Here is a 168,353-nt window from a genome sequence, read left to right as displayed (position 1 = left end):
ACACTCATCAAGAAGAGATACAAGGTCGTGCCTTTAGGCCGACAAAAAACTCCCAACACAAAATCAAAACCTTTTTCACGAGAAATGACATTTTGTCGCGCTAAAGCATGCCCCAAAAAGCTCATAACGATATATAAGGTTTTGTCGGGCTGAAGCCGCGACCTACAAAAATCTTAGCAGATTCACTTTCTTTGTCATTCAGGAAAAATCCAAAGCACTGTGGCTTTGTTGATGTAGCTTGTTGTTTGTAGTTCCTGAAGGATTCTTGCTGTTAGTTTTTGCAGGTCAGTGCCTTCAGGGATTTTTGCGGAATTAGCGATAATCTCTAAATCAAGAAGGTTGTTTAAATAGTGCAAGCGAGAGTTCGGAATATCCACATAGGCTGTATGTTGGCGCAGTAAAAAGCCTAGGTCCGCTAATATTTGATGACGAGCCGGCAGTTTTAAATGTGGTGGCTTGCCGGATTCATGAATGAAACTTTCGGTTTGGATTTTATCATCAGTGTCGATATGCACCATCACATCTTGTACTTGTGAATGGGCTTTTTTGATGGTGTAAGCCACCAAATCACCAAGGTAATGACCTTCGCTGACACTGGCGTGGCTTGGCACATGAATGTGCATATCTAGGTAAATTTTGCCTGCCATGGATCTTGCTCTGACATCATGAGGCGCCATGACATGTTTTAGGCTGTTAGCTGTTTCTTTGATTTGTGCAATAAGTTTTGGATCAGGTGCCGTGTCCACCAGTTCAGCTAAGTTTTCCCACACCATGCTGATGGCCATTTTGCCAATCAATAGAGCAACGACAATCGAAGCCACCATGTCTGCCCAGCCATAACCAAAGTAAACACCGATCAAGCCAATCAGTACGGCTACAGAGGAAAGTGCATCACTACGGCTGTGCCACGCATTGGCAACCAACATTTTACTGCCAATTTCATCGCCCGCTTTTTTGGTGTAATGGAAAATCGCTTCTTTAATTACAATGGTTGCAACCAATGCCGCGAGACCATACCAAGTAAATTGTGCTTGTGATGCGGGTGCTGTAATCGACTCATAAGCAATACCAAGCGCGACAACAATAAGTACGATGCCAAGAAATACTGTAGTCAAGGTTTCAAAGCGAAGATGACCATAAGGGTGATTTTCGTCTGGTCCTTGGCGAGAGTTGGCGGAAGCAAAATACACAAATACGTCAGTGACTAAGTCGGATAAAGAGTGAATACCATCCGCGATCAACGCTTGGGATTGAGAAAAATATCCTGCGACTATTTTGGCTAAACCGAGTAGGGCATCCCAAACGGCTCCGACAAGGGTAACTCTTATGGCTATGTCTTGTTCTTGCTTCTGCTTTGTCATGAGGCTTTTTGACCTGTTGAGAGTTTTAAATACGAGGGTTGCTTAACATAATCCATCTTACTTAACTTATCTTAAGTTTCTATTAAGGAGGATGGGTTTAAGTAGAAATTAATATCGGATTTAAGTGGTATTTTGTTGAATTTAGCTTTGACAATAAGGATGGATTATACCTGTTCAAATTGGTGCATTTTGGATCTTTGTGGCAAGAGCGCCTTGTTGTCTAGCTTACCCAATGTTCTCCCCAAGCTTATCCACGAAATCTGTGGAAAAGGTTGGGGAGCTAAGAAAATACGGTTTTTTAATTGATCTCAAACCATAAGCAGTAAGATGCAAAAAATTCTCTCATAGTCAATGACATTAGGGAGAAGTTAGCGTCCATATCTGATAAGCCACCACCTTGAGAATCATTAAACGCAGCTTCTTTTAATGCATCATCAAATTTGATTTTGCGTAATGTCAGATCTTCATGCAGAACGAAGCTTAATTTGTCAGTCCAGCGCAGGCCTAGGTTTTTAACCGCCATGCCTTGTTGTAAATGACGAGTTACGTCTTCAGATAAAGGCTCTAGAGACTTAAAACGAATGGTAGCTTTGTCTTCAGAAGAGTCTTGGATCTCACATTCATCACCGGTTTCTAGGCTGGCAGGCACTTCATTTTTAACCAACCAATCTGTCATCAATGAAGATGGCGAAACTTGCGCTTGCAATGGGGTCATTGGGAAGCTGCCAAGAGTGGTTTGTAGGTGCTTAAATAATTGCTCTGTCATGCTTGCATTGGTGCTGTTGAGAACCAAAATTTTAGCTTGTAGATCAATGTATGCCCAGATGTCTGTACGCTTTGAAAAAGCCTTCGGACGAAGTGTGAAAACCAGTTCGTCTTTCATGTCTGATTTTTCTTTACGACCGACTTTGCGTCCTTCTATTAGCTCGATTTCAGCTACTTTAGCTTCTAGTTCTTCACGTACTACGGCAGAAGGTAAGACTTTTTCTTCTTTGCCTGCGCGGAATAGTAAACAGCGATCACTGGCTAGGCTCCATTGTTCGCTGTTACGGATGAGCGGTAACCAGCCGAAAGAGAACTCTTCCTGAGAGCCGCATTCTTTTAATGGGAACTCAGGAATCTTGTCGATCAATTCATTTGTATCTAGTGATTCGGTGTCTTTCAATTGGAAAATTTGGGCGTTCTTGAACCACATAATTAGTCTCTCACGGCTTCTTTAAAGTGTTTTCGGCAAACGGACAAGTAACGGTCATTGCCGCCTATTTCTACTTGTGCGCCTTCTTTAACGGGGATTCCTTGTGCATTGAGTCGAATGACCATGGTGGCTTTGCTGCCACAATGACACACGGTTTTTAATTCTATTAGTTTATCTGACCAGGCGAGTAATGCCTTGCTGCCTTCGAATAGTTCGCCTTGGAAGTCAGTACGAATACCAAAAGCCAGAACGGGAATACGCAGTTTATCAACGACTTCTGAAAGATCGTAGACTTGTTCTTTGGTTAAAAATTGTGCTTCATCTATCAATATGCAGCTTAATGCTTTTGGCTGATTTTCATCTTTGACTAAAGTGATGAGGTCAGTATTGCTATCAAATAGGCTGGCTTCTGCCGATATACCAATTCGTGAGGCAATTTGCCCTGTTTCAAATCGGTCGTCTATCGATGCTGTAAGGAGTAAAACCCGCATACCTCGCTCTTGATAGTTATGAGCGGATTGCAATAGAACGGTGGATTTTCCAGCGTTCATTGCCGAGTAGTAGAAGTACAGTTTGGCCATATTAAGTCTGTTTATTAGCTTGCTGTTTAATTTGGCTGGTGAGTATAGCAAATCAATATAGTGAATGGCCTTATTTTTTGGATCTTGCGCTTTTGGGTTTATCTAGACTTTTGTTTATTTGCAAAGTTAGCCATTCTGCGCGTTTTAAACCATTCATCTCACAGAGTTTATCCAGCTTATCGATAATGTCTTGCTCAATGATTAGTTCTAAACGCTTTAGTCCCTGAGCTTTTTCTTTCTCTCGTTGTGCTCGTTTATTGATCTTGAGCTGGTCTTTTCGAGTGAGAGGTTGGGTGCGAGGGCGGCCAGGGGATTTACCAAATAGGTCGATTGTATTCCGGTCGGATGACGCTTTTGCCATGGTGTAATGTTCGTATCAATGGATTAATGATTTAGATTGCGCATAAAAAATAAGAACGAAAAACAGTCAAATACTGTTTTTCGTTCTTTATGTTTTATCTTTTAGTTTTGCGCTGTTTTCTTTTCTGCTTGTTTTTCTGCCATTTGGTTGGTAGCAATAAAGTCTAATAGGATTTCAGACGCTTCTTTTGCATAAGTGTCTTCTTCTATCGGTTTAATGTCTTCAACCGAAGTGAGTAGTTCTAGTCCTAGCGCTTTGCGGCGAGTGTTTTCACGTTCTAGCTCGCTTTTTTTATTGTCTTCTCTTTGTTGTATGCGAGTGCTTTCTTTCAAAGAAATAGTTTTATAGGTCTCAACTTGTTTTTTGAACTCACCTATTTGTTCATTAATGGCAACGAAGTTAGGATCTTTAGCCATTCTAGCTTCATGGCGTGGTTCTAAAATAGGCAGGTAAGCTGGCATATTCCAATAAACTGGATAGCGAGTTTCGTGGATTTTATCCCAAGGTAAAGGGTTGTCTAGCGCACTTTCCCCAATGGTTTCTTTATCAATCAAAGAAGGGAAAGCTATGTCTGGCATAACACCTTTATGTTGGGTACTTTCTCCAGATACTCTGTAGAATTTAGCCTGAGTAACTTTAAGCTGCCCTTTATCCATATCTTGCAATACTTGAACCGTGCCTTTACCAAAGGTTTGGTCACCGAGAATTAAGGCTCGTCCGTAATCTTGTAGTGCGCCAGCCACGATTTCAGAAGCGGATGCACTCATACGGTTTACTAAAACAGCCATTGGGCCACTGTAAACTATGGCTGGATCAGAATCGCCTAAGGGCGTGACTCGTCCACTTTGGTCGCGGATTTGTACTGTCGGGCCAGATGGAATAAACAATCCTGCTAGGGCATTGGCTTCTTGCAGGGAACCGCCACCGTTATTTCTTAGGTCAAGAATTAATGCCGAAATACCTTCTTTACGCAGCTCTTCTATGAGTTCTTTTGTGTCTCGAGTAGAGCTTTTGTAGTTTTTGTCGCCAGCTTGGATTGCGGCAAAATCAGAATAAAAAGTCGGCAAGGTAATTACGCCTACTTTGTATTTTTCGCCATCACGCTCCACTTCAACGATTTCTTTTTTGGCGGACTGATCTTCAAGCTTCACTTTTTTACGCACAATGCTAATGCGCTTACTCGTTTGAGTGTCGCCTTTACTTGGAGTAACTTCCAGTATTACTGTCGTGTCTCTTTCGCCACGAATCATATCAACAACATCGTCAAGACGCATACCAACCACATCGACCATAGGTTTGCCTTCTTGGCCTACCGCAATAATTCGATCGTTAGGGGCAAGGTCGCTTTGGGTTGCCGCTGGACCACCAGGAACCAAACGCACGACTTTGGTGTAGTCATCTTCCATTTGTAGGACCGCACCAATGCCTTCAAGAGATAGACTCATGTTGATATTGAAAGCTTCTGATGCGCGTGGCGCAAAGTAGTTGGTGTGAGGGTCTAGTGCCGCAGTGATTGAGTTGGCAAAAATTTGATATACATCGACAGCATTAGTTTGGTCGACTCGTTTTATTTGGTTTTTATAGCGGCGCTCAAGTGTTGAGATGATTTTCTCTTCGCTTTCGCCGTTGAGCTTCATGGTTAACGCACGGTTTTTAAGACGTTTACGCCAGTAGTCATCAAGCTCTGCTTCGGTTGTTGCCCATTTTTGGGCGTCTGGGTCTGCATTAAGTGTTTCATCAATTTCATAATTGAAACCTTTGATCATCTCTGGTAGATGGTCTTGAAGGTTTAGAAGTCGTTTTTCTAAACGCTCAAGGTAAAGGTTGTAAATGGTGTAAGCAACCGTAGTGTCACCGTCTCTTAAAGCATCGTCAAAGCTGTTTCTATATTGAGATAGCTTATCTATGTCGCTTTTAAGGAAAAAGCTTTTGCTCGGGTCTAGAGCATCAATATAGTAATCAAAGGCTTTTGCTGAAATGGCATCATCAATGTGAGGTCTGTTATAATGGATGCCTTCTAACATCTCAACGAGTTCTTTTGATACTTTGTCGTATTCATGAGGAGGCTGTAGCTCCTGATAAGCGGACGCAGGTGTTGAGGCAAAGGTATAGCCGGTTAAAAGGCAAAGCAAAAGGCGTTTATAGTTCATCCGGTATGGGCTCTCTCTGTCTATTTTATACGTCATTGGTAAAATCATATTAGACACTGGGCTGTAAGGCTAGCCAAAGTGTTAAAAAGTCACTTTTTTAAAGCATTCTGCTTATAGGACACTATGGAATTTTCAAATTTTAACGACTCTTTACTGTCATTTCTTCAATCTTCTCCGACACCTTTTCATGCAACCACTAGTATGCGCTATGCTTTGCTAGCAGAAGGTTTTACTGAATTGTTAGAAGAAGACGATTGGGTAATAGAAGAGGGCGGGAAGTATTTTGTCACACGCAATGAATCCTCTTTAATTGCCTTTACTACGCCACAACTCAATTTTAGCCAAAGTGGTTGGCGAATGATTGGAGCTCATACTGACAGTCCTTGTCTGAAATTGAAACCTAATGCGCAAGTTGATCGCTTTGGTTATCACCAGTTAGGTGTTGAAGTGTACGGTGGGGTTTTGCTTCACACTTGGTTAGATAGGGATTTATCCATTGCGGGTCGCATTACGCTGAAAACCGAAAGTGGCGATATTATTAGTCGCTTGGTGGATTTTAAAGATCCAATTGCAGTGGTGCCTAACTTAGCTATCCATTTGAATCGGCAAGCAAATGAAGGTTTTTCTGTTAACCCTCAAGAAGAAATGTTGCCAATTTTGTGTGGTGCTGAAAACGAGTTTGATCTGCATGAGTTGTTAAAATCTCAACTTAAGAAACAATATGCAGATTTGGCTATAGATACGGTTCTTGATTTTGAATTGAGCTTATACGACACACAGCCTCCTGCACTGGTTGGTTTGCACAAAGAATATATCTGTTCAGCACGTTTAGATAATTTGCTGAGCTGTTTTGTCGGTTTATGTGCTTTGTTGGATTCGGACCAACAGCGTCCTAGCTTGCTTATTTGTACTGATCATGAAGAGATTGGTAGTTTGTCTGCTTGTGGTGCAAATGGACCATTTTTAGAGGATGTATTGCGTCGTCTAACACCGAATCCTGAGCAATATGTTCAGGCGATTCAGCGTTCTATGCTGGTTTCTGCTGATAATGCTCATGCTTTGCATCCAAACTATGCTCATAAGCACGATAAAAATCATGCGCCCTCTATTAACAAAGGTGCGGTTATTAAAGTAAATGCCAACCAGCGTTATGCAACAAATAGTGAAACAGCGAGCGTGTATCGAGACATTGCTGCTGAAGAGAATTATGAGGTTCAATGCTTTGTTGTTCGTAGTGATATGGCTTGCGGTAGCACGATAGGGCCAATCACATCAGGCGAAATAGGTGTGCCGACTATTGACATCGGTTTGCCAACTTTTGGTATGCATTCTATTCGCGAATTGGCGGGTAGTCGTGATGCTTATGGTTTGTATAAAGTACTGACTCGTTTTACAAAACGAGAAAAACTGATTGCTCGCTAAGTTAATTAGACTAGTAGAGTAGAAAAAAAAGCCGTAAAACATCGTTTTACGGCTTTTTTTCATGATCAGAAAAGCTAAGTTAGTTTTTAGCGACTAACCATTTGTCCAACTCTTTGATCTTGTCTTCAGTAAGATCGCCAGTTGCTTCTAATAGGTTTAGTTTTTTTACTACAAAGTTGTATCTATATTGTTCGTAGGTATTTTGCGCATCATATAGATTTGATTGAGCGTCAAGCAATTCTACAAGGTTGCGCGTACCAACATCGTATCCTGCTTTTGTGGCTTCAAGCGCGCTAGTACGAGAACGAATTAGTTGCTGTTGAGCATCAATTTGAGCGACCGCGGTTTGCAGGTCAAGGTATAGACTACGGATATTAAGCTCGATAGTTTGTAATGAGCTTGCTCTTTGCTCTGTAGTCGACATTGCTTGTGCTGTTGCTTGTCTAACAGAAGCATTTATTGCACCACCACTGTATAGCGGGATACTAACACCTAGCCCGATAGATGACGTATTTGTCGCACCATCATTCATTGAGGATGGTGCACTGCTGCTATAATCGTTATCCGTTCGAGATAAAGAGCCCGTTATTGATACGGTAGGAGTACGTCCATTGGCTTTCTGGATGTTAATGTTATTTTCTGCACTTTTTACAGAAAGGTTTAAAATTTGTAGTTCTTTATTATCAATACGGGCTTTTGCAATTAAAGAGTCAACCGTCATATTTGGATCAAGGCTGATCGGGTAGTCTTTTGATAATTGAGGAATGGTTTTTATTTCTTGTCCTGTTCTTTGGTACAAGGCTTTTTGTGCATAAGACACACTTGAACGAGCGCTTAGCTCTGTAACACGAACAGAGTCATATTCAGCTTGAGCGTCTTGTAAGTCTGTAATAGATGCCAAACCTACTTCATATTGTTTCTTTGCACGATCTAGCTGGCTTGCTGTACTTTTGACTAAGGCTTCGGTTGTCTGCAATGTAGACTGTGCAATTAGAAGATCAAAGTATTCGGTCAAGGTAGTAAGTGCTAAGTCTTCTTCTGAATTATTAAAGCTAATGCCTGCACTTTCTGAACTTATCTCTACTGCATCGACAGCGTAGTTAAGAGCTGGAGAGTATATTGGGTAGCTTAAATCTAAAGATAAACTGTTTGATGTGTTGTTGTAGTTGCTAGATGAGTTATCAGTATTGCTATAACCCAAATTGCCATTAAAGCTAATACTAGGGTATAGATTGCCTTTAGTGACTGTTACACCTTCTTTTTCTGCTTGATAGGTTGCTGCTGCAGCTCTTAAACCTGGATCATGTTGTTTGGCAAGTTTGTATACTTCGTAAATGCTTTCTGCATGGGCAGTCGTACTACTTAGAACGGCTGCAGCGATGAGTGATGGTATAATATGCTTTTTCATAGATCTCTGTGGGCTCGTAGTATGAAATATAGTTATAATAGTACCTCAAGTTTTTCGCTTTCGGCAGTGTCATTCTTGCTATATCTATTATGACTACTGACCATATCATAACGAAATATTTTAAATAGACTTTGAATGTGAAAAATTAATGCAAGCGGGGCCGCTTTTTAGCCTATATTTTTCACATTCCTTCATCCTAATTTTTCACATCTATTTTATACGTAATAGTTTGTTTCGAGTTTGCTTGTATTTCCCCTGAAACGAGTAAACTATTTGCATTTATTGGTACTGCGTCATTGCCTTCTAATATATCTACAACACCATTAGTACTTTGTTCTATTGAATACTTTTGTGCTGTATTTGAGTGGTTTTCAATAGTGGCTTCCCAAACTTGAGTGCTAGGAAGTTTTTGAGATGAGGCACTAACCAAGGTTAAATAGCCAGTTATGTCTTGGCTTTTATTGGTCATGACGTCAACTGAGCTGCCTTCACGAACTGTCTCTAAACGGACTGTATTACCGGGAATAAGCAGATCTCCTCTTTTCCAAAATGTCTTGTATTCGCCTGGAAGGCCATTTTTTTCAAAAGAGAAGCTTAGGTTGTTATAGAAATTTAAGTCGATTTTTCCAGAACTATTACCATAAGTATAAAGCTTTGCTTTATGTGTTTGGCTATCTATATTGCTATCGCTGCTAGGTAAAGGAATTAAGGTGTTTGAATAAGGTGCGATTGAAAGTGTGCCACCACCCAGAGAATAGCTCACTTCATTATCTTGGTAATTTATGTCGGGTCTATCTGCGCTCATTGCAAGTGAATTGCGCTCTGCTTTGAAAAGCTGAGGAGCAGTACTTCGGGAGTAGTGAAGTAGGCTGTCTTGTACCTGGATGGTAGAGCTTGAATTGTTGTGAATAAGCGCTTGTTGAGAAACAGAAACCTTATCATTTTCGAAAATCAGACTGAGCTGTGGTGACCACGAAAGCTCGTTTGTTTGATAGCTAACCTTGTAGGGCGCTGTTTTATCGGCATCAGCTTTACTTTCAGGTTTTGTCTCCGCAGTACTTGGGTTTTCAAGCGGGATTAAGTAAAAGTCATCTATGGGTAATGTCATAGAAAACTCTTTATTGCTAAGCACAAAGGATCGAGTGTTGTTCTCGATTTTAGCCAGTGTGCCAGTGTAATTTAGATCTCTTTGTTTGTGTTCCACTCTTACTTTCTTGTTTATCAGATCAAACCAGTTAGCATTTAAGTTATTTTCTAAATGAGTAATTGGTGCGAAATTTTCTTGAAGCGGTAGTAGTGAGCCTGTGTTCGGAGTAAGGCTAAGTTGCTGGCTAGTTTCCACGATTTGACTATTATCTAAACCGATAACGGCATTGATCGGAGCTGCAAAAGCACTGTGAGCAGAGGCTCCTAAAAGAATGCTAAGGCAAAAATAGGCTGGTTGGTTGTTCATAACAGAGTCCTTTTGTTGGTTTTAACAGCACGCAAGTTGTCGTGATGAATCTTCTCTCATGGTACCCTATTAAATTCAAGTAAACGTCAAACAATGTAGCAAAAATAAGGGTTTGCAGTGGATAAAAAATTACTAATTATTGACGGATTGAATCTAATTCGAAGACTCTATGCTGCATTAGAATCAGAGCATGATGCAACTCGTCGTATTGAGCGCACCCAAAGTATTGCGATTGAAGCCTTGGCGAAATTAACCCATCAATTTTTCCCTTCTTATGCTGTTGTTGTGTTTGATTCAAATGGTAAAACTTGGCGCCATCGAGTCTACCCAGAATACAAACTAGGCCGTGTACCTATGGATGATACCTTACTCGAATCCTTGCCAGACTTTGCTAAGGTATTTCGTTTCAATCATTTGCCTTGTTTGAGAATAGATGGTTGGGAGGCAGATGACCTTATCGCTACGTTAGCGGTGAAAGCGGCGAACAGCAATGTTAAATCCTATATTGTTTCAACAGATAAAGGTTTCACGCAGTTATTAGGGGATGATCGTATTCTTCAATATGATTACTTTGCCAAATTGGGTTACGACAAAATTTGGGTACCCGGTAAATATGGAGTGGAGCCTGAACAACTAACAGACTATTGGGCTTTAGTCGGTGATACCACCAACCGAATTCCAGGTGTAAAAGGTATTGGGCCGAAAACAGCATTAAGTATTATTAGTTTGTTTCCTACAATTGAAGAAATTTATGCCAATTTGCCGTCTTTTTCAGAGCGCATTCAGTCTATGTTAGCTGGTGGTTATGAGCAGTGTTTGCTGTCCCGTTCATTAGTTGCCTTGAAAACAGATGTGGAAATTGGGGTTCGGCTTTCTCAGCTTAGGTATATCGAAAGTAAAGTTGAGTGAATATCAAACTTCTAAGTAGAAAAGTTAGGTTCAACCCCTTACTCATATCTTATGAGACGCTTATAATAGCGGCATTTCAGACAACAAATAAATGAGATTTTTATGTCAGAGGTAAGAACACGTATTGCGCCGTCTCCAACTGGCGATCCGCATGTAGGTACAGCCTATATTGCGCTATTTAATATGGCTTTCGCACGTAAAATGGGCGGCAAGTTTATTTTACGTATTGAGGATACCGACCAAACTCGTAGTACACCTGAATCTGAAAAAATGATTTTAGATGCATTACGTTGGTTAGGTCTAGATTGGGCTGAAGGTCCAGATGTGGGCGGACCATACGGGCCATATCGTCAAAGCGAAAGAGGCGATATTTATGGTCAATATGCTCAAGAGTTGATCGATAAGGGGCATGCTTTTTATGCGTTTGAAACCACTGAAGAATTGGATCAAATGCGTAATGAACAAAAAGAGCAAGGTTTGCCACAAAAGTACGATGGTCGTGCTCTTAACCTGACTGCAGAAGAAGTGCAGGCAAAATTAGATGCAGGCGTTCCTTATGTTATTCGTATGAAAATTCCTGAAGAGGGCACATGTGTTGTTCAGGATATGCTTCGAGGCACAATCGAAATCGATTGGGCTCAAGTGGACATGCAAGTGTTACTAAAAGCAGATGGTATGCCGACTTACCATTTAGCAAACGTTGTTGATGATCATCTAATGAAAATTACCCATGTTATTCGTGGTGAAGAATGGATCAACTCAGCGCCGAAGCATATCTTGTTGTACCAATACTTTGGTTGGGATATGCCGACTTTGTGTCATATGCCTTTGTTGCGTAACCCAGATAAATCTAAGTTATCAAAACGTAAAAACCCAACGAGTATTTTGTACTATCAACGCATGGGGTATATGTCTGAAGCGGTAATCAATTACCTTGGTCGTATGGGTTGGTCTATGCCTGACGAGCGTGAAAAATTCTCGTTAGACGAAATGATAGAACATTTTGATATTCAGCGTGTTTCTTTGGGTGGTCCAGTTTTTGATGTTGAAAAATTGAGCTGGCTAAATGGTATGTGGATTCGTGAGAATCTAACCCCAGAAACCTTTGCGCAAAAATATGTTGAATGGGCGCTTAACCCTGAATATTTGATGAAGATTTTGCCGCTGGTTATTCCGCGTGTTGAAACTTTCTCAGATGTCGCTGATGTGGCTGGCTTTTTCTTAAAAGGTATGTTGCCAATTACCAAAGAGGATTTTTCTTCTATCAAGATGGAAGAAGAAACACTTCGTAAGGCCATGCAGTTCGCTTTATGGCGTTTGGAAGCATTGAACAAATGGGAAAAAGACGAAATTTTTAATGAGATGAAATCATTAGCTCAAGTGATGGAAATTAAGCCGAAAGACTTTTTTGCGCCGTTATTCGTCGCTATATCCGGAACGACTGCGTCGGTTTCGGTTTTTGACTCAATGGCGATTCTAGGCTCTGATATTTCTCGCGCTCGTATGCGCACAGCAGTAAATGTACTTGGTGGTCCTTCTAAGAAAGAAGCGAAGCGCTGGGAAAAAGAATACGCTGATCTATAAGATCAGCTGTTTTTAGTGACAATAATGCTAAAGAAATTTTGAACAAAAAAAACCGACTTTGATAGTCGGTTTTTTTTACGCAATTTATTAGATCAACCGTTTGCTTATTTACACTAACGAGTGGTGAAGACACTCGTCTTTTTGTCTAAGCTACTAACTTGATTGTGAATGTCACGGGTATTGCCTTCAATGCTATTAATATAGCTATTATCACGTTGAAGTTGCTGTGCAATTTTGTCCATTTCTTCACTCATGTGTACAGCTGTTTTTGCAACCTCTTGGATAGAGCGAGCCATATCAATGGAGGAAGCTGAACTTGTCTGAGCATTCTGTTCTATTTCACGAATGGCCAATTCTGCTTTTTCACTAAACTCTTCAATTGCATGTAGGCTTTCTTGACCACTTTGCATGGTTTCGATTGCTGTTTGTGTTGAAGATTGAATAGTGCTTACGATATCTGTGATTTTGGCTGTTGCATCAACTGTCTTCTCAGCCAGAGAGCGTACTTCATCGGCAACGACAGAGAACCCACGGCCTGCTTCACCGGCACGTGCTGCTTCAATAGCCGCGTTTAGTGCAAGGAGGTTGGTCTGATTTGCTAAGTCATTGATCATGCCTATAACGTTGTCGATATCTTTAGATAATTGGCCAAGCTCGTTAAGTTGCTCACTTGTTTTGTTGACAACACTAATAGTGCTAGAAAGATTCGATAACGCGCCCTTAATCGTTTCAGCACCAACTTTTGCAGATTCGTAAGTGTGTTGAGACTGGCTGCTTAAGTCTTCTGTTGTGCTAGAAATACTAGAAATAGTGGTGGATATTTCTTCTGTCGCTGCTGCTAGAGAGTTTGTTTGCTCACTAACGGAACGGTTGCTTTGTGCAATGTTAGTAACGGAAGTATTTAGTTCATTAACCATGTTGTTGACACCTTGAGTGGTATCCACAACTTCGCCAATTACTGAGCTTAGCCCCGTCGTCATTTCATTTACAGAGCTACATAAGGAATCAAATTCATCATTACGCTTTTTGTTAACGTGTAAACGAGCCGTTAGGTCACCACCTTTTACTTTACCGAGGTCCTTGATGATTTGATTGAGTGTACTATTTACACTACTGCCAATCCCCATCATCATAAGTGCGGCAATGACAGCAACAACAATGCTTACAATGATTAAGCTTATGCTAGCTTGTTGAGAACTTTCAGAAGCTTGCTGGCGAGCTTCTAATACTGCTTTTTGCATGTATTCAACTGCAGCTAAGCGAGTTTCAGCAAAACTGGCTTTACTATTCAAAAACTGTGATTGTAAGTTTTTTAACTGCTGGTTTTCTTTATCGAAGTTCTCAACAGCTGAAAAATACTTGTTAATAACTTCGCCGAAGCGTTCTTCAAGGCCGAAGTTAGTAACACGCTTGTAGAATTTGTCATAGCGTTCCATGAAGGCTGCTTTGTTTGCAGGAACTGGCTCAAATATAAAGTTCTTTTCTGCTTCGCGAACTGGCAGGAATTCTTGTTTCACTAAGCTTAGGAAAGAAATTTCTTCTGTAACTTTTTCACCTAATTGAGAAATTTCGCCTTTTAAACCTGAAGAACCATTAAAGCCAACTTTTTGTCTTTGATTGACAAGTAGCTTTAACGTATCGCTGTAGTTGGCTAAAGAAGCCGTAATGCTTTTTATGTAGTTTTCAGCTTCTGGATCTTTTAGAAGATTCATATCTCCTTCTAGTGTAGCCATGAACTTTTCATGGCTAGTATTTAGCTGTTCAAGAAAACTTTCGTAGGTACTGTTGTCAATGCCAGACAGTGTCTCGTATTCTTCCATTAAGGTAATGGCTAAAGAAGCAAGGTCTTTATCTACTGTGGTAAGACGATCGAATTTTGAGGATGAGGTTTCTTGAACATTCAATCCTTGTAAAGCAACAGCAGTTACAACAACGAATCCAAGAATAGCCGCAATCAGTAATGAGAGTAACTTGGTACGAAAACTAAGGTTTGCCAACATATTATATCCTGCACTTTTTTATTATAAATTGAACAAATAGACATTTTGCTGAGAGTCATCAAAACACTTAGCCTTCATTATTTGTCTATTAAAGCATTACAAATGTTTACTTAAGCATTCTATTTCTACTATGGCCTTATTTGCAATTAATTGACATAAAAATATAGATTTATCTTGTTGTGATAATGGCTGCGAATGTTATTTTTAGTATGTTTTTTGTTGTAAGGTAAATTTCGTTTGTCTAAAAGTCATGAGGGCTTAGCCATACATCTATTTTTTGGTTGCCAAGGTAGCTGATTTTTCCTTGATATCGTGCAATTCCACTGGAACTAAATTCAAACCTGTAGGTTCTTTTAATTTTTATTTCCCCATGATTCCATGTTGGTCTCCATTCTGCGCCAGCGACACTTTCCTCTAGTAGTTGTAGGTTGAGTGATTCACAGTGTTTTTTTGCGTTTATTAGAGCTTGCTCTCGAATGGAGGAATTTTGCCACCAAGCGTAGGCTACAGCGGAAATTAATAGAAGAATGATGATGTCGGAAAGCTGTAAGTTCATGTGCGCCAACTATTTGTTAAAGAGGTTTACGATCTTCTTTAACATCATAGCGAATAGTGACTAGAAAAAAATAGTCATAATAGAAAGAAATACGTGGCTACCTCCAAGCAGGAGAGAAAGGAGAGGTAGCCACGGTCTTCACGCTATATTAGAGCAAGTCGTAAAATTATCTCATTGATCAAAAGCTAAATTTGGGCATTCGGGGCAGCGAATGTGTGGGTAAACCAAATTTGAGTCGTTAGCTTTAATCAAATGGCCAGTCAGGCGATAATTTAGGCGGCTTCTACTGCTCTCTCTGCGTAAAGTTGGATGACCCACTGCTCGATGCGTTGATCAGTGAGTTCAAACTGTTGATCTTCATCAATTGCTAGGCCGATGAAGAATTCTTTGTTATCAACACAAGCTCTAGATGCTTCAAATTCATAGCCTTCTGTTGGCCATTGACCAATAAAGGTTGCATTAGTCGGTAATAATTTTTCATATAGCCAACCTACAGCATCGACAAAATAATCGCCGTAGCCAAATTGATCGCCTAGTCCATATAGGGCTATGACGGTATCTTCAAGAGCCAATTCAGCTAAATTGTCTCCAATGTCTTCCCAGTCGGATTGAATGCCGCCAAAATCCCAAGTAGGAATTCCCAAAATGAGCATGGAATATTGTTCAAGCTGGCTAAGTTCAATATCCTTGATATTGAACATATCTACTTGCTCGCCAAGTTCTTCCCATTGTTTGGCAATCTTGCGGCCAACTTCTTCTGTGTTGTTTGTATCTGTGCCGTAAATAAGGGCAATTGTTGATTGAGCCATGTGATGCCTTTGCTTTCTGTAATTTAGTGAATTTGTTTATATTGGTGGCTACTGACACCAAAGTGTTGGATAAAAGCTGCTTCGAACTGGTCTTCTGAAAAGCCACTTTGAGCAACAATATGAGATTTTGCCGTCGGGTTTTGTCTTAGTTGGGCGGCTGCGAATTTGATCCGGCTACGAGTGCAATAACTTTCGATAGGTTGCCCAACAATAAGGTTAAAGCCAATGGCAAGAGCTTCTGTATTAAGGCCAACTTGTTGCGCTAGATGTTTAATGTTGAGAGTATCGTATTCCGGTGTTTCTATTAAATTTTGCGCATGGAAAAGTTTGCTTTGGCAGTCTTCACATTGTGATAAGTGACTGAGCATTTGTAGCTGCTCGATCAGTGTAAATATAAGTGAATAGAGGTATCCAGCAAGGCTTATTGAGTGTCCCTTGTGTGCCAATATTGGCTCAATGGCACTGATAGTTCTTTCTGTGATAGGCAGCTGAATCACGGCGTTTTCATTGCCTAGTTTGTCTCGCATAGCCATAAAATGCTGGATGATTTGATCTTCTGTTTCACCTAGGACAGCTGCTAAATGGGCTGGACTAATTCGAGTTTGCAGTAGGCTATATTCATCACCCTTTGCCATCAAGAAATGACCGTTAATGTTTTTCGGCTGATATGAAATCTGTACAGAATTAATATCTTTTGCCGTATTAATTGGCCCTGCTCCTAAAAAAGAAAAATAGAGTCCTGATCGTGCTTCTTCATGAAGTGAAACGTCTGCATTACTAATTAAGTGTTGGTTAAGTAATTGCAAATTTGGAAGTAGGGCAAGTAATTGTTTATGGCCAGATAGCCATGGCGCTACTTCTTCTTTGACTTTTCCTGCATTGTCATACACATCGCGCATGTTTAGTTGCATCGTATGTTGCCTCAATCTGATAATGGTTATCATTAGAGATTCTTTTTGCTTTCAATGCAAGTGATTCTCATTAAATATTTTATATGAGAATCACTTTATTCATATTTTTATCTGATATGTATTGTTTGGTGGGAGTCAGTCTAAGTAGTCTGTTCGATTCAGGCCGTATTTTTGCATTTTCTGATTGAGTGTTCTGCGAGGAAGCTGGAGTTGTTCTAACACAAGTTGAATATTGCCTTTTTGTTGTCGAATACTGGCTTCAATTAAGCTGCGTTCAAATTCTTGTACCTTCACGCTAAGTGGGAGAGGGGTTATGGTGTCTATATCGTCCTGAGCTTGGTAGCCAGCCAATATTTTTGCCACACTTGTATTAGGTTCAAGAGCATAACGCAGGGCAACGTTTCTAAGCTCACGAACATTTCCAGGCCATCCATACAAAGTCAATGTTTCATGATCGATTGGGCTGAGTTGTCTAAGATCTCCTCCGCGCTCTTTTACTGCTATTCGACAAAAATGTTCAAAGAGCAGTGGGATATCAGATCCCCGGTTGCGTAAATCTGGAAGATGTATTTGCGATACATTCAGACGAAAGAATAAGTCTTGCCTAAAGTTTTCTAGCGTCTGTAGGTCACTTTTTGCAGCCGCGACGACTCTTAGGTCTATCTTGATTGTATTATTACTACCAACTCGCTCGAGTTGATTTTCCTGCAATACGCGTAGCAATTTAATTTGCATCGCGAGTGGCATACTTTCTATTTCATCGAGAAACAATGTGCCGCCACTGGCATGCTCAAGCTTGCCAATCCTTTGCTTGTTCGCACTGGTAAAGGCGCCAGCCTCATGGCCGAATAGTTCGCTTTCAAACAGATCTGCTGGAATAGCGGCGCAATTAATGGCAACAAATGCATTGCTGCTTCTTGGACTGCAGTCGTGTAAAGCTTTTGCAACTAACTCTTTGCCACAGCCTGTTTTTCCGTAAACAATGACATGGGTGTCCATGCTGGCAAAGGTGCGAATTTGCTGTCTGACACGGATGATTTGCTCATTTTTACCAATAATGGTTTCTTCTAAGCCGTGTAAGTCGCCAAGGTACTGAGATTGGTTAGCATGTTGAAGTTGCACTTTTCTTAGTTGAATAGCTTTTTCAACAGTTTGTAACAACCTGTTTGGGTCAAAGGGTTTCTCAAGAAAATCAAAAGCACCGTCACGCAAAGCATTGACGGCGGTGTCAACGTCGCCATGTCCGGTAATAAGTATAAATGGAAGCTCATGTTCTTTGGTCAGACAGTCGCTCATTAACGTTAAGCCGTCGATTGGCGTCATACGGATATCGCTGACGATAATGCAAGGTAGCCCAATGTTGAACTGATCGATTAGTTCTTGGGCCTCTTGAAATTCTCGTACGTTATAGTTTGATAAACGCAGCCACTGGGCGGTGGTTGAACGAACAATATCGTCGTCATCAAGTAGCCATATTTCAATGTGATTGTTGGTGTTACGGTTTTCCATATTAGGCCTTTAACAGTGTTAAGCTGAATACAAGTTTCGAGTCATTGTCATGGCTTGCTTTTAGTAAGCCATTCATGTCTTTTGCTAGGTTTGCACTAATGGCCAGCCCTAATCCTAAGCCTTTACCGATCGGCTTTGTCGTAAAAAAAGGCTCGAAAATATGCGTAAGTTGAGATGATTCTATACCTGGACCATTGTCTTGGTAGTTTATGGTTATCTGCTCATCGTGTGTTTCTAGGGATATTTTAATACTTGGTGTGATTTTTTGTTCGGAGCAGGCTTGAATTGAGTTGCTAATTAAATTAGAAAATATTCTTTCTAGTCGAGTAGGTTCTGCGATAACAGCATCTAAGTCGTTGAATGCAATTTCCCACTGAACACTGTTTACGTCATCACCAAGGCTTTCAATAGCTCGTTCTACAGAGCTTTTTATAGAGGTTGATGCAAGCTGTTCTGGTCTTCTATAAGCAAGTACTTTTAGTTCGCTGGTTAGTTTTTGCATTCTAACAACAAGCGATTCTAGGTCTATGAGCGTTTTTAAAGCTTGTTCTGAATCTTGGCGTTTAAGTAGCAGTTCTGCGGTATAGGCTAATGTTCTTATGCCTGTGAGCGGTTGATTTAGCTCATGAGCGATGGCTGTAGACATTTGCCCTATGGCAGCGAGTTTTTCTGTTCTTAATAGCTCTTTTTGTGCGGCTTCTAATGCCTTCGTTCGTTCTAATACCCGCTCTTCAAGGCGAGTGTTTGCGTCGAGCAAGTTTAATTCTGCTCTTTTGCGCTTGCTGATGTCGAGTAGGGTTACTAAGTATCCTTGTGAGTCACTCCATTCTAAAGAAGAGACAGAGAGTAACGCTGGAAAAATTTGACCGTTTTCTTTTTGCAGGACTACTTCTTGTTCTAGCAAGTTTGCCGCGAATGCATTTCCAGCGACCTCTTGTGTTTGCAGGGATCTGATAAAAGCTAATGCGATTTGGTTCTCGGGGCAATCTGGTAGGAATTCATATAAATAATGGCTGTTAAGCTCAGCTCTTTGCCCGAAATAACGCAACCCCATCGGGTTTACAAAAGATATTTCACCGCGTTTTGTTAGCTGCAAAAGTCCGACATGAGTGTTTTCGATCAGGACTCTTTGGCGCAGAGCACTATTGGCAATGAGTATTTCGTTCTCTAATTTTGACGCGATTTTTAAAGAGCGCTCACGCCGATAAAGCCAAAAAAGAAATATCAGAGCAAAAATACCTAGGCTGATAAAAGCGATATTTTGTGCTTTTTTCTGAATGCCTTTTAAATTTGATAAATAATGGATTTGCCATTTTAAGTCATCTAAGGTGACGTTCTGTAAAAGGTAGTTTTCATCGTTTAGATGGTAAATTTTAGAGCGAGTATTATTCAAAAACTGAACATCTGTAGGGTTATCTAGCCAATTACTAACTAAAAGCCGATTCAATTTACTGGCTAAGAAAATGAGGCTGTTTTGATCTGTCATCACAACGAGATCATCGAAAAGATTCCATCGCTCAATCAAATCACTGACGTTAATTCTTACTGCGACAGCGCCTGCTAATCCTGCCTTTGTATAAACAGGAGCCAATACTAGATGTGCTGATTGATACTGCTGGGGGTTGTAACCAGAGACGAGGATGTATTCTCCTTGCTGCTCTCTTAGTACATCGCTTAAGTCTTGCTTACTAAAGTAGTCGTCTAAATTGAAGTGCGGGGATTGTTCACTGGATACTAAAAGATCACCCTGGGCAGATAAAATAAACCAATCTTGTGTTTTAGATACATGTGTCAGGTCTTCCAGTTGTCGCTGCAGTCGCTGTGTTAACACTTGGTCTTTAGGGTTATTCATAAAGGCTAGTAGAGTAGGGTTATCAGCAAGAGCATAGGGAAGAATATGGTAGTTTTTTAATTCGTTGCGTAACTCAATAACGTAATCGAGTAGTTTATCTTGGCCTTCTGAATGCTTGTCTATAATGAGTGCTTGATAGGCAATGGTGTTTACACCAAAGAATAGTAGGGTTAGTAGAGTGCAACCGAAGGTGAGAAAGAAAAGACGATGTTTACGGAATTGTGAAATCAAAGAGAGTCTCGCTAGCCTTTAATGTGTTTAGCCAGTTTTAAATGTTTAATTAATCGGATTAGATTAGATTAAAGCTGCGTAACAAAGTAACGCCAATACTGGTACTAATCAAGGATGCGATGGTTGTTATAACGATGATGTTTGCCGCAAGCGTAGAGTTTCCATTCATGGCGCGTACCATGATATAGCTCGCGGACGCTGTTGGGGCGGATGACATGAGAAATAGTACGCCGAGCTCCATGCCGCGATAGCCTAGTAAATATCCACCAAAAGTCAGTATGAAAGGGATAAAAATAAGCTTACCTACAGATGCCAATATAGCGCCTAGCATCCCGCTTTTTAAAGACTTAAAGTTGAGTGATGCTCCAGCGCACAAGAGAGCTAAAGGTAGCGTCATTTGTGCAAAATAATCGCCTGCTTTATAAAGCGTTGAAGGAAGTGATAAACCTGTTAGTGAAGTAATAAAGGCTGCCAAAATGGCGATGATTAATGGGTTTTTCGCTATGCCTTTTAGAATGCCTATCAAACTGGCATTTTTTCCTAGGGCTCGGCTTAGGCCAATGACGGATAGTATATTAAATAATATAGTAACTCCGCCTAGATAGACTGACGCCACTGAAAAAACATTATTACCGTAGGCATTAACGCAATAGGCTAATCCAATAATGCCCATATTTGATCGAAAAGCACCTTGAACTAAAACCGCTCTTTCTGCTTTATCTGGCTCCCAAATAGACAAGAGTAGTTCTAATGCAATATAGGTAACAGTTACCGCTATCATTGCATATATCACCAATGATAAGTCAGTGTTTGAAGATATGTCACTCTTGGAAATACTAATGAAAAGTAACGCAGGGAGTGTAACGTTAAACACCAGTTTAGATGCGACATCAATGAAGTTGTCATTGATGATTCGCATTCGGTATAAGATAACTCCCAATGCCAATATCATGAATATTGGCATTGTTATAGAGAAAGAAAATACCAGTACATCTAAAAAGTTGTTCAACGCCATTCCTTAGAGAAGGGTTTTACTGATCGTTGTTTTCGAAGCGGTAGCCTGCACCGTAAACAGAATGAATAACATTTAATTCAGGTGCCACAGCAGAAATTTTCTTACGAAGCTTTTTGATATGGCTATCAATAGTGCGATCACTCACTACGCGGCTGTCGGCATAAATGCTTTTCATTATAAGATCACGGCCGAAAACGCGACCAGGTTCTTTGATTAGCAATTGAAGTAATTGAAATTCAACTGTTGTTAAGTCGATTAAATCACCTTTATACGTTGCACGAAGACGATCTACATCTAAATCGAAGCCATCAGTTCTTGGTGATTCTGCTTGGTCTAATTCTACGCGACGTAAGTTTGCTTTTACACGAGCGACAATTTCACGTGGGCTAAATGGTTTACATACGTAGTCATCTGCACCCATTTCTAACCCGATTAGACGATCGATTTCTTCTGCTTTCGCTGTCACCATGATAATAGGCACGCCACTGAATTGACGAACTTGTTTACAGATTTCAACACCATCTAAGCCTGGTAGCATTAGATCTAGTAGAACAATATCAACTTGGTTGTTTTTGATGTAATTAACAGCGATGTCACCGCGGTCAAGGTGATGATGCTCATAACCCGCCTGCTCTAAATAAGCTGACATTAGTTCTGCTAGTTTTGGTTCGTCTTCAATAATCAGTACTTTGCTCATAATATTATTCGTTCCTATTCGTTTAACGAAACTAGTTTAAAGGGAATTCTACTTTTATTCCTAAGCCACCATCAGGGGAATGATAAGCACTGATTGTGCCTTGATGTCCATCTACAATACTTGCGCAAATAGCGAGACCTAAGCCTCTTCCGCCAGTTGCTCGGTTTCTTGAATTTTCAACACGGAAAAACTGTTCAAAAATTCTGTTTTTATCTTCGTCGCTAACACCTGGTGCAGTATCCTCAAAAAGAACAATGGCTTTCTTGTTCTTTTTTAAAAGTTTTACTGTTAGCTTTCCAGGTGCATTTGTGTATTTTAATGAATTATTCATTAGATTCGAAAAGAGCTGATGTAATCGATCAGAGTCACCATTCATAACAATAGGGTTTTTTTGAGAATATTCAAACCCTAATTCTAATCCAGCTTCATTAAATGGAAGAGTCATGGATTGAACGGTTTGTTCAATAATGTCATTTATCGTAATATCTTCCATTTCATAGCTTAAGTTACCCATATCATGCATTGATAATTGGTTTAAGTCATCAATTAGGCGTGCAATATGCAGCGTCTCTTGATGTAACGAAGAGAGGCTTTCAGGAGAAACTTTAATAATCCCATCCTGCATTGCTTCAATTTCTCCTCTAAGAATTGCCACAGGAGTTCTTAGCTCGTGAGCGGTGTCAGCAACCCAGCGTTTACGTGCCTCCCTCGTGTGTTCTAAGGTGCAAGCTAAGTTATTAAAATCACAACTAAGACTGGCTAACTCATCTGCGCCTTTTACTGATATGCGAGTATCAAACTTTCCAGCTGCCAGTTTTTTTGTGGCTTTCTGCATCGAAATGATAGGGCGACTTAACCACTGAGCCAAAGGCCAGGTTAAAAGCGCTGCGATCGCGAGCATGAAGGCAGAGATAAGTAGGAACGCTTCACCTTGCTGGCGAACAAAGCGTAATGTTTGATCCTGAACAAGCTCTCTGATTGAACGAAGGCCAACATACCCTACTATTTTTTTATTCACGCTAACCGCATGGGTTTCTGCATCGGCAAAGCGAGTTTTGCCGATGATCGGTTTTTGTTGACTATCAAATAATAGAAAGCGTTGGCGATAATACTGGGAAGGATAGATCAAATCTAAGTTAGGTGTGCTAGGAGGCGGAACCAAATCTCGTAAGTTTTCTAGTTTTGCTTTATGCCATTCGCTTTCCATTCGGCTTTCTTGGACCAAGAAATACCAATCGTCGTAATAAATGTACAGGTTGGCTGTTCTGTTTGCCATTTGTTCTAAAAAGTCGCGATCACGTTCCGTTGCGTAGGATACAAATCCTCTGTCAAAACTCCATTGAAATACTTGCCACATAGAAACAATGAGTAAAATATTACTTAAAACAAAAACTGCAAAAAGTTTATGTCGAATTTTTAACCCTTTGGTCATTGCCATAGTGGAGTTTGAGGTCCTATTGTGTCCTGTTTATGTGTTATTTACAGGGGGGTTGATAATCATCGATACGTTATCACAATGTCTTCGGTATCGAGCTGGTTCTCTAGTCATTCTAATCGTCTGTTTACTATACAGTTTTATGTGGAAAGCTGGCTACTTGGTTGGAGTGTAAATAATGAGGATTTCCAATCAAGGGTTTCCTTTAGTATTATGCGTCAATTTTTGTATTTTTAGGTTGGCTTATGCCTGTTTTGTTTGTGCTAAAAGGTCTGGTTTCATTTTTTTTGATCATAATGAATACCTTGATTTGTTTCGTTCCCGTCATGGTTTTGGCTTTGTTTAAGTGTATTTTACCCTTTGCGTCGATACGGGCGGTTTTAAATGTTGTATTGGATAACATAGCAACGTTCTGGATCGGGATAAATAATATCAATCAGCGCTACTTAGGTCGTTCTGTTATTGATGTATCGGGTGCGCGTGATTTTGAGTTGAATGACTGGTATATGATAACGGCTAATCATCAATCTTGGGTGGATATACTTATTCTGCAGCGCCTGTTTAATAGGCGTATTCCATTCATTAAGTTCTTTTTAAAACGTGAGCTTATTTGGGTGCCTTTTATCGGTCTTGCTTGGTGGGCATTAGAGTTTCCTTTCATGAAACGTTACAGTTCTGCTCTGCTCAAAAAGAAACCAGAACTTAAAGGAAAAGACATTGAGGTGACGAAAAAAGCTTGTGATAAATTTCAGTATTTCCCTGTGTCGATTATGAACTTCCTAGAAGGAACTCGTTTCACAACTGAAAAACATGATCAACAATCTAGTCAGTATAAGCACCTTCTTATGCCAAAAGCGGGTGGCTTGTCTTTTGCTTTAAATGCCATGGACGGAAAGTTACACCAATTAATTGACGTAACCATTGTTTATCCTGAAGGTATTCCGAGCTTTTTTGATTATCTTTCTGGAGAAGTGTCCAATATTAAAGTGCATATTAGATTAATGCCTATTGATGATTCTTTACTTGGGAATTATCAAGATGATGCAGAATATAGAGCGTATTTTCAGCAGTGGGTGAATGATCTTTGGCTAGAGAAAGATCAGCAGTTCGAATGCTTGCTGCACGCTGAGACGAATAGTATTGAGCAATAAATAATACATTCTGAGACTTTTGCACGACTACTGCGCTTGCCAATACTTTGTTAAAAATAGACTCAAAATGCTCATTTATAACCCATAAACTCCGCTTTTTCGTCTATTTTTGCCTCGTCTTGGCTTTGCTCGTGACTTCGTGCAAAGGTCTCATTCTCTTTCTGTATCCTTCAATAAATCGAGAATTGTATCTTTTCTATTTTTTAAAAATGTCTGACTCTGTTTCTCTACTCTTAATATATCGAGGCGTTTGGTATGGATATTTCTCATTTATTGACTTCACATTCACGAAACATGGAAGCATCTTTGGTTCGTGAACTGCTGCATTATAGTCAACAGCCAGACATTCTATCTTTAGCCGGTGGTTTGCCAGATGAAAACCTGATGCCAGCATACCCAGAATTGAAGCAACTAACCGACAGTCGGCAATATGGCCCAAGTGAAGGTGAGAAAGACCTGCGAGAATGTATTGTGTCGATTGTGGCTGAGCGAGGTATTCAGACATCTAATGATAATGTGCTGGTAACCAATGGCTCGCAACAGGGCTTGGACATTGTCAGTCGTTTAATTTTAGACGAAAGTTCGACTATTTTAACCGAGCAGCCGACCTATCTCGCTGCTTGTCAGGTATTTAAATTGCAAGGTGCAAAGGTTCAAGATGTCATATCAGATGCTGAGGGTATGTCTGTTTCAGCTTTACGAGATGCTATTGAAAAACATCATCCAAAAGCGGTTTATTTGATTCCTAATTTTCAGAATCCAGCAGGGCATTGTTATAGTTTGCAGCGTCGACACGAGATTGCTGCTCTGCTTGATGAGAAAAATATATTGCTCATTGAAGACGATCCGTATCGCGATCTTTGTTATGACAATGTCGACCTTACGCCAATTTCAACTTTGATAAAGCAAGCGCCTTGGCTGTACATGGGGAGTTTCTCTAAGGTTTTGTGGCCAGGTTTGCGTACTGGCTATATCGTTTCCTGTGATGTTTTTTCTCCGTACTTGGTTAAAGTAAAACAAGCTGTTGATCTTCATACCAATCGTCTTGGTCAGAGTATGATTACTCAATTCTTTAAGTCTGGACAATATCCGGATCACGTTATTAAGCTTCAAAAAGCCTATAAGGAAAAGCGAGATGTGATGGCTGAGGCTTTAAATGCAGAGCTTGGCGATCTCATTGAATTTTCGTTTCCAGCTGGTGGTATGTTCTTTTGGGTGAAGTTGCCCGCAGGCGTTTCATCACAATTAGTACTGACTGAAGCGTTGAAGGATAAGGTGTTGGTTCTTCCCGGAACGCCATTTTTCCCCTGTAAGAGTTCACTTGATGATTCGTTTCTAAGGTTGAGTTTTGCGCGTGTTTCACCGGCGCAAATCCATCAAGCAATCACGGTGCTTGCGAAAGTCATTCGACAGCTTGCTTAGTTATTTGTCACTTGGGTGCTACTGGTTGTATGTCTATATTGGCTAAGTTTCTTGTTTCAAAACCTTTTTGTTGTGGTAAGGCTGGCTTTTTATTGTATTTATGCTCGGCTAGCAGTTCCTTCTTTTTAGGCGACACGTTAGAATCTTATTTTTAAGACTGTATAGAATAGGAATATGTAATGGGCAGAGCCTTTCAAAACCGCAAAGAGTCCATGGCAAAAACGTCTGACCAAAAAGCCAAGGTTTACAGTAAATACGGCCGTGAGATTTATGTTTGCGCAAAATCCGGTGGTATTGACCCTAATGGTAATTTGTCGCTACGTTCTCTGATCGACCGAGCTAAAAAAGATCAGGTGCCAACTCACGTTATCGACAAAGCGATTGATAAGGCGAAAGGTGGCGGTGGAGAAGACTTTGATACTGCTCGCTACGAAGGTTTTGGTCCTGGCAATACTATGGTTATCGTGGATTGTTTGTCTGATAACCCAAACCGTACTTTTGGTGACGTGCGTACTTGCTTCAACAAAGTAAAATGTAAAATCGGTAGCCAAGGTAGCGTGAGTCATATGTTTGACCACAGTGCTATTTTTGTTTTTGCTGGTACTGACGAAGAAGCTGTATTGGAAGCCTTGATGATGGCTGATGTTGATGTAACAGATATTGAGCTAGAGGACGGTAAAGTAACTGTTTTTGCGCCTCATACCGATTACAGTAAGGCTAAAACTGCACTAACAGATGCATTTGGAGAGATTGAATTTGAGGTTGATGAAATTCAATTCGTTGCTCAAAACACGACAGAAATTCAAGGCGAAGAGGTGGATCAGTTTGATCGTTTCTTAGATCTATTGAATGACTTGGATGATGTTCAGCGCGTTTATCATAACGCTGAATATTAGAATTAAAGGCCTTGGTGATGTTTTTCGCTAAGGCTTTTTGCTTTATGGGACCTTTGCATCGCTCGCGACATGGTGAAAAGGTCTCTTTATAATATATGTTGATTAAAAATGACCAAACCAAAACCTCAGTTAAAATCTCCTTGCGTTAATGTATGTCTTCTTAATGATGAAGATATCTGTGTCGGTTGTTATCGAACGGGTAAGGAAATCAGTCAGTGGGGAAGCATGAATAAGGCTTCGCAGCAGGCGATTATGAAGAAGGTTCGTGAGAGGGAAGCTAAGAGTCAGTTTGTTAATTAGATATCTTTTGGTACCTTTACTGACTCTACCATCTATTCTGTTTTTCTTGTTTAGTTCTTTCCACCTGTATTCTTTAGCTCTATCCATTGCGACATGTATTGTGTGCTTTTAAGGCTGTGGTGTCGCAGCATCAATCCCAAGAAATGTTTCTTTCTCAAGCTTTCCCTTAGCTGTATTTGCAGTTTAAGTCGATTGATTAATTTCGGTTCCCATTCTTCTGCTTGATATCGAGCCTGTAGGATTCTATTGCCATTTTGTTGCATTAGTAGCCAGCTTTCTTTGTCTTCATAGAGAGAAACTGCTGCATCAACAAAGGTTTCATTGTCGTCTTTGATGATGCCATTCCATGGAAGCTCTCCATACATGGATTCTGCGCCAATCGTTGTGGCTATGCTCGGCGTTCCCATTTGCATGGCTTCCACCAATTTGCCTTTAATACCTGCACCAAAACGTAATGGTGCTAAGCAAAGTCGAGCTTGCTGCATGACTTCTTGAGCATCTTCGGCCCAGCCTTTTATTAAAAAACCTTCTTTTGCGTTGTGTAATTGCGTGGCTTTTGGTGGTGGGTAAGCGCCATAAATATGCATTTCTGCTTTTGGTAGGCGTTTGCGTATCTTTGGCCATATTTCTGTTTTTAATTGCAGGACGGCATCCCAATTTGGCGCGTGACGAAAATTGCCGATGCTAATGAAGTGTTGGCGCTCTTCAAAGCTGGTTAGAGCATCAGTGTCTTTAGGTTTGGGCAGCATAAATGGAAGGTGAAATAAATGGGTTTCAGGTACGTGAAATTCATCAATTAACAGTTTGGTTTCTACTTCAGAAATCATCAAGGTTAAGTCACAGCGATGAATTGCGGCGATTTCACGAATGCCCAGATCGCTATAAAGGTCTTCAATCACAAAGGTTCTATTTTGTTTAAGAGCATTGTGTCTGGCTTGTCTTAATGAGTGAAGGTCTTCTGTGTTGAGAACGCGTAATGAGTCTGGGCTGAATTTTTCAACGCGCCAACCAAATTGTTCTTCCATCATAAAGCGATCAAATATCACAATGTCCGGTTTTTTGTCTGCGATATAGGTATCGAAAGATGCATCGTTAAGTTCGATGTGTTCAGCCTGTATGCCTAGTTGGGATAGATCCGTCATATGCTCAGTTTGTTGAGCTGGACTGGCAAAGGATAGTTGCCATTGTTGTTTATAAAAACAATTAAGTAATTGCATCATTCGGCTGCCAGCGGCAGATGAGTTGGGTTCTGGCCAGACGTAGCCGATGACAAGTAGGTGCACGGTGTTCTCTCAATGTTTCGATGTTTTTTGGTTCTGAATTTTTAGCAGAATCAGGACATATTCGTCTGGCTATTGTATCATGGCAAACAGATTTGTCTTGCCTGCCTCATTTGAAGGGATTGTCTGGCAAGATGTAAGCAAAACATGACGTTGAGAAGATATTATGATCATAAAACCAAAGATTCGCGGATTTATTTGTACAACAACACACCCAGTAGGTTGTGAGCAAAATGTAAGAGAGCAAATTGCTTTTACTAAAAGCAAAGGGGCTATCGAAAATGGTCCTAAAAAAGTACTTGTAATCGGTGCGTCAAGTGGTTATGGCTTGTCTTCTCGTATTGCTGCAGCGTTCGGTTCTGGCGCAGCAACAATAGGTGTTTTCTTTGAAAAGCCAGGTACAGATAAGAAAACTGGTACAGCGGGTTGGTACAACTCTGCGGCATTCGATAAAGTTGCCAAAGAAGAAGGTTTATATGCTAAAAGCATTAATGGTGATGCCTTCTCAAATGAAGCGCGTGCAACCGTTATTGATTTGATTAAGCAAGACCTTGGTCAAGTTGACATGGTGGTTTACTCGCTGGCTTCCCCAGTTCGTAAAATGCCAGAAACAGGCGAAGTCATTCGCTCTGTTCTTAAGCCTATTGGTAAGCCATACCGTTCTACTGCGATTGATACGAATAAAGATGTGATTATCGAAGCGGAAATCGAGCCAGCAACAGAAGAAGAAATTGCGGCAACGACAACAGTAATGGGTGGTCAAGATTGGGAGCTTTGGATGTCTGCTTTGCAAGAAGCAGGTGTTTTGGCTGAGGGTGTTCGCACAGTGGCTTACTCTTATATTGGTTCTGACATTACTTGGCCAATTTATTGGCATGGTGCATTAGGCAGGGCTAAAGAGGATTTGGATCGTGCCTCTTCAGCAATTGATGCTCAGTTGGCTAAGCTCGGTGGCGGTGCTAATGTTGCAGTATTGAAGTCGGTTGTGACTCAAGCCTCTTCAGCAATCCCAGTTATGCCTTTGTACTTGGCAATGGTCTTCAAGGTTATGCGTGAAAAAGGCCTTCATGAAGGTTGTATGGATCAGATTTATCGTATGTTCTCTGAGCGTTTGTATAATAATCATAACCCAGCAGAATTGACGGATGATAAAAATCGTCTTCGTTTGGATGATTGGGAATTGCGTGAAGATGTTCAGCAAGCTTGTCGTGAACTTTGGCCGCAAGTGAATGATGCTAATTTGTTTGCCCAGACTGATTACCAGCTTTATAAAGACGAGTTTTTGAAGTTATTTGGTTTTGGAGTGGAAGGTGTTGATTACGATGCTGAAGCTGATCCGGAAGCAGACTTTGAAGTAATTACACTTTAGTCTTTACTTAAAGAGACAAAAAAGGAGTTCAAGTATCGCTTGGGCTCCTTTTTTTATGCCTTTTTATCTCTTATAGTGAATGAGTTCTAACTTTGGGGTGATTATGAAATATTCATTGGGGTTGCTTTGTGTTGTGTCATGGTTTGTTGATGCCCAGACCATTGAGCGTCAGCCAGTCGATATTATTTACGGCAATCAGGTGATTCATACGCAGCATCAAATTGTTGTGAGCTCTCGAGAAGAGGTGGCAATTATTCCTGCAGAAAAGTCGAAAACGACTTTGGGGCCAAATATTGTGATAACGGCTGATGGTAAAGGTATGTCGTATTTGGAAGAAAATGCCATTGCCGAGCGGGAACAAGCAATTTACGATGAGGTTAATAAGCGAACTGAGGATGCGCCATTTACTGTTCTGTTTACTGGAAATATACCTGAGGATATTCAGGCTAAGCGCCTTCGGATGATGCCGGAGATTGGTATCTTTGGTGACCAAGCAAAAACAGATGATGCGTCAGTTGATAAGGTGCAGCCAGATGTGGGTGATTTTTCACCAATTGGCAAAGGGGTTGCTCCTGCAGCGAGCGGGGCTAAGGGTGCACCTGCAACTGACCAAGAAAAATTAGAGAAGCTGATCGGTGGTTGAGGCTTTTTGGGTTCTCTAGGTGGCTTTATTTTAAAGATTGGGGGAGTTTGGTGATGTTTCTCTCCAGTCTTGTTGCTCGATGAGTTCTTGTGGGAATGCTTTGTTGTGAATGATTATTTTTGTCGTATCTGTTGATTGCAGTTTGCTATTTATAAAAGCAATAAAATCCTCTCGCTGAATTTTTTCTACGTTGTTTATCCATTCTTCTCTGGTTAGAAAATCTGGGTCTGGTTTGGCAATTTGATGCCATTCATTTAGTGCATTGTCACTTAGGTTTTTTGCGGTCATTTTCAGTTCGCTTAGTAGTGCGTTCTTAGCTTGTAAAAAATCTTTTTCCGATATATTGGGTAATCTATTGCTCTGTTCCTTTAGAAAGTCTTCTATTGAGTGAATGATTGTTAGGCTGTCGTTATTGGGGGATTGTACTAATAACCCTAATATTGGTGTGTTCCGAATACTGAGGTCTTGTGCTCCAACAATATAGCCAAGCTGTTGATTGGTTCTTAGTTCCTGATAAAAAGGGCTGCTGATTAGTTTTCTTAATATTGAAAAATAAGCTTTTTCTGTAATGGCTTTTTTTGTTGCCTGTGTGCTGGTGTCTATTAGTGCATATAAAATCACCTTGTCGTCGCTTGTTGATTCGAACTGGTAGTGGTATTTCTTTTGAGTGGTGAGATTTTTGGTTTCAATTTCTAGTGGCTCTCTAGGGGTTAGTCGATCACTAAAGCGTTGATAAATCGAGTCTGCAAGCTTTTCTGCCTGTTCTTTAGTTAAGTTGCCTGTGCTGTAGCCAACTATATCAAAATGTTCGCGTGCTTTTTTTGTGTATTCCCGAAGGTCTTCTAAAGTGAGCTGTGCCAGCGCATCTTCTAGTTGTTTTGTAGTAAAACTATTTTTAGTAATCAATATGCTTAGTGCGCTACTAGCGTTGCTGTAAGCTTGTCGGCTTTTTTGGTTGCTTAAGTCTTTTTCTAGTTGTGTTTTAGCTTGTTCGAATCGCTCTGGTGTTGGGCGAAATAAGAAAAGTTGATCTACTAGCCAAGTGATATAGGTGTTTTGTTTATCTGAATAGCCGCTGGTTCGTAAGGTTACGCCGTTGGCATGAGGGTAAAATGCATAACCCAGCCCTGCAACATACGGTGCATAGGTTGATTCGCTCACACTATCATTAAAAAGACGACTCCATAGTCTGTTGAGTAGGGTGTGTTCTGGTGTATCTGCAGCATCGGCAAAACGTATTGCTAGAAAGTTCATTGCGGTGGGTTTGCCAAAACTTGAGTCGGATTTATTCCAGTAGGTGAAGCCCTTTTTTTGGAAAATGATTGAGGGGGTTGTGTCTTTTTTATCAATTAAATCTAAAGATTCAGGGATGAAGGTGTTCTTTTCGGGCAAGCTAACTTGCGTACTTTTTACTGATAAATTGATGATGTCTAAAAATAGTTGGCTGAAATTGTTGTTGCTGTATTTGCTCTGGTACCAGGGTTCTGTTTGCCATGTTGGCTTTTTTTCGGTCCAGCTTTCTGGGAATTCGTGATTTGATGTGATTTGTACTAAAAGGTTTTCTTGAGAGAGCTGTTTTAGGAGGTTGCGAACTTGCTTTTTGTCTGCAGCTGATTCTAGGCGATAGCAGCTCAAAATGTCTTCAGGTGGTGTTTTTAGTATTCTTGTTGATAAGGATCTGGCTAAGCTTTGAGGGTCTACATAGCTTTGATTGTTAAACATGAGCTGACTAAGTTTTAGTCCCTCTTGTAGGTACATTGAGTTGATAGGGGAGGATTTTAAGGTGCTAACGGTGGCAAAAAAATGTTTGGCTACTGTGTCTATTTTTCTTATTCCCTCATCGGTCAGGGCGATTCTGACAGTGAATAAAGCGTTGTCACCATAATCTGCGCTAGTGCTTGCGGATATGCCGTTTATTAACCCCTCAGATTTAAGGGATGAATATAGTGATCCTTTGTTTTCATTGCCTAAAATATAAGATAAATAGCGTGTTGGTTGGGTCTTGTAGTTTTTATTTTGGGCGTCTATTTGGTAGTAAAAACTTAATGTGCTGTTGTCGATTAGTGAGCGCACAAACTGTAATTGTGGTTTGTCTTTTTGGATGAGTGCTGGGTAGTGTTTTTCTGCCTCAGGTTTTTTACTCGGAATGTTCGAAAAGTACTGGCGGGCAAGTGTGGCCATTTGGTTATAGGGTAGGTTGGCTACCATAACTAGCGCCATATTCTCACTAAAATAATTTTCTTCATAAAGTTTGAGCAATTGCTTTCTTAGTGGATTGTTTGGCCTGTCTTTGAGTGTATCTAAGCTACCAACTGTGAAGTGACTGTATGGGTGTTTAGGGTTGAGTAATGTTTTTAATGCCTGATTGTTTCGTCTGCTTTCATCTTTTAGTTTGGCTTTGTATTCAGAATCGACTGCGTTTTTTTCTCTTTGTGTGAGGGATTCGCTGAATAGTGGTGCGGTAAAAAATTGCGAGAATCTGTCTAGTGCACCTTCGTATGCGGTGGGTTTGATGTCGAAGTAAAAGTTTGTCGTGTCGGTGCTTGTGTAAGCGTTGTGGGAGCCGCCATGAGTATTTATATAGGATTGGTAGTTGCCCGCCTCTGGGTATTTTTTAGTACCAAGAAAAAGCATGTGCTCTAAAAAATGCGCCAATCCTTGTTGGTTGTCTGGGTCTTGAAAATTACCGACATTGACTGATAGTGATGCGGCAAAGCGTTCGGCTTGCGGGTCGCTTACTAATAATACTTTTAGGTTGTTAGTTAGAGTTATGAGGTGGTAGTCATTTTTGTCGGTGAGGCTTTTGTTAGGTATGTTAATAATTTGATCATTTGTCACTTGTACTACGCTACTGTTGGTTTGTTGTGGGCTGGCTTGATTGCTTTCTTGTGCTGCTTTAAATGACGTATTGTCTTGGTTCATGTGATTGCTTATTTCGGGTGTTGTGTTGTTTTCGATAAGGTACGAGGTGTCTGCTTGTATCGAAAAAGATGCAAGTGCAGCAAGTGGCAAGTAATAGGTGGCGACTTTTTTTCTGATATTAATCATGGCTTCAGATTAACTGAAGCATGCGGTGGGATGCAATGGGCGTGCACTATGCCCATTGCTTATAAAGTTAGGTCGTTCTATTGGGCATCCAATGATTTGCCGTTTACTGTTAGACTGTCTTTACCCATTAGATAAAGATAAATCGGCATAATGTCTTCTGCTGTAGGTAGTGTTTTTGGATCTTCGTCTGGGTAAGCGTTTGCTCGCATGCTGGTTCTTGTTGCGCCAGGGTTTATGGCGTTACATCGAACGTTAGGTGATAGGCTTTCTAGTTCGCTGGATAGTAGTTGCATCATAGCTTCAGTAGCAAACTTTGATACCGCATAGGCTCCCCAGTTGGCTTTGGCTTTTCTTCCAACGCCTGAAGAGGTAAATATTATGGAGGCGTGCTCTGCTTTTTGCATAAGAGGCAGCAGGGCTTGATTTAGCATTAGTTGGCTGGTGACGTTGACACGCATAACCTGTTCAAACAGCGTTGGGTCGTAGGTTGCTAGGGTTGTTCGCTCGCCTAGTAGGCTGGCATTGTGAAGAATGCCATCAAGATGGCCGAATTCGCTTTCTATGGTGTTAGCAAGTTCGATATAGTCGTGTTCGGCAGCACCATCAAGATTTAATGGCACAATGGCTGCTTGTGGATATTGTTGTTTTTCGATGTAATCGTAAACCGCTTCGAGTTTTTTAGTTGTGCGGCCCAAAAGTATGACGGTTGCGCCATGTTTTGCGTAGGTGATGGCAGCTTCTTTGCCTATACCATCACCGGCTCCAGTAACAAGGATTACCTTGTCTTTAAGTAATTGGCTTGGGGCTTGATAATCAAACATATCTCCTCCTTGTGCCTTGGTTAGGCTTCTATTTTTTGGGTGTGCATCATGTAATTGACAGACACGTCTTTGTCATTCAGCTTGTACACTTTGGTGAGAGGGTTGTATGTCATTCCTGTCATGTGAGTGACTTCTAATCCGGCTTTTCTTGCGTAATTATTGAGTTCGGCTGGCTGAATGAACTTTGCGTAATCGTGCGTTCCTTTTGGCAGCATCTTTAAAATGTATTCCGCGCCAACGATGGCAAAAAGATACGCTTTGGGGTTTCTGTTGATAGTAGAAAAGAATACGTGACCACCTGGTTTCACTAGCGTCATGCAGGCTTTAATTACAGACGATGGGTCTGGCACGTGTTCTAACATTTCAAGGCAAGTAACAACGTCGTACTGGCCTGCTTCTCGTTGTGCTATTTCTTCAGCAGTGATTTTCTCATAATCAATGTCGAGTTTAGATTCTTCTTTGTGTAGTTTTGCTACGGCAAGAGGCGCTTCGCCCATATCAATGCCTTTCACATCTGCGCCTAGTTTTGCCATCGCTTCAGATAGAATGCCGCCGCCGCAACCGATGTCGATGACTTTCTTTCCTTGTAACCCGTTGGCGCGATCGCTGATGTAGTTGGTACGTAGCGGGTTGATATCATGTAATGGTTTGAATTCGTTTTCTGTGTCCCACCAACGGCTCGCAAGCGCTTCAAACTTCGCAACTTCATTTAGGTCTACGTTATTCTGTTGTGTGTTTGTCATGTTTTGTTTTCCATTTTTCAATGTCGCTAAGAGTGATGAAGCTATGTTCGTTGTACTGAACCGATCGCCTGTGTTCTGAAATGCTTCTTTAGGTAATAGAAGCGAAGCTTATTTTTATTACGTCATCTTAGTATAGCGCCAACCTCAGAGGTGACCAATAGCAAACTTGCTTTGTTAAAGAGAGTGTTCCGTAGGTGGTTTCTATAAATACAATATAGAGCAACAAAACATGCTCCTTGAAGGGGTGTTATTTATTTCCTTATGTTACAATGCGGCGCTTATAAAAAGATATTAGGGAGTCTTTTTGACTCCGAGGCATAAGGATCGATTGTATCTATGGGTGAATTAGCCAAAGAAATTATTCCCGTCAGTATCGAAAATGAACTTAAGGGATCTTACCTAGATTACGCAATGAGTGTAATTGTAGGTCGAGCATTACCTGATGTGCGAGACGGGTTAAAGCCTGTTCACCGTCGCGTTCTATTTGCGATGAATGAACTTAAAAATGATTGGAATAAACCGTACAAAAAATCGGCGCGTATCGTTGGTGATGTAATCGGTAAATATCACCCACATGGTGATTCTGCTGTATACGATACGATTGTTCGTATGGCGCAACCTTTCTCAATGCGTTACACCTTGGTTGATGGTCAGGGTAACTTCGGTTCTGTCGATGGTGACAGTGCTGCGGCAATGCGTTATACCGAAATCCGTATGGCGAAAATTTCTCATCATCTTTTGATGGATTTAGAGAAAGAAACCGTCGACTTCGTGCCTAACTACGATGGCACGGAATTTATGCCGGAAGTATTGCCTGCGCGTGTACCTGGACTGTTAGTAAACGGTTCGGCGGGTATTGCGGTAGGCATGGCGACTAATATCCCACCTCATAATCTTGGTGAGATTATCGATGGTTGTTTAGCTGTTATTGATAACGCAGACATTACTATTGATGAGCTTATCGATCATATACCAGGGCCTGACTTCCCAACTGGGGCGTTTATTAATGGTCGCGCTGGTATTATTGAAGCTTACAAAACCGGTCGCGGTCGTATTTACATGCGTGCCCGTCATCATTTTGAAGACATGGAAAAAGGTAACCGCCAATCCATCGTTTTCACTGAGATCCCTTATCAGTTAAATAAAGCGAAAGTGATTGAAAAAATCGCTGAGCTAGTTAAAGAGAAAAAACTGGAAGGTATCAGTGAGCTTCGTGATGAATCTGACAAAGACGGTATGCGTATCGTTATAGAGTTGCGTCGCGGTGAAAATCCTGATGTTGTTGTGAATAACATCTTCACGCAAACTCAATTGCAGTCAGTGTTTGGTATTAACATGGTGGCCTTGGTTGATGGTCGTCCTCAGTTACTTAATATCAAACAAATTCTTGAATGCTTCGTTAAACACCGTCGAGAAGTAGTTACACGTCGTACTATTTACGAACTTCGTAAAGCGCGCGAGCGTGGTCACATTCTTGAGGGTTTGGCTGTTTCTCTAGCGAACATTGATCGCGTAATTGAGCTAATCCGTACATCGCCAACATCTGCAGAAGCAAAAGAGAAAATTGTTAGCGAGTCTTGGGAGCCGGGTAATGTGGTTGCCATGCTTGAGCGTGCTGGTGCTGACGCTTGTCGTCCTGATGATCTTGAGGCTGGCTACGGTTTTGTTGATGGTGCATATCATTTGTCACCAGATCAAGCTCAAGCGATTTTGGACTTGCGTCTACATCGTTTGACAGGTTTGGAACACGATAAGTTACTGGGCGAATATAAGTCTCTGATTGAGCTTATTGGTGAATTGCTAAATATTCTATCTAACCCAGATCGTTTGATGGAAGTTATTCGTGAAGAGCTAGGAGAGGTTCGAGATACTTTCGGCGACGCTCGTCGTACTGAAATCTTAACTTCTCGTCAAGATTTGACCATTGCGGATTTGATTGATGAAGCGCCAATGGTAGTGACGATTTCGAATACAGGTTATGCGAAATCTCAGCCATTAGTTGAGTATCAAGCTCAGCGTCGTGGTGGTCGCGGTAAATCTTCTGCGAGCATGAAAGACGAGGATCACATCGAGCATCTGTTGGTTACTAGTAGTCATGACACCATAATGCTGTTTAGTAATTTTGGTAAAGTTTACTGGTTGCGTGTGTTTGAGATTCCGGTAGCTAGTCGTAGTGCGAAAGGTCGTCCTATTGTTAACTTGTTGCCGTTAAGAGAAGGCGAGTCTATCTCTGCTTTATTGCCTTTGCCGGTTGTTGAAGCAGTTGAGGCAGACTCGGAAGCGGATGACGAAGTTGCAGATGACGCAATTGTTGAAGCTAGTAGCTATATCTTTATGGCGACGGCAAACGGAACAGTTAAGAAGACAGCGATGCAGCATTTTGCTCGCCCTCGCTCGACTGGTTTGATTGCGCTTAGCTTAGATGAGACTGATGAGCTGGTTGGTGTATCTGTTACCAATGGTGAAAATGATATTATGTTGGTTTCATCTTCAGGCAAAACAATCCGCTTTAAAGAGTCTGATGTTCGTGCAATGGGTCGTACTGCAGCAGGTGTTCGTGGTATTCGTTTAGGCGAAGATGCTAAGGTTGTTTCGCTTATCGTTCCTCAGGATGGTTCTGCTGTATTGATGGCTTGTGAAAATGGTTATGGCAAGCGTACTTTGGTAGAAGATTTCCCAGTGTATGGTCGTGGCGGTCAAGGTGTTATCGGTATTCAGGTTTCTGAGCGTAACGGCCCTGTTGTTGGTGCTGCTCAGGTTGATGAAACAGATGAGATTATTTTGATTACCGATCAAGGTACTTTGGTTCGTACTCGGGTGACAGAAGTGTCATGTCAAGGCCGAAACACTCAAGGTGTTACTTTGATTCGTTTGACCAATGATGAGCATTTGGTTGGCATTGAACGTGTTGTTGAACATGATGAAGAAGATGTTGAGATCGATGAAGCAGGTGATGCTGTTGTCGTTGATCAGGCGCCAAGTGATGGTGACGAATCTCCTGATATCCTTGATAGCGATATGGAATAGAAAATAAAGCGGCGCACCTAGGTGCGTCGCTTTTGTTGTAGATAGGTCCTGAAAATACTAGAGGTAATACGCAGGATGAGCCGAGTATATAATTTTTGTTCTGGTCCAGCAGCGCTTCCAGAAGCGGTTTTAAAAAAAGCACAGGCTGAAATGCTAGATTGGCATGGTGCTGGTGTTTCTGTTATGGAAATGAGCCACCGTAGTTCTGAGTTTATGTCCATTCTCGCATCTGCTAAAGCGCGTTTGTCGCGCTTGATGAATATTAGCGATGAATATGAAATTCTGTTTGTTCAAGGTGGCGCCTCTACCTTGTTTGCTCAAATTCCTGCGAACTTAGTGAATGGCTTTGATTCTGCCTGCTTTTTGGATACTGGTGCTTGGTCTTCAAAGGCAATTAAAGAGGCAGAAAGATACACTAAAGTAAACGTAGTGGGATCTTCAAAAGAGCAGAACTATAGTACGGTTCCTGACTTTTCTACTCTAGAGTTGGATGAAAATGCTGCATATTTGCATCTTTGTCCAAACGAAACTATCGGCGGTCTAGAGTTTTCCGACCTGCCTGAAACGAATTTGCCTATCGTTGCAGATTTGTCTTCAACGATTTTGTCTCGCAAAATTGATGTGAGCAAATATGGCTTGATTTACGCTGGCGCACAAAAAAATGTCGGTCCTGCTGGTGTGGTTATATGTATTATTCGTAAAGATTTGCTGGCGCGTAGTAGTGATGAGTTGCCATCAATTTGGAATTTTGCCAACTTGGCTGCGAATGACTCTATGATTAATACGCCGCCAACGTTTGCAATTTACTTGGCTGATTTAGTGTTCGAGTGGTTGGAAGAGCAAGGTGGTGTTGAAGCGATCGAAGCGATCAATATTCGTAAGGCGCAGGCTTTATACGACTTCATTGATGCTAGCAAATTTTATTCAAACCCTGTTGATCCTGCTTATAGATCTCGCATGAATGTGCCGTTTATTTTGGCTGATGAGTCTCTTGAATCTCTTTTCTTGCAAGAATCTGAAGCGGCTGGCCTACGTACTTTAGCTGGACATCGTTCTGTTGGTGGTATGCGAGCAAGTATATATAACGCAATGCCTATGGAAGGTATTGAAGCTTTGATTGATTTTATGCGTGGCTTCGAAAAGCGTCACGGATAATACTTTTTAGAGACAATAACCTCTATGGATAATAAATAGCATGTCAAATTCTAAACAAGCAGTACCAGATACTCTGCCTTTATTGCGCGATCGTATTGATTCCATTGATTCGCAAATACAAATACTGATTAATGAGCGTGCATCTTGCGCTCAAAAAGTGGCTGAAGTTAAGTTGGCTGAGCAGGGTGGTGAGTCTGTTGTCTTTTATCGCCCGGAGCGCGAGGCTCAAGTTTTGCGCAGAGTTATGGAGCGTAACGAAGGACCTTTGGGGAATGAAGAGATGGCGAAGATCTTTCGTCAGGTGATGTCTTCATGTCTAGCGCTTGAAAAACCAATGCGTATCGCGTTCTTAGGACCAGAAGGCACCTTCACGCAGCAAGCGGCATTAAAGCACTTTGGGAAATCTATTGTTAGTGCGCCGATGGCGGCTATTGATGAGGTGTTCCGTGAAGTGGAATCTGGTGCTGCTAATTATGGTGTCGTGCCAGTTGAGAATTCGACAGAAGGTGTTGTTAACCATACGTTAGATAGTTTTCGTGACTCGCGTTTAAAAATATGTGGCGAAGTGGAAGAGCGTATTCACCATCATTTGTTGGTGAGTCCGAATATTAACTCCGAAGACGTCACTCATATTTATTCACACCAACAGTCTTTGGCGCAATGCCGTGCTTGGTTGGATCGTTATTGGCCGCATGCTGAGCGTATTGCTGTAAGTTCCAACGCAGAGGCGGCTCGTCTTGCGGCTGAAGCGGGTCGCAGTGGTCGGGCTATTGCTGCCATTGCGGGTGAAGTTGCTTGTGAGTTATACGGCTTATTAAAAGTTTCTTCTAATATTGAAGATCGTCCAGATAATACCACGCGCTTTTTGATCGTTGGTAATCAGGATGTTCCACCAAGCGGTAAAGATAAAACATCACTGCTAATTAGTGCGAAAAATGAGCCAGGTGCTTTATATCGATTGCTTGAGGCTTTCGAGCGTCATGGGGTTGATATGACGCGTTTGGAAACTCGTCCTTCTTTAATGAGTCGTTGGGGTTATATATTTTATATTGATTTCGTCGGTCATTATTTAGATGAAGATTGCCGTGCCGTAATCGATGAGTTACGTGAGCGTGCATCGGAAGTGAAGGTGTTGGGTTCCTATCCTGTGGCTGTGCTTTAGCAATTTTATAAGAGTGTTGTGCTTTGACTGGTGAAAGTGATTTTCAGGCGTCTGTTAATATGACGTCTCAAGAAAAAAAGAAATTTGGCAATGTAATGATCATTGGTCTTGGCATGATAGGTGGCTCATTTGCGAAAGCGTTAAAAGAGCGCGGCTTGGCAACCTTGTATGCTGTTGATCGTCGGGAGGGGGAGTTAGCGCTAGGGGTTTCAACGGGAGTTATTGATTATCCTGCTGAAATTTCAGCTGAATTTGTCTCTAAGATGGATGTTATTGTTCTTGCTACTCCAGTAAGGGCGATGGAATCTGTTTTGACTGATCTTAAGCCTTTCATATCTGAGCGTACCCTAGTTACTGATGTGGGGTCGACAAAGGGGAGTGTGATTGAGGCAGTTCGTCGTGTCTTTGGGCATGTGCCGGCTAATTTTATCCCTGGTCATCCTATTGCTGGAGCAGAAAAAAGTGGTGTATTGGCATCTAATCCTCTTCTTTTTGAAAAGCACATGGCGATAGTGACGCCGTTGGCAGACAGTAATCCTGTTTTGTTGGATCGTCTTCACCGTCTTTGGCGTGCTGTTGGCGCTGATGTTGTGAGTATGGATGTTGATCATCATGATCACGTGTTGGCCTCTTCAAGTCATTTGCCGCACCTGCTTGCTTATACTTTGGTTGATGCACTGGCCAATGGTGAGCGTAGTCAGGATATATTTAAATTTGCTGCTGGTGGCTTTCGTGACTTTACTCGGATTGCGTCAAGTGACCCTGTGATGTGGCGAGATGTCTTTATGGCCAATAAAGAAGCTACTTTGGCTACGTTAGATCATTTTACTGATCGTCTTGCTGATATGCGCGCTGCGATAGAGCAAGGTGATGGCGCAAGCATGTTTGGTGTTTTTACTCGCGCTAAGTCTGCGCGAGATCATTTTCTTCGATTGTTAGAGCAGCGTACAATTGGTTCTACGAAAGAGGTTCGTCCAGTTTCTGTTTCTGTTTTGCCTGCTTCTGCAATTAAAGGTGATATTTCTTTATTGGGTGACAAATCTCTGTCACATAAAGCGATTACTATAGCGGCGCTTTCTGAAGGTGTAAGTGAAATAAAGAACGTCGATTTGACTGGTGATGTGCGTATTACTATGCAAGCTTTTCGGGATATGGGGGTTGTTATAGAGGAAGCATCCGCTGATCACTTACGCGTTCATGGGGTTGGTCTTCGTGGCTTAAAAGCACCAATTGCGCCAATCAATGTGCACCAATCTAGGGAAAGTTTGTATTTGTTGCTGCCTGTTTTAGCTGGTCAATCATTTTCTGTGTCTGTCGTTGCAGAAGAAAAATTACTTAATCAATCGATGGGTGATTTGTTTTCTTTGGTGCGCAAAATGGGTGGCGGTGTCGTGTCTGAAATGGCTGATTGTCTGCCAGTTGATCTTTTGCCTGGTGAACCTTCGAATGTATCTGTTGATTTGAAAATTGGGTCTGAACGCTTGCGTATGTCGGCGTTTTTGGCAGCACTATATTCGCCCGTTGAAGGTTCTGTTATGACTCTGTCGACGGGGTTATCTCATTGTGAGGTGTTGTTACGTCATTTTGGTGTGACAATATTGGGTCATGCTGACGGCTTTAGTGTTGTTCCTGCGCCTTTGGTTGGTACGGATATTGTTTTATCTGGTGATGAATATGAGGCGGCTTGGTTGGTGTTATTGGCGAGCTTGTTGCCAGGTTCTGAATTGCTAATCGAGAATGCGGGTTTGGATTCTGTATCTTTTGCATTTCTATCGTTTCTAAAATCGATCGGTGCGGATATATCTATACCTGAGCAGGGTGAGTTTGGCTTGTACGAAGGTAGACTTCAGGCAGGTTTTGCTGAGTTGAATTCGTTCAGTTTGTTGCCAGAGCAGAGTTACCAATTTAGAAATGAGTTGCCTTTGTTGTGTGTCGCTGCGGCTTACGCGAATGGTGAAAGTTGTATTCAAGGTGTTGGCTCTCTACCTTATTATTGTGAAGATAGGGTCCTGGCTTTAGTGGATGCACTTGAGCATATGAAGATTGTTTGTGCATACGAAAATGGGGATTTGCTTATTAAAGGTGGTCTTCCATTGGGTGGTGAGTTGGATTGTGCTGGTGATGATAAATTAGCACTTGCCATGTTGGCACTAGGGGCGCGAAGCCAATTGCTAACAAAAGTGAATGATTGCCAAAAATTATTAGAAGAATTTAACGAGTTGGAGAGTGTCACTATGCAGTTAGGTTTTCACTGTTCGGTGGCGCAATAGTTTTTTAAGAGGAATAGTTATGATCAACCAAGGCCCAGTTATTACGATTGATGGTCCAAGTGGTGCTGGTAAAGGCACTGTAAGTCAGTTAATCGCAGAAAAGCTGGGATGGCACATACTTGATAGTGGTGCTTTATATCGACTACTTGCTCTTGCTGTATCGCATCACGGTATGTCTTCTGATGATGTTGAGACCTTGAAGGTCTTGGCCGAACATTTGGATATACAGTTTGAGCAGTCAGAAGAAGGTAAAGTTGAAATTATTCTAGAAGGCGAGATTGTTACTCAAGCGATTCGAACTGAAGAAGTTGGTAATTGCGCGTCTAAATTGGCGGCTATTCCAGAAGTTCGAGAGGGTTTGTTGCTACGTCAGCGCGCTTTTTCGCAATTGCCTGGTTTGGTGGCGGATGGGCGTGATATGGGGACGGTGGTTTTTCCTTCCGCGCAGATTAAAATATTTCTAACAGCATCGGCAGAAGAGCGTGCTCAGCGTCGCTTACAGCAATTGCAGCAAAAAGGCGAAGCTGTTAATCTAGATGAACTTGTTAAAACGATTAAAGAGCGAGATGAGCGAGATGCGAATAGAGCGATTGCTCCTCTTGTGCCTGCAGCAGGCGCTTTAGTTATAGATAGTACGGATTTGACGATAGAACAGGTTGTCGAGATGATTTTTGCTGAAACAGCAAAAGCAGGTCTCGTATAATCTGTTCTTTTTTGCGTCTACTTTTTTGCATCTAGAATGTGCTAGAATAGATCAAATGTTATTCAAGTCGATAAAGGTGCCAGCAAGCTTTTATCGCATCATCCAAAAAAATTGACCCACATTTGCTGGCAATGTGGATATGGCCTAGTTCTTTATATAGGCCGACTATATAGGAAATACAATGACTCAAAGCTTCGCAGAACTGTTTGAAGAAAGCCTATTAACCGTCGAAATGGCGCCAGGCTCAATTGTTACTGGTATCGTTGTTGATATTGACAGCGAGTGGGTAACTGTTCATGCAGGTCTTAAATCTGAAGGCGTAATTCCTCGTTCTCAGTTCCTAACGGATAGTGGTGAGTTCAACTTAAACATCGGTGACGAAGTTAAAGTTGCTCTTGATGCTGTTGAAGATGGTTTCGGTGAGACTAAATTGTCTCGCGAAAAAGCTAAACGTGCAGAAACTTGGTCTGTTCTTGAAAAAGCTTACGAAGAAAATGCCATTGTTCACGGTGTTATCAACGGTAAAGTCAAAGGTGGCTTCACAGTTGATATCGCTAACATCCGTGCTTTCTTGCCAGGCTCTTTGGTAGATGTTCGCCCAATCCGCGATACATCTCATTTGGAAGGTGTGGATCTAGAGTTCAAACTTATCAAGCTTGATCAAAAACGTAACAACGTTGTTGTTTCTCGTCGTGCCGTTATGGAAGCGACTAACAGCGCTGAACGTGAAACATTGCTTGCTTCTCTTGAAGAGGGTCAAGAAGTTAAAGGTATCGTTAAGAACCTTACTGACTACGGTGCTTTCGTTGATCTTGGTGGTGTTGATGGTCTTCTACACATCACTGACATGGCTTGGAAACGCATTAAGCACCCAAGTGAAATCATTGCTGTTGGCGATGAAATCGACGTTAAAGTTCTTAAGTTTGACCGCGAGCGTAACCGCGTGTCTCTAGGTCTTAAGCAATTGGGTGAAGATCCATGGGTTGCTATCAAAGCTCGTTACCCAGAAAACACTAAAGTAACTGCTAAAGTTACCAACTTGACTGATTACGGTTGCTTCGCTGAACTTGAAGAAGGCGTAGAAGGTCTAGTGCACGTTTCTGAAATGGATTGGACAAACAAAAACATTCACCCATCTAAAGTTGTTCAGATTGGTGATGAAGTTGAAGTTATGGTTCTTGACATTGACGAAGAGCGTCGTCGTATTTCTTTGGGTATCAAGCAGTGCACAATGAACCCATGGGAAGAATTCGCAACTTCTTTCAATAAAGGCGACAAAATCTCTGGCGCAATCAAATCTATCACTGACTTTGGTGTGTTCATTGGTCTTGACGGCGGTATCGACGGTCTTGTTCACTTATCTGACCTATCTTGGGACGAAACTGGTGAAGATGCAGTACGTCAATACAAGAAAGGCGATATGCTAGAAACAGTTGTATTGTCTATCGATGCTGAGCGTGAGCGTATTTCTCTAGGTGTTAAACAACTAGAGGAAGATCCGTTCCTAGCTTTCGTTGCTGAAAATGACAAGGGCACTATCGTTAACGGTACTGTCTCTGAAGTTGATGCGAAAGGTGCTGTAGTTGTTCTTGCTGAAGGCGTTGAAGCTACTTTGAAAGTATCTGAAATTAGCCGTGAGCGTATCGAAGATGCTACAACAGCATTGAAAGTTGGTGATAAAGTAGAAGCAGCGATCATTAACGTTGATCGTAAAGCGCGTACTATCACTCTTTCTATCAAGCAGAAAGATGCTACTGAAGAGAAAGCCGCGTTGAAATCTCATTCTGAGAAACAACAAGCTGAAACTAATGGTCCAACCACTATCGGTGATTTGATCAAAGCGCAACTAGAAAACCAAAACTAAGTTTTGATTTCTGGTTGTTGTAAAAAGCGGACTTAGGTCCGCTTTTTTTTGCTTATTTTTTTGAATTTATTGACAGGGAAACTATACACAGAACATGTGGATAACCATGGGTATAGACTTGGTGTATGTTTTTTTAGCGTAATGAGTTAAGTAGTTTTTCAGTGTCTTCTTCGTTCCAATTGTCTTTCTCCAGTAGCTCTTTGAGGGCTTTGCTTTGCTGTGCGTTATGGAGGTTTTTTTGGAATTTGGCGTAATGAAAGTCTTTTATTAAGCGTTCGTCGTGTTCTGAGCGATAAAGTGCCCGATTTTGAGTGTTTTCTATTCTCTCTTGATTGAGCGAGCTGATTTTTTTATAAGTATTTAAGAACTGCTTTTTATTCATCTCCTGCTCTCTTATTTGTCTTCTATACGAAGTATTTCAAAATGGTCGTTTCTTGCGCACCACTTTATATTGATATCCCAAAGCTTGATTCCGTGCTCTCTATTGACCTGTTCTGATAAGTAAGAGGGTCTAGGATCCTGTTCCACAATTTGTTTAATTAAAGTCGTTATTTCTCTTTTGTGCAAATTTTGATAGGTCTCGCATTGTGCTTTTGCGAGTTCAGAAAATAGTACGGGCTTTATTTGCATTTGCGCTGGTGTTGGGGCAAAGCCTCCTTTCGCATCGACAATGCTGTCTGCATAAGGCAGATAAGGTTTTATATCGAGAACTGGTGTGCCATCTAGTAAATCTGCGCCATGCAAATCAATAAAGATTTTTTTGTCTTCTTGGTAGATGCGCCCAATTTTCACAACGGATAAGCCTATCGGGTTAGGTCTGTGCGTGGCTCGTGTAGCGAATACGCCCATTTTTATTTTCCCCCCTAGGCGTGGTGGTCGTATTTTTGCTTTCCAGTTTTCTGTCATGCAGGCGTGAAAGACGAACTGGATCCAGATATGAGAGAATCCATCTAGCCCTTCTAATATGTCCAACCTGCTATAAGGAGGGATTAGCTCTAGGCGCGCTGTTGCTTCTGTTACCAGTCCTGGTTGTCGTGGTATACCAAATTTTTCCTTGTAACAAGAATGTACTATGCCAATGGTGTTGAGAGTAAAAGAATTGATGGGTGGCAATGGGGGATCCTTTCGTGAAAATCTGCGCTAAATGAATAAAAATATTGTGATAGTATACTGTCTTGATGAAATAGATCGCGACTTATTTGGTGATCTATTGTTTGTTCTTTTTACTTTTATTAGAGATTAAAAATGTCTTTAGAATCTTATATGAATCGAATTGGTCAGCAAGCTAGGGCAGCTTCTCGTCTTCTTGCTAAGGCATCCACAAAGCAAAAAAATATGGCGCTGTTTGCTATGGCTGACGCTTTGGAAAATGCTCGACCTCGATTGATAGAGGAAAATGCGAAAGACATGGAGAATGGTCGTGCTAAAGGTCTTGATTCGGCTTTGCTAGATCGACTATTGCTAAATGATGCTCGTATTGATGGCATGATTGAAGGCTTAAAGCAGGTGGCGTCACTGCCTGATCCTATTGGTGAGATATCAAATATGGTGTATTTGCCATCTGGAATTCAGCGTGGGCAAATGCGCGTACCGCTTGGTGTGGTTGGTATTATCTATGAGTCTCGCCCAAATGTGACCATCGACGCAGCAAGTCTGTGTTTGAAATCAGGTAATGCGACTATTTTGCGCGGCGGTTCAGAAGCGTTTCATTCTAATCAAGTTATTGCTGAGGCTATATCTGTAGGCCTCAAGTCTGTAAATTTACCTGAAGAAGCGGTTCAGGTGTTAAATACGACAGACCGTGAAGCGGTTGGTAAATTGATAACCATGCCTGAGTACGTAGATGTGATCGTTCCGCGTGGTGGTAGGGGCTTGATTCAGCGCATTAGTGAAGATGCTCGAGTTCCTGTGATTAAGCACCTTGACGGTAACTGCCATGTTTACATTGATGATGAAGCGGATTTAGTTAAAGCCTTCAATATTGCTCTGAATGCAAAAACACGTCGTTATGGTGTGTGCAATGCTATGGAGTCCTTGTTGGTCCATAAAGCAATTGCTCGCGATGTCCTTCCTAAGTTGATTTCTGCATTTTTAGATAAGGGTGTTGAGTTGGTGGGCTGCGAGGCAACTCAGGCTATGTCGGCTTCAATTGGTTCTGCTAGTGAAGAGGATTGGTATACCGAATATCATGCTCCTAAGTTATCTATCAAAATTGTCTCAGATATGGATGAGGCGATTGCGCACATTAATAAATATGGTTCTCATCATACGGACGCAATTGTTTCGCAGAACTATTCAAAAACACGAGCGTTTATGACGGAAGTGGATTCATCATCGGTTATGGTGAATGCTTCGACATCCTTTGCGGATGGTTTTGAGTATGGCTTTGGGGCTGAAATTGGTATATCTACAGATAAAATTCACGCTCGTGGACCGGTTGGGTTGTTAGGTTTGACTAGTCAGAAATATATTGTGCTTGGCGATGGTCATACTCGTGACAACTAGAGTCAACGATAGCGTGAAGGTTTCTGGGCTGGCCATTATGGGTGGGACATTTGATCCTGTTCATAATGGTCACTTAAGAACAGCGGTTGAGATTTTGGATCGCTATCATTACTCAAATTTGAAGTTAATACCCTGTTTTCAGCCTGTGCATAAAGATCGACCAAGTGTTTTACCTCAACATCGGCTTGACATGGCTAGGCTTGCTATCTCAGGTGATGCTCGATTGAGTGTTGATTCTCGTGAAATTGATAGGGAAGGGCCAAGCTATAGTATTGATACGTTGCGAGATCTTCGTGAGGAAATTGGTCCTGATGAATCGTTAATTATGGTGTTGGGAATGGATAGCTTTCTATCTCTTCCAACTTGGCATAAATGGCAACAGATAATCAAGTATGCTCACTTGTTGGTGGTGTCTCGTCCCGGTTGGGAACCTGACTTGATCTCTGAATTAAGCGGTTTTTGCGAAAACTATCGTGCCGCATCGTCGCATGAGTTACAATGCGCGCCCTCAGGGCGGGTCTGGTTCGAGACTCTTACTCCTTTGGGGATATCCTCTAGCATGATTAGAGCGCTAGCTCGTAAAAACGAGTCGATTGCTTATTTGTTGCCAGAGCCAGTCCAAAAATATATAGAACAACATCAATTATATCGATAGGGTAACGTAATTATATGAGTCAGCTTAACCTCACAGCAGATCAAATTTTGGCTTTTGCTGTTGAAGCATTGGAAGATGTGAAAGGTGATAAGATCACAGTATTGAATGTAGGAAATCATACAGACATGATGGATTACATGGTGATTTGTACCGGTACTTCAAAGCGCCATGTAAATGCTTTGGGTCAAAATGTATTTGAACATTTAAAAGGTAAAGGTCTTCAGCCATTGGGTTGTGAAGGTCGTGGTATGGGCAGTGATTGGGTGTTGGTGGATTTACATGACGTTGTTGTGCATGTGATGACAGAAGAGGCTCGAGCATTTTATGATCTTGAGAAACTTTGGGACATTAAGCCAGAACAAATGTAAGGCTCTTTTAAATGCGTGTTCGTTTGATTGCTGTTGGTAATAAGATGCCAAAGTGGGTGACTGAAGGTTATGATGAGTATGCTAAGCGCTTACCGAAAGATTTTGCGTTAGAGCTTGTTGAAATACCTATGTCGCCTCGTGGAAAAAACACTGATATACCAAAGGCAATCCGTAAGGAAGGGGATAGTATGCTTGAGGCTATACCTTCTGGAGACAAAGTGATTGCAATGGAAGTTCTTGGTAAAGAGTGGTCTACCGATCAACTGGCAGACCAGACTGAGCAGTGGCGTATGGATGGCTATAATGTGAGCTTGTTAGTGGGTGGGCCGGATGGTCTTGACCCTAGATGTACAGCTCGTGCTGATCAGACTTGGTCTCTATCTCGTCTGACATTGCCCCATCCTATGGTGAGAGTGATTTTGGCTGAGCAAATATATCGCGCCTGGACACTCATGAATAATCATCCGTATCATAGGTAAGGTGATGTTGTGAGTCGTCGACATCAAAACTTCCGTAATTATCGTCAAGAGCAACGACTGACGCAGCAGAGAGTATTTGCCGCCGCTGTTTTTGTTTTATTAATGGCTGTCGTGCTAATGGCTCGTTTGTTCTATCTTCAAGTGATAGAGCATGAATTATACCAAACCAAGGCTAACGACAACCGCGTTATGTTGGTTACAGAGCCACCTCCAAGAGGTTTGATATATGACCGCAACGGATTGGTGTTGGCTGACAATCGTCCTATACACAGTTTAACTGTAATACCTGAGCGGGTAGAAAGCTTTCCCAAGTTAAAGCAAATGCTTTCTGGCATTATCGATATTAGTGATAGTGAATGGGAGGATTTCGATGACAGGAGAAAAGAATATCGCCGCCCTTATCAATCCCTTACTTTAAAATCTCAATTGACTGATGAAGAGTGGGCAAAGGTTTCTGTTGATTTATATAAACTCGATGGTGTTCAGGTCGAAGCCCAATTAACCCGTTATTACCCATACGGCGAAGCGTTTGCACATGCTATTGGATATGTCGGTCGAATTACCTCAAAAGATTTAGAAACAGTTGATAAGTTAGCTTATCAGGGCGCCTTGTTTATAGGTAAAACAGGTGTGGAGGGTTTTTACGAAAAAACACTCTTTGGTGAGGCAGGTCTTAGTAAGGTAGAGGTGAATGCTCGTGGTCGGATCATGTCCGAACTGGAACGACAGAATCCAACTCCCGGTAAAGATCTTCATCTATATTTAGACGCAAGGCTTCAGCAATATGCTTATGATCTTTTAGGCGAATATACGGGCTCAGTTGTAGCTATAGACCCAACGACAGGCGGAATCCTAGCCCTAGTTTCTAAGCCTGGGTACGATCCTAATCTCTTTGTGCGTGGTATTTCAGTTGATGATTATGCAACACTGCGCCAATCTAAAAAACTCCCTCTTTTTAATCGAGCCTTACGAGGAGGTTATCCTCCCGCATCAACTATCAAACCTTTCATGGGTCTTGCTGGGCTTGAATACGGTTTTTCGTCATGGACCGAACGCTATTTTGCCAAAGGCTATTATCAAATAAATCCTGATGGTCGTCGCTATCGAGATTGGAAGCGAACAGGTCATGGTTGGATTAATTTAGAACGCTCTATTATTGAGTCAGTTGATACTTATTACTATCAATTGGCTAACAAGATGGGCATTACTCCTATCCATAACTTTTTGACACGTTTCGGATTTGGTCAAACAACCTTGCTCGATTTAAGTGGTGAGAGCCATGGTTTGTTGCCTTCTAACGAATGGAAAAAAGCTAAATACAAAGAGCCTTGGTATCCAGGTGACTCTGTAAACGTTGGTATTGGGCAAGGGTTTATGGTGGCGACACCATTGCAAATTGCTGCTGCGACTTCTGCGTTAGCAAGTAAAGGACATTACTTCTATCCCCGCATGACTCGGCTGGTGGGAGATCATCCTGCTGAGTTTGAGGATGGTCTTGGTGATGAGCATGATATTGTTTTAAAGGATCAGCGCAATTGGGATCGCATGATTGATGCGATGCGCAAAGTCATAACAGATGCGCATGGTACAGCAAGGCGTTTGCAGGGGACTGATTACGAGATAGCAGGAAAAACAGGAACGGGCCAAGTATTTAGTTTGCAAGAAGATGAAGAGTACGATTCAGATAAGCTTGAGAAGCGTTTGCATGATCATGCGTTATTTATCGGTTTTGCTCCCGCTAGAAACCCTAAAATTTCAGTATTCGCTATTTTTGAAAATGGTGGCAGTAGTTCTAAGCCAGCTGATTTAACTAAAGCATTATTTGATGCTTATCTGCATGATGATTATCCAGCGCGTTACGATTATTTGAAGGGTGATAAAAATGACTGATAGCTTTTATCGCAGAGCGCTATCTTTTACCAATGCTCGCTTATGGCAGCTGGTTCACGTTGACGTTTTGCTGATGGGATCTTTGTTGCTGCTTATTAGTGGAGGGCTTTTTATTCTGTACTCAGCCTCCGGGCAAGATGTGGCCATGGTTGAGCGGCAGGTGTTTCGATTAGTAATAGGTTTACTTATTTGTGTGGCTCTAGCTCAGTTGCCCCCTAAATATATGCGACGGGCTTCACCGACGCTATTTATTTTTATCACAGTGCTTTTGATTGGGGTGTTGTTGTTTGGTGTTGGGGCAAAAGGTGCACAGCGTTGGTTAGCTTTGCCGGGAGGGTTGCGGTTTCAGCCTTCAGAAATTATGAAGATTGTCATGCCAATGATGATTGCTTGGTACTTTTCTGACAGGCAGCTTCCTCCAAGTTTTAAACAAATATTGGCGGTTCTTGGTCTTATTGTCTTGCCAGTGTTGATGATAGCTAAGCAACCAGATTTGGGGACGGCTTTATTAGTTGCTGTGTCTGGTATTTTTGTGCTGTTTCTTGCAGGGCTTGGGTGGCGCTATATATTAGGTGCGGCGGCATTAGCACCTATCGCTGGCTATGCATTGTGGCAATTTATGCATGATTATCAGCGTCAACGAGTATTAACTTTTTTGAATCCGGAAAGTGATCCGCTGGGATCTGGTTGGAATATTATTCAATCTAAAACTGCGATTGGTTCTGGTGGACTATATGGTAAAGGCTTTTTAGAAGGGACGCAGGCTCAGTTAGATTTTCTGCCAGAAAGTCACACAGACTTTATTATCGCTGTGCTTGCCGAAGAGTTTGGTATGTTGGGTTGCGGTGTGCTGATCTTGGCTTATTTGCTTGTTATAGCTCGAGGTTTGTATATTGCTGCAAATGCAGAAGACAACTATGCGCGGTTATTAGCGGGTAGCTTAACGCTTACCTTTTTTGTGTACATGTTTGTAAATATTGGGATGGTGTCAGGCATTCTGCCTGTGGTTGGGGTACCCTTACCACTTGTCAGTTATGGTGGTACTTCTATCATTACCATCATGGCGACATTTGGGATTTTAATGTCAATACAAACACATAAAAGAGCAAGATAATGATTAAGCAAGCTACGTTGTTGTTTCTAGCGCTTGGTCTAACTGCGTGTAGTAGTATGGATCATTCTACATTACCCTCGGATACAGGAGTTAGCGACTCACTTCTTGAAGAAATGCCCAAAGAATGGGCAGATTCTTATGCTGGAAATCCAGAGGTTCAAGTTTTTATTAATCAGCTGGTTAAAGAGCATGCTTATGATAAAAAGCGCCTCGAATTAGCTTTTTCTCATATTAAAGTGCGCCCGAATGTTATTTCGAAATCAGATAATCAGCCTGAAGTTGTGACGCCTTACTATGAGTACAAAACTCGCTTTGTGAACGAAGAGCGGGCGAAACTCGGACGAGAATTTGCCAAGCGTAATGCTCAGTGGTTACGCAAAGCAGAACAGGAGTTTGGTGTTGAGCCAAACGTCATCGTAGCTCTTATAGGAGTTGAAACCTATTACGGGCGCATTACAGGGTCAAAAGATGTTTTTACCTCGCTTACTACTCTCGCCTTTGATTACCCTCGAAGAAAAGAATACTTCCAAAGTGAACTAAAAGCCTATTTGTTGCTTGCCCGTCAAGAAGGATGGAACATTGGCGAAACAAAAGGGTCATACAGTGGAGCGATGGGAATGGTGCAGTTTATGCCCAGTAACTATCAAAAACTGGCAATAGATTATGATAAAAATGGGCATATCGACTTGTGGGGGTCCGAAGCCGATGCCATTGGTAGTGTAGCAAATTATCTTAAACATCATGGTTGGCAATCTCGCCAGCCTTGGTTTGTAATGGCTTATGTTGCGGATCCTGATTCTGTGGCGGATTTAATTAATCGTGGCAGAGCGCCTAGTGCTGACATGACTGAGTGGTCGGCGTTAAATGTGCTTCCAACTCAGCCTTTTATTCCTCAGAAGACGGGGTTAATTGGTTTGCGAACTGGGCCTGAAGAAGTCTCTTATTGGCTTGCGTATGAGAACTTTTTCACGATTATGGATTACAACCCTAGTAGGCGATATGCCATGTCTGTATTGGAGCTCGCTGAGAGTATAGGGACCTATGAAAGTAATTAACATGCTATTTGTTGCTGGCATTAGTTTGCTGGTATTGAATGGATGTATGAGCACGCGTCATGTTTTAGGTAAGGATGACGCAGATTATGAAAAAGCATCAGGTGGAGGGCGTTATTCCATTTTACAAGATCATGCTCCGACTGGTGATATCAAAGTGGATCATCTTCCTGATCTAGTTCCAAGGTGGGAAGCGAAAAGCCGTGGTGGTAATAAGAGCCCATATGAAGTATGGGGCAAGAAATATTGGGTAATGGATTCTGCTCAAGGGTATGTGGCAGAGGGAACAGCGTCTTGGTATGGCAAGAAGTTTCATGGACATAAGACCTCAAATGGGGAAACATATGACATGTATAGTTTTTCTGCTGCCCACAAGTCTTTGCCGTTACCCACTTACCTGAAGGTTACGAACCTTGATAATCAGCGCTCTGTTATTGTTAGAGTTAATGATAGAGGGCCGTTTCATGGAGATCGTTTGATTGATCTTTCATATGCGGCTGCAGCTCGCCTTGATTATCATAAGAAAGGTTTGGCTCGGGTGCGAGTTGAGGCCATTACGCCATCACAAGGGCAGTCTTATAATCCACCTAAAGTCGTTGCTAAAGAGTCAGTAACTCCGCCAGAAGCCTTGCCAGCTAAGGTATCACCAGTTTCTTCGACAGATACGGTAAATGCCCCATCTGAGTTGGTTTTTTCTCATCTCCAAATGGGAGCTTTTAGTTCGGAGGAGTCTGCGGATAAGCTCAAGCAGCGTCTTTTTGAGGCGTTTGATACGAGTGTTAAAGTTGTTATTAACAAACAAGATGATGGTTTGTTTAAGGTTTTAGTTGGGCCTTTTGTCGATCCTAATGACTTGGTTGAATGGCAAAAAAAATTACAACTAGAAGGCTTTGGTAACCCTGTAAGAGTTGCTTTAGTGCCTTAGGTACGATTTGTTTGGGCTAGAGATTCCTAGATGGCTCTAGTATCATTTGTTAACATTTTTTAAGAAGACGATATTTTTGAGTATGAAAAAACTCCTAGTTACTTTATCCCTTGTATTTTGCTTCGTGAGCGGCTCTGTTTTTGCTGCTCCTTCATTAATCCCAACGCCACCACAATTGTCAGCAAGTAGTTACATTCTTATGGATGCATATACCGGCGACATTTTGGTTGAACATAATGCTGATCAGGCCTTGCCTCCAGCAAGTCTAACAAAATTGATGACGGCTTATATTATTGAATATGAGCTAGCGCGTGGAAACTTATCATTGGATGATAAAGTAAACATAAGTGAAAAAGCATGGCGGATGGAAGGTTCGCGTATGTTTATTCGTGAAGGTACACAAGTTAAATTAGAAGACTTGATGCGTGGCATTATTATTCAGTCAGGTAATGATGCTAGTGTCGCTGCTGCGGAGCATATTGCTGGTAGTGAGTCTGCTTTTGCCGATTTGATGAATCAGCATGCTCAACTTCTTGGTATGGCAAATTCACACTTTGTAAATGCAACTGGTTTTCCAGCAGAAGATCATTACTCGAGTGCACATGATATAGCTAAGTTGGCGCGTGCAACTATTTTGCAGTTCCCAGAAAATTACAGCATGTATGCTGAGAAAGAGTTCACATACAATAATATTCGTCAGCCTAACCGTAACAAGTTGTTGTGGCGTGATAAAACCGTTGATGGTATGAAAACTGGTCATACTGAAGCCGCTGGCTTTTGTTTGGCGGCCTCTGCAGTTCGAAACGGCACACGTCTGATTACTGTGGTTATGGGTACTAAATCTGATACAGCTCGAGCTATTGAGTCGCAAAAATTGTTAGATTATGGTTTTAGATATTATGAAACTCGCAAGCTATATAGCCGTGGTCAAGTGGTTAATAATGCCCGTGTTTGGGGTGGTACACAGGCTAATGTGAAAGTGGGTTTTGCAGAAGATGTACTTGTTACTATGCCGCGTCAGCAAGGTGAGTCTATTCCAGCAACACTTGATATGCATAAAGAAATTATGGCACCCATTGCTGTGGGTGATGTATTGGGTAAGATTGTTGTTGGTTCTGAAGGCAATATTTTACTAGAGCGCTCAGTTGTTGCATTAGAAGCAGTAGAAGAAGGTGGTTTCTTCAAGCGAATGTTTGATAAAATTAAACTCTTTTTTATGAACTTGTTTTAAGCCCTAATGGCGAGTGGTAGATTAAATTAATGGCACTAATTACGAAAAATGGTGATCAGGCTGAGAAAACAGTTGATGCACCCAAAATAGAGTTCCCTTGTGAAAATTACGTTATAAAAGTGGTTTCACTTGATGTGGATGGTATTCATGCTGAGATAACTGAGCGATTGCTTATTCATGCTCCGGAGATGAATACCGCTGCTGAGAATACTAATCGTTCCAGTAAGGGGCGTTTTATTAGCTTTAGTTTTCGTATAGTGGCTCAAAGTGAAGATCAACTATCGGCTTTGCATCGTGACTTGATGTCAATTGAAGCCGTTAAGATGGTCATGTAAATGGAACTTGATTTAATTTGCCGTGATTTGGGTGTTGTTGATTATGCTGAAACATGGGAAAGGATGAAGCAATTTACTCAAATTCGTTCAAAAGACGATGCTGATGAGATTTGGTTGTTAGAACATCCTTCCTTGTTTACGCAAGGTCAAGCCGGTAAAGAAGAGCATCTTTTGGCTCCGGGCGATATTCCTGTTATTCAGGTCGACCGTGGTGGTCAGGTCACGTATCATGGGCCGGGCCAACTGGTTGCCTATGTTATGGTTGATTTAAAACGTCTTGGGATAGGCGTTCGTGATTTGGTTAGTGTGTTAGAGAACTCTGTGGTGCGCGCTTTAGCGCTGAACGCTATAGAGGCCTACCCAAAGCCAGATGCACCAGGCGTTTATGTGGATGAACAAAAAATTGCGTCACTAGGATTACGTGTACGCAGAGGTTGTTCATTTCATGGACTTGCCTTAAATGTTGATATGGATCTCACCCCATTTAATCGTATTAACCCATGTGGCTATCAAGGCTTACAAATGGTTGATATGAAACGCCTCAATAAAGGCGTTATTTTATCGAATGTAAAGGCTCAGCTAGCGAATCAGCTGGCTGAGCAACTCGGATACAATTATCCGGCTATCCAACAAGGGTGGAAATAGAATGACAACAGAACGCAAACGCGTTGTCCAAGGGGAAAAATTACGCGGAGCCGATAAAATGGCGCGTATTCCCATTAAGATTGTTCCTACTGAAGAAATTCCACGTAAGCCTGATTGGCTTCGTGTCCGTATGCCAGCTTCGCCAGAGATAGCTCGTATCAAAGCGACTTTGCGTGAGCATAAATTAGCTTCAGTTTGTGAAGAGGCGAATTGTCCAAATTTAGGTGAGTGTTTCAGCAATGGCACCGCTACCTTTATGATTATGGGTGAAATTTGTACTCGCCGCTGTCCTTTCTGTGATGTTGCGCATGGTCGTCCTAATCCGCTTAGTGTTGATGAGCCAAAAGAGTTGGCGGCTGCTATTCGTGATATGAAACTAAAATATGTGGTTATTACCTCTGTAGATCGTGACGATCTTCGTGATGGTGGTGCACAACATTTTGTTGATTGTATTAGAGAAACACGTGCCGAAAGCCCGAATATTGAGATTGAAACATTGGTGCCAGATTTCCGCGGTCGCATGGAAGTAGCCATTAATACACTTTCAATTGCACCACCTGATGTTTTCAACCATAACTTAGAATCTATTCCACGTTTGTACCGTCAGGTAAGACCAGGATCAGATTATCAGTGGTCATTAGATCTTTTGAAAAACTTTAAAGATCGTTGTCCTGATGTACCAACTAAATCTGGTTTGATGGTTGGTATGGGCGAGACATTCGAAGAGATTGTTGAAGTACTAAAAGACTTACGAGCTCATAACGTTGACATGTTGACGATTGGTCAATATTTACAGCCTTCTAAGCATCATTTTCCAATGGCGCGTTTTGTACCGCCTGAAGAATTTGCACGTTATGAACAAGTTGCAAAAGAGCTAGGCTTTAAGCATGCTGCGTGTGGGCCTTTGGTTCGCTCGTCTTACCACGCGGATAAGCAAGCTCATGGCGAACACGTTTCTTAATTTGTTCGTTCGTTAGAATAAAGCGGAGTTAAGATATTTCTTAGCCCCGCTTTTTTTATTTGAACTAAACCTAAAAAATATGTCTGTGTTTCACTATGACGTACCTTTATTAGAAACGGTGCTAATTTACAGCTATTTAGACTTTTGGAGATGATATGAAGCCTTGGTCAATCAAAGATTCGATGGAACTTTATAATGTAAGTCATTGGAGTAGTGGCTTTTTTTCAATCAATGATAAAGGGCGCGCTATTGCGCTACCTGATAGGGAAAATAGCATTGATTTGACTGAGCTTTCTGTGGCGCTTAAACAACAAGGCATTCCTTATCCATGTCTTGTGCGTTTTCCTAATATTTTGCACTCGCGAATTGAGAAAATTACTAATTCGTTTCAACAGGCAATAGAGCATTACGACTACCAAGCAAAGTATGCCATTGTTTATCCAATTAAAGTAAACCAGCAGCGTCGTGTGGTAGAGGAAATTGCGGCATGTCAGCCAGATAATGCTGCTACTGTTGGCTTAGAGGCAGGTAGTAAGCCAGAGCTTATGGCTGTTTTGGCCATGCATAAAAACGCCGATGGAATCATAGTTTGTAATGGCTATAAAGATCGTGAATTTATCCATCTTGCTTTGATGGCCGAAAAAATGGGTCATCAGGTGTTTATTGTTGTTGAGAAGATGCATGAACTTGATTGGATTCTAGAAGAAGCCGACAAAATCGGGGTTCAGCCTCGAATTGGTATTCGTATTCGATTGGCCTCTACTTGTACGACGCATTGGGGTAACAGTGGTGGCGAAAAATCTAAGTTCGGTTTGACCACATCGCAATTGCTAAGAGCTATTGATCGCTTGCGTGAATTGGATCTGTTGCATTGTCTTGAGCTAATTCACTTCCACTTAGGCTCACAAATCACTCGTATCCGTGATATTCAAAATAGCCTTAAAGAGTGTGCTCGTTATTACGCAGAACTTCACCAGATGGGTGTAAAAGTTAAATGGGTCGATGTTGGTGGTGGTTTGGGGGTCGATTACGAAGGTACGCGTTGTCAAAATGATTTTTCAGCGAACTACAGTATCGGCGAATATGCCAATAATGTGGTGTTTGCTTTTCATAATGTGTGCGAGCAATACGAACTTCCGCACCCTCATTTGATTTCTGAATCAGGCCGAGCTGTGACAGCTCATCATGCCATGATGATTGCGGATGTTTTCTCACATGGAGCTGAGCACTTGCCAATTGAAGAGCCAGCTGAAGACAGCGAGCTAGAGCTGCAAAGACTTTGGGCTTCTTATCAAAGTTTAAAAGGCGAGAATGAAGAAGAAAGTCGATCTTTGGTCGAGATTTATCATGACTTGCTAGATGATTTCAATGACAGCTTGACCTTATATAATCACGGCCAGCTTAACCTATCGCAAAGAGCGCAAGCAGAGAACCTTTTCTTATCTGCGTGTCGCAACTTGTTGCCTCGTTTAGACAATCGAAATAGAGGGCACCGTGCGGTAATTGATGAGCTAAACGAACGTTTAGCTGAGAAATTATTTGTTAACTTGTCAGTGTTTCAGTCTATGCCTGATGCGTGGGGAATCGATCAATTGTTCCCAGTATTGCCTTTACAAGGCTTGGATCAAGCGCCTTCTTTCAGAGGCAAAATCCAAGATGTTACTTGTGATTCGGACGGTTGCTTGTACAGCTATGTGGATGGTCAAGGTATCGAGTCTTCTTTGCCATTGCCACCACCGCCACCAAAAGGTGAAGACTATTTAATGGGCTTTTTCTTGGTTGGGGCTTATCAAGAAACCCTAGGGGATTTGCATAATTTATTTGGCGACACTTGTTCCGTAGACGTTTACTTAACAGACGACGGTTTCAGAATTGATCACATATTGAAAGGTGATAGCGTTCAGGATGTACTTAAGTCCGTTAGCTATAATGAGCAAGAGTTGATGAAGCGTTATCAAGACAAAGTGGCAGCAAGTCCATTAAGCCAAGAAGAGCAAGTATCACTAATGGCGACCTATAAAAAAGTGCTAGAAGGCACAACATATTTGACTCAAGTATAAAATGAGCTTTTGTGCTTGTAGCGCAACATATTTTGGAGGTAGTAAGTATGAGTAATGTAAAAGTGGCCTGCGTTCAAATGGCGGTCAGTACAGACTTTCAAGCGAATTTAGATAATGCGGTTTCACAAGTAAGAGAAGCTGCTGCAAATCAGGCAAATATTATTCTTTTGCAAGAATTGTTTATGGGCCCATATTTTTGCATTGATCAAAAGCCAGCGTATTTTGATTGGGCGCAGCCGGTAAATGATTGTTTGGCTATTCAGACAATGAGTAAGCTTGCTAAAGAGTTAGGTGTAGTTTTGCCAATTAGCTTTTTTGAGCGCGATGGTAACGTCTTTTATAACTCTTTGGTGATGATTGATGCCAATGGTGAAGTAATGGATTTGTACCGCAAGACGCATATTCCAGATGGTCCTGGTTACCAAGAAAAATACTACTTCACACCAGGTAATACTGGCGTAAAAGTTTGGGATACGCAGTTTGGTCGAATTGGCTGTGGTATTTGTTGGGATCAGTGGTTTCCAGAGTTAGCGCGTGAGCTAGCTCTGAAAGGTGCAGAATTAATCTTCTACCCTACAGCAATTGGTTCAGAGCCTCCTTATCCTGAATGGGATTCCAAAGACCATTGGCAAAGAACCATGCAAGGGCATTCTGCAGCGAATATGGTGCCAGTCATTGCTGCAAACCGGATTGGTCGTGAAGAAGGTGAAAACAGTTTTATTCAGTTTTACGGCTCTTCATTCATGACAGACGAAATGGGGGCAATGAAGTGTGTCGCAAGTCGCGATGAAAGTACCATTTTGTACTCTGAGTATGATTTAGAAGCTATTCGTAAGGCCCGACGTTCTTTTGGTTTGTTTCGTGACCGTCGTCCAGACCAATATCAAGCCATTACTTCTGGAGCGGGTGTTACTTGGGATAAGTAGCAGTAAAGTAAAAAAGTGCCCGCATAAAGCGGGCACAAAGCTTTCCTTATCCTTATTGGTACAAAGGGGGAATATCAATAAGGTAGATCTACTTGCAATTGGCTTTTAGAAGCCTAAAGTCGTTGTATAAAATAGTGCAAGGCCTGTGTCTTTAGAAACACTCTGACGGCAATATAAAGCGAATTAAATGCTTTGAATTACAAGGCTTAAAAAGAAGCGCATCCTCGTCAGTATAGATCTGTCCAAAACCTAGATATTAACTATAGCTTGAGATTTTAACTATGGCCTACGATTTTACATAGGTGCGGATATAATTTTGCATCTACGCCTAGCTAAAAGATCCATCCATTTATTTTAGAGAATCGATGAACGTATTTAGTTCCCCAAGTGAATTGCCTTATTTTGCGATCATGTTGTCTAGTAAGTTGATGTTGAATGACTTGACTTACCGAATCATGGCAGAAAAAATGCTCGAACTAGCTCAAGGTCAGCCCGGCTATCTTGGTGCTGAATATGGTTCGGGGGAAATGGATCTGCTGATGACTTATTGGCAAACAAAGGAGGCTGCAGAGGGGTGGTTGACCCATGATATGCAGCGTAGAACCTTATCCATTGGTGAAAATTTTTGGTATGAAGAATATTCGTTAAAATTGTTTGAAGTGATGAGGGACATGTCATTTAAGTACTCTAACCAAGGTTTACATGCTTCACGTTTTCCTCGGATTGTTACCGAGAGAGGCGTATTGAAAATATTAGACGAAGCTCAAGCTCCGCTCTTGCACGATTATATTAATCAAGAAAAGGCGTTTCTTGCCCCATGGGAGCCATATAGAACCGATGGCTACTATTCACTTGAAACCTGCCAGTTACGAGTTCGAGAAATGCGTCGTGATTTTTTAGAAGATAAAGGCATTGTCTTTTGTTTTCTGTCACCTAATGAAGACAGAATGCTCGCTTACACCAATTATTCGAATATTATACGTGGTGTTTTTCAGGCCTGTAATCTTGGTTACAGTTTGCGAGAAAGTGAGCAAGGCAAAGGCATCATGCAAGAAGCCTTGAACGCAGGAATAGAATACATTCATAAAGAGCAGCATATTGATCGAATTCAAGCGAGCTATATGCCAAGAAATTCTCGCAGCGCAGCCGTGTTGAAGGCGCTGGGTTTTGATAAAGAAGGTATTGCAAGGGATTACTTGAAAATCAATGGACAATGGGAGGATCATATTCTCACGGCATTAGTACTGCGCTGAATATAGGCTAAAGTGTTCTGCTTTCAGGTTTTGTGAGAAGTAAAATCCGTCCCTTGGTGTTTTTTGTTGTCATCACTGACAGCACAGTAACACTTTCGTTGCTTGGATTTAAAATGGCTCTGGGCTCCTTATGAGCAATTATTTTGCCATAACGAGGACAAGCTTTAGGTACTTTCTTATCGTTTGAAATGAACGCGATACCGGTCAGCGGAAGAAGGTATTGAGTGGCTGTTTTTTGATAATAAAGTGTCTCTTTAAATTGAGGTGGGTAAAGTTCTAACGCAATTTGACCGGCTTCTCCATGCCATAGTGGCCATGTCTTAATGTGACTTCTTCCTGAGATTGATTCCACTGTGCCAGAAGATACTTTTTTAAACGAGTTGTTTAATTCAGCTTGGCCAGTGTTCTTTAGTCGTATTAAGCACAGTTCTACCGCTGGTGTTAGCAAGGTGATGCTGTTAATCGTCTGTGCTGTTAACCAAATTCCCTGATGCTGCTTTAAGGCTGTTTCTTGTTCACTGTTTTGTTGGGTGCATTGTTGTAAGTATAATTCCCCTCTAATGATAAAGAGAAAGGTATCTGCTTGATGGTGATAGAAGCGGCTAGGAATGTCTGTCTGAAACAGGTATTCATGTGCAATAAAAAGGTCATCTTGTTGATGGATGATAAAGTGTTTGCTTGACTCCCCAAGGCTGTAGTTCATCGGGTCAAGTGTGTTTTGTTCAGTTATGTTCACCATCAAGTACCTTTTTAATTATCGAATGTATTGAAACACGAGAATAGCGACCTTTCCATGATAATCTTACGGTGAGTGTTGCAGTGAGTTGGGATGTTTCTTTATAGTTGAGCCCATATTAGTTTATGAAATCCGCATGCGCCGATAATTTGCCCATGCAAACGATTATAGAAGGAAAGTTTCCTTGAGTGAGTTGTCAAATTTCGAGTCGAATGAAACCCTTTCATTAAAAGACTACACAGAAAAAGCGTACTTGAATTACTCCATGTACGTTATTTTAGATCGAGCCTTGCCGCATATTGGTGACGGTTTAAAACCGGTTCAACGCCGTATAATTTACGCGATGAGCGAATTAGGGCTGAAAGCCAGCGCGAAATACAAAAAATCCGCCCGTACCGTAGGGGATGTGCTAGGTAAATTCCATCCTCATGGTGATAGTGCTTGTTATGAAGCAATGGTGTTGATGGCTCAGCCTTTCTCATACCGTTATCCGCTTGTCGATGGTCAAGGTAACTGGGGTGCGCCAGATGATCCAAAATCATTTGCTGCCATGCGTTATACCGAGTCTCGTTTGTCAAAATACGCGGATGTACTGCTGAGAGAAGTAAGTCAAGGTACTGTGGATTGGACACCTAATTTTGACGGTACCTTACAAGAGCCATCGGTTTTGCCATCGCGATTGCCTAACTTATTGCTTAATGGCACGACAGGTATTGCTGTTGGTATGGCGACGGATATTCCGCCGCATAACTTGCGTGAAATTGGCAGTGCTTGTATTCACCTGCTTAATAATCCAAACGCTGAATTAGATGACTTACTCAATTTTATCCAAGGTCCTGATTTTCCAACTGGTGGCGAAATCATTACGCCAAAAAGTGACATAGTTAGACTTTATGAAACTGGCAAAGGGCAGATTAAAGCTCGAGCTCGTTTTACGATTGAAGAAGGCGAGATTGTTGTTAATGAGTTACCTCATCAAGTATCTGGTAGCAAAATTTTAGAGCAAATTGCGGCGCAAATGCAGGCGAAAAAACTACCAATGGTTGTGGATTTGCGTGATGAATCAGATCATGAAAACCCAACTCGACTGGTAATTGTGCCTAAATCAAATCGTGTTGATATTGATTCGGTTATGACGCATCTTTTTGCGACCACCGATCTTGAAAAGTCTTATCGCGTCAATATGAACGTGATTGGCCTAGACGGTTTGCCTCAAGTTAAGCCATTAAAGAACTTCTTATCTGAGTGGTTACGCTTTCGTATTGATGTAGTTCGTCGTCGTTTGCAATTCCGTCTTGATAAAGTTAATAACCGTTTACATATTTTAGAAGGTTTGTTAATTGCCTACTTAAATATCGATGAAGTTATCGACATCATACGTACGGAAGAAAAACCAAAAGTTGAGTTGATGGCTCGCTTTGGTTTGAGCGATATGCAAGCTGAATCTATTCTAGAGTTGAAATTGCGTCACCTTGCTAAACTTGAAGAAATGCGTATCAAAGGTGAGCAAGACGAGCTAGAGAAAGAGCGTAAGCAGTTAGAAGGTCTGCTGTCTTCGGATCGTAAGCTGAAAAAACTAATTACTGAAGAAATTCAAGAAGCTATTGACGACTTTGGTGATGATCGCCGAACGCCTATTGTTGCTCGTAAAGAAGCGCAGGCTTTTAGTGAAGAAGACTTATTGTCGAATGATCCAATTACGGTAGTTATCTCTAAACAAGGTTGGATTCGTGCCGCAAAAGGCCATGACATTGATGTGAATGGGTTGAGCTACAAGTCTGGCGATGAGTTCTTAGTGAGTACTAAAGGTCGTTCTAACCAAACACTTGTATTGCTTGCTTCTAATGGACGAACCTATTCTATCAAGGCACACACTTTACCTTCTGCTCGTGGCCAAGGCGAGCCTATTACAGGTCGTATTTCACTAGAAAAAGACGCAACTATTGTATCTGCGGTACTGGATAATGAAGAGGCGCATTACTTGATTGCAAGTGATGCAGGCTATGGCTTTGTTGCCCAGCTAAAAGAGCTGTATGCAAAAAATAAAGCAGGCAAAGCGACCTTGTCGTTACCGAAAGGTGCTCAAGTAATGGCGCCGGTTCCTGTGCAAGATCCAGCGTCTGGACGTGTTGTTGCTATCTCTAATGAAGGCCGTATGTTGGCGTTTGATGTCGCTTCGTTACCGCAAATGGCGAAAGGTAAGGGCAACAAGATGCTAAGTATTCCAAGTGCTCGTGCTGCAGACAGGGAAGAGTTAGTCATAGCACTAGCTTGTGTTCAACCAAATGATCTGTTGACGGCCTATGCTGGCAAGCGTTTTATCTCCTTTACTGAAAAGGATCTAGAAGAATATCTTGGCGAGCGTGGCCGAAGAGGCTTGAAACTGCCTAGGGGACTTCAGCGTATCGACAGTCTTGAAGTGAAAGTAGGTGAGGGTAAGGTAATCAAAGGCGACGAGTCGTCAAGCAAAGAGTTGTTTTAAAAAATTAGCAAATTAACACTAAAGTCTAGAATTATGTTCTAGACTTTAGTGTTTTATTAATCAAGTTTTCCGTACTACATTCGTCATGTGAAATGGACTTACTTGAAATAAGAGGAGAAGAATATGAAAGGCAGTAAAAAAGTAATTGATAGTCTGAACTCGCTGTTAGCGAATGAATTAGCGGCAATTGATCAGTATTTCATTCACTCGCGTATGTATGAAGATTGGGGTTTGAGCAAGTTGTATGATCGCCTTAATCATGAAATGGAAGAAGAAACTCAGCACTCTGATTGGCTTATCAAGCGCATTTTGTTTTTGGAAGGTGTGCCGTGCATGACTAAGCGTCGCGATTTGCTAATTGGCTCTGATGTTCATTCTATGATGAGTAATGATTTGACACTTGAACTAGAAGTCGTGAGTTGTGTTCGTGAAGCGATTGCTGTGTGCGAAGCCGAAGGCGATTATCAAACACGTGAGACACTTGAAAAGTTACTGTTTGATACTGAAGAAGACCATGTTTATTGGTTGGAAAAACAACTTGGCCTAATGGATAAAATTGGCATGCAGAACTATTACCAGTCACAGATGGGTAACTAAGGAGAGATTTTATGAAAGGGGATCGTGACGTAGTTGCCAACCTAAATAAGGTATTAGCGAATGAATTGGTGGGTATTAACCAATATTTTCTTCATGCTCGTATGTTTAAAGACTTCGGTTTTAGTACGCTTGATAAAGCAGACTATAAAACTTCCATTCAAAAAATGAAAAATGCTGATCGTTTGATTGAGCGAGTTTTGTTTTTAGAAGGTTTGCCTAATCTGCAAGATCTTGGACGTCTGCGTATTGGGGAAAATAGTGAAGAGATGATTTCGGCTAACTTAGAGTTCGAATTAGATACTTTGCCAGCTCTTAAAGCAGCTATCAATTTATGTGAACAGAAAAAAGACTTTATGAGTCGTGATACGCTGGAAAAAATATTAGAAGAGCAAGAAGAGCAAATTGACTGGCTTGAAACTCAGCAGCATTTAATTGCCAGTTCTGGAATCGAAAATTATCTTCAGTCACAAATGTAATAAATCAGTTATTACCACGGTGTAATAACTGATCTTAAGCGACCTGAACTTGAGTTTCTGCTATTTTGAGAAGCTCATTGTTCAGTAATTTTTTCGCGCACTGACAGCACTTTCCACACTGGCTACCAATGCTGTGCTCTTTGTATAGCTCACGCATGGTTGTCGCCCCTTCTTGAATGGACGCTTTGATTTCTCTGTCTGATACGCGGTTACAAATACAAACGTACATAAATGAAAATCACTCTCACTAATATTCTAATCATGCGATTGTATTTTTAATGTTAATGATTATCAATAGATAAGAATTTATCTGTTTGCATGGTTTGATAGTTTTTTTTTAGAGTTTTGTCGAAGAGTTAACGATAAGACCAAATGACAGCTTTAGCCTTATCGTCAGTAGGATGTAGTTATATGGATTACAACTCTTTTTCTGCAATATCGGTAAGCACTTTTAAGAAGGATTCTGGAGTGTGAGCGCCTTGAACCATATATTTGTCGTTGATGACATATGTCGGCACTGAATTAATTTCTATACCACGTAAATGCTGTAGTTTTTTTTCAGTCAGTGCTTTAGCTTCTGTGCTCAATGCGTATTCAATATCGGATTTTTGCATACCGATACTTACTGCTACTTCTTCTAAGATACTCTTCGATCCTATGTCTTTTCCGTCCGTGAAATAGGCATGAAATGCTGCCAAAACAAACGGTGTTGCTAATCCTGACTTAGTGGCAGCAAGCACAAATTGGTGAGCAAGTTTAGTATTGGGGATGCGATCTTTTTCTGAGAAATTGAATTGAATACTTGCTTCAATCCCCACTTGTTGAATAGCGTGAGTGGCTTCATTGAGTTTTTCTTGACTGCCAAACCGCTCGCCGAGGTAAGTTTCTCGGTCGGCGCCTTCTAATGGCATATCAGGATGTAGCTCAAAGGGCTGCCAACGAATGTCGATTTTATAGTCATCGCCTAATTGTTCAATAGCTTGTTTAAGGCGGGAATAACCTAAATAGCACCAAGGGCAAACTACATCTGAAATAATGTCGATACGAAGATCTGCCATGTTTTCTCCTAAAAAATAAGTTACTGAGAGTGTAAAGTGTTTAATTGACGCTTAAAGCTATGCATTGACTAATTTCTGTATAAGAGCGACCGCTTTCTTTGTGCCAATGATTAAACGCGCCTTGTGCTGCTTTCCACGCGGATTGAGTGTCTCTTCCTGTGGTAATTATCTCGTGTTGACGTAAATAGCCTTCGACATCTCTGGTGAGCATAAACGTGTCTTTGCCCATTGCTCTTAATGTATAGGGGCCGGTGTTGCCACCAAGGCGAGCGCCATGCTTTTTCAAATAGGCCCACAGGCCAATAATGTCGTCATTCGGCCAGTTAGCAACAAAGTTAGAGAATGATCCATAGCTAGCCTGACATTCGCTAATCATCAGGGCGTTTTCTCGGATCGTCATCACCTTGCCAAAGTTACGAATGATGCGTACGTCTTTGGCTTTTTCTTCCCACATTTCGTCATGAATTAACAACATTTTTTCGATATCAAAACCGAAAAAAACCGTTTCAAAACCGGGCCATTTGTTGCGAACTACTTGCCAGTTAATGCCAGATTGAAAGACTTTCTGAGAGAACGCCGCCAGCCATCTATCGTCACTGTGTTGACTGAGTTTTGATGGGCTTAGTGGTACAGATAGCATGGCTTCAAGGTGTTTTGCTCCATCATGTCGAAGAGCTGCACGATCGTAAATGGATTGAAAGAGTTCGTATTTCATCCTGGACTCCTATTTTGTGGCGCTCAGTTTATCATAAGCCTTGCTCTAGGGAAGGTGCGAATAAGTCTACTAAGCCTCAGTCTTTCAGAGAAATCGTCAAATAAGGCGCGACTCTGAAGGAATGTAGGTACCTTTCAAAGAGTCGCAACGACATGTGGCGTTTTCTCTGAAAGACCCGCAGGGCATGTCCTAAAAGCCTGTATTCTTTGTTGAGTACCTCGAAAATAGAACCATTATTCACATTCGCTACTCGCCTCGAATAACAGGCTTTTATCCACATGCTGAGACAAGAGGACTTGTTCGCACCTTCCCTAGATAATGGCTGAACTGATAACTTGTTTGGTATTTTAGTGATGGACGCTATGTGTTTGTCCTATAATGCCAATAAATGACCCTGTCGAGAGAAGTTGAATGACACACTTAAGCGTTAATCTGAATAAAATTGGCTTGCTTCGAAATTCTCGTGGAAGAGATTATCCAAATTTGATTGATATGGCGGAGCGTACGCTGGAACTGGGCGCGTTTGGTATTACCATTCACCCAAGACCAGATCAGCGTCATGCGACCTATCAAGATGCCTACGATTTGAAGACGCTATTAAAACGTTTTCCAGGTGCTGAATTAAACGTTGAAGGTTTTCCTGATGCGCAGTTTTTGGACGTTGTTTTAGAAGTAGAACCTGATCAATGTACGCTGGTACCTGATGATCCAAATCAGCTAACATCTGATCACGGTTGGAATATCGCTCGTGACCAAGATGCATTGCGTCCAGTCATTGCTAAACTCAAAGCCAAAGGTATACGCGTTGTATTATTCATGGACCCAGAAGCTGAAAATATGGCGTTAGCTAAAGAGGTTGGTGCTGACCGTGTAGAACTTTACACTGAAGCCTATGCTAATGCGTTTGGAAAAGACGGATTTACTGAGGTTCTTGAGACTTATCAGCACGCTGCACAAGCCGCATTAGACGCGGGTTTAGAAGTGAACGCTGGACATGATTTGGATCTGAATAATGTTCAAGCTTTGTGTGAACAAGGTCGAATTATGGAAGTATCGATTGGTCATGCTTTGACGGTTGAAGCTTTGGATCTAGGCTGGAATAACGTTGTAAAAGCCTATCTTGAAAAATTGGCTTGAGAAATAGGTGACTAAACTAGAGACTCGAGCATGCAAAGCGCAAAAAGAGCACGCTGTGATAATTGCCACTTTTTAACAGAACAGTGTGTTTGTCATTGGATACCTGTGCTTTCTACGCGATTAAAGATCTTGATTTTGCAAGATCCTAAAGAAGCGCAACATGCCAAAAACACTGTGTCATTATTGTCTTTAGGTTTGTCGTCAGTGGAATGTATTTCGATAGCAAATCACGATGTGCTGGCGAGTGCTTTGAGGCAAAAAGATCCAGCTAAATGGCGTTTGGTATTTCCATCGGATTCTGCTGTCGCTATCGAATCGATAGATGCAGACTCGACTGCTGAGGTTGAAGGCTTAATTTTAATTGATGCAACTTGGCGGAAGGCGAAGAAATTCTATTTCATAGAACCCTTACTATATGATTTTAAAGCGGTTTGTTTTTCACAGGCGCCAGTTGGGCAGTACAGTATTCGCAAGTCACCAGGTATTGAGTCATTATCAACCTTAGAAGCGTGTGCCTATGCAATAGAACAAGTTACTGGTGAAAATATGCAGCCATTAAGAGAGTTTATGGTTGTGGCGCAAGAATGGCAGTGGCGTAAGCAGCCTTTAAGTCATCGATACCTTGAGTAATCGTTAACGAATTATAAGAAGACAAAGAGATTTGAAATTATTATGAATAAACAAACTGAAATTGAAGCCGCCGTGTTGCGTCGCCTTTTGAAACACCTTGACGATAATAAGTCCGTGCAAAATATTGATCTGATGAACTTAGCTGGTTTTTGTCGTAACTGTTTGAGTAAGTGGTATATGGCCGAGGCAGAGCAGCAAGGCGTGAAAGTAGACTACGATGAAGCACGCGAATTTGTCTATGGCGAACCTTATGACACTTGGAAAGCCAAGTATCAACCAGAAGCCACAGCCGAGCAGTTGGCCGCTTTTAATGCAAAGCCTAAGTCTGACAAGTAACTTTGCAGTGAAAAAACGATTTAATTCGTTTTTTTCCTATCTAAGAAGCACCAAACGTATTGTTTGTGTGCTTCTTATCATGTGCTTTGTGCCGCATTGGTGGTTGTATGCTGATGTGTCAGATAAATATCGAAAGTTAGCGAAACAAGCTGGCGTAGTCTATGGCGCGGGTGCAGAAAAGCGTATTTTAGCTTGGCGAAAGCTGATTGATGATTCTCGATCTTTACCTATTGTTGATCAGCTCGCTCAAGTGAATAACTTTTTTAACCAGATGGATTTTGTCGACGACATGACCTTGTGGGGGAAAGAAGACTATTGGGCAACACCCATTGAGTTTTTAGGCATGCAAGCTGGAGACTGTGAAGACTTTACCATAGCCAAATACTTCACTCTCAGAGAGCTTGGTGTGCCAGATGAAAAGCTACGACTTGTCTATGTAAAGGCGTTAAAGCTTAATCAGCATCATATGGTATTGGCGTATTATCACAAACCAACGTCCGTCCCTGTCTTGCTTGATAATCTTGATAAAGAATTAAAACCCGCGTCAAAGCGCAATGATCTCTTGCCTATTTATTCGTTCAACGCAGAGAATTTGTGGCTTTCAAAAGAAAAAGGGCGCGGTGTATTGGTAGGTGGCTCATCTAGATTGAGCTTGTGGACAGATTTAAATAATCGTTTTAATACGATGACAAACTAGGAGAACTTGGATGACGCTGTTCCGCCAATTAATGATGACGATTATTGCCATATTCTCATTGATGCTAGCTGTTGTGATGGGCATTAATTTTAACACTACGAAAGGCTATTTGATCGGGCAATTGGAATCCACCACCCAAGACTCAGCAACATCCTTGAGTATGTCGGTATCCGATTTCATGGCGTTAGAAGACTATGCATCAGTGGAAAGTAGCATTAACGCTGTATTCGATAGCGGCTATTTTTCAGAAGTGCGCATTCATGTTTACGATACAGATAAAAATATTACCCGTTCCAATGAAACAAAAATAGACGGTGTACCAACCTGGTTTATTCAGCTAATTGATTTCAAGGTGCCAGTGGCCAAAGCGGTTATTTCAAATGGCTGGAGTGAGTTAGGGCAAGTTTATATTACGGGTAGTGCCGGGTATGGCTACAATCAGCTTTGGCTCGCTTCACGGGATTTATTAGTGTCCTTTTTTGTGATTGGTGCAATCACTCTGGTTATTGGCAGTTTTGCGTTACGTTATTTATTTCGACCTTTGGCTGAGCTTGAAAAACAAGCGGAAGCGATTCAGCAACGTCGTTTTATTAAAACCATTGCAGTGCCTAAAACACGAGAGCTAAAGTCTGTTGTTTTATCTATGAATCGAATGGCAGAGAAACTAGAAAAAGAGTTCGCTTCTGAAGTCGAAACGGCTCAATGGCTGCAAGCCAAAGCGTTTAAAGATCCCGTTAGTGGATTAGGGAATCGACATTTTTTTGAAAGCCAGATGAAGTCACATTTTGCTGAAAGAGAGCGTGGTATTGATGGTCTGGTTCTGATTAGTTTGGCGGATTTAGGTAAGTTAAATAATGAGCGTGGTTATGAATCAGCGGATATGTTTATTCAGTCTGCGGCCGATATTTTAACCAAAAAAGTGTCAACACTTTCTTCTTTCTCAACCTTAGCGCGTTTATCTGGCGCGGACTTTGTTTTGCTTATCCCTAATTTTGATCAAAGTCAGCTTATCAAAGTAGTTGATGAAATTTTGGCAGAGCTAATGGAGTTGAATACGGCTAGCATTAGTTATTCTGCTGCGGTGGCCAATATTGGTGCAGTGACCATTGATGGATCGGTAGAGCGTTCAAGTGCCATGTCTCAAGCAGATGCGGCTCTGCGTGAGGCAAAACGAGAAGGTAGCAATACGAGTAAAGTGTTTGACCTTAATATGGGCCAAGATATGGCCATTAGTAAAACTGCTTGGAAAGAAATATTAGAATCAGCAATACGGCATAAATCTTTCAAACTTAAAAAACAAAAAATTACAACTTTGGATGAAACGCCAATTATTCTTCATGAAGAAGTCTTTATGGGCTTGGAGCATGCTGGGAAAGAGTATCATGCGGGGTATTTTATTGGTTTGGCTGAACTGTTTGATTTAGGTAGTCAAATAGACCAAGTCATTATTGGGCGAGTGATCGAACACATTAAATCGAGGCAGCTTACTGTTCCATTAACCGTAAATTTGTCAGCCTCTTCTTACGCTAAACCTGCTTTTATTACGTGGTTAGATAAAACATTGAGTAACCTTAATGCAGACGTAAAAAGTAAATTGATGTTTGAGATTTCGGAGCAGAGTGTTCTGGTTGAAGAGGCACAGGCGAATGAGTTGGCTCAGATGCTAAAAACACAGCGAGTGCAATTTGGGATTGATAATGTGGGCAAGCAGTTTTCTGCCTTTCAATATTTACAAACTTTGATGCCGGATTATGTCAAAGTAGATTCTTCTTATACCCGAATGGCTGCAGGCAAAGAGTCTGAGTCTTTCTTCATGCACACTTTGTGTAAGATGTTTAATAGCTTAAACATTGAAGTGATTGCGACGGGGGTTGAAAGCGAAAAACAATGGATAGCATTGAAACGTTTTGATGTATCGGGCGGTCAAGGATTTCTAATCGGTCGTGCACAAGATATGTAGATCGATGTCGCTATCTTGTTTCCTTAAAAATGAAGATACTTTAGATTAAAGCGTCTTCATCGTCTCCTTCGGCAATACCACTATCTGTCATTAAGCTTTCGTCGCTACTACTGTGTACGCCACGAACCCATTTTCTACCGAGTAATTTTTTCTGTGCCGCTAGGGGCAATTCAGTAAATTGTATTAAGCGTTTTTCAGTTAGAAGGTCTACCAAATCTTCAAGTATTCGCATCATTTCACCGTCAGAACTAGCGAGTATTTCTTGGGTGCTAGTGCTTGCTGTAGTGAATTTTTTTTCCAATATGCTAGCAACTGTCGGATCATTTGGTGCTACGAGTAGTTTGTACTCATCTGATTGAGATGTGGCGACATCAATAATTACACCATTCTCATTGACTTTTGCGTATAGCATGTTGATTTCCTTCTGTGTTTCAATTTGTAGTAAGGCATAAGTTCGCTTCACATATTACTTAATAAACACTATTCTAGACCATAATTAATAAGCTATTTGTTTATAAAAAAACAGATTTTCGGTAGTTTTAGGAGAATATAGAGTATGTCTGACTCTGGTCGTTCAGAACAGAACTCTTCGTCACCTTTAGAAAATGATTCGTATGAAGAAAATGAAGTTACAAATGAATCAGACGAAGGGAAGACGGATGCAGAAGTTGAAGATGGTTCTAAAGAAGATATTGATCAGTGGGATACACAAGGTGCTTCGTTAGAATACCCTAATCCTCTGTTAGATTGCTTAGTACTGTTAAGCAAATACTTTCATAATCCTTATACTTCGGATGGTATTGCTTCAGGTTTACCTATTACCGACAATGCAATGACACCAGAACTTTTTCAGCGTGCGGCTAAGCGTATTGGCATTAGTACTCGTTTTGTTAAACGACCTATCGCAAAAATCCCCAACATGGTCATGCCCGCGGTGTTGCTATTAAGGGATCAGCAAGCCTGTATTCTACTTGAATTGGATAAAAAGCAAGGCACCGCAAAAATACTTCGTCCAGAATCTGGTGAGGGGGAAATTACTCTTCCTATCGATAAGCTTGCCGAGTCTTGTACTGGTTATTGCTTCTTTGTTCGTCCTTTGTATCAATTTGATAAACGCTCTGAAAAAAGCGATGAAAAAGAAAGTAAAAAAGGGCATTGGTTCTGGGGAACTATTTCTGGTTCTTGGCGAATTTATCGAGACGTGTTTATTGCGTCTTTATTAATCAATATCTTCGCTGTTGCTAGTCCTCTTTTTGTGATGAACGTCTATGACCGAGTTGTGCCGAACAATGCATTTGATACACTCTGGGTGTTGGCCATCGGCGCTGCTGTCGTGTACTTATTTGATTTTTTATTGCGAACCTTGCGGGCTTATTTCATTGACATAGCTGGCAAAAAATCAGATATCTTGATATCGGCAGCTATCTTTTCCAGAGTAAATAATATCACCATGGCATCAAGGCCTAAGTCTGTTGGGGCTTTCGCCAAAAACCTACAAGAATTTGAAAGTATTCGAGACTTCATTACATCGGCGTCTATCACCACTTTGGTTGATATTCCTTTTATGTTTCTGATTATTGGTGTGATTTGGTTGATTGGTGGTCCTGTTGGCTATATTCCCATTGTAACCATTGCTCTGATCGTCCTTTATAGCATCATCATTCAAATCCCATTACGTCGCTCTATCGAAGAGGGTCAAAAAACGGCATCACAAAAAAATGCGGTTTTGATTGAGAGTTTGTATAACGCGGAAAGTGTGAAGCTCAATAATGCTGAAGGCGTGATGCAGAAACAGTGGGAAAATGCTGTTGGTAACATTGCTGATTGGGGAGTCAAAACTCGTCAGTTGTCACAATCTTCTTCCTCTTTTGCGATGGTAGCTCAGCAGCTAACTACCGTTATTATTGTCATTGTTGGGGTGTATCAAATATCTGAAGGTAATATGAGTATGGGCGCTTTGGTTGCGTCTGTTATGTTGACTGGAAGGGCGCTTGGCCCTATGGCGCAAGTAGCTGGTTTAGCGACACGCTATAACCAAGCAAAATCTGCTTTTACATCTCTAAATGAAATTATGTCTTCGCCAGTTGAAAACCCGGATGATGTCAAGTTTGTTCATCGCCCAGTGTTTAAGGGAGAATTTCAATTTGAAGCAGTTAACTTCGCTTATCCTGATCAAGAACAAGCCGCAGTTAGTGCTATTAATATTAATATTAAGCAAGGCGAAAAAGTCGCTATTATTGGCCGGATCGGCTCTGGTAAGTCGACCCTTGGTAAATTAATGACAGGGCTTTATACACCTGATAGCGGCGCTATAAGAATTGATGGCGTGGATCTGCGCCAAGTAAACCCAACCGATCTACGTCGGAATATTGGTGCAGTTTCGCAAGATGTGAATTTATTCTATGGCTCGATAAAAGATAACATTGTGATGGGCGTTCCTTATATGGAAGACGATGCCATTATTCGTGCGGCAGATCTGTCCGGAGTATCTGAGTTTGCCAATCGTAAACCAAGCGGTTTAGACAGTATTGTTGGTGAACGTGGCGCCTTGTTATCTGGGGGGCAGCGTCAAAGTATTGCTATCGCAAGGGCACTACTTTTTGATCCACCAATTTTGATTTTGGATGAGCCGACAGCTTCGATGGATAACACCACAGAGTCTCGAATGAAGCGTCGCTTAATAGAAGGGGTGAAAGACAAAACCCTTATTTTGATTACACATAAGGCCTCTATGCTAGATATGGTCGATCGAATTATCGTTATGGATAATGGTCGCTTGATTGCTGATGGTCCAAAAGCGCAAGTGCATGAAGCGCTTCGTCAAGGCAAGTTGAAGGTCAGTTAATAATGAGTAATAAAAATTCGATTTCACAAGATGATTTAGAGTATCTGACAGACCGAAATGCGGCCTTGATGTTGAAAACACCACGTGGCGGTAGAATTATCCTTTGGGTGATTTTTATTTTCGTGGCAGCGGCATTGGTGTGGGCTAATTATACGGCTTTAGATGAAGTTACTGTGGGCGAAGGGAAAGTTATTCCTTCTAGCCAAGTCCAGCAGATTCAAAACCTTGAAGGTGGTATTTTAAAAGAAATTAATGCCAAAGTAGGTCAAGTGGTCGATAGTGGACAAGTGTTGATGACGATAGAAAATACTGAAGCCTTGTCATCATTGCGTGAGCAGCAAGCCGAATCGATTAATTTAAAAGTTCGAGCGACTCGTTTACAGGCTGAATCTTATGGTCTGGAGCCTAAATTTGATCCGGAAATCATGAAAGATTATCCGCTGGTTGTAAAGCGTGAACTTGATTTATATAACAACAGATTAGAGTCTTTACGGACTAACCAGGTTGGCTTTCAGCAGCAGATTGAGCAAAAGAAACAAGAAATAGTTGAGTTACAGGCAAAACTAGAAAATTTAAAACAGAGTTATGCTTTTTCGAAAGAAGAGCTGGCATTAACTCGACCTGCGTTTGAGCAAGGAGCCGTGTCTAGGGTTGAGTTATTGCAGCTCGAACGCCAAGTCAATCAGTTGCAAGGGGATTTGGAAGCAACTCAGTTAGCGATTCCTCGGGCGCGTTCAGCGCTGAAAGAAGCGCAAAGTAAACTATCCGAAGGTGAAGCGAAATTTAGGGCGGATGCCCAAGAAGACCTAACTGGAGTAAAAAGTAAATTAGATCAGTTACGTGAAAGTAATGTATCCCTTGAAGATAAAGTATCAAGAACACAGGTTCGTTCACCAGTAAAAGGTATCGTGAAACAGATTCAAATTAATACGGTTGGCGGTGTCATCAAGCCCGGTATGAATTTGCTTGAAATTGTACCGTTTGAAGATTCATTGTTGATTGAGGCAAAAGTACGTCCTGAAAATATTGGTTTTATTAAACCTGATTTGAGTGCCGTGGTTAAACTCTCCGCCTATGATTTTGCAATATTTGGTGGTTTGCATGGCATAGTTGAAAACATCAGTGCCGATACTATTCTTGATGAAGAGGGCAATAGCTTTTATTTGGTCAGGGTGAGGACTGATAAAAACTATTTAGGAACAGAGCAAGCCCCATTGCCCGTTATTCCAGGCATGCAAGCGACAGTAGATATAATTACTGGTAAGAAAACCTTATTGGATTATTTGCTTAAGCCAATTTTAAAAGCAAAACAAAATGCGCTTCGTGAACGGTAATTACAAAAAAGTTTTCAAGCTCAATGAACAGTTACAAATGTTAACAATACGTTATTATTTGCTGGTTAGAATGGTTCATCGCACTTAATAGGACGAGACTTATTTTGAAAACTTTGTGTTGGAATACAGATGACGCCGTATGGAAACATTGGAATCAAATAGTCAGTGTGGATTCCTTATTGGTACGAGCAGAGACATTTGAAGAGGTATATCAAACATTAGAAGCGGCATCGTCTAGCTTCACTTACTGCTTTATCTATTTAGAAGATAAATTTTTTTCTAAACAGGTTGAAGAAGTGGTTGCACTTTGTTCAGCCTTTCCAAAGCAAAAAGTTATCGTGTTTCCTAATCAATCAAGTCAAGCTGCCGCTTTAAGACTTTTTTCTGTTGGCGTTAGCGGGCAATGTGCTCCTTATATTGGTAAAGAGCAACTTTCTCTGGTGCTTTCGGTTGTTGACTCCGGTGAAATCTGGGGCGGAAAAGCATTTATTCAACAGCTTATTATGCAATCTACCGCGCCCGCAGAGATTCACAACGATGAACTGGATGACTTGTCTGAACGTGAATTAGATGTTGCTCACAGTGTTTCGAAAGGCTTGTCTAATAAGCAAATCGCACTTGAAATGGGTATTACAGAGCGTACTGTAAAAGCGCATTTGACGTCTATTTTTAAGAAAACCAACACTAAAGACCGCTTGGCTTTAGCTCTGCTTGCACAGACTCGATATGCTGTGCATTAATTTGGTTCTTTATTAGCGCTAGCTTGCACTGCTTCAGTTCTTACCTATTATTCGTGTGTTACTTTTTGGTTAATTACTCTTAAAAGGCTCTATTTAGAGCCTTTTTTGCCTCTAATCTCCGGAAAATTAATGTGTCGAAATGGCGCATATCTTGCATTTTATCTGAATGTGATTTTACGATTTTTAAGAGAATGCACCATGCCTGCGCCCCCTGAAAAAGAATTAACCGTGATGCTTGTTGATAATGAGCCTGCGCGAGCCGCTATTGTAGAACAGGCCATGATTGACAGTGGTTATCGTGTTATTAGACGACTGGAAAATGCCAAAAACCTAACGGAAGCGGTAACGGAATTTCAACCAGATATGGTAATTATTGATATCGAATCTCCTGATCGAGATATGTTGGAAAACATGTCGCGACTCACCAAAGATAATCCTCGTCCCATTGTTATGTTTGCTGAAGAAGATGATTCCAGACATGTAGAAGCAGCTATTCGAGCGGGTGTCAGTGCCTATGTGGTTGATGGTGTTAACAGCGGTAGCGTGAAAGCGTTATTGCAAGTTGCGATTGCCCGGTTTAGAGAATTTCAGGCGCTAAGATCTGAATTGGAATCTGTAAAAAGTCAGCTTGAAGACCGTAAGCTGATAGACAAAGCAAAAGGTTTGATAATGAAACATCAAAAATGTGATGAGCCCGCAGCCTATCAAGCGCTTCGGAAACTAGCGATGGATCGTAGTCAGCGAATGACTGACGTCGCTCGAAATATCATATCTGTGATGGAATTGATGGGAGGTTCAAAATGAACCTGATACAGCCAAATAATATTATTCAAACTAGCGAGTCTGTGCGGATTGGTTTTATTCCATTAATCGATTGTGCGCCTTTTGTGATTGCCCAAGAAAAAGGCTTTTTTATTCAAGAAGGCGTGGATGTGGTGTTATCTAAAGAAGCATCTTGGGCAAGTATCCGCGATAAAGTGGCCTTCAATTTGCTTGATGGTGCGCATATGTTGGCGTCTATGCCGATTGCTGCTAGTTTAGGAATTGGCACCATTAAGACACCCATGCAAACCAGCTTTACTGTTAGTCATAATGGTAATGGCATCACTATTGGTAACGCTTTGTACGAAGAGCTACAGCACCATGCTGAATCTTCGGTTGATATTCGAACTGGCGTGGCATTGAAGAGGTTGCTAGATGGCCGAGCAGCTAATGCAGCTCCATTGCGTTTTGCGATGGTCTATCCTTACTCATCCCATAACTATCAGTTAAGAGATTGGTTGAGTCGAGCTGGAATTGATTCCGATAAAGATGTGCAAATAGTTGTAGTTCCACCGGTAAAAATGCTTGATAGTTTAAGACAAGGTGATATTGATGGTTATTGCGTAGGTGAGCCTTGGAACAGTCTTGCAGTGGAGCAAGGTATAGGCCACATGTTGGTTACTGGATATGAAATTTGGGGTAGTACGCCGGAAAAAGTCTTTGGCGTAAATTCCGTATGGGCTGAACATAACCTAGAAGTATATTTGTCAATTATTCGCGCTTTGGAAAAAGCTTGTTTGTGGGTAGATGAACCAAATAACCAGACTGAATTACTGAGTATCTTAAGTCATCCTGATTATTTGAATTGCACGTTAGAGCAGCTGGTTTATGGTTTTAGTGCGATTAAACCAAAGGGGCAATTCGATTGGCCAATGAAGGCGTATCAGCGTTTTTCTGGTAGCGATATTAATAAACCTTTGCCGAGCTATGCATTATGGATCATGGCGCAAATGCACCGCTGGCAGCAACTGGGTGACATTAAGTCACTGAACGACGTGGCGGAGCAGGTTTATCGTCAGGATCTTTATTACAAAGCATTAGGTTTGACGGAAGAAAAAAACAACACGGATTGGCATTTGTCTGTCGAAGATGAGTCTACTTGGTTGGATTCTGTTGCTTCGGGAAAGATCCGCTTACATCCAAATGGCATTTTAAATGGTTTTGATAAGTAGTTTGTACGTGTCTTTTTTTAGTGCGCTATGCATGATAACTGGGCAAATAGATTTATTTGGCCTGCTGAATTATTTTATCTAGACAGCGGATTTAAGGTAAAAAACCTATAAATCATAAGGTTAGTTTTATTGGCACGCTGCGTGCTTTGTAAAACACATAGACATAAAGTTTTGAAAAAAATTGGTGGAATTAGCAACGACCGTTAATTATCACCCACATTATTGATAGTCCAATGTAGGATTTTCTTTGAATGGCAAAGGCGCCTGCGAACACATTTTTTTGTGATTCGCATGCGCCTTTTTTTGTTTTTGTACTTTTTAACCCCTTAAGCGGAGTGTGACTATGAACCTAAGATTTTTGAAAACGATAATTCCCTTGCCGAGATTCGTTAATGCCACTCAAAAAATTAGTTTTTCTATATTGTTGGGCTCTGCGCTTTTATCTGGAGCAGCTCATGCGGAGCTGGGTTATGCAGAAAAAGAAGAGCTTAAATTTGGTTTTATCAAGCTAACGGATATGGCGCCATTGGCGATTGCTTATGAGAAAGGCTATTTCGAAGACGAAGGTTTGTACGTCACCTTAGAAGCGCAAGCAAACTGGAAAGTTCTACTAGATCGAGTGATTGATGGTCAGCTAGACGGCGCTCATATGTTAGCGGGCCAGCCACTTGGTGCCACCATCGGATACGGTACTAAAGCCCACATTGTGACGGCTTTTAGTATGGATTTGAATGGTAACGGCATTACGGTTTCAAACGATGTTTGGGATGAAATGAAGAAAAACATTCCCAATGGCCCAGATGGCAAGCCGGTTCATCCAATCAGCGCCAGCGCTTTAAAACCTGTGGTTGATGGTTATAAAGCGCAAGGTAAGCCATTCAAAATGGGCATGGTATTTCCTGTTTCAACACATAACTACGAACTGCGTTATTGGCTTGCTGCTGGTGGCATTCATCCAGGTTACTACGCGCCAGCCCGAGGCGACACCAGTGGTCAAATTAACGCCGATGCTTTGTTGTCGGTGACGCCACCACCACAAATGCCTGCAACGATGGAAGCTGGAACGATTTCAGGTTACTGCGTTGGTGAGCCTTGGAACCAACAAGCCGTATTTAAAGGCATTGGTGTGCCAGTCATTACCGATTATGAAATTTGGAAGAACAACCCTGAGAAAGTATTCGGTGTCAGCAGTGACTGGGCGGAAAAGTATCCAAATACCCATATTCGTGTAGTTAAAGCGATGATTCGTGCGGCGAAATGGTTGGATGAAAACAACAATGCAAATCGTCCTGAAGCGGTAAAAATACTTTCTCGTAGCCAATATGTTGGGGCAGATTACGATGTCATTGCCAACAGCATGACAGGGACATTTGAGTATGAAAAAGGTGATAAGCGTGAAATCCCCGACTTTAATGTCTTTTTCCGTCATAACGCGACTTACCCATATTACAGCGATGCCATTTGGTATCTCACACAAATGCGCCGTTGGGGGCAAATTGCTGAACCAAAATCAGATGAATGGTTTATGAAAACCGCGAAAGAAGTTTATCGCCCAGATATTTATGCGCAAGCCGCAAACGCTTTGATTGAAGATGGTGTTATGACAGCGTCTGAGTTCCCTGATTTCGCTAAAGAAGATGGCTTTAAACCGCCACAAAGTGACTTTATTGATGGTGTGACTTATGACGGCAAACACCCAAATGATTACTTGAAAAGCTTCAAAATCGGTTTAAAAGGCGACGACCAAATCTAAACCAAACAGGATAAAGCGGCCACAGTCGTAGTCGCTTTATGAGTCAAATTGAGCGAGAAACAGATGATGATACCAAACGTAACCATGGCTTCTTTAAAAGACAAAATCAGCACCTTTTCTTTTAAAGGGATCTTGCTGCCGGTCTTTGGCATTTTAGTGTTTATCTTGCTGTGGCAGGTGGGAGCGAGTCGTGTTCATACCTCTTTGGGTGAGTTTCCAGGGCCGGTGGTAGTTTATGAGCAATGGAATAGTCTCGTAGCAGAGCATCAGAGAGAGCGTGTAAAAGAAGACAAATTTTATGTTCGTCAAGAAGAGCGTATTGCTGAGCGACAAGCTAAAGATCCTAGCTATGTCGGTACGTTAAGAGATTACACAGGTAAGCCTACTTTTTTTGATCAGATATTTACCAGTTTATATACCGTATTGGCTGGCTTTGGTTTGGCCAGCCTAATTGCCATTCCTTTAGGGATTTTAATTGGCTTAAATAGATCGGTTTACAGTGCTTTAAATCCTGTTATTCAAATTTTCAAACCGGTTTCGCCGCTGGCATGGTTGCCCTTAGTTACCATGGTTGTGAGTGCTAGTTACGTGTCTGATGATCCGCTGTTTTCTAAATCCTTCTTAACCTCCATGTTCACTGTGACCTTGTGTTGCATGTGGCCAACGCTAATTAATACAGCAGTTGGTGTGGCGGCAGTAGAAAAAGATCTACTTAATGTTTCAAAAGTATTACGCCTTGGTTGGATGACGCATGTGATGAAAATCGTCATTCCGTCGGCGATTCCTCTGATGTTTACCGGTCTACGCTTGTCGCTCGGTATTGCTTGGATGGTATTGATCGCGGCGGAAATGTTGGCGCAAAACCCAGGGTTAGGGAAGTTTGTTTGGGATGAATTCCAGAATGGTAGCTCGAATTCATTAGGTCGAATCATGGTGGCGGTGTTGATGATTGGTTTCATCGGCTACTTGCTAGACAGAGTCATGCTGACAATTCAGCGTTTTGTTTCTTGGGATAAAACTCAGGTACTACGCTAAATAGACTTTCACTAGAAACAGATTGGATTGGAGAGAAACATGGCAACACATTTAGACATCAGTCACATTTCGATTGAGTTCCCAACGCCAAAAGGGCCGTTTAAAGCGCTGGATAATGTCAGTTTAAAAATCGAGAAAGGCGAGTTTGTCTCTCTGATCGGGCATTCAGGTTGTGGTAAATCGACGGTTCTCAACATAGTAGCCGGTTTATACGATGCTACTGAAGGCGGGATTTTATTGGATGGTCGAGAAGTAAAAGGGCCAGGGCCTGAGCGTGCGGTGGTTTTTCAAAATCACTCTTTGCTGCCTTGGCTAACGTCTTACCAAAATGTTGAATTGGCGGTAAAGCAGGTTTTTCGTAAAACTAAATCCAAGAAGGAAATGCATGATTGGATCATGCACAACTTAGAGTTGGTGCATATGACCCATGCTGCGGACAAACGCCCAGATGAAATTTCAGGTGGTATGAAGCAGCGTGTCGGTATTGCTAGAGCCTTGGCGATGGAACCAAGCGTGTTGTTGATGGATGAGCCTTTTGGTGCCTTGGATGCCTTGACTCGTGCACATCTTCAAGACTCTTTGATGGAAATTCAAAAAGACCTTAACAACACAGTGATTATGATCACCCATGATGTGGACGAAGCCGTGCTGCTTTCTGATCGTATTGTGATGATGACTAATGGTCCAGAAGCGACAGTAGGCGAAATTCTGCATGTTGACCTTGAACGTCCTCGTGATCGTTTGGCCTTGGCGAAGGATCCAAGATATGTGGATTACAGAACTCAAGTTCTGACTTTTTTGTATGAGAAACAGCGCAAAGTAGAGCCTATTCAAGCAGCAGCTAAGAGCAAAAAAACGGCCGCTAGTGCCAAGGTTGCCAATGCCTAGTCTTATCTCTCAGTCGGGGAAACGCCTAGTGAATCAGACGGATAAACGCCGTCTCGTCATTGTTGGTGCTGGCATGGCTGGCAGCAAATTGGCGCATGATTTACAACAAGCGTATGGGCATCTTTATCAGATCACCTTGATCGGAGAAGAGCCTAAAGTTGGCTACAACCGAATTATGCTGTCTTCTTTATTAGCGAGCGATATTTCTCATTCCGATATGGCACTAGTTGATACACAGAAAATGCAAGATGACGGCGTTCAGATTCTTTCAAATGATCCTGTGACGAGTCTGAATTTAGAAATGAAAATCCTGCATTTATCCAGTGGGCAGGAAATAGCGTATGACCAATTGGTGCTAGCGACTGGGTCTCGGGCAAGTGTATTGCCTATTAAAGGAATATCTGCATCCAATGTAATGGGCTTTCGTACTTGGCATGATGTTGAACTCATGACGCAGCTGAAAGGCTGTCAGCCTATTTGTGTGATAGGTGGTGGGCTGTTGGGGTTGGAGGCGGCGGTGGGTTTGGTGAAACGCGGTCATAAGGTTGTGGTCTTTCATCGTTCAAATTGGTTGTTAAATCGACAGCTAGACGAAGAATCAGCCGTACTTTTGCTTAATAGACTGAAGGAAATGGGCGTCGAATTTCGCCTTGGCGAGTCACCTGAGTCTTTTTTGCAAACGGACGGTGATCGCGTGTCTCATGTCGTTTGTCAGAATGGTGATCAGCTAGCGGTGAGTTTAGTCGTTATGGCGGCTGGGATTTCGCCTGAAATTACTTTGGCCAAGGCTTCTGGGTTGAAAACGAATCGAGCGATTTTAGTCGATGAACAAATGCAAACCTCTCGTGCTGATGTTTATGCTCTGGGTGAATGTTGTGAATTTGATCAACAGACCTTCGGTTTAGTTGCGCCTATTTGGACACAAATTAACGTCTTGATGAAGGTATTGGCCGGTGAAGAGTCTGCGTTTGTGATAGAGCCAACGCCTACCAAGTTGAAAGTGTCAGGCGTAAATCTTTTTTCAGTCGGTAAGATTCAACCCACAGGAGAAGATAGCTGCATCTTTTTTAAAGATGTTAGCGCAAATCATTACCGAAAACTGGTGGTCAACGATGGCTTGCTGGTTGGAGCAATTCTTTATGGCAACGTCGCCGATGGAAGCTGGTATTTCCAGCTAATTCAAAATAAGACCAATGTCTCTGACATGCTTGATTTACTGGTATTTGGCGAAGCGTATTGCTGCCCAAAAGTGGCCTGAATTAAGTAGTTTTAGACGTTGCTAGCCGTAAGGCATGCTACATCAACAAGGGTTACAGCAAGGGGAATATAATGACGTCAACCGTGTCTTTTCTTACCACAAAACCTCATCTCATTGTCATTGGCAATGGCATGGTCGGTCACCATTTTGTTGAGCAAATGATCGCTCAAGGTGGTCATGAAGAATTTAATATTACTGTTTTTGGTGAAGAGCCGTATTTAGCCTATGACCGCGTACATCTAAGTGAGTATTTTACTGGCAAAGGCGCGGCGGATTTGGCAATGACCGATGGCTCTTTATATAACGAACACGGTGTGCGCTATTTTACTAACAGCTTGGTGACCGAGATCGATCGTGCTGCTAAGCAATTGTTATTACAAAATGGCGACTCTCTATCTTATGAGAAACTTGTCCTTGCAACAGGTTCTTATCCTTTTGTTCCGCCCATTCTGGGGCATAACCGTGAGAACACTTTTGTTTATCGTACTCTCGACGATTTAGACGCTATCAGAGCCTGTGCGAAACAAGTGACACGAGGCACGGTTGTCGGTGGTGGTTTGCTAGGATTAGAAGCTGCCAATGCGCTAAAAAATCTTGGTTTAGAAACCAGCGTAGTGGAGTTTGCGCCACGTTTAATGCCAGTCCAGCTGGATGAAAAGGGCGGTTCGGTTCTTAAGGAAATGATCGAAGGCTTAGATGTGAAGGTGTATACCGACACAGCGACCAAAGAGATTGTCGATGGCGAGAGCGCTTTCCACCGGATGAGCTTTGCTGATGGTTCTCACCTTGAAACAGATCTGATTTTATTCTCTGCTGGTATTCGACCACAGGATGCTTTGGCGCATCAGTCTGGTTTGACGGTAGGTGAACGTGGCGGCATTTGTGTGAACAATCACTGCCAAACCAGTGATGAAGACATTTATGCCATTGGCGAGTGTGCGCTTTGGAATAATCGTATCTTTGGCTTGGTAGCACCGGGTTACGCGATGGCCAAATCTGCCGCTGGGCATTTGTTAGCTCATTTATTAGGAAATGCAGGCGTGACTTTCACTGGCGCCGACATGAGTACGAAATTGAAGCTTTTAGGCTGTGACGTCGGTTCGGTTGGCGATGCTCATGCTCAATCTCAAGGCTGCAAAGTATTCGTTTATCAAGATGAAATTAGTCAGAGCTATAGAAAAATGGTGGTATCTGAAGACGGCAAGAAGCTCTTAGGCGCTGTTTTGGTGGGCGATAACAGTTATTACGACACCTTGCTGCAATATTATCTCAATGCCATTGATTTACCGGAACAAGCACAAGCGCTTATTTTGCCCGCTATGGGTGATGCACCAGTTGGCTTAGGTGTTGATGCTTTGCCAGCGACAGCTTCTATTTGTAGTTGTCATAACGTGTCTAAGCAAGACATTAGCGATGCTGTTTGTAGTGGTGCCTTGTCAGTCGGTGATGTGAAAGGCGTAACCAAGGCGGCTACAGGTTGTGGTGGTTGTGCGGCGTTATTGAAAAAAGTTGTCGACAATGAGTTGTTGGCTTTAGGTGTCGAAGTCAGTACAGATATTTGTGAGCACTTTGCTTACACACGCCAAGATTTATATAACTTAGTCAAAATTGGCGAAATCAAAACCTTTAATGAGTTATTAAAAACGCATGGCAAAGGTCACGGTTGTGAAATTTGTAAACCCGCTGTTGGTTCTATTCTAGCGAGTGTGTGGAACGATTATGTGTTGAAAAAAGAACACATCAGTTTGCAAGACACTAACGATCGCTTCCTTGCCAATATGCAAAAAGACGGAACTTACTCCATCGTACCGCGAATTCCTGGTGGGGAAATAACACCAGATAGATTGATCGTCTTGGGTGAAGTGGCAAAAGAATATAGTTTATACACCAAGATAACGGGTGGTCAGCGTATCGATTTGTTTGGTGCCACCTTGCCACAATTGCCTGAAATTTGGGAAAAATTAATTGCAGCGGGATTTGAAACGGGCCAAGCCTATGGTAAATCCTTGCGTACGGTGAAGTCCTGTGTCGGTAGCACTTGGTGTCGCTATGGCGTGAATGACAGCATGAAGATGGCGATTGATCTGGAAAATCGCTACAAAGGTTTGCGCTCGCCACATAAGATCAAATTCGCAGTATCTGGTTGCACACGAGAATGCGCGGAAGCTCAGAGTAAAGACATCGGTGTGATCGCAACGGAAGGTGGTTGGAATTTATACGTGTGTGGTAATGGCGGTATGAAGCCACGCCACGGTGATTTATTTGCCAAAGATTTAGATGATGAAACCTTGGTGAAATACATCGACCGCGTATTGATGTTTTACACCAAAACTGCGGATCGATTGCAGCGTACCTCCGTTTGGATGGACGGACTGGAAGGCGGTTTGGACTATCTTAAAGATGTGGTGATTCATGACAAGCTAGGATTGTGTGGCGAACTTGAAGCTCGTATGCAGCACATTGTCGATACTTTCCAATGCGAATGGAAAACCACGTTAGAAGATCCTGAAGCATTAAAGACTTTCCGTCAATTTGTGAACTATGAGGGAAGTGATAACAATGTGGTATTCGTTGAAGAGCGCGATCAAATGCGTCCAGCAACAGAATTAGAAAAACAGCAATTAATTGCGAAGGTGGGCTAATACGATGACGATGCCATGGAAATTAATCTGTAAGAAAGAGGATTTGGTAGAAGGCGCTGGTGTTGCCGCCATAGTGAATGGCGAACAAGTGGCCATCTTCTATGTTCCTGAATCCGACAATCAAGTATTCGCCATTGGAAATTGGGATCCTGTTGGCAAGGCCAATGTCTTGTCCAGAGGTTTGGTTGCTCACCTGCAAGAGCAATGGGTTGTGGCTAGCCCTTTGTACAAACAGCATTTTGTATTGGCGTCGGGTCAATGCCTTGAGGAAGATATTAGTGTACCTCATTGGCTGGCAAAACTTGAAGGCGGTGAAGTGTTTATTGCCGTCAATTAAAACGGTGCATAGTATTGCACGACTGCACTGTTTAGGCGCTTTGTTGGGTGATTGGTAGGTAGCACTTTCTGGATAACTTAACGGCCAACCCAGAGGGAGCAAGGCATGATCTATTTTATAAGTGTTTTCAGAGTTGGCTTGCTTATTGCTTTATCTAGGATAACTGATGCACCGTAAACCGATGATGGCTTACACATAAAGCATACAGATATTACAAAAGGCAACGGGGCCCAATCACTTTTTTAGAAAAGTGATTGGGCCTTTTTTTGTTTTTAAAAAATGTAAAAAGTGCGAGGAAGCTGCATGACGGCAACAATGAAGACAGCAACAAGCGGGAAAACGACCTGTCCATATTGTGGCGTTGGATGTGGCGTCACCTTAACGCTTCCATGCTCCACAAACGAAGCGGTTCCACCTGTTTCTGGCGATGAAGATCATCCTGCGAATTTTGGTCGTTTGTGTGTGAAAGGCAGCAGTCTTGCGCAAACCATTCAATCAGATGATCGCTTATTAACGCCCATGGTTGATGGTCATCCTGTTGCTTGGGAATCGGCTATTGAAACAGTGAGTGCGAAAATTGCTCAAGTCGTAAAAGATCATGGTCCTGATGCTTTTGCTTTTTATCTTTCTGGTCAGATTCTTACTGAAGATTATTACGTGGCGAATAAACTCGCTAAAGGGTTTATCGGTACAGCCAACGTTGATACCAATTCTCGTTTGTGTATGGCATCTGCGGTGGTCGGCTACAAACGCGCTTTTGGCTCGGACACTGTGCCTTGTAATTATGAAGATCTCGAGCGCTGTGATTTACTTATTATGGTTGGATCAAATGCGGCTTGGACACATCCGATTTTATATCAGCGAATTGCAGCAGCTAAACAGCAACGACCGAATATGAAAGTGGTGGTGATAGATCCACGAGAAACCGCGACTTGCGATATTGCGGATTTGCATTTGGCGATTAAGCCAGGAAGCGACGCGGCGATTTTTTCCTTTTTATTAAGTGATTCTGTTCAATCTGGCATTTTGGATCATGACTTTATTACTAATCACACCAACGGATTCGATCTCGCCTTGGCACAAGCGAATGAATCAACACCGAGTCTCTCTTTTACAGCTGATTTTTGTGCTGTTAGTGAGCAAGATTTAACAAGTTTAGCCTGCTGGTGGCGCGACACAGCAAAGACAATCACATTTTATTCTCAAGGGGTGAATCAGTCTTCGTCAGGTGTTGATAAATGCAATGCGATTATTAATTGTCATTTGGCCACGGGGCGTATTGGCAAAGAAGGCGCTGGGCCTTTTTCTATTACTGGTCAGCCAAATGCTATGGGCGGGCGGGAAGTGGGAGGCTTGGCGAACCAGCTAGCTGCTCATATGGATTTCGCTACGCCAGGAGCGCTGGATCTGGTGCAGCGTTTTTGGCAAGCACCCAATATGGCAACAGAAAATGGCTTGAAAGCTGTCGACTTATTTCAAGCCATGGAAGAGGGGAAAGTCAAGGTTGTGTGGATTATGTCGACCAATCCTATGGTGAGCTTACCAGATACTGATCAGGTTCGACGCGCGCTGGAAAAATGCGAGCTGGTGATTGTCAGTGATTGCAAAGCGCATACTGACACAACGGCTATGGCTGATGTTCTATTTCCTGCGACGGGCTGGAGTGAAAAAGACGGTACGGTAACGAATTCGGAGCGACGTATTTCTCGTCAACGAGGTTTATTACCTGCAGCGGGTGATGCTAAACACGATTGGTGGGCGATTTGTGAAGTGGCAAAAAGTCTTGGTTTTTCTGCTGCTTTTTCATATCAAAATGTTCATGAGATCTTTGCTGAGCACGCGGCTTTATCGATGTTTGAAAACAATGGCAAGCGCGATTTCGATATTGGTCACTTTGCTCAGATAACCAAAGCTGAATACGACTCTTTGATACCAGTGCAATGGCCTGTGCCAAAAGGTCGGCCAGAAGGCACCAAGCGTATGTTTGAGGATGGGCGTTTTTTTACACCCGACGGTCGAGCACGATTTATTGCGATTACACCAAGTTTGCCAAAGAACCAAGCTTCACAAGAATGGCCTTTTACATTAAATACCGGACGAGTGCGAGACCAGTGGCATACCATGACAAGGACGGGAGATGCGGCGTCTTTGGCTAAGCATACCGCGCAACCTTATGTGGAAATTCATCCCAAAGATGCGAAACGTCTTGGTATCGAAGATAAAGCCTTGGTACGTCTTACTTCGCCTTACGGAGAGGTTTTGTTAAAAGCTAAACTGAGTCGAGCGGTTGCCTTTGCCAATGTATTTGCGCCTATTCATTGGACTCAACAATTTGCCAATGCGTCTGTGGTATCGAATCTTATCCCGCAAGTAGTTGATCCGTTATCAGGTCAGCCGGAATCAAAACATGCCCAGGTACAGCTCGAAGCAGTCACAGACATTTGTTATGGGGTGATTGTTTCGGCTGCACCACTTGTATTATCTGACTGTCTATATTGGTGCCAAGTGCCTTCCGAGCAAGGCTATCACTACGAAGTGGTTTGGCCTAATGGACAAACGCAAGCTTCGCTTAAATCGATAGATGTAGAACAGAGTCAAGATTCAGCTGAAAAAGCAGAATGGCTGGAGTATTCGAATCCGCTTACACAGCAAATTCGATTGGCAAAACTGATTGACCAAACACTGACCTTGCTTGTGTATATGCATCCGCAACCTGAATCCATCATGGCTGATTGGTTAATTTCTAAGTTGGCGATAAATACGTCGTTATCAATACAAGATCGTTTGGCTATTTTGGTGGGTACTCCAGCAAACATTGAAGATAAAGGTGAGATTATTTGTTCTTGTTATCAAGTTGGCAGCAAGCAAATAGAAAAAGCGATTGCGTCAGGTGTTTGTTCTGTTGATGCGTTGGGAGCCAAGCTTAAATGTGGCACCAACTGCGGCTCTTGTCTTCCTGAATTAAAACGATTTATTCCCATTGTGACGGAGTTATCAGCATGACTGACAGAGCGACTACTAGTAAAGCAACTACTAGCACAACCATCAGAATGAGTAACGACTTCACTCAATATGTAAAAATCTTAGGTCGTGGAAAGAAAGGCGCGCGCAGTCTAACATTGGAAGAAGCCGAGCACGCCATGAGTTTGATGTTATCCGGCAATGTAGCGCCAGAACAGTCGGGGGCTTTCTGGATGCTAATTCGGATACGAGAAGAGACTGTTGAAGAAACGGTTGGTTTTACCAAAGCGACCAGACAGTACTTATTAAAAAAACAACCTCTGGGCATAAACATCGATTTAGATTGGCCTGCTTATGCTGGCAAACGTAATGAATTGCCTTGGTTTTTACTAGCAGCTCTCGCGCTCGCTAATACGGGCGTGAATATTGTGATGCATGGCCATATGTTTGATGGGGAAAACCGAATGTATGTGGAGCATGCCATCAGTAAATTGGGCTTGGTCGTATGTAATTCCAAGGGTCAGCTAAAACACGAGCTTGAGACAAGCCACTTTGCATATATGCCACTGGCTGAGATAGATGAATCGTTAGGCGCTATGATGGACCTTAAATATGTTTTGGGTTTACGTTCACCAGTAAATACTGTGGTGCGTATGATGAATCCGTTTTTTGCCAATAACAGTGTTCATGGTGTGTTTCACCGTGGTTATGATCAGTTGCATCTAGCTGCTTGCGAACAGTTAGGTGATGCGTCTGTGTTAGTATTTCGTGGTGGTAATGGTGAAGCAGAAGTAAATCCAGAACGAGATGTCACTTTAGGGAAATGGCAAGATGGTATGGCGACTTGGTCAGATTGGCCAAAGGCTGAGAAAGAGCATAAGCGATTAAAAGATAATTTAGATCTGTCTCGATTGACAGATCATTGGCGCGGTGATCAGCTTGATCAGTTTGGTGGGCAAGCTGTGCGACAAACCGTTGCGTCAGTGGCAGGGCTTCTTTATGGCGTTTCGTCTCATGAAGAGTGTCTTGTTTTGGCTGATGATATATGGGCTAGAAGAGATAAAGGGTATTTTGATTCGATTTTGTAGAAAGAGAAAGTGATATGGCGTTTATATCCTTATCGGCGGCGGTGTTAGCTGGTGGAAAAGCAGAGCGAATGTCGCGTCAGGACAAAGGTTTGCTGTTGTTTCAGAATGAGCCTATGGCCTTGTCAGTAGGGCGAGCTTTACAGCAGGTTGCTGAAAGAGTGTTTATTAATGCCAACCGAAATTTTGAAGCTTATGCAAAGCTTGGTTATGAAGTAGTTGTCGATGAGCTATGTCATCAAGGAAAAGGGCCTTTGTCTGGCTTATTAACTTGTTTGGCCTTTGCTAAAACATCGCATTTATTGATCTCACCTTGCGATACGCCTCGCATTAGCTGTGAAGCTTTTGCAAAACTAAAAGAAGCCAGCTTATTGTCACCAGAGAGAATCTATTATTTAAGAGGAACTTCGGGGGCTCATCCTTTGCATGCTATCTTACCTGTTGAAACTGCGTTTGCTGCCCTTAAGTGCTTTTTAGGAGAGGGGCAACGTTACAGCGTATTAGGCTTTTATGATATGTTTGGTTGTCAGTCTGTTGCTTGGGACAATGCTGCAGAGTTACTCAATGTTAATACACCTGACGAGTTGGCCTAAGCTCTGCTTATGTTGGTATGTATCTCTTAGGATTGGCTCATGGATTCGATATCTAGGCGATAAGACTCACCGTCTTCTTTATGCTCCATTTTGACCAGTAAATAGTCAAATTTTGGCACAAACCAAAAAGAGGTTCTTTTACCTTTTTCTAGATTATCGGTTCTGATGATTTTAATTGCAGAGACTCGGCCAAGCTTAGTGTCGATGGTTTCCATTTTTTCACGTTCAAAGCGCCAGTTTTTAATGTAACCGCCATCGGCAATCTGATAGTCGAATTCGTTTTTACCCATTTTGAGATCTTGTCTAACTTGCAACTGAATAGATAGTTTGTCTAATGTTTTGGGTGGTATCGTAAGGTTCCAAGGTTTGTCTTTTACATCATTATGGACAAGCTTGTTTTCCCAATCAAAAGTGAGTACCGCGCTTCTTTTTTTTCCTAGAGCCGAGCTATGATATTCGTATTTGGCAGGAATTATTTGATGGTCTTCAACGTAGAAAATTGATGATTCATTAAGCGAGGCGATCATGCTGTCTGCTGTAAATACAAACTGCCACGAATTGTCTGCTTTTTTAGATAAGGTCTGTTTGCCTTCCACTTTTAGGCTAATGCCTTTTTTCCAGATCGTGCTGTAAACAGCAGAGTAAGGTTTCAGGAAGGTTTCTTGTGGTTTTGTTTCAGTAGCATTTGCTTTTATTGAAGAAAAAGAAAGTATGGGAATACTCATAAAAATGGCCATTAAAAACATTGGAATTTTACGAGTTCTCATACTTTCTCCTACATCATGTTAGTGCTTCGTTATATAAAATGCCGCTTTCAGGCAGTGCATTCTTATCAAAAAAAGCCTTTCCGTCATGGAATGTTAATCTTTCTTCACTGAACCATTTAACCGCCAGTGGGTAGATAATATGTTCTAAACAGTGAACTTTACTAGCTAAAGTTTCTGCTGTTTCTTCTTGCGCTATTTCTGTACTCGCTTGAAGAATAACAGCGCCAGCATCTAGTTCTGGACTAACAAAGTGTACCGATACTCCATGCTCTTTTTCGTTTGCATCAATAGCACGCTGATGCGTATTTAAGCCTTTGTACTTTGGAAGCAAAGAAGGGTGAATGTTTAGCATTCTACCTTCAAAATGTTTCGCAAAGGTTTCAGTTAGAATACGCATAAAACCAGCGAGAACAACCAATTTTGGTTGGTATTGATCGATAAGCGCTTGCAGCTCAGTATCAAATTCTTCTCGACTATCAAACGACTTATGATTAAGTGTGTGCGTTGGAATGCCTGCTAGCTTGGCACGCTCTAAACCATAAGCTTCTGCTTTGTTGCTAATAACAGCGCAGATCTTGATATTGAGTAGTCCTTGCAAGCTTTGATCTATCAAAGCTTGCAAGTTGCTGCCGCTGCCAGAAATTAAGACAACGATCGGATAACTCATGCCTGCGTTTCTAGATCAGAGATTAAAACCTCTTTTCCGCCGTTGCGAGGGCAAATGTCACCGATGATCCAAGCATTTTCACCTTCAGCTTTCAGAATGGCCAATGCCTCGTCTGCTTTTGCTGCATCAATAGAAAGTACCATGCCGACACCGCAGTTTAAAACACGGTACATTTCTTCTTGCTTAACATTTCCTTGTTCTTGCAACCAATCAAACACAGCAGGACGTTTCCAGCTAGTTGCGTCGATACGAGCTGCTGCATCTTCAGGAAGAACGCGAGGTATATTTTCAAGTAAGCCGCCACCAGTAATGTGAGCTAGTGCATTCACAGAAATGGATTCCATTAATTTAAGAATGGATTTGACGTAAATACGAGTTGGCTCCATTAGCGCATCTTTCAAAGCAACACCGTCGATATCTTGATTAAGATCCGCTTTGCTTACTTCAAGGATTTTACGAATAAGTGAGTAGCCGTTTGAATGTGGGCCAGATGAGCCTAAAGCAATCAATTTGTCGCCAGCTTTTACTTTGCTGCCGTCAATGATGTTTTCTTCTTCAACCACGCCAACACAAAAGCCAGCTAGATCGTAATCGCCGTCATGGTACATGCCAGGCATTTCGGCGGTTTCACCACCAACAAGTGCACAGCCTGCTTGTAGGCAGCCTTCACCAATGCCTGTCACAACGTTTGCAGCCACATCAACATCTAGCTTGCCAGTTGCGTAGTAATCTAGGAATAATAGTGGCTCAGCACCAGCTACTACTAGATCGTTAACGCACATAGCGACGAGGTCGATACCAATAGTGTCATGTTGGTTAAGGTCCATTGCTAGACGAAGCTTAGTACCAACACCATCGGTGCCAGAAACAAGAATGGGGTTTTTGTATTTTGTTGGAAGACGTGTCAAAGCACCAAATCCACCCAGACCACCCATTACTTCAGGGCGACGAGTTTTTTTGCTTACGCCTTTAATACGTTCAACAAGTTGATTGCCTGCGTTGATATCAACGCCTGCGTCTTTATAACTAATGGATGGTTTATCCGACTTGGTCATTGCCTATGCCTTATCATGGTACGAGGAAAAAAAGGCATTTTAGCATAGTGGCGCATTAGGGCTATGGTTCTTTGCAATTAAGACAGTAGAATAGGCAAATAAACGAAGGAAGGGTTATGAATTCTCGTATATTTTTACTACTAATCAGTGTTTTTTGTATTTCGCCAGCCAATGCTGTCCCTGTTCAGGGGCTTTATAGTGCTGAAATTAACTTGCCAGTGACGCAATCTGAGGCACAAATGCTAAATGAAGCATTTGGTTTGGCTGCTGAAGATGTGCTGATAAAAGTATCGGGCGATAAAAATGCCATTACTGGTGATCTGTTGGAGCAAGCTAAAAAGAAAGCGCCAACTTGGGTGGCGCAGCATTCTGTTGCATCGCTTAGCGAGTTGTTGCCTTCAGATGATGGGCTGGTTCCTGGTAAGCAAGTTAAAGTGACTTTCTATCAAGAATCTATTGATGGCTTTTTGTCGCAGAGTAACTTGCCAGTTTGGGGGGATAATCGACCTTCTGTCTTAGTTTGGTTGGTAAATGAAAATAATGGCGTTAGGGCTCTGTCTGGTTCAAAAGAGCCATCTGATGCATTAAATAAATTAGCACAATCTACAAGTAAAATAGGTGTGCCTATCTATGCACCTTTGCTTGATGATGTTGATAAAAGAAGTCTTTCTGCATCAGATGTTTGGGGTTTCTTTGAAGACAGCATAATGAATGCAAGTAAGCGTTATCAGACAGATTCTGTGGCTGCTTTGAGAATAAGTAATTACGCAGGTCAAGTTGGTGGTAATTTGCTGGTGTTGTTAAAAAATGGTGAGACAGAGCGATTTGTTTTACGTGGTGAGAATCTTAATGATTTAATTGATCAAGCGAGCGCATATTTGGCTAAAGCTTTTTCTTCTCGTTATGCTTCAGTACGTAATAGTGGCTCAGCTAGCAAGATTAATATTCAAGTGGTAGGTGTTACTAACTACAGCATTATGAATAAAGTGCAGTCCTATTTAGAAAGTATAGGTGTAGTTCGCGATGTAACTTTGGTCCAAGTGGATGGTGAAAAAATAGAGTTTTCGATTGAAATTGATGGTGACAAGCAAAAATTGTTTAACAGTATATCGCTGAGTCGGTTGTTAATTAATGCGCCGTTAAATGCTTTAGATCCTGATGCAAATCGAGTTGTGTCTTATCAGTATAGTGGAGTGAATTAAATGACAGATCTATTGGATGAAAAAGTTATAGAGCGAGATTTTTTTGCTCGTCCAGTGGAGGAGCAAGGCGATTTCTTAGCACAAACTTGGTGTAATCACTGTATGGAAGTGGACTTAGGTATGACTAACCCTAAGGAGTTTGAAAGTGAAGATAGAGTTTGGATAGAAGGTGATTGTGTTAAGTGTGGTAATTCGACTGTGACTGAAATAGTTGAAGACGATGAAGAATAACGCTTAGTTCTAAAGCAAATTTTAGACATAAAAAACCGCGCTTATTGGCGCGGTTTTTTTTAATGCATTAGTCTAATGAATTATTTTTTAACAGGGTAATCGCGTTTAGGCTTACCAATATATAATTGACGAGGGCGGCCAATTTTATATGGTCCACTGATCATTTCGTTCCAATGAGAAATCCAGCCAATGGTACGAGACATAGCAAAAATCACAGTAAACATACTGGACGGAATGCCAATTGCTTTCATAATGATGCCTGAATAGAAATCCACGTTAGGGTAAAGCTTACGCTCTACAAAGTATGGATCTTCTAGTGCAATTTGCTCAAGGCGTTTTGCAATTTTTAGCAATGGATCATCAGACTGACCTAGTTCTGCCAATACTTGGTCACAGGTTTCGCGCATAACTTTTGCACGTGGGTCAAAGTTTTTGTAAACACGATGACCGAAGCCCATCAATCTGAATGGATCATTTTTATCTTTTGCTTTAGCAATATATTCATCGATATTTTCAACATCACCGATTTCTTCTAGCATTGTCAGTACAGCTTCATTGGCGCCGCCATGAGCAGGCCCCCAAAGTGTTGCAATGCCCGCTGCAATACAAGCAAACGGGTTAGCGCCAGATGAACCAGCTAAACGTACAGTAGATGTAGATGCGTTCTGTTCATGATCCGCATGAAGAATGAAAATTCTGTCCATTGCTTTAGCAAAAACAGGATTAACTTTATAGTCTTCACAAGGCGTTGCAAACATCATATACAAGAAGTTCTCGGCATAAGATAGGTCGTTACGTGGGTACATAACAGGCTGATCTTTCGAGTACTTGTAACAGATCGATGCCAAAGTCGGCATTTTAGAAATTAGGCGAAAAGCCGCAATTTCACGATGCTTCGGATTGGTGATATCCATGTGGTCTTGGTAAAAGGCTGATAATGCACCCACTAGGCCGCACATAATAGCCATAGGGTGAGCATCATTTCTAAAGCCTTCGATGAATTTGTGCATCGATTGGTTCACCATAGTGTGCTTGCCAACCGTTTTTTCGAATTCGGCTTTTTGATCTTTATCAGGAAGCTCCCCATAAAGTAACAAATAGCATGTCTCTAGGTAATCTGAGTGTTCTGCAAGTTGGGCGATTGGGTAGCCACGATGCAAAAGGATTCCAGCGTCTCCATCTATGAACGTAATAGAGGATTCACAAGAGCCGGTAGACATAAAGCCTGGATCGTAGGTGAATACACCGTTAGCGCCTAGGCCTCGAACGTCGATAACGTCTGTGCCTAAAGTGCCTGAAAGAACAGGAAGTTCGATAGTTTTATCGATCCCGTCCACTTTGAGTGTCGCTTTTTTATCAGCCATTTATGGTCTCCTTCGTATTCTGATTCGGGGCTATTAAGTTATTGTTTGACTCTATCTAGCCCAGAAGGTGCGGAAAAAATACTGTCTCTAGACTATAAAAGTCAATCTTGTTCATTTGCACTCTATTTACATTGTGGTGCGTAATTTTGTAATTATCTGACAAAATCGTAATATGGGCTAAAGTCAAGGTGTAGTTGGTTTTTATCTATCTTTTTGATATATATGGATTTTATGTGTTTTTTGTGGGTAATAAATTATGTAATTTTATACCATTATTGTTTCGGCTTATGGTTACATTCATTTGCTGAATGGTGACCATTGAAAACCTCTTGTTCAGTCTATTTGTCTTAGTATTTTTGGCTGGTCTATAATTGCGCCTCAGACGATTTCATTGATTTGCTGATGCTAATGGATAAAAGAGAGTCGCTTTTAAACATTTGTTTGCAAATCGATGAGATTTTCAAAGTAGGCCTATGACGTGGTTACGTTACTCTTTTTTAAGGTTTATGTAAGCACGTATAGACATTGGGTCGTGATTGACCATTCAATCGATAAGATGGTGTAAAAAGTCGTGAATAAAAAAAGACCAGTCAACCTTGATATTTTAACCATATCTCAGCCAGTCACAGCAATCGTGTCTATTCTTCACCGTGTAACAGGAATCATCCTTTTTGTAGGATTGGCTTTCTTGTTTTATGCATTCGATCTTTCTTTGGAATCTCAAGAAGGTTTTGATCAGGTGGTTAATGCACTGCAAACTAGCTTTCTAGTAAAGTTTGTTATTTGGGGTGTTGTTTCTGCGCTGATGTACCACTTCGTAGCGGGTGTAAAACACTTGTTCATGGATATGGGGTATTTTGAAGAGTTAGAAAGCGGACGTCATGCTGCTATCGCAAATATTGTGATTGCTGCGGTTCTTATTGTGTTAGCGGGAGTGTGGATATGGTAACTCAAATCACAAGTTTTGGACGTTCAGGCCTTTATGACTGGATGATGCAGCGAGTTTCTGCTGTAGTTTTGTCTTTATACACAGTTTTTATTATCGGTTATTTGTTGCTAAATCCTGATCTTACATACGACCAGTGGAGTGCTTTGTTTGAAGCTACATGGATGCGTATATTTAGCTTGATGGTGCTTTTGTCTATTGGTATGCATTCTTGGATTGGCTTGTGGTCTATTTCTACTGACTATATTAAAGCAACCGGTGCTCGTTTCTTTTTTCAATCTCTATGCGGTCTTGTAATGTTTGTTTACATCGTATGGGGTGTTCAGGTTCTTTGGGGGCTATAAGTAATGGCAAATATTCGTACTATTTCTTTTGATGCCATTGTTATCGGTGGCGGCGGCGCAGGTATGCGTGCAGCGCTTCAGTTAACTGAATCTGGTTTGAATACCGCATGTGTTACTAAAGTATTTCCGACTCGTTCACACACTGTATCGGCACAAGGTGGTATTACCTGTGCGATTGCAAGTGATGATCCAAATGATGATTGGCGCTGGCACATGTATGACACCGTAAAAGGGTCAGATTACATTGGTGACCAAGACGCAATCGAATACATGTGTTCTGTTGGTCCTCAAGCAGTTTTTGAACTTGAGCATATGGGTCTACCATTCTCTCGTACAGAGCAGGGTCGTATTTACCAGCGTCCATTTGGTGGACAGTCTAAAGACTTCGGTAAGGGTGGTCAGGCTGCCCGTACTTGTGCTGCTGCTGACCGTACAGGTCATGCTCTTCTTCATACGCTTTATCAGGGTAACCTTAAAGGCGGCACGACATTCTTGAACGAATGGTATGCAACTGATCTTGTGAAAAATAGCGAAGGTGCGGTTGTTGGTGTTATTGCAATCTGTATCGAAGATGGTGAAACCGTTTACCTTAAAGCCAAGGCAACTGTTATTGCGACTGGTGGTGCTGGCCGTATTTACCAATCTACTACCAATGCCCACATCAATACAGGTGATGGTGTGGGTATGGCATTGCGTGCTGGTTTCCCAATGCAAGATATGGAAATGTGGCAATTTCACCCAACAGGAATTTACGGTGCAGGTACACTTGTAACTGAAGGTTGTCGTGGTGAAGGTGGTTACTTAATCAATAAAGACGGTGAACGCTTCATGGAGCGTTATGCTCCAAACGCAAAAGACCTTGCTGGTCGTGATGTTGTTGCTCGCTCAATGGTTCTTGAGATTTTGGAAGGTCGTGGATGTGGTCCTGATGGCGATCACGTATTGCTTAAATTGGATCATTTGGGTGAAGAAACGTTGAATAAACGTCTTCCTGGTATTCTTGAGCTTTCTCGTACTTTTGCTCACGTTGATCCAGTTAAAGAGCCAATTCCAGTTATTCCTACTTGTCACTACATGATGGGTGGTATTCCAACCAATATCGGCGGCCAAGCAATTAAAATTAATGAAGCAGGTGAAGAGACGATTGTTGATGGTCTTTACGCTTGTGGTGAGGCTGCATGTGTATCTGTACATGGTGCAAACCGCCTTGGTGGTAACTCGTTACTTGATTTGGTTGTATTTGGGCGTGCTGTTGGTATTCAAGTTAAAAAATCTTTGGATGAAGGTTTTGAGTCATTGGATGCTGCAGATACTGATATTGAAAAGGCGTTGGTTCGTCTAAATCGCTTGAATAACACAACAGGTGGCGAAAGTGTTTCTGCGGTTCGTGCAGACCTTCAGCGTGTAATGCAGCTCTACTTCGGTGTATTCCGTGATGGCGAAGCAATGCAGAAAGGTTTGGCTCAACTTAAAGACATTCGTACTCGTGTTGAGAACTTGCACCTTGAAGATAAGAGTCAAGCCTTTAATACTGCTCGTATTGAAGCGCTTGAACTTGAGAACCTACTGGAAGTTGCTGAAGCTACAGCGATTCCTGCTGAATTCCGTAAGGAAAGCCGTGGCGCTCATGCGCGTAATGACTTTACTGAACGTGACGATGAAAACTGGTTGAAACATTCTTTGTTCCACCCAGCTGATAAGAAAGTGACTAAGCGCGATGTAAACTTCGCGCCAAAAACTATGGAAGCTTTCCCACCTAAAATTCGTTCATACTAAGGAGTTGTGTCAATGTTAGTTAGTATTTATCGCTACAATCCTGAGAAGGACGACGCTCCTTATATGCAGGATTATGAAATTGAGTTGCCAGAAGGTAAAGACCTAATGGTGCTTGATGTTTTAAACTTGTTGAAGGCTCAAGATTCTAGTATTTCGTACCGTCGTTCATGCCGTGAAGGTGTGTGTGGTTCAGATGGTATGAATATGTCAGGTAAAAATGGTCTAGCTTGTATCACACCAGTTTCAGAAGCAGTTAAAAAAGGTAAGTTGGTATTACGTCCACTTCCTGGTTTGCCTGTGGTTCGTGATCTTGTTGTAGATATGGGGCAATTTTATAAGCAATATGAGAAGATTCGCCCATTCTTGATCAATGATGCGCCTGCACCAGCAATTGAGCGCTTGCAAAGCCCTGAAGAGCGTGAAAAGCTTGATGGACTTTACGAATGTATTCTATGTGCTTGTTGTTCAACTGCTTGTCCATCTTTCTGGTGGAACCCAGATAAGTTTGTTGGGCCATCAGGTTTGTTGCAAGCATATCGTTTCTTGGCTGATAGTCGTGATACGGCAACCCAAGAGCGTCTTAGTGATTTAGATGACCCTTTCAGTGTCTTCCGTTGCCACGGTATCATGAACTGTGTGAACGTTTGTCCTAAAGGGTTAAATCCTACTAAGGCAATTGGTAATATCCGTACTATGCTTTTGCAGAGAGCGACCTAATAATGCTCCGTGTGGTTCATAATGGTAATTTGATGTGACCACCGAAAGTAGGCGGCTTGAATATTGATTCAATGCCGCCGTTTTTGCATATTCTAATGTAGAGAATGTAACAAAAAGAATTTAAAATTCGATCTTTACGAGCAAGGATGCACTAAGAAAAGCCACTAACTCAGTGATTATGGATTCAAAGGGTTTTGTTTAATTAAATGAAACGCTTTTAGTGGCTTAGTATTGAACGTAAAAGGGCGAAAGTAGCTGGAAATAAACAAAAAATCGAGGCTTTAATAGCCTTACGGGCCTGATAAAATGATCGATCTTAATCATAGGTTGATACCGGGACCCCGGTAGCTGGCTCGAACATAAGGGTGATCGAGAATGCACGAAAGTTTAATGGAGTTGCTGTGGAGCACCTCTCATTTTTCAGGTGGAAACTTGGAATATGTTGAAGGGTTGTTTGAAAGCTACCTCGTCGATCCGAACTCTGTGTCGGAAGAATGGCGTAAATGTTTTGATCAATTGCCTCGCGTAAGTGAAGCGCAATCAACTGATCTTCCTCATTCAGTGATTCAAGAACAGTTTTTACAGATTGGTAAGAACAAGTTCCGCTCAATGCCTGTTTCTACAGGCGTAGTGGCTAGTTCTGCACATGAGCAAAAACAAATTAATGTCTTGCAGTTGATTAATGCTTATCGCGTACGCGGGCATCAACATGCAACACTTGATCCGCTTGGATTGCAAAAACGTGAGAAAGTTGCCGACCTAGATATTGGTTACCACCAATTAACGGGCGCTGACTTAGATACAACATTCAATGTAGGTTCTTTGTTCTTTAACAAAGATTCTCTTAAATTAAGTGAAATTGTATCCGAGCTTGAAAAAACTTATTGCGGAAGCATAGGTTATGAATTCATGCACATTGTTGATACGCAGGAAAAAGCGTGGCTTCAGCAGCGTGTAGAATCTGTTCGTTCTCATCCAGAATACTCACAAGAAACTCGCGAAAACCTACTTGAGCGTTTGACTGCGGCTGAAGGCTTAGAGAAATATCTTGCTAGCCGTTACCCAGGTGCAAAACGTTTTGGTCTTGAGGGTGGCGAGAGTTTGATCCCTATGGTGAATGAATTGATTCAGCGTTCTGGTGCACTCGGTGCTAAAGAAGTTGTGATCGGTATGGCTCACCGTGGCCGTCTAAACGTATTAGTTAATACTCTAGGCAAAAACCCTAAAGACTTATTTGATGAGTTTGAAGGTAAAAAATTAGTTAACACTTCAGGTGACGTTAAATACCACCAAGGCTTCTCTTCTAATGTGATGACGGCTGGTGGGGAAGTTCATATAGCCCTTTCTTTCAACCCATCGCATTTGGAAATCGTTTCTCCTGTTGTTGAAGGTTCGGTTCGTGCTCGTCAAGATCGTCGTAAAGACACGACAGGTAAGACTGTTGTTCCTATCTCGATTCACGGTGATGCTGCTTTTGCTGGTCAAGGTGTGGTTATGGAGACATTCCAGATGTCTCAAACTCGTGCTTATCGTACCGGCGGTACAGTACATATCGTAATCAACAACCAAGTTGGCTTTACTACCAACCGTCAAGAAGACTCGCGTTCTACTGAATATGCGACAGATGTTGCTAAAATCATTCAAGCGCCTATCTTCCACGTTAATGGTGATGATCCTGAAGCGGTATTGTTTGTTACACAGCTAGCATTAGACTACCGTTACGAGTTTGGTCGTGATGTTGTGATTGACATGGTTTGTTACCGTCGTCGTGGTCACAACGAAACAGACGAACCTTCTGGTACTCAGCCACTAATGTACAGTGTAATCAATAATCTGAAAACAACGCGTACTCTTTACTCAGAGCGTCTAGTTGCAGAGTCTGTTGTTACGCAAGAAAAATCTGATCAAATGGTTATTGAGAATCGTGAAGATTTAGACAATGCTCGCCATGTTGCGAAAAGTCTTGTTCTTGAGTCTCAGACTGGTTCATTTGTTGATTGGAAGCCTTATCTTGGTGTTGAATGGACTGATGCAGGTGATACAACATACCCATTGGCTAAATTGCAGGAAGTCGCTAAGAAATTAACGAATATTCCAGATGGTGTGGTTGTTCAGCGTCAAGTTCAAAAGATTTACCAAGACCGAGATAAAATGACAGCGGGTGCTTTACCTCTAAACTGGGGTTACGCAGAGACGTTAGCGTTTGCAACTTTGCTTGAGCAAGACTATCCGATTCGTATTACAGGTCAGGATTCTGGTCGTGGTACTTTCTCGCATCGTCATGCGGTAATTCATAGCCAAAAAGATGGCAGTACCTATATTCCTCTGAAACATTTGTCAGATGATCAGCCTACGATGGATCTCTATGACTCTTACCTTTCAGAAGAAGCGGTATTGGCCTTTGAGTATGGTTATGCAAGTACTTCACCTAAAGGCTTGGTTATTTGGGAAGCACAGTTTGGTGACTTTGCCAACGGTGCGCAGGTTGTAATTGATCAATTTATTACTAGTGGTGAACACAAATGGGGTCGCCTATGTGGTTTGACTATGCTGTTGCCACATGGTTACGAAGGCCAAGGTCCTGAGCATTCTTCAGCACGACTAGAGCGCTTCTTGCAGCTTTGTGCTGAATACAATATTCAGGTTTGTGTTCCGACGACACCTTCACAAATTTTCCATATTATTCGTCGTCAAGCGATTCGTCCTATGCGTCGTCCGCTGATCATAATGTCTCCTAAGAGTTTGTTGCGTCACAAACAAGCAATTTCGACATTAGAAGACTTGGCGGAAGGAAGCTTTAAAACAGTCTTACCAGAATCATCTGAAGCTGTTACTGCGGATAAAGTAAAACGCATTGTCCTATGTAGCGGTAAGGTTTATTTCGACTTGATTAACCGTCGTGAAGAGCTACAAAAAGATGATGTTGCTGTGATTCGTTTGGAGCAATTGTATCCGTTCCCATATGCAGACCTTGAGTCTGAGTTAGAACAGTACAAAAATGTTGATAGCTTGGTTTGGTGTCAAGAAGAGCCGAAAAACCAAGGTGCTTGGCATGCCAATCGTCACCGTATGAATCGAGTATTGGAAAAATTGTATCCAGAATTGAAAATCCGCTTTGCAGGTCGAATTTCGTCTGCTGCGCCAGCGGCTGGTTACATGTCTATCCATGTTGAAGAACAAGAAGCGCTGGTCAACGACGCATTAGTTGGTTAGTACCATAGCCTGTCAGAGAGATAAGGGTATAAAATGAGCATTGAAATTAAAGCACCTACTTTTCCAGAATCTGTAGCAGACGGCACCGTTGCTACTTGGTACAAAAAGCCAGGCGAAGCCTGTGCTCGTGATGAACACATTGTAGACATCGAGACAGATAAAGTTGTCTTAGAAGTCGTTGCACCTGCTGATGGTGTGCTAAAAGAAATTTTAAAAGCGGAAGGCGACATCGTATTGAGCGATGAAGTGTTGGCTATTTTCGAATCTGGTGCAGCAGCTTCTGCCGCTCCAGCTGAAAAAGCAGCAGCTCCTGCAGCTGCAGCTGCCACTTCTTCTTCAAATGAGACTGTTCAAATTAAAGCACCGACTTTCCCTGAATCTGTTGCTGATGGTACGGTTGCTACTTGGTACAAACAGCCAGGTGAAGCTTGTTCACGTGATGATCATATTGTTGATATCGAAACCGATAAAGTTGTTCTAGAAGTCGTAGCGCCTGCTGATGGTGTGATTGGCGAAATCTTGAAAAACGAAGGCGATACTGTTCTTAGTGACGAAGTTCTTGCTAACTTCTTGGTTGGTGCATCTGGCGCTGAAGCGGCATCTGTTCCAGCAGCTTCTACTTCTGCTGCAGAAGCAGACGAAGACGGTGTTGCAGGTCCTGCTGCTCGTAAAGCACTTTCTGAGGCAGGTCTAACTGTTGCTCAAGTTAAGGGCACAGGCAAAGGCGGTCGTATTACTAAAGAAGATGTTGACGCTGCTGTTAAAGCAAAATCAGCAGCTCCTGTTGCCACTCCTGCAAAAGCTGCTCCTGCACCAGCTCCTAAAGCTGCAGCTACACCAATGGCAGCACTAGGCGCTGAAGGCCGGATCGAAAAACGAGTTCCTATGACTCGTCTTCGCGCAACTATTGCTAAGCGTTTGGTTGAAGCTCAGCAAACTGCTGCTTTATTGACGACTTACAATGAAGTGAACATGGGTCCAATCATGGAACTTCGTAAGAAGTACAAAGATGAGTTTATCAAAGCTCATAACGGTACTAAGCTTGGTTTTATGTCGTTCTTCGTGAAAGCGGCGACTGAAGCACTTAAACGTTTCCCTGCAGTAAACGCATCTATCGATGGCAATGACATGGTCTACCATGGTTACCAAGATATCGGTGTTGCTGTTTCTACTGATCGTGGTTTGATGGTTCCTGTTCTTCGTAATACTGAAGCAATGGGTCTTGCGGATATCGAGTCAGCAATCATGGATTTCGCGCTTCGTGGTCGTGATGGCAAACTGGGTATGGATGACATGCAAGGCGGTACTTTCACTATTACTAATGGTGGTACTTTCGGTTCTTTGCTTTCTACGCCAATCATCAACCCACCGCAAACGGCTATCTTGGGTATGCACAAAATCCAAGAGCGCCCAATGGCAGTGAATGGTCAAGTTGTGATTCAGCCAATGATGTATTTGGCCTTGTCTTATGATCACCGTATGATTGACGGCAAAGAAGCCGTACAATTCTTGGTAACGATCAAAGACTTGCTTGAAGACCCAGCACGTCTTTTACTTGAAATCTAAGTATTCGTACCAACTATTTTGTATGAATTGAATGCTGAGTGGCATTGTGTGTGCTGCTCAGCTTGACTGAAAAATGGGACCTCTTATGTCTGATAAATTTGATGTTGTTGTAATTGGTGGCGGCCCTGGCGGCTATGTAGCCGCTATCCGAGCTGCTCAGTTAGGTTTGAAAACAGCCTGTATCGAAAAATGGTTAGACAAAGATAGCAAGCCTCGCCTTGGCGGAACTTGTTTGAACGTTGGCTGTATTCCTTCTAAAGCGTTGTTAGATTCTTCACAAAAATACCATGATGCAAAAGACGCTTTTGGCGTTCATGGTATTAGTATGAAAGATGTCGCTATGAATGTTGATACTATGGTTGATCGTAAAGACAAAATCGTAGATCAATTGACAAGCGGTATCACAGGCCTTTTCAAAGCGAATGGCGTAACTAGCTTTGAAGGTTTCGGTAAAGTTCTAGCGAACAAAAAAGTAGAATTTACTGCGCATGACGGTACTGTGACTGTTATTGAAACTGAAAACGTTATTCTAGCAACGGGTTCTGTGCCAGTTAACATTCCACCGGCTCCTCGTACTGGCGATATTATCGTTGATAACGAAGGTGCTCTTGATTTCCGCGCTGTACCAAAACGTCTTGGCGTTATCGGTGCAGGTGTAATCGGTCTAGAACTTGGTTCTGTATGGGCTCGTCTAGGTTCTGAAGTTGTTGTGCTTGAAGCGCAAGACTCTTTCCTAAGCCTTTGTGACCAAGACCTTGCTAAAGAAGCGGCTAAAATCTTCAAGAAACAACATCTTGATATTCGTCTTGGCGCTCGCGTTACTGGTAGCCAAATCAATGGTGAAGAAGTTGAAGTAACTTACCTTGATGCTAAAGGCGAAGAGCAGAAGCAGACATTTGACAAGTTAATTGTTGCTGTTGGTCGTAAACCATTCACTCAAGGTTGTTTCTCTGAAGACTCTGGTGTGAAATTGGACGAGCGTGGTTTTGTCTTTGTTGATGAGCAATGCCGTACTTCTGTTCCAGGCGTATACGCGATTGGTGACATCGTTCGTGGTCCAATGTTGGCTCACAAAGCATCAGAAGAAGGTGTGATGGTTGCGGATATTATCGCTGGCCATAAAGCACAAATGAATTATGACTGTATTCCATCTGTTATTTATACTCATCCAGAACTAGCGTGGGTTGGTAAAAATGAGCAAGAGCTAAAAGCAGAAGGTGTCAAGTTTAAAGTGGGTAAATTCCCATTTGCAGCGTCTGGTCGTGCTATGGCGGCTAATGACACTGATGGTTTCGTTAAAATGATTGCTTGTGAAGAAACTGACCGTATCTTAGGTTGCCATATTATTGGTGGTCATGCGGCTGATTTGATCGCACAAGCTGTTATTGCAATGGAATTCGGTTCTACAGCAGAAGATATTGCTTTGACTGTATTTGCTCACCCAACAGTAAGTGAAGCAGTTCATGAAGCAGCGCTAGCGGTAGATAACCACGCGATTCATATCGCAAACCGTAAAAAGCGTTAATAAATTAGATTTGCCGGCTTCGAGCCGGCAATTTCTGTCTTAGCGGGCAGAGCTTATGTCAATCATTCAGATGAGCGGAAGAATCAAATGAACTTACATGAATATCAGGCTAAACAGCTTTTTGCTGAATACGGCCTGCCAGTATCTACAGGATACGCAGTAGACACGCCTGAAGCGGCAGTTGAAGCAGCGAAAAAAATTGGTGGTGACAAGTGGGTTGTTAAAGCTCAGGTTCACGCTGGTGGTCGCGGTAAAGCGGGCGGTGTAAAGCTTGTTGATTCTTATGAAGAAGTTGCAGCGTTTACACAAAACTGGATAGGCAAAAACCTCGTTACTTATCAAACAGATGCAAAGGGTCAGCCTGTTACTAAGATTCTTGTTGAATCATGCACTGACATTGCAAACGAATTGTACCTAGGTGCAGTAGTTGACCGTTCTACTCGTCGCGTTGTTTTCATGGCGTCTACAGAAGGCGGTGTTGAAATTGAGAAAGTTGCTGAAGAAACTCCAGAACTTATTCACAAAGCGATCATTGATCCTTTAGTTGGCGCTCAGCCTTACCAAGCTCGTGAATTGGCATTTAAATTGGGTCTTAACCCAACTCAAATCAAGCAGTTCACTAAAGTTTTCCTTGGTTTGTCTCAAATGTTCCACGACTACGATTTCGCACTTCTTGAAATCAACCCTCTTGTTATCACAGAAGAAGGTAACCTTCATTGTCTAGATGGCAAGATTGGCATCGACAGCAACGCTGTATACCGTCAGAAGAAAATGCAAGAGTTCCACGATCCATCTCAAGAAGATGAGCGTGAAGCACATGCAGCTAAATGGGAACTTAACTACGTAGCTCTAGACGGTAACGTTGGCTGCATGGTAAACGGTGCCGGCCTAGCAATGGGTACTATGGATATCGTTAACCTACACGGTGGCAAACCTGCTAACTTCCTAGACGTAGGCGGCGGTGCGACTAAAGAGCGTGTTGCTGAAGCATTCAAAATCATCCTTTCTGACAGCAATGTTAAAGCGGTATTGGTTAACATCTTCGGTGGTATCGTTCGTTGCGATATGATCGCTGAAGGTATTATCGGTGCTGTTGAACAAGTAGGTGTTAACGTGCCTGTTGTTGTTCGTCTTGAAGGTACTAACGCAGAGAAAGGCCGTGAAGTTCTAGCAAATTCTGGTCTAGACATCATCGCTGCAACAAGTCTAAAAGACGCTGCTGAACAAGTTGTTAAAGCTGCGGAGGGCAAATAATAATGTCTGTTTTAATAAACAAAGATACTAAAGTAATCTGTCAAGGTTTCACTGGCGGACAAGGTACGTTCCACTCTGAGCAAGCAATTGCTTACGGAACGAAAATGGTCGGCGGTGTTACTCCTGGTAAAGGTGGTCAAACTCACCTAGGTCTACCCGTTTTTAACACAGTTAAAGAAGCTGTTGAACAAACAGGTGCAGAAGCTTCTGTTATCTACGTTCCAGCTCCTTTCTGCAAAGATTCTATCCTTGAAGCAGCTAATTCTGGTATTAAACTAATCGTTTGTATCACTGAGGGTGTTCCGACTCTTGACATGCTTGACTGTAAAGTTAAATGTGACGAGCTAGGCGTACGTCTAATTGGCCCTAACTGCCCAGGTGTTATCACACCAGGTGAATGTAAGATCGGTATCATGCCTGGTCACATTCATATGCCGGGTAAAGTAGGTATCGTATCTCGTTCTGGTACGTTGACTTATGAAGCTGTTAAGCAAACTACTGATGCTGGCTTCGGTCAATCTACTTGCGTAGGTATCGGTGGCGACCCAATCCCTGGTACTAACTTCATCGACGTATTGGAAATGTTCCAAAACGATCCACAAACTGAAGCGATTGTTATGATCGGTGAAATTGGTGGTACTGCTGAAGAAGAAGCTGCTGCTTACATCAAAGCAAACGTGACTAAGCCTGTTGTTTCTTACATTGCTGGTGTTACTGCACCTGCTGGTAAGCGTATGGGTCACGCTGGCGCGATCATTTCTGGCGGTAAAGGAACAGCTGACGAGAAATTCGCAGCTCTTCAAGACGCTGGTGTTAAAACTGTTCGCTCTCTAGCGGACATCGGTACTGCACTTAAAGAAATCACTGGCTGGTAAGCTAGTATTTTAAAGTGTTACTGATTATAAAATCCCTGCTTCGGCGGGGATTTTTTTGCTTTGTAGGTACGTAAGTAGGTGTCAAAAATGAAGTGTCCTTTTTGTTTGACTGATAATGGTTGTGCACTCGATGATAGCCAGACTTGTTGGTGTTTTAATGTCATAGTGCCTGACGATATGGTGGCGCTTATTCCATCACAACAAAAAGGTAGCGTTTGTGTTTGTCTGCAATGTATTGAGTTTTATAGCACCGATAAACTAGGCTTTTTAAAAGCATTTAGCTTTGATTAAAATGCTCTCTATTTTTTGAGATGATTTGTCGCGAGCACATTAGTATCTTGTTATGTGTTTTAACAACAATAAAAAAGGAATGAGGTGATGAGTGAAGCGTTAAAAAACTCTATTTATGACATTACTGTGATTGGTGCGGGTATTGTTGGGCTTTCGACGGCGTGGCAGTTGCTTCAGCGCTATCCTAAATATCGTATTTTACTGGTCGAAAAAGAATCCGAAGTAGGGTTGCATCAAACAGGACACAATTCTGGAGTGATACATGCGGGTGTGTATTATGCGCCAGGTAGTCTTAAGGCTGACTTTTGTCAGCGTGGCGCTAAAGCGACTAAGGCTTTTTGTCTCCAGCATGATATTGAGTTCGACGAATGTGGTAAGTTATTGGTTGCGACGAATGCGCTTGAAGAAGAGCGTATGGAGGCCTTGTACTTACGTTGTCAGGATAATGGCTTGGAAGTGCATAAGTTAGATCAAGCTCAGCTAAAAGAGCGTGAGCCGAATGTGAAGGGTGTTGCTGCCTTGTTTGTTCCTTCCACCGGGATTGTTAGTTATCGGAAAATTTGTCAAAAGCTAGCTGAGCTATTTGTGCAAAAAGGCGGAGAGTTACGTTTAAGTACTGAGGTGATGAATTTAGATGAAAGCCATGAGCGTGTTGCGATTACACTGAATAACGATGTTGTCCATACATCTTATCTTGTGAGCTGTGGTGGCCTTATGGCTGATCGTTTAACTAAAATGCTGAATATTCCAACCGATTTTCAGATCATTCCTTTTCGTGGTGAGTATTATCAATTATCGGCGAAACATAATCAGATTGTTAATCATCTAATTTATCCGATTCCTGATCCAGATTTACCATTTTTAGGTGTGCATCTTACTCGAATGATTGATGGCTCAGTGACGGTTGGCCCTAATGCTGTGCAGGGATGGAAGCGAGAAGGGTACGGTCGAATCAATATTGATTTGCGTGATATTTTCGATATGGTGCGTTTTCCAGGTTTTTGGAAGTTATTAAAGAGTCATTGGCGAACTGGGTTGGTAGAGACCAAAAATTCTTGGTATAAGCCCGGCTATTTAGCTCAAGTCCGAAAGTATTGTGATCTTGTTTCCTTAGATGACCTGCAAGCTTATCCTGCTGGAATTCGAGCGCAAGCTGTTATGAATGACGGTAGTTTGGTGCATGACTTTCTATTTGCTCAAAGTGCTCGGACATTGCATGTCTGTAATGCGCCTTCACCAGCAGCTACCAGTGCGTTTCCTATAGGCACTTATATTATCGATAAACTCGATGAGCAAATCTCGCCTGTTTAGTACGAAAGCATTGTGAAATAAAGGTGGCTTAGTTTGTGCTTTGTAAGTGTTTCGATATAGAGTGGTAGGTAATCGTAACAATCACTGATAAGGAATAAGTATGACTGGTTTAAAGAAAAATCTAGGCTTTACTCATTTGGCGCGAGGCATTGCAGCTGCGCTGCTTATTACTCAAGTTACAGCGTGTGGTACTTTGCTTTATCCAGAGCGTCGCGGTCAAACAAATGGTCAAATCGATGTGGGTGTTGCTGCATTAGATGCTATTGGCCTGTTGTTTTTCTTTGTCCCTGGTGTTGTGGCGTTTGGTGTCGATTTCATTACAGGCGCTATTTATCTGCCAGGCGGTGGCATGGCGAGCTTGACAGAGGATGAGTTGAATTCGATCAAGAATGGTCCAGATTCAATAGATGTTGAGAAGTTTAAAACTGTGATGGCACAGCGTAATGATATTAAATTGCCGGAAGGTACTTATACAGATCAATTGAATGTGGTGGCTATGTCGTCTACTCAGTCTCTTAAAACAGCAATGAGTATGTCTAACGAACGAGTAGCTTTTGCTCAATAGTATGAATTCAGGTTTAGATCTTAAAACTAAAAGATGGATTCTTTAGCTTTAAGATCTAGCACTATTTGATTGCATAGGCTTTATAAACAGCTTTTTTCATGGTCACGATATCTTGGTGGTGTTGTAGTGTTATCAGTTTGGCTTTTGTTTTAAAAATACCTTCCCAAATATTATCAGCGATGCTGATGGATTCCCCCTGTATTTGTATTATCAGCGTAACATCATGCTTCCGAACGAGAGCGGATATTTCACTTGGTGAAAATACGGTTATGCCGTGAACTTGAGTACGATTATTCCAAGGCTCATCGTCAATAAACGCGATAATCTCAATAGGTTGTTCGGCGTATTTGTTGTTGTCGAGTAGGGACTTCGACAAGGAAAAGCACAGATAATCTATTCCAATAAAAATAACCTTTTTGGGCATGGCTTTACGTCGGAAAAATTGCCTAAAAAAATGAGTTAGTTGAATCATCTCTAATTAAACCGTCTTGGTATAGCGCTGCTTTGGTCTACCACCGGTTTTGTAATCTAGTGTCATACTTACTTGGCCTTGGGCTTCTAAGTACTCAAGATAGCGTCTGGCGGTAATGCGGCTAAGATTGATTGCTTCACCTATGTCTTCTGCAGTGAATGGACTGTCATCGTTTATGGTTTCTAGATATTGGGTGAGTTTATCTAAGGTGTTTTCATCAATACCTTTTGGTGTTTTTCGGCTACCGGCGAGCGTCGCGCTTTTTCTAAATAAGGCATCTATGTCTTGCTGATCAATTTTATCGTTTTTGGTAAGGCGTTTTTTAAAGTCTAAATAATCGTCAAGGGCCTGTAACACACGAGACATTCGAATGGGTTTTACAAGGTAATCCATCACACCAAGCTGAATAGCTTTTTCGATAGTAGTAGTTTCTCTTTCCGCCGTGGTCATTATGAAAGCGGCTTTGATGCCTTTGCTTTTTAATGATTGTACTAGATCAATGCCGCTACCATCAGGTAGGGAAATATCGACCATAATGAGTTCGGGGTCAAAAGCCTCTGCTTTTAACTCTGCTTCTAGCTGGCTTTCGCAAGCGGCGACGACATAAAAATCTGTATGTTGATTGATGGTGTTTTCTAATACGTAGCTAGCACGTAGATCATCTTCCACTATCATGACCGGAATGCGATTCATCTTGTTAGCGCTCGTTTGTCTAAGTAAATACTAAACACAGTGGTATTAATCTCACTGCGTTCCCAATCAAGGCTGCCGTGATATTGATCGACAACTTTTTTGACCAAATAAAGCCCAATACCATGCTGTTCAGTGTTGTGTTTGCTGCTCACACCAAAGTCTAATATTCGACTTTCTAGTTTCTCATCTACGCCAGCACCGCTGTCTTCGATTTGAATCATAATGTGGGCATTTCGGTCACTAATATACAGTTTAACAAAAGGTGGTGTAAGTAATCTGTTGGACCAAGCGGCTAGCAAGGCATTGTCTATTAAGTTTCCTACTAGTGTAACCAATGCTTCATTGGTTCTTGAGGGGTATCGACCAAGCTGGCAATCACTTTCGATCAGCATATCGACTTTTAAGTCCTTGGCCTTATTGTGCTTGGCGAAAATTAGTCCTGCCACAGCACTGTTTTCAATAGTTTTAATAATACGTCTTAGTACGATTTGATCGCCGTCACTTTCTTGCTGAAGAAACTCGATGGCATCATCATAGCGTTCTGCTTGTAACATGCCGGAAAGTACATTTAAGTGATTGGAATATTCGTGAGTTTTAGCGCGTAATAAGTCGGCATAGTTTTTTGTTGCTGTTAGTTCTTGTTCTAGTGATTTTTCCCCATGATCTGGGAAAAATACAATGACGTAACCTACTTCGCCCTTTTTTCCTTTAATAGGGTACAGGGTTGCAATGAATTCTAGCTTACCTAAATTAAATCGGTTTTGTGTTATTTGTCCTTTGGCTTCTAATGCAAAGTGAGAAAGGCTTTGTGATTGTTCGCTCAATGGTTTGCTTACAACTTGTGTTGCACTAAGCACATTCATTGTTAGCCATTCAATTGCCATGCTGTTGATAGCGGTGATGTTTTGCTCATGGTCGATAGCAACAATACCATCACGAATGCTATCTAAAATTAACTCATGTTCCTTAAATTTCTGAACTATTTCTTCTGGTTCTAAGCTCAAAAAAGTTCGTTTGAGTTTAAGAATCAAAAAGCCGGCAATAACAACACCAAGAAGATAAACAAAGCCGACTAATAGTCCCGCTTCTTGTAAATGTTTAAAAATTAGTTCACTGGTGGGTTGGGATAGATAGCCTATGCTAATAGCACCAATGATTTGGCCATTTTTTCGTATGGCGACTGAATTCCGAATGGCTTTCCCTAGCGTACCCACTGCGACTTTTGTGTAATCTTTACCTTGGTTAAGCGCTTGGTAAATATCATCACCAACAAAGTGTTTACCGACTCTTTCTGGTTCTGGGTGGCTTAAGCGAATGGAGTCTTTATTAACAACAACAATATAAGAGGCATCGGTTTGGGCGCGAAGCATTTCTATATAGACTTCGATATCACTTGCCTTACCTTGATTGCTTAATTCGACGGCCTGAATCACTCTTTCATTGTGTGCAATCACGTGACCCAGCTCTAGACCTCGTTGGCTAATGCCATCTAGATAGGTTTTTTGCAGAGAATAGCCTAGCACCACACCAACCGCTAACACAATAATGGTAATAGTCGAAATTGTGATTAAGGCGAGGTAAGACTTGAGTGTCATATGCGCTTCATTACTAATGAAAAAATAAGAGTCGCGATTATACAACATACAGAGGAAGTGCTAAACAAAAGGGAAAAGCCATAATGGACTTTTCCCTTTTGTTTGATAATTGACCGTAATATAACCCGTCTTTTGGATTAAGCGATCGCTTGAACCACTAGGGTCGCAAGAATTAGCATGAAAGCGCCGCCAATTCGAGAAGAGATTTGCGCAAAAGGCATTAGCTCCATGCGTTTGCTTGCCGCAAGAACCGCTACGTCGCCCGTACCACCCATGTTTGCCATGCAAAGGCCACCAGTAATAGCCGCTTCGATAGGGTAGAATCCCATCAACCAGCCAATCAAACCAGCGCCAAACACGGCACCAAGCACTGTGATTAACACAAGCAAGAAGTACATAGGAGACAAGGCGTCAAGAATTTGGTTTAGATCTGTATAAGCAACACCAATACCGACTAACAATGCAGGTGTTAAGTTACCAACAACAAATTTATACCAAGAGAACGCGGCTTGCTCTAATGCTTTTGGCATGATGCCAGACACTTTGATGATCGCGATAGATAGGATCATTAGAGCGTAGGTGTGCATGCTGATGTAATTGGATAGCAAAGTACCAAGGAAATACATGCTTACCGCAAGTAAGGCGCCAACACCTAGTGTCGTTATATTCAATGGTGATGTTTTTTGATCTTCTTCCTCGATCGATTTTTGACCGCGAATTAGCTGTCCGTTGCCAGTAAGACTTGGTGCTACTTGACCAAGTTTGTGTAGCAAACCGGCCATAACAATGGCAATAGCATTACCAATAGCTAGCGCTGGAACCATTTGAGACATCAAAGCTTCAGAGCTCATGCCTGTTTTACCTGACATGATTTCAACAAGAGGCACAGCACCTGCGCCCATACCGCCACCCATAATAGGCAGAGCAATCAGCATTACTGAATCGTAGAAGTCTTTACTAACCAGCATACCAACTAGACCAGTAAATATGCAGGCAAAAAAAGCAGAGCCAAGGATAACTGGGATGTATTTTAACGCTGCTTTTTTAAGTGTTTGAGTATCCATACCGAATATAGAACCGGTAACCAAACTAGCAACATAAAAAGATAAAAAGCCACCGCTCTTCATGAAGGTAGTTATATTATTTTCTGCGCTGGATGGGAAAAGGCCGCTATGAAATAGGTAGGCAGAACCAAAAATAACCACGATGGCACCACCACCGAAAAATTGGTTAATAATCGGTGTTCTGTCCCCAACGTAATTAAGGATAAAACCAACAATAACCATAATACCTAAAGCACCTATCATTCCGCCTGGCATCATGCCTGCAAAGGTGGCTAATAAAATAGTGATGGCGGCAATAGCTAATATAATTTTACTGGTACGTTGGTCTTGCGGCGTCATGACATCATTAGTGATCATTATAAACTCTCTTTTTTTTTGCTTGTTTTGATTATTCGCCGCAGTCTACCAACCTTCGTTATAAGCGGAAGTTACTTTTCCTTTAATGAAACTAAAAACTAGTTTTGAAACTTTTGTAATGATGATGTTGGTGTCATTTTGCACAATTAGCTGTTTGTTTTGTCATGATCGGGTTGATGATAAATAATTAAAACGCCGTTATTCGCGGAGGAAAAACGGCGTAAAATATCTAAGAAATGTATGTTTAGGTAGGGACTTTATGTCTAATTTAATGGACGCTATGTTTTTGGCTATAGTATTGAATCCAAATGGTCATGTTACCAGCGGCCATTGGTTTAGCAATAAAGTATCCTTGCCCGCACAGGCAGCCTATATCAATAAGTGCTTGTTCGTGTTCCAGTGATTCAACGCCTTCAGCAATGAGCTTGTAGTTGAAGGCTTTACTTAGCGCGACAATGCACGCGACGATAGCGCGATCTTCAGGATCGGATAAAATATTTTGAATAAAACTTCTGTCAATTTTTAAGGTGTTTAGTGGTAGCTGTTTCAAATAATTAAGAGATGAATACCCTGTACCAAAGTCGTCTAGCGCAACATGAATTCCTAATTTACAACACGCTTTTACGACCTCAACAGCATTGAGAATATCAGAGATTGAAACGGTCTCTAGTATTTCAATTTCCAGTAAGTTAGGGTTGAAGTTAGGTATGCTTTTGAGTAGTTGGTCTAGTCGCTGCACAAAATCCTTGCTCAGCAGATGAGCTGGTGCAATGTTGACGCTAATGACTAAATCATTTTTTTGCCAAATATTGTGTTGACGTAGTGCTTCTTGTAGCACCCATTCGCCAATTAAAACCCCTGTGCTTGGGTGTTCCAGTACTTCAGTGAAATCTACAGGGTAAAGAAATCCCATCGTAGGATGGTTCCAACGAATCAACGCTTCAACCCCAATTATTTTATGGTTCACCATGTCTATCTGAGGTTGGTAATGGAGCTCAAACTCATGGCGTACAATGCCTCGCTCGGCAGCTTGTAACATAGCTCGTCGAGCATATTGACGGCTTTCTTCCTCTGGATCAAAAAAAATAATGTTATTGCGTCCCATGTTTTTTGCTTGGTACATGGTTTGATCTGCCCTGCGCAAAATAGTATCGGCATCCAATCCGTCATTACTTACTAAGGCAACGCCAATACTGGCGGATACTTGAACCTGACAGTCGAATTTGGCTAGTTCAATTGGAGTGTTGATTAATTCAATGAGTCTATTGAGGAAACCTGAACATTCTTTTTCGCTTGATACATCACGTAATAGAAGGACAAACTCATCACCACCTATTCGAGCAAGTATGTCATTCTTTCGGGCTACTTGCTTAAGTCTATTAGCAATTGTAACTAATACATAGTCACCTATATCATGACCATAGTTGTCATTCACTGGTTTGAAGTTATCTAAATCAAGAAATGCGACCGCGGCAGCGTCTTCATTGATTACAATTTGCTGCAAGTTTTCAAGCAGTAAAGGGCGACTTGCTAACCCTGTTAAATTATCGTAATGAGCCATGTCATGGAGCTTTTTTTCTAACTCAGCTCGGTGGATGGAGCTTGTTATAGCTCGTATCAGTTGAGTGCTTTGTAGCTGGTTTTTGAGTAAATAATCACTGGCGCCGAGTCGCATAGCCTCAGCAGCAACTTCTTCGTCACCTAGCCCCGTTACCATAATTACAGCACAGTGGCTTTCCATTATTGTGCGTATGTTATTGAGTAGGGTGAGTCCAGAATTTAGTCCCAAGCGATAGTCAACGATGACACAGTCGTAATCGTTATTACTTAGAAAATCCATAGAGTCTTCTACCGAAGAGGCTTCTGAAATGCTGGTTTCTATATCGGATTTAGATAGCATCCTGCGTATGCGTTCACGGTCTACATCATCGTCATCAACGATAAGTAATTTTAGGGTGTGATCGTCATTAGTTTTTAACACTTCCATGATTATTTCTCCGTTCAGCTATTCAGTTCGACAGCATTTCTGTAGGCAACCAGTAAGTTCGATAGTTTCGCAAATTGTGGCCCAACGGCTGATTTCACCATGTATCCTGCCACGTTATTTTCATAGGCTCGAGAACGGTCGTTGTCATCATTTGATGTGGTGAGAATGAAAATAACCGTATCCTTTAGATTTGGGTCGTCACGAACGTACTCTAAAAATTCGAAACCGTTCATTACGGGCATATTTAAGTCTAGTAGAACTAAAAAAGGAGACTTTAAAACTCTTGTTGGATGTCTGTTTTCAAGTATTTCAATTGCTATATTGCCATGTTCAGCAAAAACTAAATTTATATCCGGTGCTACTTTTTTTAGACCGCGAGTGATGGATTCAGCTGCCACATCGTCATCTTCAACGATGAGTACGCTTAGCTCTTTAATCATGAGTGTCTTTCCTTAAAAATCGAGGCCACCAAACATGAAAAGTAACGCCTCGTTGATGTTTATTTGCTTCAACGCTGATGCGTCCTCCATAGGTTTCTACCAAGCGGCGGCTTACTGAAAGGCCAATGCCAGTACCACTGCGTTCACTGGATGTTACTGTTTGGAATAAACGGAAAATACGTGTGAAAGCTGCTTCTGGAATACCAGGCCCATCATCGCAAATAGTAAAATGACAAAAGTTATTCTCAGCTTTACAAGTAATATCAATTGTTCCTATTTCTTTGTCATGATGCTTAATGGCGTTGCTGATGAGATTGCGCATAACAGTTTCAAGAGGAGTCCATACGGAGGTAAAGTTTTCTAGTTGAATATCCCTCGATATAGTGATTCCTTCAGGTATTACTATTAGTTCAGATATATTGTCTAGAAGAGTGCTTACGTGAATTTCTTGTGTGCTAGCGTCTACTTTTCCTGCTCTGGCGTAGGTTAATAAATTGTCAATCAATTGCTCCATGCGTTGGATGCGAACCTCAATTCTGCTGAGGTTTCTAGTCACATCAGGTAGTGCTTCAGGCCCAAGATCTTCTTTAACCCATTCAAGTAAATCCGCGATGCCACGAAGAGGAGAGCGTAAGTCATGAGAGGCAACGTAAGTAAATTCTTCCAAATTTGTGTTGGTTTCACGAAGTTCCAATTCCATGCGTTTTCTTGGCGTAATATCTAATAAGGAAACAAGTACCATGTCATTTCCTTCCTCATCTTCAAAGGGACTGAGTCCAATTTCTACTGGGAACTCACGGCCATCTTTATGTAGTGCGGTAAGGTCTCGACCCACTCCCATCATTCTGGGTGTTGGGCTTTGATGAAAAGAATGACGCAAATGATCATGATGTTTGCGATAGCGCTGGGGGAGGAGTATGTCCATCGACTGGCCTATCAATTCTTCTGAGGTATAGCCAAAAGACTCACAAAGAGCACTATTTGTTAGGTGAATAATCCCATTGGAATCAACTACTAAAACACCGTGAGGTGCATCCTGTATTGATCTCTTGAGCATATTGCTTGCGCGTTGTCTTGTTGTTAGGTCAATTAATGTCGCCAAGACAAAGGTTTTTCCCTCTTGCTGTATCGGATTTAAGCCAATTTCTATTGGAATATGTTCACCATTTTTTTTCCGTGCATAAAGGGCTTGTCCGACTCCCATTTGACGTTTACGGGGTTGACTAAAGAATTGCATCATGAGCTTTTTGTGGTTAGCCTGAAATTCGATAGGGAGTAAAAAATCAATATCTTCCCCTAATAGGTCTTCTGATGAATAACCTAGTATTTCGGAGAGTGTGTCATTGACGAACAAAATTCTAGCATCAGTACTGACCACCATCGCGCCCATGGGTAAGCAAGTAACTAACTGTTGCAAAAAAACATTACCTTGCAACGTATTGTCACTTACAGGATTTATGTTTTCTGTTGTGCTGTTACTCATTCTTTAATCCAGATATAAATATATTTAATATGTTAGTCTAGGAATGGTAAAGCAGCAATTGACCAAATAATTAGATTTGTTAACAAAAGTATCTATTACAATGTGATGATGCGAATTGTTTGGTAAGAAAAGGTGGGGTTCCCTTATTAAACCTTAATTTCAGATAATAAGGGATAATTGAAATAACAATATTGAATATTAGCTGCAGGGTAGCTGTACAGGATTGGTGCTAAATAGGTACCCATCAAAATTTGGATCTTGATGTTCAGATAATAACATTAGTGTATCTTTAACGTTTTCTAAATGCCTCCACATTGCCATGCGTGCAATATCAGGCTTCTTTTGTTGTATCGCAAGAAGTATATTTTCATGGTCAACTAACCATTTTTTTCTATAAGCTTGATCTGTAATGTGTGAATGCAGTTGTTTCCACATAGGACTATTTTCACGCCGTTCCCATAAGTTTTCAACGAGATCGACCAATACGCTGTTTTGCGTTGCTTCGGCAATAGCCAAATGAAACAGTTTGTCGGCAGCATGATTTTGATCAGCCGTATCAATGTTTTGTTTTTCGAGCTCCAAAGCATCACGCATTTTGATGATGTCTTTTTTTGTTGCTTGGGTGGCTGCAAATTCCGCTACGTGACTTTCCAGCAACTGCCTTGCTTGCATCATTTCAAAAGGGCCAACATCATCGTTGTCTAGAGATTCTTCAAACTTGTCAGATGATTTAATGTTAGTAGGCTGCTTTAGAAGATAAATGCCACTGCCTTTGCGGACTTCGACAATCTCCATTAGCTCAAGCATGATTAATGCTTCACGAAGCAAGGTTCTGCTCACGCCTAATTGCTCGGCAATATCGCGTTCGGGAGGTAAACGGTCTCCTACCTTATATTGGCCTTGCCTAAGTTCCTCGTATAACTTAAGTCCCACCTCTTGGTATAGGCGCTTTGGTTTTACAAGAGTATTTATCATAGCTTTCTACTTTATTTAGCCAATTCAATGAAAAGATTAGATATAGATGTGTTAAAAAAAGAAACATTCAAATAATGAGCGACTCTTATTTACCGCTACAGCAGTAGCACTAAGATAAGAGTCGCTTGATTTAACTTATTTGTCGAGTGCTTTTATTGCCTTAACATAAGGAGCAATAACAGGGTTTTGCTCTGCTTCCTGAAACATTGGAGCAACTGCTTTGATGAAAGGGTCTTTATCAACATCAATGATCTCTACGCCCATTTTAGTTGCTTTTTTCAACTCTTCTTCTGTGTATTCACCCCAAATCTTTTTCATATAAGCGGTAGCATCTTTACCAGCAGCTAATACGGCAGCTTTGTTTTTATCTGATAGTTTTTCCCAGGTTTTAGTGCTGATTACTAGCACATCAGGAATCATCGCATGGCCATCACGAGTATAATATTTAGCCACTTCACCATGACGATAAGTCGTTACTGCGCCAATGTTGTTTTCTGCACCATCAACAACGCGCTGTTGTAGAGCAGTATACAATTCACCAAATGGTAGTGGCGTAGGAGAAGCACCCATCAGCTCCATCATTTTGATCGCGCTTGGGCTTGGTTGAACACGTATTTTCATGCCTTTCAAATCTGCAGGAGAGTGTACAGGCTTAGATGTGTAAAAATTACGCGAGCCAGCATCAAAATAAGCGACACCAATAAAGCCATATTCTGCAGAAGAACTTAAAATTTTCTGCCCAACATCTTCACTCGCTAGTGCGCGATAGAAATGTTCGCGATCTCTAAAGATATAAGGGATATTGAAAGCGCCATAAGCAGGATCAAATGATTCAAGCTCACTGGCATTTGACTTAGCCATATCTAGCGCGCCGCTTTGCAACAATTCTAAAGACTCGCGTTGAGTGCCTAGTTGGCCATTTGGATAGACGCGTACTTTTAAATCCCCATCAGTTTTTTCTTGTATTTCATCCGCAAAGAATTTGAGTGCTTTGTGAACTGGAGACTTTGTGTCGCCATTATGACTCAGCTTTAGCGTTTCAGCGAAACTCATTGATGAAGCGCCCATCAAGCTACCTAAGAGTAGTGCAGAGGCAACATGCAGCTTAGTTTTTTTAATATTTAACATTTTCGAAATCTCCGTTTTTGTATTTTTATATTATTTTCACGTTTTCGGATAAGCAAAGAGTGCAAGGTGTTTCGTTATGAGTTTGCATAATTGCACGCATATTAATTTTGGTCAACCAATCTAATTAAGTTAGTTGACCAAAATTAATGTTTGGTTCAATATGTCGTCGATTGGTGAAAGCTATTGTGGGCTTTTTATCCCTTCTGGAGGTGGTAAATGACGAAATTTATTTATGTGGTTGACCGCATATTATCTACATTTTGCGTCACTTTGATGGTGACTCTTGTGGCGTGCGTGGTTTGGCAAGTTTTCTCTCGTTATGTTTTAGGTGCACCCAGCACTTCAACAGATGAATTAGCTAGATTCCTATTCATTTGGGTTGGTTTGTTAGGCGCTGCATTTACTTTAGGTAAGAAAAAACATCTGGCGATGGACTTTATGTTATTGGCATTAGAAGGGCGAAAAAAAGCCATTCTGCAAATGGTAATTACTCTAATAGGCCTGTTTTTTGCCATTGTCATAATGGTGTTTGGTGGCGGTTCATTAGTAATGAAAACACTGAGTAATGGGCAGCTTTCTCCAGTTTTAGGTCTAGAAATGGGCTGGGTTTATTCCGCAATTCCGATAAGCGGAGCCTGTATGATTCTCTATTTATTACGCGATCTTTTGGCTCCAACGCAAGATTAAAATTCTCTACATGCTAGACGGTAGCGTCTATTCGTTACCTTATTTAGTGATTTAAAAATTCTAATAATAAGGATAAAAAACGTGGAATGGTTAGTTGCACTCGTTCTATTCGGTAGTTTTTTCACAATGTTGGTACTTGGTGTACCGATTTCCTTTTCCATCGCGATTTCCTCGTTGTTATCCATCATGGTATCGCTGCCTTTTGATGCTTCACTTTCTGTCGTTTCACAAAAGCTTGCCTCAGGAATGGATAGTTTTACGTTATTAGCTATTCCGTTTTTCATATTGGCGGGAAATATCATGAATCGAGGCGGTTTAGCCCTACGACTTATTGAATTTTCCAAGCTGCTTGCTGGGCGTTTACCGGGCTCTTTAGGGCACGTCAACGTCATTGCAAACATGCTTTTTGGGTCAATCTCTGGTTCTGCTGTTGCTGCTGCCGCGGCGGTTGGTGGCACTATGGCGCCGTTGCAGAAAAAGAGCGGCTACGACCCTGTTTTTTCAACTGCAGTAAACATTACTTCTAGTCCTGCTGGTTTGTTGATCCCACCCAGTAATGCTCTGATTGTCTATTCTCTTATTTCTGGTGGCACTTCTGTTAGCGCTTTGTTTCTAGGTGGCTATTTGCCTGGTCTATTGATGGGCGCCTGTGTCATGTTGGCTGTTGCTGTGGTCGCTAAGAAGAAAAACTACCCAGTATCTGACAGGATTTCTCTAGGAGAGGCGGGTAAAGTTACCTTTAGAGCCTTACCTAGCTTGGGGCTTATTGTTGTCATCATGGGCGGTATTATTGGTGGCGTATTTACTGCGACAGAAGCATCGGCCATTGCCGTTGTGTACTCCTTGTTGCTGGCGCTTATTTATCGCGAAGTGGGTCTTAAGGATATGCCGAGTATTATTCTTGGCTCCATCATGACCGCTTCCATGATTATGTTGTTGATTGGTGCGTCTATGTCGATGGCATGGGCAATGGCAAATGCAGATATTCCTTATGCTGTGAGTGATGCGTTACTCGCCTTGTCTGATAACCCAATTATCATCTTGTTGATTATTAACTTAATTCTGCTTGTTGTCGGTATCTTCATGGATATGACGCCTGCATTGTTAATCTTCACGCCTATTTTTCTACCTATTGCGTTAGAGCTTGGTATCGATCCTGTTCACTTCGGCATCATCATTACGTTCAATTTATGTATTGGTATTTGTACTCCTCCTGTAGGCAGCGCGTTGTTTGTCGGCTGTTCTGTGAGCGGTGTGAAAATCGACCAAGTGATTAAGCCATTATTGCCAATTTTTGGTTTGTTGGTATTGGCGTTATTGGCGGTAACTTTCATTCCAGAAATTAGCCTGTTTTTACCTTCGCTTTTACTTGGATACTAGTTTAGAAGCTTGCAGATTTTAACGATATTTGGAGATAGATATTTATGAAGCCGATTAATAATTGGAAGCTTCTTGGCGCTGAAGACAACCGTGTCAACATTGAATGTGATGGCCGTCATGTTTTGCATTTTTTCGTTTTAGAATCCAACGTGATTCGTGTATTGCTAAAAAAGAACGGTAAGTTACAACTCAAAAATAGCTGGTGTATTTCCCCTAATGACAGTCTTAATGGCAGTGAAATGGGTTGGGAAGGCCGCGACCGGATGAGTACTGAAGGGTTTACTTGCCCAGATTTTACCGTCGCAGAACAAGATGGCCAGCTAAGCATTGTCACATCGTCGCTACGAGTCACTTTATCGAAACCATTGAAGCTGACATGGGAATATGCCGATGCTGCTGGTGAATGGCATTACCTTGCTGCAGATCGTCACAGTGGCGCTTATATGTTGGGTGTTCAAAGTAACGACATTCACCATTATATGGCGCGTGATTTGTCTGAAAAGTATTACGGATTGGGAGAGAAAACCGGTGACCTAAACCGTCATGGCTCTCGCTACCAAATGCGTAATATCGATGCCATGGGTTACGATGCTAAAAATACCGATCCACTGTACAAGCATATTCCTTTTTACATAACCAAAACTGAGCAAGCGAGTTTCGGGGTTTTCTACGATAACTTGTCAACCAGTTGGTTTGATTTGGGTAACGAGCTAGACAACTATCATGGTTACTACCGTAGCTATCATGCTGATGAAGGGGATCTAGATTTTTACTTCATGTACGGTGAAAAAGTCGTTGATGTGACTAAAACCTACGTGAATCTAACGGGCCGAACTATCTTTGGACCGAAATGGAGCCTTGGCTACAGCGGTTCTACCATGCTTTATACGGATGCTGAGAATGCTCAAGAGCAGCTTGGTGACTTTATTAAGCACTGCGAAAATCACAGCATGCCTTGTGATTCTTTCCAGCTTTCTTCTGGTTATACCTCGATTGGTAATAAGCGTTATGTCTTTAACTGGAACACCAGTAAGGTGCCAAATCCACTTAAATTGAGCGCAGACTTTCATCAGGCTGGCCTTAAATTAGCGGCTAACATCAAGCCTTGTTTGTTGCAAGATCACCCACGATTCGAAGAAGTGGCGTCGCAGAATTTATTTATTCAAGACTCTGAGTTTGATGCGCCTGAATCTTCTCAGTTTTGGGATGATTCTGGCTCACATTTGGATTTCACTAATCCGAATACTATTCAATGGTGGAAAAAGAATGTCACTGAACAATTGCTTGAAAAGGGCATTGATTCCACTTGGAATGACAACAACGAATACGAAGTCTGGGACAGTAATGCTCGCTGTTTTGGCTTTGGTAAGCAGACGCCGATTAAGCTAATTCGTCCATTGCAACCATTGTTAATGATGCGTGCTTCTTATGAAGCTCAAGTAGAATTTGCCCCTAACTTGCGACCATATTTGATCTCTCGTTCTGGTTGCCCTGGTATGCAGCGTTATGTGCAAACATGGAGTGGCGATAACCGTACAAGCTGGCAAACTTTGCGTTACAACACACGCATGGGTGTTGGCATGAGTCTTTCCGGTTTGTACAACCTTGGTCACGACGTAGGTGGCTTCTCGGGCGATCGTCCAGATCCAGAATTGTTCGTGCGTTGGGTTCAAAACGGTGTCATGCATCCTCGCTTTACTATCCACTCTTGGAACGATGATAAAACGGTTAACGAGCCTTGGATGTACCCAGAAGTAACGCCGATCATTCGTGAAGCCATGACGTTGCGATACCGTTTGATGCCTTACTTATACGATCTACTTTGGCAAGCGCATAAACATCATGAACCTATGTTGCGTCCGACCTTTTTGGACCACGAGGCCGATGCTCGTACCTACGAAGAAAGCGATGACTTTTTGCTAGGTAAAGACCTATTGGTGGCGTCTGTGGTGGAGCAAGGTCAACGAACTCGCTCTGTGTATTTACCTGACAATGGTGATGGTTGGTATGACTTCCACCGTAAGACTTGGTATGCCGGCGGACAAGACATTTCCTTGCCAGCCGCTCTAGAAGAGATTCCTTTGCTTGCACGTGCTGGCAGTGTGATTACTACCAGTAATCGCATTGCTCACGTGGATGCAGAAAAAGACACCCAACGTCAGTTGCTTGTTTTCCCATTTAAAGGAGCAGGGCAGCGTGACTTATCCGTGTTTGATGACGATGGGCTTTCAACTGGCTATTTAGATGGCAAGTATCTGTTGCTGAACATAACGTTGAAATCCGATCTTGAACGAATTGATCTCAATATTTCACGAGAAGGTGAATGGCAACCAGCTTACAAAGAGATGAGCTTTGTCTTGCCAGAAAATGAGCAACGTCCTTTCTATGTCAATGGTAAGCGAGTAGAGCGTTCTCAAGCTGTCGCTCTTAGTAGCCTTATATGAGCCGAGGAAATGACATGAAAAACTTTATGACAGAAGATTTTTTACTAACAACGGAAACGGCGAAGCGCTTGTACCATGAATACGCAGCTGATCAGCCAATATATGACTATCATTGCCATTTGAACCCTCAAGAAATCGCCGAGAATCGTCGTTTTACCGACCTTGGCGAAATCTGGCTGGAAGGCGATCATTACAAGTGGCGCGCTATGCGTGCCGCGGGTATTGAAGAGCGTTTAATAACGGGCGATGCGAGCTTCAAAGATAAATACCAAGCATGGTCGAAAACCGTACCTCAGTGTATTGGTAACCCTATTTACCATTGGACGCATTTAGAATTGCGTCGTCCTTTTGGTATTACGGATGTATTGTTTTCGCCTAAAACGGCCGATGTTATTTGGGATCAATGCAATGAAATGTTGCAGCAACCTGAGTTTTCCGCACGCGGCATCATGCAGCAAATGAACGTGAAAATGGTTGGCACCACAGACGACCCCGCCGATAGCCTCGAACATCACAAGTTTCTTGCCAATGACAGCAGTTTTGATATTGCCGTTACGCCAAGCTGGCGTCCTGATCGTGCTTTTAAAGTCGATCATGTTGGCTTCAAAGATTACTTAAATAAACTCGGTAAAGCGGCTGATAAAAACATTGAGCGCTTTAGTGATTTGATCGCAGCTTTGGCTCAGCGCCTTGAGGTATTCGATGCTCATGGTTGTCGCAGTGCCGACCACGGCATTGAAATCATGCGTTTTGCTAGTGAGCCAAGCGAAACGGAATTGGACGCTATTTTATCGAAGCGTATTAATGAGCAGCCTTTAACTGAGCTTGAAATCGCACAATTTTCCAGTTCCGTTCAAGTATGGCTAGGTAAGCAATACGCCAAAAAAGGTTGGGTGATGCAGCTGCACATTGGCGCGCGTCGTAATAACTCTTCCAGAATGTTCAAACTGATTGGTGGTGATTCTGGTTTTGACTCCATGGATGATCGTGCCTTTGCAGAACCGTTGTCTGGTTTCTTGAATGCCTTGGATCAAAGTGACGAGCTACCGAAAACCATTCTTTATTGCTTAAACCCAATGCATAACGAAATGTTGGCAACTATGGCGGGTAATTTCCAAGGTGGTGGCGTAGCTGGCAAGGTGCAATTCGGGTCAGGCTGGTGGTTCAACGATCAACTAGATGGCATGCAACGTCAACTAACCAGCGTGGCGCAAATGGGCTTGTTAAGCCAATTTGTCGGCATGTTAACGGACTCCCGTAGCTTCTTATCTTACACCCGTCATGAGTATTTCCGCCGTTTGTTGTGCGAGATGATTGGTGGTTGGGTTGAACGAGGCGAAGCGCCAGCAGACATGGCGTTATTAGGCGAGATGGTAAAAGGGATTTGTTCGGAAAATGCCAAAAAGTACTTTGGTTTTTAAGGTACTGGTCTCTAAAAATATAAGGAATCATCATGATTAGCATAAAAACAACAAATACCTTATACGCACCAGAAAAGGTGGATGTTGGCATTGTTCATATTGGATTGGGCGCTTTTCATCGTGCGCATCAAGCGGTTTATATAGAAAAAAATCTCAACCGAAATCAAGGTGGCAATTGGGGGATTTGTGCCGTGAATATTCGCTCGAATAGCCAACTGGTTGACGAGCTTAAAGCCAATAGCTGCCGCTATCATATTGCGGAATACCAAGACAGCCAGAATGTTGAATTGCGTGAAATTAACTCGATTCGTGATGCCTTGTTTGCTGGGACAGACAAAGAGCCTTTATTTGAAAAGCTCGTGTCACCAATGACAAAAATCGTCACGCTAACCGTTACTGAAAAAGGCTATTACCTAGCGCCCGCGGACAAAACATTGCGTCAGGACGATCCTAGTATTCAGGATGATATCCAGAATCCAACGACGCCAAAAACTGCACCGGGTATCTTGGTTGAAGCCTTATATCGTAGAAAAGAATTGAATCTACCGCCGTTTACTATTTTGTCTTGTGACAATATGCCGAATAACGGCAGTTTAACGCGTCGAGCGGTATGTGAGTTGGCATCTCATCGTTCAGCAGCGTTTGCTCAATGGATTGAAGACAACGTGGCATTCCCAAGTTCCATGGTGGACAGAATTGTGCCAGCAATGTCGGATGATTCCCGCGAGCGATTGCAAAAGGAGCTTAATTGTCACGATCAAAATGCTGTGATGTGTGAAGCCTTTAGCCAATGGGTTGTAGAAGATAACTTCCCGCAAGGTCGACCAGATTGGGAGCATGACGGTGTGCAAATGGTAAAGGACGTTCACCCGTTTGAAACCATGAAACTGCGCCTGTTAAACGGCAGTCATTCATTGCTCGCTTATGTTGGGTTGGCGGCCAAATATAAAACCGTAGCTCAAGCGGTTGCGGATGAAAAGTTCGCCAGCTTGATTCGTCACTATATGAGCGTTGAAGCAGCTCCAACGCTGGATTTACCAGAAGAAGTAAAGGTTCATGAATACATTGAGGGCTTAATCAGTCGTTTTGCCAATGACAGTTTGCAGCATCAATTGTCGCAAATTGCGATGGATGGCTCTCAGAAAATTCCTCAGCGCTGGTTAAATGGTGCGGAAGAACTGTTAGCGAATAAAGGTTCTAACAAGAGTGCTGATAAAGCGGGTCTTGCCGCAACAGCTCTTGGTGTGGCTGCTTGGCTATTTTATGTACGAGGTGAAGACCTTGAAGGCCATCAACATAAGGTTGATGACCCAATGGCACAAACATTAAGCGACCTTCATAGTCGTTGCTTTGACCCTGAAAGCTTGGTCCATGAAGCCTTAAAACTGAACGATATTTTCTCTACAAAACTCAGCCAGAACGAGATTTTTTCTCATGCTGTGCTGAATGCTTATCAAACAATTATTTCAAGCGGTGTTGCTGAATGTCTGTCATTTAACAACAGACTATTAAATAACAACACAGCGAATCTCGGAGGATAAAATGGAACATACATGGCGTTGGTTTGGACCAAATGATGAAACAACTTTGACGGATATTCGTCAAACAGGTGCAACGGGTGTAGTAACAGCTTTACATGAAATTCCTAATGGCGAAGTGTGGCCAGTAGAAGCAATTAAAGCACGTAAAACCATGATAGAAGCTCATACACTTCGTTGGTCTGTGGTAGAAAGCGTACCAGTACACGAAGATATTAAAAAGCGTACGGGCAATTACCAAGAGTATATTCAAAACTATAAGCAAACTCTGCTTAACTTGGCTGAATGTGGCATTGATACTGTGTGCTACAATTTCATGCCGGTATTGGATTGGACACGTACGGATTTGGATTATGAATTGCCAGATGGCTCTCGTGCTTTACGTTTTGACCAAACGGCTTTTGCTGCGTTTGAGTTGTATATTCTAGAGCGCAAAGGCGCAGAATCTGAATACAGTGACGAAGAAAAAGCGCAAGCGAAAATTTTCTTAGAGAACCTAAAGCCAGAAGATAAAGACCGCTTAGTCGCCAACATCATCGCAGGCCTTCCTGGGTCCGAAGAAAGCTACACCATAGAACAATTCCGCGAAAAATTAGATGAATACGCTGGCATCGACAAAGACAGACTTCGCGAGCACCTTAAACTTTTCTTAGAAGAGATTGTGCCAGCGGCAGAACAAGGCGGCTTGCGTTTAGCGATTCACCCAGATGATCCACCACGTCCGATTCTTGGCCTGCCGCGTGTTGTCTCTGTTAAAGACGACATCGAATGGTTGCTTGGTGCTGTGCCAAGCCCTGTAAACGGTATTACTCTTTGTACTGGTTCTTACGGTGTTCGTGCAGATAACGACTTGGTTGATATGGTGCAACGCTTCGGTTCGAACATTTTCTTCACTCACTTAAGATCAACCAAGCGCGAAGAAGTAGCGGGTAGCTTCCATGAAGCGTCTCACCTTGGTGGCGACGTAGACATGGTTGGTGTGGTTCGTGCGCTTCTTATAGAAGAGAAAAAGCGTAACGACAACAATGCTCCGAGCCTAATACCCATGCGACCAGACCACGGCCATCAAATCCTTAATGACCTAGAAAAGAACTCAAAACCGGGTTACTCAAAACTGGGTCGAATGAAAGGTTTGGCAGAAGTTCGTGGTTTAGAGCTGGGTTTGAAAAGCACGCTTTAACCTAGTGAATTACTAAATCTAAAGAGTTATCTAGCTTGAATGCAAAAATGCCTTCTGTGCCAATGCGGAACAGAGGGCATTTTTTTCGGCCAATATTTTGATCATTTTTTTTGTAAAAAATAAAAAACACATTATTATCGAGATAACAGTTTATGACTAAAGCATTTTATTAAAAAGATTCTTACTATTCATGGATTATAAATCTGTAAAATAGAATGCAAAAAATATTTTTGCATATTAGGAGGTATTTATGTCGGACAATAATCCATTTCCAAACTCAGAGTATAAAGGGTTTATATTTTCAAAATCTGATATGAGTGGCACTCAATTTGATTGTGTAAACCTATCCGATTCGAAATTTTGGGTGGAGTTAAAGAATGCTAAATTTTCTGATTCAAATTTAGAGGCATGTGCGTTTGATGATGTTAATCTTTCTCATAGTACTTACGAAAATATCAATTTGAGTTGTTCAAAATTTAATAATGTTAATATGTCAAATACCTCTTTCACAAACTTAAACCTTGAAAATACCGAGATAAGTAATGCAAATTTACTTGGTATGAAAATTAATGGTGTGCTTGTTAGTGATTTATTTGAAGCTTACGAGAAAAATAGCTAATAAGTCGCTGATTGGCTGCTCTGGAAACGATTAGGGCTACTTTGGAGCATAGAGAGAAGAGGAGAGGCGCTTGCAATTCGCAAAAGCGTAACGTTATCTTGGCAACTGATTCAGCAAATATCCGCTAATTAATACCGAGAATGTATCGAGGATTAAAATGTCTCTAGTTTTGGGATATAGTGCAAAAACTAGAGGATTATTTTGGTTGGCCATCCTCTTAAAACGATTGTTTGTACAAAGTCACCAAAGATCAATGGTTTAAAAAATCTGCAAAACAGGATACTAAGAACACTATGGCAATAAGTGAATTTGAGATAAAACGTACAGAATCTGAGTTAGATAAGTATTTAGCTAAGAATCGACCTCCTGCCCATCTTAGACATCAAGTCGATATAGGATATCGTATATCCGGCCAAAGCGTAGAGTTATTTGAAATTCGCCCTCATTGGAAGGCGGTAGACTCAAAAATTGAAAAGCCTGTTGCGAAAGCTACGTTTGTAAAGACTAAAGGCTATTGGAAGGTATTTTGGATGCAACAAGATCTGAAATGGCATAGATACGATTCAAACCCCGAAGTGAGTAGGATAGAAGATTTTCTGCAAATTGTAAGTGAGGATGAACACTCTTGCTTCTTTGGGTAATTTTTTCTATTCATTTATCAGAAGAGTTCAGTAATATCGCCGACTATCATGCTAATTACGGCACGGGCTTTACGTTTATTCACGGAAATTGAAACAGACTAGTCCCTGTGGATAGACATTATGTCAGTTGGAAAAGGGGGCGGAAGTGCGAAAATCAGACAGGCTTTTTCAGTTAACCAATATTCTGCGTAAGCACCAACCCATTACAGCTAAGCAGTTGGCCCAAAAGCTGATGGTGTCAGAAAGAACTATTTATCGTTATGTTGATGATTTGTCTTTATCTGGAATACCCGTTTATGGCGAGCCTGGTGTCGGGTATCGGTTGCTAGAGGGGTTCGAGTTACCACCCTTACAGTTGACGCCAATTGAGCTAGAGGCGTTGATTGCCGGCGTAAGTTTTACGGCGTCTTTGACTGGAAAGAAATTTGCTGCTTCGGCACACTCTTTATTGTCAAAGATTGAGGCAGCATTGCCTAAAAAGTCAAAGATGATTTCCAGCGAAGATCGAGTGATTAGGATGCCGGTAAGGCATCGTGAATCCACAACATATCAGGTATGGGAGGAAATACATTCAGCTATAGAAACAGGATGTTGGCTGAATATTGGTTACAACTCACTTTCAGAAATCGTGACATCGAGAGTTGTATTTCCTCTAGGGCTATTCTATTGGGGCAGCCGATGGACATTAGGTGGTTGGTGCAAGCTGCGTGGTGACTACAGAGACTTTAGATTGGACCGCATAACCAGATTAAATTCTTGTGAAGATGCGAGTGTTTTGCCAAAAGATGTTTCTTTGTCAGCATACATTGAATTTAAAAATACGAAAGTTGACTGACACAATGCTGTCAGTAGTGAAGCCTTAGAGTTGGAGCTTAACCCATAACTGAGGCACTGACATGATAAAGAATAACAACATAGATAATATTGGCGGTATGGAGTTTGCGACCTTTAGGCTTAAAAAAGGCGTAACTGAAACCAGATTAGTAGAACTATCACATCAAGTAGAAGCCGAATTTCTTAGTCAGCAAGAGGAACTCATTCTTCATTTTCTGGTTCGTGGAACGGATGGTGTTTATGCCGATGTGGCGATTGCTAGTTCGCAGGAAAAAGCTGAGGAGTATTGCCAGCAGTGGCTGAGAAACAAGGTGGCGCTAGAATACTTAGAACTTCTTGATAAAGAATCCGTAAATATGACTTTCTGGTCGAAAATTAATTAAAAACCTAGCCAAGGGCCCACAGGAAATCAACGGCTTTGCTTTTGTCTTCTGTGGGCTTGCTATGATAGGTAAGTAAATTTTGTGGTAAATCAAAAATAGAATAGTGACTTCATAAACGGCATTATTCTTTGTACTGGTTCTAGGGCATCTGCATTGATAATGACTTAGTTTATGTTGCAGAACATGTTGCTTCTAATAGCTTTTTCCTTTTCTTAAAATCAAGAAAATCTTATTTAAATCCGATCAGAGCATGATTGTTAAATTTTCAGCAACTTACAAAAACGTCAAATCTGGCCACTTGAAATTAGCCCGATTAAAAGGTCAATAAAATGTTCTTGGTTTAGAATCGAGCTTGAAAGAAAATTATAAATTCTGATAACTAAATGGAATGTCTGTATATAAATTAGATATCCCTCTTTCGTTTTTAACATTTAAATCTTGTGCTTGTTTCTTCCTTTTTTATCGGTTTTTTTGAGGGTGAACGTTTAAATAGATTAATTTATTGAATACAAAATAAGTAGGCGCTATTATGCATCGATTTTATGCATAAAATCTTAAGTGTTCTATTTTGGTGCGTTTTTCTGTGATTATTTCTTTTAGCTTTAACTTTAGATGTAGGTTTGAAGGTGATTATGGAAAATTATTTTATAATGGAGATGTAATAAATAGTTTATGAAAAATGTTAAATTAAGTGTGTTGCTTTTTTCTAGTTATGGGTTGATTATTTTTGGCTTGATTGTCGTTCTTGTATTTTCTTTTACTCGTATGAGTAACATCAATGACCAATCTACTATTATTTCAGAAGACTGGCTTCCATCGGTTAAGCTGATTGAAAGTATTAACACTCAAACCGCAGATTTACGTAATTCTGAAGCTGTTCATATTCTTTATGATACATCTGAGGAAAAGATAAGATTAGAAAAGGTAGTAGAAGAGCAAAAGATTAGGATTGAACAGACAATCAGAGACTTCAGTGCATTAGTGTCTGATAACAATGAAGAAATAAAGTTATTAAAACAATTTGAAGCGAGCTATAAAGACTATTTAAGTATTGAAAATAAAGTTTTTACCCTTTCAAGACAAGATGAAGATGATGCTGCGCGTTCTCTTTTTCTTACTGAATCACTTAAAAAGTATAATGAGTACTCATCCTTTCTAGATAGACTTTCTGCTATAAGTAGCAAAGGCGCTAAGTCTGCGAGTGATAACGGTGATGTTGTTTATCAAGAGTCTACTTCTATGCTTAGTATAGTCGCCGTAGTTATTATTGCTGCCGCCCTTATTATTGCATTTTATATTACGCGCACATTGACTCAGCAAGTCGCCTATATTCAAAATGCAATGACTCGCTTATCAAGTGGTGATTTGAGCATCCGTCTAGAAAATGTTTCTCGTAATGAATTAGGTATATTAGCGGGTCATTTTAATAAAACGGTTGAGCAGCTTTCTAAAACGGTAAATGAAATCCAAGATGCCGCGACTCAATTGGCTTCAACATCAGAAGAGTTAAGTGTCGTCACGGAAAAATCGACTCAAGACATGCATCATCAGAACGAGCAATTAGAGTTAGCTGTTTCTGCTGTTACCGAAATGACATCAGCCGTGGAAGATGTAGCGCGTAATGCCGTCGCCACTTCAAAAGATTCTGATACTGCAGATGAGCGCGCTGAATTAGGTCGTGATCAAGTTCAACAAACCATAAAAACCATTCAGTCTTTATTGACCGAGTTGAAGACTACAACTCAAGGCGTTAATGATCTAGCAGGGCAAGTTAGCAGCATTGGTTCGGTGCTAGATGTAATTCGTGGTATCGCAGACCAAACGAACTTATTGGCACTGAACGCAGCGATTGAAGCGGCTCGTGCTGGCGAAACAGGTCGAGGTTTTGCTGTTGTGGCAGATGAAGTACGTGCATTAGCACATCGTACTCAAGAGTCGACAAAAGATATTGAAGTAATGATTCAATCTGTGCAAAGCGGAACGGATCTTACTGTAAGTTCAATGCAGCGCAGCCATGAAAAAGCCAACGCCACATTGGAGATTGCTAATTTGTCTGGGGAAGCGCTTAAATCTATCGCAGAGTCTGTTTCTCGAATTAATGACCAAAACATTGCTATTGCAAGTTCTGCCGAAGAACAAGCTCTTGTTGCACGAGAAGTAGATAAAAACTTGTTAGCTATTCGTGATATTGCGAATGAAGCGGTTGCTGGAGCAAATCAATCCAGTGCAGCGAGTTTAGATCTTGCCCGACTTGCAGAAAACCTAAGTGGGTTAACGAATCGTTTTAAGCTATAAAGTTTTAGCTATTAAATAGCGATTCACACAAGCTGATAAAAGACCGAGTAGCAGGCGCTACTCGGTCTTTTTTATTTCAGCCAAGTAACTTATTAGTCAAATTTCACACGGTCTGTTTTAAGCAAAGCTGCGCTGCTGGAGTTAACCAGTTTGTCGTTCTTTCTTTCAATGAAGAAGACTTCTAGATTTTCATTCTTAGCGATTTTCGCACCCTCTACAGGGCCTAGACATAACATAGTGGTTGCCCACGCATCGCTAACTCTAGGGTCCGTGCCAAACACAGATGCCGATATAAGATTATGAGTAATGGGTTTGCCTGTGCTTGGGTTGATGATGTGAGAATACTCGACACCGTTATCATCAAAGTGACGGTTATAAGTACCTGATGTATCTAGCGTAACGCCATCTTCATTTTTGACAGTAATAACTTGATAGACTTTTGGGCCGCCTTCGGCAGAAGGAATAGGGCTCTGAATGGCCACTCGCCATTTATCGCCATTAGGCTTGTGTCCTTTAATCTTCATGTCACCACCAAATTGCACCATGTAGTTTTGGTAGCCTTTGGATTCTAATACATGGCTTAACTTGCCAATAGTGTAGCCTTCGCCCATAGAGGAGAAATCAAGCTGTAAAAAAGGACGAGTTTTACGAACGCGTAAATTTTCTTCATCTACTTCAATTTTATCAATGCCGAGTTCAGATGTAAGTGCAACAAGTTCTTCTGGTGTAGGCACATGAAGTTTGTCGGTTTTGAACCCCCATAAATCGAACAAAGGTCCAATAGTTGGGTCGTAACAACCTTCCGATTTTGTATGTATATCTTGGGCAATTTGGACAAGCTCGACAAAGTCTTGAGAGACTGGCTGCCAAGCTACAGATGGGCTACGGTTGAATTCGGAAATGAAAGAATCAGGACGATAAGTAGAAAGCTCTTTGTCTATTTGGGCAAGCGTATCGTTAAACGCCGCTTGCACCTCGGTGACTGGAACCGCGTCTTCAGACCAAAAGCTTATTTGATACGTCGTGCCTTGGGCATAACCTTCAACAGTTTCAAGTTTTGGTGGTTCACTGCAACCCACTAAAAAAGTCGTCATCAGTAGGGCGCTAAAACCCGTAATAGCGGTGGGATTAAAGCGAGATTTTGTGGATGTAGCCATACAATATAAGCCTTGTTAAGAAATAAAACGCGATAAGTTTATCAGCCGTTTATGATCAACTCTATCAAACTGCCTAGCATCCACACTAATGTGCATTTTTGCTAAATTTCTTGCTTCACTGCAACCGGATATTTATCTTTGACTCTTAAAGTTCTGGAAGAAGGCCACTTCTTACAGCACCGGGCGATATTCCTGTCATTCGTTTGAAGGCTCGACTAAATGAAGCCGCAGAGCCATAGCCAAGTCGATCGGCAATTTCGTCAAGTGACAGGTTATCTTGGCTGATCCACTGACTTGCTAGGCGCATGCGTAGGTTGCCTAAATATTGCTGTGGTGTGGAATGGGTTAATTCGGTAAAGCGTTCAGCAAAGACAGATCGTGATACCCCCATTTCTGACGCCATATCTGCCACCGACCATTGTCGTCCAGGTTCATGATGCAGGGCAGATAAAACCTGTGCGAGTTTCGGGTCGCGCATTGCTTCAACCCAGCCGCATACATTGCATCCAATCTCTACCCAGCGACGTAAAATGGCAGCAGCCACTACATCGGCAAGTCGTGTCAAAATTACGCTATATCCTGGTCGTTTAGCCTTCAATTCCTTGGTCATCACATCGAGGATGGCAGGAATTTGCGGATCATAATCTGGTACCGTTTCAATATGCATTACTTCTGGCTTCAAATGAGCTAACGGATGAAACCAGCCCAAGTCGAATTCCATGGCGCAACTGAAAATAAAATTGTTCTTTGATCGGCATATTTCAGTGTTGCAAACGCTTATTTCTGACGTGGCATCACATAATTGCACTTTTTCAAAGGCATTAATACTGACTAGCGGCACACCATCTTCGCTATAAAGATCATGGGTTCCTGCACAAGGCATTAATACTGCATCACCGCATGCAAGCTGGTGTACAGCTCCGCTTCGAGTTCGTAAAAATGCTGAACCCTGTCCAATGAAATGAAAGTACGCCAATCTTTTATCTGATTCCTCTCCAAATTGCAGGCCAAACGGAGCGGAAATTTCGACTCGTCTGTATTCAAGGCCCTTAAGGCGTACGCCAGACAGAAGTTCGTTCATCATATCGTGTCGGGCTTCATTGGTGATGTTGTTTGTCGAGGACGGTTGCATAGTTCTCCGGACGATATGGTATGAATTTAAGACATATTGGTATATATCGTCTGGTCTGTCCATATTATTCTGTACGCAATATACAAACATTCATTTCAAGAGGACTTTCGATGACGAATACATTAAATGCGTCTCCGGCGCAGGTACAAGACGTACCTGCTTGGGGGGCAGTAATAGCCATGACGTTAGGTGTTTTTGGGTTAGTTACGGCGGAGTTTCTGCCAGCAAGCCTTCTAACACCAATGGCTTCCGATCTTTCGATTACTGAAGGGATGGCAGGCCAAGCCGTTTCGGCTACCGCTATTCTTGCGGTATTTGCCAGTCTTTTGACCGCTACTGTTACCCGCAGAATGGATCGCCGTTATGTTTTACTGGGATTTTCAGTGCTGTTAATTATCTCGAATATTTTGGTTGCTCTCGCACCTAATTTCTTCCTGTTGTTAGCTGGTCGTGTACTACTTGGCATTGCACTTGGTGGTTTTTGGACCATGGCTGCCGCCATTGTTATGCGGTTGGTTCCTGATAAAGACATTCCTCGTGCGTTAGCTATTCTGTTTAGCGGCGTTTCGGCAGCCACTATATTTGCTGCTCCGCTCGGCAGTTATCTTGGTGGTACTATCGGCTGGCGTAATGTTTTCCTGTTGGTAGCCTTGCTTGGTGTTCTGGTCCTTGCTGTCCAGTTTGCTACTTTGCCGAGAATGCAACCGCGTGGCCGAGCAACATTAGGTACCCTGATCGCGGTGATGAATCGCCCTCGAATGAAATTCGGCCTGTTAATGCTGGTGCTTATTTTTACGGGGCATTTCGCTTTATTTACCTACGTTCGGCCGTTTCTTGAAAATGTGACAGGTGTCGCAACTGCTGGTATTTCGGGTATTTTATTGGGTTTTGGTGTTGCTAATTTCATTGGTACTTATATAGCCGGAGCCTTGATTGCGCGATCATTGCGCCTAACCCTTACGCTTATGCCGTTGATCATTGGTTTGGCTGGAATTGGTATGGTCAGTATCCAGGGCGCTGTTGCACCAACGGCTATATTGGTGGCTATCTGGGGAATGGCGTTTGGTGGTGTGCCAGTTGCTTGGTCGACTTGGATTACACGCAGTGTTCCTGATGAAGCCGAAAGTGGTGGTGGACTTCTGGTTGCTGCTATTCAAGTTGGTATTGCAACCGGTGCAGCAGCAGGTGGGCTTGTTTTTGATGTTAGTGGTGCGTTTGGTGTCTTTACAATCGCCGCTCTGATACTTCTGGCTGCCGCCATTATTGTCACGTTTGGTTTGCGAACTGATCCAGTAAAAGTCGCACAAAGCGTTTAAATATCCTCTCTCTAATGACTCAAATCACCCCGATTATTTCATCATAATCGGGGTGATTTTTATCCATTTGATATTGGCGGCTCAATGCGCGTTGTTGTAAAGAGTTAGTTAATTAATAACCGTAAACCGAGACATGTCATTAGCAAGCCAGTAGCCCGTTCGATTTATTACCAAAAGATCGTTGCTTATTTGTGTAGAGATATATTCTTATAGCTTACTTTGACCTAGTATCGGTATCTTATTGGCAGTAGGACTTCGACTCAGTCTATGAAATCGGTTAGCAAAACCATCAACGTTAAAAGACTTATACTTTATCCTTTGGTTACTTTGTTAACCGTTTTAATGTTAGGAGAATATGCCTTTGTCTTTTTTAAAAAAGACAAACTAGAAGAGCAAAAAAAGTATGTCGATACTCTTACTAAAACGCTTTCTGAAGTGATACAAAAAGAAATTATTGTTGTTACGTCAGCAACAAGCATGCTTGAAACGTTGCTGAGACAGGATCATTTCGCAACAACAAATTTTAATGATTGGAGTAGAGAGATCCTTTCAATTAATGAAAATGTAAGTAACCTTCAATTAGCGCCAGGCGGCATAGTTATGGATATTTTTCCATTAGAAGGCAATGAGCAGGCTATCGGACATGATTTGTTACATGATCCTAAGCGTAGTATAGGAGCGAGAATAGCAGTCGATAGCAAAGAGCTTACATTTATTGGGCCAGTACGTTTGATTCAAAACAATCGTCTAGCGGTGATCGCCAGAAAGCCAGTGTTTAGATATAAAAATCAGCAAGAAACATTTTGGGGGTTTACGATTGCGCTGATTTATGTCGAAGAGCTTATGGGGGATTTGTTGTCAGGTCTTGATGATCTTGGCCTAAATTATCAGCTTATTGGCAGTAATCCAGACTCATTGACTCAACCCATTATTGCAGCATCAATACAACCCATATCAAATCAAGCAATGCAGTACCCCGTGCTAGTGCCTAATGGTGAGTGGCTTCTTTCTGTTGAATATCACTTTGAGAGTCTAACTGATGATTTTTTATACCATGGCCTTATTTTATTGATGGCTAGTCTACTAAGTTATTTTGCCTTTATTTATGAAAGGAAGTCGCAGCTTCAGCAGATAGAGCTTGTTAGTTTGAATCAACAACTTGAGTCGCTGGCTTATTTTGATTCGTTAACTGGATTGCGTAATCGACGTTCTGCATCTGATATAGCTCAAGAATTGTTCCATTTGGCTCAGCATAGTCAAGTTCCATTAATAGTTGCGTTTTTAGATATTGATTACTTTAAGCATGTAAATGATGTGCATGGTCATCAGGCAGGAGATGTAATTTTAAAAGCTCTTTCAAATTTGTGTGCAAAGAGCTGCAGGGAAAGCGATATTATAGCTAGATGGGGAGGAGAGGAGTTTATTGTTTTTCTGCCGTATACAGATTTAGATTACGCATTAGTTTTCTGCGAAACGTTACGCAAGAACATTTCTATGGAATGTTTTATGTACGAATCAGAAAAAATTGAATTCACGATTAGTATTGGTTTATCAGAAGTAGCCCCCGCTGATAAAAGCATTGAAGATGTGATTAAACGCGCGGATGAGGCGCTTTATCTAGCTAAGAAGAATGGCAGAAATCGTTGTGAAGTTTCTTTGGGATAGGTGGTAAAACCATAAAATAGCTTCATTTTTCTGCGGTGGATAAGCATTTTTAAGGAGCATATTTCGTGCATAAGGTTTTTGTCTTTGGGACGTTGAAAGAAGGTTTTCCGAATTTTAAAACAAACAAAGGTATTCGTTACCGCGGCGACTTTAAAACCAAAGAGCGTTATCCGTTATACCTTGTTGGTGAACGATTTTCGCCTTGGCTTGTTTTACTGTCAGGCGAAGGCTATCCAGTGAAAGGGCAGGTATTTGAAGTATCAGATGACGTCTTAGCAGAAATGGATGCGCTGGAAAGAATCACCGCCATAGACGGTTATCGTAAAGTCAGTATTCCAGTAATCTGCCTAGAGTCTGGTGATGAAATAAACGTCTTAGCCTATGGCAAACCACCTGAAATGCTACAAGATGTTCAGGTTATGCAAGAGCTAGCTGGCGATTATTGCCTTGAGCATGCAGCGCTCTATCGTAGTCGGAATATCAAATAAATGAGCGAGGCAAGCTCGTACATGAGCTTGCCAATATATCCATCGATCAGCACTCGCTGATCGGCTAATTATTGATGACGGATTCTGGCTTACCTTTCGGTTTATAAATAGATAGGTCTGATTGATCACTGAACAGGTGCAGGCGAGATTCATCAATATAGAAATTGGCCACTTCGTCTTCGTTTACCATATGGCTTGATGGAGCTTCAACGGTAATCTGACTATCCCCTAATCGACTTGTCAGCTGTATGGTTGAACCAAGCAGTTCTAAGTTCTCCACTGTGCCTTTGATGACCAATGGATTGGTAAGCAAATCTGGCGTGATATGAATATCACAGGGACGAATGCCAAGAGTGGCTTTTGTATTGGTTTGATTATCGTCAACGTCACCGAGTAAGTTTAGCTTTTGTCCTGCAATATCAACATGCCAGCCTTCATCCTTGGCTAATTCAACCGGAATAAAGTTCATGGCTGGACTGCCAATAAACCCTGCGACAAACTTATTTGCAGGGGAGTGATAGATCTCCCTTGGCGTACCAACTTGTTCGACTTTGCCATCACGTAATATTACGATACGGTCAGCCAGCGTCATGGCTTCCACTTGATCGTGTGTCACATAGATGGTGGTTTTCTTCATTTTTTTATGCAGCGTTTTGATCTCGGTACGCATGGAATTACGCAGTTTGGCATCAAGGTTAGAGAGCGGCTCATCGAATAAAAATACCTCTGGCGTTCGCACCATAGCGCGTCCCATTGCAACACGCTGACGTTGCCCGCCAGATAGTGCTCTAGGTTTGCGATCCAGTAACGGCGTCAGTTGCAGCATGTCGGCAACAGGGCGTACTTTTTCCTCTATCTCTGCTTTGCTTAATCCAGCGAGTTTCAGTGCAAAAGCAATGTTTTGGTAAACCGACATGTGTGGGTAAAGAGCATAACTTTGGAACACCATAGCTATGTCGCGTTCTATCGGTTCAAGATCATTAACGACTTTGTTATTGATAAGAATTTCGCCACCGGAAATGTCTTCTAGGCCAGCTAGCATACGCAATGTCGTTGATTTTCCACAGCCAGATGGGCCTAGAAAGACAATGAACTCGCCGTCATTAATTTTTAAATTGAAGTCTTTAACTGTGTGTACATTGCCTGGGTAGATTTTTTCAATATGTTTAAATTCAACAGAAGCCACGGGATTCTTCCTTATTATTCTATTTAGTTGGGTTAGCCTTTTACGGCGCCGCCAGTTAAGCCTTCAACAATGTATTTTTGAGCAAATAAGAAAAATACGATGGCAGGAGTGATGGTCACGGTGACATAGGCAAGTATGCGGTTCCATTCGATGCCATATTCGCCACGATATTGCATGATGCCCAGCGTCCATGGGTATTGTTGCTCTGTGTTTAGTACCAACAACGGCAATAAATAATTATTCCAACTGGCGACCAAGACAAATACACCAACGGTGGCGAGTATTGGAGTGGATAGCGGCAGGATCACATGCCAATAAAATTTGATATAGCTGCAACCATCGACACGAGCCGCATCAAACAGCTCAGCTGGCAGCTGTTCGAAAAAGGTGCGGAACAACAAAATGCTGAAGCCTAAGCCGAATGCTACTTGGGGAATAACGACGCCAGATAAACTATCCAATAGACCGAGATCACGGATCTTTAGGAACAAGGGAAGTATCGCCGCGGCCGCAGGAAACATCATGCCAATTAAGAAGTAGTTATAGATGTATTTATAACCCGCGAACTTAATATGGGAAAACGTAAACGCCGTCATGGTGCCGATGATAAGGGTCAGTAGTACCGAGAAAAACGCAATAATCAGTGAGTTTTTCATCAGCTGCCAAATGGAACCATTGGCAAAAACTTGTGCGTAATATTCAAACTCCCAAACATCTGGTAAGCCAAATGGGTTGGTGCGTAATTCGCCTAAGCTTTTGAACCCACCGAGCACAGTGGCAAACATAGGGACTAATACAAAGCCAGCGACCAAGATTAGGAAGATGTATTTCCCCCAAGATATTCTTCGCATTGCTAACATAGGGTGTTCCTTTTATTTTTTGTCTTTCATAATGGTGCTTTGGTATGTGAAGGCAAAAATCACACAGCAAATAAACAACACCACACCCACCGCACTACCAAAGCCAACATTCATTCTGGTAATACCAAATGTATATAGATAAGAAACCAAGGTATGAGTGCTATTAGATGGTCCACCACCGGTGAGAGGCATAATGAGATCGAAGGTTTGTAGTGCCCCCAGAATACTGAAAAAGATGGATATCGTGATTCCCGACATAATGAGCGGAATCTTTACATACCAAATCGCCTGAAAACGGCTGGCACCATCGAGCTTGCTTGCTTCAATAAGATCTTTAGGGACGCCTTGTAGCGCAGCAATATAAATCATCATGTGGAAGCCGAAATACTTCCAAACAAGCACCACAAGAATGGCCACAAATGCCCAGTTTTTATCCGCCAATATGTACCAAGTATCGGTATTAAGCGCCTCGGTAAATCTCGCCATCACGCCGTAATCGCCATCAAAAACAAAACGCCAAATAAGACCTGCAGCCACTTCTGCCAAAATATAAGGCAAAAAGAAAATGAGGCGGAATAGGCTATTTGCCCAACTTTTTTTATAAATAGACAAAGCAATAATTAGTGCTAAAGGCAACTGAATAACCAATGAAATAAGAATGATCTTGAAGGTGTTCCATACCGCAGTATCAAAAGCACCGTGTTTAAACAAACGGACATAGTTGCTGAATTCTACCCATTGACTCGGTTCACCATAGCCATTCCAGCGGAATAGGCTGTAATACCCCGCCTCACCAATCGGCAAAATAACAAAAATAGTAAACAGCAATAAAGCAGGTGGTAAAAACAAAACCAACGTCAGTAAGCGGTTACCGTGATTATTTTTTTTAAACCAACGTGAGACATTTTGGTTTGAAGAAGTACTGGAGCGCTTTCCAATAGTGGTGACATCATTACTCATAGCAAGCCTCGTGAAAGTGAGAACAGCCAACTTAAGTTGGCTGTATTAGTCGATTAATGCTTATTCAGCGTTATTCAAATTCCCACGCTTCTTGTACTTGCTCTGCTGCTTCCTCAGGAGTAAGCGAGTTACTAACAATACCAACGGAAATGTCGTTCACGACGCTACCTACGTTTGCACCAAATGCTTGGTCATAAAACAATTGATGCCAAGTAGAGTTAGCGATGTTTTGTGCAATGCGCTTTTTAAATGGGTTTTCAATGGCAACATCCGCACCTTTCACAACAGGAATAATCATGTTGATCTTGGCTAGGTGTTTTTGCATATCGATATTAGAAAAATACTTTAACCACTGAACGGATTCAGGGCTTGCTTCAGAGGTAAGCACCCAACCAGCAATGCCTCCTAGCGTATCGGTTGCTTTGCCTTTGCCATCTTTTAAGGCAGGGAAGTTCATCCAGCCTAAATTGTTATCACCAACACCTTCACCACTGATGGATTGCTGAGCTTGGAATAAATAGTTCCAATCACCCATTAGTTGCATGGCGGCTTTACCGTCACCAAAGTTACCAGAGGAATCACCAAAAGAAGCGGCTAAATAACCTGGTTGGAAAGGTTTTAATGCGACTAAACGTTTTAGCTCTTCACCCGCTTTAATGAAGTCTTCACCAGCGAATCCATCGCCTTTTTTGTCGATGGCATCTTGAATGCCTTGTTGACCAGCTTGGCGCATAGTCAGTAGTGCCCAATAAAACTGCACGGGCCATTTATCACCACCAGCTGTAGTGATCGGTGTAATGCCTGCTTTTTGGAGTTTTTTGATTGTGCCTAGGAAGTCATCCCAAGTGACGATTTTAGCGGCATCAACACCCGCTTTTTGGAATAAGCTTTTGTTGTACCAAAAGCCGACTTGGCTAACCATGTAAGGAAGACCGTACTGTTTTCCTTTGTAATTAAACGCATTAAAGCTAGCTTCTGAGAACCTAGGTTTAATGTCTTTCATCTCTTTGGTGACATCTTTCAATAATCCCGCATCAACGCGAGTTTGAAAGTTTCCGCCGCCCCAGCTGTAGAAAATGTCAGGGCGCTGATCGGACTGAAGAAGCGTTGGCAGCTTCTGTTTGAAGGCCTCGTTTTCTAAATATTCCAGTTTGACGTGTTGACCTGGATTGGCTTTTTCATAGTCATTTGCCACTTGCTGCCAAATGGCGACGACTTTCGGATCTGCTTCAAGGTGAAGCATACGGATCGTGGTATCAGCCCAAGTGAATGAAGAGGTTAGTGATGCAGCGATGGCAACTGGATAAAAGATTTTTTTCCAGTTCTTTTTAAGGTCATGAGTCTTGTTGTTATTTTGGTAACACATAAAGAACGTCCTTTTTTATTATTAATCTGATCGTGCTTTTCTTTTATTTTAAAAACTAATTGTTGGTGGTTTTTTAGTTGAATAATCAATGACTTTATATTTATCTTAAAATCTTTTTCAAATTCAGTTTATTAAGTCGTTAAGTGATTTTTTAACGATTTGATCATGATATTCATTCCTAACAGAATTTTAGTGGCTTGATCATTGCCGCATATCCTTCTTTGCTCAATTATGAAATTTGATAATCAAGTTCATTTATTTGTTGGTTATGCTTTATATCTTATAAAAACTCATTTTAAACAATGAACTATTTTTCGTTAAATTTATGATTTTAAATGTTTTTTTATTTTTAAATTGCGATGAAGACTTACTGTGGAAGCTTGGTTTGAGGATCGTTTTGAAGTGATGACGCTTGAAGACGGAGCCTGACTTGTCCATGTGAAATAACGTAGCGGATTTGAGATATTACATAATGTTAATTTTGATGATCTTGTGGGAAAAAAGGTCTCATTAACCTAGTAATTAACTGCTAGCTATAGAGTGCCATCTATAGAATAAGAAAGAGCAGCGCTTGGCTCTACAAAATAGCGCTATGATTATAAATATAAATAGATTTCATGTTTTGCTTATTAAGGTATTCGTTATATGGAAGTTTATAAAAACTCAAGTTTTACCGTGCAGCAGCGAGTGGATGATTTGCTAGCGCGCATGACGTTAGAGGAAAAAATTGCTCAGTTTGGTGCGCAATGGTTGATTTTAGCGCCAGATGGAAACCATCAAGACCGCGATTTTGAGATGGGTGCTCAAGGGGAGCGTAAACCGATTCAAGAGCGTCTAAAACATGGTTTAGGTCAAATTACTCGTCCATTGGGTACACAAGTCATTAGCCCCAATGATGGCGTCAAAGCGTTAAATCAATTGCAAAAGTATCTCGTCGAAGAAACACGCTTGGGCATTCCCGCTATGTCACACGAAGAGTGTTTAGTGGGGCTGATGGCGAAAGGTTCGACTCTGTTTCCTTCCTCTCTTAACTATGGCCACACTTGGAATCCACAACTTATATACCAAGTTGCTCAAGCCATTGGCGAGCAGACTCGTCTTGTCGGAGCTCATCATGGATTAGCGCCAGTGCTGGATGTATCTCGCGATGTGCGCTGGGGCAGAACAGAAGAAACGCTGGGTGAAGATCCTTATCATGTTGGCGTGTTAGCGACAGAATACGTTAAAGGTCTACAAGGCGAAAAGCGCGACCTTCTTGCTACTCTAAAACATTATGTTGGTCATTCTTTTAGCGAAGGCGCGCGCAACCATGCTCCCGTACATTTGGGCTTTAAAGAACTAAACGACACCTTTCTGTTGCCCTTTGAAATGGCGGTAAAACTCGGCAAAGCAGGTTCGTTGATGCCTGCATATCACGATATAGATAACGAAGCTTGTCATGCCTCATACCATTTATTAACCGAAGTGCTGCGTAATCAATGGGGCTTTGATGGCTTGATTGTGGCGGATTATGGCGGTGTTGAGTTATTGGCGAGTCATCATGGCATTGCAGCGGATAACGCGCATGCGGCCGCGTTGGCGTTCAATGCTGGATTAGACATTGAATTGCCAGATGATGCTTGTTCCAGCCAGTTAAACTCGGCACTGCAACGAGGCCTGATTGATGAGCAGAAAATTGATGAGATAGTCACTCGAATCTTGAAAGTAAAATTTGAAATGGGCTTATTTGAACATCCATATTGCAATGAATCTCCCATAGAGCTTCAAAGCGCAAAAGCCACAGAGCTTGCCTATCAAGTCGCTTTACAGTCGGTCGTTATGTTGGAAAACAACGCTGGCTTACCTCTAAATAGCCAACAAAAAATCGCCGTCATTGGCCCAACAGCAGATGACCAATTGGCCTTGCTTGGTGGTTATAGTTTTCCGGTGCATCTAATTTTGAGCAGCGTTGATGACAGTAGCAAGGTATGTCCGACTATTTTAGAAGCGCTGCAGAATGAATTTCCGCAAGTTTTATACAGCAAAGGTTGCGATATTTTAACGGAGCGTCATAGCAATGCTCCGGTCTTCCCAGGCGATGTAGATTTGGCCATGAATCAAACCATGACGTCTCCAGTATCACGAGATACCAGCCAAATTAAACAAGCGATTGAAACGGTCGAGCAAGCGGATGTGGCGATTGTTTGTGTGGGGGATCTTGCTGGTTTGTTCCAGACAGGAACCGTGGGCGAAGGATCGGATACCGACAGTTTAGATTTGCCGGGCGTGCAACAGCAGTTAATTGACGAAGCGATTGCCACAGGTAAACCGGTAATTATTTTGGTTACGGGTGGAAGGCCATACAACTTAAATGGTGCAGAAGAAAAAGCCGCTGCGGTCTTATTTGGTTGGGCTCCGGGTCAAGAAGGCGCAAGAGCGATTGCGGATATTATTGTCGGTAAACAATCACCATCTGGGCGATTAACCCTATCGATTCCTAAAAATGCTGGCGCTGTGCCTTATTCTTATAACCATAAACTCAAAAGCGGTGGAACGCCCATCGCCTATCATTTTGGGTCGAAATATAACTTTGGTTACGGCCTGACTTACACTGACTTTGCTTATAAAAATATGCAGATCGAAGACAAGCAGGTGTCGATTGAAGATGGCGTGATTAGAGTATCAGTCGAGCTTGAAAACATCGGTAATCGAGCTGGTTGCGAGGTCGTGCAACTTTACGTGAAAGATAAGCTGTGTTCTTTGGTTCGGCCGATTCGTGAGTTAAAAGGCTTTCAGCGGGTTGATTTGCCTGCTGGCGCTTCAACTACTGTCGTGTTTGAGTTACCTGTTGATATGCTGAATTTCACTAATTCTGCTCATCAGAGAATGGTAGAAGCTGGTGAGTTCGACATTATGATTGGCAAGTCCGCGACGAATATTCTGTTCAATCAAACGGTAGACGTGATTGGAGACAATAGGGTATTGCCGCAATACTGGAATATGCTTTGTCATTCTTACCATAAACTACATTGATCTTTGCCTGAAAAAACATGTGAGCCTGAAAAACATGTGAGCCTGAAAAACATGTGAGCCTGAAAAACCATGTGAGATGAGCCGAACAGCGCTTGTCTCACATCGGTTAACTTCCCAGATCTCATCCTGTTATTGCCAGTGACTTACACTACGCATTTGTCTGTCAGAAGCGTAATTATTTGTCCTCTCTTTTGTCTTCTCTTTCGTCCTATATTTAGCCCTCTCGTTCGTCCTCTGCGAAGCCATATCCAAAGCCGTCATCTTCTCTGTCGTAAATTGTCATTCGCTGGACGCTTCCAAGCATTAGGGTAGAAATCTTTATCTCTATTATCACGGTGAACGCTTAATCTATGGCGTCTTGGCTGACATCTTGGTTGACTAAGACGCTGCAACCTTTTTTAACCATGTCACGATGATCGTTGAAACGATTATTTATCTAAGGAGCTGATCTGATGCAGCATTATTCCGGCTTTGGGTTGTTAAAGCACAGTTTTAGCCATCACGAGAATTGGCAGCGGGTGTGGCGCAATCCAACCCCGAAAAAGAAATACGATGTGATCATCGTCGGCGGCGGTGGTCATGGTTTGGCAACGGCCTATTACTTGGCGAAAGAATTTGGTGTCACCAATGTCGCGGTGATTGAAAAAGGTTTTTTGGGTGGTGGTAACACTGCTCGAAATACCACCATTGTCCGCTCCAATTACTTGTGGGACGAGGCTGCTCACCTTTACGAGCATTCGATGAAATTGTGGGAAGGTTTGTCACAGGATTTGAACTACAACGTAATGTTTTCTCAGCGTGGCTGTTTGAACCTTGGTCACACCTTGCAAGACATGCGTGATATCGAGCGCCGCGTAAATGCCAACCGTTTAAATGGCATTGATGGCGAAGTATTAGATGCTCAGCAAGTGAAAGAAATCGTGCCTGTGTTGGATTGTTCTGATCGCGCGCGATATCCAGTGATGGGCGCGTCTTGGCAACCACGTGCAGGTGTTGCTCGTCACGATGCCGTTGCTTGGGGCTTTGCCCGTGGTGCCGATACTCGTGGTGTGGATCTGATTCAACAAACCGAAGTGGAAGACCTAATTATCGAAGACGGCACAGTCGTCGGTGTGCGTACTGCGCGTTATGGCGAGATACGAGCGGATCGAGTGGGTTGCGTGGTGGCGGGTAACTCTAGCGTCTTAGCGAAAATGGGCGGCTTTGAATTGCCTTTAGAGTCCCATCCTTTACAAGCCTTGGTGTCTGAACCTATCAAGCCGATTCTCGATACTGTTGTCATGTCTAACCAAGTACATGGTTATGCGTCGCAATCGGACAAAGGCGATTTAGTAATTGGCGCGGGGATTGATGGTTACAACGGCTATGGCCAGCGTGGTTCTTATTCCACTATCGAGCATACGATTCAGGCGATTGTCGAAATGTTCCCAGTGTTTAGCCGTGTGCGTATGAATCGTCAATGGGGCGGTATCGTTGATACGTGTCCAGATGCGTGTCCGATTATCAGTGAAACGCCAGTGAAAAACTTGTACTTCAACTGTGGTTGGGGAACAGGCGGTTTTAAAGCGACACCAGGCTCAGGCCATGTATTTGCCGCGTCTTTGGCGAAGGGCGAAATGCACCCATTGGCGAAACCTTTTTCTATGTTCCGTTTCCATAACGGTGCGCTGGTGGATGAACACGGCGCAGCTGGCGTAGCACATTAAGCGGGCTAAGACCGAATAAGGAGAGAAGTACCATGTTTCATATTTATTGCCCGCATTGTTGTGAATACCGCGAGGAAGAAGAGTTTCATGCGTCTGGTCAGGCGCATATTCCGCGCCCATTAGACCCAGATGCTTGCACAGATAAAGAGTGGGGCGAATTTATGTATTTTCGTGCCAATCCACGCGGAATACATCATGAGCTTTGGGTTCATGGAGCGGGTTGTCGTAAGTATTTCAACATCACTCGTAATACTCACACTTACGAAATTCTAGAAGTCTACAAGGTTGGCGAAAAGCCATCTATTGTGGCCAACGAAGCGAAATAGAGGAGCGACACAATGACACAAGATTTGAGTAAGCAGTCTAATCGTCTCCAAGATGGCGGAAGAATTGATCGCTCTAAACCGCTGACTTTTACCTACAACGGCAAACAATACAAAGGCTTCGAAGGCGATACCTTGGCCTCAGCCTTGTTGGCGAATGGCATTGATATTGTTGGTCGCAGTTTTAAATACAGTCGTCCGCGCGGCATCGTCGCTGCGGGCGCTGAAGAGCCAAACGCCATCATGCAAATTGGCTCGACTGAAGCGACACAAATTCCTAATGTGCGTGCGACTCAGCAGTCTCTTTACAATGGTTTGGTTGCCAGCACGACAAACGGTTGGCCGAATGTCGATACAGACTTGATGAGCTGGGTAGGAAAGATCGGTGGGAAAATGATGCCACCGGGTTTTTACTACAAAACTTTCATGTACCCAAAATCCATGTGGGAAACCTACGAATCTTACATTCGTAAAGCCGCCGGTCTTGGTCGCGCACCAAAGGAAAATGATCCAGACATCTACGACAAGATGAATCAACATTGCGACGTTATGATTGTTGGCGCAGGTCCAGCGGGTCTAATAGCGGCATTAACTGCAGCACGCGCTGGCGCACGAGTCATTATTGCCGACGAGCAAAACGAATTTGGCGGAAGCTTGCTAAGCAGTACAGAAACGCTGAATGGCAAACCGGCCGCAGAATGGATCGCTGAAGTTGTGGAAGAATTGTCAGGCTTTGACGATGTCTTGATGCTGCCGAATTCTCAGGTAAACGGCTATCACGATCATAACTTCTTAACCATTCAACAGCATTGTACCGATCAATTTGCAGATCGCGCGCCTAATGGTCAAATCGCTCAGCGCTTGCATCGTGTGCGTGCCAAATGGGTGATCTTGGCAACAGGTGCTCATGAGCGTCCTTTGGTTTATGGCAATAACGATTTGCCGGGTTGCATGGTTGCCAATGCAGTGTCGACCTATATCAACCGTTACGGCGTCGCGCCAGGCAAAGATTTAGTCTTGATGACATCGAATGACAATGCCTATCGCACCGCGCTGGATTGGCACGATGCAGGACGTAACGTAGTAGCGATTGTTGATTCTCGTAAGAATCCACAAGGCACCTTCGTTGAAGCAGCCCGCGAACGTGGTATTAGCATTCTTGTTAGCTCTGGTGTGATTGAAGCTCATGGCAGCAAACGTGTTACTGGTGTTTCTATTGCGCCATTAAACGAGGCTGGCGATGGGATTGTTGGCTCCGTTGTGAAAATGATGGCAGATACGGTTGCCACGTCTGGCGGCTGGAGTCCGGTTATTCACTTGTCTTGTCATACTGGCGCTCGTCCTGTTTGGAACGACGACATTGTTGGTTTCACACCGGGTGCAACGGTTCAGAAACAACTCACAGCTGGTGCGATTAATGGTGCGTTCAGCACAGTACAAGTGTTAGAAGAAGGCTTGAGCGCAGCTTGTGATGCCTTGGCTCATTTAGGTTTAGATAAGCCTGATGTTGCCTTGCCAGAAGCCGACGTGATCGAAGAGGGCAAAGCTATGGCTTTGTTCCATATTCCACACACTAAACCGACATCAAAAGCGCCTAAACAGTTTGTCGATTATCAGAACGACGTAACCGCAGCAGGCATAGAGCTGGCGTGTCGTGAAGGCTTTGAATCTATTGAACATGTTAAGCGTTATACCGCGATGGGCTTTGGTACAGACCAAGGCAAGCTAGGTAACATTAACGGTATGGCGATTGCGGCGAAAATGCTTAAGCAAACCATTCCAGAAACTGGCACGACGATTTTCCGTCCGAACTACACGCCGGTGACGTTTGGCGCGATTGCCGGACGTGATTGTGGTGAATTGTTTGATCCGAAACGCTATACAGCGATGCATGCTTGGCATGTGGAACGTGGCGCGAAATTTGAAGATGTCGGTCAATGGAAGCGAGCTTGGTATTACCCGCAAGGCAATGAAACCATGCAAGACTCGTTAAATCGTGAGTGTTTAGCGACTCGTGAATCGGTCGGTATTTTGGATGCATCTACCTTGGGTAAAATCGATATTCAAGGCAAAGACGCACGCGAATTTTTAGGTCGAGTTTATACCAACGCATGGGCGAAATTGGCCGTAGGCAAATGTCGATACGGCTTAATGTGCGGTGAAGACGGCATGGTATTTGATGACGGTGTGACGTCTTGCTTGGCGGAAAATCATTTCTTGATGACCACAACGACAGGCGGCGCAGCTCGCGTATTGTCTTGGTTAGAGATTTATCACCAAACCGAATGGCCAGAGATGGAGGTCTACTTCACCTCGGTGACCGATCATTGGTCAACTATGACGATTTCGGGCCCAAACAGCCGCAAATTGTTGGAAAAAATTACTGATTTTGATGTATCGAAAGAAAACTTCGCTTACATGGATTGGAAAGCGATGACGGTTGCGGGTGGTATTCCTGCTCGTGTGTTCCGAATTTCCTTTACAGGTGAATTGTCGTTCGAGATCAACGTACAGGCAAACTACGGATTACACGTTTGGAAGACCTTGTTCGAACATGGCAAAGAGTTCAATTTGACGCCATACGGCACGGAAACCATGCATATATTGCGTGCGGAAAAAGGCTTTATCATTGCGGGGCAAGATACCGATGGTTCTGTGCATCCGTTTGATTTAGGCATGCCTTGGGCGGTATCTATGCAGAAGCCGTTTAGCTTTATCGGTAAGCGCGGGATGCAGCGCGAAGACTGTGTTCGCGCGGATCGTAAGCAGCTGGTGGGTTTGAAAACCATTGATCCAAATGTCGTCTTGCCAGAAGGCGCACAAGGCGTATTAGATCCGAAAGCTCCGATTCCAATGCCGATGGTTGGGCATGTAACGTCTAGCTATTGGAGTGCGAACTTGAAGCGTTCTGTGGCAATGGGCTTTGTTAAAGGCGGACTGGAAAAAATGGGTGAAAAAGTCTTTTACCCATTGGCTGATGGTCGTGTTATCGAAGCGGAAATTTGTAGCCCAGTATTCTTAGATCCAAAAGGGGAACGTCAAAATGTCTGATGTCAAAGTAGAAGCTGTTGAGTTAGAAGCAACTGACAAATTGGTGATGAACCAAGTGCCTTTATCAGCAGAATTAAGCGGAATTGGTGAAAGCCCTTTGCATCATGCGGATCTTGCTAGTATTGCAGAACACGGCCCGCAAGAAGGCGGCGTGCATTTTCATGAACGCAAGCTGATGGGATTATTAACCTTGCGTTGCCTGCCATCTACAGAGCAGCAAGAAATGATTAAGTCCTTATTGGGCGTGGCATTGCCAATGCAGCCGCTTACTTCTGTCACCAAAGATGATTCATTGATAGGAAAGGTCTCTGTACGTTGGGTATCACCTGATGAATGGCTGATTATTGTTGAAGGTGATAAAGCGTTTGAAATAGAAAGTAGCTTTCATGACAAACTGATGGGGCATTTCTCATTAGTGAACATCAGCGGCGGCACCACTATCTTTGAAGTGTCTGGCAGTCATGTGGTCGGGATGCTGAAAAAGTCGACACCAGTGGATTTGCATGCGAGTGAATTTCCAGTTGGCAAAGTAGTGTCTACGGTATTTGCTAAAAGCGGCGCGATGATTTGTCGATTAGCAGATGATCAATTCGAATTAGTCGTGCGACGTAGCTTTGCCGATTATCTCTGGCTATGGATTCAAGACGCCAGTCGAGAATACGGTTTGGTCGTAAAAGCCTAATTTCCTCTCACTCACTTATGTATTTCACGGTTTTGGTTGGCCACTTTTTTGGTGGTCGGCCTTTTTCGTGACGTAAAAAGCTTAAGACAATAAGAGACTATTTTATGAAATCAAAAACCGCGCCTTGGATTTTTACCGCTAGCTGCCCAAGCATCATCGGAACGGTCGACGTAGTTACTCGATACATGGCGCAAGCCGGTAACTATGTTGATGAAATACACTCCTTTGATGACCGAGAATCTGGTCGTTTTTTTATCCGCATAGAATTCTTACCACAACATGCCGATTTCAATTCCGACGTGTTCAAAGCGGAATTTGCAGAACGCGCCGCTGAGTTTGATATGGATTGGTCGTTAACTGCACCAAACCACAAACCGAAAGTCGCGATCATGGTGTCGAAATACGATCATTGTTTGAATGACTTGTTGTATCGCTTTCGTACTGGGCAATTGAATATCGACGTTACGGTCATTATCTCCAACCACCCTGATTTAGAAGACCTTGCGAAATGGCACGGCATTCCGTACTACCACTTGCCAATTACCGCCGACACCAAGCTAGAACAAGAAGCGCAAGTGCGAGAATTAATCGAGCAATACGATACCGAATTAGTCGTGCTAGCGCGTTACATGCAAGTGCTTTCTCCAAGCATGTGTGAATACCTTGATGGTCGCGCGATTAATATCCATCACTCTTTATTGCCAGGATTTAAAGGCGCTCGACCTTATCATCAAGCATGGGAAAAAGGCGTGAAAATGGTTGGAGCAACCGCTCACTACGTTAACAATGACCTCGACGAAGGTCCGATTATCTCTCAAGGCATTCAAGTAGTTAACCATGCTCATTACGCGGAAGATCTTATCGCTAAAGGCCAAGACATCGAACGTGTCACCTTATTTAACGCGGTGAAATGCCACGTAGAAAAACGTGTGTTCTTGAATGGTAAACGCACCGTTGTGTTTGGTGGGTAGATATTTTTTAAAGTACAGATTTATCTTTTTAGCGTTCAGGTTGGGTTCAGAAATGAGTGCTAATGTGTGTTGGACTATTAATTTTAGTAGTCTTCCATACTGGAGGAAAAGCAATGAATGTTAGTTCAAGCATGAACTCATCACTTGTGAGCGGATTGAGCCTTCCTAGAGCAAATTATTCCGCACAAGAAGCGAGTGAGCCTGTATCTGCTCCCGAAAATGATGGAGACAGCGATGATTTCAATGTCAACCAAACACAAGTAAGTTCGCCTACTACGAATTTGAGTGGGCAGACTATCGGACAACGCATCAATGTAATGGCTTAATTATCTTTAGTAATGTTAAAAGTCGCCATACTTTGTCTTTTGAGTATGGCGACTTTTTTAAACTCTGAGAATTGTTCGATCCTTGTAGGTAGTGTTTTTAAATCACTCGACCTGCGTTTAAAATTCCGTTTGGATCCATGGTGTTTTTTAGAGCTCGCATCAGTTCGATTTCTTCTGGTGTTCTTGAATAATGTAAGTACTTTTTCTTCAATACACCTATGCCATGTTCTGCGGAAACTGAGCCTTTAAATTGACCTGTCATATTCATGATATTTGCCGAGATGGCATCTAGGTCTTCTGCTAAACCAGTTCCAGCACAAAGGTGTAGGTTACTGTCACCAATGTGGCCAAAGATACGTAATTTGATGGTTGGGAAAGCCTCGTAGAGTGACGATTCAAGTTGTTCTACGAAGTTTTTCATCTGGCTGATTGGCACACTGATATCGGTATTAACTACTGGACCCATAGTGGCAAGTAGCTCGCCGATTCCGTCACGAATTTGCCAGAAGGAAGCTGTCTGTTTGGCGGATTGAGCAATGACAGCATCTGCCACTAAACCTGATTCCATTGTTTCGAATAATACAGACGAGAACTTTTCATTATCCTGCTGGTGATCTTGGCCTTGGTATTCAATCAGGGCGTAAAAAGGATAGCTTTGTTGAAATGGGCTGGCTGCCTGTTCAACTGTATCAATGACTTCGTCAAAATAATTTGCCCACATCACCTCGAATGAAGTAACACCATCACCTAATGAGGAATAGCTTTTCTTCAGCAAGGCTAAGACATCGGAGAAATTAGAGAGGGCGCAAAGGGCGGTTTGTACAGAGTTTGCTTTTGGATAGAGTCGCATCACGACTTTTGTGACAATTCCTAATGTGCCTTCTGAGCCAATAAATAAGTGCTTTAGATCAAATCCGGCGTTATTTTTTAGCATTTTATTGAGAGAGCTAATAATAGTTCCATTTGGAAGAACGGCTTCTAGACCAAGCACTAAGGCACGGGTTGAACCGTAACGAATGACTTGATTGCCACCCGCATTAGTTGAAACCACACCACCAGCTGTACAAGTACCACGAGAGCCCATATCTAAAGGCAAGCATAAGCCGACTTCTTCTGCGGCTTCTTGTAGAACTTGTAAGGGAGTTCCTGCGTGAGCGGTTATGGTCATGGAATCTGTATCAATTTCGATGACGCCAGACATTCTTTCTAATGAAATGGCAATTTCATTGTTTTGCGGTACAGCGCCAGCACTAATGCCAGTCATACCGCCTTGGATTACGACAGGCTGTTTGTTGTCATTACAGATTTTTAACGTGCTGGCCACGTCTTCAGTTGAAGATGCTCTAATAACCGCAATAGGCAATAACCCCTTCACGCCGCTCCAATCCGTTTTGTATTTTTCACTAATTGAGGAGCCAGTGATAACCGTTTTTTCCCCAAGTGCATCCGTTAGTTGCGTGATGATATCGTTCATTAATAGTACCTAAAGTTAGTCAGTAATTATTGTTGTTTGAGTAGAGCCTTAATCGCCACTTTATGTATTTGGCTTATATTTTTGTGTTTAGAGTCTACATTATGAAAGTATGGTAAGACTATTTTCAAAATAAAAATGCGCTGTTTTTGAGTTCATGACATTAATCTAATTATAAATTTTGGTCTATTTATCTCTATGTAACGTATCAAACTCTGACGAATTCATTTTTAGACATTCAAGAGGCCAATTTTGAAGGTGAAAAAAGTATGTGTGGCGCTGAGTTCTTTACTACTCGTTGCCTGTACGAAAGTTGGGTTGGGCGTAGCCAATTTACCCAATACCTTTAGTGATACCGAAACGACAAATGATATTGCTTATGGATCAGAGCCTTGGCAAAAACTAGATATTTATGTTCCTCCTCATTCTTCTGGTCAATACTCTTCTGGTCAATCTCTTCCTGTTGTGGTTTTCTTTTATGGTGGTAGCTGGAAAGATGGATCAAAAGACATGTATCCCTTTGTCGGTGAAGCTTTCGCGAAAAAAGGCTACATCACTGTGATTGCAGATTACAGCAAATACCCACAGGTAAAATTTCCGACCTTTGTTGAAGATGGCGCCAAGGCGATTGCTTGGACGTATCGCCATATTGCCCAATACCAAGGCGACCCTAAGCGTTTATTTGTTGCAGGGCATTCTGCTGGTGCGCACATTGGCGCAATGGTCACAGCGGATATACATTACTTGCAAGCGGAAGGCTTAACGCCATCTATTATAAACGCCTTTGCTGGATTATCTGGCCCCTATGATTTTGTGCCTTACGAAGAAGATTATATGGACATGTTTGGTCCACCAGAAAACTATCCAAATATGCAGGTAACGACATTCATTGATGGCAAAGAGCCGCCAATGCTATTGCTTTGGGGCGCTGACGATACCATCGTTGGCAAAAGCAATATGGATAAACTGATTACGAAAATTAACCTTGAGCAGGGCGCAGTTGAGAGCAAAATTTACCAAGGTGTTGGTCATGCCGACATGGTGGCTAGCCTGGTTTGGTTTTTGAAAAGCAAAGCGCCTATTGTAGATGATGTTGATGAATTCTTTCAGCGCCATGGAGCGAATGCCGTAACAGTGGAAGATTAAAGTGTACTGACATTTTGCTTAGTTAAGATGGTGCTTAAATCTTTTAATGGTCATTAATCAGTTAAGCAAACACATATAAAAATTACGAAACTCCACATTATTTTTTTACACGAAAAATATAATCTGAATGTAAGTGACCTATGAAATGCATCCAGTATAGAAGGGCTTAATGTGGATTTAGTTCGACTTATTTATACCAGTACTATTACCGAGCAATTTGAGGTTGATGACATTGCCCGCATTCTTAAAGTGGCACAAGTCAAAAATAAAGCCCTCAATGTGACTGGCTTGCTGTCTTTTAATCGGCAGTTCTTTCTCCAATGTTTAGAGGGAACGCGTCAAGATGTGAACCAGATTTATCATAAAATCGCGACTGATCCGCGCCATAAAAAGCCTGAAATAATTGATTATCAAGAAATTCCCCACAGGGAGTTCGATAGCTGGAATATGGGCTATTTACAAAATACAGAAAGCCTTCGTGAACTATTTTATCAGCATACAAAAAGCATCAGTTTCGACCCCTATAACATGAATGGCGAGAGCGCGAAGTCACTGTTATTGGATATAAGAGACGAGATAAAAAGGGCAGAATCGCAATAAGACTTTAAGGAAATCTAAGCTTCAATGTTGATGTAACTCTTCTTTTGCATAAGCATTGCTTATGCACATGATTCCTAATTGTTTTGCTGGAGTTTTTTTTACTGGTTGATCAGTTTAGTATACTCGCCTCTTTCTCCCGACTCATTGTGAAGTAGTTTAATATGACGGATACCAGTTTCAACTTAGATTTGGCCGCTGAGTTAAAGGCCATTGTCGGAAATCAATACACGTTAACAGACGAAGATAAGACAAAACCATATAGTCAGGGTTTTCGTCTTGGTGGTGGCAAAGCGTATGCAGTAGTGCGCCCTGGTAGTCTAGTTGAAATCTGGAAATGTCTGCAAGCCTGTGTAAAAGCCGATGTGATTGTCATTATGCAAGCGGCTAATACTGGCTTGACTGGTGGTTCAACACCAAATGGCGCGGACTATGATCGTCCTATCGTTATCATCAGCACCATGCGCATCGACGATATTCAGCTGCTTGATCAAGGCAAACAAATCGTCGGTTTTGCGGGTAGTACTCTGTTTGGCTTAGAAGACACGCTGAAACCTTATGGTCGTGAACCGCATTCTGTTATTGGCTCTTCTTGTATTGGCGCATCTATTGTTGGTGGTGTGTGTAACAACTCTGGCGGCGCGTTAGTTCAACGTGGTCCTGCATACACAGAAATGTCTTTGTTTGCCCAAGTTACCCAAGATGGTGAACTGCAATTGGTGAACAACTTAGGCATTGAGCTAGGAAGTGATCCAGAAGAAATTCTGACCAACCTGCAAAACAAAAAGTACCAAGAAAAAGACATTCAATTCCCAGATAAACGTGGCTCTGATAACGAATACCATGAGCGCATTCGAGACGTCGACGCCGAGACGCCATCACGTTTCAACAACGATCCACGTCGTTTATACGAAGCATCAGGTTGTGCGGGTAAACTTGCTGTATTTGCCGTGCGTATCGATACCTTTCCTATTCCTGAAAAGTATCAAGTTTTCTACATCGGTACCAATGATCCTGCAGTTATGGAACAGATGCGCCGCGATATGCTATCGACCTTTACCAACTTGCCTGTGTCTGGCGAATATATGCATAACAGCAGCTATGACATCAGTAAAAAATATGGCAAAGACAGCTACTTGGTGATCGATAAACTCGGCACCAAATACATTCCTAAAATGTTTGCTCTGAAGAGAACCGTAGACAGATGGGCAGGCAAATTGAAGTTCATGCCAAGCAAGTTCTCCGACATCATGATGCAGTACATGAGTCAGCTTTTCCCGAATCATTTGCCAAAACGCATGGAAGATTTCCGTGAAAAATACGAACACCATTGGATCGTGGAAACCAGCAATGACGGTGTTGCAGAAGCACAAGCGTACTTAGACAACTTCTTTAAAGACAATGAAGGCGATTACTTTGCTTGTACCAAGCGTGAAGCTGACCAAGCTATCTTGCATCGCTTCGTTACTGGTGGTGCCTTGACGCGCTATCACATCATGAATGGTAAAGAGCTCGGTTCCATCATGACCATCGACGTGGCGTTCCCACGTAATGAGCGCGATTGGTTTGAAGAGCTACCAAAAGACATCGAAGAGAAAGTCGCGGTGAAAATGTACTACGGGCATTTCTTCTGTCACGTCATGCATCAAAACTACATTATGAAAAAAGGCGTTGATGCCAAAGCGGTGAAGAAGCAAATTCTATCCAGCTACGACGCCCGCGGCGCGGAATACCCAGCCGAGCATAACGTAGGTCATGAATACATGGCGAAACCTGCACTGCGTGAGTTTTACCAAAAAACTGACCCAACCAACAGCTTCAACTCAGGCATCGGCGGCACCAGTAAACTGAAAAACTGGCAAGAACTGAGCGACGAACACAAAGGCTGTGGTTGTCATAAATAAGCGTTTGTTAGAGTAAACAAAAAAAGCCGAGACGTTTCTTTTGAAAACGTCTCGGTTTTTTTGCTTCTTTACTTAATCATTGAGAATTGAGAGATTTCTATATCTTGCCCGTCAGGGAACTTGGCGTGTATTTCTAGCTTACCTCCCAATGCTTCAATATATTGATTCAATGTACTGATAAGGGCATCGGGACGATTTTCAATTTGAGAGATGTTTGGCTGAGCGATATTCATAAGGCCGGCTAAATCTGCCTGATTTATGCCTCTTTTTTTTCTAACCTCTGCAAGAGACATCTCTGTAATAATGGCAACAGCTTTAGCTCTAGCTGCGGCTTGAACCTCTGGTTTAATTTTTTTCCGTAATTCGTTGATCGACTTAGCCATAACTAAACCTCCTATCTTGTTTTTTCTGAATCACTATTTTTCAAGTAATTTAAGAATTCTTTTTCAGCTAACGGAATATATCTATCATAAAAGGTTTTATCTTTTTTCCCATCTTTGCGGCCACCACATAACAATATGGCTTTCCTTGTTGGGTCAAAGGCATAAAAGACACGATAAGGCTTTCCTGCATGCTGAACTCTCAATTCTTTAAGGTTCTTTACCTTATTTGTTCCTTTTAGAGAATCTGCATAGGGTCGTGCTAATTGAGGACCTTTAATCTCTAATACATCAACCATTGATAGCACGTCTTCTTGCTCTTTGTCCGTCAAGCCAAGAAACCATTGTTCGTATTCGTCGGTTATTAATATCTCCCAAATCATAAGCAATCCTTGCTGTCTTTATGATCAAAAAATACGCTTTAACGTATATACTGTCAAGAGTATATTTTAAAACCCTGAACCTGTTAGATTCGTTTGTGAATAGAGTTATGAGATAGTTTTTTGTCTATTCCCATTTATACCAATGTAATAAGATGACTGAAATGGATACCGTTCTGGTTAACCAACACCGCATAGGATGAAAACGACCATGTCCAACTACGACAAGTTAACGTCACACTACCAAACACTCAGCCATTTTAACCACGCTCAGGCCATGCTGGGCTGGGATGCGGCAGCGAACATGCCATCTGGCGGTAGCGAAGCACGTTCCAATGCTATGGCCGAGTTATCGGTTCACATTCACCGACTATCGACACAACCTCAGCTAGAAGAGTTGTTTGGTAACGCTGAGCAAGAATCCTTAAGCACAGAACAAAAAGCCAGCCTACGGGAAATGAAACGCCAATGGCAGCAAGCCACTGTCGTTCCAGAAGACTTAGTACAAGCACAATCCATCGCGGGTTCCAAATGCGAACATGCGTGGCGCTCCCAGCGTCAAGAAAACGATTGGACAGGCTTCGAGAAGAACTGGAAAGAAGTCGTCGCCTTATCTCGTGAAGAAGCGAAAATTCGTGGCGCTGCATTAGGTCTTACGCCTTATGATGCCATGCTCGACAAATACGAGCCGGGCACTACAACCGAGTCGCTTAACACCTTATTTATCGATGTAAAAACCTGGTTACCAGAACTGATTGAAAACGTACTGGAAAAACAGAAATCGGAATCCATCATATTGCCATCAGGCACTTTCTCCACCGCAACGCAAAAAGCCCTCGGCTTAGAAGTGATGAAGTTGCTGAAATTCGACTTTGACCGCGGCCGACTAGACCAGAGCGTGCACCCATTCTGCGGTGGCGTACCAACAGACGTGCGCATTACTACACGTTATGATGAGCAAGACTTTGTACAAGCCTTAATGGGCATCGTTCACGAAACTGGACATGCGCGCTATGAACAAGGTTTACCAAAAGCGTTTGCCGGATTACCAGTCGGCGAAGCACGTTCCATGGGCATTCATGAGTCTCAGTCGCTTTTCTTCGAAATGCAAATTGGTCGCAGCAAGCCGTTTATCTCTCACTTGTCACGACTGTCAGCCGACGCTTTTAGCGCACACAACGACCCTGTGTTTGCCGAAGAAAACCTCTACAAAATCTACACCCAAGTAGAAAAAGGCTTTATTCGTGTGGATGCGGACGAACTAACCTATCCAGCACACGTCATCATGCGTTACGAGATCGAGCGTGACTTGATCAACGGCGTAATAGAGCACACCGACGTACCAGCATTGTGGGATGAGAAAATGAAAGCCGCTCTTGGCATCTCCACCAAAGACAACTACAAAAACGGCTGCATGCAAGACATCCATTGGACAGATGGCGCATTTGGCTACTTCCCAAGCTACACACTTGGCGCCATGTACGCGGCTCAATACAAAGCCACCATGATACAAAACGTTGACTTCGAGGCAGCTATCCAAAGCGGCGACCTAAGCCCCATCTTCCAATGGCTCAGCGACAACATCTGGACACAAGCCTCGCTCCACACCACGGATGAACTCGTCAAACGCGCCACAGGTGAAACCCTAAACGCCGCGCACTTTAGAAAACACCTAGAAGGGCGGTATTTATGACAGATCTGTTCCCTCCCTTTTCTTCAAGGGGAGGGCTAGGGAGGGGTTATTGTTTTGCTTTTATCTTAACTTGTCGAACACCAAAGTCCACGTAGGCCTGCATGAGGGAGGCACGACCGTAATCAGGCGTTGAAAACTCATAATTACCGTCTACCTTATCGACATGCACATGATCTTTCGCGCCCCTTAATTGACCGAGCCTTCAGGGTAATTATGGGCAAAATGACGAATCCCCCTTATCTGCTCATGGTTTATAAAATTTGGTCAAGAGGGCTATTGGTTCCCGCAAAATGCTGACCTATAACATGAGTATAAATTTGTGTTGTCGATACATCGTTATGACCTAACAATTCTTGAACGGTTCTTATGTCTCGCCCTGCCATGAGTAAATGAGTCGCAAAAGAATGTCGGAAAGTATGACAATTAACTCTTTTTTCATTGATCCCTGCCTTGTTGATCGCTTTTTTCAACGCCTTACGAGGCACAGAATCATGTAAATGGTGCCTGCATAGTTCACCAGTCAAAGGATGTAGACTTATTGATGTAGAGGGAAATAAAAACATCCAACTTAATTGACGAAATGCGTTTGGGTACTTTTTAGACAGCGCAAAGGGCAAAGATGGGCCATATCCCTTGGCGTTGTCATTTTGTTGGATTTGTTGAGCATAGGATTTTTGTTTGTTTAAAGATTCGGCTAATTTACGGCTAAGAATGGTGGTTCTGTCTTTGTTGCCCTTGCTGCACCGAACGGCCAAGCTGCCCTGATCCAAATTAATATCTTGGATGCGAATCCGCAAACATTCACTAATCCTAAGCCCCGATCCATACTGCAATGAAAAAATCAAATGATCCCGTTCATTCAAACAGCTTAGGATTTTTTGAATTTCATTGAGATCCAAAACAATGGGCAAACGTCGACCTTGTTTAGCATGTTGGAAGCCTAAATCTCCTAATGGTTGATCCAGTAACTTGTTGTACAAAAAGGCGAGGGCATTCAAGGCTGATTTTTGGGTGTTAATGGCGACATGTTGCTCAACGGCCAGAAACGATAAAAACGCTCTTACTTCTTCTGCGCCCATGTTTTGAGGGTGTTGCAACTTATGAAAACGAATAAAATATTTAATCCAATACAGGTAAGACTTCTCTGTTTTTAAGCTATAACCGCGTAGGCGAAGTTCATTACGAATAAAATTGAGGAAAGGGCTAGAAGACATCACACACTCCTTGTGGATAATTGATGAGAGCTGTACAAATATACAGTTTATTTTTGTGGCTGCCAACTTATGGCCCGGTTTGCCAGTTTTGAGTAGTCCTATTTTGCGTATTTGTACTAGTAGTAAGCCAGAAAGTCTTTTAGTATCAATCAACAAGATAAAACAAAGCCCATATAACGCGCTGTGGGTAAATGTGTAAACCCGCATGCTCGGATTTCCAATTAACCAGCCTGTGGGAAAGGTTAAAAAGTGCCATAGAATCAGTTTTTTATAGGGATTTATATGGAAATTAAAAACAGTGTAGATGCGCAAGCGCACTATTAAAATGTTAAGCACAATCGAGTGCGGGAATATTATCCAACATAAATATGAAGAAAATATCAATTATCGGGTCCGGAGGATCTGGGAAATCCACTTTAGCCAAAAGTCTAGAGGCGAAATTAGGTATAGAGGCCTACCATTTGGATTCTTTGTTCTGGAAGCCAGGCTGGGTAGAAACAGGGCGTGATGAGTGGAGATCCATTCAGGAATCACTCTGCGCCAAAAGCGAATGGATTTTGGATGGTAACTATGGTGGCACAATTGATGTACGGCTGAAGAATAGTGATACCATCATATTTTTAGATATAAATCGATATACTTGCCTGTTTAGGGCCATCTGGAGAAGCATCAAATCATACGGGAAAACCAGGCCTGATATGGCCGAGGGCTGCAAAGAACAATTTGATTTTGGTTTTGCAAAATGGATTCTAGACTATCCAAATAGTAGAAAGCCAAAGATGCTAGAGCTATTACATGCATTACCAAACGACAAGAAGGTAATTATTCTTAGGTCGCCGAGAGAAGTTAAAAGATTTCTGGAAAATGCTTAACAATGCAAATCAGTCTGACGGCTTTTCCGTTCCTTGTTTAGCGGTTTAACGCTACGCTACCGCAAAACAATCCACTACAAAGCCGCAGCTGTTTGCGGCGTTAAATGGTAACTCTATGAAACCAGCAGCACTATTAGTTCATGTTTGCGACTGGGAGAAAGGCTTTAACTGGTACCAGAAAGCCTTCCCCAGTGCGGTCCCAGTGGATTTCCCTGACTTTGATTTCAGAGCGTTGCAGATGCAGGGTTTCATGATCGAGGTTGTTCGTAGCGACGAAAAGGTCCCGAGTGGTAAGGCTGGAACAGTTTTGTATTGGTCTGTTACGGATCTTGTAGAAGCAATCGAGCATTTTAGGGCGCTCGGGTCTGAAGTTTATCGAGGCCCCATGCAAATTGAAAATGGGCTGGGTATGTGTCAGGTCACCGACCCCTTCGGGAACCTGATCGGCCTGCGAGGCCCATTTAACAAGGCCAATCACGGCGACCGCTAACGCGTCGCGTGTTGGCGACGTTAGCTGTAAACTGAAAATGGAGAGAAATCAGTGAATATTAATGATATTAGAGCGTTTGTTCCTAGCAAGGATTATGAGTTATCTAAATCATTCTACGTGGCTTTGGGGTTTGATGGTGAGAGTGCAGGAGAGGCATTAACAATATTTACCAAAGATGGCTGTACTTTCTTTCTCCAGAAATATTACAACGAAGAATTTGCAAATAATGTAATGTTACAACTCATAGTAAATGACATTAACGAAAGCTACGAATTAATTTCTGAAATCAAGATTGAAAACGTAAGGCATAGCGAAATCAAGGTAGAGCCTTGGGGTAAAGTAATTTATTTGTGGGGCCCATCTGGTGAGCTATGGCATGTCACTGAGTTGCGCAGCTAACAAGTGTTTCCAGCGGACAATTTTTTCATTGCGCCTTTTGTGGTGTGTACCACAAAAGTCTCCATTACAAAAACCCCGCTGAAACAGGCGTTATAGCGCAGAGCAATATTCAACTAAGGGCACTAGATGAGTGATAAAGTAAAAGTAGCCTTGAACTGGCTGAAAAGTCTTTTGGAATCGGAGAATATCGAATACCAAATTGTCGGTGGTTTAGCGGCAACGATTCATGGTGGTAGTCGTGAAATTGCAGACATTGATCTCTATATCCACAATTCAGATGCAAATAAAGTACTAGCTCGCGTTGCCCAGTATATTTCTAAGCCACTTACACACTACTCCGAATATGGCTGGGATTTAGAGTATTTTCAGTTAATCTATCGAGATCAAAAAATTGAAATAGGCTTGGCTCAAAATACCAAAATCCAATCAGCATTGGGCGGTTCGTGGCATCAACTGGAAATCGACTTTTCAAAGTCAGTTGTCAAAAGCTATGAAGGCATCGAATTACAGGTAATTCCAATTCATCAACTGGTAAAGTACAAGCGAATATTGCGTAGGGAAGTAGACCTAATTGACATTCAGCAGCTAACTTCAAGTTCAGCGCCATAAAAGACACTGTTATACATCAAGGGAGATATAGTAGTTATGGAAAACAATAGAATAGAACTTGAAGAGTTTGTAAGTCATATTAAGAAAAGTTACGGGGAAATAGTTTTTCTTGATGCTGTTGAAGTATTGACCTCTCAAGAAATTATTTATGAAGGTCAGTTCCCTTTTCTAGATGATGCGACAATGAGGGAACGCAATTTTGAAGTTCAGATGTCTATATTCGAAATGTATGGATACAAATGGCGGGAGGAAACACTTCCCGGAATGTTCAATGTTCCTGGTGAAGGTTGGATGAATTGCTTTTATAAGAGAGATGGAAGGTTTAGTAGTATTAAAGATGTCGAGAATGAAGTTGTTCAATACTTCACTAAAAAAATTAATAATGTATAACAAAGCGTTCAAAATCAGTCGCTACGCTCCTTGGGACCTCAATAGCTTCGCTATTTCGGCCCTTTAACGCGGCGTTAGTATTTAGGGTCAGATGAAAAATTAAGATATTAGAGCGTTTTTTATCTGACTCTAAATTCAATAGGTAAATATGTATGAAGTTTGATTTCCACTTGGGAACGATAGATGAGATTTTAGAGGTTGATACTCAAATACCTGAATTTGATGGTAGAACAACAGCAAATAAATTAATGGCTAAATTAACAGGTAAAGTGCACTTAATACTCATTGCAAGCCATAATAAGAAGCCAATTGCATACAAAATTGGTTATGAGGTTTCTGATACAGAGTTTTATAGCTGGCTTGGCGGAGTTGATCCAAATTATAGAAAACAAGGTGTTGCCACTAAGTTACGAGAGCAGCAAGAATTATGGGCTCTTAATCATGGCTATAGTGCCATTAGTGTAAAATCGATGAATCAGTACCAAGCGATGTTACAGTTGCTAATTTCTAGTGGATACCAAATATCAGGTTACGAAGATAACGGTTGTACTGCCAGTAGTAAAATTAAGTTTATCAAACAGTTAAACTAACAGACATAGTTAACGTTTCAAGCAGGGACTAACAAAGGACGGGTAAGGAACGAATATTAGAACCATAAAAAAATAGCCCTTTTTATCTGGTTCTAAATCCCGCGATTGATGCTTTTCGTTTGGGCGATTTAAAGCCCAAGTCTGCAAATCCTCTTTAAAGCTTTTTTAATTTATTGTTTTTGTTCAACTGGTATTCGTCAAGGTCGTTGGCGAGAAACAGGTTGCCCGAATAATGAGCCTTGGCTTCTTGATAAATGTCCACGATGGAAGGGGATAGGTTCGGGTTGGCTTGGTAGCGAGGGCTAAAGTGCGTTAACACTAAGTTGGGGATGTTAACTTGCTCGGCAAAGGTCGCTACAAGCTCTGCGTAACTGTGGCCGTAGCTGTTGCCTGACTTCTCAACGAGGTCTTTGGTGTAGGTGGCTTCATGAACCAGTACACTGGCGCCATGGCTTATTTGAGCCAATAGCTCTGGCTGGTCATTGTCGCCTGCAACTATGATTTTTTGCGGGTTTTTATCGTATAGCAAATAGTCTTCACAATGGATTAGTTTGCCGTTTAGTTTAACATCTTGCCCCTTTTGTAACTGCCCCCAATGTGGGCCTCTGGGGATGTTATGCCGCTCCAGTTTTTCCACATCCAAGCGCGGGTTGATGTCTTTTTCGGTAAAACAGTAGGCATATGAAGGGACTCTGTGAGATAGGGCGACCGTTGCCACACGAACCTTTCTGAATTCGACAGATGGCAGATC

Annotated in this window: 150 protein-coding genes (1 of these 150 cut by a window edge); 98 read left to right on the top strand and 52 right to left on the bottom strand. The window is 42.1% G+C overall.

Annotation, left to right across the window (positions count from 1 at the left end; translation table 11 throughout):
• Positions 1–194: 194 nt before the first annotated feature.
• The 5 genes from TY87_RS01580 to TY87_RS01560 all read right to left on the bottom strand — a co-directional run bounded on the left by TY87_RS01580 (position 195) and on the right by TY87_RS01560 (position 5,648).
• Positions 195–1,361, bottom strand: a complete 1,167-nt coding sequence (locus tag TY87_RS01580; protein WP_100185739.1) for a cation diffusion facilitator family transporter — start codon at positions 1,359–1,361, stop codon at positions 195–197.
• Between the two features lie 298 nt (positions 1,362–1,659).
• Positions 1,660–2,556, bottom strand: a complete 897-nt coding sequence (locus tag TY87_RS01575; protein ID WP_012070576.1) for a recombination-associated protein RdgC — start codon at positions 2,554–2,556, stop codon at positions 1,660–1,662.
• Positions 2,557–2,558: 2 nt separating this feature from the next.
• Positions 2,559–3,137 (bottom strand): thymidine kinase, encoded by a 579-nt coding sequence (locus tag TY87_RS01570; protein ID WP_072839898.1) that lies wholly within the window; start codon positions 3,135–3,137, stop codon positions 2,559–2,561.
• 70 nt (positions 3,138–3,207) lie between these two features.
• Positions 3,208–3,498 (bottom strand): LexA regulated protein, encoded by a 291-nt coding sequence (gene ybfE / locus TY87_RS01565; RefSeq protein ID WP_072839899.1) that lies wholly within the window; start codon positions 3,496–3,498, stop codon positions 3,208–3,210.
• Between the two features lie 101 nt (positions 3,499–3,599).
• Entirely contained in the window at positions 3,600–5,648 is a 2,049-nt protein-coding gene (locus tag TY87_RS01560) for a carboxy terminal-processing peptidase (protein WP_072839900.1), read from the bottom strand.
• Between the two features lie 123 nt (positions 5,649–5,771).
• Here TY87_RS01560 and TY87_RS01555 point away from each other — a divergent pair, with 123 nt between their 5' ends.
• Positions 5,772–7,070, top strand: coding sequence for a M18 family aminopeptidase (locus TY87_RS01555; RefSeq protein WP_100185738.1), 1,299 nt, complete (start codon positions 5,772–5,774; stop codon positions 7,068–7,070).
• 79 nt (positions 7,071–7,149) lie between these two features.
• Here TY87_RS01555 and TY87_RS01550 read toward each other — a convergent pair whose 3' ends face one another.
• On the bottom strand, positions 7,150–8,478 hold the full coding sequence (locus tag TY87_RS01550; RefSeq protein ID WP_072839902.1) for a TolC family outer membrane protein: 1,329 nt from the start codon (positions 8,476–8,478) through the stop codon (positions 7,150–7,152).
• Between the two features lie 196 nt (positions 8,479–8,674).
• Entirely contained in the window at positions 8,675–9,931 is a 1,257-nt protein-coding gene (locus TY87_RS01545; RefSeq protein WP_072839903.1) for a hypothetical protein, read from the bottom strand.
• A gap of 117 nt (positions 9,932–10,048) precedes the next feature.
• Between TY87_RS01545 and xni the strand changes: the two genes are divergently transcribed.
• On the top strand, positions 10,049–10,840 hold the full coding sequence (xni, locus tag TY87_RS01540) for a flap endonuclease Xni (RefSeq protein WP_100185737.1): 792 nt from the start codon (positions 10,049–10,051) through the stop codon (positions 10,838–10,840).
• A 102-nt stretch (positions 10,841–10,942) separates the two neighbouring features.
• Positions 10,943–12,424, top strand: a complete 1,482-nt coding sequence (gene gltX, locus TY87_RS01535; RefSeq protein ID WP_100185736.1) for a glutamate--tRNA ligase — start codon at positions 10,943–10,945, stop codon at positions 12,422–12,424.
• A gap of 113 nt (positions 12,425–12,537) precedes the next feature.
• Here the strand turns inward: gltX and TY87_RS01530 are convergent, their stop codons facing one another.
• From TY87_RS01530 to TY87_RS01500, 7 genes are all read right to left on the bottom strand, one after another.
• Complete coding sequence (locus TY87_RS01530) at positions 12,538–14,424, bottom strand: methyl-accepting chemotaxis protein (RefSeq protein WP_100185735.1); 1,887 nt, start codon at positions 14,422–14,424, stop codon at positions 12,538–12,540.
• 241 nt (positions 14,425–14,665) lie between these two features.
• Positions 14,666–14,980 (bottom strand): DUF3301 domain-containing protein, encoded by a 315-nt coding sequence (locus TY87_RS01525; RefSeq protein WP_100185734.1) that lies wholly within the window; start codon positions 14,978–14,980, stop codon positions 14,666–14,668.
• 272 nt (positions 14,981–15,252) lie between these two features.
• On the bottom strand, positions 15,253–15,789 hold the full coding sequence (locus tag TY87_RS01520; protein WP_100185733.1) for a flavodoxin: 537 nt from the start codon (positions 15,787–15,789) through the stop codon (positions 15,253–15,255).
• Between the two features lie 23 nt (positions 15,790–15,812).
• Positions 15,813–16,700, bottom strand: a complete 888-nt coding sequence (locus TY87_RS01515; protein WP_100185732.1) for a helix-turn-helix domain-containing protein — start codon at positions 16,698–16,700, stop codon at positions 15,813–15,815.
• 135 nt (positions 16,701–16,835) lie between these two features.
• Positions 16,836–18,209, bottom strand: a complete 1,374-nt coding sequence (locus TY87_RS01510) for a sigma-54-dependent transcriptional regulator (RefSeq protein WP_100185731.1) — start codon at positions 18,207–18,209, stop codon at positions 16,836–16,838.
• Between the two features lies 1 nt (position 18,210).
• Positions 18,211–20,292, bottom strand: a complete 2,082-nt coding sequence (locus TY87_RS01505; RefSeq protein WP_100185730.1) for a sensor histidine kinase — start codon at positions 20,290–20,292, stop codon at positions 18,211–18,213.
• A 58-nt stretch (positions 20,293–20,350) separates the two neighbouring features.
• Complete coding sequence (locus TY87_RS01500; RefSeq protein ID WP_332835592.1) at positions 20,351–21,211, bottom strand: AEC family transporter; 861 nt, start codon at positions 21,209–21,211, stop codon at positions 20,351–20,353.
• On the opposite strand from TY87_RS01500, the gene TY87_RS22690 reads away from it, so the two are divergent.
• Positions 21,132–21,314 (top strand): hypothetical protein, encoded by a 183-nt coding sequence (locus tag TY87_RS22690; RefSeq protein WP_232617035.1) that lies wholly within the window; start codon positions 21,132–21,134, stop codon positions 21,312–21,314. The two genes, TY87_RS01500 and TY87_RS22690, sit on opposite strands and share 80 nt — an antisense overlap.
• A 9-nt stretch (positions 21,315–21,323) precedes the next feature.
• On the opposite strand, the gene TY87_RS01495 is transcribed toward TY87_RS22690, so the two are convergent.
• Positions 21,324–22,004: a response regulator gene (locus tag TY87_RS01495; RefSeq protein ID WP_012070560.1), complete on the bottom strand. Its 681-nt coding sequence runs from the start codon at positions 22,002–22,004 to the stop codon at positions 21,324–21,326.
• Between the two features lie 31 nt (positions 22,005–22,035).
• Positions 22,036–23,442 carry an ATP-binding protein gene (locus TY87_RS01490; RefSeq protein ID WP_100185728.1) on the bottom strand — a complete coding sequence of 469 codons (1,407 nt, stop codon included), beginning with the start codon at positions 23,440–23,442 and terminating at the stop codon, positions 22,036–22,038.
• Between the two features lie 242 nt (positions 23,443–23,684).
• On the opposite strand from TY87_RS01490, the gene TY87_RS01485 reads away from it, so the two are divergent.
• The 4 genes from TY87_RS01485 to TY87_RS01470 all read left to right on the top strand — a co-directional run bounded on the left by TY87_RS01485 (position 23,685) and on the right by TY87_RS01470 (position 27,208).
• Positions 23,685–24,590, top strand: a complete 906-nt coding sequence (locus TY87_RS01485; RefSeq protein ID WP_100185727.1) for an acyltransferase — start codon at positions 23,685–23,687, stop codon at positions 24,588–24,590.
• A 255-nt stretch (positions 24,591–24,845) separates the two neighbouring features.
• A complete protein-coding gene (locus TY87_RS01480) occupies positions 24,846–26,012 on the top strand; it encodes an aminotransferase-like domain-containing protein (RefSeq protein ID WP_100185726.1) in 1,167 nt (388 codons plus the stop codon).
• Positions 26,013–26,191: 179 nt separating this feature from the next.
• A complete protein-coding gene (locus tag TY87_RS01475) occupies positions 26,192–26,908 on the top strand; it encodes a YebC/PmpR family DNA-binding transcriptional regulator (RefSeq protein ID WP_072839916.1) in 717 nt (238 codons plus the stop codon).
• A 108-nt stretch (positions 26,909–27,016) separates the two neighbouring features.
• Positions 27,017–27,208, top strand: coding sequence for a DUF1289 domain-containing protein (locus tag TY87_RS01470; protein ID WP_100185725.1), 192 nt, complete (start codon positions 27,017–27,019; stop codon positions 27,206–27,208).
• A 50-nt stretch (positions 27,209–27,258) separates the two neighbouring features.
• On the opposite strand, the gene TY87_RS01465 is transcribed toward TY87_RS01470, so the two are convergent.
• Positions 27,259–28,491 carry a glycosyltransferase gene (locus TY87_RS01465; protein ID WP_100185724.1) on the bottom strand — a complete coding sequence of 411 codons (1,233 nt, stop codon included), beginning with the start codon at positions 28,489–28,491 and terminating at the stop codon, positions 27,259–27,261.
• 163 nt (positions 28,492–28,654) lie between these two features.
• On the opposite strand from TY87_RS01465, the gene fabV reads away from it, so the two are divergent.
• Both fabV and TY87_RS01455 read left to right on the top strand, forming a co-directional pair.
• Positions 28,655–29,857, top strand: a complete 1,203-nt coding sequence (gene fabV / locus TY87_RS01460) for an enoyl-ACP reductase FabV (protein ID WP_072839919.1) — start codon at positions 28,655–28,657, stop codon at positions 29,855–29,857.
• A 103-nt stretch (positions 29,858–29,960) separates the two neighbouring features.
• Positions 29,961–30,500, top strand: coding sequence for a hypothetical protein (locus TY87_RS01455; protein ID WP_100185723.1), 540 nt, complete (start codon positions 29,961–29,963; stop codon positions 30,498–30,500).
• 30 nt (positions 30,501–30,530) lie between these two features.
• Here the strand turns inward: TY87_RS01455 and TY87_RS01450 are convergent, their stop codons facing one another.
• The 3 genes from TY87_RS01450 to ubiG all read right to left on the bottom strand — a co-directional run bounded on the left by TY87_RS01450 (position 30,531) and on the right by ubiG (position 35,112).
• Complete coding sequence (locus tag TY87_RS01450) at positions 30,531–33,548, bottom strand: insulinase family protein (protein ID WP_232617034.1); 3,018 nt, start codon at positions 33,546–33,548, stop codon at positions 30,531–30,533.
• A gap of 77 nt (positions 33,549–33,625) precedes the next feature.
• Complete coding sequence (locus tag TY87_RS01445; RefSeq protein ID WP_072839921.1) at positions 33,626–34,369, bottom strand: YciK family oxidoreductase; 744 nt, start codon at positions 34,367–34,369, stop codon at positions 33,626–33,628.
• A gap of 20 nt (positions 34,370–34,389) precedes the next feature.
• Positions 34,390–35,112, bottom strand: a complete 723-nt coding sequence (ubiG, locus tag TY87_RS01440) for a bifunctional 2-polyprenyl-6-hydroxyphenol methylase/3-demethylubiquinol 3-O-methyltransferase UbiG (RefSeq protein ID WP_072839922.1) — start codon at positions 35,110–35,112, stop codon at positions 34,390–34,392.
• A gap of 336 nt (positions 35,113–35,448) precedes the next feature.
• On the opposite strand from ubiG, the gene gyrA reads away from it, so the two are divergent.
• From gyrA to rpsA, 6 genes are all read left to right on the top strand, one after another.
• Positions 35,449–38,139, top strand: coding sequence for a DNA gyrase subunit A (gene gyrA, locus TY87_RS01435; protein ID WP_100185722.1), 2,691 nt, complete (start codon positions 35,449–35,451; stop codon positions 38,137–38,139).
• Between the two features lie 75 nt (positions 38,140–38,214).
• On the top strand, positions 38,215–39,294 hold the full coding sequence (serC, locus tag TY87_RS01430) for a 3-phosphoserine/phosphohydroxythreonine transaminase (RefSeq protein WP_072839924.1): 1,080 nt from the start codon (positions 38,215–38,217) through the stop codon (positions 39,292–39,294).
• Between the two features lie 40 nt (positions 39,295–39,334).
• Complete coding sequence (gene pheA, locus TY87_RS01425) at positions 39,335–40,456, top strand: prephenate dehydratase (protein ID WP_100185721.1); 1,122 nt, start codon at positions 39,335–39,337, stop codon at positions 40,454–40,456.
• A 59-nt stretch (positions 40,457–40,515) separates the two neighbouring features.
• Positions 40,516–42,726, top strand: coding sequence for a bifunctional prephenate dehydrogenase/3-phosphoshikimate 1-carboxyvinyltransferase (locus tag TY87_RS01420; protein ID WP_232617033.1), 2,211 nt, complete (start codon positions 40,516–40,518; stop codon positions 42,724–42,726).
• Positions 42,727–42,745: 19 nt separating this feature from the next.
• A complete protein-coding gene (gene cmk, locus TY87_RS01415) occupies positions 42,746–43,429 on the top strand; it encodes a (d)CMP kinase (protein ID WP_072839926.1) in 684 nt (227 codons plus the stop codon).
• A gap of 181 nt (positions 43,430–43,610) precedes the next feature.
• Positions 43,611–45,293 (top strand): 30S ribosomal protein S1, encoded by a 1,683-nt coding sequence (gene rpsA / locus TY87_RS01410; RefSeq protein WP_072839927.1) that lies wholly within the window; start codon positions 43,611–43,613, stop codon positions 45,291–45,293.
• A 133-nt stretch (positions 45,294–45,426) separates the two neighbouring features.
• Here the strand turns inward: rpsA and TY87_RS01405 are convergent, their stop codons facing one another.
• Together TY87_RS01405 and tsaA are read right to left on the bottom strand one after the other, a co-directional pair.
• Complete coding sequence (locus tag TY87_RS01405; RefSeq protein WP_100185719.1) at positions 45,427–45,675, bottom strand: hypothetical protein; 249 nt, start codon at positions 45,673–45,675, stop codon at positions 45,427–45,429.
• An 11-nt stretch (positions 45,676–45,686) separates the two neighbouring features.
• Complete coding sequence (gene tsaA, locus TY87_RS01400) at positions 45,687–46,406, bottom strand: tRNA (N6-threonylcarbamoyladenosine(37)-N6)-methyltransferase TrmO (protein ID WP_100185718.1); 720 nt, start codon at positions 46,404–46,406, stop codon at positions 45,687–45,689.
• 132 nt (positions 46,407–46,538) lie between these two features.
• Between tsaA and TY87_RS01395 the strand changes: the two genes are divergently transcribed.
• From TY87_RS01395 to TY87_RS01325, 15 genes are all read left to right on the top strand, one after another.
• Positions 46,539–47,798 carry a glutamate-5-semialdehyde dehydrogenase gene (locus TY87_RS01395; protein WP_100185717.1) on the top strand — a complete coding sequence of 420 codons (1,260 nt, stop codon included), beginning with the start codon at positions 46,539–46,541 and terminating at the stop codon, positions 47,796–47,798.
• Positions 47,788–48,453, top strand: a complete 666-nt coding sequence (gene nadD / locus TY87_RS01390) for a nicotinate-nucleotide adenylyltransferase (protein WP_084122389.1) — start codon at positions 47,788–47,790, stop codon at positions 48,451–48,453. Before TY87_RS01395 ends, nadD begins: the two co-directional genes overlap by 11 nt.
• A 14-nt stretch (positions 48,454–48,467) precedes the next feature.
• Positions 48,468–48,821, top strand: coding sequence for a ribosome silencing factor (rsfS, locus tag TY87_RS01385; RefSeq protein WP_072839932.1), 354 nt, complete (start codon positions 48,468–48,470; stop codon positions 48,819–48,821).
• An 11-nt stretch (positions 48,822–48,832) separates the two neighbouring features.
• Positions 48,833–49,300 carry a 23S rRNA (pseudouridine(1915)-N(3))-methyltransferase RlmH gene (gene rlmH, locus TY87_RS01380; protein WP_012070537.1) on the top strand — a complete coding sequence of 156 codons (468 nt, stop codon included), beginning with the start codon at positions 48,833–48,835 and terminating at the stop codon, positions 49,298–49,300.
• Between the two features lie 9 nt (positions 49,301–49,309).
• A complete protein-coding gene (gene mrdA, locus TY87_RS01375) occupies positions 49,310–51,190 on the top strand; it encodes a penicillin-binding protein 2 (RefSeq protein WP_100185716.1) in 1,881 nt (626 codons plus the stop codon).
• Positions 51,183–52,304 carry a rod shape-determining protein RodA gene (gene rodA, locus TY87_RS01370; RefSeq protein WP_100185715.1) on the top strand — a complete coding sequence of 374 codons (1,122 nt, stop codon included), beginning with the start codon at positions 51,183–51,185 and terminating at the stop codon, positions 52,302–52,304. The genes mrdA and rodA overlap by 8 nt, the downstream gene beginning before the upstream one ends.
• Positions 52,304–53,359 carry a lytic murein transglycosylase B gene (gene mltB / locus TY87_RS01365; RefSeq protein ID WP_100185714.1) on the top strand — a complete coding sequence of 352 codons (1,056 nt, stop codon included), beginning with the start codon at positions 52,304–52,306 and terminating at the stop codon, positions 53,357–53,359. Before rodA ends, mltB begins: the two co-directional genes overlap by 1 nt.
• On the top strand, positions 53,346–54,281 hold the full coding sequence (locus TY87_RS01360) for a septal ring lytic transglycosylase RlpA family protein (protein WP_072839937.1): 936 nt from the start codon (positions 53,346–53,348) through the stop codon (positions 54,279–54,281). The genes mltB and TY87_RS01360 overlap by 14 nt, the downstream gene beginning before the upstream one ends.
• A gap of 82 nt (positions 54,282–54,363) precedes the next feature.
• The gene (locus tag TY87_RS01355) at positions 54,364–55,512 is read left to right on the top strand and encodes a D-alanyl-D-alanine carboxypeptidase family protein (RefSeq protein ID WP_100185713.1); all 1,149 of its coding nucleotides are present in this window, start codon (positions 54,364–54,366) and stop codon (positions 55,510–55,512) included.
• Between the two features lie 29 nt (positions 55,513–55,541).
• Positions 55,542–55,847 carry a YbeD family protein gene (locus TY87_RS01350; protein ID WP_072839939.1) on the top strand — a complete coding sequence of 102 codons (306 nt, stop codon included), beginning with the start codon at positions 55,542–55,544 and terminating at the stop codon, positions 55,845–55,847.
• Entirely contained in the window at positions 55,848–56,492 is a 645-nt protein-coding gene (gene lipB / locus TY87_RS01345; RefSeq protein ID WP_012070530.1) for a lipoyl(octanoyl) transferase LipB, read from the top strand. It begins immediately after the preceding gene.
• 1 nt (position 56,493) lies between these two features.
• Positions 56,494–57,453 carry a lipoyl synthase gene (gene lipA / locus TY87_RS01340; protein ID WP_072839940.1) on the top strand — a complete coding sequence of 320 codons (960 nt, stop codon included), beginning with the start codon at positions 56,494–56,496 and terminating at the stop codon, positions 57,451–57,453.
• A 155-nt stretch (positions 57,454–57,608) separates the two neighbouring features.
• Positions 57,609–59,513: a biosynthetic arginine decarboxylase gene (speA, locus tag TY87_RS01335; protein ID WP_072839941.1), complete on the top strand. Its 1,905-nt coding sequence runs from the start codon at positions 57,609–57,611 to the stop codon at positions 59,511–59,513.
• 47 nt (positions 59,514–59,560) lie between these two features.
• Positions 59,561–60,439, top strand: coding sequence for an N-carbamoylputrescine amidase (gene aguB / locus TY87_RS01330; protein ID WP_100185712.1), 879 nt, complete (start codon positions 59,561–59,563; stop codon positions 60,437–60,439).
• 365 nt (positions 60,440–60,804) lie between these two features.
• Positions 60,805–61,692: a GNAT family N-acetyltransferase gene (locus TY87_RS01325; RefSeq protein WP_084122391.1), complete on the top strand. Its 888-nt coding sequence runs from the start codon at positions 60,805–60,807 to the stop codon at positions 61,690–61,692.
• A gap of 7 nt (positions 61,693–61,699) precedes the next feature.
• Here TY87_RS01325 and TY87_RS01320 read toward each other — a convergent pair whose 3' ends face one another.
• The gene (locus tag TY87_RS01320) at positions 61,700–62,428 is read right to left on the bottom strand and encodes a hypothetical protein (protein ID WP_157789859.1); all 729 of its coding nucleotides are present in this window, start codon (positions 62,426–62,428) and stop codon (positions 61,700–61,702) included.
• A 184-nt stretch (positions 62,429–62,612) separates the two neighbouring features.
• Here TY87_RS01320 and parC point away from each other — a divergent pair, with 184 nt between their 5' ends.
• The 3 genes from parC to bfr (TY87_RS01305) all read left to right on the top strand — a co-directional run bounded on the left by parC (position 62,613) and on the right by bfr (TY87_RS01305) (position 65,983).
• Entirely contained in the window at positions 62,613–64,910 is a 2,298-nt protein-coding gene (gene parC, locus TY87_RS01315) for a DNA topoisomerase IV subunit A (RefSeq protein ID WP_100185710.1), read from the top strand.
• A 123-nt stretch (positions 64,911–65,033) separates the two neighbouring features.
• Positions 65,034–65,507 carry a bacterioferritin gene (gene bfr / locus TY87_RS01310; RefSeq protein ID WP_072839945.1) on the top strand — a complete coding sequence of 158 codons (474 nt, stop codon included), beginning with the start codon at positions 65,034–65,036 and terminating at the stop codon, positions 65,505–65,507.
• A gap of 11 nt (positions 65,508–65,518) precedes the next feature.
• Positions 65,519–65,983 carry a bacterioferritin gene (gene bfr, locus TY87_RS01305; protein WP_072839946.1) on the top strand — a complete coding sequence of 155 codons (465 nt, stop codon included), beginning with the start codon at positions 65,519–65,521 and terminating at the stop codon, positions 65,981–65,983.
• 34 nt (positions 65,984–66,017) lie between these two features.
• Here the strand turns inward: bfr (TY87_RS01305) and TY87_RS01300 are convergent, their stop codons facing one another.
• The 3 genes from TY87_RS01300 to TY87_RS01290 form a co-directional block, all read right to left on the bottom strand.
• Positions 66,018–66,212 carry a (2Fe-2S)-binding protein gene (locus TY87_RS01300; protein WP_072839947.1) on the bottom strand — a complete coding sequence of 65 codons (195 nt, stop codon included), beginning with the start codon at positions 66,210–66,212 and terminating at the stop codon, positions 66,018–66,020.
• Positions 66,213–66,399: 187 nt separating this feature from the next.
• Entirely contained in the window at positions 66,400–67,041 is a 642-nt protein-coding gene (locus TY87_RS01295) for a DsbA family oxidoreductase (protein ID WP_072839948.1), read from the bottom strand.
• A gap of 40 nt (positions 67,042–67,081) precedes the next feature.
• Positions 67,082–67,756 (bottom strand): DNA-3-methyladenine glycosylase I, encoded by a 675-nt coding sequence (locus TY87_RS01290; RefSeq protein WP_100185709.1) that lies wholly within the window; start codon positions 67,754–67,756, stop codon positions 67,082–67,084.
• A 411-nt stretch (positions 67,757–68,167) separates the two neighbouring features.
• Between TY87_RS01290 and TY87_RS01285 the strand changes: the two genes are divergently transcribed.
• Genes TY87_RS01285 through TY87_RS01265 form a run of 5 tightly spaced genes read left to right on the top strand, consistent with a single transcriptional unit; the run spans position 68,168 to position 72,516 of the window.
• Positions 68,168–68,893, top strand: a complete 726-nt coding sequence (locus tag TY87_RS01285) for a pyridoxine 5'-phosphate synthase (RefSeq protein WP_100185708.1) — start codon at positions 68,168–68,170, stop codon at positions 68,891–68,893.
• A 30-nt stretch (positions 68,894–68,923) separates the two neighbouring features.
• Positions 68,924–69,523 (top strand): tRNA-uridine aminocarboxypropyltransferase, encoded by a 600-nt coding sequence (locus TY87_RS01280; protein ID WP_100185707.1) that lies wholly within the window; start codon positions 68,924–68,926, stop codon positions 69,521–69,523.
• A 42-nt stretch (positions 69,524–69,565) separates the two neighbouring features.
• Positions 69,566–69,859 carry a DUF1244 domain-containing protein gene (locus tag TY87_RS01275; protein WP_072839952.1) on the top strand — a complete coding sequence of 98 codons (294 nt, stop codon included), beginning with the start codon at positions 69,566–69,568 and terminating at the stop codon, positions 69,857–69,859.
• Positions 69,860–69,866: 7 nt separating this feature from the next.
• Complete coding sequence (locus tag TY87_RS01270) at positions 69,867–70,556, top strand: transglutaminase-like cysteine peptidase (protein WP_100185747.1); 690 nt, start codon at positions 69,867–69,869, stop codon at positions 70,554–70,556.
• A 10-nt stretch (positions 70,557–70,566) separates the two neighbouring features.
• Positions 70,567–72,516, top strand: a complete 1,950-nt coding sequence (locus TY87_RS01265) for a bifunctional diguanylate cyclase/phosphodiesterase (RefSeq protein ID WP_072839954.1) — start codon at positions 70,567–70,569, stop codon at positions 72,514–72,516.
• A 40-nt stretch (positions 72,517–72,556) separates the two neighbouring features.
• Here the strand turns inward: TY87_RS01265 and TY87_RS01260 are convergent, their stop codons facing one another.
• The gene (locus tag TY87_RS01260) at positions 72,557–72,928 is read right to left on the bottom strand and encodes a hypothetical protein (RefSeq protein ID WP_072839955.1); all 372 of its coding nucleotides are present in this window, start codon (positions 72,926–72,928) and stop codon (positions 72,557–72,559) included.
• A 144-nt stretch (positions 72,929–73,072) separates the two neighbouring features.
• On the opposite strand from TY87_RS01260, the gene TY87_RS01255 reads away from it, so the two are divergent.
• The 14 genes from TY87_RS01255 to TY87_RS01190 all read left to right on the top strand — a co-directional run bounded on the left by TY87_RS01255 (position 73,073) and on the right by TY87_RS01190 (position 91,981).
• Positions 73,073–75,361, top strand: a complete 2,289-nt coding sequence (locus TY87_RS01255) for a type I secretion system permease/ATPase (RefSeq protein WP_072839956.1) — start codon at positions 73,073–73,075, stop codon at positions 75,359–75,361.
• Positions 75,362–75,363: 2 nt separating this feature from the next.
• Positions 75,364–76,695 (top strand): HlyD family type I secretion periplasmic adaptor subunit, encoded by a 1,332-nt coding sequence (locus TY87_RS01250; protein ID WP_100185705.1) that lies wholly within the window; start codon positions 75,364–75,366, stop codon positions 76,693–76,695.
• 104 nt (positions 76,696–76,799) lie between these two features.
• The gene (locus TY87_RS01245) at positions 76,800–77,435 is read left to right on the top strand and encodes a helix-turn-helix domain-containing protein (RefSeq protein ID WP_072839958.1); all 636 of its coding nucleotides are present in this window, start codon (positions 76,800–76,802) and stop codon (positions 77,433–77,435) included.
• Positions 77,436–77,633: 198 nt separating this feature from the next.
• Complete coding sequence (locus TY87_RS01240; protein WP_072839959.1) at positions 77,634–78,239, top strand: ANTAR domain-containing response regulator; 606 nt, start codon at positions 77,634–77,636, stop codon at positions 78,237–78,239.
• Positions 78,236–79,429 carry a CmpA/NrtA family ABC transporter substrate-binding protein gene (locus tag TY87_RS01235; RefSeq protein WP_100185704.1) on the top strand — a complete coding sequence of 398 codons (1,194 nt, stop codon included), beginning with the start codon at positions 78,236–78,238 and terminating at the stop codon, positions 79,427–79,429. The genes TY87_RS01240 and TY87_RS01235 overlap by 4 nt, the downstream gene beginning before the upstream one ends.
• 343 nt (positions 79,430–79,772) lie before the next feature.
• On the top strand, positions 79,773–81,182 hold the full coding sequence (locus TY87_RS01230; RefSeq protein ID WP_100185703.1) for a CmpA/NrtA family ABC transporter substrate-binding protein: 1,410 nt from the start codon (positions 79,773–79,775) through the stop codon (positions 81,180–81,182).
• 63 nt (positions 81,183–81,245) lie between these two features.
• The gene (locus tag TY87_RS01225; RefSeq protein ID WP_100185702.1) at positions 81,246–82,217 is read left to right on the top strand and encodes an ABC transporter permease; all 972 of its coding nucleotides are present in this window, start codon (positions 81,246–81,248) and stop codon (positions 82,215–82,217) included.
• A 39-nt stretch (positions 82,218–82,256) separates the two neighbouring features.
• The gene (locus TY87_RS01220) at positions 82,257–83,105 is read left to right on the top strand and encodes an ABC transporter ATP-binding protein (RefSeq protein ID WP_100185701.1); all 849 of its coding nucleotides are present in this window, start codon (positions 82,257–82,259) and stop codon (positions 83,103–83,105) included.
• The gene (locus TY87_RS01215) at positions 83,098–84,363 is read left to right on the top strand and encodes an NAD(P)/FAD-dependent oxidoreductase (protein WP_100185700.1); all 1,266 of its coding nucleotides are present in this window, start codon (positions 83,098–83,100) and stop codon (positions 84,361–84,363) included. Before TY87_RS01220 ends, TY87_RS01215 begins: the two co-directional genes overlap by 8 nt.
• 71 nt (positions 84,364–84,434) lie before the next feature.
• Entirely contained in the window at positions 84,435–87,005 is a 2,571-nt protein-coding gene (gene nirB, locus TY87_RS01210) for a nitrite reductase large subunit NirB (RefSeq protein ID WP_100185699.1), read from the top strand.
• Between the two features lie 4 nt (positions 87,006–87,009).
• The gene (gene nirD, locus TY87_RS01205) at positions 87,010–87,342 is read left to right on the top strand and encodes a nitrite reductase small subunit NirD (RefSeq protein WP_084122393.1); all 333 of its coding nucleotides are present in this window, start codon (positions 87,010–87,012) and stop codon (positions 87,340–87,342) included.
• A 303-nt stretch (positions 87,343–87,645) separates the two neighbouring features.
• A complete protein-coding gene (locus TY87_RS01200) occupies positions 87,646–90,345 on the top strand; it encodes a nitrate reductase (protein WP_100185698.1) in 2,700 nt (899 codons plus the stop codon).
• The gene (locus TY87_RS01195; RefSeq protein WP_232617032.1) at positions 90,342–91,391 is read left to right on the top strand and encodes a glycosyl transferase family protein; all 1,050 of its coding nucleotides are present in this window, start codon (positions 90,342–90,344) and stop codon (positions 91,389–91,391) included. The genes TY87_RS01200 and TY87_RS01195 overlap by 4 nt, the downstream gene beginning before the upstream one ends.
• A 14-nt stretch (positions 91,392–91,405) precedes the next feature.
• Entirely contained in the window at positions 91,406–91,981 is a 576-nt protein-coding gene (locus TY87_RS01190) for a molybdenum cofactor guanylyltransferase (protein WP_072839966.1), read from the top strand.
• Positions 91,982–92,007: 26 nt separating this feature from the next.
• Here the strand turns inward: TY87_RS01190 and TY87_RS01185 are convergent, their stop codons facing one another.
• Genes TY87_RS01185 through purM form a run of 3 tightly spaced genes read right to left on the bottom strand, consistent with a single transcriptional unit; the run spans position 92,008 to position 94,470 of the window.
• Complete coding sequence (locus tag TY87_RS01185) at positions 92,008–92,748, bottom strand: DUF3108 domain-containing protein (RefSeq protein ID WP_100185697.1); 741 nt, start codon at positions 92,746–92,748, stop codon at positions 92,008–92,010.
• Between the two features lie 13 nt (positions 92,749–92,761).
• A complete protein-coding gene (gene purN / locus TY87_RS01180; RefSeq protein WP_100185696.1) occupies positions 92,762–93,415 on the bottom strand; it encodes a phosphoribosylglycinamide formyltransferase in 654 nt (217 codons plus the stop codon).
• Positions 93,412–94,470, bottom strand: coding sequence for a phosphoribosylformylglycinamidine cyclo-ligase (purM, locus tag TY87_RS01175; protein ID WP_100185695.1), 1,059 nt, complete (start codon positions 94,468–94,470; stop codon positions 93,412–93,414). The genes purN and purM overlap by 4 nt, the downstream gene beginning before the upstream one ends.
• A gap of 116 nt (positions 94,471–94,586) precedes the next feature.
• Between purM and TY87_RS01170 the strand changes: the two genes are divergently transcribed.
• Together TY87_RS01170 and TY87_RS01165 are read left to right on the top strand one after the other, a co-directional pair.
• Positions 94,587–95,672, top strand: coding sequence for a DUF2066 domain-containing protein (locus tag TY87_RS01170; protein WP_072839970.1), 1,086 nt, complete (start codon positions 94,587–94,589; stop codon positions 95,670–95,672).
• On the top strand, positions 95,673–95,903 hold the full coding sequence (locus tag TY87_RS01165) for a hypothetical protein (RefSeq protein WP_072839971.1): 231 nt from the start codon (positions 95,673–95,675) through the stop codon (positions 95,901–95,903). It begins immediately after the preceding gene.
• Positions 95,904–95,983: 80 nt separating this feature from the next.
• Here TY87_RS01165 and gltA read toward each other — a convergent pair whose 3' ends face one another.
• A complete protein-coding gene (gene gltA, locus TY87_RS01160; RefSeq protein ID WP_072839972.1) occupies positions 95,984–97,267 on the bottom strand; it encodes a citrate synthase in 1,284 nt (427 codons plus the stop codon).
• A gap of 571 nt (positions 97,268–97,838) precedes the next feature.
• On the opposite strand from gltA, the gene sdhC reads away from it, so the two are divergent.
• The 12 genes from sdhC (at position 97,839) to TY87_RS22585 (ending at position 111,650) form a co-directional block, all read left to right on the top strand.
• Positions 97,839–98,216: a succinate dehydrogenase, cytochrome b556 subunit gene (gene sdhC, locus TY87_RS01155; RefSeq protein ID WP_072839973.1), complete on the top strand. Its 378-nt coding sequence runs from the start codon at positions 97,839–97,841 to the stop codon at positions 98,214–98,216.
• Complete coding sequence (sdhD, locus tag TY87_RS01150) at positions 98,210–98,557, top strand: succinate dehydrogenase, hydrophobic membrane anchor protein (protein WP_072839974.1); 348 nt, start codon at positions 98,210–98,212, stop codon at positions 98,555–98,557. Before sdhC ends, sdhD begins: the two co-directional genes overlap by 7 nt.
• Positions 98,558–98,560: 3 nt before the next feature.
• Positions 98,561–100,333: a succinate dehydrogenase flavoprotein subunit gene (gene sdhA, locus TY87_RS01145; protein WP_072839975.1), complete on the top strand. Its 1,773-nt coding sequence runs from the start codon at positions 98,561–98,563 to the stop codon at positions 100,331–100,333.
• 12 nt (positions 100,334–100,345) lie between these two features.
• Positions 100,346–101,050 carry a succinate dehydrogenase iron-sulfur subunit gene (locus TY87_RS01140; RefSeq protein WP_072839976.1) on the top strand — a complete coding sequence of 235 codons (705 nt, stop codon included), beginning with the start codon at positions 100,346–100,348 and terminating at the stop codon, positions 101,048–101,050.
• Positions 101,051–101,425: 375 nt separating this feature from the next.
• A complete protein-coding gene (locus TY87_RS01135) occupies positions 101,426–104,263 on the top strand; it encodes a 2-oxoglutarate dehydrogenase E1 component (RefSeq protein ID WP_072839977.1) in 2,838 nt (945 codons plus the stop codon).
• Positions 104,264–104,296: 33 nt separating this feature from the next.
• Positions 104,297–105,829 (top strand): 2-oxoglutarate dehydrogenase complex dihydrolipoyllysine-residue succinyltransferase, encoded by a 1,533-nt coding sequence (odhB, locus tag TY87_RS01130; RefSeq protein WP_100185694.1) that lies wholly within the window; start codon positions 104,297–104,299, stop codon positions 105,827–105,829.
• A gap of 85 nt (positions 105,830–105,914) precedes the next feature.
• Positions 105,915–107,354 (top strand): dihydrolipoyl dehydrogenase, encoded by a 1,440-nt coding sequence (gene lpdA, locus TY87_RS01125; RefSeq protein WP_072839979.1) that lies wholly within the window; start codon positions 105,915–105,917, stop codon positions 107,352–107,354.
• A gap of 87 nt (positions 107,355–107,441) precedes the next feature.
• Entirely contained in the window at positions 107,442–108,608 is a 1,167-nt protein-coding gene (gene sucC, locus TY87_RS01120; protein ID WP_072839980.1) for an ADP-forming succinate--CoA ligase subunit beta, read from the top strand.
• Between the two features lie 2 nt (positions 108,609–108,610).
• Complete coding sequence (gene sucD / locus TY87_RS01115) at positions 108,611–109,483, top strand: succinate--CoA ligase subunit alpha (RefSeq protein WP_072839981.1); 873 nt, start codon at positions 108,611–108,613, stop codon at positions 109,481–109,483.
• Between the two features lie 87 nt (positions 109,484–109,570).
• The gene (locus TY87_RS01110) at positions 109,571–109,774 is read left to right on the top strand and encodes a cysteine-rich CWC family protein (protein WP_100185693.1); all 204 of its coding nucleotides are present in this window, start codon (positions 109,571–109,573) and stop codon (positions 109,772–109,774) included.
• A gap of 87 nt (positions 109,775–109,861) precedes the next feature.
• Positions 109,862–111,085 carry an L-2-hydroxyglutarate oxidase gene (gene lhgO, locus TY87_RS01105; RefSeq protein ID WP_100185692.1) on the top strand — a complete coding sequence of 408 codons (1,224 nt, stop codon included), beginning with the start codon at positions 109,862–109,864 and terminating at the stop codon, positions 111,083–111,085.
• Between the two features lie 100 nt (positions 111,086–111,185).
• Positions 111,186–111,650, top strand: coding sequence for a hypothetical protein (locus TY87_RS22585; RefSeq protein ID WP_198432015.1), 465 nt, complete (start codon positions 111,186–111,188; stop codon positions 111,648–111,650).
• A 61-nt stretch (positions 111,651–111,711) separates the two neighbouring features.
• Here the strand turns inward: TY87_RS22585 and TY87_RS01095 are convergent, their stop codons facing one another.
• From TY87_RS01095 to TY87_RS01055, 9 genes are all read right to left on the bottom strand, one after another.
• Complete coding sequence (locus tag TY87_RS01095; RefSeq protein ID WP_232617031.1) at positions 111,712–112,074, bottom strand: nucleoside-diphosphate sugar epimerase/dehydratase; 363 nt, start codon at positions 112,072–112,074, stop codon at positions 111,712–111,714.
• Positions 112,075–112,128: 54 nt separating this feature from the next.
• A complete protein-coding gene (locus TY87_RS01090; protein WP_084122395.1) occupies positions 112,129–112,815 on the bottom strand; it encodes a response regulator in 687 nt (228 codons plus the stop codon).
• The gene (locus tag TY87_RS01085; protein WP_232617030.1) at positions 112,812–114,410 is read right to left on the bottom strand and encodes an ATP-binding protein; all 1,599 of its coding nucleotides are present in this window, start codon (positions 114,408–114,410) and stop codon (positions 112,812–112,814) included. The genes TY87_RS01090 and TY87_RS01085 overlap by 4 nt, the downstream gene beginning before the upstream one ends.
• Positions 114,411–114,547: 137 nt before the next feature.
• Positions 114,548–115,831 carry a 2-hydroxycarboxylate transporter family protein gene (locus TY87_RS01080; RefSeq protein WP_100185690.1) on the bottom strand — a complete coding sequence of 428 codons (1,284 nt, stop codon included), beginning with the start codon at positions 115,829–115,831 and terminating at the stop codon, positions 114,548–114,550.
• Positions 115,832–116,099: 268 nt separating this feature from the next.
• A complete protein-coding gene (locus tag TY87_RS01075; RefSeq protein WP_100185689.1) occupies positions 116,100–117,818 on the bottom strand; it encodes a GGDEF domain-containing response regulator in 1,719 nt (572 codons plus the stop codon).
• A gap of 14 nt (positions 117,819–117,832) precedes the next feature.
• On the bottom strand, positions 117,833–118,258 hold the full coding sequence (locus TY87_RS01070; protein ID WP_100185688.1) for a response regulator: 426 nt from the start codon (positions 118,256–118,258) through the stop codon (positions 117,833–117,835).
• Positions 118,251–119,741: a sensor histidine kinase gene (locus tag TY87_RS01065; protein ID WP_072839987.1), complete on the bottom strand. Its 1,491-nt coding sequence runs from the start codon at positions 119,739–119,741 to the stop codon at positions 118,251–118,253. The genes TY87_RS01070 and TY87_RS01065 overlap by 8 nt, the downstream gene beginning before the upstream one ends.
• Before the next feature lie 198 nt (positions 119,742–119,939).
• Complete coding sequence (locus TY87_RS01060) at positions 119,940–120,716, bottom strand: FCD domain-containing protein (protein WP_072839988.1); 777 nt, start codon at positions 120,714–120,716, stop codon at positions 119,940–119,942.
• A 135-nt stretch (positions 120,717–120,851) separates the two neighbouring features.
• Positions 120,852–121,844 (bottom strand): TRAP transporter substrate-binding protein, encoded by a 993-nt coding sequence (locus tag TY87_RS01055; RefSeq protein WP_100185687.1) that lies wholly within the window; start codon positions 121,842–121,844, stop codon positions 120,852–120,854.
• 216 nt (positions 121,845–122,060) lie between these two features.
• Here TY87_RS01055 and TY87_RS01050 point away from each other — a divergent pair, with 216 nt between their 5' ends.
• From TY87_RS01050 to TY87_RS01000, 11 genes are all read left to right on the top strand, one after another.
• Complete coding sequence (locus tag TY87_RS01050; RefSeq protein WP_100185686.1) at positions 122,061–122,531, top strand: TRAP transporter small permease; 471 nt, start codon at positions 122,061–122,063, stop codon at positions 122,529–122,531.
• Positions 122,532–122,612: 81 nt separating this feature from the next.
• Positions 122,613–123,911 carry a TRAP transporter large permease gene (locus TY87_RS01045; RefSeq protein WP_100185685.1) on the top strand — a complete coding sequence of 433 codons (1,299 nt, stop codon included), beginning with the start codon at positions 122,613–122,615 and terminating at the stop codon, positions 123,909–123,911.
• 44 nt (positions 123,912–123,955) lie between these two features.
• On the top strand, positions 123,956–126,355 hold the full coding sequence (locus TY87_RS01040; RefSeq protein ID WP_100185684.1) for a glycoside hydrolase family 31 protein: 2,400 nt from the start codon (positions 123,956–123,958) through the stop codon (positions 126,353–126,355).
• A gap of 14 nt (positions 126,356–126,369) precedes the next feature.
• Entirely contained in the window at positions 126,370–127,776 is a 1,407-nt protein-coding gene (gene uxaC, locus TY87_RS01035) for a glucuronate isomerase (protein WP_100185683.1), read from the top strand.
• 32 nt (positions 127,777–127,808) lie between these two features.
• Complete coding sequence (locus TY87_RS01030) at positions 127,809–129,317, top strand: mannitol dehydrogenase family protein (protein WP_100185682.1); 1,509 nt, start codon at positions 127,809–127,811, stop codon at positions 129,315–129,317.
• A 1-nt stretch (position 129,318) separates the two neighbouring features.
• Positions 129,319–130,494: a mannonate dehydratase gene (gene uxuA / locus TY87_RS01025; protein WP_100185681.1), complete on the top strand. Its 1,176-nt coding sequence runs from the start codon at positions 129,319–129,321 to the stop codon at positions 130,492–130,494.
• A 250-nt stretch (positions 130,495–130,744) separates the two neighbouring features.
• Complete coding sequence (locus TY87_RS01020) at positions 130,745–131,113, top strand: pentapeptide repeat-containing protein (RefSeq protein ID WP_072839996.1); 369 nt, start codon at positions 130,745–130,747, stop codon at positions 131,111–131,113.
• Between the two features lie 293 nt (positions 131,114–131,406).
• Entirely contained in the window at positions 131,407–131,754 is a 348-nt protein-coding gene (locus tag TY87_RS01015) for a DUF3024 domain-containing protein (protein ID WP_232617029.1), read from the top strand.
• Between the two features lie 145 nt (positions 131,755–131,899).
• Positions 131,900–132,589, top strand: coding sequence for a helix-turn-helix transcriptional regulator (locus TY87_RS01010; protein WP_100185679.1), 690 nt, complete (start codon positions 131,900–131,902; stop codon positions 132,587–132,589).
• Between the two features lie 61 nt (positions 132,590–132,650).
• A complete protein-coding gene (locus tag TY87_RS01005; protein WP_100185678.1) occupies positions 132,651–132,971 on the top strand; it encodes a hypothetical protein in 321 nt (106 codons plus the stop codon).
• A gap of 672 nt (positions 132,972–133,643) precedes the next feature.
• The gene (locus TY87_RS01000) at positions 133,644–135,266 is read left to right on the top strand and encodes a HAMP domain-containing methyl-accepting chemotaxis protein (RefSeq protein WP_100185677.1); all 1,623 of its coding nucleotides are present in this window, start codon (positions 133,644–133,646) and stop codon (positions 135,264–135,266) included.
• A 92-nt stretch (positions 135,267–135,358) separates the two neighbouring features.
• On the opposite strand, the gene TY87_RS00995 is transcribed toward TY87_RS01000, so the two are convergent.
• Both TY87_RS00995 and TY87_RS00990 read right to left on the bottom strand, forming a co-directional pair.
• Entirely contained in the window at positions 135,359–136,423 is a 1,065-nt protein-coding gene (locus tag TY87_RS00995; protein WP_100185676.1) for an FAD:protein FMN transferase, read from the bottom strand.
• A gap of 145 nt (positions 136,424–136,568) precedes the next feature.
• Positions 136,569–137,555 (bottom strand): AraC family transcriptional regulator, encoded by a 987-nt coding sequence (locus tag TY87_RS00990; protein ID WP_100185675.1) that lies wholly within the window; start codon positions 137,553–137,555, stop codon positions 136,569–136,571.
• A gap of 110 nt (positions 137,556–137,665) precedes the next feature.
• On the opposite strand from TY87_RS00990, the gene TY87_RS00985 reads away from it, so the two are divergent.
• From TY87_RS00985 to TY87_RS00975, 3 genes are all read left to right on the top strand, one after another.
• Positions 137,666–138,871 (top strand): MFS transporter, encoded by a 1,206-nt coding sequence (locus tag TY87_RS00985; RefSeq protein ID WP_072840003.1) that lies wholly within the window; start codon positions 137,666–137,668, stop codon positions 138,869–138,871.
• A gap of 267 nt (positions 138,872–139,138) precedes the next feature.
• Positions 139,139–140,536 carry a sensor domain-containing diguanylate cyclase gene (locus tag TY87_RS00980; protein ID WP_100185674.1) on the top strand — a complete coding sequence of 466 codons (1,398 nt, stop codon included), beginning with the start codon at positions 139,139–139,141 and terminating at the stop codon, positions 140,534–140,536.
• 65 nt (positions 140,537–140,601) lie between these two features.
• Positions 140,602–141,024 (top strand): gamma-glutamylcyclotransferase family protein, encoded by a 423-nt coding sequence (locus TY87_RS00975; RefSeq protein ID WP_100185673.1) that lies wholly within the window; start codon positions 140,602–140,604, stop codon positions 141,022–141,024.
• A gap of 64 nt (positions 141,025–141,088) precedes the next feature.
• Here the strand turns inward: TY87_RS00975 and TY87_RS00970 are convergent, their stop codons facing one another.
• From TY87_RS00970 to TY87_RS00955, 4 genes are all read right to left on the bottom strand, one after another.
• Positions 141,089–142,210: an ABC transporter ATP-binding protein gene (locus tag TY87_RS00970; RefSeq protein ID WP_100185672.1), complete on the bottom strand. Its 1,122-nt coding sequence runs from the start codon at positions 142,208–142,210 to the stop codon at positions 141,089–141,091.
• Between the two features lie 32 nt (positions 142,211–142,242).
• Complete coding sequence (locus TY87_RS00965; RefSeq protein ID WP_100185671.1) at positions 142,243–143,070, bottom strand: carbohydrate ABC transporter permease; 828 nt, start codon at positions 143,068–143,070, stop codon at positions 142,243–142,245.
• Between the two features lie 12 nt (positions 143,071–143,082).
• Positions 143,083–144,030, bottom strand: a complete 948-nt coding sequence (locus TY87_RS00960; protein WP_100185670.1) for a carbohydrate ABC transporter permease — start codon at positions 144,028–144,030, stop codon at positions 143,083–143,085.
• A 70-nt stretch (positions 144,031–144,100) separates the two neighbouring features.
• On the bottom strand, positions 144,101–145,396 hold the full coding sequence (locus TY87_RS00955; protein ID WP_100185669.1) for an ABC transporter substrate-binding protein: 1,296 nt from the start codon (positions 145,394–145,396) through the stop codon (positions 144,101–144,103).
• A 645-nt stretch (positions 145,397–146,041) separates the two neighbouring features.
• Between TY87_RS00955 and TY87_RS00950 the strand changes: the two genes are divergently transcribed.
• From TY87_RS00950 to TY87_RS00920, 7 genes are all read left to right on the top strand, one after another.
• Positions 146,042–148,408: a glycoside hydrolase family 3 N-terminal domain-containing protein gene (locus tag TY87_RS00950; RefSeq protein WP_100185668.1), complete on the top strand. Its 2,367-nt coding sequence runs from the start codon at positions 146,042–146,044 to the stop codon at positions 148,406–148,408.
• Between the two features lie 452 nt (positions 148,409–148,860).
• Positions 148,861–150,114: a sarcosine oxidase subunit beta family protein gene (locus TY87_RS00945; RefSeq protein ID WP_100185667.1), complete on the top strand. Its 1,254-nt coding sequence runs from the start codon at positions 148,861–148,863 to the stop codon at positions 150,112–150,114.
• Between the two features lie 32 nt (positions 150,115–150,146).
• Complete coding sequence (locus TY87_RS00940; RefSeq protein WP_072840012.1) at positions 150,147–150,440, top strand: sarcosine oxidase subunit delta; 294 nt, start codon at positions 150,147–150,149, stop codon at positions 150,438–150,440.
• 12 nt (positions 150,441–150,452) lie between these two features.
• Entirely contained in the window at positions 150,453–153,488 is a 3,036-nt protein-coding gene (locus TY87_RS00935; RefSeq protein WP_100185666.1) for a sarcosine oxidase subunit alpha, read from the top strand.
• Positions 153,481–154,170, top strand: a complete 690-nt coding sequence (locus TY87_RS00930) for a sarcosine oxidase subunit gamma (RefSeq protein WP_100185665.1) — start codon at positions 153,481–153,483, stop codon at positions 154,168–154,170. The genes TY87_RS00935 and TY87_RS00930 overlap by 8 nt, the downstream gene beginning before the upstream one ends.
• Before the next feature lie 104 nt (positions 154,171–154,274).
• Complete coding sequence (gene purU / locus TY87_RS00925; protein ID WP_072840015.1) at positions 154,275–155,141, top strand: formyltetrahydrofolate deformylase; 867 nt, start codon at positions 154,275–154,277, stop codon at positions 155,139–155,141.
• Between the two features lie 113 nt (positions 155,142–155,254).
• The gene (locus tag TY87_RS00920) at positions 155,255–155,467 is read left to right on the top strand and encodes a hypothetical protein (protein WP_157789858.1); all 213 of its coding nucleotides are present in this window, start codon (positions 155,255–155,257) and stop codon (positions 155,465–155,467) included.
• Between the two features lie 97 nt (positions 155,468–155,564).
• On the opposite strand, the gene TY87_RS00915 is transcribed toward TY87_RS00920, so the two are convergent.
• A complete protein-coding gene (locus TY87_RS00915) occupies positions 155,565–156,941 on the bottom strand; it encodes an FAD-binding oxidoreductase (protein ID WP_012070444.1) in 1,377 nt (458 codons plus the stop codon).
• Between the two features lie 255 nt (positions 156,942–157,196).
• Here TY87_RS00915 and TY87_RS00910 point away from each other — a divergent pair, with 255 nt between their 5' ends.
• From TY87_RS00910 to dld, 3 genes are all read left to right on the top strand, one after another.
• Positions 157,197–158,084 carry an alpha/beta hydrolase gene (locus tag TY87_RS00910; protein ID WP_100185745.1) on the top strand — a complete coding sequence of 296 codons (888 nt, stop codon included), beginning with the start codon at positions 157,197–157,199 and terminating at the stop codon, positions 158,082–158,084.
• A 171-nt stretch (positions 158,085–158,255) separates the two neighbouring features.
• The gene (locus tag TY87_RS00905; RefSeq protein ID WP_100185663.1) at positions 158,256–158,684 is read left to right on the top strand and encodes a BLUF domain-containing protein; all 429 of its coding nucleotides are present in this window, start codon (positions 158,256–158,258) and stop codon (positions 158,682–158,684) included.
• Positions 158,685–158,845: 161 nt separating this feature from the next.
• Entirely contained in the window at positions 158,846–160,585 is a 1,740-nt protein-coding gene (gene dld, locus TY87_RS00900; RefSeq protein WP_100185662.1) for a D-lactate dehydrogenase, read from the top strand.
• A 68-nt stretch (positions 160,586–160,653) separates the two neighbouring features.
• Here the strand turns inward: dld and TY87_RS00895 are convergent, their stop codons facing one another.
• Positions 160,654–160,968 carry an XRE family transcriptional regulator gene (locus TY87_RS00895; protein ID WP_100185661.1) on the bottom strand — a complete coding sequence of 105 codons (315 nt, stop codon included), beginning with the start codon at positions 160,966–160,968 and terminating at the stop codon, positions 160,654–160,656.
• 11 nt (positions 160,969–160,979) lie between these two features.
• The gene (locus TY87_RS00890) at positions 160,980–161,348 is read right to left on the bottom strand and encodes a type II toxin-antitoxin system RelE/ParE family toxin (protein WP_100185660.1); all 369 of its coding nucleotides are present in this window, start codon (positions 161,346–161,348) and stop codon (positions 160,980–160,982) included.
• A 208-nt stretch (positions 161,349–161,556) separates the two neighbouring features.
• Between TY87_RS00890 and TY87_RS00885 the strand changes: the two genes are divergently transcribed.
• Positions 161,557–163,038 carry a carboxypeptidase M32 gene (locus tag TY87_RS00885; protein ID WP_100185659.1) on the top strand — a complete coding sequence of 494 codons (1,482 nt, stop codon included), beginning with the start codon at positions 161,557–161,559 and terminating at the stop codon, positions 163,036–163,038.
• Between the two features lie 46 nt (positions 163,039–163,084).
• Here the strand turns inward: TY87_RS00885 and TY87_RS22880 are convergent, their stop codons facing one another.
• The gene (locus tag TY87_RS22880) at positions 163,085–163,207 is read right to left on the bottom strand and encodes a hypothetical protein (RefSeq protein WP_269777497.1); all 123 of its coding nucleotides are present in this window, start codon (positions 163,205–163,207) and stop codon (positions 163,085–163,087) included.
• A gap of 82 nt (positions 163,208–163,289) precedes the next feature.
• Positions 163,290–164,252 (bottom strand): integron integrase, encoded by a 963-nt coding sequence (locus tag TY87_RS00880; RefSeq protein WP_100185658.1) that lies wholly within the window; start codon positions 164,250–164,252, stop codon positions 163,290–163,292.
• Between the two features lie 368 nt (positions 164,253–164,620).
• Between TY87_RS00880 and TY87_RS00875 the strand changes: the two genes are divergently transcribed.
• From TY87_RS00875 to TY87_RS00850, 6 genes are all read left to right on the top strand, one after another.
• Positions 164,621–165,124 carry a DNA topology modulation protein gene (locus tag TY87_RS00875; protein WP_100185657.1) on the top strand — a complete coding sequence of 168 codons (504 nt, stop codon included), beginning with the start codon at positions 164,621–164,623 and terminating at the stop codon, positions 165,122–165,124.
• 115 nt (positions 165,125–165,239) lie between these two features.
• On the top strand, positions 165,240–165,614 hold the full coding sequence (locus TY87_RS00870) for a VOC family protein (protein ID WP_100185656.1): 375 nt from the start codon (positions 165,240–165,242) through the stop codon (positions 165,612–165,614).
• Positions 165,615–165,665: 51 nt separating this feature from the next.
• A complete protein-coding gene (locus TY87_RS00865; RefSeq protein ID WP_100185655.1) occupies positions 165,666–166,013 on the top strand; it encodes a VOC family protein in 348 nt (115 codons plus the stop codon).
• 126 nt (positions 166,014–166,139) lie between these two features.
• The gene (locus TY87_RS00860; protein WP_100185654.1) at positions 166,140–166,622 is read left to right on the top strand and encodes a putative signal transducing protein; all 483 of its coding nucleotides are present in this window, start codon (positions 166,140–166,142) and stop codon (positions 166,620–166,622) included.
• A gap of 36 nt (positions 166,623–166,658) precedes the next feature.
• The gene (locus tag TY87_RS00855; protein ID WP_100185653.1) at positions 166,659–167,012 is read left to right on the top strand and encodes a hypothetical protein; all 354 of its coding nucleotides are present in this window, start codon (positions 166,659–166,661) and stop codon (positions 167,010–167,012) included.
• A 152-nt stretch (positions 167,013–167,164) separates the two neighbouring features.
• Complete coding sequence (locus tag TY87_RS00850) at positions 167,165–167,602, top strand: GNAT family N-acetyltransferase (RefSeq protein ID WP_100185652.1); 438 nt, start codon at positions 167,165–167,167, stop codon at positions 167,600–167,602.
• A 154-nt stretch (positions 167,603–167,756) separates the two neighbouring features.
• Here TY87_RS00850 and TY87_RS00845 read toward each other — a convergent pair whose 3' ends face one another.
• Positions 167,757–168,353: the 3' portion of a ribonuclease Z gene (locus TY87_RS00845; RefSeq protein WP_100185651.1), read on the bottom strand. 360 nt of this gene lie beyond the right edge of the window; the window shows 597 of its 957 coding nt (coding positions 361–957); the start codon falls outside the window, past its right edge; it ends in the stop codon at positions 167,757–167,759.

Source organism: Marinomonas sp. BSi20584 (assembly GCF_002792415.1).
Classification (GTDB): domain Bacteria; phylum Pseudomonadota; class Gammaproteobacteria; order Pseudomonadales; family Marinomonadaceae; genus Marinomonas; species Marinomonas polaris.
The sequence above is the reverse complement of the archived record's forward strand: the minus strand, read 5'-3'. Positions and strand labels throughout refer to the sequence as shown.

Bases quoted from the DNA above. Each gene is read 5' to 3' on its own strand.
- TY87_RS00850 (WP_100185652.1), top strand. From the start codon at position 167,165: ATGAAGTTTGATTTCCACTTGGGAACGATAGATGAGATTTTAGAGGTT.
- purN (WP_100185696.1), bottom strand. From the start codon at position 93,415: ATGAGTTATCCGATCGTTGTCTTAATTTCTGGCAGCGGCAGCAACTTG.
- TY87_RS01420 (WP_232617033.1), top strand. From the start codon at position 40,516: ATGACGTCTCAAGAAAAAAAGAAATTTGGCAATGTAATGATCATTGGT.
- TY87_RS00980 (WP_100185674.1), top strand. From the start codon at position 139,139: ATGAAATCGGTTAGCAAAACCATCAACGTTAAAAGACTTATACTTTAT.
- TY87_RS01300 (WP_072839947.1), bottom strand. From the start codon at position 66,212: ATGTACGTTTGTATTTGTAACCGCGTATCAGACAGAGAAATCAAAGCG.
- TY87_RS01185 (WP_100185697.1), bottom strand. From the start codon at position 92,748: ATGAGAACTCGTAAAATTCCAATGTTTTTAATGGCCATTTTTATGAGT.
- TY87_RS00935 (WP_100185666.1), top strand. From the start codon at position 150,453: ATGACACAAGATTTGAGTAAGCAGTCTAATCGTCTCCAAGATGGCGGA.
- TY87_RS00895 (WP_100185661.1), bottom strand. From the start codon at position 160,968: ATGGCTAAGTCGATCAACGAATTACGGAAAAAAATTAAACCAGAGGTT.
- sucD (WP_072839981.1), top strand. From the start codon at position 108,611: ATGTCTGTTTTAATAAACAAAGATACTAAAGTAATCTGTCAAGGTTTC.
- TY87_RS01230 (WP_100185703.1), top strand. From the start codon at position 79,773: ATGAACCTAAGATTTTTGAAAACGATAATTCCCTTGCCGAGATTCGTT.
- uxuA (WP_100185681.1), top strand. From the start codon at position 129,319: ATGGAACATACATGGCGTTGGTTTGGACCAAATGATGAAACAACTTTG.
- TY87_RS01095 (WP_232617031.1), bottom strand. From the start codon at position 112,074: ATGCCCAAAAAGGTTATTTTTATTGGAATAGATTATCTGTGCTTTTCC.
- TY87_RS01200 (WP_100185698.1), top strand. From the start codon at position 87,646: ATGACGGCAACAATGAAGACAGCAACAAGCGGGAAAACGACCTGTCCA.
- sucC (WP_072839980.1), top strand. From the start codon at position 107,442: ATGAACTTACATGAATATCAGGCTAAACAGCTTTTTGCTGAATACGGC.
- TY87_RS00960 (WP_100185670.1), bottom strand. From the start codon at position 144,030: ATGAGTAATGATGTCACCACTATTGGAAAGCGCTCCAGTACTTCTTCA.
- TY87_RS00885 (WP_100185659.1), top strand. From the start codon at position 161,557: ATGTCCAACTACGACAAGTTAACGTCACACTACCAAACACTCAGCCAT.
- gyrA (WP_100185722.1), top strand. From the start codon at position 35,449: ATGGGTGAATTAGCCAAAGAAATTATTCCCGTCAGTATCGAAAATGAA.
- TY87_RS01350 (WP_072839939.1), top strand. From the start codon at position 55,542: ATGGCACTAATTACGAAAAATGGTGATCAGGCTGAGAAAACAGTTGAT.
- TY87_RS01260 (WP_072839955.1), bottom strand. From the start codon at position 72,928: ATGCTATACGCAAAAGTCAATGAGAATGGTGTAATTATTGATGTCGCC.
- TY87_RS01485 (WP_100185727.1), top strand. From the start codon at position 23,685: ATGCCTGTTTTGTTTGTGCTAAAAGGTCTGGTTTCATTTTTTTTGATC.
- rodA (WP_100185715.1), top strand. From the start codon at position 51,183: ATGACTGATAGCTTTTATCGCAGAGCGCTATCTTTTACCAATGCTCGC.
- TY87_RS01255 (WP_072839956.1), top strand. From the start codon at position 73,073: ATGTCTGACTCTGGTCGTTCAGAACAGAACTCTTCGTCACCTTTAGAA.
- TY87_RS00930 (WP_100185665.1), top strand. From the start codon at position 153,481: ATGTCTGATGTCAAAGTAGAAGCTGTTGAGTTAGAAGCAACTGACAAA.
- TY87_RS01455 (WP_100185723.1), top strand. From the start codon at position 29,961: ATGAAATATTCATTGGGGTTGCTTTGTGTTGTGTCATGGTTTGTTGAT.
- bfr (WP_072839946.1), top strand. From the start codon at position 65,519: ATGAAAGGGGATCGTGACGTAGTTGCCAACCTAAATAAGGTATTAGCG.
- ubiG (WP_072839922.1), bottom strand. From the start codon at position 35,112: ATGACAAACACACAACAGAATAACGTAGACCTAAATGAAGTTGCGAAG.
- TY87_RS01510 (WP_100185731.1), bottom strand. From the start codon at position 18,209: ATGGAAAACCGTAACACCAACAATCACATTGAAATATGGCTACTTGAT.
- TY87_RS01020 (WP_072839996.1), top strand. From the start codon at position 130,745: ATGTCGGACAATAATCCATTTCCAAACTCAGAGTATAAAGGGTTTATA.
- TY87_RS22690 (WP_232617035.1), top strand. From the start codon at position 21,132: ATGAAAAGTAACGCAGGGAGTGTAACGTTAAACACCAGTTTAGATGCG.
- TY87_RS01170 (WP_072839970.1), top strand. From the start codon at position 94,587: ATGAATTCTCGTATATTTTTACTACTAATCAGTGTTTTTTGTATTTCG.
- purM (WP_100185695.1), bottom strand. From the start codon at position 94,470: ATGACCAAGTCGGATAAACCATCCATTAGTTATAAAGACGCAGGCGTT.
- TY87_RS01285 (WP_100185708.1), top strand. From the start codon at position 68,168: ATGACACACTTAAGCGTTAATCTGAATAAAATTGGCTTGCTTCGAAAT.
- speA (WP_072839941.1), top strand. From the start codon at position 57,609: ATGAAGCCTTGGTCAATCAAAGATTCGATGGAACTTTATAATGTAAGT.
- TY87_RS01530 (WP_100185735.1), bottom strand. From the start codon at position 14,424: ATGTTGGCAAACCTTAGTTTTCGTACCAAGTTACTCTCATTACTGATT.
- TY87_RS01225 (WP_100185702.1), top strand. From the start codon at position 81,246: ATGATGATACCAAACGTAACCATGGCTTCTTTAAAAGACAAAATCAGC.
- sdhD (WP_072839974.1), top strand. From the start codon at position 98,210: ATGGTAACTCAAATCACAAGTTTTGGACGTTCAGGCCTTTATGACTGG.
- ybfE (WP_072839899.1), bottom strand. From the start codon at position 3,498: ATGGCAAAAGCGTCATCCGACCGGAATACAATCGACCTATTTGGTAAA.
- nirD (WP_084122393.1), top strand. From the start codon at position 87,010: ATGACGATGCCATGGAAATTAATCTGTAAGAAAGAGGATTTGGTAGAA.
- purU (WP_072840015.1), top strand. From the start codon at position 154,275: ATGAAATCAAAAACCGCGCCTTGGATTTTTACCGCTAGCTGCCCAAGC.
- TY87_RS01015 (WP_232617029.1), top strand. From the start codon at position 131,407: ATGGCAATAAGTGAATTTGAGATAAAACGTACAGAATCTGAGTTAGAT.
- TY87_RS01240 (WP_072839959.1), top strand. From the start codon at position 77,634: ATGCCTGCGCCCCCTGAAAAAGAATTAACCGTGATGCTTGTTGATAAT.
- TY87_RS01525 (WP_100185734.1), bottom strand. From the start codon at position 14,980: ATGAACTTACAGCTTTCCGACATCATCATTCTTCTATTAATTTCCGCT.
- TY87_RS01445 (WP_072839921.1), bottom strand. From the start codon at position 34,369: ATGTTTGATTATCAAGCCCCAAGCCAATTACTTAAAGACAAGGTAATC.
- TY87_RS00855 (WP_100185653.1), top strand. From the start codon at position 166,659: ATGGAAAACAATAGAATAGAACTTGAAGAGTTTGTAAGTCATATTAAG.
- TY87_RS01520 (WP_100185733.1), bottom strand. From the start codon at position 15,789: ATGGCTCAATCAACAATTGCCCTTATTTACGGCACAGATACAAACAAC.
- TY87_RS01275 (WP_072839952.1), top strand. From the start codon at position 69,566: ATGAATAAACAAACTGAAATTGAAGCCGCCGTGTTGCGTCGCCTTTTG.
- nirB (WP_100185699.1), top strand. From the start codon at position 84,435: ATGACGTCAACCGTGTCTTTTCTTACCACAAAACCTCATCTCATTGTC.
- TY87_RS01070 (WP_100185688.1), bottom strand. From the start codon at position 118,258: ATGATTAAAGAGCTAAGCGTACTCATCGTTGAAGATGACGATGTGGCA.
- mltB (WP_100185714.1), top strand. From the start codon at position 52,304: ATGATTAAGCAAGCTACGTTGTTGTTTCTAGCGCTTGGTCTAACTGCG.
- gltA (WP_072839972.1), bottom strand. From the start codon at position 97,267: ATGGCTGATAAAAAAGCGACACTCAAAGTGGACGGGATCGATAAAACT.
- TY87_RS01355 (WP_100185713.1), top strand. From the start codon at position 54,364: ATGAAAAAACTCCTAGTTACTTTATCCCTTGTATTTTGCTTCGTGAGC.
- TY87_RS01250 (WP_100185705.1), top strand. From the start codon at position 75,364: ATGAGTAATAAAAATTCGATTTCACAAGATGATTTAGAGTATCTGACA.
- TY87_RS01290 (WP_100185709.1), bottom strand. From the start codon at position 67,756: ATGAAATACGAACTCTTTCAATCCATTTACGATCGTGCAGCTCTTCGA.
- TY87_RS01075 (WP_100185689.1), bottom strand. From the start codon at position 117,818: ATGGAAGTGTTAAAAACTAATGACGATCACACCCTAAAATTACTTATC.
- TY87_RS01040 (WP_100185684.1), top strand. From the start codon at position 123,956: ATGAAGCCGATTAATAATTGGAAGCTTCTTGGCGCTGAAGACAACCGT.
- TY87_RS01000 (WP_100185677.1), top strand. From the start codon at position 133,644: ATGAAAAATGTTAAATTAAGTGTGTTGCTTTTTTCTAGTTATGGGTTG.
- TY87_RS22585 (WP_198432015.1), top strand. From the start codon at position 111,186: ATGACTGGTTTAAAGAAAAATCTAGGCTTTACTCATTTGGCGCGAGGC.
- TY87_RS01555 (WP_100185738.1), top strand. From the start codon at position 5,772: ATGGAATTTTCAAATTTTAACGACTCTTTACTGTCATTTCTTCAATCT.
- TY87_RS00940 (WP_072840012.1), top strand. From the start codon at position 150,147: ATGTTTCATATTTATTGCCCGCATTGTTGTGAATACCGCGAGGAAGAA.
- TY87_RS01140 (WP_072839976.1), top strand. From the start codon at position 100,346: ATGTTAGTTAGTATTTATCGCTACAATCCTGAGAAGGACGACGCTCCT.
- TY87_RS00990 (WP_100185675.1), bottom strand. From the start codon at position 137,555: ATGCAACCGTCCTCGACAAACAACATCACCAATGAAGCCCGACACGAT.
- TY87_RS01550 (WP_072839902.1), bottom strand. From the start codon at position 8,478: ATGAAAAAGCATATTATACCATCACTCATCGCTGCAGCCGTTCTAAGT.
- TY87_RS01295 (WP_072839948.1), bottom strand. From the start codon at position 67,041: ATGGCAGATCTTCGTATCGACATTATTTCAGATGTAGTTTGCCCTTGG.
- TY87_RS01190 (WP_072839966.1), top strand. From the start codon at position 91,406: ATGGCGTTTATATCCTTATCGGCGGCGGTGTTAGCTGGTGGAAAAGCA.
- TY87_RS00955 (WP_100185669.1), bottom strand. From the start codon at position 145,396: ATGTGTTACCAAAATAACAACAAGACTCATGACCTTAAAAAGAACTGG.
- TY87_RS01475 (WP_072839916.1), top strand. From the start codon at position 26,192: ATGGGCAGAGCCTTTCAAAACCGCAAAGAGTCCATGGCAAAAACGTCT.
- TY87_RS01135 (WP_072839977.1), top strand. From the start codon at position 101,426: ATGCACGAAAGTTTAATGGAGTTGCTGTGGAGCACCTCTCATTTTTCA.
- TY87_RS00985 (WP_072840003.1), top strand. From the start codon at position 137,666: ATGACGAATACATTAAATGCGTCTCCGGCGCAGGTACAAGACGTACCT.
- lpdA (WP_072839979.1), top strand. From the start codon at position 105,915: ATGTCTGATAAATTTGATGTTGTTGTAATTGGTGGCGGCCCTGGCGGC.
- TY87_RS01395 (WP_100185717.1), top strand. From the start codon at position 46,539: ATGTCTTTAGAATCTTATATGAATCGAATTGGTCAGCAAGCTAGGGCA.
- TY87_RS01195 (WP_232617032.1), top strand. From the start codon at position 90,342: ATGACTGACAGAGCGACTACTAGTAAAGCAACTACTAGCACAACCATC.
- TY87_RS01065 (WP_072839987.1), bottom strand. From the start codon at position 119,741: ATGAGTAACAGCACAACAGAAAACATAAATCCTGTAAGTGACAATACG.
- TY87_RS01495 (WP_012070560.1), bottom strand. From the start codon at position 22,004: ATGAGCAAAGTACTGATTATTGAAGACGAACCAAAACTAGCAGAACTA.
- TY87_RS01030 (WP_100185682.1), top strand. From the start codon at position 127,809: ATGATTAGCATAAAAACAACAAATACCTTATACGCACCAGAAAAGGTG.
- TY87_RS00870 (WP_100185656.1), top strand. From the start codon at position 165,240: ATGAAACCAGCAGCACTATTAGTTCATGTTTGCGACTGGGAGAAAGGC.
- TY87_RS01580 (WP_100185739.1), bottom strand. From the start codon at position 1,361: ATGACAAAGCAGAAGCAAGAACAAGACATAGCCATAAGAGTTACCCTT.
- TY87_RS01215 (WP_100185700.1), top strand. From the start codon at position 83,098: ATGCCTAGTCTTATCTCTCAGTCGGGGAAACGCCTAGTGAATCAGACG.
- TY87_RS01080 (WP_100185690.1), bottom strand. From the start codon at position 115,831: ATGATCACTAATGATGTCATGACGCCGCAAGACCAACGTACCAGTAAA.
- odhB (WP_100185694.1), top strand. From the start codon at position 104,297: ATGAGCATTGAAATTAAAGCACCTACTTTTCCAGAATCTGTAGCAGAC.
- lhgO (WP_100185692.1), top strand. From the start codon at position 109,862: ATGAGTGAAGCGTTAAAAAACTCTATTTATGACATTACTGTGATTGGT.
- TY87_RS00995 (WP_100185676.1), bottom strand. From the start codon at position 136,423: ATGGCTACATCCACAAAATCTCGCTTTAATCCCACCGCTATTACGGGT.
- rsfS (WP_072839932.1), top strand. From the start codon at position 48,468: ATGAGTCAGCTTAACCTCACAGCAGATCAAATTTTGGCTTTTGCTGTT.
- TY87_RS00945 (WP_100185667.1), top strand. From the start codon at position 148,861: ATGCAGCATTATTCCGGCTTTGGGTTGTTAAAGCACAGTTTTAGCCAT.
- uxaC (WP_100185683.1), top strand. From the start codon at position 126,370: ATGAAAAACTTTATGACAGAAGATTTTTTACTAACAACGGAAACGGCG.
- TY87_RS00860 (WP_100185654.1), top strand. From the start codon at position 166,140: ATGAGTGATAAAGTAAAAGTAGCCTTGAACTGGCTGAAAAGTCTTTTG.
- TY87_RS01480 (WP_100185726.1), top strand. From the start codon at position 24,846: ATGGATATTTCTCATTTATTGACTTCACATTCACGAAACATGGAAGCA.
- pheA (WP_100185721.1), top strand. From the start codon at position 39,335: ATGTCAAATTCTAAACAAGCAGTACCAGATACTCTGCCTTTATTGCGC.
- rpsA (WP_072839927.1), top strand. From the start codon at position 43,611: ATGACTCAAAGCTTCGCAGAACTGTTTGAAGAAAGCCTATTAACCGTC.
- TY87_RS01450 (WP_232617034.1), bottom strand. From the start codon at position 33,548: ATGATTAATATCAGAAAAAAAGTCGCCACCTATTACTTGCCACTTGCT.
- dld (WP_100185662.1), top strand. From the start codon at position 158,846: ATGACGGATACCAGTTTCAACTTAGATTTGGCCGCTGAGTTAAAGGCC.
- lipB (WP_012070530.1), top strand. From the start codon at position 55,848: ATGGAACTTGATTTAATTTGCCGTGATTTGGGTGTTGTTGATTATGCT.
- TY87_RS01055 (WP_100185687.1), bottom strand. From the start codon at position 121,844: ATGTTAAATATTAAAAAAACTAAGCTGCATGTTGCCTCTGCACTACTC.
- TY87_RS01235 (WP_100185704.1), top strand. From the start codon at position 78,236: ATGAACCTGATACAGCCAAATAATATTATTCAAACTAGCGAGTCTGTG.
- TY87_RS00965 (WP_100185671.1), bottom strand. From the start codon at position 143,070: ATGTTAGCAATGCGAAGAATATCTTGGGGGAAATACATCTTCCTAATC.
- TY87_RS00875 (WP_100185657.1), top strand. From the start codon at position 164,621: ATGAAGAAAATATCAATTATCGGGTCCGGAGGATCTGGGAAATCCACT.
- aguB (WP_100185712.1), top strand. From the start codon at position 59,561: ATGAGTAATGTAAAAGTGGCCTGCGTTCAAATGGCGGTCAGTACAGAC.
- TY87_RS01085 (WP_232617030.1), bottom strand. From the start codon at position 114,410: ATGACACTCAAGTCTTACCTCGCCTTAATCACAATTTCGACTATTACC.
- TY87_RS01280 (WP_100185707.1), top strand. From the start codon at position 68,924: ATGCAAAGCGCAAAAAGAGCACGCTGTGATAATTGCCACTTTTTAACA.
- TY87_RS01005 (WP_100185678.1), top strand. From the start codon at position 132,651: ATGATAAAGAATAACAACATAGATAATATTGGCGGTATGGAGTTTGCG.
- rlmH (WP_012070537.1), top strand. From the start codon at position 48,833: ATGCGTGTTCGTTTGATTGCTGTTGGTAATAAGATGCCAAAGTGGGTG.
- lipA (WP_072839940.1), top strand. From the start codon at position 56,494: ATGACAACAGAACGCAAACGCGTTGTCCAAGGGGAAAAATTACGCGGA.
- TY87_RS01165 (WP_072839971.1), top strand. From the start codon at position 95,673: ATGACAGATCTATTGGATGAAAAAGTTATAGAGCGAGATTTTTTTGCT.
- gltX (WP_100185736.1), top strand. From the start codon at position 10,943: ATGTCAGAGGTAAGAACACGTATTGCGCCGTCTCCAACTGGCGATCCG.
- TY87_RS01220 (WP_100185701.1), top strand. From the start codon at position 82,257: ATGGCAACACATTTAGACATCAGTCACATTTCGATTGAGTTCCCAACG.
- TY87_RS01050 (WP_100185686.1), top strand. From the start codon at position 122,061: ATGACGAAATTTATTTATGTGGTTGACCGCATATTATCTACATTTTGC.
- TY87_RS01325 (WP_084122391.1), top strand. From the start codon at position 60,805: ATGAACGTATTTAGTTCCCCAAGTGAATTGCCTTATTTTGCGATCATG.
- fabV (WP_072839919.1), top strand. From the start codon at position 28,655: ATGATCATAAAACCAAAGATTCGCGGATTTATTTGTACAACAACACAC.
- TY87_RS01265 (WP_072839954.1), top strand. From the start codon at position 70,567: ATGACGCTGTTCCGCCAATTAATGATGACGATTATTGCCATATTCTCA.
- TY87_RS01490 (WP_100185728.1), bottom strand. From the start codon at position 23,442: ATGGCAATGACCAAAGGGTTAAAAATTCGACATAAACTTTTTGCAGTT.
- cmk (WP_072839926.1), top strand. From the start codon at position 42,746: ATGATCAACCAAGGCCCAGTTATTACGATTGATGGTCCAAGTGGTGCT.
- bfr (WP_072839945.1), top strand. From the start codon at position 65,034: ATGAAAGGCAGTAAAAAAGTAATTGATAGTCTGAACTCGCTGTTAGCG.
- sdhA (WP_072839975.1), top strand. From the start codon at position 98,561: ATGGCAAATATTCGTACTATTTCTTTTGATGCCATTGTTATCGGTGGC.
- TY87_RS01500 (WP_332835592.1), bottom strand. From the start codon at position 21,211: ATGCGAATCATCAATGACAACTTCATTGATGTCGCATCTAAACTGGTG.
- TY87_RS01360 (WP_072839937.1), top strand. From the start codon at position 53,346: ATGAAAGTAATTAACATGCTATTTGTTGCTGGCATTAGTTTGCTGGTA.
- serC (WP_072839924.1), top strand. From the start codon at position 38,215: ATGAGCCGAGTATATAATTTTTGTTCTGGTCCAGCAGCGCTTCCAGAA.
- TY87_RS01560 (WP_072839900.1), bottom strand. From the start codon at position 5,648: ATGAACTATAAACGCCTTTTGCTTTGCCTTTTAACCGGCTATACCTTT.
- TY87_RS00890 (WP_100185660.1), bottom strand. From the start codon at position 161,348: ATGATTTGGGAGATATTAATAACCGACGAATACGAACAATGGTTTCTT.
- TY87_RS01470 (WP_100185725.1), top strand. From the start codon at position 27,017: ATGACCAAACCAAAACCTCAGTTAAAATCTCCTTGCGTTAATGTATGT.
- TY87_RS00920 (WP_157789858.1), top strand. From the start codon at position 155,255: ATGAATGTTAGTTCAAGCATGAACTCATCACTTGTGAGCGGATTGAGC.
- TY87_RS00915 (WP_012070444.1), bottom strand. From the start codon at position 156,941: ATGAACGATATCATCACGCAACTAACGGATGCACTTGGGGAAAAAACG.
- TY87_RS00880 (WP_100185658.1), bottom strand. From the start codon at position 164,252: ATGTCTTCTAGCCCTTTCCTCAATTTTATTCGTAATGAACTTCGCCTA.
- TY87_RS01110 (WP_100185693.1), top strand. From the start codon at position 109,571: ATGAAGTGTCCTTTTTGTTTGACTGATAATGGTTGTGCACTCGATGAT.
- TY87_RS01405 (WP_100185719.1), bottom strand. From the start codon at position 45,675: ATGAATAAAAAGCAGTTCTTAAATACTTATAAAAAAATCAGCTCGCTC.
- TY87_RS01570 (WP_072839898.1), bottom strand. From the start codon at position 3,137: ATGGCCAAACTGTACTTCTACTACTCGGCAATGAACGCTGGAAAATCC.
- TY87_RS01060 (WP_072839988.1), bottom strand. From the start codon at position 120,716: ATGATAAATACTCTTGTAAAACCAAAGCGCCTATACCAAGAGGTGGGA.
- TY87_RS01090 (WP_084122395.1), bottom strand. From the start codon at position 112,815: ATGAATCGCATTCCGGTCATGATAGTGGAAGATGATCTACGTGCTAGC.
- TY87_RS01515 (WP_100185732.1), bottom strand. From the start codon at position 16,700: ATGCAACTAAACATGCGCGATGTGTATGACAATGCAGGAAAAGTCAAA.
- TY87_RS01545 (WP_072839903.1), bottom strand. From the start codon at position 9,931: ATGAACAACCAACCAGCCTATTTTTGCCTTAGCATTCTTTTAGGAGCC.
- TY87_RS00950 (WP_100185668.1), top strand. From the start codon at position 146,042: ATGGAAGTTTATAAAAACTCAAGTTTTACCGTGCAGCAGCGAGTGGAT.
- TY87_RS01575 (WP_012070576.1), bottom strand. From the start codon at position 2,556: ATGTGGTTCAAGAACGCCCAAATTTTCCAATTGAAAGACACCGAATCA.